Below are 229351 nucleotides of genomic sequence, written 5' to 3'. Positions count from 1 at the left end.
TGCCCTGCACGACGGGGTTGCCGCCGAGCGCGGGGAACACGCGCGTGTAGCCGTGTCCGTCGCTACGGTGGCAGGCCATGCAGTTGTCGCGATAGACCGCCGCGCCGCGCGCGCTGGCATCGCCGCTTTGCAGCGCGTGACTGGCGGCGGCATCGTAGGCGTACGGCGTTTCCTTCGCGTCGCTCGACGGCAGCGTCTTCAGATAGCGGGCCATGGCGAGCAGATCGGCATCGGTCATGTACTGCATGCTGTGCTGGACCACGTCGGTCATGCCGCCGAACGCCGCCGTGTGCAGATTGCGGCCTGTTTTCAGGAACTGGACGATGTCGTCCTCGCTCCACGCGCCGATGCCGGTACGCGGATTACCGCGCAGGCTCGCGGGCACCCAGCCGTCGATCGGCGCGCCGCCTGCGAGGAAGTCGTCGCCTTCGAGATCGGTCAGCGCGAGCTCCTGCATCGTGCGCGCGCGCGGCGTGTGGCACGCGCCACAATGGCCGAGACCCTGCACCAGATACGCGCCGCGCGAGACGATCGCATCGTTGTAATGCGACGGATCGAACGCCTGCACCTTCGGCGCGAACATCGCGCGCCAGATGCCGAGCGGCCAGCGCATCGAGAGCGGCCAGGGAATGTCCACCGCGCGGTTTTGCGCCGTGACGCTCGCCACGCCCTGCGTGAAGTACGCGTAGAGCGCCTTCATGTCGTCATCGGAAAGACGCGCGTAGGACGGGAAGGGCATCGCCGGATAGAGCGTCTCGCCGTTCGGGCGCACGCCTTCGCGCACGGCCTTGGCGAAGTCCTCGTAACTCCACTTGCCGATGCCGGTATCGGCATCCGGGGTGATGTTGGTCGAGTAGATCGCGCCGATCGGCGTGTCGAATTTCAAACCGCCCGCGAAGGGTTTGCCGCCTTTCGTGGTGTGGCAGGCGATACAGTCGCCGGCGCGCGCGAGATATTCGCCGTGCGCGATCAGCGCGGCATCGGCCTTGTTGGTGGCGGCGGGCGCATCGGCTGCGCTGGCGGTAAGCGGCGCAGTCAGCGCCGCGGCGGAGAACGTTGCGGCCGCAACCGTCATGCGCACAAGGCGCGTGGGGGAAAAGATCGTCTTCATGCGGCTCGTCACACGCTCACCAGAGGGCCGGGGTTCTTCAGATACTGATTGCGGATGGCCTTCGCCGACCAGTAAGCAAGCGCGGCGACCAGACCCGTCGGGTTGTAGCCGATGCCCTGAGGGAACGCGGACGCGCCCATCACGAATACGTTGTGCACATCCCAGCTCTGCAGATAGCGGTTGATCACGCTCGTCTTCGGGTCCGTGCCCATCACCGCGCCGCCCACGAGATGGGTGGTCTGGTAGCGGCGCGAATCGAAGCGCGCGCCGAATTCGCGCGTATAGACGTTGATGGCCTGCGGGCCCATCGCCTCGGCGATTTTCTTCATCTGACCCGTCACGTACTGCGCCATCTTGATGTCGTTGTCCTTCCAGTCGAAGGTCATGCGCAGGAGCGGCTGACCGTACGAATCGCGATAGGTGGGATCGAGATCGAGGAACACATCGCGATACGACATGTTCGAACCGTGCGCGTCCATCGAAACGGTGTGCGCGTAGTGGTCCTTCACGGCCTTCTTCCACTGCGAGCCCCAGTTCGGTGTGCCCGACGGCGTGGCGATGCCGCTGATCGGCTTGACGCCCGCCTGGTTCACCCACAGCGGCGAGCCGCCGACGAAACCGAGCGGCCCGTGGTCGAAGTTGTCGGCGTTGAAGTCGTCCACGGCCACGCCGTTGCCGCCCGCGCCGATGAATGGATTCGTGTACGTGTCCTTGTCGAAGAACGCGGTGATGGTCGAGAGGTTCTGGTAGGCGAAATTGCGGCCCACCACGCCTTCACCCGACACCGGGTCATACGGCTTGCCGATGCCCGAGAGCAGCAGCAGGTGCACGTTGTGGTACTGGAACGCCGAGACGATCACGAGATCAGCGGGCTGGAACACTTCCTGACCCGACGGATCGACATAGGTGACGCCGGTTGCGCGCTTCTTCGAATCGTCGAGCTCGACGCGCAGCACGTGGCATTTCGCGCGCAGTTCGAAGTGCTTTTCCTGCTTGAGCGCGGGCAGAATATTCAGGTTCGGCGAGGCCTTCGAGTACATGTAGCACGCATAGCCGCTGCAGTAGCCGCAGAAGTTGCACGGGCCCATCTGCACGCCATAGGGGTTCGTGTATGGACCCGAGGTATTGGCCGACGGCAGGCGGTACGGATGCAGGCCGAGCGATTTGGCGGCATCGGAAAAGCGCTGCGCCGAGTACGTATTCAGTTGCGCGGGCAACGGAAAATTGTCGCTGCGGCGGGCTTCGAATACGTTGCCGTCGCCTACGACCTTGTCGCCCACCTTGTACGCCTGGCCCGAAGTGCCGAAGACCTTTTCCGCGAAGTCGAAATGCGGTTCGAGTTCGTCGTAGCTGACGCCGTAATCCTGGATCGTCATGCCATCGGGGATGAACTTCTTGCCGTAGCGCTCTTCGTAATGGCTCTTCAGACGCAGCTCTTCCGGCGTGATGCGAAAGTGCACACCCGACCAGTGCAGACCCGCGCCGCCGACGCCTTCGCCGGGCAGGAAGGCCGCGAGCTGACGATAGGGCAGCGCCGTGTCGCCCGCGCCGTGACGGATCGAAACGGTGGTCCTGGAGAGATCGAGAAAGAGCTTCTTGCGAATGTTGTAGGTCAGCTCGTCGATGGTGTTCGGGTACGCGCCGTCCGGATAGGTGTCGCGATACTCGCCGCGCTCAAGCGCCACCACGGACAGCCCTGCTTCCGTGAGTTCCTTCGAAAGAATCGCGCCGGTCCAGCCGAAGCCGACGACGACCGCGTCTACATGAGGTTTCTTGATCGCCATTACGTGCGTTCCCCGTTGATCGAAACCGGACCGTACGGGTAGGCCTTACCGTTCTGGTTCACGAAATCCATGAAGTCGGCGCGCGCGCCGGGAAAGCCGATCATCTTCCACGCGGCCATGTCCTTGTTGCCGCCGTGGATCGGATCGCAGAAATAGCCTTCGCGCGTGTTCTGCAGCAACTGGCCGAAGAACACCTTGGCCGGCACGCCGTCCAACTCGACCTTGCCCGCTTCGAGCGCGCCGAGCACCGCGTCGCGCGTGCTGGCGTCGAGCGCATCGAACGCCTTGCCGTACGCCTTCGAGCAATACGCATTGACCGCCGCGATGCCGAGGCGGTACAGATCGCGCGGCACCAGCTTCAGTTGATAGCCGAGTTCCGGAATGCCCTGCTGGAACGGACCCTGCATGTACCAGAGCGCGCCGTGCGCGTAGGGCGTATCCATCTGGCGATCGATGAATTCGGGCACACCCGCATCGAGCGCGCCGGGGCCTTCGGCATCGGCGGGGATCAGACGATCGACGGCCGCGCGCAGGAAGGTCCATTCGCGGGCATCGAAGAAGCGGGGCTTGTATTCGGTCTGCGCGGACTGGCCTGCCGCGCCTGCGGGCTGGCTGCCGCCCGGCTGCGCCGTGCCGGCAGACGGCTGCGAGCCGCCCTCGCAGGCCGCGAGCGCGCCACTTGCCGGAACGAGCACCACTGCCGTGCGCAGGAAGCCCCGGCGTGACGTGAGAGGAGATTCGGACATGATTGGATTCTGTATCAATTCGGCATGGCCTGATCTGGCCGTGCCGTTTGCGGGGACCGACTTTTAGCCTGGGCCGCTTTGCGGGGCAATGGTAATTGGAACCGGTTCCATGATTATCGAAGAATTTTACAATAATCAATTTCATTGGGGGTAGGGGGAGGGCAGCGGGAGGTGGATTGGCGGTGGATGCAGCTTTAGCCGCTGTGCGTTCGAGCGCTGGAATTTCTTTTGTGAATCAGTGGGTTGCTGGCAGTTTTGTTCGCTCTTCCTTGCGGCGTGCCGATGGCGGAAAGCTGATTTCTGAAAAGTGACGTGATGCCGCTTTTGTTGCTTTTAGGGGAAGAATAGACGCGGCGGGTTGTCAGGATGTAGGGGGATTTGGTAGGCGGTGTTCGTCGAATATTTGTCTGATGAAATCAGCGCCGAAACAGGGTCCTTCATCGGCGCGAGATGAAATAGCCGCTGATCATCGAAGCTATCGCCGCCAGCGAGAGCCATATTGTGAAAAAGAGAGTCGCCGATTGCGGATCGGAATCGAAGAGACTGCCCGCTGGCCGAAGTGCACCGTAGAGATACAGTCCTCCCCACGAGACGACCGTAGCGAGGGTTGCACCAAGAACCGCTCCGAATACCAACTTCGTGATTTTCATTTGAGAGGAAAAAAGAGAATCGTGCGGGATTTGCGGAAATCTTCCCATATTCCCGGAATCACGATATTCCAGTTCACGCGAAAGCCCGTTCCGATGCCAGTAAGCTTTGTCCCGTTCCAGAGATCAATGTGTCCGCCGCTCGCACTTTCAGCGGTTTCCCCGTCACGAGGCCAGTAGCCGTCAAACATAATAATGCCGGTTCGCCCTTTGATTCTGGATAGCCAGTCTTTCCCGGTAATGTCCTCGGTTTTACCCAGGCTTGCGATTGGGCGAAATCTTAACCACTCTGCGAGTTCGTTTGCACGCGTCGCGGTAGCTTTTCCATCGAGAATAATCCGGCCAATGGATGGTTGACCCGATAGAGGTCTGATTAAATTTGATGAGAAGGATTTCATTTCTATGCCTACCCGATGAAAGGCGACACTTAAACGAATGGCGCATTGATCTGGGTAGGCCGGATTATTGTATGGATTTCCGCTCGGATAGTTCTCCCATAGCTCGTTGAAGGTCAAAATCCGGAGTTTAATTTCCTTGACCGAGTTTGGCGTGGAGTTCGTCTGGATGCCGGTTCTCTTGTTTGGCATCGTTCAATGCCTCGTCAGGGCTTCATCACCCCAATCGACGTAGTATACGTCGCCGCAAATTCCCGTATTCACGCGCGGTAGCATTCCGTTCTCGCTTACGCATCCTTTGATGACGCGGCCGTCTGGTAATTCGATTTTATAGGGATAACCTTGGCATTCAGTGGGGACGATGATCCGAACTTGCTCGTCAAATAGGGTGTTCACGCATGGTAAATCGGAAGGGTACACATTCTCCGCTGAAATGACTGCCCCAAGGCGTTCAATGCCATCGTTGTGGCATGACGTGGATTGCGTCGTCGCTTTCATTTTGGGCGGATTTGCGCACTGACAGCGCAAGATATCACCATCCAAAGCAAGCTCCCTTTCTCCGTGTCTGCGGCGAGACGGGCCTCCAGATTTTTCAATCAACCCAAAGTTTTTGCAGACGTTGCAGAACGATTTGCTCCCGATAAACGCCACGCAGGAACCAGCGATCGTAGGCGGTTTCGAAGTGGAATCGTGCTCGATATAGCCGCCGGTTTCCGGTTTATCTCCAATGCATAAAATAAGGCGCATCATTAGCCATAGCTCCTATTTTAAAATGTTTACCATCATCGATGGCGACAGCTAATGGTTGCGAAGTATCTTGTTTGAGACAACAAGAAGATTCCGAATTTGGCGCAGAGAGGCGAAAACCACGCCAGCGCAAAGCGGGCGCACCGGACGGCGTTTGGCGAGCCCCCCGAACAAACCCTAACAAATCACAAAGTTGTTTGACAACTAAACAAGGCCGGTGCTACTGTGCGGGGTATCGACAACTCCCTATCCCAGCACGAGGCCTCATGAACGTGTCCCCGATCGTCGAGAGCGAATTCGCTTCGACCGTGATGGCGGTGCCCCCCCTGGCACGCCGCCCCGATTTATCGCTCGACGTTGAAGCCAACGGCAAGCTCATTCGCCACATGGAAGCGGGCGGCATCCGCACGCTGCTCTATGGCGGCAACGCCAACCTCTATCACGTCGCCGTCAGCGAATTCCGCGAGCTGCTGGACATGCTGGCCGACCTGACCGCGCCCGAAACGCGCGTGATCCCGGCCATCGGCCCGGACTACGGCAAGATGCTCGATCAGGCCCGCATCCTCGCGCAGACGAAGTACCGGACGGCCATGGTGCTGCCGCTAGCCGGCTTCGCCACGCCCGCCGGCGTCGAGGCTGGCCTCACGCGCATTGCCGATACCGCGGGCATTCCGCTCACGCTCTATATCAAGAGCGAGGATTACGTCGATGTCGACACGCTCGTGCGCCTGATCGAGCGTGGCACGCTGATCGCCGTCAAGTACGCCATCGTGCGCGCCGATCCGGCCAACGATCCGTATCTGCGCCGCCTGCTGCAAAGCGTGCCGTCTTCGAAGGTCGTCTCGGGCATGGGCGAGCGTCCCGCGCTGGTGCACGTGCGCGACTTCGGTCTGGCCGCGTGGACCACGGGTTCGGGCTGCATCGCCCCGCACGCCATCATGGCGCTGCTCAAGGCCGCCAAGGAAGGCCGCGCCGACGATGCGCAACGTCTCTACGACGCCTTCATGCCGCTCGAAACGCTGCGCGACGACATCTCGCTGATCCGCGTGCTGCACGACGCCGTGACGCTTTCCGGCATCGCCGACATGGGCCCGATCCTGCCGCTGCTTTCGCAGTCGCCGGCTGAAGCGCTGCCCGCCATCGGCGCAGCGGCGAAGGAACTGCTGGCGTTCGAGCAGTCGCTTGCCGCAGCGCACGCCTAAGCGCACCGATTGAACTGAACTGAACGGAGCGAACATGCCCATCACTGGATCCATGCTGCTGGGCGCGCAGGTTGTGCGCGGCCAGGCGGGCGAGATGCGCGCCTTCGCGCCTGCGCTCGGCCGCGACATCGAGCCGTCTTTCGGCCTCGGCGGCAAGGCCGAAGTCACGCGCGCCTGCGAACTCGCGGCGCAGGCGTTCGACGCCTTCCGCGCCGCGCCGCATGAAACGCGCGCACAACTGCTCGAAGCGATCGCCGAACGCATTCTCGGCATCGGCGATGAGCTGATCGAACGCGCGCATCTGGAATCGGCGCTGCCCAAGCCGCGCCTCGAAGGCGAGCGCGGCCGCACGGTCGGTCAGTTGCGCCTCTTCGCCTCGCTGGTGCGCGACGGCCGCTGGTGCGGCGCGGTGCTCGATTCGGCGCTGCCGGATCGCAAGCCGCTGCCGCGTTCGGATCTGCGCGCGCAGCGCATCGGCCTCGGTCCCGTGGCCGTGTTCGGCGCGAGCAACTTCCCGCTGGCGTTTTCGGTGGCGGGCGGCGATACGGCTTCGGCGCTGGCCGCCGGTTGTCCCGTGGTCGTGAAGGCGCACCTGGCGCATCCGGGCACCTCGGAACTCGTCGGGCGCGCGATCCAGCAGGCGGTCGCCGATGTCGGTCTGCCCGAGGGCGTGTTCTCGCTGATCTTCGGCGGCGGCAACGAAACGGGCGAAGCGCTGGTCGCGCATCCGGCCATCAAGGCGGTGGGCTTCACGGGTTCGCGCCGTGGGGGCCTTGCGCTCGCGCACATCGCCGCGCAGCGCGCCGAGCCGATCCCCGTCTACGCCGAAATGAGCAGCATCAACCCGATGTTCGTGCTGCCGTCAGCGGTGGCCGCGCGCGGCGAGACGCTGGCGCAGGGTTTCGTCGATTCGCTCACGCTGGGCGTCGGCCAGTTCTGCACGAATCCGGGCCTCGTGCTCGCGATCGATTCGCCGGAGCTCGACCGCTTCGTGCAGGCCGCGAGCGCGGCGCTCGCGGGCAAGCCGTCGCAGACCATGCTGACGGCGGGCATCGCTTCGGCGTATGACGAAGCCGTGGCGGCGCGCAAAACGGTGCCGGGCGTCGAGCAACTGGCCGTTGGCACGCAGACGGACGCGCATTGCGCCGCGCTGCCGCTGCTGTTCAAGACCGGCGCGGAGCAGTTCCTCGCGCAGCATGCGTTGTCGGACGAGATCTTCGGGCCGACCTCGATCGTCGTGGCTTGCCGCGACGAAGCCGAACTCGCGCGCGTGGCCGAACAGCTCGAAGGCCAGCTCACGGCCACGCTGCACATCGACCGCGACGACTACGCGATGGCCGCACGCCTGCTGCCGGTGCTGGAGCGCAAGGCGGGCCGCATTCTTGCGAACGGCTTCCCGACCGGTGTCGAAGTGTCGTACGCGATGGTGCACGGCGGCCCGTTCCCGGCCACGTCCGACGCGCGCACGACTTCGGTGGGCGCGATGGCGATCGAGCGTTTCCTGCGCCCGGTCTGCTATCAGGATCTGCCGGCCGAACTGCTGCCCGCCGCGCTGCAGGACGACAACCCGCTCGCGCTGTGGCGTCTGCGCGACGGCGAGCTGGTGCGCAAGTAAGCGTTAAAAACCTGCCGAAGGCGCTTGCAGAATCGTTGCAAGCGCCTTTCTCGCAGGGCTGGCGACAAGCCTTGCAGATCACGCCGACAAAAGTCCTTACGTCGGCCTTTACGTTGCTTGACAACTTGATGTGTGGTTCGGCATCCTTTGATCGCGGCGCTGTAGACAAAAGCTGGCTAAAACGGCCCGCGAAAGCACAACACAACAACCGCAGCCGCGAAGAAAAAATTCCATAAACAGAGTGAGGAGATGCGATGTTCGATGGACGCTTTAAGGCCAGGGTGCTGGCCGTTTGTGTGGCGGCCGTGGCGGCGCTCGGCGTGAGCGCGGCGAAGGCTGATCCCGTTTCCCTGAACATTGTCGACGTGGCCGGCAATCTGCAACTCACGCAGAAGGCCTTCGAGGCGTTCAAGGCGAAGTATCCGAATCTCGTCTCCAATATCACTTACACCAACGCGCCCGCGCCGCAACTGCCCGGCAAGATCAAGGCGATGCAGGCCGCAGGCCGCGCCGATATCGATCTCGTTCTCACGGGCACCGACGCGCTCGCCGCGGGCATCGAGCAGAACCTCTGGACGAAGCTGCTGCCGGATCAGTCGGCGGCGCTGCCGGGCGTGCTCGACAAATACGCGCCGGGTCCGCGCAAAATGCAGGATCTCGCGCAGGGCTACGGACTCGAAGTCTCGTATATGCCGGCCGGGCCGCTCATCGAATACAACCCCGCGAAGGTCGCCAAGCCGCCGCACACGCCCGCCGAACTGCTGGCGTACTGCAAGGCCAATCCCGGCAAGCTGATCTACGCGCGCCCGGCCAATTCGGGCCCTGGCCGCACCTTCCTGATGGGCCTGCCGTATCTGCTCGGCGACAAGAATCCGCAAGACCCTGTCAACGGCTGGGACAAGACCTGGGCCTTTCTCAAAGAGCTGAATTCTTGCGTGCCGTATTACCCGGGCGGCACCTCGGCGGTGATGAAGGAGCTGGGCGAGGGCACGCGCGACATGACCGTGACCGTGACGGGCTGGGACATCAACCCGCGTGCGCTCGGCATCGTGCCCGCCGAATTCAGGGTGCAGGCCTTCGACAACATGACGTGGGTGAACGACGCGCACTTCATGGTGGTGCCGAAGGGCGTGTCGAAGGAAAAGCTCGCGGTGCTGCTCAAGCTGATGAATTTCATGCTGGAGCCGCAGCAGCAGGCCATGACTTATGACGATGGTTACTTCTATCCGGGCCCGGCCGTGAGCGGTGTAACGCTCGCGATGGCGCCGAAGCAGAGTCAGGACGTGATCGCGAAGTTCGGCCGTCCTGAGTACGCGAAGTGGCTCACGCAGTATCCGCACGTCCAGCCGCTTTCGGCGCAGGCGATGGTCGCGGCGTTCCAGAAATGGGACCGCGAAGTCGGCTCGCAGAAGTCGCAGTAAAGGGGCAAAAGGGGTAAAGGGCGCGACGCCAGGCTTCGAGCGCCGCTCGCGGCCTGGCCTCGGATAGGTGAGTGGATCACGTGGTCAGGAAGGTGTCATGAAGCGTTCTTTCGATCGTCTGCGTCTGGACGCGGTGTGTCGGAGTTTCGCCAGCGCGGAGGGCGCGCAGCTTGCGGCGCTGCGCGGGCTCGATCTCGACATTCGCCGCGGTGAATTCATTGCGCTGCTCGGCCCCTCGGGCTGCGGTAAATCGACGGCGCTCAACTGCATCGCGGGCTTGCAGCCGCTCACGAGCGGCAGCATCTGGCTCGACGATCAGCGCATCGACGTGCTGCCGCCCGAAAAGCGCGGCTTCGGCATGGTGTTCCAGAACTACGCGCTGTTTCCGCATATGAGCGTGCTGGAGAACGTGGGTTTTGGCCTGAAAATGCAGGGCGTGCCGCGCGACGAGGCGAAGCGCCGCGCGCGCGCGGCGCTGCAGCTCGTGCAGCTCGTCGGGCATGAAAGCAAGCTGCCGGGCCAGCTTTCGGGCGGCCAGCAGCAACGCGTCGCGATCGCGCGCGCGATCGTCATCGAGCCGCCGCTCGTGCTGATGGACGAGCCGCTCTCGAACCTCGACACCAAACTGCGCATCGAAATGCGCGCGGAAATCCGCCGTATTCACAGCCAGCTCGAACGCGCGACGATTTACGTCACGCACGATCAGGACGAAGCGCTGTCGATGGCGGACCGCATCGTCGTGATGAAAGAGGGTGTCGTGCAGCAGGTCGCCACGCCCAGGGAAGTCTATAGCCGTCCCGCGAATCTGCATGTCGCGCGCTTCATGGGCTATCGCAACGTGCTGCCGTTCGCCGTGAGCGGCGAGCGCGGCGAGCATATCGCGATGTCGGCGTCGGGCATCACGCTCACGGGCGTGCCGATGGGCGAAGTGACGGGCAGCGAGATTTCCGTGGCGATGCGGCCCGAGGATTTCGAGCGCGCCAACGCGGGCGACGCCAATGCCTTCGACGTCGAAGTCGAGATGGTCGAATATGGCGGCCGCGATTCGCTGCTGCTCGCCAATGCGCCGTTCGGCAAGCTGTGGGCACGCGTGGCGGGCGAATTCGAAACAGGCGAGCGCGCCACGCTGCGCGTCGCGCCGTCGCGCGTGCTGGCCTATGCGGAGCGTGCCGCATGAGCACGCTGGTGTCGTCGCTCACCAAGGCGCCGCGCGACGCGCGCGGCTGGCTCGTCGCGCCCGCGCTCGGCTTCATCATCGCGCTGTTTCTCTATCCGTTCGCCTACGGCCTCGTGCTGTCGTTCAAGCCGATGAACGGCGGCGGTATGCTCGCGAACTACGTGCAGTTCTTTCACGATCTCGCGCTGTGGCCGACCGTGTTCGTCACGCTCAAACTGGCCGTGCCCGCGACGATCATCAACGTAGGGCTGTCGCTGCCGGTCGCGTTCGCGCTGCGCCGTAAATCGCCGTATCAGAAGCTGGTGACGACGTTGCTTGTGATTCCCGTCACGCTCGGCACCGTGCTGATCGCCGACGGCATGCTCAGCTACTTCGGCCCGAACGGCTGGTTTCCGCAGGCGTTGCACGCGCTGCATCTCTACACGAGCGAAGAGATTCGCCTCACGCACAACTACTGGGGCGTGCTGATTTCGCTGATCGTGTCGGGTTTTCCGTTCGCGTTCCTGCTGACGCTCTCTTACGTGACCGGTATCGACCCGACGCTCGCGCGCGCGGCCGCCACGCTCGGCGCAGGTCCGTGGCAGCAGTTTCGTTTGATCTATCTGCCGCTGCTCGCGCCGGGTCTCACGATGGCCGCGTGTCTGTCGTTCGTGCAGGCTTATTCGGTGTTTCCTTCGGCGGTGCTGCTCGGCGCGCCAGCCGGTCCCACGCGCGTGATTTCGATCGCGGCTTCGGAAGCGGCGTTCGAGAGCTACGATTATTCGCTCGCCTCGACCATCGCGATCGCGATGGGCTTCGTGCAGCTCGTCGTCGTGGCCGCGATGCTCAGCGCAAAGCGCTACTTCTATTCGGGCCCGGTGAGCGGAGGAAAAGGCTGATGACCGCCCATCAACGCAATGCAGCCGGCCTGCACGCGAATACTTCCACGCGCGACGACAGCGCCACGAATACCACCAACGTGCCGCGCGTCAAAACCCGCGCAAGCGTGCCCGATATTCTTTGGAAAGTGATCGTCTGGGGCGGCGTGGTGTTCTTCCTGCTCAACGTGCTGCTGCTGATCGCCACGGTGGGCGTGAATTCCATCGCCACGCGCTGGTTCGGCACGCCGCTGCCGCAAGGCTTCACGCTGCACTGGTATGCGCAGGCGTGGCGCGACTTCCAGTTGGGCAGCGTGCTGTGGGTCACGTTCGAAGTCGTGGGCGCGGTCGTGCTGCTGTCCATCGCGCTCGGCGTGCCCGCCGCTTACGCGCTTGCGCGCGCGCAGTTTCCGGGCAAGCGCATCTGCATGTTCGTGTTCCTGCTGCCGCTGATGGTGCCGCCGGTGACCTACGGGATACCGATGGCCACGGCGATGTATCAGACCGGCCTCGCGGGGACATTGACCGGCGTGATCCTCGCGAACCTCGTGCCCGCGCTGCCCTTCGTGATTCTGGTGATGACGCCGTTTATCGAGCAGATCGATCCGAATCTGGAATCGGCAGCGCGTATTTTTGGCGCCAACACGCTGCGTTATTTCCGTTACGTACTGCTGCCGCTCCTCGTGCCGGGGATGCTGGCGGCCGGGCTGCTCGTGCTGGTGCGCACGATCGGCATGTTCGAACTCACTTTCTTTACCGCCGGACCCGACACGCAAACCCTCGTCGTCGCGCTGTATTACGCAGTGTTCTCGACGGGCGTGCGCGCGCCGCAGTCCATCGACGCCATGGCGATGATCTACATGGCGATCACGCTCGCATGGGTGCTGGTCGCGCTGCAGTTCGTCAGCCCGACACAACTCGTGTCGCGCGTGAAGGAACAGCGCTAGGGAAGCGCCGGCGGTCTCCCTTGGCGGTCCCAATGAAACACATCCGCGGAAACACCTGGAGCAACGCAAGATGAGCAACAAGCGAAAGACCCCCGAAGAACTGCGCAGCCACCGTTGGTATGGCGTGAACGACCTGCGTTCGTTCGGCCATCGCTCGCGCACGGCGCAGATGGGCTACAGCCGCGAGGAGTATGCGGGCAAGCCGGTGATCGCGATCCTCAACACGTGGAGCGAGATCAACCCCTGCCATACGCACTTCAAGCAGCGCGTGGAAGAGGTCAAGCGCGGCATCTGGCAGGCCGGCGGCTTCCCGATCGAGTTGCCGGTGCAGACGCTCTCCGAGCCGTTCCAGAAACCCACGACGATGCTCTATCGCAACTTCCTCGCGATGGAAGCGGAAGAGACGCTGCGCTCGTATCCGGCCGATGGCGTCGTGCTGATGGGCGGCTGCGACAAGACCACGCCCGCGCTGCTGATGGGCGCGATCTCGATGGATCTGCCCACGATTTTCCTGCCCGCCGGCCCGATGCTCAACGGCAACTGGAACGGCGTGACGCTCGGCTCGGGTTCGGACACCTGGAAGTACTGGGCCGACCTGCGCGCCGGCAAGATCACCGAAGAGGACTGGCAGGGCGTCGAAGGCGGCATCGCTCGCTCGCCGGGCCACTGCATGACGATGGGCACCGCATCGACCATGACGAGCGCGGCGGAAGCGCTGGGCTTCACGCTGCCGGGCTTCGCTTCGATTCCCGCGCCGGACTCGCGCCACGCGCAGATGTCGGCCAAAACCGGCATGCGCATCGTAGAGATGGTGTGGGAAGACCTCAAGCCCTCGGACATCATCACGCGTAAGGCGGTCGATAACGCCGTGACGACCTGCCTCGCGCTGTCGGGTTCGACCAACGCCATTGTTCACATGATCGCGCTCGCGCGCCGCGCCGGTGTGGATCTGACGCTCGCCCAATACGATGACATCGCGCGCCGCACGCCGGTGCTCGCGAACATCCGCCCGACCGGCAAGTACCTCATGGAGGACTTCTACTATTCGGGCGGCCTGCGCGCGATGCTCAAGGAACTCGGCGATCTGATCGACGGAACGCAGATGACGGTCAACGGCAAGACGCTGGGCGAAAACATCGCCGACGCCGAGATCTACAACGAAGAGGTGATCTACCGCCGCGCGAAGCCGCTGATGCCCGATACGGGTCTTGCCGTGCTGCGCGGCAATCTCGCGCCGGATGGCGCGGTGATCAAGCCGGGAGCCGCGGAAAAGCGCCTGCACGTGCATACGGGCAAGGCCGTGGTGTTCAAGGACTATAACGACATGGCCGCGCGCATCGACAGTGAAGACCTCGAATGCGACGAGAACAGCGTGATCGTGCTTCAGCACGCCGGTCCGGTGGGGGCGCCTGGCATGCCCGAGTGGGGCCAGTTGCCGATTCCGCAGAAGATCCTGCAAAAGGGCGTGCGCGACATGCTGCGTATTTCGGATGCGCGCATGAGCGGCACGAGCTACGGCGCGTGCGTGCTGCACGTGGCGCCGGAATCGTTCATCGGCGGCCCGCTCGCGCTGGTGCAGGACGGCGATCTGATCGAGTTGAACGTGCCGGAGCGCCGCTTGAACGTGCTGATCTCCGACGAGGAAATGGCGCGCCGCAAGGCCGCTTGGGTCGCACCGGAACCGCGCTTCAAGCGCGGCTATGGCGCGATGTACCAGATGCACGTGATGCAGGCCAACAACGGCTGCGAATTCGACTTCATGCAGCGCGAAGGCGCGGGCGGTTGCAGCGGTAATACCGAAGCTGGCGGCGAACCTGAGATCCATTAAGGACGCAGGGATTCGCAAGTGAAGGCGTAGGGCATCGCGTGGGCATCACCCTCGCGGCGCTCTATGCCGGAGCGGAGGAGCACTCTCGCAAAGAGATCCACGAGTAGTTAAAAAAGCAGTACATCACAACGATTAAATCAGGAGTACAGATGAAGAAGACCATTCTCGCTTCCACGCTTGGACTCGCCGCACTGGGCGCGCACGCCCAGAGCAGCGTCACGTTGTACGGTATCGTCGATACCGGCATTGGTTATCAAAGCAGCTCGGCGGCGCTCGGCAGCAATTCGGGCGGCCATTCGGCCGTCAAGATGGTGCAGGGCGTGTGGGCCGGTTCGCGCTTCGGCCTGAAGGGCAGCGAAGACCTCGGCGGCGGCACGCGCGCGATCTTCCAGCTCGAAGAAGGCTACAACTCGGCGAACGGCGCGCAATCGACCACGAACCTGATGTTCAGCCGCGCCGCATTTGTTGGCATTGCCAACCAGAACTACGGCACGCTCACGGCGGGCCGCCAGTACGCGCCGTACTACACGCTGCTCTCCGCCTATAGCCCGACCAACTGGCTCACGGGCGCCTACGGCGCGCACCCGGGCGATCTGGATTCGATGGACACGATCTACCGGATCAACAACTCGCTCGTCTATACCTCGCCGAACTTCTCGGGCTTCACGTTCAGCGGCATGTATGCGTTCGGCGGTGTGGCGGGCAGCACGGGCGCGGGCCAGTCGTGGAGCGTGGCGGCGAACTATATCCACGGTCCGGTGGGCCTTGCCGTGGGCTTCGAGCGTCTGAGCAACTCGACGAGCGGCGGTGGCGCCTGGGGCAGCAGCTCGACGGCGAACAGCAATGGCGAACCGGGCGTGTCGGGCGTCACCAACGGCTTCCAGACGGCGCAGACGCAGCAGCGCCTCGCGGTGACGGGTGGCTACGCATTCAACTCGCAGTGGGATATTTCGGCGTCGTATTCGAACGTGCAATATGTGGCGGGCACGGGCTCGAAGTTCTTCGATACGCAGATCTGGAACACCGGCGGCGTCGTGCTGCACTACAAGCCGCTCGTCGCGCTCGATCTTGCAGCGGGCTACAGCTACACGCGCGCGACCAAGGCCAACGGCATCACGAGCGCGGCCTCGTATCAGCAGTTCAACCTTTCGCAGTACTACAGCCTGTCCAAGCGCACGGGCCTGTACTTCGTCGAAGCGTACCAGCGCGCCGGCGGCCAGACGCTGGGCACGAACGGCGCGGGCGACATCATCAACGCCACGGCCGATATCGGTGACGGCCAGAACAGCGCGCCGTCCTCGTCGCGCAGCCAGTTCGCCGGTGCGGTGGGTATCGTGCACCGCTTCTGATTTTTCAGCTCCGAGACAGATTGGCCCATCCGGCGTTTGCCGGGTGGGCTTTTTTCTTGTCTGGTCGCAAAAAGTATACCCCCGTACCCTATCCAGGTTAATATACCCCCCTACGGTATATAGGGGGCACTAGTGAGCCACACGATTCGCGAAAAACAGAAGCTGCTCAACCGGGTTCGCCGTATCAAGGGCCAGGTCGAAGCCATCGAGCGAGCACTGGAAGAAGAGCGCGGCTGCATGGATGTGCTCCAGCTCGTCACCAGTAGCCGTGGCGCGATGAACGGCTTGCTTGCCGTGGTTCTCGAAGACCATATCCGTACGCATCTCGTCGATGCCGAGCCGCATGACGACGAGCACGGCAGCGGCACCGAGCAATTGATTGAAATAGTCCACAGCTACTTCAAGTAAGAGAGAACCATGAATCAATTGTCGGATTCCGCGTTCGGAGCGGGACACGATCACATCTTCCTGGGCGCGGCCCACGAGGAGAACGAGCGCAGAACGTGGATGGTGATCGTGCTGTGCAGCGCGATGATGGTGGCTGAAATTGTCGGCGGCAGCCTGTTTGGTTCGCTCGCACTCGTCGCGGACGGTCTGCATATGTCGACGCACGCCGGCGCGATGCTGATCGCCGCTTTGGCTTATACCTATGCACGCAGGCACGCGGCGGACAGGCGCTTCGTATTCGGCACCGGCAAACTGGGCGATCTGGCCGGCTTTACCAGTGCCATCGTACTCGCCATGATCGCCGTGCTGATCGGATACGAAGCCGTCTCGCGTTTCTTCTCGCCCGTGCCGATCCACTTCGGTCAGGCGATACCTATCGCCGTGCTTGGGCTGCTGGTCAATCTCGCGAGCGTCTGGCTACTGAGCGGCAATCACCACGGCCACCATCATGGGCATGGTCACGACCATGCTCACGACCACGAAGATGAGCACGATCACGACGATGCGCAGATGGCCGCGAGCCGCGACCACAACATCCGCTCAGCCTACGTTCACGTCATTGCCGATGCGGCGGTCTCCGTGCTGGCGATCATCGGCTTGCTGCTGGCGCGTGCGTTTGGCTGGATCTGGATGGACCCGCTTGCGGGCGTGATCGGCGCACTGGTGATTGCAAACTGGTCGTGGGGCTTGATGCGCGATACAGGTGGCATTCTGCTCGACATGAATCTGGACAAACGCATGGCTGAGAACGTCCGTCATGTTATCGAGGATCACGGCGATGCCGTGCTCGACCTCCATATCTGGCGCGTCGGTCCCGGCCATATGAGCGCGATCGTATCCGTGGCGACCGGTCAATTGCAGCGCAACGCGGGCTTCTACCACGCGGTACTCAGGCAATTCAAGGAACTCTCGCACGTGACGGTCGAAGTGAATCCAACCCGGGTGGGGGCTTGAACTGTGGCTGTCAAATCGCCCTGCGTCGACCTATGTGCATTCGACGGCAAAACCGGCTTCTGTACAGGCTGTTATCGAACGCGTGAGGAAGCCCGGAGCTGGAAGAAGATGACCGACCATCGTCGCCATCAGATTCTCAACGAAAGGTCCAGACGAGAGGCCAAGATCGAGCGTTCGTGCGCGTAGCACGGAAGCGTCGGATTTTTATTTACGCGCCTTGCGTTGTTTCCGATCGATGCGATTGCTTTCGCGCCTCTGAAGCGAAGCCGAACGCTCGGTCAGTCTGGGTGACATTGATTCGTCATCCTGACTGGTGTTCGTGAACTGCAACCGGTATTCAACCGGCGTCATGCTTTTGACCGCCTTGAATTGTCGGTTGAAATTCGCGGCGTTGGGAAACCCGGATCGCATGGCGATCACCGAAACCGGCGCTTGCGTGTCGGTCAACATCCGGCAAGCATGGCCAATGCGAACGCGGTTGATGTAGCGCCCGACGCTTTCGCCGAGATGATGCGTGAAATGCCGCGTCAAGGAGCGTTCGGAAAGTCCCGACGCTTTGGCCAGCGTCGAAAGTCGAAGCGGACGCGAGAATTGCGTTTCGATCAACGCAAGCACGCGATTGATCTGATCGGACTCGTGGCCGTTGGCCGCGCCGGTCCTGGCGTCGAACGCGCCAGGCGACGCGAGCGGCGTGGCGGGCAGCGTCGAGAGCAACTCCAGAACATCGAGGGCCGCATGCAGCCGTTCGCGGGGTTTCGCGGACAGCAGACGGTCGAGATGATCCCGCATACGTGCTCCCGCGCCTTCCTCGAAGGCCAGGCCGCAGGCCGCGCGCCGCAACAGATCGCATAAGCCGTTGTACTCGGGGCAAACGTCGGCGAGACGCCGGACCCACGCGCCGTCGAACCAGACGACGATGGCGACCTGCGGTTGGGCATCGTCGATCGAGCGGTTCGACGCCCAGGTGTGCGGGAGATTGGGCGGCACCAGAACCAGGTCGTCCGCGCCATAGCTCGTCACCGAATCGCCGATATAGCGCTTGCCCTGACTGTTCAAGGTCAGCGTGAGTTCGTATTCAGGATGGTGATGCCATTCGAACGGAATGCGCCGCAACTGGCGGTGGTAAACCCGTATCGAACAGTCGTGGCCGAAATCGACAAGTTCGAAGGCTGCTTTCATGGCCGGAACAGAGAAATCATTGGCTGGATAGTATCACGCAAGCATTGGCTGCCCGCGTACGCTCCACGTATCGAAAACATCACATGGAGACGACGCAATGGCCCTGCAAATCGATGACCTTCCGGTAGCCATCCGCGAGGCGAAGCGCGAACTGCGCGAGAGACTGCCCAACTACCGCGAAGTGTTCACAGAGGTCGAGGAGGCGTTGAGCCAGCAGGCCGAAGCGATCGCGACGCTGCGCGACCGTGGCGAGCCGGTCATACCGGAAATCGCGTTCAAGGACATCGTGGAGAACCGCGTGAGCGACGCGCAGATTGCGCTCGTCAAAACGCGCGGTGCTTGTGTGATCCGCAATGTCTTCGAACGCTCGCTCGCGGAGCAATGGGACAACGATATCGCCGACTACGTCGAGGGCAATCATCTCGATGCCCGCTTGCTGAATCGTGCCGAAGATAATTATTTCGGCCAGCTCGCGTCGAGCAAGCCCCAGATTTACGGCGTGTACTGGTCGAAGCCGCAGGTGCTCGCGCGCCAATCGAACGAACTCATACAGGTGCGTGTCTTTCTCAATCGACTCTGGCGTGCGGAAAGCGAAGGGCGCGTGCATTTCGATCCCGACCGCGTGCCGGTCTACGCGGACCGCCTGCGTCGTCGCCCGCCTGGTTCGGAGTCCCTGGGTTTGTCGGCGCATTGTGACGGCGGCTCGGTCGAGCGCTGGATCGAGCCGAATTTCCGCAAGGTCTATCGCCACGTTTTCTCGGGAAATTGGCGCGACTATGACCCGTTCGATGCGGCATGGCGCACGGAAGTCGAGGAAATTGCGTCGCCGGCGGTTTGCTCGATGTTCCGCACTTTCCAGGGATGGACGGCGCTCACACAGCAGGGACCGGGCGACGGGACGCTGCAACTGGTGCCGATTGCAAACTCGATGGCCTACATCCTGCTGCGCGCGCTGCAGGACGATATCGCCGACGACGATCTGTGTGGGGCGATGCCGGGACGCGCGCTATCGATCAAGGCCGACTACCACGCGCCGCTGTTTCGCGCGCTGACATCGATTCCGCCGATGCAACCCGGCGACACGGTGTTCTGGCATAGCGACGTCATTCACGCAGTCGAAGACGCGCATCGCGGCAAAGGCTACAGCAACGTGATGTATATCGCCTCGGCACCTGGGTGCGCGAAGAACGATGCGTGGCTGAAGCGGCAGTTGTCGGCTTTCCTGGACGGCAAGAGTCCGCCCGATTTTCCGGCGGATCATTTCGAAGTGGATTTCATCGGCCGCGCGACGGCTGATGATCTCACTGCTTCGGGCCGCGCACAGATGGGCTTCGATCGGTAAGCGGTGCCGTGGAGGGGTTTTAAAGCGCGTGCTGAACCGTGCGCGCCGAGTCCGTGATGTCCTGGCCGAAACCGGCAATCGTGTTGCAGCCCGTCAGGCCAAGCGTAGTGGCGGCGACCAGAAGAATCGCCAGTGTGCGAATAGACATATCAACCCCGCGTTGTTATCGACAGCCGGCTGTGCGCGTTATTGCGTTCTCTAAGCCAGCGTGGGCGAAAGTCTATCAGCACCTGGCGGGTTGGTGGCTTACAGGAACTTTGTCGCTGGCGCGCATGCGCTATCATCCTCCCGGCGTCTCAAAAAGCCCCGCGCCCATCGGCGCCCCTCCACGCACCCCTCGTCAACGATGTTCGATTTCCAGCTTTCCGGGGGCGTCCTGCTCCCGCACATGCAGGCGCTCGACGCGCTCCAGCTTTGCGGTATCGCCATTGCGCTCGTGCTCGGCGGCATGGTGAAGGGCGTGACCGGCATCGGCGTGCCGCTCGTCGCCATGCCTATCCTCACGCACTTTCTGCCCGTCAAGCAGGCGGTGCTGCTGCTCTCGATGCCCATCATCCTCGGCAATATTCCGCAGGCGCTCGAAGGCGGCGAGTTCTGGAAGACCGTCAGGCAGATCGCCGCGCCGCTGATCGGCACCGTGATCGGCAATGTGGTGGGGGTGTCGCTGTTGATACGGCTGGAGCCGCATCACGCGCAGGCGGCGTCGGGTATCGCGCTGATCGTGGCCGCCGCGTTGCTGCTGGCGTCGCCGAAGCTGAAGTTGTCGCCCGCGCTGGTGAAGCCGGTGGGGTTTGCGCTCGGTTTCGGCGCGGCGCTGATGGAGAGCATCGCGTCGGTGCCCGGACCGCTGCTGGCGATGTATCTGATCGCATCGGGCGCAACCGGGCGCGTGTTCACCAAGCAGATCGCGATTATTCTGGTCGTGTCGGTGCTGACGCTGATTACCACCTTCGGCAGCGGCGCCCATGCGAACGGCGCCGATCTCGGCATCTCCGCGCTGGCGAGCGTGCCCGCGATTATCGGCATGTTCCTGATCCGCCCGCTGCGCGACAAGCTGCATCCGCTGGCGTTTCGTATCGTAGTGCTCGTGTGTGTGCTGGCGGCGGCGGTGCAGATGATCTTCAAGTCCGGTGTGTTGTAAACGCACATGCTGCACCATTAAAAAAAGCGCCATGCAGGCGCTTTGTGTATCAGGGGAAAAGGGCGTTCAGCTGTTTCGCCCGCGCTTCTCAACCGGCGTGAAATCAAAGCTCGCGAAACTGCCACCCTGATAACGCCGCGCGGTGGCATCGAGCGGATTCTGTTGCGCCAGGATTTCGGCGGCCCAGTCTTCGGCGTTCTGCTTCGGCTCGTAGCCCAGACGCTTCGCGTCGTCGTTCGCGCCTTCCTGCGCCCAGTAGCTGCGCGTGTTGTTCGACACGCCCCACACCACGGCGAAGCCGATCGATTCCACGTTGATGACGCGGTCGATCATATGGAACAGATCCTCGTGGCCGAACCACGTGCTCAGATGGCGGAACTCCGTGGGCTTCGGCAAACAACTGCCGATGCGCACGTTCACCGTTTCGATGCCGTGCTTGTCCCAGTAGAGGCGCGCGAGCGATTCGCCCCAGGCTTTAGAGAGGCCATAGAAACCATCGGGGCGAAACGCGCAGTCCAGATCGAGCCTGTCTTCGACCGGATACATGCCGATCGCGTGATTCGAGCTGGCGAACAGGATGCGCTGCGTGCCGTGACGGCGCGCGCCTTCATAGACTTCGACGAGGCCGCGCAGGTTGTTCTCGATGATCTCGGGCAGCGGGCGCTCGACGCTCGTGCCCGCCATGTGGATCAGCACGTCTACGCCGTCGAGCAGGCGGTCGACCACGGCCGGATCGCGCAGGTCGCCGTGCATGACGTCTTCGCCATCGAAGAGCGGCTCAAGCGGCTTCGTGCCGGCCGCCGAGCGCAGATTCACGCCGCGCTCGTGCAGACCCCGGCGCAATACGGTGCCTAGCTGGCCGGCCGCGCCGGACAATGCAACTTTCTTCACAGTGGATTTACCTCACTAAAAACGCCAAAAGCAAATGCCAAAAGCCGGCACCCTCGCGGGCACCGGCCGATGTTAGACCGATCAGGCTTTCGCGTTCTGCGCGGCCTGCAGCGAGGCGCTGGCGACATTGTCGCGCTGCTGGTTCGAGATCAGACGCCAGGCGACGCACGCGCCGATCAGGTCGAACAGCATCAGGCACACGAACAGAGGGTTATAGCCGATCGTGCTGGCCAGTGCGCCGACGATGAGCGAGAACACCGTCGCGCCGAGGTAGCCGAACATCCCCGACAGGCCCGTGGCCGTTCCGACTTCATGCTGGCCGAACACATCGGAAGCGAGCGTGAACAGGGCGCCCGAGATCGTCTGGTGTGCGAAGGTGCCGACGCAGAAGAGGGCGATGGCGGCATACGGGCTGGCGACGAGCCCCACGCAGGCCGGTCCAATCATCAGCAGCGCGCCGGTCGTGATGACGAGCTTGCGTGACGTGATGAGCGAGCAGCCGAACCAGCGGATAAAGAGCGGCGCGAGGTAACCGCCGATCAGGCAGCCGAGGTCGGCGGCGAGGAAGGGAATCCACGCGAACAGCGCGATTTCCTTCAGGTTCATGTGACGCACGGTGACCATGTAGAGCGGAATCCACGCGCCGAAGGTCTGCCATGCCGGTTCCGCGAGCATGCGCGGGATGCCGATGCCCCAGAAGCGGCGCGTCTTGAGCACTTCCTTGAACGACGCGCGTTTGCCGACGCTCGACTTCTGCGCGTCGGTCTGACCGGCGCGGATGTAGTCGGCTTCGTCTTGCGAGAGCCTGGGGTGTTCGGCGGGCATCTTGAAGAACACGAGCCACAGCGCGACCCAGATCAGCGCGACGCCGCCCGTCAGCACGAACGCGAACTGCCAGTTGTACTTGAGAATGCACCAGACCACGAGCGGCGGGGCGATCATCGCGCCGATCGACGTGCCGGTGTTGAGCCAGCCGGTGGCGACCGAGCGCTCCTTCGCCGGGAACCACGCGCTGATGGCCTTCATGCCGGCCGGGAAGATCGCGGCTTCGCTCATGCCGAGCAGGCCGCGGAAGAACGCCAGCGCGGGCCAACTGCCGGCGAGGCCGTGCAGCATGTTGGCGATGGCCCAGCCGAACGCAAAGATCGCGAAGCCGATCTTGACGCCGACGGAGTCGAGCACGAAGCCGGCGATCGGCTGAGAGAGCGCATAGCAGGCCTGGAAGGCCGTGACCACGTACGAGTACTGCTGGGTGGTCATGTGCAGCGTCTGCGTGAGCGTGGGCGCCGCCACGGAAAGCGAACTGCGCGCGAGATAGTTGAAGATCGTGCCGATCATGATGAGGCCGATGATCCACCACCGAACCCCTTTGATAGTCTTGCGTTGCACTGCTCGTCTCCTGCTATGGCGGACGTGGGTTCCGTGGGGCGCGATGCCCGCCGGACGTCCTGATGGATATTGTGTGCGTGCGCTTGCTGGGAGCGTAGCCGCGCGTTTGTCATGCAACCCTGCGGACCCGCTCCCGCTGTTCAGCTTTTTTCGGTTTTCTCGACGGGTCCGTGACGAACCCGGATCAGGGTCGTCATGTAAGACATCATTCTATTTGCGGCAAAGTTGTAAAGCAAATCTTGTTTGGATGGGGATTTCCCTGGGAACCGCAGCGAGTTTGCGAGTGGTCAGGAAAGAGGGAAATCGTTGTCACAGGCGCTGGACATGGGCCCGAAAGTCGGCGTGTCAGCGCCTGCGCCTGTTGTCCGATAACCGGCCGGGAAGCGAGACGCATCGGGCTGGTTGACAATTTTCGTGTTGTATTACAACAATGCCGTCATTGCGCCCGATGACTATCCCCGTGACGCTCGGGCGACCCGCCTGCGCCGCTTGCGCGCGCCACAAAACGGACGAGACACGATGAATTCACCCGCCATTCCCGTAAGCGATCAAGCGCTCGAACAACTGCGCCACGTCTCCACGGCCACACTCACCACCCAGCTTTTCAAGCACGGTCTGCGCAACGTCTTCGTGCAGGGCGTGAAGCCGCTGGCGTCACCGGCGCCCGGCACGCCCAATCTCGTTGGGCCGGCCTTCACGATGCGCAACATCCCGGCGCGCGAGGATCTCGACCAGTTGAGCGCGTTCCAGAATCCCGAGCATCCGCAGCGCAAGGGCGTCGAAACCGTGCCGCCCGGCGCGGTGCTCGTGCAGGATTGCCGCGGCGTGACCGATGCGGCTTCGATGGGCTCGATTCTGGCCACGCGGCTGAAGGTGCGCGGCGTCGCGGGCATGGTCTCGGACGGCCCGGTGCGTGACAGCGCGACCATCGCCGCGCTCGGCATTCCGGTCTATTGCGCGGGGGCCTCCGCGCCGCTCAATCTCTGCAAGCACCACACCGTCGATCTGAACGTGCCGATCGGCTGCGGCGGTGTGGCGGTGTTTCCTGGCGACATCCTGGTCGGCGACGCCGACGGCGTGGTGGTGATTCCGCGCCATCTCGCCGAGGAAGTCGCCCAGGCGGCCACCGAGCAGGAAACGCTCGAATGTTTCATCACCGAGCGCATCGAAGCGGGCGCGGCGCTGCCGGGCACCTATCCGCCGAACGAAGCAACCCTCGCGGCGTACGCCGAGTGGAAGAAGGCGCGCGGTTGAAGCCCGGGGTGCGCTCGCCAGCGCACGCGTCAAAAGTTTTCTCAATTTCCGATACGACATGCCGAAATTTCAGGATCAGGACGTCATCGAAATCGTGTGCGGCGGCTCGCGTCTGCTGATCGCGCCGCAAGCCGGCGGGCGCCTGTTGTCGTGGCACCTGCGCGGCGCGCCCATCATCCACTGGCCCGATACCGCCGACTGGAGCCAGCCGGCGCTGGTGCGCGGCGGCAATCCACTGCTGTTTCCTTTCATCGCGCGCCATCGCGTGGATGGACGCATCGGCTTCTGGCGCGACGCGCAGGGCGTCGTGCGCGAAGTGCCGATGCATGGCTTCGCGCGCGATCTGCCGTTCGCCGCGCGAATCGATGCGCAGGGCGCGGGCGTACAGATGACGCTCACCGACAGCGACGCGACGTACACCGGATATCCGTTTCGTTTCCGCTTCGAAGTGCAATATCGTCTGGTTGAAGAGGCGACCCTGGAAGTCAGCCTGACCACGACGAATACGGCCGAGCCTTCTGCCGATGCGCTCGCGAACCGCATGCCGTACTACGCGGGCCATCACTTCTACTTCGCGCTGCCCCATACGCAGCGCGGCGAGGCGGCGCTGGAACTGCCGCACAACGTCTACCGGCATCAGCTCGCCGATGGCACGACGACCGCGCCGCAGCCTGGCGCGACGCGTTACCGCTTCGACGATCCGCAGATTGTCGATCGCTTTCATTGCCTCGAAGGCGAGCCGCAGACGCCGGTGCGTATCGACATGCCAACACTCAATCGCGCAATCGAAATCGACCTGAAGCGTCCCGGCTCACTGCCCTGGTACGCCGTGACCTCGTGGACGCTCGCACCCGACGCGGATTTTTATTGCGTCGAGCCGTGGCTCGGCTTGCCCGATGCGATCCACAATGGCCTGGGCTTGCGTTGGCTCGCGCCGGGGCAAAGTGAAACGGCTACGCTGCGGATCGCCGTGAGCGCGCTGCGGTGATGCGTGAAAACAGACGTTGTCATCGTGCAGAAGTCTTGTCGGCTGGGGCGTTTCGCTCTGTGAGCGCCTCATATGACTTACAATCCACGACACACCTGACAACTCACCGCGTAGCACCTGACCATGGCTGAGCAGAAAGCGCCGAATATGCCGGCGCGGATTTACAGCGACATCCTGAACCGCATCATCGAAGGCGAATACAAGGAAGGCGAACGGCTGCCGACCGAGCACATGCTTGCGGAACGCTTCGCCACCTCGCGGCCGACCGTGCGCGAAGCGCTCGCGCAACTGCGCGCGGACGGCATCATCGCCACGCGCCACGGTTCGGGCACCACGGTCATGCGCCGCCCCGATCCCGACGTGCGCCGCTTCGCGCCGCTCGAGACGCTGTCGGATATCCGTCGCTGCTATGAATATCGCGTGGTGGTGGAGGCGGGCGCCGCCGCGCTCGCCGCGCAGAAGGCTGATGACGCCGATCTCGCCGCCATCCGCCGCGAGTGGGACAACCTCCAGACGATCGTCGAGACCTCGGGCATCGGCGCGAAAGACGACTTCGCGTTTCACATGGCCATTGCCCGCGCGTCGAAGAATTCGTTCTTTATTACCGCGCTCTCGGGCATCCAGGAGCAGATGGTCTTCAGCATGAATCTGTCGCGCAACCTCTCGCTCGTGAAGTCGGTCGAGCGCCAGCGCATCGTGCAGCAGGAGCATCTGGAAGTGCTGGAGGCGATCCAGGCGCGCGACGCCGTGCGCGCGTCTGAGGCCATGCGCAAGCACCTCGAACATGCGGTCAGCCGCATGTTCGGTTCCTGATTCCCCATTCCCTATCGAGCGGCGGCGCGCTGCCGTCGTTTTTGTCCGCCGTTTTTTTGACCTGTCGGTCAGCGTGTTTCCGTCTCGAACGTTTTATCCTGTGTTTTTCCAATGGGAAACACAATGCGTTCGACCGTTCCGCGCGCCGCCGTTGCGGCATTGCTGGCCTGTGCGCTTTACACCCTCTGCGCCTTTTTCACGGATTCCGCCGAAGCGCGCCGCGCACACGCCTCGAACGAGCGTCCCGTCGATGCGATCGCCACTGCGCGGATGCCGATCGACACGCCGCAAGGCCACGCGGAATTCGCGCTCGATCTGAGCGCGGACTGGAATGCGCCACAGCCCGATGTCGTACGAGCCGTGATCGTGCTCCATGGCCGCCTGCGCAATGCCAACGACTATTTCCGCACGGCGCAACGCGCGCGCGAAGCCGCCGACAGCGATCCGGGCACTACGATCCTGATCGCGCCGCAATTCCTTTCGACTGACGATACACGCGCTTTCCGCTCGCCGCCCGATCTCCTGAGCTGGCATTCGAACGCATGGATGGGCGGCGCCGAAGCAAAGACCGGCGCGCCGGTTGGCGCCTACGCGGTGCTCGACGCCATCGTGCGCCGCCTCGCCGACAAGCAGCGTTTCCCTAATCTCAAGACGATCGTGTTCGCGGGGCATTCGGGCGGGGCACAGGTGCTGCAACGCTATGCGATTGCCTCCGACGTGCCGGACGAGCTGGCGCAGGCGGGCATCGACGTGCGTTTCGTGGTGGCCAGCCCGTCGTCGTATGCCTATTTCGACGCGCAACGCCCAGATGCCGATGGCGCGCCTGCGGCCTTCGACGCTTCGCGCTGCCCCGGATTCGATAGCTGGAAATACGGTATGCAGGCGCGTCCCGCGTTCATGCGCACGCGCTCGCCGGAACAACTGGAAACGCGTTACGCGCAGCGGCACATTCTTTATCTGGTCGGGGGCGCCGATCGCGATCCCGCTTCGGCCTCGCTCGACAAAAGCTGTGCCGCCATGGCGCAGGGGCCGCAACGTCTGGCGCGTGCCGAGGGCTTCTTCCGTTATATGGAGACGCGCCACCCGGCGGGCCTGAACCAGCAGTTCCATGTCGTGCCGGGCGTCGGGCACGACGAAGCGCGCATGCTCACCTCGCATTGCGCGCTCAAGACGATGTTCGACGTGGGAAGCTGCGACGACTGACGCCGCGTTGCCGAAAGGAAACTGTCGGCTCGAATCGACGCCGATCGGCAATATTGGCGCCGAAAAGAAAAACGGGCTTCGCTTTGAGCGAAACCCGTTTTTTCTGCGCGACCGGGACGCCGCGAGGCGTCCAGCCGGAAATCTTGCTACTTAGGCCGCTTGCTTTGCAGTGCGCGTAGCCTGGGCTGCTGCCTTCGATGCTGCCTTGGTGACTGCGTCGATGTTGCTTTCGGCGATTTCGGTGGCTTGCTTCGCCGCCTTGTTCACCGATTCAAACGCGCCCTGGGCTGCCGTGATGGCCGACTTGAACGCTGCGATGGCGGTTTCCGAACCCGCCGGCGCATTCTTGGCCGCCGAATCGACGAACGACTGGACGGCACGTTGCTGCTGTTCGAACTGGCTCTGGGCGGCTTCGCTGAGTTCCGAATGCGTGGCCGAGACGATCGCGTACACGTTGCGGCCGTAGGCCAGCGCCTTTTCGGCGGCGGGTTGCGCGTAGCCGGCTTGCAGAGCGAAGAAGCCTTGCGGGTCCTTGGCCGACAGCGTGCGCTGGGCGTGTTCCTGGCCTTCGGCGATGGCGGCGCGGGCCGTTTCGATGTTCAGTTCGGCGAGCTTGACTGCGCTCTCGAACGCCTTGGTCGTGAGGCCGAAGAGGGTTTCGAGGCCGGCTTTCTGGGTGGCGGCGAATTGTTCGGGAGTAGGAAGAGTCATGTCGTTATTCCTGATGGGGGACCGCTACGCGACGGTTCCGTTACGAAAAGAAGAAAACGTTCTATCGATCACCGGTTCGCGTATTGGTGCGATGCAGCAATCCACTCCATAATATCTCAAAAGAAACGTGTGTCAAGCGCTATGTTGTGCATCGCAGCATTTCAGTAAATACTTGATTCGAATTAAAAATTCACTGACATAGTCAGCCGTCAGGCAGCACAAAAATTTTCGACTCATTTCCGATTCGAAACGCATGGACTTCCCGTGTCGCCGTGGATTTTCTGATCGGAATAAAGCGGCCAATAAGCCAGTACGCCGACCTTATGCCGATGATCCGCAAGCCGGAGCGGTGCACCAGCGCCGCTCCGGTTTTTTTGCGTCCGCTTCGCCAGTGCGTTGCAGGCGCTGAAGCTGGCAATCTCGCCATCTTTCGGCTTCTGCAATGTCAGGAGTGAGGGCGCATAATGCGCGTGCGCCGAGGTTGGCGCCCCGTTTCGGCCACGCACGAACCTTGTTTGCGCGTGCGGGGAATAAACCCTCCGCGCCGCGCGTTATCTCCTGTTGAAACGTTACGGCCCGCTCTCGTGAAAACTTCTATTTCCGCCGAATCGAGTTTTTCCGCCGCCGCGCCCGCGCAGAAGTACACGCGCGTGGCCGTGCTGCTGCACTGGTCGATCGCCTTGCTGATCCTCGGCAATGTCGCCCTCGGCCTGACGGCTGCGCTGCTGCCCGACGGCACGCTCCCCGACGAAGGCATCCGCTTCGTGATCGACACGCACAAGTCCATCGGCATCACCGTGCTGGGTCTGGCGATCCTGCGCGTGCTGTGGCGCCTCACGCACCGCCCGCCGCCGCTGCCTGCCGAATTCCCCACATGGGAGCGCGCCGCCGCGCACGCCGCGCATATCGCGCTCTACGTGCTGATCTTCGCGATGCCGCTGACCGGCTGGCTGCACGACTCGGCATGGGTGGCCGCGGCTTCGCATCCCATGTATCTGTTCGGGCTGTTCCGGTGGCCGCGCATCGGCTTCATCATGAATCTCGATCCCGCCACCAAGAACCAGTTGCATGAGCAGTTCGGCGCGCTGCACACGGCTTGCAGCTATGCGCTCTATGGCGTGCTCGCGCTGCATATCGCGGGCGCGCTCAAGCATCAGTGGATCGATCGTCATTCGGTGCTGCGCCGGATGATGCCGTGAACGACGCAAAGGCACGAAAAGGGACTGTCTTGAACGACTCGCTCGATCAGGCGCTTGCGCGCATTTCGCCGCGCATCGCGCCACCGCCCACACCGCTCATCAGCGTCGCCATTCACCTGAGCGTCATGGCGCTCTGGTGCGTGCTGTTCGCACGCGCGTTCTTCCTGCAAGGGGTGGTTGCATGGTCGACCGGCATCGCCTATGTGATCTATGACACCGTGCTGCTGATCTTCGTGGCCTGGCAGGCGCGCGTGCTGCTGCGGCCCGATGAAAGCGCGAGCGTGCCCGCGTTTGCCTCGTCGGCGTTGCCGACGCTCGGCGTGATCGTCGCGGCGCATAACGAGGCGGGCGTGCTGACGATCACGCTCGATGCCTTGTTCGCGCAGACCCGCGCGCCGCGCCAGATCGTGATCGCCGACGACGGTTCGACCGATGGCACCGCCGCGCTGCTCGCGAAGCACTACGGACTGACTGACCCGGGCGAGGGACGCATGAGCGCGCCATCGCCGCACTGTCCGAATCTGCGCTGGCTGAAGCTCGCGCACGGCGGCAAGGCGCGCGCCTTGAACGCAGCGCTCTGCGCGATGGACACCGACGCGGTGATGACCGTCGATGCCGACACGCTGCTCGAACCCGATGCCTGCGCCGCCATGGCCGACGCGTTCGCGCGTGAGCCTGCGCTCGTGGCGGCGGCCGGCCTGCTCACCCCGGTCTGCGGCACCACGCCGAGCGGGCGCTTTTTTCAGTGGTTTCAGACTTACGAGTACATCCGCAATTTCATTTCGCGCTTTGCGTGGATGCGCGCGGATAGTCTGCTGCTCGTTTCCGGCGCGTTCGCCGCGTTTCGCCGCGAGGCGGTGGTGACGGTGGGCGGCTTCGATCCGCATTGCCTCGTAGAGGACTACGAACTGATTCATCGGCTGCGCCGTTATTCCGTGAACGAGGGCCTGGGCTGGGATGTGCGGGTGATCGGCACGGCGCGCGCGACTACCGACGCGCCCGGTACGCTTGCGAGTTTCCTGCGTCAGCGCCGCCGCTGGTTCGCGGGCTTTCTGCAAACGCAGTACTGGTATCGCGACATGACCGGCAATCGCCGCTACGGCAAACTCGGCCTCATGATGCTGCCGGTGAAGGCCTTCGACACCGTGCAGCCGATCTACGGTCTCACGGCGTTCGCGCTGCTGCTGGTTTTTTTGTTCGACGCGCGCTTTACGATCGTCTTACCGGTGCTGGCGGTGATCGTCGGCAAGATCGTCATCGATCTCGCGTTCCACCTGTTTTCCGTGCACCTGTATCGACGCTGGAGTGGCGACCGCAAGAGTTCGAGCTTCGGCATGGCGCTGCTCGCCGCCATCTTCGAACCGTTCTCTTTCCAGTTGATGCGCCATGCGGGCGCGGCGATGGGCTGGCTGCATTTCCTGCTCGGGCGGCGCAAATGGGGCGTCCAGCAGCGCACCGGCCTGGGCGCGCAGCAGCGGCGCAAGCCAGGCGAAACGGCCAAAACGGCCAAAACGGCGGCACAATCGCGTTGACTGGGCAATCGCGGCCGTTGCGCCTAGACTGCACCATGATGAGGCGTCGAATCGCAATGCCATCCGGTCGCGTGATTGCGCTCGAAAACTTGCACCATTTGGGCGCGTGAATGCGGGGAAAAGCGTTGAAACTGGCTTGAGCACTCGTGCTCCGGCGATGGCATACGCCTTGCTTTTTGTAGCGTATCGCAGTGCGCGGTCCATGGCGTGACGTCATGATCCGGTCGCGACGCTGCACCCACGCGCGAGAACGAGCGATGCAAGTCCATGACGAAATGCGCGACGAGGGCGCGGTGCGCCCGCATTACGAACGCTTCCAGCACTGGCTGGAGCGGCAGACTGGCGAGACGATGGCGCGCAAACGCGCGGAGGCGGACCTGCTGTTCCGCCGGGTCGGCATCACTTTCGCGGTGAACGGCGATCTCTCCGGCACCGAGCGGCTGATCCCGTTCGATCTGATTCCACGCATCATTCCCTCTGACGAATGGGTCACGCTCGCTCGCGGCCTGCGTCAGCGTGTGCAGGCGCTCAATCTATTTCTTCACGACGTCTATCACGAGCGCAATATCGTACGCGCCGGCGTGATTCCCGCCGAGCAGGTCTATACGAATGCGCAGTATCGGCCCGAAATGCAGGGCATCGATCTGCCGCTCGGCGTCTACGCGCATATCGCGGGCATCGACATCGTGCGTGACGGACGCGATGGCGCGTTCTACGTGCTCGAAGACAATCTGCGCGTGCCCTCGGGCGTCTCGTACATGCTCGAAAACCGCAAGATGATGATGCGGCTCTTTCCCGAACTGTTCGTTCAGCACAAGATCGCGCCCGTTGCGCACTATCCCGATCTGCTGCTCGAAACCTTGCGCGCGTGCGCGCCCGACGGCGTTGACGATCCGGTGGTTGTGCTGCTCACGCCGGGCATGTACAACTCGGCCTATTTCGAGCACACCTTCCTTGCGCAGCAGATGGGCGTGGAGCTGGTCGAAGGCAGCGATCTGTTTGTCGAGGACAACTATGTATTTATGCGCACGACCAAAGGGCCGCGCCGCGTGGATGTGATCTATCGCCGCGTCGACGACGATTTTCTCGATCCGCTGGCGTTTCGCGCCGAATCCGCGCTCGGCGTGCCGGGCCTGCTCACGGCCTATCGCGCGGGCCGCGTCGTGTTGGCCAATGCGATGGGCACGGGCGTCGCCGACGATAAATCGATCTATCCCTACGTGCCGGACATGATCGAGTTTTATCTGGGCGAGAAGCCGATTCTCAACAACGTGCCCACCTGGCAGTGCCGTCGGCCCGACGATCTGGCCTATGCGCTCGACCACCTGCCCGAACTCGTCGTGAAGGAAGTGCATGGCGCGGGCGGCTACGGCATGCTGGTCGGCCCGGCTTCGACGAAAGAGGAAATCGAGGCGTTTCGCGCGCGTCTGATCGCGCGGCCTGGCAACTACATCGCGCAGCCCACGCTGTCGCTTTCCGCCTGCCCGACCTTCGTGGAGGCCGGCATTGCGCCACGCCATATCGATCTGCGGCCGTTCGTGCTGTCGGGCAAGACGGTCCAGATGGCGGCTGGCGGCCTCACGCGGGTCGCGCTCAAGGAAGGATCGCTGGTCGTGAATTCGTCACAGGGCGGCGGCACGAAAGACACCTGGGTGCTCGAATGAATACGCCAACGGCGATTGCGAAAACCCCTACGAAAAACACTGCGGAAAACGGAAACAAAGAGGAGCGAGCATGCTGAGCCGTACTGCCGATCACCTGTTCTGGATGGCCCGTTACATGGAGCGCGCGGAGAATACCGCGCGTATGCTCGACATCAACCTGACGGCGCTGCTGTTGCCAGGCAACGCCGATGACGAAGCGCGCACGCATCGCGCCATGCTGCGCATTTCCGAGCTCGACACGGCTTTCGACGCGCGCCACGAAAAGACCACGCGTAGTAACGTGCTGCAGTTTCTGGTGGCGGACCCGACCAATCCGTCGAGTATCTACTCGTGTCTGCAGGCAGCGCGCGAGAATGCGCGTGCGGTTCGCGGCACGCTCACCACGGAGTGGTGGGAAACGGTCAACGATACCTGGCTGCAGTTCTACGAACTGCTGCGCGGCGACACGTTGTCCACGCATCCCGAGTCGCTGTTCGAGTGGGTGAAGTTCCGCTCGCATCTTTCGCGCGGCGTGCGTGTGGGCACGGCCTTGCAGGACGATGCGCTCTTCTTCACGCAACTCGGCACCTTCCTGGAACGCGCCGACAACACGGCGCGCATCCTGGACGTGCGTTTCGTCGAAGTGGATCAGGCCGATTCGCGTTCGGCCGCACGTCAACTCGAAGACTTCTATTACTGGACGTCGATTCTGAGTTCGGTTTCCGCGCTGGAGATCTACCGCAAGGTGTATCGCGACGTGGTGACGCCCGCGCGCGTGGTGGAGTTGCTGATCCTGAACCAGCAGATGCCGCGTTCGCTGCTCGCCTCGATGGAGGGTGTGTGCGTGAATCTGGCGATGCTGCGCACCGATGCGTCGCGCGAAGTCGAGCGCACGGCCGGCAAGTTGCGCGCCGAACTGCTGTACGCGGATTTGCGGCAGATTTTTTCGGTGGGCGTGCATACCTTCCTCACGCAGTTTCTCGCGCGCGTCTACGAGTTGGGAAACCAGGTGGCGCGGACCTATCTGATGTTGCCGGTGGGTTAGCGCGATGCGAAGTCGTTCGCATTCCAGATCGATTCGTTGAAGGATTTATGCCATGCAACTCGCGATTCGTCATGACACCGTCTACCGCTACGACGCGCCGGTGCACTATTCGATCCAGCAATTGCGGCTCGCGCCGCTCACGACGCCTTCGCAGATCGTCACGCAATGGCATGTGGATGCGCCCGGCAAGCTCGACGCCAGTCGCGACGCTTACGGCAACACGCTGATGACGCTGGTACTCTCGCGCCCGCACCGCGAAATACGGTTGCGCGTGCGTGGGGAAGTAGAAACGGTGCCGCTCGCGCAGGGACGCTTGACCGAAGGCGAAGGGCCGATTCCCACCTGTCACTTCACGTCGCCCACGCGTCTCACCGAGGCCGATGCGGCGCTCACGGCGTTCGCGCAGAGCCTCGGGCCGCTCGATGATGCGGCTTCGATTCTCGACGCCGCGGCGCGCATTACGCAGCAGGTGCGCTACGAATCCGGCGTGACGGACGTTGCGCATACGGCCGCCGATGCGTTCTCGCTCGGGCGCGGCGTGTGTCAGGATCATGCGCACGTGATGCTGGCGGTGTGCCGCGCGCGCGGCGTCCCGGCCCGTTACGTGAGCGGTTATTTCGCTCCCGGCGACGTGCCCGAAATGGCGAGCCACGCCTGGGTGGACGTCTGGCTCGACAACGGCTGGGTGACGGTGGACGTCACGCACGCGTGTTTCGCAAGCGAAAAATACTGCCGCATCGCAGTGGGGCGCGACTATGAGGCGGCCGCGCCGGTGCGCGGGCGGCGTATCGGCGGGTTGGGCGAGACGCTCGACGTCAGCGTGCGGGTCAGTGCACACGGCGCGCAGCAGCAATAGTTTTCTCGTTATACGAAAGGAAACGCGCGCACGAGAAACATACAAGAGCGCGCGTTTCTCATGCGCAACGCCGCCGCAGGACGTGCGAAAATCGCCGCTACCCGAGACGATTCGAAGGACAACCATGACGTACTGTGTAGCGCTTGCTGTGGAAGAGGGACTGGTTTTCCTTTCGGATACGCGCACGAATGCCGGGGTCGATCACATCAGCACATCGCGCAAGATGGCCGTGTTCGAAGAACCGGGCGAGCGCGTGCTGGTGCTGCTCGTGGCCGGCAATCTGGCGATCACGCAGGCAACCTTGCAGGTGCTGACCGAGCAGCGCGACAGCGCGCAGCCCTCGCTGTGGAACGCGCCGAGCATGGTCGAGGCCGCGCGCATCGTCGGCGAGGCGGTGCGCGAGGTGCACCGGCGCGATGCCGAAGCGCTCAAGCAGTTCAATGTCGATTTCAATTGCAGTTTCATCCTTGGCGGCCAGATTCGCGGCCAGGCCATGCGCGTATTCCAGATCTACGCGGCGGGTAACTTCATCGAAACGTCGAGCGTCAATCCGTACTTCCAGATCGGCGAATCGAAGTACGGCAAGCCGATCATCGACCGCGTGCTCACGCCGCGCACGCCGCTCGACGAGGCCGCCAAATGCGCGCTGATCTCGATGGATTCCACGCTGCGCTCGAACCTCTCCGTGGGGCTGCCGCTCGATCTGCTTGTCTATGAGCGCGACTCGCTGCGCGTGACGCGTTACGTGTCGCTCGACCATTCGAACGCCTATTTCCAGATGCTGCATTCGACCTGGGGTGAACGGCTGCGTCAGGTGTTCGGCGAGATTCCCGATCCGCTTTGGGCTGACGATGGCGATGTGCCGCGCCACGAGCGCGTGGAATTGCCCGCCGTGCCCCGGCCTCCGCACGAAGGGCAACGCGCGGATGGCGTCCAGGCTCGCCCTGCGCAGACGCTCGCGCAGGGTCCGCAGCCGGCGACGCCGCCGCGCAATACCTGAGCTTATCTGCCGTCCTCATGCGTCCGGGCCGCGTGGCCCGGACGCGCGCCTCTGCGTGTAACGGAAGTGTCATGCACCTCGCCGCCGCACGGGCCGCTGTGCGCGGTATCCTCCTGCAGGATGTCTGAAGATCGGAGCGCGCCAGCGCCCTTTGACCGGAACAAGGAGGCAGGTTGATGAAGCATGACGACCCGAAGGCAGCGGACCAGAAAGAGAACAACGACAGCTCTATGCCGGACGATCCCGCGCGCCGGCGTGTGCTGGGCGGACTCGCCGCGGTGGGCGTGGGCCTCGCGCTCAGCGGTTGCCAGACATCGGCGACGAATGCGGGGCCTGGCCCGCGCAGCGCAGGCGATGCGCGTGTCGATGCCGCGCTGCGCGACCAGGTGCGCCACATCGTCGTGATCTACGCGGAAAACCGCAGCTTCACAAATCTCTACGGCAATTTTCCCGGCGTGCAGACGCCACTGTCGGGCGTGCCCGCGTCGCGTTACGCGCAGCTCGACCGTGACGGCAAGACGCCGCTCACCCAGTTGCCGAAGATCTGGGGCGGGCTGGTTCCGCAGGCGCAGGAACTGGACGGCAAGCGCTACATGATCGGCGAAGCGGCCATTGAGGGTCTCGCGAACCAGCCGTTTCGTATCGTCGACACTCATGGCAATCCGTTGCCGAATGGAATCATCACGCGCGATCTGGTGCATCGTTTCTACCAGAACCAGATGCAGATCAACGCCGGCCGTAACGATCAGTTCGCCGCGTGGGGCGATTCGGGCGGTCTCGTGATGGGCTATTACGAGAACTCCGCCGAGACCCTGCGGCTCTGGCAGCTCGCGCAGCAATACACGCTTTGCGACAATTTCTTTATGGCCGCTTTCGGCGGCTCCTGGCTCAACCATATCTATCTGATCGCCGCGCAGCCGCCGTATTACCCGAACGTCCAGTCGAGTCCAGCCGGGAAGCTGGTCTCCGTGCTCGACAGCGACGATCCGCTCGGCACGCGTCTGAAGCTCGCGGCCGGCAGCCCGGCCTCGGCATTGGGCGGTCCGCCGAAGTTCGTCAACGACGGCGCCTTTACGCCGGACGGCTACGCGGTCAATACGATGGCGCCGCCGTACCAGCCGAGCAGCGTGCGGGCCGCCGAGGACGGCAATCCGGCGTGGGCCGACCCGTCCGATCCGCGAGTGATGCCGCCGCAAACTTTTGCCACGATCGGCGACCGGCTCTCGGCCAAAGGCGTGGATTGGGCCTGGTATAGCGGCGCCTGGCAGTTCGCGCTCGACCATCGCGATACGGGCTCGGTGCCTGATTTCCAGTACCACCATCAGCCCTTCAATTACTTTGCCAACTTCGCGCCGGGCACGACTGAGCGCGCGCGGCATCTGCGCGATGCGGGCGTCGGCGACGATCCGGCGACCAATCGTCTGCTCGCCGATATCGACGCGGGGCGTTTGCCCGCCGTCACGTTCTACAAGCCGCAAGGCAACCTGAACATGCACGCGGGCTATGCCGATGTGGAATCGGGTGACCGCCACGTGGCCGCCGTGATCGAGCATCTGCAGCGCAGCCCGCAGTGGGCCAATACGGTGGTCGTCATGACGCACGATGAGAATGGCGGCTGGTGGGATCCGGTCGCGCCGCCCACGGGCGACCGCTGGGGGCCGGGCTCGCGTGTCCCGGCGCTCGTGATCGCGCCGTTCGCGAAGAAGGGCTTCGTGGACCACACCTTCTACGACACGAACTCGATCCTGCGCTTCATCAGCCGCGTCCACGGACTCGCGCCGCTCGATGGCGTGGCGTCGCGCGATCAGGCTTTCGTCGCGCGTGGACAGACGCCGCCGGGCGATCTAACGGGCGCGCTCGATCTGGCGTGAACATGATGGGCAGGCGGCGGGGGAGGTCGCGAGCGAAAGTTGCCAATCGGAAACCTTCTGCTGAATCCGTGACTAAATCGACTAACTGCCCATCCGATCAATGGGTTGGCGCGCTCGTAAGGCGGTTATCAACAAGTTTATCCACGGGAGCTGTGGATAAGTTTTTTGCGCATTTTTTGTGCATTTTTACTGGTGTGCGAGCGTTTGTCTTTATGAATCATAGGGTTGGTTGCGATGTCCAGCAGTTGCCCACAGGGCTGTGAACAAAAACTGTGGACAAGAGCGGCGCCCGGTTTCGTATCTGGGGCAAAACTGCTGCAATCGGCAACGCTGCAGACAATCCGATACGCATCAGGGACTTGGCGCACTCATCCCAGGGTTACGCACAGGGCTGCCCCCAAAATCTGTGGATAGTCTTGCTGCGATTCGTTTTGGGCGAGACCCAGATGCTGATATCGATAACACCCGCCTTGCGCCGTCCGCAGTTTCAGTCCGATAATTGGGTTCGCAGCCGGGTTCACGCAGTCTGAACGCTTCGCTGCACGCTCTACCGCACGCTTCGCTCCACGCGTCGCGACCACTCGTCCCCGCCACTCTCCAACGCGCCGTGCTCAAGAACTCGCGCTTTGTCGGTCTCCTGCATATTCCCGGTTTTCTGCCGCTCGCCGGCGCCACCCTGATGCTGGGCGTGGCGATGTCCTTCACCGCACCGTATCTCTCGCTATTCGGCGTCGAGCGCGCCGGCATGACGCCGTTCCGGCTCGGCGTGTTCATGACCGCGATCGCCGCGAGCGGCGTGATCGCCAGCACGGCGGCGGGGCGCTGGAGCGACCGCACGGGCAAGCATCGGCTGCTACTGCTGGTCTCGCTTTGCGCGGCTACGCTCGGCTATCTGTGCCTGTGCGTCGTGCGCGACTACCGGCTGCTGCTCGCGGTTGGCATCGCCTTCATCGGCGCGGGCGGTTGCGCGCTCTCGCTGGTGTTTTCATTCAGTCGCGCGGCGCTGCCCGCAGCCGACGATGCCGAACGCACCTTCGCCAGCGCGACGTTGCGCACGATTCTTTCGGCAGCGTGGGTGTTCGGCCCGGCGGTGGGCGCGCTGGTGCTCGCGGCGACTGGCTTTTACGGCCTGTTCCTGTTCGCGGCCGCGAGCTTCGCGGCTTGCGGCACGATCGTCTGGCGCATGCGCGAACCGCGTCAGGACGAGCACGCCACGCAGCACCTGATGAAGCGGCCCACCGCCCAGGAAGTGGCGCAGGAGCGCGCCGAAGAGGCCATCGCGCCTTACGAGGGCCAGCCGCTCACGCAGGCCGAAGTGCAGCCCGCCGTGAAGCAGCGCATTCGCGCCGCCGCGCCGGACGTCTCGCAGAAGGACATCATGCGCGCGATCGTTGCGCTCACGCTGATCGGCCTCGCCGCCAATGCGACCATGATCGTGCTGCCGCTGTATATCGTCCACGGTTTGCAGGGCTCGCGGCTCGACGTGTCGATCATGCTGGGCTTGGGCGCGCTCATGGAGATTCCGATGATGCTTGCGCTTGGCGCCAAGGCGTCGCGCCTGAACAAGCCGCATTGGCTCGCGGCCTGTGCCGTCGTCCATGCGGTGTATTTCGCGTCGATGGCGGCGGCGCCCGGCGTGCACGCGCTCATTCCGATGCAGATTCTCAACGCCTTCGTGGTGGCCGTGACGTCGTGTCTCGGCATGACGTTCGTGCAGGATCTGATGCCCGACTCGCCGGGGCGGGCGACGGCGCTGTTCTTCAACGCGTCGCGGCTTGGTTCGATTCTGTCCGGGGTGCTCTCGGGCATGCTCGTGCAGGCCTTCGGCTATCGCGGCACGTTCCTGTTTTGCGGCGTGCTCGCGTTGTGCGCGCTCGTACTGTTCGCGGTGCCAGGTGAGCAGTATCCGAAGATGGCGCGCGCGGTGCGCGATTTCGTGCGCGAGCGTCTGGCGTCGCGGGCGAAATAGAACTGCGAGAACTACGAATCGTATCGATTCGATAAGTCATCCGAATCAATTTCCGGAAAAGAAAAGCGGCACGATAGACGCGCCGCTTTGTGCTTGTTCAGGAATCGAAATTACTCATTGCGCTGTTTCTGCCGCGCGCACGCCGGCGGTTTCCTCAGCGGCAAAATCTTCGGCATCCACGTCGTAGCCCGACGGCTCCCAGCGCACCGAGAGCAGCGCCACCAGGCCCGCGAGCGGCGCGATCGCGATGATCCAGAACACGCGCGTGTTGAGCGCGGCGGCCAGCACCGGAAACAGGAACAGCGAAACCGTCGAGCTTGCGCGCATCAGCGTCTGGTTCAGGCCCACGCCCACGCCGCGCAGCGAAGTGGGGTAGCCCAGCGAAGCGAACGTCATGCTGTGCGAGCCCGGCCCAATTCCCTGACCGAACAGAAACGCCGCGAGCAGCGCGACGGCGCTGACGACTTCGGGCGTCGTCGCGGGCTTGCCGACGATCGCGAGTCCCACGAGCGCGCCGAACTGGATCACGTACCCGCAGACCGTCATATTCCACGCGCCGAAACGCGGCACGGTGCGCACGGCGATCAGGCCGCCCACGAACGCGAAGCCCAGATTGAGCGCGAGCGAGGCGAGGATCGTGGTCAACATCGACTGCGCGAGGAAGCTGGAGATGATCACCGGCAGGCCGAACGCCACCGCGTTATAGGCGAACGAGGAGGCCACGCCGATCACCGTCGCGAGCGCCGTGCGCCGCGCATAGACGCCACGCAGCAGCGCGCCGTAGTTTTTCCACGAGGCGACGCGCGCGGGTTTTGCCGGCGCCTCGCGCGCTTCGGGCGCGACATCGGCATCGATGCCATAGGAGCGCTGCAGAATGCGCGCCGCGCCCGCGAGATCGCCCTGATTCGCGGCCCAGACCGGCGACTCGCTGATATAGCGGCTGCGGATCGCGATGATGACGAGCGCGGGCACCGCGCCGAAGCCCAGCGTCAGACGCCAGAGCAGATGCGAATGCGAAGCGGGCAGCGTCGCATAGAACGCCAGCACGAGCAGATACGAGATGCTGATGGCCGCATACCAGACGGGGCACCACATCGCCACGCGCGCGGCCTTGTTGCCGCGTCCCGAGAGGCGCGAGAACTCGGCGAGGAAGGCCATCGCGACGGGAAGATCGATACCCACGCCGAGACCCATCACGAAGCGCGCGCCGCCCAGCACCCACGCATTGGGCGCGAGTGCGCAGGCGAGCGCTGCGACCACGAAGAAGAACATGTCGGCCATGAAGACGCGGTAGCGGCCGATGCGGTCGGTCAGGAACCCGCCGAGGAACGCGCCGACGATGGCGCCGAAGGTGATCGCCGAGGCGACGAAGCCGGTGCCCGCCGGCGAGAGGGAAAACTCGCGCGCCACGTCCTTGAGGCCGAAGGCCAGGGCGCCCAGATCGTAGGCGTCGAGGAACACGCCGCCCAGCGCGATCGCGACGACGATGCGCGCGTTGCTGCCGGGCGCGCCGCCCGCGTTGACGAGCCGTGAGACGTCGGCGGCGCTGCGGATCAGCGCGCGGCTGGCTGAAGGTGGGGAGGGCGGGGAAGCGGGAGCGGCGGTGGAAGACATTCAGGCAGGCGGGCGGCGGGGAGAAAGCCTCGAATGCTACCGGCGGCCCGCTGGGCGCCCAAATCGTCTTTCGTAATGAGCTTATGCAGTGCGCGTGTCAATGCACGTCTTTAGTGCATATAGGTCACGCGGCGCGTGCGGTCGCTCAGTTGTACGCCTGCGTCGAGCAGGCAGATCGCGAACCAGCGCGAGGTCTTGAGCATGCCGCTGACGCTCTGCGACGGCAGCCAGTCGTTGAGCAACTGCACGGCGGCTTCGCTGCGCGTCGATTGCAGCAGCGCGATCACCTGCAGCAGCGAGCCTTCGTCCTTCGCGAGTTCGGACGCGCAGCGGCAGCGCGTGTCGAGCGGGCGGCACGAAGCGCGGCAGAGCGTGCCCATCAACAGGTCGAAGTGGCCGATGCCCTCGGCGCCGAGTCCGGCGTCGGCGAGCACGCCGCGCCAGCTTTCGGCCTTGCCGTAAGCGTCGCAATGCGGACGCAGCCAGGTGCGCACGGCACGCAGGACGGTTTGTTCGGCGCTGTCGGGATGCTGGACGAAGGTGTCGTCGATCAGCGTGTCATTTCTCGCGAAGGGGGCGGTGTAGTTCATGGCAGCCTCGGGCGATCAGGGCGAAGAAGGCGGTCGGGCGCGCAGCACGGTGCGCGGATCCATCGTGGCCGGCCTCGCCGGCATGGAAACCATGATGCCCCAAAACTCGTTCAAATGCAAATGATTCTCATTTGTATAATGACGATGCCAGTTGGCGTGTGCGCGGATGCGGCACCGCAGCAGCTCCGCGTTATGGATCGGAACGAATCAATCATGACGCGGGAAAGGACTCTTCCAGGCACGCTGCTTAATGGAAGGGCCACAAGCGGCTACAGTGCGCCCATGCGTGTTCCAGCGTCGCTGGCGCATCGTGAGAGTTCGCCCCGGCCCGAAGACGGCCGGGGCTTTTTTTTGCGCCGCGCAAAGGTGTGCCCTACAGGCCTGGCATGGCCTGCGGGATCGCGCCCCTATGCATAAGTCATTGAGGGCAAAAGAACAAGTAAGGTATTATTCGGGCCGCGCGGTGTGACGGCGTGTCGCGTGCACAGGCGTTCAAGAGGTCTTCGGGGGGCACTTTTGAGAACAGAGAGGCGCTGATGAGCGGTGTTTCCTGTTTTTGTACTAGCATAAAATTGCACAAAAACAATGACTTGTATCAGTGGCTGATCTGGATCGTGTTGTTGCGCTGCAAAAGTTTTGTATTCCGTTTACCCTCGTTAACCCTTGGACGTGTGTTGCATTTCGCCTCTAAGCTGACAGAACCATTGCAGCCAGTCTGGTCCGATTTTCACCCCGCGTTAATCTTTCAGTTTGCTTGCGTGCCAGCCCGTGCGCAGACGAACTATGTGCCCCGCATTTTTAAGGTCCTGTTGAAATGCAATCCGTTCCATTCCTGAGTCTGGCGATCTGGATTCCCATCCTGTTCGGCGTGGCTGTGCTGCGCCTCGGGTCGGATCGCCATCCGCAGCGTACGCGCTGGTTGTCGCTGACCGGCTCCATCGTCGGTCTGCTGGTGACCATTCCGCTCATTACCGGTTTCGACAACCATGTTGCCGCCATGCAGTTCGTCGAATTCCGTAACTGGCTGCCCGACTTCGGCGTGGCGTGGCGACTCGGGATTGATGGCATTTCGCTGTGGCTCGTGGTGCTCACCGCGTTCACGACGCTCGTGATCGTGATCGCCTCGTGGGAGTCGATCACCGTGCGCGTGGCCCAGTACCACGGCGCGTTCCTGATCCTCTCGGGCCTGATGGTCGGCACCTTCGCGGCGACCGACGGCATGCTCTTCTTCGTGTTCTTCGAAGCGACCCTGATCCCGCTGTACCTGCTGATCGGCGCGTGGGGCCATGCCCGCCGCAGCTATGCAGCAGTCAAGTTCTTCTTCTTTTCGCTGGCCGGCTCCCTGCTGATGCTGGTGTCGATGCTGTATCTCTACAGCCAGTCGCACACCTTCGACATGGCCGCCTGGCACAACCTGACGCTCGGCTTCGTTCCGCAGTTGCTCGTCTTCATCGGCTTCTTCGCCGCCTTCGCTGTCAAGGTGCCGATGTGGCCGTTCCATACGTGGCTGCCTGACGTCCACCTCGAAGCGCCCACGGGTGCAACCGTGATCCTGGCGATGCTCAAGCTGGGCGGCTACGGCTTCCTGCGCTTCACCTTGCCGATCACGCCCGACGCGGCGCACTTCTTCGCGCCGGCCATCATCACGCTGTCGCTCGTCGCCGTGGTGTACTCAAGCCTGCTCGCGCTTGCGCAGACCGATATGACGCGTCTGCTGGCCTACTCGACCATCGCCCACATGGGCCTCGTCACGCTGGGCCTGTTCCTCTTCAACCAGATGGGCACCGAAGGCGCGATCGTCCAGATGATCTCGTACGGCTTCGTGTCGGGGGCGATGCTGCTTTCGATCGGCATGCTGTTCGACCGCACCAAGACGCGCACGATCTCGGCTTACGGCGGCGTCGTCAACGTGATGCCGCGCTACGCGATGTTCATGATGCTGTTCTGCATGGCCAACGTCGGCCTGCCGGGCACCTCGGGCTTCGTGGGCGAATTCATGGTCATCATGGGCGCGATCCGCGTGAACTTCTGGATCGGCGCGATCGCCACGACCACGGTCGTGCTGAGCGCGGCATACACCCTATGGATGTACAAGCGCGTGATCTTCGGCGCGGTGGCGAACAAGAGCGTCGCGAAGCTGGCCGACATCGGCCGCCGTGAAACGCTGATTCTCGCGTCGCTTGCCGCGCTGGTGCTGGTAGTGGGCCTCTATCCGAAGCCCATGACCGACGCGATCGAGCTGTCGGCCGCCAATCTCGTGACCCAGGCCGGCCGCACCAAGCAGGCCGCCGAGGACACGGCCAACGCCGACGCCGTGCGCACGGATGCCGCGCGCGCTGCCGCCGACACCCGCGTGCCGCGCTCGCCGACGTAAGCGGGGCGGTCACTGCAGAGAATGACGACGCACCGCGCGCCGTCCCGCCTGTAAGGCGGCGCGGCGCGCGGTGCGTTCAACAGTTTCGGATTGTGTAATTCGGAAACAAAGCCGCGGCGGATCCGCGTCAAGGCTTAAGTGGGGCATGACGTGCGTGTGTTGATGAGGCGCGACAAACCTCGCGAACGCATGCGACATAGTGTCTCAGTTTTGTTTTGACAAAGATCATTTTCAGCATTCATTGATTGTCATGGATCAAAGCGGCTGTATGATTCGGGCGCGCTTCCTTTGCCGGATGTCAGGGGATGTGCCCGGAACTATTCAATGAATGAAATTCAGGCAAACGTGATGAAAAGAACAACCTTGCAAAGGTTATTGCTTCCCGTCAGCGCCGGATTGGCCATGTGTCTTTCCGGTTGCAATCTGGAAGTCCTCGACCCCAAAGGTAGCGTGGGCATGGCGGAAAAGTCGCTGATTGCGACCTCCACCTGGGCCATGCTGATCGTGGTTATCCCCGTGATCATCCTGACGTTGTGGTTCGCGTACCGCTATCGCGCCTCGAACCGTAACGCCACGTATGCGCCGAAATGGTCGCACTCGACGGCTATCGAAGTCGTCGTCTGGACCGTCCCGACGCTGATCATCCTGTTCCTCGCGGTGCTCACGTGGAAGACCACGCACGAGCTCGATCCTTACAAGCCGCTTGAATCGAACGTCAAGCCGATCAACGTCGAAGTGGTCGCGCTGGACTGGAAGTGGCTGTTCATCTACCCGGATCTGGGCATCGCCACGGTGAACCAGCTGGCCGTTCCGGTTGGCACGCCGGTGAACTTCAGCATCACGTCGGACTCGGTGATGAACTCGTTCTTCATCCCGCAACTGGGTACCCAGGTGTACGCGATGGCAGGCATGCAGACCCGTCTGCACCTGATCGCCGATCAAGCCGGCGACTACGCGGGTCTGTCGGCGAACTTCAGCGGCAAGGGCTTCTCGGACATGAAGTTCCGTACCCTCGCCACGAGCCAGCAAGACTTCGACGCATGGGTCCAGAAGGTGAAGGCGTCCTCGACGCAGCTTTCGATGGATCAATACGCGACGGTTGCGCAGCCGAGCGAGAAGGCACCGATTGAATACTTCTCGACGGTGGATCCGAAGCTCTTCAACAACATCATCGCGAAGTACAACAACGGCCATGTCACGAATTTCAGTGACCCGTCGTGCGTGACCAAGGGGTAAACCAGGCATGTTCGGAAAACTTACACTGGATGCCGTTCCGTATCACGAGCCGATTATTCTCGGCACGATGATCGGTATGGCGCTCATCGGCGCATTCGTGCTCGGTGGCATCACTTACCTCGGTAAGTGGAAATATCTGTGGACGGAGTGGCTGACGAGCGTCGACCACAAGCGTCTGGGCGTGATGTACATCGTGCTCGCCCTCATCATGCTGCTGCGCGGCTTCGCCGACGCCATCATGATGCGTACCCAGCTCGCGCTCGCGTACAACGCGCCGGGCTACCTCCCGCCGCACCATTACGACCAGATCTTCACGGCTCACGGTGTGATCATGATTTTCTTCATGGCCATGGCTTTCATGGTTGGCCTGATGAATATCGTGGTGCCGCTGCAGATCGGTGCACGCGACGTTGCGTTCCCGTTCCTGAACTCGCTGTCGTTCTGGATGACGGCCGTCGGCGCAATCCTGCTGATGATCTCGCTCGTCGTGGGTGAGTTCGCGATGACGGGCTGGCTGGCTTACCCGCCGCTTTCGGAGCTTGCGTATAGTCCAGGGGTCGGTGTCGACTACTACCTGTGGGCGCTGCAGATTTCGGGTGTCGGTACGCTGCTGACCGGCGTGAACTTCTTCGTCACCATCATCAAGATGCGCGCTCCCGGCATGACGATGATGAAGCTGCCGGTGTTCACGTGGACGGCGCTGTGCACGAACGTGCTGATCATGGCTGCGTTCCCGATCCTGACCGTCACGCTCGCGCTGCTGGGCCTCGACCGCTATATCGGCACGCACTTCTTCACGAATGACGGCGGCGGCAACGCCATGCTGTACCTGAACCTGATCTGGGCCTGGGGTCACCCCGAGGTGTACATCCTGATCCTGCCGGCGTTCGGTGTGTTCTCGGAAGTCGTCGCGACCTACGCGAAGAAGCCGCTGTTCGGCTACAAGGCCATGGTGTACGCAACCTGCGCGATCATGGTGCTGGCGTTCGTCGTGTGGCTGCACCACTTCTTCACGATGGGTTCGGGCGCTGACGTCAACGCGTTCTTCGGTATCGCCACGATGATCATCTCGATCCCGACGGGCGTGAAGATCTTCAACTGGCTGTTCACGATCTACCGCGGTCGCCTCGAGTTCAACTCGTCGGTGCTGTGGACGCTCGGCTTCATGGTCACCTTCACCATCGGCGGCATGACCGGCGTGATGATGGCGATCCCGGGCGCGGACTTCGTGCTGCACAACTCGCTGTTCCTGATTGCTCACTTCCACAACGTGATCATCGGCGGCGTGCTGTTCGGCTACCTGGCCGGCTTCAACTACTGGTTCCCGAAGGCGTTCGGCTTCAAGCTCGACGAAAAGCTGGGCAAGCGTGCGTTCTGGTTCTGGCTCGTTGGCTTCTACGTTGCCTTCACGCCGCTGTACGTGCTGGGCTTCATGGGCGCAACCCGCCGTCTGAACCACTACGACAATCCGGCATGGCATCCGTGGATGATCATCGCGTGGGTTGGCGCCGTGCTCGTGGCAATCGGTATCGCTCACCAGCTGATGCAGCTGTACGTGTCGATCCGCGACCGCAACCTGCCGGAAAACCGTGACGTGACGGGCGATCCGTGGGGTGGCCGTACGCTGGAATGGTCGATCTCGTCGCCGCCGCCGTCGTACAACTTCGCGATCATCCCGCACGTGTCGGAACTCGATGAGTTCCAGCATCTGAAGGACACCGGCCGCGAGACCGTGGACGTCGCGAACACGCATTACACCGACATTCACATGCCCTCGAACACGAGCGCAGGTCTGTTCATCGGTTTCTTCAGCCTGGTGCTCGGCTTTGCTGGCATCTGGCACATCTGGTGGCTCATGATCGTTGGCTTTATCGGCATCGTCGGTACGGCAATCGCTTACAGCTTCCAGAAGAACGAAGGCTATTACATCCCGGCCGCCAAGGTCCGGGCGGACGAAGAAGCGCGTAGTCGCGCACTGGCCAAGGCGTTTGCTGCCAAGCAACGCGGCGGCAAGGTTGAAGAAGCACTGGAGGCCAACTGATGTTGACGAAAACTGGTGCGGCCGCACTCGCGGAGCACGATCACCACGATCACCCGCCGTCACACTCGGTGTTCGGTTTCTGGCTGTACCTGATGACCGACTGTATTCTGTTCGGCACGCTGTTCGCAGTGTTCGCCGTGATGCAGAACCAGTTCGCGGGCGGCCCGAGCGGCAAGGACCTGTTCGACATTCAGGGCGTCGCGATGGAAACGGCAGTGCTGCTGCTGTCGTCCATCACGTACGGCTTCGCGATGATCGGCGCGCACAAGCAGCGCAAGGGTCAAGTGCTGGTCTGGCTGGCGATCACCTTCCTGCTGGGCGCAACGTTCCTGTATTTCGAACTGCATGAATTCGCGCACATGATCGCCGAAGGCAACGGTCCGCAACGCAGCGCGTTCCTGTCGTCGTTCTTCACGCTGGTTGCCACCCACGGTATCCACGTGACGTTCGGCATGATCTGGATGGTCGTCCTGATGGTGCAGACGCTGAAGGCGCCGGAACTGGGCGATCGCGAAGTTCGCCGCCTGTCGTGCCTCAGCCTTTTCTGGCACTTTCTGGACATCGTCTGGATCTGCGTGTTCTCCTTTGTCTACCTTGCGAGCGTGATTTAAATGAGTGCTCATCCTATCCACGAAGAAGAAAGCCACGGCAGCTTCGGCGGCTATCTGGCCGGTTTCATCCTGGCGGTGGTGCTCACGGCAGCATCGTTCTGGGTGGTCCTGAATGGCGGCTTCCCGCGTGAAACCGCGTTGCTCGGCCTGGCTGCACTGGCAGTCGTGCAGATCGTGGTCCACCTCGTGTTCTTCCTGCATATGAACACGTCGTCGGGCCAGCGCTGGAACGTGACCGCGTTCGGCTTTACGGTCATGACGGTGTTGATCGTCGTGGTCGGTACGCTGTGGGTCATGCACAACGTCAGCATGAACATGATGTCGCGTTAATCTGCGCATCGCGCTGGTCCCGCAGTTGTCGCGGGATAAGCCAAAAACGCCGCCTGGGTTTGCGCCCGGCGGCGTTTTTCTTTTTGGCGGCGGTTGTTTCGTTTCGGAAAAGCGTGCGCTTTCAGGGTGACTCAGGCGCCGAAGCGATGTCGCACGGTCTCCGCCACGGCCTTGCCGAGCTTGTGATGCTGATCGGCTTCATAGTGAATGCCGTCGACTGGGCTGACTTTGGCAAACTCGCCCGCATCGAGAAACGCCGAGCCGAACTTCACGGCCACGCGCTCATACAGCGGGGCGAGCAGGCGCGATTTCGCCGCGCCGCCCGTGAAGATTTCGCCGAGAAAGCCGATCTCCTCGATGGGCACGGGCGACATCAGCAGCACATGAGGCGTCGCGCCACCGGGACCCGCGCGGCAGGCGACCAGCGTTTCCAGCAGCACGCCCACGGAGTTGGCGATATCGGCGGGCGTGACGGAGAAGCGCGCCTTGAGATCGTTGGTGCCGAGCATGAGCACAACGACGTCGACCGGCAACTGGCTCTCGAGGCACGGGCGCAAATACGCGAGGCCGTTCTTGTGGTGTCCCTCGATCGGATCGTCGTGAACCGTGGTGCGCGCCGGCAGGCCTTCCTCGATGACCTGCCAGCCGTCACCGAGCGCCGTGGCCAGCACGCCCGGCCAGCGCTCGGCGGGGGCGAAGCGTTCGAGCACGCCCGGGAGATTGAGCGGCCTGGTGCCGTGGGTGTTTGAATCGCCGTAACAAAGCAGGGTACGTAACGACATGGATGGCTCTCCTGATGGTGAGTTTCCGATGCGAAATTTCCAGCCGTCGTGCGTTTTCTGGTGCGCAAACGCGGACGCCGGGCTGGTTCATAAAGCCACTTCATGAGTCGGGAGATTACTAGACGACTGGTCTAATCCACCTGTAACATGGCAACCCATGAACGCAGCGCCAGCCGTCGAAGTACGGCAACACATCCTCGATACCGCCATGCCCATCATTCTGGGCAAGGGCTTTTCGGCCGTCGGTCTCAACGAGATCCTCGCGACCGCGGGCGTCCCCAAAGGGTCGTTCTATCACTATTTCGGTTCGAAAGAGGCGTTTGGCGAAGCATTGCTGACGTTGTATTTCACCGAATATGCGGAACGTCTCGAAGAGCAGCTCGTGCAGCGGGGTGGCTCGCCGGTCGAGCGCCTGATGGGCTATTTCGAGGAGTGGCGCACGATGCAGTGCGCGGATGGCCCCGACGGCAAGTGCCTCGCGGTGAAGCTGGGCGCCGAAGTGAGCGACCTGTCCGAGCCGATGCGCGCAGTGCTGCGCCGTGGTACCGAAGAGATCATCCGGCGCATCGCGGTCTGTATCGATGAAGCCTGCAACGACGGGTCGCTGACGGGCGTGAGCGATGCGTCGTCGACCGCTGCAACGCTCTACGAACTGTGGCTGGGCGCGACGCTGATGGAGAAAATCCGCCGCGACCGCAGCCCGCTCGATGCCGCGATGACGACCACGCGGCAGCTTTTGAATCTGCCGCGCGCCGCCTGAGTCGCATTTGAGCCGCGACGGCGGCGCCAGGGCGTAACCAATACGCCACATCGCGCCATATCGCGCCACATCGGCATGACATCATCGTTCGGACGCCCGTGAGCGGGCGTCGTCATGAAGAGTCGTGCCATGCGGCAAGTAACTAGACGACCGGTCTAATTGAGGCCGGTTTCAATGGATGCGCGAGCGTCCCGGCATCATCGACAAGAGGAAATATCGATGAACGTACTGATCGTTTTGACTTCGCACGACCAGCTCGGCAACACGGGCAAGAAGACGGGGTTCTGGCTCGAGGAATTTGCCGCCCCTTACTTCGCACTGCGCGACGCAGGCGCGCAGATCACGCTGGCGTCGCCCAAGGGCGGCCAGCCGCCGCTCGACCCGAAAAGCAGCGATCCGTCGGCGCAGACCGATGCCACACGCCGCTTCGATGCGGACCCCGCCGCCCGCGCAGAACTTTCCAATACGAAACGTCTCGCCGATGTCGACGCAAACGACTTCGACGCGGTGTTCTATCCCGGCGGTCACGGCCCGCTTTGGGATCTCGCTGAAGATCCGCAGTCGATCGCGCTGATCGAAAAGACCCTCGCGGCAGGCAAGCCGGTCGCGGCGGTGTGCCATGCGCCGGGCGTGCTGCGTCACGTGAAGGGCGCGGATGGCCGTTCGATCGTGGCCGGCAAGAATGTGACCGGTTTCGCGAACAGCGAAGAAGACGCGGTGCAACTGACCGACGTGGTGCCGTTCCTCGTCGAGGACATGCTCAAGGCGAACGGCGGCAACTACTCGAAGGCCGCCGATTGGGCGCCGCACGTCGCAATCGATGGTCTGCTCATCACCGGGCAGAATCCCGCATCGTCCGAGCCGGTCGCCGAGGCGCTGCTCGCTTTGCTGGGCAAGAAGTAAGCGCGCTTTATCTCACTTTCCTTTACGCAACTCTGGGTGCCGCACGATACGCGGCCGTGGAGCGTTTTTTGTCGCTCGCCGTGACGACGCGTGCGCAAAGGAAATCCTGATTTCTTCAATTCAGCACGGGGCGCGCTGATTGCGGCCCGTGTCAGCCGATTTTTTCAAGCGTGCGAGCCACAGGCTGAATGCCGGCTCGCGCCGATCAAGGAGTGCCGTAGATGTCCGCATTGTTCGAACCGTTCAAGCTCAAAGATGTATCCCTGCGCAACCGCATCGCGGTTCCGCCGATGTGCCAGTATATGGCTGTCGATGGCGTAATCAACGACTGGCACCACGTCCACTACGCGCAGATCGCGCGCGGCGGCGCGGGCCTGGTGATTGTCGAAGCGACGGCGGTGTCGCCGGAAGGCCGCATCACGCCGGGCTGCACGGGTATCTGGAATGACGAGCAGGCCAAGGCCTTCGCGCCGAGCGTCGCCGCCATCAAGGCCGCGGGCGCGGTGCCCGGCATCCAGATCGCACACGCAGGCCGCAAGGCAAGCGCAAACCGTCCGTGGGAGGGCGACGACCATCTCGCGGAAGGCGACGCACGCGGCTGGCAGACCATCGCGCCGTCCGCGATCCCGTTCGGCGCGCATCTGCCGAAGGTGCCGCAAGCGATGACGCTCGACGACATCGCGCGCGTGCGCGAAGACTTCGTCGCTGCGGCGAAGCGCGCGCTGGACGCCGGTTTCGAGTGGCTCGAACTGCACTTCGCGCATGGTTACCTGGCTCAAAGCTTCTTCTCGGAGCACTCGAACCAGCGCACCGATGCTTACGGCGGCAGCCTTGAAAACCGCAGCCGTTTCCTTCTGGAAACGCTCGCCGCCGTGCGCAAGGTCTGGCCGGAACATCTGCCGCTGACGGCACGTTTTGGCGTGATCGAATACGATGGCCGCGACGAGCAGACGCTTGCCGAATCGATCGAACTCGCGAAGAACTTCAAGCGCGAAGGTCTGGATATGCTGAGCGTGAGCGTCGGCTTCTCGACGCCGACCGCGCAGATTCCGTGGGCGCCGGCCTTCCTCGCGCCGATCGCGCAGAAAGTGCGTCGCGCCGCCGGTCTGCCGGTGTCGTCGGCATGGGGTATCGGCACGCCGGAACTGGCGGAGCGCTCGGTCGCTTCGGAGCAGCTCGATCTGGTGATGGTCGGCCGCGCGCATCTTGCGAATCCGCATTGGCCGTACTTCGCTGCGCAGGAACTGAAGGTGGATCGCGCCGCATGGACGCTGCCGGCGCCGTATGCTCACTGGCTCGAACGCTACAAGGGTTAAGCCGCGTAGTGGCAGAAATTGCCGATTGGAAATTTCATTGACGATAAGGATATCTTGATGAGCATTTATCTCTTTGCAAGCCTCACGCCGAAGGCCGAGCATGCCGCCGACCTCGAAGCGGAACTGCGTCACATGGTGGCGGAAACGCGCAAGGAAGCGGGCAACCGCCGTTACGACCTGCTGCGTCGCGCGGATGGTTCGCCAGGCTTTCACATTTACGAAACCTATGTGGATGAAGCAGCGGTGCAAGCGCACCGCGACAGCGCGCACTACGTCGCGTTTCGCGGCAAGATCGGCGACTGGCTGGCCGAGCCGGTCGACGTCAAGGCTCTGTTGGGCGTGGATATCGCGGCATGAGATTGACGCGCTAAGCGCAGTCGATTGAGAAGCGCCGGGGAGACGTATTTCCCCGGCGCTTTTGTTTTTGCCGCGCGGAATAAGGGCTTCAGTTCGCGAAGTCGAGCACCACGCGGCCTTCGATCGCGCCGCGTTCCATGCGTGCGAAAACGTCGTTGATGTTTTCGAGCCGGTTGGTGCTGACGGTTGCCTTGACCTTGCCTTCCTGCGCGAACATCAGCGATTCTTCCAGATCGAGCCGCGTGCCGACGATCGAGCCGCGCACCGTCACACCGCTCAACACCATGTCGAAAATCGGCAGCGGAAAATCGCCGGGCGGCAGACCGTTGAGCGAGACCGTGCCGCCACGCCGCACCATGCCTAATGCCTGCGAAAATGCGATGGGCGAAACGGCTGTGACGAGCACGCCATGCGCGCCGCCAATTTCCTTCTTCAGATAAGCCGCCGGGTCGGTGGTTTTCGCATTGACCGTTACCGTGGCGCCAAGCCGTTTCGCAAGCTCAAGTTTCGTATCGTCAACATCGACGGCGGCGACGTTGAGGCCCATTGCGCGCGCGTATTGCACCGCCATGTGCCCAAGTCCTCCCACGCCGGAAATGACGACCCAGTTACCCGGGCGCGTATCGGTCACTTTCAGGCCTTTATAGACCGTGACACCCGCACAAAGCACCGGAGCGATGTCGATGAAGCTCACGCCCTTCGGCAGCAGGCCCACGTAATTCGCATCGGCTTTCGCGTATTGCGCGAAGCCGCCGTTGACCGAATAGCCGGTGTTCTTCTGCTGCTCGCAAAGCGTTTCCCAACCGCCAAGACAATGCTCGCAATGACCGCACGCGGAGTAGAGCCAGGGAATGCCCACGCGGTCGCCTTCCTTCACATGCTTGACGCCGCTGCCCACACCCACTACGAATCCGACGCCTTCGTGGCCCGGAATGAAGGGCGGTTGTGGCTTGACGGGCCAGTCGCCGTGCGCGGCGTGCAAGTCGGTATGACACACGCCGCAGGCTTCGATCTTCACGACGAGTTCGCCGGGGCCCGGCTCCGGAATTGCCACTTCTTCGATTACCAACGGCTTGCCAAATGTACGGACCACGGCTGCCTGCATTGTCTTGCTCATCATCGGGCTCCTGTTTGCGAGGGCGGGGTACAGGTGCTTCCATGAGGCGGGCGTTGCACCTGCGCAATCATGCTTTCGTTACTCTTTCAGTGTGCCAAATTGTGTGAGGCAATGCGTTGACTCTGCGCGTGTCATATCGACGCAAAGCCATAATCAAGTTACCTAACGAGTGCCTTTTGAATGAGTTATTAGATTGCACTACGAAGAAAATGTTGGCTTTCTGATTGAAGGGTTGTCAGGCGTTCGATGCCGGACACATTGGACGATTACAATGGTCGTTTTCTCATCGACCCGTGCGTCCGGATGCAGATCGAAGAACTTTTCCAGCAGGCACACGAACGGCATATCGCCGGCGATTTTTCTGCCGCTCACGAGATTTATAGCCGTATCGTCGAACTTGACCCTTTGCACGGACCCGCGCATTTTCGCCTCGCCGTGATCGCGCTCCAGCAGGGCCGCTTTCAGGATGCAATCGTTGGGCTTACGAGAGCCCTCGAAATCGAACCGGATAATCGGCGCTATCGCGAGGCATTGGGGCAGGCATATGCGTTTGCGCATCGACATGCGGATGCGGCCTCGGTTTATCGCACTTTGCTGGAGGCAGACGCGAGCGACCCCGATCACTGGTTTGGACTCGCCAGCGCGTTGCAGGCGCAGGGCGCACACCACGATGCCGCGCAGGCATGGGAAGCGCTCACGCAACGCGATCCGCAGCGCGCCGATGCGTTCAACAATCTCGGCAATTGCCGTCGTTTGCTCGGCGAAGCGGAGCACGCGCAAAATGCCTATGAGCGCGCGCTCGCGGCGCAGCCAGGTAATGTCGAAGCGCTCGTGAATCTGGGTACGCTGCTGCGCTCACAGGGGCAGCATGCGCAAGCGCTGGCGATGCTGCGCGAAGCCGTGGCGGGCTCGCCTGATTCGACCGCGGCGCTCGTGAATCTCGGCGCGCTGCTGCTCGATGAAGGCGATCCGCAAGAGGCCGCCAACGTGCTCGAACGCGCGCTGAAGATCGCGCCGGATTTCGCGCACGCGGCCTACAACTACGGCAACGCGCTACACGCGTTGGGCCGACGGCGCGAGGCGCAGGCGCAGTATCGGCACGCATTGACGATCGACGCTGCCCATGCCGAGGCGGCCAACAATCTCGGCAACGTGTGTCGCGAACTGGCCGAGCACAAGGCCGCGATGGATGCATTCGAAACAGCCATTCGCGCGCGGCCCGATTTCGTCGATGCGTGGAACAACGCGGCCAATCTGCAGCGTGCGCTGGGCCATCACGACAGGGCGTGCGAGCTGCTGCGCAAGGCGCTTGAACTCGCGCCGGAGCATTCGCCCACACTCAACAATCTCGGCAATGTATTGAAGGATCGCGGCGAGCTTGACGACGGCGTCGCGTGTTTCGAGCGCGCCGTAAAGAGCGATCCGGACAATCTCACCGCGCACAGCAATCTGCTCTACGCGCTCTCGTTCCAGTCTGCCTCGCCCGAAGCCATTCTCGCGCAGGCACGGCGCTGGTCGGCGCAACACGAAGCGCCGTTGCGCACGGTGCGTTTTTCGCACACACCGAAAGATATGCAAGGACGCCGGTTGAGAATTGGTTATGTCTCGGCGGATTTTCGTGAGCATTGCCAGGCATTGTTCATGACGCCGCTGCTTTCGCATCACGATAGAAGCCGCTTCGAGATCCACGCGTATTCGAGCGTCGTGCGGCCCGATGAAGTTACCGCGCGTCTTGCGACTCATGTGGACGCATGGCACGACGTGCGCCAGCTCAACGACGCCGCGCTTGCGGAGAAAATTCACGCGGATGGCATCGACATCCTTGTCGACCTCACGATGCATATGGCCGACGGCCGGCCATTGCTGTTCGCGCGGCGGCCAGCGCCGGTTCAGGTTGCATGGCTGGCCTATCCCGGCACGACGGGCATCGACGCGATCGGTTACCGGTTCACCGATCCGCATCTCGATCCGCCTTCGTTCGAGGCGCACTACACCGAACGCACGATCCGTCTGCCCGACACGTTCTGGTGCTACGACCCGCTCGCACGCGAGCCGGCCGTCAACGCGTTGCCCGCAAAGCAGGCGGGTCACGTTACACTTGGCAGCCTGAACAATCCCTGCAAATTGACGGAGTCGACGCTCGAATTGTGGTCGCGCGTGTTCGCCGCTTTGCCCGATGCGCGCCTGATATTGATGGCCGCACCGGGTGAAGCCCAGCAGCGCCTGGCTGCCCGCCTGGCGCGTCACGGCATCGACCCGGCGCGCGTGCGTTTCGTGCCGTTCCAGCCGCGCGAAGCCTATTTGCGTACCTACCACGAGATCGACCTCGCCATCGACACGCTGCCGTACAACGGCCATACCACGACGCTCGACGCGCTCTGGATGGGGGTGCCGGTGGTGACGCGCGTCGGGGCGACCTGCGCCGGCCGCGCTGGCCTGTCCCAACTGGCGAATCTGGGACTCGATTCGCTCGCCGCGTTCTCCGACGAGGATTTCGTGCAGACCGTGGTTTCGCTTGCCACTTATCTGCCCCGTCTCGCCCATCTGCGTGCGAGCTTGCGCGCGCGAATGCAAGCGTCGCCGCTCATGGACGGAGCGCGTTTTGCGCGCGGTATGGAAAGTGCGTACGAGACGATGTGGCGCGAGTGGGCGGACGCCGGAGTGGGTGGGGCGCATACCGCTTCGTGATGCAACTGGCCGGATGGCTTGGGTGATCCCGCTGACTTGCGGGCCCGGAAGCCATTCCTGCAGCCTTTAAGCACGCGCCCAACATGCTGTATAAATATACAGTAAAATCTCAAATACTCTGCCCGCCCGATCGGGCCGAAAGCGGCCGGGCCACTGCCCGGTTCCCACGCCTGTGATCCATCCGGAATGCCAGCGCAAGTGAGCGATAATCGATCCATCAGAATCCGCGGTGCCCGCCAGCACAACCTCAAGAACCTCGATCTCGACCTGCACACCGGCGAAATGACGGTGGTGACCGGGCCGTCCGGCTCGGGCAAGTCCAGTCTCGTGTTCGACACCCTTTACGCGGAAGGGCAGCGCCGTTACGTCGAAACCTTCAGTGCGTATGCACGCCAGTTTCTCGACCGCATGGACCGGCCGCAGGTCGATCGCGTCGACGGTGTCCCGCCTGCCATCGCCATCGACCAGACCAATCCCGTGCGCAGCTCGCGCTCGACGGTCGGCACGATGACCGAACTGAACGACCATTTGAAGCTGCTGTACGCGCGCGCCGCGAATCTGTTCGATCGCGTCACGGCGCAGCCGGTGCGGCACGACACGCCGGAGACGATCTACGCCGAACTGCGCGCGCGCACGGCGGTGGGCGACCCGCGTCTGGTGGTGACGTTCCCGGTCGAACTGCCGGACACGACGACCGAAGAAGAAGTCCAGCAATGGCTGTCCGCGAGCGGTTACACGCGCGTGCAGGCGCAACGCGAAGTGAAAACCGCCGACGGCACGCGCAAGGTCCTCGACGTGGTGGCCGATCGTTTCCGGTTGCAGAATGCCGAAAAAAGCCGCGTGGTCGAGGCGATCGAGGCGTCCCTCAAACGTGGCGCGGGGCGTGTGAACATTTATGTCGTATCGGAAACCGACGCCGCGAGCGAAGTTTCCGATACGAAATCCGAGCCGCAGATCTGGCGTTTCTCCACGGGCCTGCATTGCCCGGATAGCGATCTGCGCTATGCGGACCCGCAACCGGCGCTGTTTTCGTTCAATTCGGCTTATGGTGCCTGCGAGGTGTGCCGCGGTTTCGGCCGGGTGATCGGCGTGGATTGGGGGCTGGTGATTCCCGATGCGCGCAAGTCGTTGCGCGGCGGGGCGATCAAGCCGCTGCAAACGCCTGCGTGGAAGGAGTGTCAGGACGACCTGATGCGTTATGCCGCCAAGGCGGGCATTCCGCGCGATACCGCATGGTCGGAACTCACGCAGGAGCAACGCGACTGGGTAATCAATGGCGTGCCGGACTGGAAAGGCAACTGGCAATCGCAGTGGTACGGCGTGAAGCGCTTTTTCCAGTATCTGGAGTCCAAAGCGTACAAGATGCACATTCGCGTGCTGCTGTCGAAATACCGCAGCTATACGCCATGCGAAACCTGCGGCGGCGCGCGTCTCAAGACGGAAGCCTTGCAGTGGCGTCTAGGCACGCAGGAAAACGCGGACGACGTGCTCGCGCCCGCTGCACGCTTCCTGCCGCATGGCGTGGACTGGTCGCGCGCGCAACTGGAGGCGCTGCCCGGTTTGACGCTGCACGACGTGATGATGCTGCCGATCGAGCGCATCCGCCGCTTCTTCGACAATATTTCGCTATCTTCGGCACTCCTTGACGATGCGCTCAAGCTGTTGCTCGCCGAGGTGCGCACGCGCCTCAAGTACCTGTGCGATGTGGGGCTGGGCTATCTCACGCTCGACCGCCAGAGCCGCACGCTCTCGGGCGGCGAAGTGCAGCGGATCAACCTGACCACGGCGCTCGGCACCTCGCTGACCAAGACGCTGTTCGTGCTCGACGAGCCGAGCATCGGGCTGCATCCGCGCGACCTGAACCGCATCGTCGAAGCCATGCATCGCCTGCGCGACGCGGGCAATACGCTGGTGGTCGTCGAGCACGATCCCTCCGTGATGCTGGCCGCCGATCGCCTGATCGACATGGGACCAGGGCCGGGCGAGCGCGGCGGCACGATCGTCTATGACGGCACGCCCAACGATATTCGTTCGTCGGGCACGCTCACCGGCGAATACCTGGGCGGGCATCGCGCGGTGGCCGACGCCTCGCACTGGGAGCGCCGTCCTGTCGATGCGAAGACGCCCAGCCTTTTGCTCGAAGGCGCGAGCGAACACAATCTGCGTGACGTGACCGTGCAGATTCCTCTGCAGCGTCTCGTCTGCGTGACGGGCGTGTCGGGCTCGGGTAAATCGACGCTCGTGCAGGACGTGCTTTATCCGGCGCTGGCGCGCCATCTTGGCAAGGCGACGGAGTCGCCGGGCATCTATCGCGCGCTGACGGGCGCGGAGCAGATCACGGACGCCGTGTTCGTCGATCAGTCGCCCATTGGCAAGACTGCGCGTTCGAACCCGGCCAGCTATGTTGGCGCGTTCGATGAAATCCGCAAGCTGTTCGCCAAGGCGCCGCTCGCAAAGCAGCGCGGCTACTCCGCGGGTATGTTCAGCTTCAACTCCGGCGAGGGCCGTTGCCCGACCTGCGGCGGTTCGGGCTTCGAGCACATCGAAATGCAGTTCCTGAGCGACGTCTATCTGCGTTGCCCGGACTGTGACGGCAGCCGCTATCGCCCGGAAGTGCTCGAAGTGAAGATCGAGCGCGGTGGTCGCACGTTGTCGGTCGCTGACGTGCTGGACCTGACCGTGAGCGAAGCGGCGCAATGCTTCGCTGAGGATGCCGAAGTATTGCGCGTGATCCAGCCGATCGTCGATGTGGGCCTCGAATACGTGAAGCTCGGCCAACCCGTGCCGACGCTCTCGGGCGGCGAGGCGCAGCGCCTGAAACTCGCGGGCTATCTCGCGGAGACGGCGCAGGCGCGCGGCAAGGACAAGGCGGCAGGCGGGCGTCTCTTCATGTTCGACGAGCCCACCACGGGCCTGCATTTCGACGACATTGCGAAGCTGATGCGCGCGTTCGGCAAGCTGCTGGCGGGCGGTCATTCGCTGCTCGTCATCGAGCACAATCTCGACGTGATCCGCGCGGCGGACTGGCTGATCGACCTCGGCCCCGAAGGCGGCGATGCGGGCGGCGAAGTCGTCTGCGTGGGCACGCCCGACGACGCGATCGCCTGTCCGCGCTCGCACACCGGCGCGGCGCTGGAGCGCTATGAAGCAGCGCTTGGCCGCGGCGTCGAACCGGTTCTGGCGGAAGAAGAGGGCGTTGCGCTGCAGACCGCCATGCGCGCCGCACAGGCGCGCCGCGAGATTCAGGGCGAGGACGTCGTGCGGATCGTGAATGCGCGCGAGCATAACCTCAAGGCGCTCGACGTCGATATTCCGCATGGCCGTTTCAATGTCATTACGGGCGTGTCGGGCTCGGGCAAATCCACGCTCGCGTTCGATATCCTGTTTCATGAGGGGCAGCGCCGCTATCTGGAGTCGCTGAACGCTTACGCGCGCTCGATCGTGCAGCCCGCGGGCCGCCCCGAGGTCGATGCCGTGTATGGCATTCCGCCCACGGTCGCGATCGAGCAGCGTCTGTCGCGTGGCGGGCGCAAGAGCACGGTGGCGACCACGTCCGAGGTGTGGCACTTCCTGCGGCTGCTGTACGTGAAGCTCGGCATGCAGCATTGCGTGCACGACGGCACGCCGGTCACGTCGCAGAGCGCCGATGCGATCGTCGCGCAATTGTTGCGCGAGCATCGAGGTCAGCATGTGGGCCTGCTCGCACCGCTCGTGGTGAACCGCAAGGGCGTCTATACCGATCTCGCCAAATGGGCGAAGGCGCGCGGCAATACGCATCTGCGCGTCGATGGCGAATTCGTGCCCGTCGCGCCGTGGCCGAAGCTCGACCGCTTCCGCGAACACACCATCGAACTGCCGGTCGGCGATCTCGTGATCGAGCCTGAAAACGAGGCCCAATTGCGCCAGATGCTCGAACAGACGCTGGAGGCGGGCAAGGGCGTCGTGCATCTGCTCGCACCGCTCGACGGTCTCGACAACGCGCTCGGCAATGGCGCATCGACGTCGCATATCGGCGCGGTGAAGGTGCTCTCGACGCGGCGCGCCTGCCCCGTGTGCGGCACGAGCTATCCCGAACTCGATCCGCGCATGTTCTCGTACAACAGCAAGCACGGCTGGTGCACGACCTGCGTGGGTACGGGTCTCGCGCTCACGCGCGAACAGCGCGCCGTCTATGACGATACGGTGATGGCCGCCGACGATCGGGGCCGCGAACAGACGCTGCCTTCGGAAGAGCAGGAGCCCGAAGGAATGGCGGACGAACCGTGCCCGGATTGCCACGGTACGCGCCTGAATCCCGAGGCGCGTGCGGTGACCTTCGACGAACATGCGATCGTCGAAGTCGCGCAATGGACCGTGGCCGATACGCGCCGCTGGATCGAATCGCTCGAACTGAATGGCCGCGACGCGCAGATCGCGCGCGACGTCATCAGCGAAATCCGCAGCCGTCTGCAGTTCCTCGAAGAAGTCGGGCTGGGTTATCTGAGTCTCGATCGCGCCGCACCGAGTCTTTCGGGCGGCGAGGCGCAGCGCATTCGTTTGGCCGCGCAGCTTGGCAGCAATCTGCAGGGCGTCTGCTATGTGCTCGATGAGCCGACCATCGGGCTGCATCCGCGCGACAACCAGATTCTGCTCAATGCGCTGCGCAATCTCGGCGACAAGGGCAATACGCTCGTTGTGGTCGAGCACGACGAAGACACGATTCGGCGCGCCGATCACATCATCGATATCGGGCCGAGCGCGGGCAAGCGCGGCGGCCGCGTGGTCGCGCAAGGCACGGTCGCGGATCTCGCGGCGCAGCCCGATTCGCTCACGGGCCGCTATCTCGCGCATCCGATCGTGCATCCGCTGCAGCCGCGCCGCGAAGTGAAGCCGGCGCGCGCGGGCCATGAGGCCGTGCCCGCGCAATGGCTCACCGTGCATGGCGGCAAGCTGCACAATCTGCGCGATGTGACCGCGCAGATTCCGCTCGGGCGCCTCGTGGCGATTACGGGTGTCAGCGGTTCCGGCAAGTCCACGCTCGCGCGCGATGTGCTGCTGTCCAATCTGCTCGACGCGGTGGGTCGGTCGGTGCTGTCGTCGCCGGCGGTGCGGCGCGCGCGCAAGTCCGCGAAAGAAAGCACGCCGAGCGCCGCCGAACGCCGTTCGAGCGTGCTCGCGCGCACCAGCGCGAAGCCGAAGCTCGACGTTACACATGTGTGGCAGGGCTGCGATTCGATCAGCGGATGGGAAAGCATCGACCGCGTGCTCGAAGTCGATCAGACGCCGATCGGCAAGACGCCGCGTTCGTGTCCCGCCACCTATATCGGCGTGTGGGATGCGATTCGTCGTTTGTTCGCCGATACGCTGGAAGCGCGGGCGCGCGGCTATAGCGCGTCGCGTTTCTCGTTCAACACGGGCGACGGGCGCTGTCCCGCCTGCGAAGGCCAGGGAGTCCGAACGATCGGGATGAGCTTCCTGCCCGATGTGAAAGTGCCCTGCGATGTCTGTCATGGCCAGCGCTTCAATCCGGAAACGCTGGCGGTGTCGTGGCGCGGCCGGAACATCGGCGAAGTGCTGACGATGGAAATCGACGAGGCCGTCGAGTTCTTCGGCTCGATTACGAGCATTTCGCATCCGCTGCAATTGATGAAGGATGTGGGGCTCGGCTATCTCACGCTCGGCCAGCCGTCGCCGACGCTCTCGGGCGGCGAGGCGCAGCGCATCAAGCTCGTGACCGAACTGTCGAAGGTGCGCGACGACATCACGCGGCGCGGGCAGAAAGCGCCGCATACGCTCTACGTGCTCGACGAGCCGACCGTCGGCCTGCATATGGCCGATGTCGCGCGCCTCATTCGCGTGCTGCATCGCTTGGCCGACGGGGGCCATAGCGTGGTCGTGATCGAGCACGATCTCGACGTGATCGCCGAAGCCGACTGGATCATCGATCTCGGTCCCGAGGGCGGTGTGGGCGGCGGCACGATCGTCGGCGCGGCCGACCCCGAAGGACTCGTGAAGGTGGCGGCGAGCCATACGGGCGTGGCGCTCAAACCGGTGCTCGCGCGCACGGCGTCCGACGCACCGCAGATCGAGGCGGCGGCGCTCGAGGTTGCGGGCAAACCAGAGGGCGCCAGGCGGCGCGCGGCGGCGTCCCAGGGGTAACCCCGCCGGAGGGCCGAAAACGACGCCTGCAACGGCTTTAAATGGCCCGCGCAGGCGTCAAATCGCTTGATCTGGGCGGCGCCAGCAAGGTATGATGGGCTCCGCTTGCAGCAAACAGCCGCGCACCTTTGCGGCACATTCTGGCGAGCGGAGCAGCGGACCTCAGATCCCCTCCGACCGGCCACGGATTCCACCTCCTGGTCACCTCATCAGTGCAGCAAGGCTTCGCGCTAGATAGCGAAGCCTTTGTCTTTTCAGGGCAGACGATTCGATATCGATCGGCGCCTTGCCCTTGGCGATGCGAGAGGAATTAACCGATGTTCGACCTCGACAGTGAGGCGCGCGAACGTCTCATCCTGTGGATTAAACGCCGCATGGACGAGTACGGCATTACGCTCGAAGTTCTTGAATCATCAATTGCAGAAAGCGAACGGCTTCCGAAGTACCGCGACGCATATGGCAACTCCTGGAATGGAGAAGGCGATATGCCGAGCTGGCTGTTGCGTTATAAGCATGCGGGTCAGGATATCGAGCATTTCCGCTGCTAGCGGAACGGCCACCGCGTTGCGCACGGCGGCTCCATTCAGAGTAAGCGGTACGACTGCTGAACATTCGTTTGGCTAATTTTGACTTCCGATATTTTTTCAGCGGTGTTTTAAAATACCTTTCGACGCATATTGCCCATTTAATCAATGGCGCTTCGCATCCGTGCATCCCGTGTTTGTGCCGCGCTTGTTCTGAAGCGGATTAAACAGGCTCGGGCCCGCGTTGTGGAATAAGCGCCATAATCGTGCTCGTTGCAGCCTGGCGGCTGCAGGGAGGCGGATATGGCGTTACTGCTCGTTGGGCTCGTGATATTTATCGGCGTGCATTCGATTCGTGTGCTGGCCGCGCCGTGGCGCGCCGCGCAGATCGAGCGTTTCGGCTTGCGGGCGTGGCGGGGCGTCTTCGCGCTGCTCTCGATTCTCGGCATCGTGCTGAGCGTCATCGGCTATGGCCTCGCGCGCCGCTATCCGGTCCCTGTCTGGCTGCCGCCGTTCGGCATGGCGCACGTCACCGGCTTGCTCACCGCCATCGCATTCGTGATGATGACGGCGGCCTACGTGCCCGGCAATCACATCAAACGCGCGCTGGGCCAGCCGTTCGTGAGCGGCGTGGCGCTCTGGGCGTTCGCGCATCTGCTCGCCAACGGCACGCTGCACGCGATGCTGCTCTTCTTCGTTTTTCTCGTCTGGTCGCTGGTCGAAATCCGCGCGGGGCGCAGGCGCGACCGCGAGGCCGGCGTCGTCTACGCATCAGGCACCGTCGCGCACGACGTACTGGTGGTGGTCATCGGCCTCGTGGCGTGGGCCGTGTTCGCGTTCTGGCTGCATGGACTGCTGATCGGCGTGCGGCCTTTCGGCTGAGATGCTATTCGCCGGCGTCATTCGTTTGTTCCACTCGATCGGCGCCACAAAAAAAGAAGCCTGCTCATGGCAGGCCTCATCAAGGTACAGCTCGGAGTTCCGCGATCAGATCGCAGTGATAGCGATCTTAGGGCCGGTTCATGAAAGGCGCGTGAAAGTACGCGCGAAAGTCATGAGCCGTGCGCTCGCGGCGCCGTGCATCAGAGATCGAAGAACACGGTTTCGCCTTCGCCCTGCATGCGGATATCGAAGCGATACACGATATTGCCGGCCTGCTCGCTGCGGCGCGCGATCAGCGTATTGCGGCGCGCTTCGGGCACCGAGGCGAGCACCGGATCGGCTGCGTTCGCCTCGGCTTCGTCGTCGAAATAGATGCGCGTGAACGTGTGTGTGAGCATGCCGCGCATCATCACGATCACATTGATATGCGGCGCTTCGCCAGCGTTTTCGCGGCCGGGTTTCACCGTGCGCACGACGAAGCGCTGCTCCGGATCCGTGCCGGTGCCCACGCGCGCGAAGCCGCGAAAGCCCGTTTCGGCCACTTGCGCGCGCGAGCCGGGATAGTGACCTTGCGCGTCGACCTGCGAGAACTCCAGCATCGCGTCGAACACGGGCTTGCCGTCACCGTCGATCACGTGTCCCATCAGCGTGATGTGTTCGCCGGGCGTTTGGGAGCCAGCCAGTTCGGGCGTAAACAGGCTCTTGAAGTCGAAGTTGTACTGCTGCGGGCAGAGGCCGTAGGCGAAGTACGGGCCGACGGTTTGCGAAGGCGTTTCCTTGAGTGCCATGATCAACGCTCCGTGGGGGTCTGGTTCGGGCCGCGCAGCACGATGTCGAATTCGTAGCCGAGTGCGTAGCTGTCTTCGGTGGTATCGAGCGAGAAGCGCGAAATCATGCGCTCGCGCGCCTGCTCGGGCGTGCCTTGATAAATCGGATCGAACGCGAGCAGCGGGTCGCCCGGGAAATACATCTGCGTCACGAGGCGCGAGCCGAAGTAATCGCCGAACAGCGAGAAGTGGATGTGCTGCGGGCGCCACGCGTTGGGGTGATTGCCCCACGGATAGGCACCCGGCTTGATCGTGAGGAAGCGGTAACGGCCCTCGTTATCCGTCACGCAACGGCCTGCGCCGAGGAAGTTCGGATCGAGCGGCGCGTCGTGCTGATCCTGCTTGTGAACGTAGCGTCCTGCTGCGTTGGCCTGCCAGATTTCCACGAGCGTGTTGCGCACCGGCTTGCCGCCGTCGTCGAGCACACGACCGGTGACGATGATGCGCTCGCCCAGCGGCTCGCCGTTGCGCGCGGCATTGCGCGTGAGGTCGTGATCGAGTGCGCCGAGATCTTCCGCGCCATAAACGGGCGCGTGCAGATTGCGCAGCTTTTCCTTCAGCGGAATCAGCGGCAGCGTCGGGCCACGTTTGACCGAGGAGCGATACGGGGGATAGACATACGCCGGATGCGAATCGAAGTCGCGCGGCGACAGGATGGACTCGTCCATGGTGGGGTGTCTCCTGGCAGGATTTGTGGGAAGAAGTTTTTTGCCGCGTGGCGCACAGTCGCATCGCGAGCACGCAGCCACTTTATCCAATGCGAAAAGTTATGCAAAATGACGTTTTATCGTGTCTCGTATAACCAATTGTTATGCAAAACCGGCTTGCTGACTCGCGCGTCAAATTTCGCCATCTCCAGTGTTTTCTTGCCGTTGCGCAGTTCGGCAGCGTGCAGCAGGCAGCGCAGAGCCTGTCGATTACCCAGCCCGCCGTTTCCAAGACGATCGCCGAACTCGAAGCGGCGCTCGGCGTGAAGTTGTTCGAGCGCGGCCGGCACGGTGCGGTGCCCACGCGTGAGGGGCAGCTTTTCATGCCGCATGCGAGCGCGTGTGTGAGCGCGCTGCGTCAGGGCGTGGCGCTGCTCGCGCGCGAGGAGGGGGCGGTGGCGGCGACGCTCGATATCGGCGTGCTGCCGACGGTGGCGACGGCGCTCCTGCCTTCCGCGCTGCGCGGCTTCACCGGCGACTGGCCGCGCGTGAGCGTGCGGCTGGTGACGGGGGCCAACGCGGAATTGCTCGAATTGCTGAAGGCGGGCGCGATCAGTTTCGCGCTCGGGCGGCTCTCGGACCCCGAACGCATGGTGGGGCTGAGTTTCGAACAGCTCTACAACGAGCCGCTTGCGGTGGTCGTGCGCAAGGGCCATCCGCTTGTCGCGGAGCCCGATGCGGCGCGCTCACTCGCACCTTTCCCTACGCGGTTTCCGCTGGTGCTGCCGCCCTTCGGCACCCTGATCCGCCAGGCGGCGGACAGCCTGCTGGCGGCGTGGGGCGCGCCGCCACTTACCTCGTTTGTCGAGTTGCTGTCGGTTTCGGTCGGGCGAGCACTGGCGCTCGAGAACGACGCAGTCTGGTTCGTGCCGTCGGGCGCTGTCGAATACGATCTGCGCGAGGGCACGCTGGTGCGCTTGCCCTTGCCGAGCGCGGGAGGCGAGGAACCCGTCGGCCTGATTCAGCGCACCGATACGCAGCCGACGGCGGCCGGGCGAGCCTTGATGGATGCGGTGAGGCAGTCGGCGCGCGAGAGGGCCGGAGCGCAGGCTTCTGTGACGGTGAAAAAGGGGCGTTCGCGCGGCGGAAGCAAGGCGTGATGTGGGTCTGTGGCGCGACCGCCTTCACGCCGTCGAAAGTTTCCTTTTGGAACGCGACGATTTGCTGGTCGCAGCGGGCGCGATCGTTGTGGCCTCGGCGGCTTCCAGCGCGCCCGGCACGGTTTCGCCGGTGGACATCCAGAGCACCACGGCGTCCTCCTTGCTGGTGGACACGGCATAGTGGCCGGTGCGGCTATCGAAGTACAGGCTGTCGCCCGCCTCCAGATGCGTAGGCGTATAAAGCTCCGTATGCAGGCATACACTGCCGCTGATCACGTAGATGAATTCCTCGCCTTCGTGGCGCCCCCAGTCGTCGAACGCGTCGGCCGAATGCGCCGTGATGCGCACCAGAAAGGGCAGCATGGCCTTGTGAGCGAGTTCGGTGGCGAGCAACTCCATCGAGTAGCCGCGATACGCGTGCGGTTTGCCCGCGCCACGCCGGGTGAGCGCCCTGCGACCACCCGAGTCCAGCTTCGGCGTCGAGCCGAACAGTTCGCCCAGATCGATCTTCAAGCCCGCGACGATTTTCTGCAGCACGTCGAAGGTGGGCGACATCAGCCCGTTTTCGATTTTCGACAGCGTCGAGCGCGAAACACCGCACACGCGGCTGGCGTGCTCGATCGTCAGATCCTGGGCGAGGCGCGCGGCGCGGACGCGGCGTCCGAGATCCGCTGTCGATGAGGCGGCCGATTGCGTGAGCGTGGTGTCCATGGGCGGCAAGCGTGAGAAAGCATTCTGGAGTGTTCTGGCACGTTTCCGATCATAGCAAAGCGTCGCCTTTCGGAAACATCGGCCAAATGGCTAACGTTTGCAATCGAAGCGTCGATTTGGGCGCTCGGGCAGGTACTTTTTGTCGCACGCGGGCGTTTTTTGGTTGAAATTAACAATGATTAAAGATTGGCGCGGATCTTTGCGGTCGTCAGAAATGTCTTTCAATATAGTAAGGATTTGAATAGAGCCTCGATATGCGTCGAGGGGTCACGTGACGAACTGTAGGGTGGTCCTTACTATTGATTTAGATGATTAAGATCAAGCAAGGAGAAGAAAATGCGCGACGAACGTCTCGAATTACTGTTGGCCATCTCACGACGAACGCTAGGTATTGAGCGCTTCGAACTGACCGGCAAGCAAACCGTCGACTACCATGTGGTCAGTTCGGACGACGTCGGCCGCGCACTCGAATCCGCTTATGACGCGGGCCTGGTCGTCGGGCGCAGCGTCGGCCGCACCGAATGCGTGCAAGAGTCGTGACCGCTGTTTGCTGCCCTCCCTAACGCCGGAGTTTCCCCCTTCGGCGTTTCCTCCACGAAACCTCCTCCGCCATACGTAAAGGCTGCCCGGGTCCGTCGGGCGGCTTTCCTGTGCTTATTTCCTATCGGAAACCCACGCCGCAGGTCTTTGTTTCTTAAAGGAAACATTGGCCACCAGGCGCTTTCCCCGTCTTGCTGCGCCATCAGCCCCCGTGTATAGTCGGCTCACCAGAGTTTTGTTTCTTATCGGAAATAAAGGACCGGTCATGGACGCAACACGCATTCTTGCCGACCTCGGCATTTCAGAAGAGGCCAGGTCGGGTGACATCGAGGTGAAATCGCCGATATCCGGCGAAGTCATCGGGCGGGTGGCAAGCCAGTCGGCGGCGGACGTCGACACGGCGCTGACCCGTGCACACCAGGCATTTCTCCAGTGGCGCAACGTGCCTGCGCCGCGCCGCGGCGAACTCGTGCGGTTGCTAGGCGAGCGCCTGCGAGCGCGCAAGGAGGCGCTGGGCAGTCTGGTTTCGCTGGAGGCGGGCAAGATCCTCCAGGAAGGCCTGGGCGAAGTGCAGGAGATGATCGATATCTGCGATTTCGCGGTCGGTCTTTCGCGGCAGCTCTATGGCCTGACAATCGCATCCGAGCGTCCGGGCCACCGCATGGCGGAAAGCTGGCACCCGATGGGCGTGTGCGCCGTTATTTCTGCATTCAATTTTCCGGTCGCAGTGTGGTCCTGGAACGCGGCGCTAGCGTTGGTCTGCGGCAACGCGGTGATCTGGAAGCCGTCGGAGAAAACGCCGCTCACTGCGCTGGCCGTGCAGAAGATCATGGACGACGCGCTGCGCGCGTTTGGCGATGCGCCTGAAGGCCTCTCTGCGCTTGTTATCGGTGGACGCGATGTCGGGGCGAAGCTCGTGGACGATCGGCGCGCCGCGATCGTGAGCGCGACCGGCAGCACGGAAATGGGTCGCGCAGTCGGCGTCGCCGTCGCCCAGCGCTTCGGACGCTCGATCCTTGAACTCGGCGGCAACAACGCGGGCATCGTGACACCCAGCGCCGATCGTGAACTCGCGTTGCGCGCGATTCTCTTTTCCGCGGTCGGGACGGCAGGGCAGCGCTGCACATCGCTGCGGCGCCTGTTCGTGCATGAGAGCGTGTATGAGGCGACCGTCGAACGATTGAAGCAGCTATACGCAAAAGTTCCGATCGGAAACCCCTTGGAGGCCGGCACGCTGATGGGTCCGCTCATCGATTCGCACGCGTTCGAAGGCATGCAGTCGGCGTTGCAGCAGGCACGTGCCGAAGGCGGTGCGGTCACGGGCGGCGAGCGCGTGCAGGTCGCCGGCCTGGCGAAGGGCTACTACGTGAGTCCCGCGCTCGTGGAAATGCCGGCCCAGAGCGCAATTGTCCTGAAGGAAACCTTCGCGCCGATTCTCTACGTCATGAAGTATCGCGACTTCGACGAGGCGGTTGCGGCGAACAATGCGGCCGCGCATGGTTTGTCGTCTTGTGTATTCACGACCGATCTGCGCGAGGCTGAGCGTTTCCTGTCGGCATCGGGCAGCGATTGCGGCATCGCGAACGTGAATATCGGGCCAAGCGGCGCGGAAATCGGCGGCGCGTTCGGTGGCGAAAAGGAAACCGGCGGAGGCCGCGAATCCGGTTCGGATGCGTGGAAGGGCTATATGAGGCGAGCGACCAACACGGTCAATTACTCGTCCGCACTGCCGCTTGCGCAGGGGATCGACTTTTCGCTCGACTGATTGGCAAAAACAGATGGGCGAGGACGGGGCGGCGCGGGAATGCGTCGCCCCGTCTGCGCTTCCATCCATTTATTTCGGATTGCTGATCAAGAAGCGAGCCGGCGCAGCGGCTCGAACGACCAGCTATGCGGCACGCCATGTACCGCGAAGAACCACGCTGCGACCCACGAAGCCGCGATCACGATCAGATCGCATCGGCCGCTACGCCAGAGATTCAGTGAATGCCGCCGTGCGATCCACGGCACGCCAAGCGGGTTCGGCCAGTCGGCAAGCAGGTGCATCACGCCGCCGCACGCAAAGCCGAACGCAGGCGCGGCGGCCAGCCAATGCCCCAGCTCGCGATACGAGCCCAGCAGCAACGCTACCCAACCCACGCCCCAATGCGTGAGCGTGCGATGCGTGATCCAGAGCTTGCGCTTCTTGCGCCACCAGGCGATTTCCAGCCAGTCAGGCGCGGTGCCGCCTGCAACACCTGCAACGAAGGCCAATGCGGCGGCGAGATGCCAGGGGGTATCCGCTCCCGCGTGCGTAACGATAGCTGCGGCGATGACGCCGGCGGCCCAGCCGGTGGCGTGATGTGCGGACCCAGATGCCATGAAGCGATGTTGTGCAAAATCGAAAGAGGGCGCAATCTTCGCAGATGTGACGACATCATGACAGGGGCTTTACGCGAGTTTCTTTCTCGTACGCTGTCGTTAGTTGCAACGCGAGAAATTAAGTCGTGCAACGCGCTACATCGAAGCGCAATTCGGCTTCGGGCGGGTCATCCGAACTCGACGCGCCATGTGTCACACGGATCACCGAACCATAGCCATTAGGCGTGAGCGTGACGAAGTAAGAAGCCTCCGATCGCGAGCCCACGGAGAGTTCCATGGCGTTGCCGTTGCGCGCTTCGTGCACGCTCGACAAGCGGTCTTCGAGGCAACTCGCGATCGACGAAGGCGAGCGCGCCGATGACGCGTAGATCATCGTTTCGCCATTCGAGGCGGTGCTGGAGGGCGACGATCCGCAAGCGGCGATGAGTGCGAGCGGGAGGGCTGCGATGAGGCGTTGCGTGAGGGTATTCATAAGCGGCGTGACCGATGCGGAGCGGGACGCAATGCGAGGCGCGTTGCGAGTGCTTATGAGTATACGCACGCGTTCGCCGGTCAGTTGCATGGAGAAGTAAAAAGATGCAACTGCGCGAGTGCTAACGCGCATTGGCTCGCGCGGCGAAAGTTGCCGATACGAAACTGAAAGCACGCGCAACGACGCAGTCCCCACGCATGACGAAAAAAAACGCACATGCGCTCGTGCCGCATGTGCGTTTTGCAGGAGTCGGGCAAGACAGCGGATTGCGCTGCTTGCCCGACATGGTCGATATCGTTGATATCGACCACAAGCGCGCGATGAGCCGCGCGCGAGTGCAGTTTTAGAAGCGGTGACGCAGACCGATCGTTGCGGCGATCTGGTTGTTGGTCGTCGACGGCGACAGCGTGTTGATTGCCGCGACGTTCGCCACAGCCTGGCCCGAACCGTTTACGCCCAGCGAACCCGAAGCGTGCTGGTACACGCCAGCGACGTAGACGTCGGTGCGCTTGCTCAGCGAGTAGTCGCTGCCGATCATGACCGTGTGCCACTTCGGGCTCTGGTCGCCGTTGCCCGTGCCGGTCACGGTGCCGTCGGTGAACGTGTACGAACCCACGAGGGCGAGCGCCGGCGTCAGGTGGTACGCGCCGTTGAGTTCGAAGTTGTCCATGTGCAGGTTCAGGCCGCTTACGCCGGCCAGTGTCGCGCCGCCGCTCGAGAGGCTCTGCAGACCGTCGATCTGCGAGTGCGACCACACGAAGCCGACTTGCGCCGGGCCGTAGGTGTAGTTCGCGCCTGCGCCGAAGGTACGTTGCTGGCGTGCCGAGATGTTCTGGTCAGCCGAAGCCGCGCCGCTCGTGTTGCCGCCGACGGTGCCGGAGTTGTTCAGTTGCAGGTAGCCGGCCGCAACGTTCAGCGGGCCGTTGCTGTACGACGCGCCCGCGCTCCAGGCGCGGCTGTTCGCAAAGCCGTCAGCCTGGTTCGAGAAGCCGTACAGGCCGCCGAACTGCAGACCCGAGTAGTTCGCGCTGGAATACTTGACCGCGTTCTTGATCGAGAACGTCTGGGCGAAGTTGTCGTTGTCGAACGGGTGGCCCGCGAGGTTGTTGCCGAAACCCGCGCCCGCTTCGGAGAGCGGTGCGAGGTACTGGTTCATCGAGTCGTACTGACGGCCGAGCGTGACGGTGCCGTACCGGTCGCTCTGCAGGCCGACATAGGCCTGGCGGTTGAAGCCCGAGTCGCCGTTCTTGTAGCCACCGTTATTGAGGTTGAAGCCGCTTTCCAACGTGAAGATCGCCTTCAGGCCGCCGCCGAGGTCTTCAGCGCCTTTCAGGCCGAAGTAGTTGTTCGACAGGGCGCCGCTGCCTTGCGCCCACAGGCTGTGGCCACCGGCATTGTTGGCATAGACAATCCCGGCGTCGAGCGAGCCATACAGGGTTACGCTGCTTTGGGCGTGTGCGCTCATTGCGAATGCACCGAGAACGCCAGCGAGGATAAGGGTTTTTTTCATGATTTTTAACTCCGGACAGTACTTGGGAATCTCACGGAATGCGATTGCGAGGCAATGGCTTGCGTGGTCTGACGATTCGGAGTTGAGTGTATTCCGGCAATCCAGTTGATTCGTTTTATTAGACGCAACAATACTTTCTGAAAATTGGAATAACCCGATTAATGCGTGTAACTATTTGCGCACAAAGGGATTTTTCATAAGCGTTAGAGATGCGACAAAATGTGACAAGCCGCGTTTTGTTGCGCATGCACGACGGCTTGGTCGCGCTCATGCGCTCGCGCATTGCAAGGATCACGTGATTTTTACGGGATTTTTCTGCCGGTTTCTGAAAGGTACTGTTCCAGATTATGCGATCTACAGGTATCGGGCGCGGCGGTACAATTCGTCTGCCCCTTGACCAAGGGTGGTCTTTTTTCATCTGTTTTTACGCGGCTCTCGGGCCGCGTTTTTTTTGTGCGTGATCTAAATCACCCATAGTTCAATATGTCGCGCGCAAGACAGTATTGCGAAAATAGAAATAAGACGGATTGGGGTACTAATGCCCGTGCATTGCATCACGATTCAGAAATCGGGCGCCATTCGATTGCCATTTGAATGCCCTTCATTATCCAAATGTCAGTTCCCTGATTTGACGAGTCATTGGCTGATGGGGCTGATGGCGGGCGCAAGACGTTGTTCGTCAGCGCAGGGTGAGGCGTCGTCGCGTCGCTTGCGGGTAAAATCCTGCCCCTGTCCGCAGAAACTGGGCAGGCCCGCAGAACCCGATGGAACCCGCCATGACCGATGCTTCGCCCGCCGCTTTCCCCGACGCCCCCCTCGAACCGACCGCCGACGACGTGATCCAGGATCCGCGCCTGTGGCGCAAGGACGGTTGGACGGCGCGCGTGATCAAGAACGAAGACGACGACGGCTGGGCCGTCCAGATGATCAAGGACGGCGAGCCCGAGCCCGCGCTGGTCGGTCCGTGGACGATGGGCCGCGACAAGAAGAATCCGAAGCCGCTGGATACGTCGGCGTTCAATACGCTCGTGAAGACCGCGTCGGAGGTGTTGCGCCGGCACGAACAGCAGTTGCACGCGCTGCTGCACAAGCGCGTTGGACTGCAGACCGACGATGGCGACATCGACGTCACGCTCGACATCGTGCCCGACGAGTACGAGCCTTACGCCATGCTCACGGCGCTCGACGCATTCGGCGAACAGATCGCACAGGTGCGCGTCGCGCCCAACTTCAAGCTGACCAAGGCGCGCGCCGAGTCGTGGGCCGAGGGCGGTTTCGGCCGTATCGAGTAAGCCCCCCCCCGGTCGCCTAGTCCTGCTGGCAGAAGATGGCGGTCAGCAGCGGCCCGGCGTGATGAACGATGGCCGTGTTGCCGACCGCGTCGAGCGCGGCCTGGACCTTGCCCTGAGTGCCGACCACCACCGCGCCATAGGCCGAACGGGCGATCGGCTTGCCGTCGCCCGTCTTGAACAGCGGGTCGTCCTGCTGGAAAGCCACGATCGCGAACACGCTGAAGCCGTAGGCCGTCATATGCTGGCCGTGCGCGGGCCAGAAGGCGTTGATCGAATTCTTCTCGACGCGCATGGGTTTTTCGTCGATCAGCTTCTGGTCGATCAGACCGGACACGAAATCGTGCGCTGACTCCTTGCAGGTCAGCGCGTCGTCGAGGGCGGCGGCATGGCCGGTGAGCGGCACGAAGGGCAGCGCCGCGAGCAGCAGGGCAGCGAGGGAAGGACGTTTCATCGAATTCTGGCGATTAGGCTGCGCCGGCGCCGCTCACTTGCGCGACGCCAGGGCCGATGCGAAGGCAAGCACTGTACGCGGGTTTGCGCGAGCGTGCTTGCGGGGCAGCATCGGGCTGACCGATTCGATCAAGGCAAACGTTCGCACACTCTAGAGCAGACAATTTTTCACCTTTGCGCGCCGGAATCTTTCGCCGACCGTTGGGCGACGGTAAAATTGATGCAATCGGAATGAAAATCGCTTTGATTTCGGTAAAAAGTGCCGGTGTGGCGGGGGAAAACCACACCTGAACGCCTCGAAGCGCAAAAACGTCGCTCACGCGCCCATCGACGGCGCTGAAGTCTGCATAAAACCAGAAAGTGCAATATGAAAAATACAGCGCTTGCTGCGTCGGCCTTCGTGGCGGTCGACGTATTTCTCGTCGTGTACATCGCCATGCTGATCTACGGCTTTAGCATCACTGCGGGAGCGTGCAAGGCGCTCAAGGCTGACACGGCCGGCGTGACCGAACTTGCGGACCTGAAGGCGGTTTGCCGGAAGCAAGCCGACCCCATGAGCTGGCTCACGTTGGCGTCGGGCAGGCTGTTCCACGCTTAGGCGCTGGCCGCCGTGCGCTGTAGCAAGACACCCTTACACATCTCAAGAAAACGACACACTTCCGGGGCGGTGATTTACACGCAACTGTGCTAGGCCCGAGAGCATGGCGAGACGGCTTACACTATACTTCCCGGTTATGACTGGAAAAGACCAACCTGCGCAAACGCTGCCGCGAGCGGTACCGCTCCCGCGCACATGGGACGCGCGCGCGGCGCGCTGGCTCGTCACGCCTCTCGTGCCGACTCGCGTAACCCCGAATCACCTGACCACCCTGCGCCTGCTGATCGGGCTCGCGGGCGCGTTCTATCTGGCGCGCGGCGACTTCTTGCACGTCAATATTGGCGCATTTCTGATCGTTTTGTCGAATTTCGTTGATCACACCGACGGCGAACTCGCGCGAATCAGCGGCAAGACCAGCCGTATTGGCCATTTCTACGATCTCGCCGCGGATGCCGCGACCACGATCCTGCTGTTCTTCGGCATGGGCTATGGCCTGGGTGTCCTCGCCGCCTCCGGCGCGACTGCGGCCGAATGGCGCGTGCCGCCGGCCGTGCTCGGCGGTATCGCCGGCGTGGCCGTCGCGGTAATCTTCTTCCTGCGCATGCGTATCGAGGAAATGGCGGGCAAGGCCGGCACGCAGCAGGCCTTCGTCGGCGGTTTCGAGACGGAAGACGTGCTGTATCTGTTGCCGCTCGTCACACTCACCGGTATCGCGTCGCCGTTTGTCGTGGCCGCGTCCATCGGGGCGCCGCTGTTCGCGATTTACGTGGTGTTCGACTACTGGCGCGTGACGCGCCGTGCGGCCGGCAAGGAAACCCGTCAGGTTTGGATCAGCAGATGAGTGTGCAAGCAGAAGAAGAACAGGCAGTAACGGCCAACGCGCGCAGCGCCGGCATCGAAGCGGGGGCGGCCGGCGTGCCCGACGCCGCGATTGGCCGCGCCTTGGGCGACCTGGATCCGGCGCGTCTGCGCGACGAGTACGTGAATCAGGGTTCGTTCCTGTATCTCTCCGAATTCCTGCCTGCGGACGCGACGCAGCGGCTCATCGACGCCGCCAATGCGCTGATGCCCGAGGTCAACCGCAATTTCATTCCCGGCCATAAGGCGGGCGGCAGTGTGAGCCGTCACACGATCGACCGTCTGCAGCCGTATATCGCCGAACTCTACCGCTCGCCCAAGCTGATCGCCTGGCTGGAAAAGATCACCGGCGACAAGCTCCAGCTTTCGCCCGAAGACGATCCGCATGCCTATGCGCTGTATTACTACACGCGCGCGGGCGATCATATCGGCTGGCACTACGACACGTCTTATTACGACGGCCGCCGCTATACGGTGCTGCTGGGCGTGATCGACGACTCGTCGTGCATTCTGGATTACGAGCTGCATACCCGCGACGAAAACAAGCCCGACGAGCCCGGCGCCGTCCAGTATCCGCCCGGCGCGCTCGTGCTGTTCGATGGCGACAAGCTGCGTCACCGCGTAACCGCAAGCCGCGAAGGGGAGGTACGCGTTTCGCTCACGTTCGAATACGTGACCAACCCGAACATGCGTCCGTGGCGGCGCTTCATCTCGAACATGAAAGACGCGATTGCATACTTTGGCTTTCGCCAGGTGTTCCGCAAGGCGCTGCAGTCCGCGATCGGCGGCGCGCGCAAAACGGGAGAGCGGGCGTGAGCCGTGCCGCCATCCTGCTGTTGTCGATCGGCGCAGCACTCTTTATCGCGCTGCTCACGTGGCAAGGCCTGGGCTCGGTGACGAGCACGCTGGCTGCGGCTGGCTGGGGCCTCGCGCTCGTCGCGGCGTTTCACATCGTCCCGCTCGCGCTCGACGCAGGTGCGATCTCGGTGATGTTCCGCAAGGGCGAGCGTGTCGACCAGCGTGACGCGTTGCTGGCGCGCTGGAGCGGCGAGGCGGTGAACAGCCTGTTGCCCGCCGGCCAGATCGGCGGTCCCGTGGCGATGGTGCGCCAGCTTGCGCAGCGCGGCATGGCCATGCGCGACGCGGCGGCGGCCATCACGGTGAGCACGACGCTGCAGGCGGTCGCGCAGATCGTGTTCGCGGTGTTCGGCATCGCGCTCTTTTCCGCTTACGCCGCCAATGGCGCGCCGCGCGATCTCGGCCTCGCGGCGATGATCGCCACGGTCGTGCTCGGCGGCATGATCGCCCTGTTTTACGTGGCGCAGCACCGTGGCCTGTTCGGCCGCCTGCTGCGTCTCGCGGCGAAGGTGTTCGGCAAGCGCGACTGGTCGTCGCTTGCCACGCGCGCCGACGCCATCGACGCCGCCGTCAAGGAGCTTTATTCCGAACGCGGCCGTGCGGCGGCCAGCTTCGCGTTGAGCCTCGCGGGCTGGCTCGTCGGCACCGCGGAAGTGTGGCTCGCGCTGCACTTCCTCGGCCATCCGGTCGGCTGGATCGACGCGCTGTTGCTGGAGAGCATCGGCCAGGCGATCCGGGGCGCGGCGTTTGCCATTCCCGGCTCGCTCGGCGTGCAGGAGGGCGGCTATCTGCTGCTCGCGCCGCTCGTCGGCCTGCCGCCCGAGGCGGCGCTCGCGCTCTCGCTCACCAAGCGCGCGCGCGAAATCGTGCTCGGTTTGCCGGGCCTTCTGTATCTGCATTTCAGCGAACGTAGCTGGCAACGTCGGCGCGCTCCGCGCGTACCCGCTGTCGAAATCGCCGATTGACTTTTTTCTCCCAAGGAACGTTGCGCATGCGCGCCATCATTCTCGCGGCAGGCCTCGGCCTGCGCCTTCAGCAACGCGCTGGAGAACAGTTTCCGAAATGTCTGCTGCAATTCGAGGGCGTCTCGCTGCTCGAACGCCACCTGCAGATGCTCGAATCGGCGGGCGTCACCGAAGTCGTGCTCGCGCTCGGCTTCCAGCCTGAGCTGGTCGAGGCCGAACTCAAGCGCATCAACTGGCCGCACAAGGTCGAAGTGGTGTTGAACCCGCGCTTCGATCTGGGCAGCGTGCTGACGGTGCATCGCACCGCCGAAGCGATGACGCGCGGCGGCGACGTGCTGCTGATGGACGCGGACGTGCTCTACGATGAGCGCGTGTTCGCGCCGCTGGTGGCTGGCGCTGCACCGGCCAACCGTCTCCTGATCGACCGCGACTTCGAAGCGGGCGACGAGCCCGTGAAGCTGTGCCTGCGCGAGGGCGTGCCCGTCGAGTTGCGCAAGCAACTGGCCGTGGGCCTGCAGTACGACACGATCGGCGAATCGGTCGGCTTCTTCCGCCTGAACGAAGCGACGGCGCGTCGTTTCGCGCAGATCGTCGAAGGCTATGTCGATACGGGCCGCGCGAACCTGCCGCACGAAGAAGCGCTGCGCGATCTGCTGCTCGAACGTGGCGCCGAATTCGAAACGGCCGACGTCACCGGCGCACCGTGGATCGAGATCGACTTCCCGAACGACGTGACGCGCGCCGCCGAACAGGTGTTGCCGCAACTCACGCCGGTTGCGAGCCGCCTGAAGCAAGTCGCCGGGTAATCGCGGCCTGATTCCGTGTGGATGTTCTGAAGGGCTGCCGCAAGGGCGGCCCTTCTGCTTTATCGCGTTGACGCGCGTGATGCGTGTGCAGCTGCGCGCCGCTTCATCTGTTGCCGACTTCCCGCTTCTTGCAACACGGTGCCATAATGGCAGCTTTACGCCATCAGCCAGGCTGATTGTCGTTCCTGCCCATGCCACTAGCCCTCGGCGCTTTCATCGTTCCGCTTATTGTCGCGTGCGCGATGTTCATGGAGAACGTGGACGCGACAGTCATCGTCACCTCGCTGCCCGCGTTGGCCCGCGATCTTGGCCAGGATCCCATCACCCTCAAGCTTGCCGTCACGAGTTATGTGATCGGCCTCGGCGTGTTCATTCCGATCTGCGGATGGGTCGCCGACCGCTTCGGTTCGCGCAATGTGTTCCGCACGGCCATCGGCATTTTCATGACGGGCTCGCTGCTGTGCGCGGCCTCGCGCTCGCTTGAAATGTTCGTGGCCGCGCGCTTCGTGCAAGGCATCGGCGGCGCGATGATGGTGCCGGTCGGCCGCATCATCATTTTCCGTTCGCTGCCGAAATCGGACTTCATCCGCGCGGTCAATTATCTGACCGTGCCTGCGTTGCTCGGTCCTGTCGTGGGGCCGCCGCTCGGTGGCTTCATCACCACCTATCTGCACTGGCGGCTGATTTTTTTCGTCAACATTCCGATTGGCGTGCTTGGCATCTGGCTCGCGAACCGGCATATCGCCAATATGCACGAGGAGCATCCGGGGCCGCTCGACTGGCTGGGTTTCCTGCTTTCGGCAGGCGGCGCGTCGCTGTTCATGCTGGGGCTGTCGCTTGTGGGCGGCGAGCTGGTTTCCAATACGAAAGCCGTGACGATGTGCGTGATCGGCGCGTTCTTGCTGGTGGCTTACTGGTTCTACGCGCAGCGCGCGGAGCGGCCCGTTCTCGATCTGAAATTTCTGCGCATTCCCAGCTTCAACGCGAGTGTGGCGGGAGGCTCGCTGTTTCGTATCGGACTCGGCGCGGTGCCGTTCCTGTTGCCGCTTGCGTTGCAGGAAGGGCTGGGCATGACGGCGTTCGCCTCGGGTGCGATTACCTGCGCCTCGGCGTTCGGTTCGATCTTCATGAAGGCGATCGTTTCGCGCGTGCTGGGGCGCTTCGGCTTTCGCCGCACGCTGGTCGTCAACGCCGCGGTTGCGGGCGCGGCCATCGCGATCTATGGCGCGTTTTCGCCGGCCACGCCTGTGTGGCTGATCTGGTTCATCGTGCTGGCCGGCGGCATTTTTCCGTCGTTGCAGTTCACGGGTCTTAATTCCCTGGCCTACGCGGATATTCCCAGCAAGGACATCGGCCGGGCCACCAGTGTCGCGAGCGTGATCCAGCAGGTTTCGCTCGGCCTGGGTGTGACGATCGCGGGGATCGTGCTGCAAGTTTCGCATCGGATACAAGGGCATCCGACCATCGTATGGTCCGATTTCTGGCCGGCATTCCTCGTGGTCGGACTGTTCTCCGTGGCGTCGATTCCCGTCACCTTGCGTCTGCCGGCCAATGCGGGCGACGAGATCGCGCGCGGGCGGCGCGGGCAGGCCTGAGTCAGGGTGGCTATCGACGATCGGCTATCGGCGGATGGCCGGATCGCAATCGTTTTCTGTGCGTGCTATAAGCGTTGGGACCGGGTCACAAGCCTGGTGAAAGCTGGGCAAGAATGCGCTAAACGATGAACCGAATCATGGAGGTCACTCAATGAAGTTGGTCGATAGAACGAAAATTTCCGCTGCTGCTCTCGCGCTCGTTTCACTTTCCGCTTTATCCGCGGGCTTTCTCGAAGCCACGCCGGCCTTCGCCAAAGATACCCAGCAACGTCCCGCCGTACTGGACGCCTCAGCAGTCGCTGTGGCCGACAAGTACGCCGCCGATGCCGCCGAACTGATTTTCAAGGAAGGGGGCAACGCCGTCGACGCGGCGGTCGCCATCGCCTTCTCGCTCGCCGTGACCTATCCCGAGGCCGGCAATATCGGCGGCGGTGGTTTCATGACGCTCTATGTGAACGGCAAGCCTTATTTCCTCGACTATCGCGAGCGTGCACCGCTGGCCGCCACGCGCACGATGTATCAGGACGACCAGGGCAACGTGATCGCCGGCAAGAGCCTCTACGGTTACGACGCGGTAGGCGTGCCTGGCACCGTCGAGGGCATGTGGGAGGCGCAGAAACGCTTCGGCAAGCTGTCATGGAAGCAGGTGCTGCAACCCGCGATCAAATACGCGCGCGACGGCTTCGTGGTCGACGAGCTATTGGCAAAACGCCGCGAGGAAGCATCGAAAGAGTTCGACGGCAAGACCAACTTCGACCAGTATTTCGGCGACATGAAAGTGGGCGAGCCTTTCAGGCAGCCCGATCTCGCCAACGTGCTCACGCGCATCGCCAATCAAGGCGCGAAGGACTTCTACGACGGCAAGACGGCCGACCTGATCGCGGCGTCGATGAAGGGCCACGGTCTCATCACGAAGCGCGATCTGCAGGAGTACAAGGCTGTCTGGCGCCAGCCGGTCGAGGCGAACTGGAACGGCTACGAAGTCATCACCGCGCCGCCGCCGAGCTCGGGCGGCGTGGGCCTCGTGCAGCTGCTCAAGATGAAGGCCGATCTCGCGCCGCAATTCAAGGACGTGCCGCTCAATTCGCCGCAATACGTCCATCTGATCGCGGAAATCGAGAAGCGTGTATTCGCGGATCGCGCGCAATATCTCGGCGATCCTGACTTCTACAAGGTGCCGGTCGCGCAACTGACCGACGACGCCTATATCGCGAAGCGCGCCGCCGACGTCGATCCCGACAAGCCCTCCGACACGAAGAGCGTGCAGCCGGGTCTCGGCACCTCGATGCCGGAAAAGGCCGAGACCACGCACTTCTCGGTGGTCGACAAATGGGGCAATGCCGTTTCGAATACCTATACGATCAACGGCTACTTCGGTTCGGGCGTGGTGGTGCCGGGCGCGGGCATCGTGCTCAACGACGAGATGGACGACTTCTCCGCGAAGCCGGGCGTGCCGAACATGTTCGGCGTGGTCGGCAGCGACGCGAACGCGATCGCGCCGAAGAAGCGTCCACTGTCCTCGATGACGCCGACGATTCTCACGAAGGACGGCAAGGTGTCGCTGGTGATCGGCACGCCGGGCGGCTCGCGCATCTTCACGTCGATCTTCCAGGTCATCAACAACATTTACGACTTCAAGATGCCGTTGAAGGATGCGGTTGGCGCGATGCGTTTCCATCATCAACTGCTGCCGCCCAATACAATTTTCTGGGAGCCGTATGAGCCGATCAACGGCGACCTCGCGAAGCAGGTCGAGGCGAAGGGCTATGTGCTGAAGGGACAGGACTTCAACGGCGACATCCAGGCAATCCGTATCGATGGCGATACGCCCGAAGCCGCTGCTGATCCGCGCGGACGTGGCGTCACGCGCGTAGTGCAGTAAGCGGAGCGTCGCGGGTCAATGCTACCGGTTGCGCGTGCATCTTGTTTCCGATACGAATTTTTTGCCGGACAAGTTTTCCCGAAATTCACTGGACATACGATGCGCGAGCGACCCGGTACGAACAGCATCGCATGCGATGCGCGTTTGCTCACCGCTTGTCCTCTTTAATGAGGATTCCAGTGCGGAGCGTATCGCGTAGGATGCAAGTTCCGGCGACGTGAAAACCCAGCCGGCGTGTGTTTTACTGGGCAGCTTCGGCTGCCCGTTTTCTTTTCTCCTCCTGATTTTCCCTTGGTGTTGCGCGCCTGCACGGTTCCTTGAATTCGCCGAAACCGCTATATAAGCTATAACGTTTGCTGCGCCCCGGAACGGCGCCTGCAGACCGGCACTAGCCCTCGGTTAGGCTTTTGGGGCTGCCTTGCCGCCCGTCAATGGCAATTCCAATGCAGAGTCACGTGCGCCGCGAATGTATCTGACAAGCCGCGAACTGGCGTTGCTGGCCGACGTCTTCAAGCTGCTGGCCGACCGCGCTTTGCCGGAGGACGTGCTGCGGCTTGAAGTAGGGCGGCGCATGCTCGATCTGCTCCGCGCGGATTTCTTCGGCTCCTATGTCTGGGACGACACGCAGGGCATATTCACGAACCGCGTCGCCATCAACATGTCTGCGGACAATCTCGGCAATTACGAGCGCTATTTCCAGTACCGCGATCCGCTCACGCCTCTCCTTCAGCACCAGCGCGCGGCGGTTCGTGTAACCGACGTGATGGCGCACGATGAACTCGCGCAAACCGAGTTATTCAACGACTTTCTGCGCCGCGATGGCTTGCACTGGGGCATGAATCTGTTCGTCTGGGACGGCGACACCAACATCGGCGATCTACGCATCTGGCGCGGCGCGCACGGCGAGAACTTTTCCGATCACGACCTGGCGATGCTGGAGCTGATCCGTCCGGCGTTCACCGCCGCGCTGGCGCGCTCGCGCGGTGCTGCGGGCATCGCGACGCTGCCGGACGGCGTGGCGGTGGAGTTCACGGATGGCGACCCGATCGCTCGCCTGACGCGGCGCGAGCGCGAGGTCGTGACGCTGGCCGCCGAGGGGTTGCTGGACAAGGAAATTGCGCAGCGGCTCGGGATTTCCTATACGACCGTGCGTACCCATCTCGACCGGTCGTTCCAGAAACTCGGCGTCAGCAATCGTTCGAGGCTTGCGCGGCTGCTGCAATTGCCGCGACGTTGACGATCGGAAACACGCGGCTCAGTGCGCCGCCTGCATATCTGCTTGAGCGGCGTCGATCAGGCCGAGCGCTGCCTGCGCGTCGCCGATACGCTCGACGGCGAGCAGCGCGAAGCGCGCGAGAAAGAGCGGCGCATTGGCTTCGCCCAGATCGGTCATGGTCTTGCACAGTCGCGTGTAGACCGCGTCGAGTTCGCTGTCGGTCATGGTGTTTTCCTGTTCAATATTGTTGTGCGTTCATGCATGCAATGCGTGCAACGAGCGTTCGAGGGCGTCGAACGCGCGCTGTGCCAGCGTGGCGCCGTTGCCTTGCCAGCGGCCGAGCACGTGACCGTCCGGGCGCACGAGATAGAGCGTGGCCGCTGCGGCGCCGTACATCGGAAAGAGGCGGCCAGTGTGGTCCCAGCCACAGCGGCGCGTGGTGTCGGCGGGTGTCTGCCGCGCGAGCGGCACGAGCTTGACCGGCACGCCGCATGACGTTTCCAACGCGGCCAAGGCGGGCGGCACCGTGCCGTCATCGCTGAAATAGAGCGCCGTAAAGTGCGTGCCGATCAGATCGGTCATGTGGCCCGCGCGTGTTCCGCCGCCATCGACGATGGTGATGGGGCACTCGGGCAACACCGTGCCCGGCGCGGGACCGCTGACGAGCGGATCGGAAACTGCATTGAGCGGCGAATCCCTATAGGCGATCGCCGAGGTCTGGCGCGGGTTGATCAGCGGGCGCACGCCGGGATGGCGCGCGGCGAGACTCAATACCGCTGTGCGCATCAGTTCGAACGCGAACGACGGCGGCGCCATGAATTCGGTGCTTTTCGTGCCGTAGCTGAGGTTTTCGTGCGCGGCGAATACGCGCTCGTCGGAATAGCTGTCGAGCAGGCGTTCATCGGCACGCCCGTGGATGGCGTAGGCGAGCTTCCACGCGAGATTGTCCGCGTCGTCGATGCCGGAATTCGCGCCGCGCACGCCGAAGATCGGCACGAGATGCGCGGCATCGCCCGCGAACAGCACGCGCCCATGACGATAGCGCTCCAGCGTGAGCGCGTTGGCCTTGTAGATCGTGATCCAGATGGGCGACCACGCGGCGGTCTCGCCCATCATGTCGAGCAGGCTCTGCACGCGCGGCATTACGTTTTCAGGTTTGACGGCCGCTTCCGCGTCCTCGCCGTCGCGCAACTGATAGTCGATGCGCCAGACGTTGTCGGGCTGCTTGTGCACCAGCACGGTCGAGCCGGGATTCGACGCCGGATCGAAATACGCGAGACGTTCCGTGGGCCGTGCGCTGTCGAGCAGGATATCGACGATCACATAGCGGCCTTCGTAGCTCGTACCGGTGAGCTTGAGGCCCAGCGCCTCGCGCACGGTGCTGCGCCCGCCGTCCGCCGCGATCAGCCAGTCGGTTTGCGCTTCGTAGTCGCCTTCGGGCGTCGAGAGCGTAAGCGTCGCCCCCTGCGTGTCGTGCTGCACGGAGGTCACTTTCGTGCGCCAGCGGATGTCGATGAGATCCGCGTGGCGCTCAGCCGCGTCGAGCAGGAATTGCTCGATGTGATACTGCGCGAGATTGACCATCGGCGGCAGCTTCTGGTTATCGTCTTGCGGCATCGTGAAGTGCAGGACTTCCTCGTTGCGATAGAAGCTGCGCCCGCCCGTCCATGGCAGGCCTTTGGCGAGAAAGCCATCGAGCGCGCCCAGACGTTCGATGATCTCCAGGCTGCGGCGCGAAATGCAGATGGCGCGGCTGCCGTGGCACACCGATTCGTCGGCTTCGATCAGCACCGAGCGCACGCCATGTTTCGCGAGACCCAAAGCGATGGCGAGTCCGACCGGGCCGCCGCCGACGATCGTGACCGCGTGACGTTGCGTTTCGCGGCCATCGGCGCGTTCGGGCAGGCGAGCGTCGTACTGCTTCGATTCGAAGGGATAAGGCTTGAATGGGACGCTCATCGCGCGTTGTCTCCGATCGGAAATTTTTGTTCGCGCGCGGTGCAAGGCGCACCACGCGGCGCCGCGGGCTTCAAAAGCCTGGGCGATGCGGGGAGTATGGCGGGCGAGCGAGGCGGCGCTGTCCTCATTTTGGGTACAGCGTGGCCGAGGACAACAACGGGCGAGGGGCGTTTAGCGCGCGTCGTTGGCGAGGCAGAGCGCGAAAAGCTGGCGCTGGCCCGAAATGCCGAGGCGCTGATACGCGCGTTTCTGATAGGTGACGACGCTGCTGGGCTTCACGCCCATGCTGTCGGCAATTTCGGCGGCGCTATGGCCTTCGAGCACGCCACGCAGCGCGTCGAGTTCGCGTTTCGACAGTTCGGGACACAGCCTGCGCAGGCGCGCGAGCATCAGTTGCGGAATGCCCAACTGGCTTTGCCCACGCAGGGCGTAGTGATGCCTGGTGGCCTCGCCGATCAGGGGCGCGAGCGATTCGACCAGTTCCACTTCGCCGGGCTGGAAATTGCCGGCGTCGCGCTCGCGATAGAGATTCACGCAGAGCCAGATATCGGCGGCGGGCTGCATGAGCAAGGAGAGCCGATCGGAAACATTCGGCGTGGCGTAGCAGGTCTGGCGGTAGCCGTCGTGCGCGATGTCTTCGCTCGACTGCCAGTGAAGCACGAGTGACGAAGGCTTATCCGTAGCGTCGTTATTGCCCGTCACGATGCGCTGATTGCCGTCCAGCGCGTAAAAGAGGCGCGTGTAAGTGTCGGCGACATCGCGCAGAAAGCGGCCGCCGCGATGGTCGGCGACCGAGACCGTGCGTGGCCGGTTGCCGAACTCGTACGCGAACACCGTGCATTGCGACACCGACGTGGCCGGCCCGAGCAGGTTCAGCACCTCGGCGGCGAGCGCATTGGCGTTATCGCCGCCAATCGCGGCGACGAGGCCGGTGACACGGGCCAAATCGAATGAGCCGGATGGACCGGCCTGTCGCGGCCGGTCGAGACGCCAGTAACGCATGTTTCTTAAAGGAAAAAGGCAGGAAGATCGGCGCAGAGCAGATGTCGAGGGTAGCACCGAACCGGCGCGCCGCGTAAGCCGGATCGTGCAGGGAAAGCACTAGTCCCAGCTGATCGATACCCGTTTCGGGAGCGCGGGCAACAGCGGGGCAGCAAGCAGGAATTCACCCACTTGCGGTAATCTCCGTACTTGCGCCGAAATCGCGCAGATGTTTCCTTTCTTATCAGGTCGCTTCAAGCCGGAACCCCCCGTTATGTGGACTCTTCCCACCGCCATCCCGCCCGATTTTGGCACTGGAGTGGTATTTCTCAGCGTGCTCGTAACGCAACTCGGCGTGCCGGTTCCCGCCGCGCCGGTGCTGATACTGGCGGGCACGATGGCGGCTGGCGGGGAAGCTTCCTATGTGAATCTGTTGCTGGCCGCGGTGGTGGCGACCTTGTTCGCCGACTCGCTCTGGTTCACGGCGGGCCGCCTGCGTGGCCGTCGCCTGCTCAATGGACTCGTGCGCTTTTCACTGTCGCTCGATACGACGATTCGTGTCGCGCGCAATGTGTTCGAACGTCACGGCGCGCCGATCCTTGCGGCGGCGAAGTTCGTGCCGGGTCTCGGTCTGATATCCGCGCCGCTGCTCGGCACCACGTCGATGGACGTGCGTATTTTTCTGCTCTGGGACGCGGTGGGCGCGACGCTCTGGGCTGGCACCTGGCTGATCGGCGGCGCCGCACTGCATACGGAAATCGCGCGCTTTGCGATGTTCGTGCGCGCCAATGGCTGGACGATCTTCGACGTGCTCGCGGTGGCTGGCGTGCTGTTCCTGGCCTACCGCTGGGCGCGCCGTCTGCAATTGCGCCGCTGGCTCGCCACGCACCGCATTTCGCCCGATCAGCTCGACGAGATGATGAAATCCGGCTCGCCGCCGATCGTCTTCGATGCGCGGCCGCAGACTGTGCGTGAGAAGGAGGCCTATCGCATTCCCGGCGCCCAGCCGCTCAATCTCGATTCAAGCGAGGCGCTACCGGCCGAGCTGATCGCGCGTCCCATCGTGGTGTATTGCGTATGCCCGAACGAGGTGACGGCCAAGCGCATCGTCAACCGCTTGCGCGACAAGCACATCTACCACGCGCACGCGCTCAGGGGCGGTCTCGATGCGTGGGAGCGGCGCGGTTATCCGGTCGAGCCGCTGTCGTCTGAATTCCATCGCGCGCATGGGCTGGACGAAGAGGAATTCGAAGCCGAGGCCGAGCAGGAATTCACGGTGCGCGCGAGCCTTTCCAAGTAAGCATCGTGCTTCGATGTCATGCGCTAGTCACAGGCTTTTTGCCCCCTGCGCGCGTTGGCGGCGCGAGCCGCCGCCGACATTCTGGCCCGCATCGCGCGCCATCTGTGCATATCCCCAGATCGACAGCAACGTGAGTACGCCCGCGCCCAGAAACGCCAGGCGGAAGTCGTCCAGCGTGAAGACGTGGCCGGTCGAACCGGGTTGTGCGTTCTTCATTGTGCCGCCTCATGCAGGGCGGCTTGAGCGTGTTCGAGACAGACGTACGGAGGCATGGTGCGCATGGTGCATCAGTAAGGAAACAAACGAGGCAACAGTTTCCGATACGAAAGTGCCCGTGTACAGCCTCGCGCGCCTGTCCAGGCGGCTGGAAGATTGCAGCGTGTGCCCAGCAGCCTTGTCGGGAGGCGCGTACACTCATCGGCGCTTCTTCAACGCACGATTTGTGGAGGATCGGAAATGGAATACCGTTTTCTGGGCGCATCGGGTTTCAAGGTACCGGTGCTGAGTTTCGGTACGGGCACGTTCGGCGGCAAGGGCGAGTTCTTCGAGGCGTGGGGCGCAACCGATGTGGCCGAAGCGCGACACCTCATCGACATCTGCCTCGATGCGGGCGTCACGATGTTCGATACCGCCGATATCTATTCGCGCGGTGTGTCGGAGTCGGTGCTTGGCGAGGCGCTCAAGGGACGCCGCGACAAGGCGATCATTTCGACCAAGGCGACGTTTCGCTTCGCCGATGACGACGCCAATAGCGTCGGCTCGTCGCGTTTTCATCTGAAGCGGGCTGTCGATGCCGCGCTCAAGCGTCTGCAAACCGACTACATCGATCTGTTCCAGCTGCACGGGTTCGACGCGAAAACGCCCGCGGAGGAAGTGCTCTCGACGCTCGACGAACTCGTGCGCGCGGGCAAGATCCTCTATACCGGCGTGTCGAATTTTTCGGGGTGGCACCTGATGAAGTCGCTCGGCGTGGCGGATCGCTATGGTTATCCGCGCTACGTCGCCAACCAGACGTATTACTCGCTGATCGGCCGCGACTACGAATGGGAATTGATGCCGCTCGGTCTCGACCAGGGCGTGGGCGCGGTGGTGTGGAGTCCGCTCGGCTGGGGGCGTCTGACCGGGAAGATTCGCCGCGGCCAGCCGCTGCCGCAGACGAGCCGCCTGCACAAGACGGCCGAGCAGGGGCCGCCGGTGCCGGAGGACTATCTGTTCCGCGTGCTGGATGCCATCGACGAAGTTGCACAGGAAACCGGCAAGACCGTGCCGCAGATCGCGCTGAACTGGCTGCTGCAGCGGCCGACGGTTTCGACTGTGCTGATCGGCGCGCGCGACGAGGCGCAGCTACGCCAGAACCTGGGTGCGGTGGGCTGGAACCTCACGGCGGAGCAGGTCGCGAAGCTCGACGCCGCGAGTGCGGTGCGGCCCGTGTATCCGTACTGGCATCAGGAAGGCTTTAGCGAGCGTAACCCGTCGCCGGTCTGATGCTGTCTGAGTCGCACGTTATTCGGCACGTCATTGAGCGCGCTGTTCAGTCCAACTCGGCGGAACGCAGGATTTCCGCTGCGCCGAGGTGGATTGCCAGCGCGTAGAACTCGCGCTCGCCGAGATTGGCGGTTTTGGCGATCGCCATGGCGCGATTGTGGTCGTGCGGATGCAGCAGCAGTTTGACTTCGATCTTGGCGGGCGGCTTCAGGGTGAATTCCACGGCACATCTCCTTCGGTAATCGGGCGCATAGCCCGAGACGGGTGCGAAGCCCATTACCGGCCGCCAGTGCGCGCGCAAGCGCGAGCCGTTCGCCGTGGCTGATGCTGCGGCGGATCGAACGGCGATTGACGTGGAGTGGGCCTGAGATTCTGGCCAGCCGTGCCCATGACGGGCGCGGTGGCGCGATGCGCGTGCCGGCGTTAGCGCGGCGCGGGCGATCGTCCTGCAACTGCAAAAGCACTGCGGGTAGTACGGGTATTCGGTGTCTTGTACGGCGGATACGGCAGGGAAGCGCACGGCATGGGCAACCAACCTCCGGATTTATTTTTCTGCTGCGGCTGGGCACCGCATGGGGTACGGACGGCAGTATAGCCAGATCTTCGCCTAGGGTAAATACCTATGTTGTTACCGTGGCGTCAAATCATCGTTGCAACGGATGAGAAAATCGAACGCCCGTACCGGACGACGCCTGTGCGGCGTGGTCCGGTCCTGAGGGGCGACGGGGCAATGTCTGAGAGGGAGGGCGGCGAGACAGTCCCGCGGGCGTGTTAGCCCGTGGTGTCCTTGCGCAGGCGGGCGCGCGCTTCGCCGAGCGATTCGAAGCGGCCGCGCGTGTCGTCAAAGATCGCCACGGTGCCTTGCCCGATGTCGTACACCCAGCCTTGCAGTTGAAGCTGATTCTGCGCGACGCGGGCCGCGACGGCGGGGTGAGTGCGCAGATGCGTGAGCTGCAGGCGCACGTTTTCTTCAACGAGTGCCTGCACGATCTGGTTTTCGTCCAGACCGCGCGTTTGCACGACGCTGCGCGCTGCTTCGGCGTTGCGCAACCAGGCCGTGACCGTGGGCATGTCGGCCGTGGCCGTGCCGCCCGAGGCCAGACCCTTCATCGCGCCGCAGTCGGTGTGGCCGCACAGCACGATCTGCTTGACGTTCAGCGCCATCACGGCGAATTCGACCACGGCCGAGACGCCGCCGAGCATTTCGCCGTAGGCCGGCACGATATTGCCGATGTTGCGGCAGACGAACAGCTCACCGGGGCGAGCCTGCGTGATCATCTCGGGCGACACGCGCGAGTCGGCGCAGGTGATGAACAGCGTATGCGGGGCCTGACTGTAGGCGAGGCTGCGGAACAGCTCCTGGTTGCCCGGGAACACTTGATGAGTGAACTCGTCCACGCCGTCGAGGAGGTGCAGCAGATCGCAGCCGCACGATTCGGAGTGATCGTCGTGCGAGTGTTTATGGTCTGGCATGGAAGTTTCTCTCTTTATCATGAATCGACACAATCGAATGGCAACAGCGGAAGTTTACGCTGAGCCGCCGTGTTTCGGTTCGGAAACAAGCGGACGGGCGTGCGTTTTCCCCGTTTCCGATCGTCACCTGAGTGCTTGAATCGGGCGCTACCTGAGCATTCGAAGGCGTATTTTCTCACGCGCCGAGCGCTCGCTGCATCACATCAAAAGTGACGTTTCGCATCGGCGCAGGCTGGCGCGCGGGCTTTTGTCATACGACCGGCCAGTCGGTTGTCAGCGCCCGTGAGCGTGGCTCCGAGGCCGGCGGGGCAGCATTGTACGCGACGCGGCAATTTATGCGAGCGGGAGCTTCCAGAAGGAAACGGCGCAGCGTCGGCTATCCGGCGGGCGCATTTCATTGGTCGGGTCGATTTGATACGGATACCGAAATAATTGTCGCAATAAAAAACGCCTGCCGCAATGGTGCGCGGCAGACGTCCGTTGCTCGCAATGCTGCGACTCAGGACTCCATCGCGGGCTGTGCGGCGCCGGCGCGTCGGCCCGGCATGAAGTACCAGAGGCCTGCGACCGTTTGCAGCACGATCAGCCCGGTCCAGACGGCCTGATGCGCGACGACCGGATAGTGGCCGTCCACGGCGCTCCAATGTCCGAGCGCCGCGCCGACGGCGATCTGAGCGACAAAAATGCCCACGAAGATCACCAGCGTGAAGGTGGTGTTGACGCGGCCGATCAAGCGCGCGGGGAAATACTCGGCCAGCACGGCATAAGTGAGAATGCCGGTGCCGCCCAGCGCGCCATAGGCCGCCCAGAGCAGCGGCGCGGGCAAGGGCGCGCGCGCGGCAAGCAGCGCCTGGACCAGCACGAACAGCGCCATCGTCACGCCGGAAAAGCGCGCCACGCTGACGCCGCGCCGCTCGAAGGCGCGCGCGAGCGCCCCGAAACCGATATTGCCGACGATGAACGCGCCGCCCAGCACGGAAACCAGCGAGGCCGCGCGCGAGGCCACGTCCACGGTGCCCGCGGGCGTCACGTCGCGCAGGAACGCGCCGACCCAGAGCGACTGCATCGCGTAGAACACCGTCTGCGTGAGCGCCGAAAATGTCGCCGTCTTCCAGAACGCGTGGCTGCGCAGGATGTGCGCGGTGCCCTTGAACTGTTCGAGGACGCTCGCCTGATGATGCGTGTCGCGCGTGCGGGGGCCGCCGATCCAGATGATGGCCGCGACGGCCGCTGTGAGCGCGGCCAGACCGAGGCTCACCGAGCGCCACGGCGCGATCGTCAGCAGCCAGGAGAGCGGTGCGCCGACCGCGACGCCGCCAAGGCCGCCGACGGCCATCACGAGACCGTTGACGAGCGTGAGCTGGGCGACGGGAAAGTGCTGGGCCGTGGCCTTGAAGGCTCCGCCCAGGCACACCGAGACGCCCACGCCCACCAGCAGGCGCCCGACCATCATCGCGGCCATGCTGTGCGAGAGCCCGAACACGAGCGCGCCGGCGGCGGCCACCAGCATGACGCAGGCGGTCACGCGACGCGGGCCGAAGTGGTCGAGCAGCACGCCGCCCGGAATCTGCGCGCCCGCGAAGCCGAGGAAGTAGAGGCTGGTGAGCGTGCCGAGGTCGGTGGCCGTGAAGCCCATTTCGTGCGTCAGGAACGGCGCGAAGCCGAGGTTGACGCCCCGGAACAGATAGGAAACGAAGTAGCCGAGCGCGAAGACGGCGAATACGCGCAATCTGAGTGCGGTCATGATGCGGATGGTCGATGGGCGCGTCGGGTGCCTGGCCGTTACCGAACCGGCGCGACCCGAAAGCATTTTGAATGGCTGGGACACGATTATTGGCGAAAGCCGGATGCGAGGCCAGCGAGAGATTTCAGCCGCGATTGTGAGTAGAATTTGACGTCATGTCCCGATCGCTCCCTCCCTTGCAGGCCCTGCGCGCGCTAGAAGCGGCGGCGCGGCGGCGCAGTTTCAGCCGCGCGGCGGAAGAATTGCATTTGACGCACAGCGCCGTGAGCCACCATCTGCGTGCGCTGGAAGCGCAACTCGGTGTCGAGCTGTTTCGCCGCGCGGGCAGCCGCATGATTCCCACTGCGGCGGGCGCGCAGCTCGCCGAGCGGGTGCGCCATAGCCTCGAAGGCCTGCGCGAGGCGCTCGACGCCACGCGACCCGGCGTGAGCGGGGTGACGCGGCTCGAATTGAGTGTGATGTCCGATTTTGCATCGGTCTGGCTGATTCCGCGCCTGGGTGACTTCTACGACCGGCATCCCAATGTCGATCTCTCGGTGCGTATGCACGCCGGTGTCACGCCACCCGATCCCTATCCGTTCGACATCGGCATCTGGCATCGGCGCGTGGACGAGCCGGGTTTCCAGATCCGCAAACTGCTCGACGACCAGGTGGTTGCCGTGTGCAGCCCGACGCTGCTCGCGCGATATCCCGGGTTTCGTATCGAGGATCTCGCCGCCATGCCTTTGCTGCGCTTTTCGCGCCGCTCATGGCGTGACTTCTTCGAGGCCGCGGGCGTGGCTGGCGACGAACCCGAGCGCGGTCCGGTATTCGACGATGCGGGGCTGCTGTTGCAGGCGACCGTCGCGGGACAGGGCGCCGCCACGGCGCGCCTGCAACTGGCGCGCGGTTACATCGAGCGCGGCGAACTGGTGCAACTCGGGCAGGCCCGCATTCCCGCGTCGCTCGATTACTACTTCACGTGGCGCGAGGGCCATCCACGCGAAGCGGCGATCCAGCAGTTCTATCGCTGGGTGAAGGTGCAACTCGCCACGTAATGCGTTACGCCGGGCGATCGCACAGAGGGAATGCAAAGCGCGCGCTTTTTTCTTTCGTGAGTAAATGCGGGTAAAACCTGTGTTGGTGTCTGTCAACGCTGCGCGAATGGCATGCGTTGGTGGTCGGTAAGGGCATACTAAAACGACGCAGTAAGGATGCCCAATTGCGCGTCAATCAAATGCCAATCGCGCGTATTCACGCCGCATGCACGGCTGCATGCACCTGATTGGCGCGTTCTTAAATGCAGTTGAATTGCATTCGAATGAATGCGGTTCGTCCCGACATGCGGGACGGCTTGCAGGCTTGAGGTTGCAGGATACGGTGATTCCTCAGTGGAATCGAAGCATTTCACCCACGGTCGAATAGTCTTAGCGGTAGCTTTCGCATCAGACTCGTAATAAATAGAGTATCGTTAGTCCCCGATGTGCCTGGCATGGCGAATGGACGGCAATGGCCGCAATGCCGGCAACGCGGTTTTCGGTAGTGAAGGGTGTGTAGTGCACGGGTCCAGCTTTCCAATTGGGCCATCAAAAAACTGTGACAACAGGAGAAACTGCATGAAGGCTATTCAGGCGTTCAAACTGGCAGCCGGCACGATGCTGGTCGCTGCTTCGCTTCACGTTTATGCGCAGGACGCCGCCAGCGCGCCCGCAGCCGCGCCGACCGACAGCGCCAAAGCCCAGGTCCAGCAGTCGAAACAGCAGTACAAGTCGGCCAAGGCCGCTAACCGTGCGCTCTCGCGCAAGGTCCGCGCTGCGCTCGCGAAGGACAAGGACATCAGCGTGGCCAACATTACCGTCCGCGCCAAGGACGGCGCCGTGATCCTGCAAGGCACCGTGCCGGAGCAAGGTCAGGTCGATCACGCCACGGACGTGGCGAAGGGCGTCGCTGGCGTGACGTCGGTGAAAAACGCACTGACGATCCGTCCGGTCGGGACCTGATCGTCGATGCGCGACACGCGCCGGCCGTTTTGCGCGGCGGGCCTGTGTCACGCAGCGTCGGGGCCGCACAGGCGATCCGCAAAGCGGATGGTCCGTGCGGCTTTTTTATTTTCAGGGCTCGACGTAATGCATCGTCGGGGATTCTCCTGATAGCAGCGCCTGATTGGCATCGGCGGCCGCGCGCAGATAGTCCCACAGCGACGTGATGCGCCGCAGCTTGCGCAATTCCTCGCGGCTGCAGAGCCAGAAACGCCGCGTCACCATGACTTCGTCGGGCAGGATGCTAACGAGACGCGGATCGGGTTCGGCCATGAAGCACGGCAGGATCGCGAGCGCGCTGCCCTGCAGCGCCGCGTGATATTGCGCAATCACGCTGGTGCTGCAAAGACTGGTCGTCACGTTGGGCGCGGTGCGTTCGAGATAAAGCAGTTCGTGGCTGAAGGCCAGATCGGCGACATAGTTGATGAAAGCATGCTGGCGCAGGTCCGCGGCCGATTGTATCGGCGGATGCTGTTGCAGATATTCAGGTGTCCCATAGAGTCTGAGCCGGTAGTCGCATAGCTTCGTATAGACATACTGGCCGCGCTCGGGACGTTCGAGCATGATCGCCAGATCGGCCTCGCGTTTCGACAGACTCACGAAATGCGGTACCGGCAGCAGATCGATCGACATATCGGGATGCTTGCCCGTGAAGCGCGCCAGCTGCGGCGCAAGAAAGAAACAGCCGAAACCCTCCGTCGATCCCACCCGCACATGCCCCGAGAGCGATTGCGCGCCTAGCGCAAACTGCTCGCTCGCCGATTGCACCGTTGTCTCGACCGCATCGGCATAAGCCAGCAGGCGCTGGCCTTCAGCCGTGAGCACGAAGCCGCCCGAGCGGGACTTGTCGAACAGCACGGTCCCCAATGCGGCTTCCAGTTCGCGTACGCGCCGCGCGACGGTGGTGTGATCGACGCCCAGCCGCCGCGCGGCGGCGCTCGCGCGCTGTGTGCGCGCCACTTCGAGGAAGTAGCGCAAATCGTCCCAGTTCAATGTCTCCATCTGTCCCGTTGTGTTTTTTTGCATATCGGATGGGCTTTTTCATCTCTATGCCGTGGATATTCGAATAACTATACTCGTTCGCAGACCGCTTCATACAGCCTCGATAGCCGCTGCAACGCCGCTTTAACGTCGCTTCGACAGACGGTCGCCTACTATAAAGATGGAGACAAACGATGCACATGCAGTCGACCCCCGAAGGGGCGGCAGTGGCCGTTCCCGTTTCTGGACAAAAACGCCGCGCGCGCGATTATCTGATCGCCGGCTGGGCCAGCATGGCCGGCACGACGATCGAGTGGTACGACTTCTTCCTTTACGGCACCGCTGCCGCGCTCGTTTTCAACAAGGTTTTTTTCCCCACGCTCGATCCGATTCTCGGCACGCTCGCGGCCTTCGCGACCTATGGCGTGGGCTTCGTGGGCCGACCGATGGGCGGCATCGTGTTCGGTCATTTCGGCGACCGCATCGGGCGTAAATCGATGCTGCTGGCCACGCTCTTGCTGATGGGCATCCCTAGCATGGTGATTGGCCTGATTCCCTCGTATGCGAGCATCGGTTATTGGGCCGCGGTGCTGCTTGTGGCGATGCGTTTCCTGCAAGGCATGGCCGTGGGCGGCGAGTGGGGCGGTGCGGTGCTGATGGCCGTCGAGCATGCGCCGCCGGGCCGCAAGGGATTTTTCGGCTCGCTGCCGCAAACGGGCGTGGGCTTCGGGCTGATTCTGTCGTCGATTGCGATGGCGGCCGTCACCGCGCTGCCCGAAGCGGATCTGCTGTCGTGGGGCTGGCGTGTGCCGTTTCTCGCGAGCATCCTGCTTGTGCTGATCGGCTGGGTGATCCGTGTGCGTGTGCCCGAGTCGCCCGACTTCGAGCGCGTGAAAAGCCAGGGCGAAGCGGTAAAGGCGCCCGTGCTCGAAGTGTTCCGTCGTCAGCCGCGCGAACTGCTGACCATCATCGGCGCGCGCACGGCTGAAAATACCTGGTTCTACCTGGTAGTGGCCTTCGCGCTGGCCTACGCGGCGAACCAGCTCAAGATTCCCAAGGTGCAGATCCTGCATGCGATCACGGCGGGCGCGGTGCTTTCGCTCGTGACGATGCCGTTCTCCGGATGGCTGAGCGATCATATCGGCCAAAAGCGCCTGTTCCTCGCGGGCCTCGTGATCATGGCGCTGTTTGCCGCGCCGTTCTTCACGATGCTTGAAACGCTGCACCCGGCGACGGTCTGGTGGGCAATGGTGCTGGGCGTGGGCGTCGTCTTCCCGATTCTCTATGCTCCCGAATCGCAACTGTTTGCCGCGCAATTCCCCGCTGAAATCCGCTATTCGGGCATTTCGGTCTCTGTGCAGGTGGCCGGTGTGCTGGGCGGCGGCGTCGCGCCGATAATCGCGACCGCATTGCTCGCGTATGGCGGCGGCAAGCCGCATTACGTGGTGGCCTATATGGTCGTGCTGGCGGTGATCGCCTTCGTGTGTACGCTCATGATGCGTTCGCATCACGATTAACAACTACATAGCAATCCTGTTTAAATATTTGAGAGAGAGTTCAAGATGAACGCAGTCACCCAGGCATCCAATGCCCATGTTTCGACCGTCAAGCTGCTGATCGACGGCGAGTTCGTCGAATCGAAGACGACCGAATGGCGCGACATCGTCAATCCCGCCACCCAGGACGTGCTGGCCCGCGTGCCGTTCGCCACGGTCGCCGAAGTCGATCAGGCCGTGCGGAGCGCGCATGCCGCTTTCGCCACCTGGAAGAACACGTCGATCGGCACGCGTCTGCGCATCATGCTCAAGCTGCAGGCGCTGATTCGCGAGAACATGTCGCGCATCGCGCAAACGCTCACGGCCGAGCAGGGCAAGACGCTGCCCGACGCGGAAGGCGATATCTTCCGCGGTCTCGAAGTGGTCGAGCACGCCTGCTCGATCGGCACGCTGCAGCAGGGTGGTTTTGCGGAGAACGTCGCGGGCGGCGTGGATACCTACACCTTGCAGCAGCCTATCGGCGTTTGCGCCGGCATCACGCCGTTCAACTTCCCCGCGATGATTCCGCTCTGGATGTTCCCGATGGCGATCGTCTGCGGCAACACCTTCGTGCTCAAGCCGTCGGAACAGGACCCGCTGTCGACCATGCAACTGGTCGAACTGGCGCTCGAAGCGGGCGTGCCGAAGGGCGTGCTCAACGTCGTGCACGGCGGCAAGGAAGTCGTTGACGCGATCTGCACGCATCCGCTCATCAAGGCGATTTCGTTCGTCGGCTCGACGGCGGTGGGCACGCACGTCTATCGCCTTGGCAGCGAACACGGCAAGCGCGTGCAGTCGATGATGGGCGCGAAGAATCACGCCGTCGTGTTGCCCGATGCGAATCGCGAACAGACGGTCAACGCGCTGGTCGGCGCGGCGTTCGGCGCAGCGGGTCAGCGTTGCATGGCGACCTCGGTGGTCGTGCTGGTCGGCGCGGCGCAGCAGTGGGTGCCGGAACTCGTGGAAAAAGCGAAGACGCTCAAGGTCAACGCGGGCCACGAGGCGAAAACCGATGTTGGCCCGGTCGTCTCGCGCGCGGCGAAGCAGCGCATTCTGGGCCTGATCGAGTCGGGCGTGAAGCAGGGTGCAACGCTCGCGCTCGACGGCCGCGACGTCAAGGTGCCGGGCTACGAGAGCGGCAACTTTGTCGGCCCGACGGTCTTCACGGACGTGAAGACGGACATGGACATCTACACCAACGAGATCTTCGGGCCGGTGCTCGTGGTGCTCACGGTCAATACGCTCGATGAGGCCATTGCGCTCGTCAACGCGAATCCGTTCGGCAACGGCGTGGGTCTTTTCACGCAAAGCGGCGCGGCGGCCCGCAAATTCCAGAGCGAAATCGACATTGGCCAGGTGGGCATCAATATTCCGATTCCGGTGCCGGTGCCGTATTTCAGCTTCACGGGTTCGCGCGGGTCGAAGCTCGGCGATCTCGGCCCCTACGGCAAGCAGGTCGTGCAGTTCTACACGCAGACCAAGACCATCACGGCGCGCTGGTTCGATGACGCCACCGTCAACGACGGCGTGAACACGACGATCAGCCTGCGCTAAGGAGAACCGCTTATGAAAATAGGTTTCGTCGGGCTGGGCCATATGGGTGCGCCGATGGCGCTCAATCTGCTCAAGGCCGGGCACACGCTGAGTGTGTTCGATCTGAGCGAGCAGGCGATGCAGACGCTGGCCGATGCGGGCGCAACGAAAGCCGCGTCGCCCAAAGCGGCCGTGAGCGGCGCCGAGTGGGTCGTGACCATGCTGCCCGCCGCCGCGCACGTGCGCAGCGTGCTGACCGCGGAGGACGGCGTGCTGGCGGGCATCGCGAAGGGCGTGACGATCATCGATTCGAGCACGATCGATCCGGCGAGCGCGCGGGAATTCGGCAAGCTGGCGCAGGCGCATGGCAACCGCTTCGTGGATGCGCCGGTTTCGGGCGGCACGGGCGGCGCCACGGCCGGCACGCTCACCTTCATGGTGGGCGGCAGCGCGGAGCTTTACGAGAGCGTGAAGCCGGTGCTCTCGGGCATGGGCAAGAACATCGTCCATTGCGGCGACACGGGCACGGGGCAGGTCGCGAAGATCTGCAACAACCTCGTGCTGGGTGTGACGATGGCGGGCGTGGCAGAGGCGATGGCGCTGGGCGAGGCGCTCGGCATCGACGCGAAGGTGCTCGGCGGCATCATGAATACTTCGACGGGCCGCTGCTGGAGTTCGGACACCTATAACCCGTTTCCGGGCGTGATCGAAACGGCGCCTTCGACGCGCGGCTATACGGGCGGCTTCGGCACGGATCTCATGCTCAAGGATCTGGGCCTTGCCACCGATGCTGCGAAAAGCGCGCATCTTCCCGCGTTCATGGGGGCGATCGCACAGCAGCTCTATCAGGCGATGAGCAGTCAGGGTGACGGCAAGCTCGACTTCTCGGCGGTCATCAAGCTGTATCGCGGTACGAAGGGCTAGCGATTCAGCCTGAAGGAGGCGGCGCGGGCGGAACCCATTCCGCCCGCGCCGTTTTTGCTTCAGGCTTTTTCGATCGCGGCCATGCGTGCTTCGATGCGCGCGAGCAGGCGCTTGAACCACGCGTTGAGCAGCGTGTTGGACGTCGCCGCGAGCGTCGAGCACGCGAGGATGCGATAGACGTCGTTGCGCGTGAGCTTGGAGGGTCGCGCGGGATCGAGCCAGTCTTCGTTGGCGACCAGTTGCTCCAGCGTTTCGAGCCCGATCAGGATCGGCCACAGGCACGCAAGGCGCAGACGTATCGAAAGACGCGGCAGCGCAAACGCGTAGTCGATAGCCGCGCGGAAGTGATCGAGCGCGATGCGCACGAGGCCGAACATGAGTGGGCGCGCGCGCGCCGACGTGCCTGGCTGCAGCAGGTCCTGGGGCGTGAGCGCCGCCTGCGCGAGCATCGTCGCGGGCAGATAGCAGCGGCCGATGCGCAGATCCTTGCCGCAGTCGCGCAGCACGTTCACCATCTGCAGTGCCTTGCCGAAGCGCACGCCGCGCTGATACATGGTCTCGCGCAGCGCGGGCGCGAGCGTGCCCGGCAGATGCCTATAGGTCATCTTCGTCCAGAACTCGCCCACGCAGCCCGCCACCAGATACGTATAGCGGTCGAGCGCGTCCCAGGTGCCGAGCGCCGCCACCTGGCCCGAACGTTCGTCGGGGAAGGTGTTCAGATCGAATTCCATGCCCTCGGTGAGCGTCGTGACGATCTCGCGCACGGCCACGCGGTCGGCCTCGTCGAGTTGCGCGAGCACGTCGAGCGCGCCGCCGAGCGACTCCAGCAGCAGCTTTTCGTCCGATTGCGTCTGCTGGCCCGCGACTTCGCTGGCGATGCGGGTCAGGGCGTCGTCGTTCGCATTGCCGGTGCCGTTCACGCGCTCGCGAAACGCCAGCAGCAGCGCGAGGCGCTGGGCCGGCGGGATCAGCGAGGTGTCGGCGATGGTGTCGGCCGCGCGCGCGAGCAGATACGCCTCGCCCACGGGGTCGCGCATGGCGGCGGGCAGCACGCGCAGGGTGAGGTAGAACGAGCGGGAAACGCCTTTGAGCAAGGGGCCGAGCAGGAAGGCCCGGTTAGAATTCTGCATGTCGGTTGGGGCAGTGGAGCGGGCAATGATGCGGGCAACGTAACGGCAGCCGCATTGTAGCGTGGACGAGGGTACGGACCTTGCGTGACACGCGATCGACAGTCCGCTTTCGAGCCGATGCGTCCCCTTGTGCGTTTGTTCATCGACTCGTTTGCTCTCTGTCAGCGTTGGTAATCTATCTCATTACAGCGAATTTCGAATTCCGTTCGACGCCTGCGCGCGCAAAGCGCAAATGAAAGGCGGCACAGCCCCCGCTGGCCCGGATGATCGGGCGATTTCGCCCTTGCGCCGCGCCCGCCGCGCAATATTGATGAAAGTAATCAACGTAACGCGTGGGTAATGCCCCGGGCCGCCGCGCCCACTAGACTCCGCCGATGCTTTCGTCACGGAGTGCCGTTCATGTCCACGTCCACGTCACTTGCCATCGATTCGCTGCGCGGCTTCGAGCTGTCCGCGGACGGCCAGTATCTGATGGTCAACGGCAATCAGCCGGACAGCGTCGCGCTGCATTGCTCCGTCCTGCACGAGATGCTGGCCGCGCTGTCCAACGCCATCGGCCGCTCGGAGCGCATTCGCCACAAGACCGCGAGCGTGAAGTTCGCGATGCCGTGCGAGGCGTGGGAAGTGGGCCGCGAGAACGGCGCCGTGCAGCATCTCGTGGTGAGCTTTCGACTGCCCGGCGGCGCGGAACTCTCGTTCCGCCTGCACCCGGCGCAGGCCGCGCGTATGACCGAAGTGCTCTCGCTCGCAACCGGTCTCGCCAGGCCGTTGCGGCCCAGCGGGATACGCATGCAATAGCCCGGTCCATAACACGATGCACGCGTATTCGCGACGTGCGCCCAATTCGTCACGCGCTGGCGCGGCCCGCCGCGCCGCGTCTCTCGCGTCGCGCCGGTTCGCGCGGCGTATTCGTTTGTCTTCGCTGGCCTACTTCTCGACCTCCCGCATGACGGTTTCATCTTCTACGCGCTACGCTCGCGCGCTGACCTTCGCCGGCTTCGGACTCGGCATCGCGGCCGCCGCGCACGCCGCCGAGCCTTTCGTGGTCCAGGACATCCGCATCGACGGACTGGCGCGCATCGAGCCCGGCACCGTGTTCGCCTATCTGCCGATCAAGCAGGGCGATACCTTTACGGACGACAAGGCTTCCGACGCCATCCGCGCGCTCTATGCCACCGGCTTTTTCAGCGACGTGCGGATTTCCACCGAAGGCGGCACGGTCGTCGTGCAGGTGCAGGAGCGCCCGGCCATCGGCACGATCGACTTCGCGGGCATCCACGAATTCGACAAGGACAACCTTACCAAGGCGCTCGCCGCAGTGGGCCTGTCGCCGGGCCGCAGCTTCGACAAGGCGCTGGTGGACAAGTCCGAGCAGGAACTCAAGCGCCAGTATCTGACGCGCGGTTACTACGCCGCCGAAGTGACGACCACGGTTACGCCGATCGACCGCAACCGCGTGGGCCTGCTGTTTTCGGTGGTGGAAGGGCCGAGCGCGAAGATTCGCCAGGTCAACTTCATCGGCACCAAGGTGTTCAGCGAGAGCACCTTGCGCGACGAGATGCAGCTTTCCACGCCGAACTGGTTCTCGTGGTACACGAAGAACGATCTGTACTCCAAAGAAAAACTGACCGGCGATCTGGAGAACGTACGCTCGTACTATCTCGACCGCGGTTACCTGGAGTTCAACATCGATTCGACCCAGGTATCGCTGTCGCCCGACAAGAAGGACATGTACCTGACCATTTCGGTGCATGAGGGCGAGCCTTATACGATTTCCAGCGTCAATCTCGCGGGCAATCTGCTCGATCGCGAGGCGGAATTGAAGAAGATCGTCGGTGTGAAGGCCGGGCAGCGCTTTTCGGCGCAGAAGCTCAAGGACACCACCAAGGCGCTGGTCGACAAGCTTGGCGAATACGGCTACGCCTTTGCGACCGTCAACGCCGAGCCGCAGATCGACCAGGTCCATCACACCGTCGCGCTGACGCTGCAGGTCGATCCGAGCCGTCGCGTCTATGTGCGCCGCGTGAACGTGGTCGGCAATACGCGCACCCGCGACGAGGTCGTGCGCCGCGAGATGCGCCAGCTCGAAAGCTCGTGGTTCGATTCGAACCGTCTCGCGCTGTCGAAGGATCGCGTCAACCGCCTGGGCTATTTCACCGATGTCGACGTGAGCACCGTGCCCGTGGAAGGCACGCAGGACGAAGTGGACGTGGACGTGAAAGTGACCGAGAAGCCCACCGGCACGCTGTCGCTGGGCCTGGGCTACGGTTCGGGCGAAGGGCCGATCATTTCGGCGGGTATTTCGCAGGACAACGTGTTCGGCACGGGCAAGAGCCTGTCGCTGAACGTCAACACGGCGTCCACGTACCGCACGCTGTCGGTCACCCAGGTCGATCCGTATTTCACGGTGGACGGCATCAAGCGCATCACCGACGTCTATTACCGCACGACCGAGCCGCTCTACTATTCGAGCACGAACGACACGAGTTTCCGTATCGTTTCGTATGGCGCGGACATGAAGTTCGGCATTCCGTTCTCCGAGACCGACATGGTGTATTTCGGCCTCGGCATCGAGCAGGATCGCCTCGACATCGACTCGGAAACACCGCAGACCTACAAGGACTATGTGGCCGATTTCGGGCGCGTCTCGAACACGGTGCCGTTCACGGTGGGCTGGTCGCGCGACAATCGTGACAGCGCACTGGTGCCGAGCCGCGGTTACTTTGCGCAGGCCAACGCCGAAGTCGGCACGCCCGCCGGGACGGAGTACTACAAGGCCGATGCGCAAATGCAGTACTACTACTCATTCTCGCGCGGCTTCGTACTGGGCATGAACTTCCAGGGCGGCTACGGCAACGGACTGGGTGGCAAGCCGTACCCGATCTTCAAGAACTACTACGCGGGCGGTATCGGTTCGGTGCGCGGCTACGAGTCGGGCTCGCTGGGGCCGCGCGATGCGACCACCAACGACCCGATCGGCGGCTCGAAGATGGTGGTCGGCAATATCGAGCTGACCTTCCCGCTGCCGGGCACGGGCTACGACCGCACGCTGCGCGTGTTCACCTTCGTGGACGGCGGCAACGTCTGGGGCACCGAAGGCAGCAGCACGGGCGCGAACGGCCTGCGCTACAGCTACGGCGCCGGTCTCGAATGGATCTCGCCGATCGGCCCGCTCAAGCTCGACCTCGGTTTCCCGATCGTCAAGCACGCGGGCGACCAGTACCAGAAGTTCCAGTTCCAGATCGGCACGTCGTTCTAGACGAAAAACGTCTAGAAGTCGATCGTCGACGACAGCTCGACCGTGCGGCCCAGGCCCACGGCGATCTGGTTCGAACCGGCCGCGCTCCAGTAGCGCTTGTTGGTGGCGTTCTCCAGGTTGGCCTGTACGGACACGCGCTTGCCATGCACGCGCGTTTCATAGCGCAGGCCCGCCGTGAAGAGCGTATAGCCGCCGATCCACGCCTGGTTCGCGCCGTTCACCGCGCGCGGGCCGGTGTAGTAGAGGCCGCCGTTGACGGCCAGCCCCGTGAGCACGGGCACGCGGTACTCGGCGAACAGGCTCGCGGTGACGTGCGGCGTGTTCTCGGGCACCTTGCCGAGCAGTGTCGGATCGCTCGACTCGGTCGTTTTCGCATCGAGATACATCGCCGACGCCGACACCGATACATTGCGCACCGGCTCGCCCTGCACCGAGAATTCCAGGCCGCGATAGCGCGCCATGCCATCGAGCGTGTAGATGTTGGCGGTGTTGGTTTCCGCCGAAGGCTGTCGCAGATTGAAGAGCGCGAGCGAAACGAGCGTGTTGCCCGGCAGGCGCGTGCGCACGCCCACTTCTTCCTGGCGGCTCACGGCGGCGGGCAGGATCTGATACGCGTTCGCTGCGGTCGCGGGCGCGCTGCCCGGCGATTCGAGCGCTTCGACATAGCTCGCGTAGACGCTTGTATTGGGCGTCAGGCGATACGTGATGCTGCCCGAGGGCGACGTGCGATTGATGTTCTGGCTCGGCGTGCCGGCCTGCGAACCCGTGTACTGCGAGTAGCGCACCGCGCCCATCACCTGCAGGCGCGAGGTCAGATCGACCTGATCGAACAGATAAAGACCGCTATTGCGCACGTGCTGCGCGTAAAACGCCTTGCTGGTGGCGCTGCGCGTGAGTTTGGCGATGTCGACCGGATCGTAGAGATTTTGCGTCGCGGTGTACGTGTACGTCGTGAAATCCGGCTGGAACAGCCAGTTCTGCGTGCCGCCTACGGTGACCGTATGCGTGAACGGGCCGGTTTTGAAATCGCCGTTGACTTCGAGACGCACGTTCTTGTTCTCGTACATCTGGCCGTTCTGCTGGCTGCCCTGCAAGGTGCCCGTGCCGGTCGCCACGTTGTACTTCTGGAACACCCAGGCCCAGCGGTCGCGCCGCGTGATCGACTGGCCGATCGAGAAGTTCGCGCTCCAGTGGTCGTTGAACGCATAATCGGCGCGCACGATCTGCGAGGTCGCGCTCGCATAGGTCGGCCGGTTGTTGGGCACGAGCAGACGGCTCGGGTCGGGCATCGCGGGCAGCGTGATGACGCCGTTGACGGCAGCGAGCGGCGCGATGCCGGCCTGCTCGACGATCTTCGTTTCGATGTGTTCGAGGTCGTATTGCAGCTTGAGCTGGCTGTTCACGCGCCAGTCGAACGCCGCGCTCACGAACTTGCGATAGCCGCGGTCGCCTTCGATGGGCGTTTCGACGTGCTCGTCCATCGCGTTCACGCGCAGGCCGAACTGGTCGTCCGGGCCGAAGCGGCGCGCGATGTCCACGGCGGCGCCGATTGAGCCATTCGAATCGCCGAGCACGCTCAGGCTCGTCACGGGATCGCTGCCCGCGCGCTTCATCACCATGTTGACGATGCCCGCCGGCACCGTGAAGCCGTAGTAGAGCGCCGACGCGCCCTTGAGCACCTCCACGCGCTCCTTGTCTTCCATCGGCATCCAGATGTTGTTGTCGATGGGCAGCAGACCGTCGATGTAGAAGCTCGAACGGTTGTCGAGCGCGATGCCGCGCACGGACAGATTGTCGTAGGCGAGGCCGTTCAACTGCTGGCGCGAGACGCCCGCGACGTTGCGCACCGCGTCGAACAGACCGGTCGCGCCCTGGGCGTCCAGCAGGTCGCGCGTGACGACGTTCACGGTCGCGGCCACGTCGAGCGCGTCCTGGCCACGGTACTGACCGGTTTCCACGCTCTTCGGCGCGAAGCCCTGGGTCTTGCCGCTGGTGATCTTGATCGGGGCGAGCTGATCGCCCGGTTTGGCGTCGTTGGCCTTTGCATCGGCGGGCGTAACGCTGGCGTCCGGTTGCGCCTCGGCGGCCCGCGCGGGCAGTGCGGTAAATCCGCTCACGCCGATCACACCCGCCGCGAGCAACGCGCTGATCAGTCCTTTGCGGCGGCCAAGGTGGCGGCCAACCGGCTCCTGTGCGGCATACGACATCGAATCCAAACCCAAACCCCCGTTGTTTTCCGCAGACGCGCGAATCCGCCCGGCCTTCGCCGGTGTGGTGGCGAAGGGGCGGGATCATGCATCGCGGATCAAAGCTGTTTGAAAGTTCGCAATGATAATGCGAATGATTCGTATATGCGAATGTAATATTTAAAGCCGCGTCGGGCGTGGGGTCGCAACAACAGGGGGCAGACCGGGGGAGTCGTCAGATCAAGAGTTCGAGCGAGTGATAGAGCCGCCGCCGTTCCGGGTCCTGCGAGGCTTCGCCCGCCCGGATCGCGTCCTTGAGGCAGTCGAGAAAGCATTCGGCGGCAGCCGAAAGCGGCACGCCGCGCCGCGCGACCACGCTCACCACGGTGCGGTCCACCTCCTCCTGGAGCGTGAGCGCGCGCAGGTTCTCGCGCGCGAAGCGCGTCTCGACCAGCGGCCAGGGAAAGATGCTCACCATATCGGTGTTCATGATGAGGCCCATCGCCACCACGAACGAATGCGCGAGATGCACCGTGCGCGGCAGCGGCAGGCCGTGCCGGCGAAACACGTCGTCGGTGACCATTTCCTTGCTGGCCGGGTCCCAGTTGAGCAGCCATTCGCACTCCTGCAATTCCACCAGCGAATGCGCGTGCCCGAGCGGATGGTCTTTGCGCACGACCACGGCGGATTCGGTCGCGAAGATCGGCGTCTGCGAAAATTCGGTGTGCAGCGAGGCGAGCCCCGGTTTGCCGAGTGAAAAGTCGAGCGTGCCGTCGCGCAGGCGCGGCATCACGATATTAAGCAGTCCCTCGTAAAACTCCAGTTGCATGCCGGGCATCCGCTCGCGAAAGCGCGTGACCGCGTCGGGCAGGAAGGAGAGCGCGAGCCACGGCGTCACGCCGATCGAGAGCTTGCCGCCGCCGCTGCCGCGCCGTGCGTCGAGTTCGTCCTGGGCGCGCGTGAGCTGATGCACGATCGCCCGTGCATGCACGAGCAGCGCCTGGCCCGCTTCCGTAAAGGCGATGCCGTTGGCGTTGCGCATCACGAGCGCGATCTGCTGCTCGGCTTCCAGCTCGCGCACGGCCTTGGTGGCGGCGGCCGGCGAGATGCCGAGCGCGCGTGCCGCCGCACGGATGCTGCCGGTGTCGGCCATGGCGACGAGCGCCCGGAACTGGTGGACTTTCATGAGGGAAAACCCGGGTGAAAACCTGTGGTTGGCGAGCTAACCATTTTAGGTCTGTCGGCGAAAAGTCGGCGTCATTATCCTGTGTCATCCAGCAATTACTGCGCTTGAAGGAGACGACGGATGAACACGATGGCGATTCCCCCCGCAATCGCGGCGATCGAAGAGGAAATGATCGCGCTGCGCCATGCGATCCACGCCCACCCGGAACTCGGCTTCGAGGAATTCGTGACCAGCGATCTCGTCGCGGAAAAGCTCGCTGCATGGGGCTACGAGGTGCATCGCGGGCTGGGCGGCACGGGCGTCGTCGGCACGCTCAAGCTCGGCGATGGCACGCGCCGCCTGGGCCTGCGCGCCGACATGGACGCCTTGCCGATCCACGAAGCCACCGGCCTCGACTACGCGAGCCGCGTCCCCGGCAAGATGCACGCGTGCGGTCACGATGGCCACACGGCGATGCTGCTGGCCGCCGCCAAACATCTCGCGCAGTCGCGCGCATTCGACGGCACGCTACATCTGATTTTTCAGCCCGCCGAGGAAGGCCTGGGCGGCGCGAAGCGCATGCTCGATGAAGGGCTCTTCGAGCGCTTTCCCTGCGACGCGGTCTTCGCCATGCACAACATGCCAGGCTTCCCGACCGGCAAGCTCGGCTTTCGCGCGGGGCCATTCATGGCTTCGTCGGACACGGTCGTGATCGACATCGACGGGCGCGGCGGCCATGGCGCGGTGCCGCACAAGGCGATCGATCCCGTGGTGGTGTGCGCGAACGTCGTGCTCGCGCTGCAGACCATCGTGTCGCGCAACGTGTCGCCGCTCGACATGGCGATCGTGACTGTCGGCGCGATCCATGCGGGCGAGGCGCCCAACGTGATTCCGCAGACCGCGCAGATGAAGCTGTCGGTGCGCGCGTTGCGCCCCGACGTGCGCGATCTGCTCGAAGCGCGCATCACGGCACTCGTGCATGCGCAGGCGAGCGCCTATGGCGCGTCGGCGCGTATCGACTATCAGCGGCGCTATCCGGTGCTGGTGAACGACGCGCAGATGACGGCCTTCGCGCAGGACGTCGCGCGCGACTGGCTCGGCCAGGACGGTTTGATCGACGATCTCGATCCGCTCACCGGCAGCGAGGACTTCTCCTTCCTGCTCGAACATTGTGCGGGGAGCTATCTGATCATCGGCAATGGCGACGGCGAGGGCGGCTGCATGGTTCATAACCCCGGCTACGATTTCAACGACGACTGCCTCGCAACGGGCGCCGCGTACTGGGTGCAACTGGCCGAACGCTTTCTGAGCGCCTGACGCGCGTTTGCCCAAAGAGGAGACACACGATGAACGCCAGCACCCTGCACACCGATCCCGACGCCGCCGCGCCCGCTCCCGCGAGCGCATCGCGTGTTTCGCGCGCGAAGGCCATTGCCGCGATCACGCTCGGCAACGGCCTGGAGTTTTTCGACTTCACGGTCTATAGCTTCTTCGCGACGACCATCGGCACGCTGTTCTTTCCCGTGCACGGTGCGCTGAACCAGTTGCTGCTCGCCGTGGGCAGCTTCGGCGTGGGCTTCATCGTGCGGCCGATCGGCGGCGTGCTGATTGGCGCGTTCGCCGACCGCGCGGGCCGCAAGGCCGCCATGACACTTACGCTGTGGCTCATGGCGCTCGGTTCCGCGCTGATCGCGTTCGCGCCGACTTACGCGCAGATCGGCCTCGCCGCGCCTGCGCTGATCGTCTTCGCACGGCTCGTGCAGGGCTTCGCGGTGGGCGGCGAAGTCGGGGCCTCGACCGCGATGCTGCTCGAATACGCCGACGACGATTCGCGCGGTTTCTACGGCAGCTGGCAGTTCGTGAGCCAGGGGCTCAACGCGGTGTGCGGCGCGCTGCTGGGCGTGGCCCTGTCCGCCACGCTCTCGCCTGCGGCGCTGCATAGCTGGGGCTGGCGCGTGCCTTTCGTGATCGGCATGCTGGTGGTGCCGGTGGGCGTGTATATCCGCCGCCATCTGGACGAAACGCTGGCGCACGCCGAACCCGTCGATGCCGATACGCCGGTCGCCGTTGCGGCGCGCCCATTGCGCGAGATTTTCGCGCACCATCGCACGGCGCTCGTCGCGGGGGTGCTGACCACCATCGGCGGCACGGCGGCGAACTACATCGTGCTGTTCTATATGTCCACCTATGCGATCAAGATTCTCGGCTTGCCGATGTCGGTGGGCATGAGCGCGGCGCTCGTGGCGGCACTCGTGACGGCGGCGTGTTCGCCGTTCGCGGGCATGCTGTCCGACCGGTTCGGACGCAAGCCTGTGCTGGGCGTTTCGCGCGTGCTGCTGATCGCGGTGATTTATCCGGCGTTCCTGCTGATCCATTCGGTGCCCACGGTGCCGGCAGTGCTCGGTGTGGTCGCGGTGCTCGGCGCGATCGTCGCTTTCACGGCGGTGCCCAATATCGTCATGCTGCCCGAACTCTTTCCCCAGTCGATGCGCGTGACCGGCATGTCGATTGTCTATTGCGTGGGCGTGTCGATCTTTGGCGGCTTTGCGCAGTTCTTCGCGACCTGGCTGATTCAACTGTTCGGCAATCCGCTTGCGCCGGCGTGGTATCTGATCGGCTGCGGCGCGGTCTCGTTGATCGCGTTGCCGTGGATTCGCGAGCCGGCTGGACGTCCGCTCGACTGAAGCGGGGACGGCAATTCGGCATGGCTGGAGGCATCGCGTTCGTTAAATTGTGTGGCGCGGGCGATGATTTTTTGGCACGCGCCACGGGTTTCTTTACGCGGCGTTTGCATGCCGCTATCTAGAATCGAGCCATGTTCAACAACATGGCGCACCGGTTCTTCCGGCAAGCGTCCCGCTCACATGGCATCGCTCCTGCCGCATCAACTCGTTTCCTCTCCCAGGATTGCGCCGCGCGTGCCGCGCGCGGCGCCGGAGCAACAGCCCCGGCCGTCGCATCACGTCACCGTGCAGATGGTCGTGCGTGTCGCCATGCATGACGCACGGCTTGCGCGTTGTTTGTTGCATGGTCTGCTGGGCGATGCACTGGGTATCCATACGATAGATATCGACCATCGCCGCGAACTGGCCTGCCTGCATGTCGAGCTTGAACGCGCACGCGTGCCCGATGCGATGGCGCTGCTGATCCGCACATTGTCAGGCGCGGAGTTCGGCGCTATCCGCCGGCTGGATCGAAGCCGCTGAACGTCTTTCGTTGCAGCGGAAATTCGAATGTTTGCAATCCATATCTTTAAATTTATTGCTTTGAGCGCAACGCAAGATGCGATTGTTTCGACAAGCGTATTTAACCTTGACTAACAATAAGGATCGCTTTCTTTTAATGGGCACGGTGATCGTGCACTCTGAGGAAACGCAGTAAGATTTGCTCCGAGCTTGAGGCGGCGCAGCACGTCCTGTGTATCAGGATTCGCCTGGGGTTCGTCGGTCCAGCGTAGATCGTCGATAACGGAGAAAAGCATGACATGCGGATATAAAGTGGCACGGTTGTGCTTGTCCATGGGTTTGGCAATCGGGGCTGCTGCGTGCCACGATAAAACACCAGTTGCGTCAGCGCCCCCGCCGGCCAATGTCGATGTAATGGATGTCGCGCTGCGCGACGTGCCCGTTGTATTTGACTATGTCGGTCAGACAGAAAGCTCTCAACAAGTCGAAATACGCGCACGCGTAAGCGGTTTTCTGGAAAAGCGCGTCTATGAAGAAGGCTCGATGGTTCATCAAGGGGACGTCATGTTCCAGATGGACCGCAAGCCGTTCCAGGCCGCGCTCGACGCGGCGCGCGCCGAATACGCGCAACAGAAAGCACGGCTCGACACCGCACAGGCCAATCTCAATCGCGTCAAGCCGCTGGCGGCCAAGAACGCGTTGAGCCAGAAGGATCTCGACGATTCCATCGGCCAGCAGCAGGCCGCAGCGGCCGCGCTTGAACAGGCGCGCGCCAACGTCACGAGCGCGGAACTCAACCTCGGTTATACGACGATCACCGCGCCGGTCACGGGGCTGTCGAGTTTCGCGAAGAAGCAGGACGGCTCGTATATCGATGCGACCAACAGCCTGCTGACCTACGTCGCGAAGCTCGATCCCATGTGGGTCAACTTCTCGCTCTCGGAAAACGAGATGCTGAATCTGCGCACGCAGACGACCAACGGCACGCTCAAACTGCCGCAGATCGGCAAGCTGGAAGCCGACATTGTGCTGGCTGACGGCAGCACCTATCCGTATACCGGCCGTATCGCTTTTGCCGATGCTTCGTTGAGCGAACAGACCGGCACCTATCTGATACGCGCCGAAGTGCCGAACCCGAAGGGCACGTTGCGGCCCGGCCAGTTCGTACGCATCAAGCTACGCGGCGCCGATCGCGCGAATGCCATCGCCGTGCCGCAGAACGCCGTGATCCAGGGGCCGCGCGGGGCATACGTGTGGACCGTGGACAAGGACAACAAGGCGCAGCAGCGCTCGATCGAAACCGGCGAATGGAACGGTAACGACTGGGTCGTGAGTTCGGGCCTGCACGCGGGCGATCGTGTCGTGGTGGACAACACGCTCAGGTTAATGCCGGGTGCGCCGGTTAATCCGCATCTCGTGCAGGCACCTGCGCAGGCGGCTCAGGCGGGCGGTGCGGCGAGTGGTGCCGCCGCCCCGAATGGCGGCAATGCCGCTGCCGCATCCGGCAGCGCGAACGCCGGCGGCACGACTGCCAGCAGCGCTTCCGGGCCAACGCCGCTGTACTTCACGAGCGGCAGCGCGAGTCTCGACGCGCAATCGGCCACGGCGCTGGCGGCGGTGGCACAACGTCTCGCCGCGTCCCCCGCTACGCGCGTGGTGATCTCCGGCTACACCGATTCGACCGGCTCCGCCGCGCAGAACGAGCGGCTCGCGCACGCGCGCGCCGACACCGTGCGCTCGGCGCTGATCGTCGCGGGCGTGCAGGACGCGCGCATCGAAATGCGCAAGCCCGCGCGCGTGATCGCCTCCGACCCGGCTGACAAGTCCCGCCGCGTGGACGTGACCCTCTCGCCCGCAGCGGGAGGTTGAGCGATGAAGTTCTCCCACTTCTTTATCGACCGGCCGATCTTCGCGTCGGTGCTGTCGATCATCCTCGTGGTCGCGGGCTTCGTGTCCTTGCTCAACCTGCCGATCGCGCAGTTTCCCGATATTTCGCCGCCGCAGATCACGGTGAGCGCCACCTATCCGGGCGCGAGCGCGGACATCGTTGCGCAGAACGTGGCCGCTCCTATCGAACAGCAGGTCAACGGCGCCGACAACATGATGTACATGAGCTCGTCGAGTTCCTCGACGGGCAACATGACGCTGACCGTGTATTTCAACATCGGCACGGACCCGTCGCTCGCCCAGGTGGACGTGCAGAACCGCGTGAATCTCGCGTTGCCCACGCTGCCCGATGCCGTTACGGCGCAGGGCGTGTCGGTGCAGAAGCGCTCGTCGGCGTTCATGATGGTGATTGCGATCTATTCGCCGGATAACGCCTACGACCAGTCCTACGTGGCGAACTACGCGAACGTCTATGTGCTCGACGCGCTCAAGCGCATTCCGGGCGCGAATCAGGCGAGCATCTTCGGCTCGGCCGACTACGCAATGCGCGTCTGGCTCAAGCCCGACCGCATGGCAAGACTGGGCATTACGGTCGCCGACGTGCAGAACGCCATCAGTGCGCAAAACCAGCAGTTCTCGGCGGGTCGATTAGGGCAGTCTCCAACCGATACCCCCGTGCAGCAGACCTTCCCGGTGGCCACGAAAGGGCGGCTCACCGAACCGTCCCAGTTCGACGACATCATTCTGCGCGCGGCGTCGGGCGATGCGGCCATCGTGCGCATCAAGGATATCGGCCACACCGAACTGGGTGCGAAGGACTATTCGCTGCGCGGCCGCTATAACGGCAAGACCGCCACGCTGATCGCCGTCTATCAGCAGCCGGGCGCCAATGCGCTGCAGGTGGCCAAACAGGTGCGTCAGACGCTCGATCAGTTGTCGAAGAACTTCCCGCCGGGCCTCAAATACGAGGTCGCGCTCGATACGACCGAGTTCGTGCGCGAGTCCATCGGCGAGGTCGTGCATACGCTGCGCGATGCGGTGATTCTCGTGATCATCGTGGTGTTCATCTTCCTGCAGAGCTTTCGGGCGACGCTCGTGCCGATTCTCGCGGTGCCGGTGTCGATCATCGGCGCGTTCATCGGCATGGAGGCGTTCGGCTTTTCGATCAACATGCTGACGCTGTTCGGCATGGTGCTGGCGATCGGTATCGTCGTGGACGATGCGATCGTCGTGATCGAAAACGTCGAACGCAATATGAGCGAGTTCAAGCTGCCGCCGCGCGAAGCCGCCAAGCGGGCGATGGACGAAGTGAGCGGGCCGGTTGTCGCGATCGTGCTCGTGCTGCTCGCGGTGTTTATTCCGGTGGCGTTTCTGTCGGGCATTACGGGGCAGCTCTACAAGCAGTTTGCCGTGACGATTGCCGTGTCGGTGGTGCTCTCGGGTATCGTCGCGCTTACGCTCTCGCCCGCGCTCGCCGCCATCCTGCTGAAACCGGGCGAGCAGAAGAAAAACCGCTTTTTCCGCTGGTTCAACGAGAAGTTCGAGAAGCTCACCGGCGGCTACGCAAGCTGGGTGCAGACCGCGATCCGCCGGGTAGTGCTGTCGATCGGCCTGATTGTCGTGATGATCGTCGCGACGGGCGTGCTCTTCAAGTCGATTCCCTCTTCGTTTCTGCCGGTGGAGGATCAGGGCTATCTGCTCGGCGCGGTCGTGATGCCCGATGCGGCCAGCCTCGACCGTACCGGCGATCTGTCGAAGAAGGCCGAGGACTGGTTCGCGAAGCAGCCCGCCGTGAGTTCGGTGGCGGCGCCTATCGGCTACAGCCTGATCGATTCGCAGTACAAGTCGAATGCGGGCACGCTCTTTATCACGCTCAAGGGTTTTGGCGAGCGCGGCAAGAACGGCTCGGCGCAAGACCTGATCCGCGATGCGTCGAAATATTTCTCGACCTTCAAGGAAGGCGCGGTGGTGCCGCTCAATCCGCCGTCGATTCCGGGTCTGGGTACGACGGGGGGCTTCGAGTTCTGGTTGCAGAGCACGGGCGAGGGCAACTATCAGCAACTGGAGCAAAAGGTTCGCGCGATGATCGCGAAGGCGCGTCAGAATCCGGCCTTGCGCAGCGTGAATTCGACCATCAACACGAGTTCGCGTCAGTTGCTGGTCGAGGTGGACCGTGAGCGCGCCGAAACCATGGGCGTGCCGGTTCAGGACGTCTATTCTGCACTGCAGACGATGTTCGGTTCATCCTATGTGAGCCAGTTCCCGAAGGGCAGCCGGCTGTTCCAGGTGATCGTGCAGGCCGAGCCGCAGTACCGCACGCGCCCCGACGACATCCAGCAGCTCTATGTGCGTAACCGCACGGGCGAGATGGTGCCGATCAAGGCCGTGGCGACGGTGCGCTTCGTGCCGGGCCCGGACATCGTCAACCGCTTCAACAACTTCCCGGCGGCCAAGATCACCGGCGATGCCGCGCCGGGCCATAGCTCGGGCGAGGCCATCGCGGCGATGGAGGAGATCGCGAAGGAGACGCTCGGCGACGGTTATAGCTATGAATGGAGCGGTCAGGCTTACGAAGAGAAGAAGGCGGGTTCCACGGCGGCGATGGTGTTCGCGTTCGCGCTGCTGATGGTGTTCCTGATTCTCGCGGCGCAGTACGAGAAGTGGTCGCTGCCGATCGGCGTGCTGCTCGCGGTGCCGTTCGCGCTGTTCGGCGCGCTGATCGGTATTCTCATCCGCGGCATGGAAGACGACGTGTACTTCCAGATCGGCTTGACGGTGCTGATCGCGCTCGCGGCCAAGAACGCCATTCTGATCTTCGAATTCGCGGTGGAAATGCGCGAGAAGGAAAACATGTCGCCGTACGACGCGGCGCTCGCCGCGGCCAAACTGCGTTTGCGGCCGATCATCATGACCTCGCTAGCGTTCATCCTGGGTTGCGTGCCGCTCGCGATCGCCAGCGGAGCGTCGGCGGCGAGCCGCCGCTCGCTCGGTACGGGCGTGATCTTCGGCATGCTCGGCGCCACGCTGATCGCGCTGTTCTTCATTCCGATGTTCTTCTGGGGTCTCGAAACCTTGTCGTCCCGCAAGAAGCCGAAGGCGGAAACACCTTTGTCGCCGCCGGCGGCGCCGCCCGCGCAGGAGGGTTGAAGCCATGAACCCGACACTCAAGCGTGTATGGCGTCCTACCTCGATCGCGATGGGCGTGCTGTGCCTCGCGGCCTGCGCGGTCGGGCCCGACTACCATCGGCCGACGGTCGAGACGCCTTCGACTTATCGTTACGCCTCGGCGAGCGGCGAGGTGGTCGATCCGTCGATCGACTGGTGGAAGCAGTTCAACGACCCCGTGCTCGACGATCTGATCGACAAGGCGCTCGCGCAAAACAAGGATCTGGGCATCGCGGCGGCGCGCGTCGAAGAGTTTTACGGTCGCTACGTCGTGACGCGCGCGGGTCTGTTCCCGCAGGTGAGTGCGAATTTCGGCGGCTCGCGCAGCCGCGGCGTGCCCGCGCCGGGCTATCCGCCGCTGGTCGGCAATCAGGTCCAATTGCAGGGCGTCGCGTCGTGGGAGCTCGATCTGTTCGGGCGGCTGCGGCGGTTGACCGAAGCCGCGCGCGCCGATTATCTTGGCACGCAGTGGGCGCAGCAGGCGACGCGCATTGCGCTGATCGCCAACGTGGCGAGCAGCTATCTGCAACTGCGCGATCTCGACAATCAACTGACGATTGCCGGCGAGACGCTCAAGAGCCGCGAAGCCTCCGTGGCGCTGTTCGAGGAGCGTTTCGCGGGCGGCGTGGTGTCGCAACTGCAATTGAGCCAGGCGAAGTCGGAGTACGAATCCGCGCAGGCGTCGGTCTTTTCGATCCAGCAGCAGATCGCGCAGCAGGAAGATGCGATTTCGCTGCTGCTCGGCCAGAATCCGGGGCCGATTCCGCGCGGCAAGGCCATCACGGAGCTCTCCGCGCCGACGATTCCGGCTGGCTTGCCGTCGACGTTGCTGGAGCGTCGGCCCGACATTCTTCAGGCGGAACAAACGCTGGTCGCGGCGAACGCATCGATTGGCGCGGCGCGCGCGCAGTATTTCCCGGATATCTCGCTCACGGGGCTATTCGGGGCCGCCAGCACGGCGCTTTCGGGGCTCTGGACCGGCCCCGCACGTGTCTGGTCGTTCGCGGGTTCGATCACGCAGCCGATTTTCGAGGGCGGCGCGATCGCAGGCTCCGTGCATGAGGCCGAGGCGCAGCATCAGGAAGCGCTCCTGAGCTACGAACAGACGATCCAGCAGGCTTTCGCCGATGTGGAGAACGCGCTGGTCGGCGTCGCGCGCACGCGCGATCAACTCGACGCCACGACGCGCCAGGTGGCGGCGCTCACACAGTATTCGTCGCTGTCGCGCGATCTGTACGAGGGCGGCTACACGAGCTACCTCGAAGTGCTGGACGCCGAGCGCAGTCTCTTTGCCGCGCAGATCCAGCAGTCGCAGCTGCAGGATCAGCAGCTTGCGCAGATCGTCAGCCTCTATAAGGCGCTCGGATACGGCTGGACGCCGAAAACGAGCGCCAACGCCGACGCCAAAACAGCGCCGCAATCGTAGCGCCAGGGCGCACGTGATCGCCTCGCGCCGCCGCAACGGGCGGCGCGAGGCGGCACGTCATCCCGAAGCGATTCGGAGTCAGGGAGCGTCGGACACCAGATAACGCAGCGATTGCGGCGCGGGCCGCGCCATTCGGGCGATCTGCTGTGGTTTGCGATCGGTGCGAGCGATTTTCTGCACCTGTTTGCTGGCGCTAGCGCCGGGTACGGCTGCGTTGTTTTGTGCCCATACGGATGCGCTGATCGAAGTAACGCACGCGCAGAGCGCGAGCGTCGCGAGTGCGGATACAAATGGGGATGGAGTCTTCGAGACCATGGGGAACGCTCCCGCCGATGCGCTGGCGGGAGCCAGCGCTGCGTTCCTGAGTATGGTCCGGCGATAGCGCCAGCGCCTCCATCATTTGATGGAGAAACGTGCGGCGGCTTGATGCGGGCAACGACGCCGGGGTGTTCAGCGTGCCGTCAATCAATCATTAATCATCAATCGGCGGGGCGGCGGTCGGCGAGCGCCTGCTCGCAATCCTTGAGCACTTGAAGCACCAGCTTGGCCTGGTAGTTGAGGTCGTCCGTGTCGAGAATTTCCTCGACGGCGTCGCGCGCCCACGTGGCGTCCACGAACCAGGCGTGCTGCTTGGCGATTTCCTGGGCGACGGCGGTGAGCCGCGCGATGGCGAGCCAGTCGGCCTCTCGCGCGTGGCGGTCAAGCCACTTGTGCGCCGCCTGCACGTGAAAGGCCGCATTAGGCCAGGATTCGTTGAGATAGTACGCTCCGAGGCTCCCGCAGGTGAGCCAGCAGAGCAATTCCACGCGGTCGCGCGGACTTAGATGGTGGCGTACATCACTCATGGCGACGCTCGCGAAGGGGACAGAGTTCGATTGACGGGCACTTGCGCGCTACGACTCCGGTAACCCAACAATATCACGGGTTACTCATGCTGTCAGAGCAAGTCACGTGCCGCATACGCGGGCCAACAGGTGTAGCGTCGCCTGGCAGCGGCGGGTATGCAAACCAGGACTGACACCAGGGCGGCCGATGAAGCCGGGGACGGTCAAAGGGATTTGACGGAGATTTAACCCGTCCTGCCGCTCGCATGAGCGAGCCGGGCTGCGGCGTCGGTGGCGCCCATGCCGTTGGCGACATCGAACGCCGTGTTGCCCGAGCCATCCTGAGCGCGCGGATTGGCACCGCGCGACAGCAACTGATCGACGATATCGACGCGGTTGAACATGGCCGCGATCATCAACGCCGTGCGTCCGTCGGGCGAAGCGCCTTCGACATTGGCGCCGTTGTCGAGCAGCGCGCTGATCACTTCCGCATAACCCTTGAAAGCCGCGCCCGCGAGCGGCGTCTGGCCGTTGTCGTTGCGCAGGTCGGGGTCGGCGCCATGCTGGATCAGCGCGCGCACCGCATTCGCGTGGCCGTGATAGCTCGCCAGCATCACGAGGCTATCGCCTTTTTCGTTGCGCAGATTGGGCGGCAGACCCCGGTCGATCAGCGTGGCGAGCGTGGCGGCCTCGCCACGGCGCGCCGTATCGAACACTTCGCGTGCGAAGTCGATGAGGCGCGGGTCGAGATCGTCGCTGGGCGGCAGATGTGCGGTCACGGCAGAGTCCTTGAGCGCGTTCGGGCGTTCACGCATTGTGGCCCAATTGCTCGGACGATGCGCGCTAATGCCGGAGCCATGAAAAACGGCGCGCGCGTCAAGGCACGCGGCGCCGTTCCGGTCGTGGCTCACGCCTGGCGGATCAGGGCACGAGCCAGAGCGCGAGCGCGTAAATCACCAGTGAGACCGCGAAGGTCACGGCGGTGTAACCCATCACGCGCTGGATGCGGATGCCCGCGATGGCGACGATCGGCACGGCCCAGAACGGTTGCAGCATGTTCGAGACGTTTTCGGCCATCGCCACGCCCATGGCGGTGCGCGGCACCGAAGCGTGCAGGCTCAGCGCGGCGGGCAGCACGAACGGCCCCTGCACGGCCCAGTGGCCGCCGGCGCTCGGCACCAGCAGCGTGATGATGAGCGAGCTCAGATAGCTCAGGATCGGCAGCGTGACGGGCGTGGCGATCGTCACGAACGCCTTGGCGATCATCGAGGCAAGGCCGGTGCCCTTCATGATGCCCATGATGCCGCCATAGACCGGGTACTGGAGCAGCATCGAACCGGTCTGGCGCGCGGCGCGGCGGATCGCGTTCGCGTAGGCGATCGGCGTGCGCTGCAGCGCGAGACCGATCAGCAGGAAGATCAGGATCGTCGTGTTGATGTCGAGATCGACGCCTTTTTCGCTCCAGTCCATCGCCAGATAGCCCGCGCCCAGCACGATCAGCAGCAGCGTGCCGAGCATCGACTGTTCGAGGCGCGTGGCGAACGACGGCGATTCGCCTTCACCGGCGCTCGCGCGCGCGTGCGGATCGTCGCTGGGGCCGCTGTCTTCGCTTTGCGCGCTCTGGTTGAAAGCCACCACGTCTTCGGCCTTCGGATGCATGCGGATGAAGATGAAGGTCATCACGACGACCACGAGCACCGTGGGCACGAACACAAACGGCGCGAACACCGTCTGCGCAAGCGGCACGACCTGGCCCGTGGCCTTCTCGACCAGATTCAGCGCATTGCCGTGCGACGCCTGGGAAAGCGCGATCGAGCTGGACAGGCCGCTATTGCAGATCGACCACGCCGAGTAGCTGCCCGCGACGAGCCACGCGAAATCCACCTTCACGCGCCGCGCGATTTCGCGCGAGAGCAGGGCGCCGACGATCAGGCCAAGCCCCCAGTTGAGCCACGCCGCGACGGCGACGACCGGAAACACCAGCAGCGCGGCGCGCGTTGGCGTCTGCGCATGGGCGGCGAGCGCGCGCAGGCCGCGTTGGACGATCGGCGCTTCGGCGATGGCGTAACCCGTCGCGAGAATCAGGATCATCTGCAACGCAAAGCCGAGAATGCCGAAGGTGCCCGTGTACCACGCGTCCAGCAGCGTCGGCACGTTGCCGTGCGGCGCGATGGCGAGCGCAAGCACGGCGACGAAGGCGGTGAGGCAGATCGACAGGACGAACGGATCGGGCATGACCCGCTCGAACACATAGACGAGGGCGGCGACCACGCCGCGCCCCTTGGCGGATTGCGCTTGCGCGCGGGGAGTGTTGTCTCTTTTCATGCTGTTATTGCTCACGCAGCGAGTGGCTGTTTGTAGCTGTTTCTAGCTATTTGCTGGCCGGTGCGGTCAGGATCGGCGTGCGTGTGCGGGCGGTCTGTCCCCAGGTGGCGCTCCTTCAGTGCACGAAGCGTCAAGCCCCGGCGCAGCGGGTTCGTATGCGCCTCACGCGTCGAACTGAAAAGTTGCGCGAGGCGGGCAGGCCCGTTCTTGTCGTTTGATGTTCTATATACGAACATCGTTTCGTTTATCGAACCGGCCAATAGTCGCCTTATGCGGTGTGAATGTCAAGCCGCCGAGGCGGCAAGCGCGTGCGCATACGGCGCTTTCACGACAGATCGGCGTGAATTCGCTGCGAATTGAATGCTGATTGAAAGAATTGAGTGCGCCTGTAGTGACTTATAGTGACTAAAAGCGACGCGTTTCCGATCGGAAAAGGCAGGCAGCGGTCCCGCGGCTGCGCGCGGGACCGTGAAAAGCAGAAATCAGGCGCTGGGGTTTTCGTCCTTGCCTTCGTCGTCCTCGTCATCCTCGTCGTCGTATTCGTCGTCTTCATCCTCGTAGGCGGCGTCGCTGCCCAGCAGGAATTCGTCGACGAGCGGTGCGAGCACGCGCGCATGCACATTCGCGAGGTCGTGGCCGCCGCCGTTCACCACGTCGAGTTCCGAATTCGGCAGCAATTCGAGCAGACGTTCGCCGACCGCGAGCGGGCTGACCGGATCTTCGTCGCCCCACAGCAGCATGACCGGCTGCTGGATATAGGCGAGTTCGCCCGTGAGGTCTTCGCGCAGCGTGAGGAACCAGTCCGGCAATTGCGGGTTTTTCGCGGCGAAATCGGCGCGCCAGTCCTGCGCGCCGAGCGCCTGGGTATCGAGGCCGCCCGAGGTCACGGCCAGCACGATGTGCGTGACGAGCGCCGTCTTGGCGAGCGCCGCGCGCAGCGCGATCACGCCGCCCATCGACTGGGCGATCAGCGCGGTCGGCTGGTCGATCTGCTGCACGATCTTGCGCACGAGGTCTTCGAAATTCTCGACCTCGGGATCGGCGGGTACGCCGCCGAAGCCCGGATACGCGGCGAAGCGGCGCGTGGCCGGATGCGCGAGCTGGTCCGCGAGCGGTTGCCAGAACGCCGGGTCGCCCGAGGCGCCGGGCAGGAAGAGGAGTTGGGTCGGTGCGTGCAAGATGGTTCGCCGGGAGCGCGCAGATTGGCGGGGCGCGGCGGGGCGCCGGAACCTGCGCGGGGTTGTGGGAATTCGGTTGTGAGTCGGGTGCGGCAAATTCAGCGGTCGATCTTAGCACGCTGTCAGCGCGCGGCCTCCGGGGCCTTGGTACGCAGGACGCCAGGTGGCGGACGGTACAATGTGCCGCGGCCAGCTTGGCCGCTTCGTTGCAGCTTTTCTGCGACGCCGCTTATTTCCCGATCGAAGACCATGCAAAAAAAGCCGGCCAAAGGTACGACAGGCACGACAGGTATAACAGGCACGCCGTTGCCCGCCTACGAACAGATCAAGCGTCACGTCCTCGCGCAAATCGAGAGCGGCGCGCTCAAGCCCGGCGATGTCGTGCCTTCCGAAACGGAGATGGTCAAGGAATTCGGCGTGGCGCGCATGACCGTGTCGCGCGCGCTGCGCGAGCTGATGGCCGAAGGCGTGCTGAACCGCGTGCGCGGCTCGGGCACGTATGTCGCGCCGCGCCAGTACGAATCGACGGTCCTGCAGATCCGCAATATCGCCGATGAAATCGCCGCGCGCGGTCATCGCTACGCGGCGCGCGTGCTGGCGCTCGAAGCGAGCGACGATGCCAACGCGATCGCCGCGCTCGAACTCGACGCGGGTCCCGTGTTCCATTCGCGCATCGTGCACAGCGAAGAGGGCGAGCCGATCCAGTACGAGGACCGCTACGTGAATCCCGATGTGTTTCCCGATTATCTGCAACAGGATTTCACGATCGAAACGCCGAATCACTACATGGTGCGTCTCGCCCCCATCCAGCGCGCGGAATTCCGCATCTACGCGCAGAAACCGGACGCGCGCGTGCGCCAGTATCTGGAAATGGAAATCGGCGAGCCGTGCCTGTTGCTGCTGCGGCGCACCTGGGTCGGCCGGCATGTGGCCACGTCCGTGCGCCTCTGGCATCCCGCTTCGCGCTTCCATCTGGCCGGCACGGTCTGATATTTCCCCTTCGCTTGTCTAGTCAATGAGCGCCGCCTTCGGCGCTCGATTCCCGCTCTAACGCCGCAATTACCCCGCGAAATCGCCAGGGTAACTACCTACGTTCGTTTTTTGAAAACGAGTTGTATATACAACTTAACGGCGATAGACTAGCTCTCACGTTGCCGCGACACCAAAGCAGCCCGGTCGCGCCAGAACTTCCATCCCGAGACGAACGCCATGAACCATCCCAACTTCACCGATCCCCGCCTCGACCCGTCCCGCACGATCCGCGCACCGCGCGGCAGCGAGAAGGTCTGCAAGACCTGGCTGGCCGAAGCCGCCTACCGCATGATCCAGAATAATCTGGACCCGGAAGTGGCCGAGCATCCGCACGCACTGGTCGTCTATGGCGGCATCGGGCGCGCCGCGCGCAACTGGGAATGCTTCGACCAGATCCTCGCATCGCTCAAGGATCTGGATGAGGACGAGACGCTGCTGATCCAGTCGGGCAAGCCGGTAGGCGTGTTCCGCACGCATGCGGATGCGCCGCGCGTGCTGCTCGCGAACTCCAACCTCGTGCCGCACTGGGCCACGTGGGAGCATTTCCACGAACTCGACCGCAAGGGCCTCATGATGTACGGCCAGATGACGGCGGGCAGCTGGATCTATATCGGCTCGCAGGGCATTGTTCAGGGCACCTACGAAACGTTCTTCTCGGTGGCCAACCAGCATTTCAACGGCGACCCGAAGGGCCGCTGGATTCTCACGGGCGGCCTCGGCGGCATGGGCGGCGCGCAGCCGCTGGCAGCAACGATGGCAGGCTTCTCGATGATCGCCGTCGAATGCGACGAGACGCGCATCGACTTCCGCCTCAAGACGCGCTACGTGGACCGTAAGGCGAAGACGATCGACGAAGCGCTCGCCATCGTCGAAGAAGCGAAGCAAACCGGCAAGCCGGTTTCGGTGGGTCTGCTGGGCAATGCGGCGGACGTGTTCGCTGAATTCGTGACGCGCGGCGTGACGCCTGACTGCGTGACCGACCAGACCAGCGCGCACGATCCGATCAATGGTTACCTGCCGCAAGGCTGGAGCGTCGAGCAATGGCGCGAGGCGCAAAAGGTTGCGCCCGAAACCATCGTCAAGGTGGCGAAGCAATCGATGGCCAACCAGGTCAAGGCGATGCTCACGCTGCAGGAGCGCGGCGCGGCCACGCTCGACTACGGCAACAACATCCGCCAGATGGCGCTGGAAATGGGCGTCGAAAACGCCTTCGATTTCCCGGGCTTCGTGCCGGCGTATATCCGTCCGCTGTTCTGCGAGGGCAAGGGGCCGTTCCGCTGGGTCGCGCTGTCGGGCGATCCTGAGGATATCTACAAGACCGATGCGAAGGTCAAGGAACTGATTCCGGACGATCCGCACCTGCACAACTGGCTCGACATGGCGCGCGAACGCATCGCGTTCCAGGGTCTGCCGGCGCGTATCTGCTGGGTTGGCGTGAAGGATCGCTATCGTCTTGGTCAGGCGTTCAACGAAATGGTCAAGAACGGCGAACTGAAAGCGCCGATCGTGATTGGCCGCGATCACCTGGACACCGGCTCGGTCGCCAGCCCGAACCGCGAAACCGAATCGATGAAGGACGGCTCGGACGCCGTGAGCGACTGGCCGCTGCTCAACGCGCTGCTCAACACGGCAGGCGGCGCATCGTGGGTCTCGCTGCACCACGGCGGCGGCGTCGGCATGGGCTTCTCGCAGCACTCGGGCGTCGTGATCGTCGCCGATGGCACGCAGGCCGCACATGAGCGTCTGGGCCGCGTGTTGCACAACGATCCGGCCACGGGCGTGATGCGTCACGCGGATGCCGGCTACGAACTCGCGCAGCAGACCGCACGTGAAGCGGGCCTCAAGCTGCCGATGCTGGGCCGATGAGCCACACGCCCGCACAGCACGTCGAAGGCGCTGCGCGGCTCACGCTGCTGCGCGGCGCGGACCTGGTGGCGTCGCCGTGGAAAAACGGCGGCGGCATCACGCGCGAGATCGCGCTGGGCGGCTCGCCCGAGGCGTTCGCGTGGCGCGTGAGCGTCGCCGACGTCGCGCAGGCCGGGCCGTTTTCGCGCTTCGAGGGCGTGGCGCGCACGCTCGTGCTGCTCGACGGCGCGGGTATGGTGCTCGACCAGACGGGCGCCGCTGCGCGCGCGCACACGCTCGCAAAGCCGCTTGACGTAGTGCATTTCGACGGCGAGGCGCCGATTTCAGCGCGCCTCATCGACGGCCCTACGCGCGACTTCAATCTGATGGTGCGCCGTGATGTTGCGCGTGCAACGTTCGAAATCTGGCGTGAATCGACGTCGCGTGACGTGCAAGGGGAAACGGCGCTGCTCTATTGCGCGAGCGGCACGGCGAATGTGCGCGTGAACGGCGGCGAGCCTGTCGCGCTGGCGACCGGCGACACGTTGCGCATCGATACTACGGACAAGGCACGCAGCGTGCGAATCGAGACGCAAGGCGATGGCGCGTTGCTCGCGATCGCACTGGAGTCCATCAAGCCATGAACCAGACAGTCTGGCATCACCTGAATCTGTGCGCGCAGGGCGACCCGCGCGACATCATCGACAACGCGGCGATCGCCGTCGAAAACGGCACGATCGCGTGGATGGGCGCGGCAGCGGCGCTGCCGCCGCAATTCGCGCAATGGCCGCGTGAGGATCTGCAGGGCGCGTGGGTGACGCCCGGTCTCGTCGATTGCCATACGCATCTCGTGTACGGCGGCCAGCGCGCGGACGAATTCGCGCAACGCCTCGCAGGTGTGAGTTATGAAGAGATCGCGCGCAACGGCGGCGGCATCGTCTCGACCGTGCGTGCGACGCGCGCGGCTAGCGAGGCGTCGCTGTTCGCGCAGTCGGCGGCGCGTCTCGAACCGTTGCTCGCGGAAGGCGTGACCGCCGTGGAGATCAAATCGGGTTACGGCCTCGAACTCGAAGCGGAGCGCAAGATGCTGCGCGTCGCGCGGCAACTGGGCGAACGCTATCCGGTCACGGTGCGTACGACCTTTCTCGGCGCGCACGCCCTGCCGCCGGAGTACGCGGGCCGCGCCGATGCTTATGTCGACGAAGTGTGCGAGCGAATGCTGCCCGCGCTGGCGGATGAAGGCCTCGTGGATGCGGTCGACGTGTTCTGCGAGCGCATCGGCTTCACGCTTGCGCAGAGCGAGCGAGTATTCGAGGCCGCCGCGCGCCGTAATCTGCCGGTCAAGATGCACGCCGAGCAGCTCTCGAATAGCGGCGGCGCGGCGCTGGCTGCGCGCTACGGCGCGCTGTCGTCGGACCACCTCGAATTTCTCGACGAAGCTGGTGTGGCCGCGATGAAAGAGGCCGGCAGCGTCGCCGTGCTGCTGCCAGGCGCGTATTACTTTATCCGCGAGACGCAGTTGCCGCCGCTCGATCTGCTGCGCCACTACGAAGTGCCGATTGCGATTTCGACGGACAGCAATCCGGGCACGTCGCCGGCCACGTCGCTCCTGCTCATGTTGAACATGGCGACCACGCTGTTCCGCATGACCGTGCCCGAAGTGCTGCAAGGCGTGACGCAGCACGCGGCGCGAGCATTCGGCGACCCGGAGCGCCACGGTACGCTGGCCGTGGGCCGTCCCGCCGATTTCGCGGTGTGGCAGGTGCAGTCGCTTGCCGAACTCGCCTACTGGATAGGCCGCCCGTTGTGCACGCGCGTCGTGCGCGGCGGCAAGACCGTCTTCGATCGCCCCCTCGCCCCTTGATCGCATGAATCACGTCACGAACATGAATGCTTCTTCCCGCGCGCTGTTCGCGGCGCAGGCCTGGTTGCCGCAAGGCTGGCGGCGCAATGTGCTGCTCGAATGGGACAGCGCGGGCACGCTGCTGCGCGTGCAGTCCGACCTTGAAGCCGCGCCTGCTGGCGTGGCACACGCGTCGGGTCCGGTATTGCCTGGTATGCCTAACCTTCATTCCCATGCCTTCCAGCGTGCGATGGCGGGCCTGACAGAGTATCGTGCCAATCCCACCGACAGCTTCTGGAGCTGGCGCGACCTGATGTACCGCTTCGCCGCGCGCATCACGCCCGACGATCTGGGCGCCGTCGCGCGCTGGCTCTATGTGGAAATGCTGAAGGCGGGGTATACCTCGGTCTGCGAATTCCATTACGTGCATCACGCGCACGACGGACAGCGTTACGCCAATGCGGCGGAACTCGCGCAACGCGTGGTCGATGCCGCGAGCGAAACGGGGGTCGGCATGACGATGCTGCCCGTGCTCTATCAGTACAGCGGCTTCGGCGCGCGCGCGCCGCGTGACGACCAGCGCCGCTTCATCAACACGCCCGAGCAATTGCTGGGCATCGTGGCGTCGCTGCGCGGCGCGCGGCCCGAGCATGGCGCATTGCGTTATGGCGTGGCGCCGCATTCGCTGCGCGCGGTGTCGGAAGCGTCGCTGCGATCGCTGTTCGGCGGGCTCGACGCGATGTCGCCGGGTGCGCCCGTGCACATCCATATCGCCGAACAGACCGCCGAAGTCGAGGCGTGTATCGAGACCGAAGGCGCGCGCCCGGTGCAGTGGCTGCTCGATCGTTTCGACGTGGATGCGCGCTGGTGCCTTGTCCATGCCACGCACGTCGATGATCAGGAAACCCAGGCGCTTGCGCGCAGCGGCGCGGTGGCAGGCCTGTGCCTCACCACCGAGGCGAATCTTGGCGATGGCATTTTCCCGGCGCATGACTATCTCGCGGCCAGTGGCGCATTTGGCGTAGGTTCGGACAGTCATATCGGCGTGGACTGGCGTGCGGAATTGCGCCTGCTCGAATATGGCCAGCGTCTCGTGCGCCGCGAGCGCAACGTGCTGGCCGCGCCGCAGCAGGCGAGCGTGGCCGACTGCTTGTTCGGCGCTGCGCTGGCGGGCGGCGCAAGGGCGACCGGGCGCAACGTAGGTGCGCTCGAAGCCGGCGCGCGAGCCGACTGGATCGTGCTCGATCCGCAGCATCCCGATCTTGCGGAAAAGACGCCGCAAAGCTGGCTTTCCTCGGTTGTGTTTTGCGAGCACGGCGAAACGCCGGTGCTCGACGTCTACACGGGCGGGGAAAAGGTCGTGGAAGGCCGCCGCCATCGCGACGAAACGCGTTTGTACGCGGACTATCGCGCGGCGTTGACGCGTTTGCTGGCGGCTGGCTGAAATCGCGCGCACGACCGGGCGAACAACAACGAACGGACCGACTCATGACTGATCTCTACACCCTCGAGCGCGGCGATGCGCCGCTGCTCGTTTCGATTCCGCACCTCGGCACGGGAATTCCCGAGGCGTTGCGCGGCCAGTACACCGATGTCGCACTGACGGTCGCCGATACCGACTGGCATCTCGATCGCCTCTATGCCTTTGCAAAGTCGCTGGGCGCGACGATTCTGGGCGCGCGTGTTTCGCGCTACGTGATCGACCTGAACCGGCCACCCAACGACGAAAGCCTCTATCCTGGCCAGACGACCACCTCGCTGTGCCCGACGGAAACGTTTCGCGGTGAGCCGATCTATCGCGAAGGCTGTGCGCCCGACGCGGCGGAGCGTCAGCGCCGAGTCGAAACGTATTGGCAGCCGTACCACCAGACGCTGCACGCGGAGTTGCAACGTCTGCGCAGCCGCCACGCCAATGTGCTGTTATGGGAAGCGCATTCGATTGCAAGCGTGCTGCCGCGACTGTTCGACGACAAACTGCCTGATCTGAATCTCGGCACGCAAGAGGGGCGCACGACACATGCATCGGTGCAAGCCCAGGCCGAGCAGGCAGCAGCCGACAGCACCTACACGTGGGTAGCGAACGGGCGTTTCAAGGGCGGCTATATCACGCGCCATTTTGGCGCGCCGCAAGACGGCGTGCACGCCATTCAGCTCGAAATGTGCCAGTCGACCTATATGGACGAACATGCGCCTTTTGACTATGTGCCGGCGCTGGCCGACCGTGTTGAGCCGGTGTTGCGCAAGATGGTGGGCGGCGCGCTGGATGCGATTCGTGCGCTCAACGCTGCGTCATCCTGAGTATTGAAGTTATAAGCAATCCGAATCAAAAGGCTCTGGATTAAACATCCAGAGCCTTTTTCGTTAGAAGCGATGGACGATGCCGATCTGCACGCCGCGCGCGTTGGCGCCCGGATAAGCGAGCGGCAGGCCTGCATTGGCGGCGCCTGCGAGCGTGTAGGCCGCCTCGTTGCGGTTGCGCAGGAAGGACAGCGCGCCGTAAAGATTCGTCGTTTTGGAGAGATCGTATTCGTACATCAGACCCAACTGGTCGGCGTTGTTGCCTTGCGAAGTACGGTCGCGCAGCATGGCGTAGCCGAACGCGAGCGTGTTGGTCGCGTTGAATTGATATTTGGCCGACAGCCCCGTTGTATAGGCGTTGAGCGCGAGATCGGGCCACTTCATGTCCGAGTAGCCGCCAAACAGCGTCGCACGGCCGATCGCATACGAAACGCCGGCCATGATCGTGCGATTGGTCGCGCTGCCATCGCTGTCCTTGAGCCATTGGCCGGCCACGAACGCGTTAAATGGGCCGTGTTCGTAGGTCACGTCGAATTGCTGGCTAGAGCCAGCCGCGCGCAATCCGCCTGCATTGCCGAAGCCCAGATACACGCCGGCCTGCAAGCCGGCGAACTCGGGCGTCACATAGGACACGGTGTTGCTGGTACGGAAGGAGAACACCGTGAGGTTGTCCATGCCCGAGGCCTGGGTGACGCCGCCGAACGCATCCTGAGTCCCCTGGTCGTTGAACAGCGGAGAATTCTGCCGGCCGACGCGGACTTCGCCCCAGTTGCCCGAAAGGCCAACCCAGGCCTGGCGGTCGAACAGGGAACCACTTGTGGCGAGCGTCCCGTCGGTTGGATTGAAGCCGTTCTCCAGCACGAACGAGAGCGTCTGGCCGCTGCCCAGATCTTCCTTGCCCTTCAGGCCGAAGCGGCTGCCCCATTGGCCGCTGGAGCCGAGCGCGGCGGTGTAGCCGTTGCCGGTGTTGACGTATTGCGCGAACTCGTCAATCAGACCGTAGAACGTGACGCCGTCTTGAGCATGAGCGGTTTGCGTCAAAAGAGCGAGGGCGGCGGTACTCAGGGTGACAGTCTTTTTCATTATCAGTACAACTATTGATTGGAAAGAAAAGAATGAGCGCGCGGATCGTTAGACCCGCGCGGTTGGACAGCAAGAGGGAACGGAAGGAAGGGCGCCTGAGGGTGCCTGAGGGCGCCGGAGCGTCAATCGTGCTCGACGGGCAGAATCAGGTGATCCGGCATGGTTTGCGGCGCGCGGCGCATCGTGACGTAGTAGATCACGCCGGGGACGATGAGGCCGAGAATCCACGAGATATCGGTGCCGCCCAAAGCATCGACAAAGGGGCCCGTATAAAAACTCGTGGAAATGAACGGCATCTGCACGAGCACGCCAAGCACGTAGATGCCGATTGCTTTCCCGTTCCAGCGGCCATAACGGCCATTGGGATCGGAAAGCGCGGGCACGTCATAGCGCGATTGCGTGAAGCAGTAGTAATCGACGAGATTGATCGCGCTCCACGGCGTGAAAAACGCCAGTAAAAACAGGATGAATGCCGTGAATTCCTTAAGGAAGGAATGACGCCCGGCAAGTGCGACGAGCGTCGACAGTCCCACCATGCCGATGATGTAGATGAAGCGGTGCTGCGTGGAGATCGCGCGCTTCGCACGAAACGCGCTGACGACCGTGGCCATCGACATGAAGCTGCCGTAAGCATTGAGCGTGGTGACGGTAAGCTTGCCGAAGGCGATGCTGAAGTAAAGCATGGCCGCTACCGCGCCGCTCGCGCCCAGGCCGACGATATAAGCCACTTCGTGATGGGCGAATTCATGCCCGGCGAGCGCGGCGGCGAACACGCCGAACACCATCGCCGCCTGCGCGCCAATCACCGAGCCGAGTCCCACCGCGAGAAACGTTTTGGCGGGCGAGGTCGAGCGCGGCAGATAGCGCGAGTAATCGGCGACATAGGGACCAAATGCGATCTGCCACGACGCCGAGAGCGACATGGAGAGCAGGAAACTCGGCGTCGTGAAGTGCCGGTTGGCGAGCAGCGCGCCGATATCGTGATGCGCGAACAGTTGCGCAAACATGTAGCAGAACGCCAGCACGCCGACCACGCTGGCGATGCGGCCCACAAAGTGAATCGAGCGATAGCCGAGAATCGTCAGAACAACGATCAGCACGGCGAACAGACAGATGCCGGTCGTATCGGAAATCGACAGCAATTGTGCTGTCGCCTGGCCCGCGAGCACCGTGCCGCTTGCCGAAAAACCCACGTACATGAGGCAGACGAGCGCGATGGGAATGGCGGCGCCATAGACCCCGAACTGCACGCGGCTGGAGATCATCTGCGGCAGGCCGAGTTGCGGGCCTTGCGCACCGTGCAGCGCCATGACCGCGCCGCCAATAAGTTGTCCAATCAATAGCGCGATGAGCGACCAGAACACGTCGCCGCCGAGGACAACGGCGAGCGCGCCGGTGATGATCGCGGTGACCTGCAGATTCGCGGAGAGCCAGAGCGTGAACTGGCTGAAGAGGCTGCCGTGGCGTTCCGCATCGGGAATATAGTCGATCGAGCGGGATTCCAGCAGCTTGCGGCCTTCCGGCTCAAGCTTGACAAGGGATTCAGGAATGGCCACGAGCTGCTCCGAGAGATAAAAAGGGACATGGCGCCCGTGCAGACAAGCGCCGAGATTCTTGGATCATGTTGTATAGACAACTTATGCGAAATAGGGGATTACCCGTGAGCACGACAGCATGCAGGTCGCATTTCTCGATTCTCACGTGGCTTTGCTGCTAGCGGCCGATAATTGCGCCGCTCAGATCGGGCTTTCGCTTGCTTGGACCGCCGATGCCTGGGCCGAAATCGATCTCGTCTGGAACGACGATCAACACAATCCCGCGGTGGATCGCTTTAGAGATTTTGTGCTCACACGCTTTGCGACGGCAGTGCAAAAGTAAGTTTCGAGGTTCGCAGGCAAGTTCCGGCATGTGCCTTACACGACGCAGAATCGTCATGCGCGGAAATGATCGCCTAAACTTGGCCATCGACATTGATAGTCGAGACGCTGGTATGTGCGCTGTTTCAGGGTAAGCGATCGGTTAGCAACGCCTGCCCATGCAGCGGATCGCGAGACTTGACATGTGTTGACACCGTGTAAGATAGGTAATTGGCTTTATTGGTTGCCCAGGCCATGCGCCGCTCGCCTTGGATTTTGCGTCTTCTCTCAAGATCATGTGGAGAGAACACGGCCGGAGCAACTCATTCCTGTAATAGCGGGACATGCTTTATTGGTCGCTACTGGATAGCCAAAAAATAATATTCGAACAAGCGGGGGGGCTGGCGGTGGACACTACAACAACCGGTATTCGAAGCGTGCCTTGCTGGTTGACCAAACAGCGAGTCGCCTTCTATAGCTCATGCGTATTGATCGTCGAATTGGGCTATCTGGCGCTGCGGTTTGTGGGCGCCTACGTGCTCAACCTTCCGGACTTCGTCGCGCTTGGCTGGGACCATGCCGTCTTCTGGGTTGCATCGCGTCTAGCCATCGAGGGCCCCGCCGCCAATGCTTATGACGCGAGGCTGACCGAACCTGTCGTGAGCGTGCTGCAGCACTTCGTACTGCACAGACCCTTTCCCACGCCATGGATCTACCCGCCGACATTCCTCGTCGTCGTGCTCTGGCTGGCGCTTTTTCCTTTTCCGCTTTCCTATGCGATCTGGACGGCCATCGGCGTGGCGTTTTCGGGCTTTGCATTGGGCCGCATCCTCAGGCCGTCTTCTTTGGCCTGGTGGCTGCCAGTGCTCGCATTTCCGGCGCTGTGGATCGACTTGATGGCAGGCCAAAATTCGCTGTTCACCATGGGGTTGGCCGCACTCGCTTTCGTCCTGCTCGACCGGAGGCCCACGTTGGCGGGTGTGTGCATCGGGCTACTGGCCATAAAGCCTCAACTGGGTATTGTCTTTCCAGTCGTCCTTCTGGTCGGGCGTCGATGGCGCGTATTCTCCGTGGCGCTGATCACTGTCTCGATCTTCTGTGCAGTCGCGGGCGTTGTGTTTGGCTTCGGTATCTTCGGCACATTTCTCTCCGTCCTGCCGGCGTTCCGGAAACTGGTAGTCAACGCAAACTGGCCCGGTGGCTTGCCGACCTGGTTTGGGTTCGCCAGAAGCGTTGGCCTGAGCCCATCTGCTGCATATCTTGTCCACGCGATCATGGGAGTGCCATCGCTGGCGCTCGCCGTGTTTCTTTTTGCGTCGAGATCCCGGGCGGCGTTGCGTTCGGCCGCTGTGGCGCTGGCCACGTTGGTGTGTCAGCCCTACCTGCTTGGCTACGATCTCGTCTGGCTGGCGTTACCGATCGCATTCCTGATCGTCGATGGACAGCAACACGGCTGGCTCAAGTATGAAGTGCCCGTGCTTGTGGCTGTCTGGCTCGCGCCGCTTGGCTTGTTCTTCCCACAGCTTCATTTTGGGCTGTGCATGCCGCCGATCATGGCGCTGCTCACCCTCGTCCTGATACGGCGCGCAGGCTCACGACGTGGCGCAACGGATTGAAGCGGATGTCCGGAAACAGCGAGCAGAGTCGGAGCGTCCCGTGACGCCGTTCGCGCAGAGACTGGCGTCAGCACGCGAATGCCCGCGGCCTTTGTGCGAGTGCGTGCGCGCATCATTCGCGCAGCATCTGTGCAAGCGTATTGAAGAGGACCGTGCGCCGGTTCGACTTACGATGAATCATGCCGACCGTTCGCAGAAACGGTGGCCGATTTAATTCGACGAGCTTCAGATTCGGATCGTCGCGCCAATTTCCGTTGTGAAGCACGGGCAGCACGCTCACGCCGACGTCGTTGCGCACGAGCGAGACGATCGTTTCGATCGAGTTGAGTTCGAGATATTCCTGCGGCTTGATGCCGAGCATACGCAGCGCCTCATCGATCACGGCGCCGGTGGGCACGCGCCGATCGAAGCGCAGGAAGTTGCGCTCGCGCAGGATGCGCCGCGCGTCGTTGCCTTTCGTCGCGCGGCTCGTTACGAGCATGAGCGGCTCTTCGTAGAGCGGCGTCCACGCGAGCGATTCGTGCAGCGCGCCGTCCGCATTGCCGACCACCACGGCGACATCGACTTCGCCCGTCTGCACCATCTCGGCGAGTTCGGCGGAGCGGGCGGAGGTCAGACGCACTTCCAGTTCGGGATGGCCGGTCTTGAGGTGCGCGACGGCCAGCGATAGCGCGCCGATCACGGACACCACCGCGCCGATGATGACCGAGCCTTGCAAGGTGTCGTCGGCGCTGGCCGGCAGTTCGTCGATCAGTTCGAGAATGCGCTCGACCTTCGCGCAGATTTCCTCTCCTTCACGCGTGAACGCCACCTGACGCGCACGGCGATCGAACAACTGGCGTTCCAGCGCTTCTTCGAGTCCGCGCATCTGCAGGCTGACGGCCGCCTGCGTGAGCGCAGTGTTTTGCGCCGCGAGGGCAAACGAGCCGCTACGCGCGACGGCCCGCAAGGTGCGCAGCATTCGCAGGGAGAGCATGGGAGAAAAATTTAAGTATCGAAAACAAAATATTAATGTTTTTTTGCGTCGGCCTTCAAGATAATCGCTATGTTGACCTGACCGACGCGCCTGCCTGGCGGCTATTTCGTGCTTACCTCGCGCGGCGCCGTGTTCCGACCATTCATCGATACCGTCATGACACGCTTTAACTGGCACAACCCCTATCCGACACCGCGTTTGCCGGTGTTCGCGCGCAACGTCGTCTCGACTTCGCATCCGCTGGCCGCCCAGGCGGGCCTGCGCATGCTCTGGAAGGGCGGCAATGCCGTCGATGCCGCAATCGCGGCGGCGGCGGCCATCACGGTGGTCGAACCGGTCTCATGCGGTCTGGGCGGCGATGCCTTCGCACTGGTCTGGGATGGCGAGCGCCTGCACGGCTTGAACGCATCGGGCTGCGCGCCTGCGGCCTGGAACCTCGACTATTTCCGCCGCAAGCACGGCGAAGAAAACGGCCTGGCCAGACAGCCCAAACGCGGCTGGGACACGGTCACGGTGCCGGGCGTGATCGCCGGTTGGGAAGCGCTGCACGCGAAGTTCGGCTCGCTGCCGTTCGCGGATCTGATGGCCCCCGCGATCGAGATTGCCGAGCGTGGGTATGCGGTGGCCAGCATCGTCGCGCGCAAGTGGCAGGCCGCTATCCCCGAACTGCACGATCAGCCCGGTTTTGCCGGGACGTTCATGCCGCGCGGCCGCGCGCCGGAGGTGAGCGAACACGTCCGTCTGCCGGGCCATGCGGCGACCTTGCGGCGGCTCGCGGAACTCGGGCCGCGCGCCTATTACGAAGGCGAGATCGCGGAGCGTATCGCGGCGTTTGCCCGTGAAGGCGGCGCGGCGCTCACGCTCGACGACCTGCGCAACTATCGCGCAGAGTGGGTCGAGCCGATTTCAAAGGCCTATCGCGGCTATCGCGTGCACGAAATCCCGCCGAACGGGCAGGGCATCGCCGCGCTCATCGCGCTCGGCCTCCTGGAGCAATTCGACATGGCCTCGTTGCCGTGCGACGGCATCGAATCGCAGCATCTCCAGATCGAAGCGATGAAGCTCGCGTTTGCCGACGTTTATCGCTATGTTTCCGATCCGAAATCGATGGAAGTGACGCCTGAGCAGATGCTCGACGACACGTATCTGAAGGCGCGCGCGAAGCTGATCGATCCGAAACGCGCGACGCCATTCGACTTTGGCATGCCGCGATCCGGCGGCACGATTTACCTCTCGGCTGCCGATGAGCGCGGCATGATGGTGAGTTTCATCCAGTCGAACTATATGGGCTTCGGGTCCGGTGTGGTCGTGCCGGGAACGGGCATCGCCATGCAAAACCGTGGCTGCGGATTTTCGATGGACCCGGCATCGCCGAATGTGGTTGAAGGCGGCAAGCGCCCGTTCCATACGATCATTCCGGCTTTCCTGACGCAGCAGGTCGATGGCCGCGACGAGGCGGTGATGAGTTTTGGCGTGATGGGCGGCGATATGCAGCCGCAAGGTCATCTACAGAGCGTCGTGCGCATGCTCGACTATGGCCAGCAGCCGCAAGCCGCGTGCGATGCGCCGCGCTGGAAGGTAAACCGCGATTTCACGCTCGATATCGAATCGACTTTCGATCCGCAAACGGCGCAGGCGCTTGAAGCGCGAGGCCATGAAATCAAGGGTATCGACGATCCGTATATGGATTTCGGTTCCGGCCAGTTCATCTGGAAACTCGATCGCGACGACCCCGAGCGTGGTTACGTTGCGGCCAGCGATACGCGTCGCGATGGTCTGGCTGCGGGATTCTGATGGCGTCGGCCGCGCCGGATTTACGTTTGCCCACTAGACTGAACGTAGTGCAGAGCAGTGCTATATTTGCAGAGGTCGTTGCAATGCAGCAACGAGTGATGCTTACGTTTCGTCAGGTGACGGAGAACTAAATGGCAATCGAATACCGAGGCTTTCAAATCAATGTCGATACGAAAGCGGACGCGACGGATACGCAATGGCTGTGCCGCGCGGATATCAACGGCGTCGAAGGCGAAGTGCGCGACGTGACGCTGCCTGCCGTCGAACTCGAGTTTCCCAAGCTCAAGATCGACGTGCTGATGGTCGTGAGCATGGTGGAGCATAAGGCGCGTCAGTTGATCGACGATTGGCACACAGCGCATCCCGCTGCGGCGTGATTGCGCCGATCCTGTCGAAACGAAAAGGCCCGTCGGGCCTTTTTTGTTTTTATGGCGCGCAAGCGCATGCTGAGCAGCCATCGATTATCAAAGCGCCCGATCGCGCCCATGATGACGTCCAGAGTCAAAACCAGCCTGGAGACAATCACGTCACGACCCCTTTCGGGAATCCGCGTTCTGGAACTTTGGCAACTGATCGCGGGGCCCGTTCGCCGGGAAAATGCTCGCCGAATTCGGTGCGAGCGTCATCAAGGTCGAGCTGCCGCGCTCGACGGCCGCCCGGTGCGCTTCGCCAACGACCGCTACGGGCAGTTCCAGACGGCGCTCAAACGTCGCGCGTTCAAGGTGCATTACCGCATCGCGGTCTTCAATTGCGCAGATAGCGCTGCGCCAGCGCTTCATAAAGCGGCGGCGCGAACAGCTTCGACACCTGACTGGCAATCAGCGCGGTGGCCATCAGCGAGAGCACCAGGGCGTGCCCATTGATCATTTCGATGACGATGACGAAGGCCGTGATCGGGCTTTGCGTGACGGCGGCGAGATAGCCCACCATGCCGAGCGCGATCAGCATCGGCAACTGCATCTGCCCGAACACCATATGCAGGGCATTGCCGATGCCCGCGCCAATCGCCAGCGACGGCGCGAACAGACCGCCCGGCGTGCCCGGCAGATACGACCCGACCATCGACGCCATCTTGAAGAGCGGATAAGCCACGCCGAGCTGCGAATGCCCTTCGAGCATGTTGCGCGCCTCGGCGTAACCGCTGCCGAACAGATGGCCGCCGCTGGCCACGCCGATCACGGCGATAAAAAGTCCACACGCCGCGCCGAATGCAACTGGCCGTTGCGAGCGCAACGAAAGCAGCCGCGCCGGCATCCAGCGTGCGGTATTGAGCAGCAGCCAGCAGAATATCCCGCCCGCAATCCCCGTGAGCACGCCGACGAGCAGCACCGCCGCGAAAAGCAGATCGGGAAAATGCCCGTCGATGGCGATGGTGCCGAAATAAACGTAATTGCCTTGCAGCGCGAGCGACACCACGCCCGCGAAGATGATCGCTGTAATCAGCACGCCGCTCGTGCGCTGCTCGAAGCTGCGCGTGAGTTCCTCGATGGCGAACACGACGCCCGCAAGCGGTGCGTTGAACGCAGCCGAAAGACCTGCCGCCGCGCCCGCCAGCGCGAGCTTGTGTTCGAGGCCGACGCCGTAGATGCTGCGCAAGCGCGCCGGATAAAAGCGCCGCAAACTGAACATCAGGGCGGCGCCCACATGGATCGTCGGACCCTCGCGGCCGATCGTGAAACCACCGAGAATCGCCAGAAACGACAGGGCGATTTTGCCGACGAGGATGCGCAGCGTGAGCAGACGCGGGCCGAGCGTGCGCACGTCGTGCAGCGTGGCGATAACCTGTGGAATGCCGCTGCCTTCCGAACCCGGAAACCATCGGCGCGTGAGCCAGACGCCCAGCGCCGCGACCGCCGGCGTGACGATGAGCGGCAGCCACGCGGCGTGCGCGGTCATGCGCTGGAACAGGTCGAAGCCGAAGTCGATGAGCCGTGCATAGAGCACCGCCACGAGACCCGTCGCGACCGCACCAAGCCAGAACATGCCGAAATACAGCCAGCGCCGCTGGTTGCGCAGAATCGCGCGACGATCAATGAGGGTCAGAATTCGCATGGATGCGGGAGGGAAATGCGGTTTATGGCATATTGTGACATAAACCGTATTGGCACCCGTGAAATTCCGCGCAAGCGCTATCCGGTGTGTTCGCCGAAGACCCAGTGGAACGCGCCGTAGAGCGCCTTGTGCTGGGCCGCGAGTTCGAGCAGGAAGGATTCGCCCTTGGGCGTGAGGTGGACCTGTACCTGGCGACGGTCAGCGGGATCGGGTTTGCGCAGCACGAGTCCCGCCGATTCGCAGCGCGACACGAGCGCCGCCGTGCCGTTGGGCGCCGCTTGCAGGCGCTCGGCAAGCTCGCCCACGGTCGCCCATTTGCGGTCGGAGAAGCCGCAGACGTGCAGCAGCAACTGATATTGCAGCGTCGTGATTCCGGCGGCGTTGGCGATCTCTTCCGAGGCGCGCAGGAATCTGCGCAGGTCGTAACGGAAGGCCGACATGGCTTCGAGATCGTGCTTGTTCATATGCGTTCCTGATTGCCTGGCCGGCGAACAGGGCGATGGCCGGCCGCCAGGAGGTTACCACGCAGGAGTGGCGAGCAAGCACGCTGCCCTGTCTCCATGGTCTATGTCGTTGCGGGCGCAACAGAATGCGAGCAGCCATTCTCCGCATCATCCGGCAGGCTGACTCTGGGCGCGGCCTCGCGGATGCAGCGTGTGAGAACGCGACAAGATTAGCCGTGCGCTGCGCGCGCGGCAACCGCTTTTTCAGACATTCGGCCTGCGATCTGCCCGATTTTGCCGTCACCTCGCAACCGGATCTCGACGCGTCGGCAAAACAGAACGACCGGACGGCACGAACTCCGCAGTAAGATAGCGCGCCACCATCGAATAACTGATCTGCAAGCCATGGAAGAATCGTCGACTCCGGACCAAAGTGAAAGCGCACTGCGCGCGCAATACGCCAGCCTGCAAAACCGGGCGCGGGAACTGGAGGCGCATGCGCCGTCTCGTATCGATGCGCTTCACGACGCGGCGCAATCGGCTGCGGCGGGGCACACCGCGTATGAGAGTGCGCTGAAGGATGCCGTGAACGAGGCCATGCTCGCGGTTCGCTGCTATCACGGCGCGGTGCCGTTCCTCGAAACCGCGAATTCGCTCATCGAGCATCTGGCGAAGCCGCCGTTGCTTGACGACGGCATGGAGTGGCACGACGAAATTCTTGGCCGGATGGCGGAAGTGCTGGAGATCGCCGCGGGCATGATCGCCGAGGGCGAGATGCATCTGGAAGCGTCGGCGCGGGTCAACGTCTAGGTGTGCGGGATCGCAGGGGAACGGGTTTCTCTGCGCTCAATGCGCATAAACAAAATTAAGTGCTTTTTCAGGCACGGTGTCGGGATCGACGTCGGAGGACGTCTCATTACTCACCGTTCTCACCGTTGCCATAGTTCGACGGCGCCATTCTCGCGAGCGTCCGCGCAGAACTCGCTTCGCGCGGCAAGACGCTATATATTGAGGGCTTTGCCCATGGCCCGGCCTCTACGCCGGGTTTCCGTTCAGGCTGCTCTCGTCACGCCATTGTCACGGCGGCTTCGCTGAAGGGCATGCGGCAGGGCAGGCAGGTATCGATCGTATCCGATCCGGCATTGGCAGTCCGTCCGTCTGGACGGTTTTCCGGGCGCACGGCCTGTGAGGCAATACGGGTTTTCGGCCAGACCGTTCCACGGCAGGAATGGTTCGCCGATCGAACTGGCGGCGGCGCACGACCGCGATCCTGAACCGGCAGGACCGAAAAAAAGTACCTTGGAGGCTTGATAGTGATGTCGCGCGAGCGCATGGGGGAGATACTGGAACGTAGCCGTCTGGCGATCCGGTGGGGAGGCATTCTCGGCCTCCTGTGTCACCCCATCTACTACGTCGTGTGGACTTTGGTGCTGCCCCAGCCCTACGACAACCTGTTCCTGCGCCTGAGCGCAGCGCTCGTGTGCATCCCGTTGATCTTTCAGGCGCGCTGGCCGCGACGCTTCAACCGGTACCTGCTGATTTACTGGCACGCGTGCCTGATCTACGTTTTACCGTTCGTCTGCACCTTCCTCACGATCAGAAACGGCTTCTCCACGATGTGGATGATGACCGAGGTGATGATGATCTTCATCCTCGCGCTCTGCATCGACAATCCGCTTTTGCTGATCGCGTGTCTTGGCATCGGTGTGGCCACTAGCTCGGTGGCGGCGATGCTGTCCTCGCCGTCGCCGATCGTGCTGACGGCCGCCACGCAAGCCAACCTCGCGCTGCTGCCCGTGGTCGTGTTGTGCAGCATGGCGTTCAGCCACGCCGTCAGCAAAGGGCGCATCTTCTTCGAAAAGAATCGCGCCTTGCAGGCGCTCGCGGGCTCGATCGTGCACGAGATGCGCAACCCGCTGAGCCAGTTGAAACAGGTGCTCGACAGCATCGAGGAAACCCTGGCCGCCACCCACGAGGCGCATCGCGCGACGATGATCTCGCCGCAGGACGCGGCCTCGCTCAACCGGCATCTGGCGCAGGGCAAGATGTCGATCGAACGCGGTCTGCGCGTGATTGCCATGATGCTCGACGAAGTGGGCGCGAAGGCGATTCGTCCCGAGCGCTTCGCCTATCTTGGCGCGGCCGCCACGACGCGCAAGGCGCTCGACGAGTACGGTTTCGCCGACGACGCCGAGCGCAACAAGGTGCGCCTGCTCGTGCGCGAGGACTTCACGTTTCGCGTCGATGAAACCGTCTATCTCTTCACGCTGTTCAATCTCATCAAGAACGCGTTGCATCAGATGGCCGCGCATCCGGCGGCCACGCTCACGCTGACGATCGAGCGCCACGCGGTCAGCGTGCGCGATACCGGCGCGGGCGTGCCGCCCGAGGTTCTGCCGCACGTGTTCAGCCCGTTTCACACGATGGGCGCGACCAGCACCGCGGGCAAGACGGGCGGCACGGGTGGGGCGGTTGGGTCGGGCGGGGCCGGACTGGGCCTCGCGTATTGCCGCCGTGCGATGCAGGCGTTCGGCGGCGGTATCGAGTGCCGCTCGGAGCCGGGGCAGTTCACGGAATTCACGCTGCGCTTTCCGCCGGTGCCCGAACGGGAAGTGGCCGAATACGAGCGCGAGATTCTCGATCGTGCGATGCCGGTATTCGCGGGCAAGCGCATTCTCATCGTCGACGACGACGACCATCATCGCACCCGCACACGGCGCGTGCTTGCCGGTCTGGGCGCGCTGGTGAGCGAGGCGACCAACGGCCAGACGGCGCTGGCGATGCTGGGCGACAGCGAGTCGGAGCCTTCGGATCTCGTGCTGCTCGACGTGAACATGCCGGTGCTCGACGGCTACGCGGTCGCGGAAAAGATCCGCGCGAACCACGCGCATCCGAATCAGGGTGTGCCGATCGCGGGCTACACCGTGGAGGAAGGCAACGTCGCGCAGGTGCGCGCGCGCCGCGCCGGCATGGACGTCGTGATCGGCAAATCGGGCGGCGCGATGGGACTCATCGTCGCGCTGGAAGCCCTGTTCGCGAGCGGCAAACGGCGGCGCGCGTACGGCGGCTTCGACGGGCTGCTGGGCAAGTCGATCCTCGTCGCCGACGACGATGCCTTTAGCCGCCAGGTCGCGAAGGCCGTGCTCGAACGCGGCGGCGCGCGCGTGCTGGAAGCGGGCCACGGTCAGGCGGTGCTGGCCTGCCTGCAATCGGATATGGCGATCGACGCGATCGTGATCGATATGAACATGCCCGGCATGGGCGGCGTGGAAGCGACGGCGTTGATCCGCGCGCGCGGCGACCGCTACGCGACGACACCGATCGTCGCGCTTACGTCGCAATCGGACATGGAAGCGGTGCGGGAATGCATCGCCGTGGGCATGAACGACGTGCTCGTGAAGCCGGTGCAGGCCGCCACGCTGTACGCGTCGCTGATGACCCACCTGGCGCGCGTGCATGCGCCGACGGCGGCCGGATCTCCGGCGAACGCCACGAACGATGCGCTGGCGACCGACGAACACGAGTTGCTCGACGAACGGCATCTCGATGAACTGGTCGGGCTCGATATGCTCGATCAGACCTTTCTCGACGGCGTCGCGCAACTGCGCGCGCTCGTGGCCGGGATTGCCCATGCCGCGTATGCGAAAGAGATCGAGGCCACGCACACGGCACTGCATCGCCTGCTGGGCGTGAGCGGCAATATCGGCGCGAAGGCACTGCATGCGTACGGACGGCGCATCTATCCGCCGATGGTCGAGGGGCGCTGGCCGCCGGAAGCCGACTGGATCGAGCGCCTCGGCGCGCTGGGCGCGTGTTCGGCCGATGCGCTCGACGCCTACTTCGCGTCGGTCGCGGCGCTGCGGCCGCAGTTGCTGCGTTGAGCCGTTGCGTACTCAACGCTCTGCAAGCGCCTTGATGCGTGCAGCCATGGCGTCGTCGAGCGGCGTATAAACGATCATGCCAAGATCCGGCCGGCCATCGACTGCGAATGCCGAATACTCCAGTTCGATCGGCCCAAGTATGGGATGCAACAGCCGTTTCACGCCGCCATCGGCGTGGTTATGCAGGTCGTTCTCACGCCACAACGTTTCGAATTCAGGACTCGCGGCGCACAACTCATCGACGAGCTTGCCAGCCTCCGAAACCAGGCCCGCACGCGCCACATCGGCTCTGAACGCACCCACGACAAAACGCGCGACGCTGTCCCAGTCATGCTGTTTCGCGCGCACCTCGTCATTGCCGAACAGAAAGCGCAGGATATTGCGTCCATCGGGCGGCAGCGCGCCGTAGTCGGTCAGCACGACAGCGGCCGCGCGATTCCACGCGATCACGTCCCACACCGGATTCTTGATGATGGCGGGACTCGATTGCAGTGAGTCGAGAAAGCGCTGCAAGCGTGGATGGACGTCGTTGACGGCCCGGTAGCGGACTTCCGGCGGCCTGCCCAGGCCGAGCATGAAGAGATGCTCGCGCTCGGTGTTCGTGAGCATCAGCGCGCCCGCAATGCGTTCGAGCACGCTCGCCGAGGGTGCGCCGCCGCGCCCCTGTTCGAGCCACGTGTACCAGGTCGAACTGATATTGGCGCGTTGCGCGACTTCTTCGCGGCGCAGGCCCGGCGTGCGCCGGCGCCCCGAATAGCCAAAGCTCGCGGGATCGAGCCGGGTGCGGCGACTCTTCAGGAAGTCGCCGAGGGAGGCTGGCGCGGTGACCGGCATGAGATTCCTGCTAGTCCTGTTAGTCGTTTTACCATGATAACGTCACTACTTTAACGGAATAAAAATTCGGCAGATAGTGCGGAGGTCACGACCAGAAGGAGTTGACGATGCGAATCTTTTTGACGGGCGCGACCGGTTTCATCGGTTCGGCCCTTGTCCCGGAACTGATTCAGGCCGGTCATCGGGTGATTGGGATGACCCGCTCGGACGCCGGTGCGCAGGCGCTCAAGGCAGCCGGCGCGGCTCCTCACCTTGGGACGCTCGAAGACGTCGACAGTATGAAACGCGGTGCCGAAAAGGCGGACGCCGTGATCCACGCGGCGTTCGATCATGACTTTTCACGGTTCGCCGAAAATTGCGAAAAGGACAAGCGTGCGATCGCGGCGCTCGGCTCGGTGCTGGCGGGCTCGGATCGGCCGCTGCTGATTACATCGGGTACCGGAGTGGGCAGCGGTGAGCACGGCGAACCCGCGAGCGAGGACGTTTTCAACACGAGTCATCCCAATCCGCGCATCGGCTCGGAAATCGCGGGAAACACGCTGCTCGACGCGGGCGTGAACGTCTCGGTGATGCGCTTGCCGCAAGTGCATAACCCGCTCAAGCAGGGGCTGATTACGCCATTGATCGCAATTGCGCGGGAGAAAGGCGCTGTGGCTTATGTCGGCGAGGGCCGCAACCGCTGGCCGGCAGGGCATCTGTCCGATGTCGTGCGGCTCTATCGGCTAGCGATTGAAAAAGCGGAAGCCGGTGCGCGTTATCACGCCGTGGGGGAAGAGGGCATCAGCAGCCGCGACATCGCCGAATCGCTTGGGCGTGGGCTTGCATTGCCTGTCGTGTCGATCACCGCGGAACAGGCGCAAGCGCATTTCGGCTGGATGGCCCTCTTCGTCGGCCTGGATATGCCGGCCTCCAGCGCGCTGACTCAGGCGCGCCTCGGCTGGCGGCCGAGCGGGCCGTCGCTCATTTCGGATCTGGACCAGGCATGCTATCTGTAGCGGCCGGTCGATGTGTTCGAAGCGAAGCGATAGCGTGCTTTCCGACCGCTATCGCGCGCTGTAGAGCTTCGAAGCGTTCAGCCCGGCGCGCCGTTCACGCTGCGCCGCAAGTCGAGCGGATTGCCGTCCCGCAGCGCGGCGGGCAGCAGCGCGTCAGGCATGTCCTGATAGCTCACAGGGCGCAGGAAGCGCGCGATCGCGAGGCTGCCGACCGAAGTCGAACGGCCATCCGAAGTCGCCGGGAACGGGCCGCCGTGCACCATCGCATGACCCACCTCCACGCCGGTGCCGAAGCCGTTCACGAGCACACGGCCTGCACGGCGTTCGAGCGTCGGCAACAGGGCGCGCGCCAGATCGCAATCGGCATCGTCGATATGGAGCGCGATCGTCAACTGGCCTTCGAGCTGTTCGACGATTCCCTGCAGCGTGCCCGCGTCGGGGCAGCGCACGACGAGCGAAGCGGGTCCGAAGATTTCATCGTGCAGGGCAGGCTGTTGTGCGAATACTTGCGCATCGGTCACGAACAGGGCGCTACGGCCCGCGTGCGCGCAGGCGTCGCGCGAGGCCGCGCCCGCGCCCGCCTGCTCGACACCCGGCTGGCCCTGCATGCGCTCGACGCCGCGCTCATACGCGCCGTGGATGCCCGCCGTGAGCATCGGCGTGGCCGGAAGTGTCTCAAGTGCCGCTGCGGCTGCATCGATGAAGCGCTGCAGGTCCGGGCCGTCGATGGCCAGGATCAGGCCCGGATTGGTGCAGAACTGGCCGGTGCCCAGCGTGAGCGAAGCGGCAAAGGCCTGGCCGATGGCTTCGGCGCGTTTGGCCAGCGCATGCGGGAGCAGCAGCACAGGATTGATACTGCTCATTTCCGCGTACACCGGGATCGGCTCGGGGCGGCGCGCCGCGAGCTGCATGAGCGCCAGGCCGCCCGCGCGCGAACCCGTGAAGCCCACCGCCTTGATGTGCGGATGCGCGACCAGGGCAACGCCCGCGTCGATGCCGTCGTCGAAAACGAGCGAGAAAACGCCCTCAGGCAGCGCGCAGTCGCGCACGGCCTGCTGGATGGCGCGGCCGACGAGTTCCGATGTGCCGGGATGCGCCGGATGCGCCTTCACGACGACCGGGCAGCCGGCCGCGAGCGCCGCCGCCGTATCGCCGCCCGCGACCGAGAAAGCCAGCGGGAAATTGCTCGCACCGAATACGGCCACGGGGCCGAGCGCGATCTGACGCATGCGCAGATCGACGCGCGGCGCGGGCTTGCGTTCCGGCTGGGCGGGATCGATACGCAGACCGAGAAAATCGCCCGCGCGCACGACTTCGGCGAACAGCTTCAACTGGCCGACGGTGCGCCCGCGTTCGCCTTCGACGCGCGCGCGGGGCAGGCCCGTTTCGGCGACGCAGCGTTCGATGAGCGCGTCGCCCAGTTCGACGATGCAGGCGGCGATGCGTTCGAGCAATGCCGCCCGCTGTTCGAGCGAGGTTTCCCGATAACGGTCGAATGCCTGCGCGGCCAGTTCGCACGCGAGCGCGACGTCCTGCGCCGAGGTGCGCGCGAACGCGGGTTCGAGTTGCGCGCCGCTGACCGGATCGATCGCGTGAAAGGCGGATTCACCCGCGACGCTGCGTTGACTGCTGCGTTGACCGATCAGCGCGCTGCCTGAAATCTGCATGATGCTTCCTGTGTGAATATGAAACGAGGGCGCGCTCAACGGCCCCAGCGCAGCACGAGCGGATCGAGCCGCTTTGCGATGCGCAGCAGGCTCGCGCGCGTGGGTTCGGCGATACCGGGCAGCGGCGCGCGCACGGCATCCGAGGCGATCACCCCGCCGGCTTTCATGAGCGCCTTCGCCGTGGCAATCCCGCCCTGGCGGTTCTCGTGATTGATGAGCGGCAGCCAGCGCTGATACTCCTGCTCCGCTTCTTCGGCGCGGCCCGCGGCCCAGGCATCGACGATGCGGCGGATGCCGTCGGGATAGCCGCCGCCCGTCATCGCGCCGGTTGCGCCCGCTTCGAGATCGGCGATCAGCGTGATGGCTTCTTCGCCGTCCCACGGGCCGACGATGGCGTCGCCGCCCACGGCGATCAGTTCGCGCAGTTTCGCGGCGGCTTGCGGGACCTCGATCTTGAAGTAGCTGACGTTGTCGAGTTCGTGCGCCATGCGCGCGAGAAAGGGCACGGAAAGCGCGGTGCCGCTCATCGGCGCATCCTGAATCATCACGGGGATCGTGATCGCCTCCGAGACGGCGCGGAAGAACGCGTAGATCGCCGTCTCGCTCGCGCGCAGCGTTGCGCCGTGATACGGCGGCATCACCATGACCATCGCGGCGCCGGCGTCCTGGGCGGCGCGGCTGCGTTCGGCGCACACGCGCGCGCTGAAATGCGAAGTCGTGACGATCACAGGCACGCGGCCCGCGACCTGTTCGAGCACGGCGCGCATGACCGTGTCGCGTTCGGCGTCGGTCAGCGAGAACTGCTCGGAGAAGTTCGCGAGAATGCACAGACCGTTCGAGCCTGCGTCGATCATGAAGTCGGTGCAGCGGCGCTGGCCGTCGAGATCGAGTTCGCCGCTCTGCGTGAAAATGGTCGGCATGACCGGGAACACGCCGCGATAGGGCGTATTGAATGCTTGCGTTGCCATGGGCCAGTAATCCTTGAATATTAGTTCGGAATGCGATGGAATCTGCGTTTCAGGTGATCGCGCCGATCTGCCATGGTACGAACTCGTTCTGACCATAGCCGTGCAGTTCGCTGCGCGTGCGCTTGCCCGACGCGGTGTCGAGCATCATGCGAAACAGCACTTCGCCCAGCGTGTCGATATCGTCGCCGCCATCCACGACACCGCCGCAATTCAGATCCATGTCGTCGGATTGACGCTTCCAGAGCGCGCTGTTGGTCGCGAGCTTGAGCGAGGGCGTGGGCGCGCAGCCATAGGCCGAGCCGCGCCCCGTGGTGAAGCAGATGAGGTTCGCGCCGCCCGCGACCTGACCCGTCGCGGAGATCGGGTCGTAGCCTGGCGTATCCATGAATACGAGGCCCTTCGCGCTGACGGGCTGCGCGTATTCATAGACTTCGACGAGATTGGTGCTGCCGGCCTTGGCGATACCACCCAGCGATTTTTCCAGCACCGTCGTGAGGCCGCCCGCCTTGTTGCCGGCTGAAGGGTTGTTGTTCATCGCGGCGTTGTGGCGCGCACAATAGTCTTCCCACCAGTGGATGCGCGCGACGAGCTTTTCGCCCACTTCGCGCGTGAGCGCGCGGCGCGTGAGCAGATGTTCGGCGCCGTAGATTTCGGGCGTTTCCGACAGTATTGCCGTGCCGCCGTGGCGCACGAGCCGATCCACCGCCGCACCCAGCACCGGGTTCGCCGTGATCCCCGAATAGCCATCCGAGCCGCCGCATTGCAGGCCCACGCTGAGATGGCTCGCGCTCACCGGCTGGCGGTGCACGGCGTTCGCATCGGCAAGCATCGACTTGACGATGTCGATGCCTTTGGCAATCGTCTTCGCCGTGCCGCCCGTGTCCTGGATCGTGAACGTGCGCAGGCCGGCGTGCTCCTTGAGTCCTTGCGTTTCGAGCAGGCGCGGAATCTGGTTCGTCTCGCAGCCCAGCCCGATCACGAGCACGCTCGCGAAGTTGGTATGGCACGCGTAGCCGCCTAGCGTGCGCTGCAGGAGCGCGAGCGCTTCGCCTTCGGTATCGACGGCGCAACCTACGCCGTGCGTGAGCGCGACCACGCCATCCACGTTCGGATAATCGGCGAGCGCCTCGGGATGAATGTCGCGTCGGAAATGATCGGCGATGGCGCGCGCAACCGTGGCCGAGCAGTTCACGGAGGTCAGGATTCCGATGTAATTGCGCGTGGCCACGCGTCCGTCCGCCCGCACGATGCCTTCGAAGGTCGCGCGTTGCGACTCGGGCACGTAGTCGGTGGCGCGCGCGGCCAGGCCGTACGCATAGTCGCGGGAGAACTCGCCCATGTCGAGATTGTGCGTATGCACGTGTTCGCCCGCTGCGATTGGCTGCCGTGCGAAGCCGATGATCTGCCCGTAGCGGTGCACCGGCGCGCCGGTGGCGAGAGCGCGCGTCGCGACCTTGTGACCCGGCGGAATCAGGCCGCTGGCAATGACGTTTTCACCCTCGATGGGCATCCCGCCGATCAACTGTTCGAGCGCGACGACCACATCGTCGGCGGGATGCAGCCGGATTGCGCGGGCGCGCGGCCGGGTATCGTCCGTTTGGCGCGCCTGGCGCGTCAGTTCAGCAGTGGAAGTGGAATGCATGAGTTCGTACCGGAAAGAGGAAGCGGGTTCAGTCGAGGCCGCGATCGCGATAGTCGATCAGGCTCGCGCACACGGCGAGGCCGAATGCGGCGACGACGAAGAACATCAGCGCAAGGAAATACGTGCCGGTCGTTTGCACGATGATGCCGATCAGGATCGGCACCACGACGCCGACGATGTTGCCGGAGAAGTTCATCGCACCGGCCAGCAGACCGGCGCGCGACTGGCCGCCGAGCGTGGCGGGCACGCCCCAGAACATGCCGCACCAGCGGATGAAGAAGAGGGCGATCGAGAGCAGGACGACCACGCTCACGAGGCCGCTTGCGTAGCTCACGGCGAGAATCGCGGCGGCTGAGGCGAGGCCCGCGAAGCTGAACATCGACTTCATCACGCGGTTGGCTTCGCCGCCCGCCGCGCGCCATTTGTCGGCGAGCCAGCCGCCGAACAGTTCGCCGATAAAGCCGCACATGAAGATCACAAAGGTCGCGCCGCCCATCTGCTTGAGATCGAAGCCGTGCGCCTTGTGCAGATAGCTGGGCATCCACGTCATCAGGCCGTAGAACACGCTGTTGTAGCAGGCCCAGCTCGCGAACATGCACAGCACCGAGCGGTCGGCCAGCACGGCGCGCAGCGGCAGACGTTCGCGCGCCGCACTGGCGCCGGGTTTGCGGCGGGCGGCTTCGACGTGCGCCAGTTCGGCGGCGTTTACGCCCGGATGCTCGGCGGGATGATTGCGGATATACCACCAGGCCAGCACGCCGACGACCACCGTGCCCACGCCCGCCACCACGAATGCAAGACGCCACGAGCCGAGCCAGGCGATCAGCGCGGTGATGATGATTGCGCCAAAAGCGGACCCGAGCGGCGCGCCGCCGTCGAGCAGCGCCGCGCCGCGACCGCGTTCGGACGGCGTGAGCCACGACCCGGCCAGCTTGGCGCCCGCGGGCATGATGGGCGATTCGGCCACGCCCAGACCCAGCCGCGTGAGCAGCAGCGGAATCCAGTGAAAGCAACCGGCGGCGACCGCCTGGCACGCGCCCCACGCAATCGTCGCCATACCGACGATATTGCGCGCCTTGAAGCGATCGACCAGCAGGCCGCTGGGGATCTGCATCAGCGCGTAGGTCCAGAAGAATGCGCTCAGGAGGACGCCTTCCATCGCCGGCGTGAGATTGAATTCGGTCGAGACGATCGGCAGCGCGACGGACAGAGAGGCGCGGTCGATGTAGTTGATCGACGACAGCAGCAAGAGGATCCAGAAAATGCGCCAGCGCACGGCAGTGGGAGCGGCGGCGTGGGCTGCGGCGCGGGCCGGATCGACCTTGTGGCCGGCGGCGGTGTCTTCGAATTGCATGGTGTCTCCTGCGTGGGGATACGCTTGGTGTTCAATGCACTAGTCAACTAATATATTAGTACGCAGATGATAGTGAATTCGTCGATGGAGGGCAACCGCGCATCGCGAGAATTGCGGGAAAACCCTGGGAGAAGGGGTGCTGTCGGGGTAAAAAGATTAGGACACTAATATACTGAGGGCCGTGCTCTCATTCCGAAGGCGGAGCACGCTGCAATCCGAACCGATCTATGACCGAAGACCGTAACGAGCCGGACGCATTCGTCGCCCGGCTGCTCCCCGCCGATTTCATGCTGGACCGCTCGAAGGCGTTGTCGACGCAGCTCTATCAACTGCTGCGCGACGCCATCGTCACCATGACACTGCAGCCCGACGATGTCGTTTTCGAGCGTGCGTTGGCGGACGCGCTCGGCATTTCGCGCACGCCGGTGCGCGAGGCGCTGCTTCAGCTCGCACGCGAGGAACTGGTGCGCATTGCGGCGCAATCGGGCACCTTCGTCGCGCCGGTGAAGCGCGAGCAGTTCGCGGAAAGCGCCTTGATTCGTCAGGTGCTCGAAATCGCCAGCATCCGGCGCGCCGCCGACATCATCTCGACACGCGAACTCGAACAACTCCACGATATCCAGGAAGCCCACCGGCGTGCGATCGAGCGCAATAACGCCGTTGCGGCGATTGCCTGCGACAACGCGTTTCACGCCACGGTCTGTACGGCTGCGCGGCTACCGCGTGTGCAGCAGTTGGTGGAATTCGCGCGCGCGCCGATCGACCGCGTGCGCCACGTCACGGTGCGCGATCCGGTCGTGGCCGACGTGACGCTCAAGCAGCATCAGCGGGTGCTGGACGCGCTGGAAAAACACGATGCCGATGCCGCCGAACAAGCGCTGCGCGAACATCTGGACGACGCATTCCGGCGTCAGCAGGCCGCGTATGACGCGAACGTCGCATTGTTTGAGGGGCGTTAGGTTAGAGCGTGGCAGGCCGGCCAGGGTTTCGGGCAATCGCTCGTAGTCTCTGGCCAGTCGGCGGAAACGGTTCAGCCAACCGAAGCTGCGTTCTACCACCCAGCGACGTGGCAACAGAACAAACTCTTTTTTCTCATTAACACTACGAAGTATCGAATGCGTTCTACGAACTCTGGCCCGACAGGAATATGGTGTATTCGTGCGCTTATTTCGAGAACGGTGACGAGACGCTTGAAGAAGCCCAGTTAAAGAAAATAGACCCAATTCTCGCGAAGATTCGGATCGAACCTGGTCAGAGGATGTTGGATATTGGCTGTGGGGCGCTGGTTAACCGTGCCGTGACTGGCAGATCCCGGCGGTCGATCATCCTGCGGGATACCTGTTCGCCGATTCATAGTATCGGCTCAAAACTTATCACTTTTCAAAGCCTGAGTGCTAGCATCCAATTCATTGAAATGGGTTAATTTCCCATGCAAATTAACGTCGTATGAATTATGCCCGACAACTCAGATTGAAAGGGAAAATGCGCCATGCAGGAACTCGGTACCGGAAATGCCTGGCAATACACACTCACACTACTCGGCGGCGGCTCCGTTTTTGACGGTCGCACGATGGATTACGCTTGCCATGCCATGCAAGCTAATTCGAATGCGGCCCAATCCCCGGAGATAGATGTCGCCCCCGCGCGTCGCGCCAATCTTGCTTTCGTCGATGTATGCGAGGACAAACTCATCTCCGTTTCATGGGGTGATCCCACGAGCGGGCATTATACAGAACAGCTCTGGCGTTTATGTATCGCCAGAAAACGCGGCCAGTGCGCACTCACGGGCACGGATATCCAGCGTGGGGACAAGATTTACAGGCCATTTTCGCGTGGTACAACGCCCATTAACGCCAATTGGGCGGTGCTGGCATCGGCACTCGAAATCGATGTGAAGGTCTAAAAAAGATCCCCAAAGCGGGGTACTTTGGGGATAGCGGAGGCTTTACTATGGAGGTTGCGCGATATGCGAAACCGGTAGAAATATTACTTCGCAGGCCTTTACGATGAAAGGGAGGCGTTCCGATATCAATTATCGGTGGTCTTCGCGCGATAAATCCTAGCCGCCCGTTACAGGTGGAAAAAATGCGACCTCGCTGTCCTGCCTGAGGACAAACGTGCCGGCGACTACTTCATGATTAACAGCCACGCGCACGGGACGTGAGGTATGAAGCGCATCGGCTGCTGGCAGCCCTCGGGCTATCAGTCGGTCGCGCAGGCCGCTGATCGTAATGAGCGGCGCGTCGATATCCAGCGTTTCCTGTGCCATGCCGAGACTTTCCCGGATGCTGGCAAAGTATTTGATGGTGAGTTTCATGCGATCTTTGCGGTATGTTCGACAAGGTATTGATGGGTTCTATCCGCTTCAACCCCAACGCAGCATTGCCTGTTCGTCGCGCTTGCGGGCATCGACCCAATGTGCGACTCCATCACGGCCGACTTCCTTTTTCCAGAACGGCGCGTGGGTTTTCAGGAAGTCCATGATGAACGCGCAGGCCGCGAAAGCCGTCGAACGATGCGGCGCTGCCACGACGACCAGTACGACGGGATGGCCGAGTGCGACGTGTCCCACGCGATGTACGATCTTCACGGCATCCAGCGACCAGCGCGCCGACGCTTCTTCGACGATGTTCCAGAGCGAGTGCTCGGTCATGCCGGGATAGTGCTCGAGTTCGAGTGCGACCACGTCGTCGCGATCGCCGCTATTACGCACGATGCCGATGAAATCCACGACCGCACCCACGTTGGGATTGCGCATGATCGGCGCGGTTTCGACGGCCACATCCAGGGGCGTATCCTGCACGCGCACTTCGAAGCCTGCTGTGATGCCGCGCGGTAAAAGGTTGAGTTCAACAACTGCCTGAATTTCGGATTGATGCGCTACATCAGGCTCCGATTGGGGTGCCGTCATGGGAGTTCCTTGATAGGTTGAGCAGTCTCATCAGCCGCCGACTAGCGACATGCGCACCGTTGGCCACGTCTTGCGCTGGCCGCTGCGACGCCGGTCCGCATTGAGCTCGGAATAGTGATCGTCGCGCGTATGCCAGCGGGCGTGAATCGCGTCGATCAATCGCTCGCTTGAAACCGTTTCGCCTAGCCAGGGCTTCAGGTCGGCGCCTTGCCTGGCGAAGAGGCAAGTGAAAAGCTGCCCGTCCGCCGAAACACGTGCACGCGAGCACTTACCGCAGAACGGTTGTGACACGCTGGCGATAAAGCCCACCGTCCCCTGTCCATTCGCGAAGCGGTAATTGACCGACGTGGCAGACTCATCGAAACCGCCGAGGGGTAGCAGCGGAAATTCGCTCTCCACGATCTCCCGCATATCGTGCGCGGTGAGGACAGTCGTATTCGACCAGCCCGCTGCTCCGCCTACGTCCATGAATTCGATGAAACGCACGGCAATATCCGTATTCATGAAGTGGCGCACGATGGGCAGGATCTGGCTGTCATTCACGCCGTTTTCAATCACGGCGTTGACCTTGACCGGCGCGAGGCCAACGGCATGCGCTTTCTCAATGCCGTCGAGAATGCGTGCGACGGGCACGTCCACATCGCTCATGCGGCGAAAGACGGCATCGTCGAGCGCATCGAGGCTCACCGTCACGCGTGACAGGCCCGCATTACGCAGGCTGCGCGCACGCTCGGCGAGCAGCGACCCGTTCGTCGTCAGTGCGATATCGAGCGGCGCGCCGCCCAGCGTCGTGAGACCTGCGAGCCGCTCGATAAAGGACTCCAGGCCGCGGCGGAGCAACGGTTCGCCACCGGTGATGCGCACCTTTTCAACGCCCAGCGCGACGAAGGCCCGTACGAGTTTCATCATCTGGTCGAACGAGAGACGTTCCGATGCCCGCAGGAAGCGGTAATTTTCGTCGAAGACCTCGCGCGGCATGCAGTACGTGCAGCGAAAGTTGCACTGATCGATGACGGACAGGCGCAGATCGCGAAGCGGACGGGCAAGCCGGTCGCGCGCGGAAGCGTCGTGCGCATCGAGAGCGCGAATGGCGCGGGCGGCATCCGGTTCGGCGTTGATGGCGTGTGCGATGGCGTTCACTTTCCTGGTTGGACCGGTAAGGTAAAGTCGGGTTAGGCGATATCAGCGCGCTGTGCGGGGGCGCGAACGGCGAGGCTGGCGATATCGCTCTAGCAATGGGCTACAGGATAGAGCCGCGTGTGGCCTCTTCTGGTGCACAGTCCGCGACGGTTTGAAGCGGTACAGTTTGGCTGCCACGCAAGCCGGTTCAGGTGAGCTGATAAGGCCGCACGGGTTTTACCGGATCCGGAATGGGACATCCACAGAGTTCCAGAATGGAACGTTCGATATTGCGCGACATGGCGTCAAGCGCCAGCGCATTGGGCGCAACACTGAAAGGGTCGGCCACTTCGCTCGCAATTGCTTCGAGTGCGATCAGCGTGTACGAGATGAATACGCACAGCAGGGGTGTGAAGAATTCGGTGGAGTCGACTAAACCGAACGGCAAAAGCACACAGTAGGCGTAAACGGTGCGATGTAGCAACACGCTATACGCGAACGGAATCGGCGTCGACGCGATGCGCTCGCAGCCGCCCAGCGAGCGCCCTAGTTCGACGAGTTGCGTGTCAAACATCCACAGTTTCGTATCGGACGTATGCATACGCTGGTTTGGAGTCGACAGCTCACGACGTATCTCGTTGAGCAATGTGGCCGGCTTGTAGGACTGATCGCTTAGCAGGGCGGCTTGATCGCCCCCAAGCAGGCGAAGAAAATCCGGCGTGGGGTCGCTGCCGCGCAATTCGTGCTTTAGCGCATAGACGAACGCAATCAGGCGTTGTGCGATCAGAAGCGTGTCGACGCGCTCGGGCACATAGCAGAGCATTTGCGAGGTGAGTGTGCGCGAGGCGATTAGCAGATTGCCCCACAGGTGCCGTGCCTCATTGAAACGCTCGTAGCTGGCGTTGTTGCGAAAAGCCAGAAAGATGGCGAGTGCTACACCAAAGAGCGTAAATGGCGCTGTATTGAGCGGTATTTTTTCGCCGAACACGCGGCCATGCGTGAGCACGGCCAGAATGCTGACGATCGCCATAAAACAAAGCTGCGGAATGATCGACGAGAGTACCGAGCCGTTCCAGATGAACAGCAGCCGGAACCAGTTTTCGCGGGGCCGGACGATCATGATGTCGATGAGTCGATCGTCAGGCCGTGCGCGCCGTGCTGGCGCGCGCGGCCTTCCTCGCAGGTGGACGAATTAGTGGTAACCATGATCGCCTTCGCGGACCTTGCCCCTGAAGACGCGATATTGCATGGCGTTGTAGACCAGGATGATCGGCAGGACGATGACGGTGCCGACGAGCGCGAAGAGCTGGCTCGAATGACTCGACGACGCTTCCCAGATCGTCAGCGACGGCGGAATGATGTATGGCCAGATGCTGATAACGAGACCCGTATAACCCAGAAAGCAGATCGCGAGCGAGAGGAGAAAGGGCATCGCTTCGTGGTTCAGGTTCAGCGAGCGGTAGATGCCCCATACGCACAGCACCACGAGAATCGGCACCGGCAGGAAGTAGCCGAGATCGCCGCTGAGAAACCAGCGCTGCCGCACCGCGGGCAGCCCCAGCACGGTCCACAGGCTCACGATCGCAATCGCCAGCAGCAGGATGGCGACGAGCGGGCGCATCACGAAACGCATCTTGCGCTGCAATTCGCCATCCGTTTTGAGGATCAGCCAGCCGCAGCCGAGCGTCGCATAAGTGAGCAGCACGCCAAAGCCGCAAAAGACGCTGAACGGTGAGAGCCAGTCGAACGGATCGCCTGCGAATCTATCGTCGACGATCTTGATGCCTTGCAGCAGCGAGCCGAGCGTAATGCCCTGGCACATTGCCGCGAGCGCCGAGCCGCCGATAAAGGCGAGATCCCACGCATGCTGCGTGCGCGTGGCCTTGGCGCGCAACTCGAACGCCGCGCCGCGAAAGATCAGGCCCACCACCATGAGGATCAGCGGCATGTAATTGGCGGGCAGCAACGTCGAATACACCACGGGAAACGCGCCATAAAGCCCCGCGCCGCCCAGCACCAGAAATGTTTCGTTGCCGTCCCACACCGGCGCGACGGTATTGAGCATGACTTCACGCTCGCCTTTGCCTTCGAAGAAGGGAAACAGCAGGCCGATGCCCAGGTCGAAACCGTCGAGCATCACGTAAATAAACACGCCGAGGCCGATGATGGCGGCCCAGATCACAGGAAGGTCGATTTGCATGGCCTTATTCCCCCACCACGGCGTCGAGCGCGCGATTGTGCAGTCCCGGATACTTGAGCGACTCGATGCTTTCCACGCCGGTCGCCGGCCCTTTCTTCATCATTTTGAGCATGTAATAGACGCCGGTTCCGAACACGAGGAAATAGACGATCACGAAGATCAACAGTGACACGCCTGCCTGCTGCGCGCCGATGGGCGACACCGAATCGATCGTGCGCATGACGCCATAGACGGTCCACGGTTGGCGGCCCACCTCGGTCGTGATCCAGCCGGCCAGCAGCGCGACGATGCCGGACGGCCCCATGCAGAACACCAGCCACTGGAACCAGCGCGTTTCATAGAGCCGCTCACCGCGCCGCAGGATGAGGCCCAGCACGGCAGTCAGCAGCATCAACATGCCGAGTCCTGCCATGAGGCGGAAGGTCCAGAAGATGATGGGCGAGTACGGCCGGTCCTGCGGCGCGAACTCCTTGAGGCCGCGAATTTCACCGTCCCAGCTATGCGTGAGAATCAGGCTGCCCAGATGCGGAATCTGGATCGCGTAGCGCGTGACTTCGGCATCCATATCGGGCAGGCCCACGAGATTGAGCGCCGTGCCGCCGTGCTCGGTTTCCCAGAGCCCTTCGATTGCCGCGATCTTGGCGGGCTGATATTCGCGCGTATTCAGGCCATGCGCGTCGCCCACCAGGATCTGGAGGGGCGCGAGCACGAGCAGCATCCAGAGCGCCATCGAAAAGCTGCGCTTCACCGGCACGTCGCGCCGACCCTTGAGCAGATGGTAGGCGCCGCAGGCCGCCACGATGAACGCAGCGACGATAAAGGCCGCGATGGTCATGTGCGCGAGGCGGAACGGGAACGACGGATTGAAGATCACTTTCCACCAGTCCACCGGCACGATGCGGCCGTTCTGTATCGCATAGCCTTGCGGCGTCTGCATGAAACTGTTGGACGCGAGAATCCAGAAGGTGGAGATCAGCGTGCCGATCGCGACCATCACGGTGGCGAAGAAGTGCGCTTTCGGACTCACGCGGCTCCAGCCGAACAGCATGACGCCGAGAAAACCGGCCTCCAGGAAAAATGCGGTCAGCACCTCGTAGGTGAGCAGCGGCCCGGTAATATTGCCCGCCACGGTGGAAAAGCCGCTCCAGTTGGTGCCGAATTCATACGCCATCACGACGCCCGACACCACGCCCATGCCAAACCCGACCGCGAATATCTTCGACCAGAAGCGGTACATGTCCTTGTAGGCCACGTCTCCCGTGAGAAGCAAGCGCCATTCCAGCACGGCGAGAAAGCTCGCCATGCCGATGCTGATGGCGGGAAATGCAATATGAAACGAGACGGTAAATGCGAACTGCAGCCGGGCCAGATGAAATGCGTCGAAGATATTCATGATTCTTGTGAACTCCTGTTGACGACTTTCCGCGCTTGCGCACTAGCGCGACAGCACTACGGCTGCTGATTTGCCGCGCGCACGACGTGTACGGGAACGGATTTGTACGACGGCGTGCCGCTTTCCTTGTCGATGTAGTCGAGCGGCACCAGCACGTTCGCTTCTGGGTAATAGGCCGCTACCGACCCTTTTGCGATGCTGTATACGATCGCCGTGATGTCTGTAAGCTTCAGCACGCGGCCCGACGTGACGGTCTCTATATCGACGAGATCGCCATGCTCGATGCCATGTGCGGCCATGTCGTCGGCGTTCATGAAGAGCACGTCGCGCCGCCCGAACACACCGCGGTAGCGGTCGTCCATCGCATAGATCGTGGTGTTGTACTGATCGTGGCTGCGGATCGTGATGAGCCGCAGCACGTTTTCGGCGCCCAGCACGTCGGCGTCTTCCTTGACGCCGTCATAAACGGAGAATTCGGCTTTACCCGATGGCGTATGCCACTGGCGCTCGGTGGGCGGCAGGGGCAGGCGGAAGCCGCCCGGCACGCGGATGCGCCGGTTGAAGTCCTCGAAGCCCGGCACCGTGCGCTCGATCAGATCGCGGATCTTGTCATAGTCCGAGACCAGGTCCATCCAGTCGAGTTTCGAGTTCGGCATCGCAGCCCGCGCCATGCCAGCGATGATGGCAGGTTCCGAGCGCAACTGCTCGGAGGCGGGCTTGAGCTTGCCGGCTGACGCATGCACCATTGACATCGAATCCTCCACGGTCACGGATTGCTGACCGCTGCTCTGCATGTCGAGCTCCGTGCGGCCCAGGCAGGGGAACACATAGGTTTCGTTGGCGACGAGCAGGTGCGTGCGATTAAGTTTGGTGCCGATATGCACCGCGACGTCAAGCGTCGCCATCGCCGGAAACGCCTGTTCGGGGTCGGGCAGCGCCACCGCGAAATTGCCGCCCAGGCACAGCAGCGCCTTGGACTTGCCGTCGATCATAGCCTGCATGGCCTGCACCGCGTCGTGGCCGTGGCCGGCCGGCGGCGTGAATCCGCAGGCATCCTCGATCAGCTTGAGGAAGGCCGCCGAAGGTTTTTCGGTGATGCCGACGGTGCGGTTGCCCTGCACGTTGGAATGGCCGCGCAACGGGCAGATGCCGGCGCCGGGCTTGCCGATATTGCCGCGCATCAGGAGGAGGTCCGCGATCAGGCGCACGTTGGCCGTGCCCTTGTTGTGCTGCGTGACACCCATGCCGTAGGTAACGATCGTGGCGTTGGATTTGGCGTAGGCAATGGCTACGTGTTCGAGGTCGGCGCGTTCCAGGCCGCTGGCCTTTTCGATGTCTTCCCACGATGTGGCTTCCAGATCCGCGGCACACGCATCGAAGCCTTCGGTGTGTGCGGCGATGAACGCCTTGTCGAGCACGCCGCCTTGTTCCGATTCCATCTGTAGCAGCGCTTTCATGACGCCTTTGAGCGCGGCAGCGTCGCCGCCGGCATCGACCTGAAAATAAGTCGAGGCAATCCGCGTGGAACCGAAGGTCGCCATCTCGATCATGCTTTGAGGATCGGCAAAGCGTTCCAGCGCGCGTTCGCGCAGGGGATTGAAAACGATGATCGGCACATTGCGGCGCGCGGCCTCGTGCAGCGTGCCCATCATGCGCGGATGATTGGTGCCGGGATTGTGCCCGATGGAAATGATGAGTTCCGTCGTATCGAAGTCTTCGAGCGACACCGTGCCTTTGCCGATACCGATCGATTGCGGCAGGCCGACGCTGGTCGGCTCATGGCACATGTTCGAGCAGTCAGGGAAATTGTTGGTGCCGAATTCCCGGGCGAACAGTTGATAGAGGAACGCGGCTTCGTTCGACGCGCGCCCTGATGTGTAGAACTCGACCTGATCGGGCGTGAGCGTGCGCAGGATCTCGCCGATGCGTGCGAACGCGTCCTCCCAGTCGACAGGGCGCAGGGTATCGGAGGCGCGGTCATACACCATGGGGTGCGTGAGCCGGCCCATGTCTTCGAGTTCGTAGTCGGTCTTTTGCAGCAACGAGGTGACCGTGTTCGCCGCGAAGAACTCCGGCGTGACGCGTTTTGTGGTGGCTTCCCAGGTCACGGCCTTCGCGCCGTTTTCGCAGAACTGAAAAGTGGAGCGATGCTCCTTGTCCGGCCACGCACAGCCGGGGCAGTCGAAGCCGGTGGGCTGATTGGTCCGCATCAGGATGATGGGCGCCTCGATGCTTTCCATCTGGTCGTGAATCGCCTGGGCGGTGGCTTTGAGCGCGCCCCATCCGCCAGCGGGACCGGTATAGGGATGAACGCCTGGCACATCACGTAGTTTCGTCATGAGAAACTCCTTGGGTCCTCCGCGCGGGTGGCGGAGTATCGGCTAAGCACCACAAACAGGCCGGATGGTGAAAATACACTAAGGGAGTAAGGGTTTTATTTTAGGTATTGAATTCGGGGGAACAAGAAATAAATGAGAGAAATCTAATTAAACGGTTTCTCGTTATGTTTATTTGAATACATCGTCAATATGTTTTGATGGATATATCGGTGCGCTTCCGTTTTGCCATATGTAAAACGAGAGCGGCGTACGCTTACTCCCGCGACTCCTCCCATCGAGCATGGGTTTCATTGCGATGTCCAATCGAGATACACATTAAATCGTCAGTCGAATGGGCCTGCAAGACGTTATGCAAAAAATTGAATTAGCATCATTACGTCAAGCTGAGGGAACAGAATAAAAAGCCGCCGCCCCATTCTATGCAGGTGGCGGAGCGCCGTGAACCACTGTCCACCCGATACAAGGTATCGGCGTAGAGTGAATCCAGCTAGTGCTCGACCGGCACGACCTTACCGCGGAACAGGTGATACTGGTAGAGGTTGTAGCCGATCATGATCGGGAACACGATGCCGATACCGAACAGCATGAAAGTGAGCGTCGTGGCATCCGAAGCGGCTGCCGCGACAGTGAGCTGGCCTGGCACGATGTATGGAAACATACTGATTGCAAGGCCCGCGAACGACAGCACGAACAGCAGCGTCGCGCCCACGAACGGGCCATGCTCGCCGCGCATGTGAATCGAATAGAGCACGTAGACGAAGGCCAGCGCGGCCAGAACGCCGAGTGCGATCAGCAGGTGAAACACGCCTTGATCCTGCCAGCGCGTAATGCCGACGGGACTCAGCCTGAGCGTCGCGAACGACACCACCAGCGCTGCCGCCACGGTCATGAACACCGCGACGATCGCGTGACGGCGAGACGTGCTTTCGATCGTACCCGTGGTCTTCTTCACCAGCCAGGTCGCGCCGAGCAGACAATAGCCCGACACCACGCCGATAGCCGTGACGATTACGAAAGCGGTGCTGGCGAGTCCCGGCACGAAGCCAGTGAGGATCTTGCCCAGCACGATACCCTGCGCGATGGCCGCGAGCAGGCTGCCCAGACCGAACACGCGGTCCCACACCGTCTTGCTCGTATGGGCGGCGTGGCGAAATTCAATGGCGGCGCCGCGCATGATGAAGCTCGCGATCAGCACCATCACGGGCACGTAGAGATCGGAGAGGATCATCGCGTACGCGGTCGGGAACGCACCAAAGAGCGCGCCGCCGAGTGCGACGAGCCAGGTCTCGTTGGCGTCCCAGACGTGGCCGATCGACTGGACCATGAGATCGCGGTCGGCCTGGCGGGGGCGCAGCAGCGTGAGGATACCGACGCCCAGATCGAAGCCGTCGGTCACGACGTACAGCACGAGCATCAGGCCGATCAGCCCAAACCACGCGTGGTTGAGCAGATCCTGAGTTGAAGCGGGATTCATGGTGACTTCCTGTTGGATGAATGCAGTGGCGATCCGGGGGCGATCAATAATCGACGGCATGGGGCACGGTCTGGTGCGCGACCTCGACCGGCGGCATCAGCGTGAGATCCGGGCCGCGGCGCAGCCAGCGGCGTGCGAACACGAAGAACGAACTGATCAGCACGACGAAGAATGTGGCGAACATGATCATGCTGCCCGTGATCGCGCCGGCCGGAATCGCCGAGGCGGCGTGGTCGGTGCGCAGCAGGCCGTAGACGACCCACGGCTGGCGTCCCACTTCGCGTACGATCCAGCCGCATTCCACCGCGATATAGGGCAGCGGAATCGCCAGAACCCACGCGAGCAGCAGCTTGCGCTGCGCGAGCAGCTTGTCAAGGTGGCCGCGCGCTTTGTTGAGTGCATAGAGCGTCCAGAACGCGAGCACCATGAACAGGAAGCCGATGCCGGCCATCGCGCGGAAGGCGTAGTAGAGCAGCGGCAGCATGGGCGGCTGATCGGCCACGGGAATATCGCGCATACCTGTGACCTTGCCGTGCAGGCTGTGGGTGCCGAGAATACTCAACATGCCCGGCACTTCGAGCGACCAGTCATTGCCTTGCTTCGCGGCGTCCGGCCACGCGATCAGCGACCAGCTTGCGCCCGTGCCCGGCGCGTTGGTTTCCCAATGACCTTCGATTGCCGCGCCCTTGGCGGGCTGGGTTTCGAACACATCGACGCCGCTCGAATCGCCGAGCCAGATCTGCACCGGTGCGACGAACGCGAGCAGCAGCAGCGCGAGCTTGAACGAGCGCACGAAGAATTCTGGATTGCGGCGCTTGAGCAGGTAATACGCCGAGATACCGGCGATCACGACGAGCCCCGTTTCGAGCGCCGCGAACCACATGTGCGAAACGCCCCAGGCCATGTCGGGATTGAAAATCGCCTTCACGTAGTCGGTGACGACGAGTTTGCCGTCCACCAGCGCCACGCCGCGCGGCGTTTGCAGCCACGAATTGGCGACCATGATCCAGAACGCGGAAATCGACGAGCCCAGCGCGACCATCGCGGTGGCGAACAGATGCACGCCCTTGGGCACGCGACCCCAGCCGAGCATCATGATGCCGACGAACCCGGCTTCGAGCATGAAGGCCATCGCGCCTTCGAAGCCGAGGATATTGCCGAAGAACTGGCCGGTGTATTGCGAAAACGGTCCCCAGTTCGTACCGAACTGGAATTCCATCGGAATGCCGCTCACCACGCCAACCGCGAAATTGAGAATGAGCAGTTTGCTCCAGAAGCGCGCGTGGCGATACCAGACCACGTTGCTGGTCTTGACCCAGAGGGTTTCGACCACGAGCAGAAAAGCGGAGAGGCTGATCGTGAGGATCGGCCAGAGTATATGGAAGATCGCGGTCATGGCAAATTGACCGCGCGCCAGATTCAGGGCTTCTAGGGACATGGGGTACCAGACAGGTTTGCATGACGGCCGCGTGCGGCGCGGCCGACAAAAACTATGAGAGCAACTTAGAAAGCGGGCAGTTCGAGCGGCTCGGACGAAGCGTGCAGCAGCACCGGGATCGACTTCGAAGTGGGCGTATTGCACACGTCACCCACGCTCTTGAGCGGCACGAGCGGATTGGTTTCCGGGTAATAGGCGCCGATGCAACCGCGCGGAATGTCATATTCCACGAGACGGAAGTGATCTGCCCGACGCTCGACGCCGTCGTCCCATACCGTGGTCATATCGACCCAATCGCCATTTTTAAAGCCCAGCATGGCGATATCGGCGGGATTGATGAAGACCACGCGGCGCTGCCCGAACACGCCTCGATAGCGGTCGTCGAGCGCATAAATCGTGGTGTTGTACTGGTCATGCGAGCGCGTCGTCATGAGCGTCATGAGCCGCTCGCCGTGCTGCGCCTTCGCGCGCGCGATCGGCGTGTCCTGCTGCACCGGATGCACCATGAAATTGGCCTTGCCGGTGTCCGTCTTCCAGTCGCGCTCGCGCGAGGCCACGCGCAGATGGAATCCGCCCGGATGCTGGATGCGTTCGTTGTACTGATCGAAGCCTTCGACGGTCTGCTCAATGGCGTCGCGAATCTTCGCATAGTCGCCCGCGTAGGCGAGCCAGTCCACTTTGTCGTCGCCGAGCGTCGCGTGCGCGACGTGAGCGATGATGGCCGTTTCCGACATCAGGTTTGGTGACGCCGGCTTGTTCATGCCATACGAGATGTGCACCATGCTCATGGAGTCTTCGACGCTCACGCCTTGCGCGATGCCGTTCTGCACGTCGATTTCGGTGCGACCGAGGGTGGGCAGGATCAGCGCGTTTTCGCCATGCACGAGATGGCTGCGATTGAGCTTGGTGGTAATGTGCACGGTGAGCCGGCACGAACGCAGGCCGTCGAACGTGCGCAGCGTGTCGGGCGTCGCCATCGCGAAGTTGCCGCCGAGGCCCATGAACACCTTTACCTCACCCTCGATCATGTGCTCGACCGTTTCCACCACGTCGAGTCCGTGCTCGCGCGGCGGCTCGAAATTGAATACCTTGCCGAGGCGGTCGAGAAACGCCTGTGAAGGTTTCTCCTCGATGCCCACCGTGCGGTTGCCCTGCACGTTGGAGTGGCCGCGTACGGGGCACAGGCCCGCACCTTCCCGGCCGATATTGCCGCGCATCAGGAGCAGGTTGGAGAGCATATGCACCGTTTGCACCGAATGCTTGTGTTGCGTAATCCCCATACCCCACGTCGCGATCACGCGCTTGCCGTTCGCGTAGATGCGCGCGAGCCCTTCAATGTCTTCGCGCGCGACGCCCGATTCCGTTTCGAGCAGCGGCCAGCTTTCGTTGCGCAGGTCTTCCGCAAAAGCATTGAAACCCATCGTGTGCTGCTGGATGAAGTCGAGATCGATCACACGCTCGGTGCCGTTTGCAAGCGCCTCGTCGTCCAGTTCGATCAGTCGCTTGGCGACGCCCTTGATGAGCGCGAAGTCGCCGCCGAGCTTCGGTTGAATGAAGGTCGATGCGATTTTCGTGCTGCCGAAGGTGATCATTTCCAGTGGGTGCTGCGGGCTGGTGAAGCGTTCGAGCCCGCGCTCGCGCAACGGATTCACTGAAACGATGGTCGCACCGCGCCGCGACGCCTCGCGCAGCTCGCCGAGCATACGCGGATGGTTGGTCGCCGGATTCTGGCCGAAGATAATGATGGTGTCCGCGATCTCGAAGTCTTCGAGCGTGACCGTGCCCTTGCCGATCCCAACCGTCGTCGGCAGGCCGCGGCTAGTGGCCTCGTGACACATGTTCGAGCAGTCGGGGAAGTTGTTCGTGCCGTACATGCGCACGAACAGTTGATAGAGAAACGCCGCTTCGTTGCTCGCGCGGCCCGAGGTATAAAACGCGGCTTCGTCGGGCGATTCAAGCGCCTTAAGGTGCTTCGCGATCAGTGCGAACGCGTCATCCCATGCGATGGGTTTGTAGCGGTCGGTGAGGGCATCGTACACCATCGGGTCGGTGAGGCGGCCGTGCTGTTCGAGTTCGTAGTCGGTCTGCTTCATCAGCGACTCGACGGTATTGGCTGCGAAGAACGCCGGTGTCACGCGCTTGGTGGTCGCTTCGGCAGCCACGGCTTTTACGCCGTTTTCGCAGAACTCGAACGTGGAAGCATGCTCGCGGTCGGGCCACGCGCAACCCGGGCAATCGAAGCCGTCGGGCTGGTTCTGCTTGAACAGCGTGCGATAGTTGCCGCCCGACACGCGTTCCTTGATCAGGTTGATGGCGACATACTTGAGCGCGCCCCAGCCCGCGGCTGGATGATGATAGGCCTCGATTTTGCCCTTTGGTTTCAGCTTGTCCATTACGCCTGGCTCCATTGTCGTTCGTGCGGCCTCGGGAGGGTTCCACGAGGCGTGCCGCACGCAGTGTCTGGTTATGCGCAAGCGTAAAAGTTAAGGGCCGCGCGCATGACACACAGAAACAGGCCATCACTTAGAGTACAGTTTCGCCCGCAGCAGTACACTGCGTTTGCAGTGCTGTGAGCGATCTCCGGGGAGAAAGCAGTGAAACTCTATGAAAAGCTCGCGGACGACATTGAAACGTTGATCCAGAAGGGCGTATTCCGGCCGGGCGACCGCGTGCCTTCGGTGCGTCAGGCCAGCCAGCAGCACCGCATCAGCATCACGACCGTGATTCGCGCCTATCTGCTGCTGGAAAGCCGTGGCGTGCTCGAAAGCCGCCCGCAATCAGGCTATTTCGTGAGCCTGCGCGCGGCTGAAAGCGGCACCCACGCCGATGACTTGCGCCCGAGCCGCCCCGCGGCGGCGTCGGCCGAAGTTGATGTGAGCCGGCTCGTGCTGTCCACGCTGCGCTCGATCGGTACGGACGACGCCGTGCCGCTAGGCTCGCCTTATCCCGATCCCCAACTGTTCCCTTACGAAAAGCTCAATCGCTATGCTGCCGCCGTGGGGCGCAAGAAATCATCGTGGGGCGTCACCAACGCCTTGCCGCCCGGCAGCCCGGAACTGGTGAGGCAAATTGCTCGCCGCTACCTGGAAAACGGCATGGCCGTGGACCCGAATGAAATCATCGTGACCGTGGGCGCGACCGAAGCAATCAATCTGTGCCTGCAGGCTGTCGCCAAACCGGGCGACGTGATCGCGGTGGAATCGCCCACGTTTTATGCGATGTTGCACGCAATCGAGCGTTCCGGCATGAAGGCGATCGAAGTGGCGACGCATCCCGAATACGGCATGGAAGTGGACGCGCTCGCAAAGATCATCGAAACGCAGCCGATCGCCGCATGCATGGTGATGCCGAATTTTCAGAACCCGCTCGGCTTTCTGATGCCTGATGATCGCAAGCGCGAACTTGTCGATCTGCTCGCGAAGTCGAACATCCCGGTGATTGAAAATGGTGTGTATAACGAACTGTATTTCGGCGAATCGCATCCCAGCACGCTTAAATCGTATGATAAAAAGGGCATGGTGCTGCATTGCGGATCGTTTTCGAAGAGTCTGACCGCCGCTTATCGCATCGGCTGGGCGATGCCGGGCCGCTTTCGCGATCAGGTCGAAAAGCTCAAGTTTCTGAATACGCTGACGACCGCTGTGATTCCGCAACTGGCGATTGCCGAATTCCTCGAGCGTGACGGCTACGAGCATCACCTGCGGCGCATCCGCAAGAACTACGCGCAGCAGGCCAATCTGATGAAGGCGATGGTCACGCGTTTCTTCCCGGCGGGCACGCGCATGTCGAATCCCGCAGGCGGCTACGTGCTGTGGATCGAATTGCCTGCGAAAGTCGACTCGATGAAGCTGTACCAGCTTGCGCTCGAGCGCGGCATCACGATCGGGCCGGGCAATATGTTTTCCGTCTCGGATAGCTATCGCCACTTCATTCGCCTCAATTACAGCACGCCGTGGTCGCCGGAAATCGAACAGGCGATCATCACAGTAGGCAAACTCGCGGCCTCGTGCGCGCGCTGAAGGGCTGAATGCTCAGGCGGTTTTAGCGCCGACGTATTCGACGAAGCCATCGCCACGGCAGAAGCTCAGGAGGCGCATACCCGCTTCCTGAGCAACGGATATAGCCAGCGACGTCGGCGCGGAAATCGTCGCCAGGGTATGGACCTGCACGCGCGCCGCCTTGCGTACCAGTTCGTAACTCGCGCGGCTGGAGAGAAACACAAAGCCCTGCGCGCTGTCGATGCGTGTACGTGCGAGCCAGCCGATCAGCTTGTCGAGCGCATTGTGGCGGCCCACATCTTCGAATACTTTCGCGATCTGTCCTGCGACGTCACACCAGCCCGCCGCATGAATACCCCCGGTTTCATGCATCAGGCGTTGATGCTCACGCAGTTCGCGGGCGGCTCGCTCCACTGCGGTCCTTCCAATCACGGGTGCGATGGAGGGCAGCGCAATGCGTGCAGGGTGCAGATCCAGCAATTCGATGCTTTCTATGCCGCATACGCCGCATCCCGAACGCCCAGCCAGCGCGCGGCGCTTGCCCTTGAGTGCCATGAAGGCTTGTTGGGCGACACGCAGATGTACTTCGGCGCCTTCGGCGTGCAGGGAGGTTTCGATCTCGAAGACGTCGCTGGCCCGTTCGACGATTCCTTCGCTTAACGCGAATCCCAGCGCGAAATCCTCAAGATCTATCGGCGTCGCCATCATGACGGCATGCGAGATGCCATTGAAAACCAGCGCGACAGGCACTTCCTCCACGACATAATCGACTGCCGATGTTGTCCCGGCGCCTTTGTGGCGCAAGACGTCGTGAACAACGCTACCGGTGCTTTCTTCAGCTCGTATTGAGCGGGACATCATGGGCGCTCCGCTCGATATCAGGTCAGTTGATAGTGGGGGCCGGGACGCGTGGCCGGCGGCAATGCTTCGTCGCAGAGTTCGAGCACCGCGCGCTCGATCGTGCAGGTCATCGAGTCGAGCGCGAGATTGTTCGGCGCGAGGCCAAACGGATCGGAGATTTCACCCGCGATCGCTTCCAGGGCGAGCAGGGTGTACGAGACAAACACGCAGACGAGCGGCGTCGCGAAGCCGATCGAATCGATCAACCCGAAAGGCAACAACGCGCAGTACGCATATACCGTGCGATGCAACAGCACGCCATAGGCGAACGGAAGCGGCGTGCTGAGAATGCGCTCACAGCCGCCCACGGTCGCGCCCAGTTCGTTGAGCTGATGATCCAGCATCCAGAGCTTCGTATCGGAGAGCACGCCCGCGCGGTTGAGCGCCGCGAGATGACGGCGCGCCTCGTCGATTAGCATGATAGGCTGAAACACGCGTGCGCTGAGCGCGGCACCCTGTTCGGGACCGAGCTGGCGCGCGAGATCGGCGCTTGGGTCGGAATGGCGAAGCTGGTGCTTGAGCGCATACGCATACGCGATGAGCAGGCGCGGAATGCGGCGGTTCTCGAATGGCGCGGAACTCGACGGTACATAGTGACGAAACTGCGAGATAAGCGTGCGCGCTGCAATCAGCGCATTGCCCCACAGGCGCCGTGCTTCCCAATAGCGTTCGTAGCTCGCGTTGTTGCGAAACGCCAGGAAAATGGTGAGCGCCACGCCGCATAGTGTGAAAGGCGTTGTATTCAGCGGAATTTTTTCGCCCAAAATGCGGCCGTGGGTATACATGGCGAGCAGGCTCACGAGCGTCATGAATGCAAGCTGCGGAATAATGGCCTTGAGAACGGAGCCATGCCAGACGAAAAGCATGCGAAACCAGTTTGGCGCGGGGCGGATAATCATGAGTGAGTGTTAGAGAATCGTCGAAACGCGTGACCGCGTTGCCTGGATTGACGTGCAGTCTGGAAATGCGAAGATTACGTTGGCTGGGCTCGCGCGCGTACGCACACTTCGCAGGCGAATCGAAGAGTACAGTTCGGGCGGTGCAGGTCATCAATGAATGACGACTGCATTACGGCCCGCATGTTTGGCGCGATAGAGCGCCAGATCGGCGGCGGCGAAGGCCGCCTGGCTACTGGTCGAGCCTTTCGTTATCGCCGCGCCGACACTCACGGTTACGACACCCGCTTGCGAATGGCGGTGCGCGATGCCAAGCGCCATGACGCCGCTGCGCAACTGTTCGAGTATCGGCGGGACGGAGTGAAGCGGCAGGCCACTCAATAGCAGTCCGAATTCCTCGCCGCCCATGCGGCCCGCAATCGCCTGATTTTCGTCGGCGATGGTTTGCAGGACGGCAGCGACCCGTTGCAGACAGACATCGCCCGCTGGATGGCCGTACGTGTCGTTGAACTGCTTGAAATAGTCGATATCGACCATGACTGCGGCCAGCCAGTCGTCGGGCGCGGCCTCGCGCCACTTTTGGCGCACGCTTTCCATCATGAATCGCCGGTTGAATAAACGTGTGACAGGGTCGGTAGCGGTGGCGCAACGCAGTCTCAGATCATTTTCGACAATGGCGCGCAGATGCTCGAATACGGCGTGGTGCGCCTGTGGGAGCGCGCGCGGTGCGCCGTCCATCGCGCAGAGCGCACCGACAAGCTCGCCGCCCGGCGCGCGCAGCGGAATGGCTGCGTAGAAGCGCACGAACGGGGCGGCGCGTACCAGCAGGCAATGCGTAAAGCGGGGATCCTGACGCGCGTCCTCGACCACGAATAGTGCGTCGCCCTGCACGGCGTAGTGGCTCAGCGACTGCCGCCGGGGAATGGGATGCACCGACAAACCGACCTCGGCGCGATAGTGCTGATGCTCGGCGTCGAGCAAGAGTACCGCCGTAATCGAGGCTTCCGTGACCGTTTTGAGAATGGCTGCGGCATGGCGGAAACACTCGCGCATGACCTGATCGTCGTGCAACAGCCATTCGATGATGGGCGAATCGCTGGAATCGCGATTGAATTCGTCAGGGTTGGGGGACAAGGCTTGCATCCGTAGTGGCCGTCGATCCGAGGGTCAACGGCCTGTGGAGCGCAAACTTGAGTGCTATTGCAGCCCCGGCGCGTGCAAAGGCGCTGTTTTTCGCGCGATGCTAAGTATCGGATGACAAGGACATGCCGACGGGACGGGCGATTTTCGGCCGCGTGTCCGAAGCCCATGCGGTCCCGTCGGTTGCGTCTATTGTTCGGCCTGTAGCGCTTCGGTGACGAAGGCTTTCAAGGTGTCGACGATCTTGCGCACGCGCGCCGGCACCGGGCGCTGAGGCCGGATCAGCAAATTCAGCGCAAGCGGCGGCACGTCGTAACCGGGCAGAATCCGCACGAGGCGGCCATCGGCAATCGCAGTCGTCGCAGCGGGTTCTTCCAGCACGCCGATACCTACGCCGGCCAGCACCATCTCAAACATCGGCCGCCAGTGTGTTGTTTTGATGGCAGTCCGAATCGTTACGCTATCGACGATATGTGCGTCGGACGTGAGCGGCAACTGGTCAGAATCGAACGTGCCCTTCACGCGAATAAAGCTATGATTCGCGAGTTGAACGGGAGAATTAATCGGATCATGTTGCTTCAAATAGTCGGGCGACGCGACCAGCCATCGCCGGATCTGCCCGAGCGGCCACGCGATATACGCGCTGTCGCCAAGCGGGCCGAGGCGAAACGAAATATCCACGCCTTCCGTCACGAGATCCGCGATCTTGTCATTGAGCGCCAGTTCGATATCTAGCCGCGGATAGCTGGCCATCACGCGTTTGAGCCCTTCTGGCAAGATGGTCTCGCCAAAGCAATGCGGCGCGGCGATGCGGATCGTTCCCTTGACGACATGTTCGTCGTTCGCCACTTCGGCGAGTGCTTGCTCGACGGCGCCGAGCACGGACTTGCTGCGTTCGTGGAAGATCGACCCTTCCGGCGTGCACTGGAACGTGCGGGCGTTGCGCAGCAGCAATTGGCAGCCAAGATACTTTTCCAGTCGCTCGATGCGTTCGCTCACGGCGGGCTGACCGATATCCAGATCGCGCGCCGCGCCGGAAATACTGCCGCGCTCGACCACTCTCACGTAGATTCGCATGGCTTCGAGCAGGTTCAAGCGCCGCTCCTTGCCATGAACGGCGCGCTTGCGCGTGCTGATGCTATCTGGCGCGGGTAAGCCGTGCCTCGACATATGACTCCTGTCATTCTTCAGACTCCAGATTGGGCGCGCCGCCGAATGGGGCGGCGCATCATGGAGACAGATTAAAAGAACACAGTTCGAGCCGGTATGCACACATTGACGGGGTTCGATAGAGTACAGTTGAAACGGCGCGGTCTAATGCTTCCGATTCGTACAAACTCAGAAATCAAGTCCGAGACTCGCGCGAACGGCGTCGACACGTAATAGACACGGTTGGTCACGTTGAGCACTCAAGTCGTGCGGTCGCGTGATGTTTGAAGAAGCGCTTTGTCGAATACCGCACTGGCAAGATCTTTGGATAAATCGACATCGAAATATATTTATGGATATAACGATATTTAAATAAAGGCGCCGTTGGAACTCGCGTCTTGAGCGTCCTGCTCTAGTTGAAAACCGACTCCGTTCGCTGGAATTAGCCAAGGAGAAACTCATTCCCCATTGATCGCTTCTTCTCTATCGGCCTGACTACCAGTCAGACCGAGTCCCGGCTAATACAATTTATGCTTTATTTGTCACGGCCCACACACCGGAATCCCGCATAAACATATTGATATCTGGGTTGAAACCAGTTGCGGAATGTCGGCCTCAACATGCAGGCCGCAGTGCGGGAAGATCCGCCTTTCATTGCGTAGTGCTGACCGTCGAAGAAGTTGGCCGAATACCCTTCGTAAAACGGAAACGCCTCGAATCCCGGCAGTGGCCCGAACACCGTCGAGGTCCATTCCCAGCCGTTTCCGTAAAGCCCTTCAACGCCCCACGTGCTCGCGCTATCCGGCGAAGCGTCCACGGCTACCGGGTTCCAGTTGCGGAAATCGAAGTTATCCGTCGCGCCCGGCAATGCGCCATGCGCCGCGCGCTGCCACTGAGCCTCGCTCGGCAGACATACGCCGCGCCAGCGCGCGAATGCGCTTGCCTCGGCGTGGCTGACGTAGACCGGCCACGCAAGCGGCAACGGCATATCCTCGAACATCGTCCGCAGACGCCAGGCGCTGTCAGCCCCATCAGCCCCGCCGGCATCGCGCACCCAGAACACCGGATGTTCGATGCCCTCAGCCTCTTTCCACGCCCAGTTGGCGTCGTCCCACAAGTCCTTGCGCCGATATCCACCATCGGCGACAAAATCGAGGAACGCGCCGTTGGACACCATATAGCGGTCGATCTCGAACGCCGGCACTTCCACCTGCTCTTCGCCAAACTCGTTGTCCCAGCCAAACACGCCGCGCTCGCGCGTCATGCCGAGTTCGGTGCGGCCAGCCGGCACACTGACCATCGCGGGCTTTGCGGTATACAGATGGTCCGCGATTTCGCGCGCGCCAGCCGGCGCCTGTTTCTGCGCAAACGGCAGTTGATGGAGCATGTAAGCCAACGTTTCGACATGCATCAGGCGGTGTTCGATCGCCACGTTGAGCAGCCTGGCCGGCGTATCGTGTTGCGGCGAATCATGCGGCAGATCGAGCGCGGCGAGTTGCTCGTCGATGCGCGCGCGCGCGTCGCGCGCGTAGGCGCGGACTTCGTTCATGCGTGGCCAGTCGGCGGGCGTATCGGTCGGCAGTGCGCCATCGACGGGATCGATGCCGAAAGCGAACAACTGGTCGAGGCGGGCATCGCTCGACGGCAGGTGGAACAGCCGCTGATCGAACAGGTTGCGATCGAACGCTTCCAGGTGGCCGATATAGAACACGATTCGGTGGCGCTCGCGAATCGGGCGCTCATACAGGAAGTCGGGCTTGACGATGTCGAAGAGGGCGTCGCTGGCGGCGCGGGCTTCGGCGAGCCGGGCGGCGAGCGTGGGCGTGAGCGGGAGCTGCATTGCGGCGAGTCTCCTGACGTGAGCGGTGTGTTTGAGAATGTAACCGCTGCGCAGGAGTTGTGCCAACGCGCGTTCAGCTGTCATAGCGAACGCGCCGCCCGAAAGGGGCGGCGCGTACGAAAAACGGATGAAGCCCGCATCAAGGCCGCGTAGCGGCCGGGTGCGGACGCTTCAAAGATGACGCAAGCCTTCGAGGTCGATGATGCGGATGAGTTTGCCCTGGGCGTCGATCAGGCCGCGCTTTTGAAATCTTGACAAGGTACGGCTGACCGTTTCGAGCGTCATGCCAAGATAGCTGCCCATGTCCTCGCGCGTCATGCGCAGGTTGAATTCCGCATACGAGTAGCCGCGCTGGCCGTTGCGCTCCGACACGTCGAGCAGGAAGGCGGCGACGCGCTCGTCGGCGGAAAGCGAGCCGAGCACCATCATCTGCGACGACTCGCGGATCAGCTGTTCGCTCATCAGGCGGTGCAGCCGGTCCTGCATCGCGCTGGTTTCGCGGCACATATGCTTGAGCGCCGAGTAGGGAATGATGCAAACGGAGCTGTCCTCGAGCGCCGCGGCGCTCCAGGTGTGGAATTCCGTGCTGATGCCGTCAATGCCGAGGGGGTCGCCCGCGAGGCGCAGGCCCGTGACCTGTTCGCGGCCATCGCGATGGGCCATGACGGTCTTGAGCGAACCGGAACGCACGGCATAGAGCGTGTCGAACGGGTCGCCGGCGCGATAGAGCGATTCGCCGCGCCGCACGCTGCGCGCGTTGCAGATGAGCGCTTCGAGTTTCGGCAGATCATCCTGCGCCAGACCCTGAGGCATGCACAGATGCCGCATCGCGCAGCTTGAGCAGCGCGCGGTGGTGCGCGGGCTGGCCGGGGGCGTGCGCGCGCCCCGGCGCACGGTGGTGTGAGAGACGGTCGGGTGCAGCATCGTATCGCTCCTGTGATCGGTTCCGGAGCAATCTTGACTGCGTTTAAATCTTAAAAAGGCGACAAAACGCCGCGCTTTTGAGATGCCGACGCTTGCGCCTTGTCAGAAGCCGCTTTCGCGGAAAATGATCAGGCGCAAGCTGGTTGCAAAAGGCATGAATCGGAGGTTTATCTTTTTATTCAGCGCCCGTCTGGGTCGAACCAGCGGCTGTCGGAATCAGCAGGACGGGCAGCGCCGATTGACGTACGCAGCGCTCGGCCACGCTGCCGAGGATCAGGCGCTGGAAACCGCGTCGTCCGTGCGTACCCATCACGATCAGGTCGGCGCCCTGAGCCTTCGCGGCGTTGAGCACCAGCGTGGGGACGTCGTCGAGCGAGGAAGCTTCGCCCGTCACCATGGCGCCTTGTACACCGCGCTCGCTCATCGCCTTGTCCATGTCCTCGGCGAGTTCTTTGCCCTGGGCAATCATCTGGTTGCGCAGGATCGACGGATCGTAGCCGGGCGCGTCGAAATACATCGGTGTGTTCTCGACCACATAGAACGGCTGCAGTGTCGAGCCCATCGCTTTCGCCAGGTCGAGCGCGGCTTCGAACGCGCGGCGTGACGTTTCGCTACCGTCGACCGCGACCAGAATGCGTTTGTACATGGAACCTCCGCTTGAGTTGATGGGATGCGCCGCCGCCAAAGCGCGCGCTGGCGGTCTTGCACGGCCCGTATCGATCTCTGCTGAGCTTAATGGATCGGCCCGAAAGATGCAGCGCCGCTGTATGAAATGTGGAAGTCGGATGAAGGAGATCAAGAGGAGGTGCGTCGGATGGCCACGGCGGTGCTCTATCGGGATAAGCTGGCGGGTCCGGCCCGCCGCAGCGCAGTGGGGCGATTTCGTCTTGTTGCGCGGGCAACGCCTGGCCGCTATCGTTGCGTCTCTTTCGCACTCCCGCGTTGCAGCATTCCTACCCGTGACTTCTACCCATTCCCCCTTGCCGTTTCGCGACGCGCTGCTGGCCATGCTCGGCATCGGCCTCGTCAATATGCTGGTCGCGCTCGACCAGACCGTGGTCAGTACCGCATTGCCATCGATCGTCGCGGAACTGCACGGCTTCCAGTATTACGCGTGGATCGCGAGCGCTTATCTGCTGGCGTCGGTCGTAACCGTGCCGGTGTTCGGCCGGCTCGGCGATTATTTTGGGCGCAAGCGCTTCGTGCTGGCGGCGGTGATCGTGTTTACGCTCGCTTCGGTGCTGTGCGGGCTGGCGACCGACATGCGCTTTCTGGCGGCGGCGCGCGCGTTGCAGGGCGTCGGCGGCGGGATGATGGTGGGCACCGCGTTTGCCTCGATTCCCGATCTCTTCCCGGACCCGCGTGCGCGGGTGCGTTGGCAGGTGGTGATGGCGGCGGCTTACGGCATTGGCACGGCGGCGGGGCCGTCGCTGGGCGGCTGGCTCTCCGAGCATTTCGGCTGGCGCTCGACCTTTATGGTGAATCTGCCGGTGGGCGCGCTGGCGCTGTACTTCATTTGGGCGCATTTGCCCGCGTATCGTCCCGCGCGCACGGGCGAGGTGCGTATCGACTGGACCGGCGCTGTGCTGGTCGCGCTCGTGCTGGGCGGTTTTCAGACCGTCATCGAGGCGGTGCCGAAGGAAGGCTTCACGCCCGGCAATCTGGTGCTGATCGTGTTCGTGCTGATCGGCGCTGCGGCGTTGCTCGTCTGCGAGCGGCGCGCCACGCACCCGATCATTCCGCTTGATCTCTTTCGCGATCCGCAACTCGTCACGCTGTTTACGTTGTCGACGCTGTCCGGCTTCGTCATGTTCTCGCTGATTTTCTTCGCGCCGCTGCTGTTGCAAGGCGGCTTTGGGCTTTCGCCGCAGGAAGCCGGTCTGCTGGCGACGCCTATCGCGGCGTGTATCGCACTTGGCAGCCTCGTCAACACGCGCATCGTGATTCACCTGAAAAAACCGACCGCCATCCTGAGCGTGGGGTTCGGCCTGCTGGTGGCGGCTTCGGTAGGGCTGGCGTTTACGACGCGCACGACTTCCTATTTGTGGCTCGAACTCTCGATGGCCGCGGTGGGCGTCGGGCTCGGCTTCATCCTGAACAATCTCAATATCTTCGGGCAGGAAATCGCCGGGCGTGAGCGCTTCGGCATTACCACGGCGCTGCTGCAATCGACGCGCATGGTGGGCGGTATGCTCGGGACGAGCATCGTGGCGACGATCGTGAACCATCGCTATGCGGCAGGCGTCGGCGACGCGCTTGCCGTGCTGGGCGCACCGGGGACGGCGCGCTGGCAGCCGCAACTATCGGATCCGCGCGTGCTGATCGATGCGGCGCTGCGCGACGCCCTGACGCAGCATATGAAGGCGGCAGGGCTCGACGGCGCGGCGCTGATCGAGGCGGTGCGGCATGTGCTGGTCGACGCCATTCATCTGGGTATCGGCTTGACGGGCTTTGCCGCAATGGTTGCGGCGCTGTGCGTGCGCCGCATTTCGCATATCCGTTTCAGCCGCGCCGCCGCGCCTGCAGCGGCAAATGCACCAGCTCAATCCGACTAATTGTCGTTTTTATCTCACTTGAATTCCGTGTAAGCGATCCGCCCGCTGCGGTGGTTTCGGCCACCTCTGGCACAATTCGTCAGACAAAAATGTAAGCTAGTTGACGGGTGCCGCGGATCGCGACACGAAAAGCAGGATCGATTCCGACTCCGTCAGGCGGCGTCGGCCATCTGACCGAACAGCGCATTGCGCGTCTGGTTGCTGACAGCGATCTCCAGTGCGACGGCGTTTTCCACGCCGATACGCACCGGCGCGCCCAGGCGGCCGACTTCGATGCCGGTACGGCGCAGCATGCGTTCGATCGGTGTCGTCGTGACGGTCACATAGCGCGAAATCCCCATGCGGTCGGCAAACCAGACCAGCGAATGGATCGCGCGCATCGTCACTTCCGCGAAGCCGAAGGCGTGTTCGTTACTGGATTCGATGGCGAAACGGCTCAGTTCCCAGATGTTGCGCCCCGTTGGCGCATCGTTGCCGTGCAGAAGCTGGGGGAACGTGTCGCGCAGCATGTTGGGGCCCTCCGTGGGCATGAGGCGCCAGCAGCCGCGAACCTTGCCGCCCCCATCCTGGATCAGCATGTAGTGGGGGCCGAGCGCGTCGTAGCCATCGATTTCCATGCCGGCGATGGTGGGAATATCCCAGCCCATGCGGTCACGGAAAACCCGTGCACGCAGCCTGTACATCTCGTTAATGTCCTCGTTGTCGAATTCCTGACGCAGTCCGATCCGAATCGCAGCTTGCATGACAACTCTCCCTTTGTTCGTGTGGAGGGGCAGCGGTATGGATCGAAAGCTATGCGTTATGAATATAAAAAAACACCTATCCAGATAGGTAGGTGCGCAGAGAGGGGCAGTTCTGGAGAATGGCGGGGCGGCAGTCAATCAACAGGCATAACTGACAGCGAGATACAAAATGGAACTTCTGGACAATCAATGGCAGGCGGGCACGAACTCCCTTCACAATGCAGGGGACCTGTCGTCGGTAATCGACCGTGTCCTGATCATCGCGTATCGGAAAAAGAAGAAGGAGAGCCAGCGCCGCTTCTGGGCGCGGTTCGGCGTGACGCAGTCGCGTGGCAGCCGGTTTGAATCGGGCGCGGAAATCCCGCCGCCGGTGTCGATCCTGCTGGGGCTTTACTTCAACAAGACGATTTCCGACGGCGATCTGGGCCGCGCCGAGCGCGTGCTACGCCGCCCGGACGTGCCGTCGTCGATGATGATGCTCAGCCCGGGTCAATAAGACCCATCTGGGTGGCAATCACGGCTGCCGCACGCCGTGAGTTCACGCCGAACTTCCCGCGAATGTTCTTCATGTGGAAGTTCACCACGGCCTCGGAGCAGTTGAGGATGTGCGAAATCTCCCAGGTGGACTTGCCAAGCGCAGTCCACTTGAGGCATTCCTTTTCGCGCGGCGTGAGTTTGGGAATCATGGACTGGGCATGATCGCCCAGATGCCGCTGGCTGGTGTCGAGCACTAGATCCCGCAGCAGCACCAGATTCGGCAGCGCACGGTTGACGTCCTGCCAGAACGAATCCGATGGATTGGCATCGTTCACGAAGCACAGCATGCCCGCCTCCTGACGCGGGCCATGGATCGGCAGGGTAACGCCGGCACGCAGACCATGAGAGCGTGCTTCTTCGTACATCGTTTGCTGCTGCTCGGTGGCAAACAGTTCCGGCGACCAGATAAGCGGGGACGACCGCGTCGTGCAGTGCGCGACGGTCGGGTCGAAATACGCCATGTTGTGGTCGGTATAAGCCTGCCGCCACGCCGACGAGTAGTTTGTCCGGATGAATGCGTCTTCGAGTCGCATGCCGGGACGAGGCAGGATCGCCAGCATGACCTGGCCGAAACCCCACGAACTGGCGAGCTGAGACACCGCGTCGAACCACGCCGAATCCTCGGGGGCGTCGAGCACGGAAGACATCTGCTCAATGAAATGTAGAGGCACGTCAAGACTCTCCATCGGCGGTGGGCCAGACCGCAGGCGTCACTCGGGCGATATGCTGCCGCCCTTGCTAGCCTCGCTTCTTATGATGTAACAATTTATCACTAAAATCCGCAATGATCGTCTTTATCCCCCAGGGACGCGGGCTTTGCGCCAGGGATTTGCCCGGGCTTTGGGGAAGTCCCTGGAGCAGAATCGGTGGTTTCTGAACAAAAGTGCCGCTTTTCATGGGCGTGCGCGCCCATACACGCGCACCTGGCGGAAATGGATTTCCGCTTTCATTACCGATTTCGCAAATCGCTAAATCGTAATTGGCAATAATTGTTAAGGCCTCAATCGGCTTAATCCAACATTCGTGCTAAATCGCCGCGTGCATTTTTTTGCACGCGGCGATCTGCTTATTCAAAACGCATAAAATTTGGGTCTATCCGCCTTTTCGCGGTAAACGCAACACGCTCGCATACCGCCACGCTTTCGTCAGGTCCGCGATCCGGGGCCGTCGTGCGGCGACGCATCAATTCTTGCGGTGCAACTCGAACACTCGGGTCGGCCGGAGATGGTTCATCGCGTAATGCAGACGGCCCGGGCTGCGGCGCTGCACGGGCACGCCTGAGTTGGCGGGTTGACCCTCCATCTCGTAGGGCAATTCAGGTGCGGTCATGCCCAGATCCACCGCTTCGAAGTCCGACTGGGGAGCAAACGGCATGCGGTGCGCGCGACCGCGGCTGTCGAAACCCGCCAGTCCGTCGGTGCTTTCGGGCACGCTGTTGTCGAGCGAGGCGTTGCTCGTGGTCTCTTCGTCGGGGCCGATCGGGCCAGCGCCGGCCAGGCGCGCGGCCTCGCGGTTCTTGCCGTCGGTGTCCACGGTGCTGTCATGAGTGCGGTCGTTGTGCGACGCCGCGCTGCGCGGCGGCTCGGTCGGGGCCGGCATGGCCGCAGGACGACGGGTGCCATCGGAAGGAGCCATGGTGTTCTCCATGAAAAGACAATGAAGTGTCTGCTGGAACCTGCTATCCGAAGTTACGCAAGAGTCGTTCCGACGTGCCCGATGCGAAACCGGAATCTGGCTGAAAAGCAAGCCCGGCCGCCAGGAAAACGCTTCCAGCCGCCGCGGATTTTTTTCGTTGGATCGCCGTATTTCCTCGGAGTATGATCCTCTTTCTACGAGTTGGCGCGCTTTAGATAGACGGCCCGAATGAATGGCCGCGCTGTGGCTTTGCCGCACGGTCCTGTACGCGCCCACGAAAAACGGACAAGGCAGTCAGGGGCGGAAGAGACACATGCACTTCGACGCTGCATTCACGCATCGCGGCTATTTGCTCAATTGTGCGCCGGCACGCGCCGGCGACGGCACGTATCAACCCTATGTGGTGATCTCGCGCTCGAGCGACGGTGAACTGGTCGCCAACCGATTCTTTCCTGCCGAGCTGCGCTTTCCCGACGAAGCCGCCGCCATCGCCCATGCACGCGACTGGGCCGTGCGCTGGATCGACGCGAGCAGCGTGACGCTCTGAGCTCGCCGGCTTGCTTTGCGAACGGCGGCAAGCCAAAAGTCACTCCGGCGAACTCGCCGAAAAAGCGGTAACCTCTGGGGTCGATACACTTCCGGGCGACGCGCGCCGTTGCCGTCGCTGCATCACCATGTCAAATGCCGCTTCCCCCGCTTCCCCTGATTGGGGCCTCGAACAGATCGTCGCCGATCTGCGCGCGTCGCGCGAAGAACGTCACCGCACGCGCCATCCGCTCGGCATTCGCGAGTTGCCTTCGCGCGAGGCCGTCGTCAACATCGTGGCGGGCCTGCGCGCCGCGCTGTTTCCCACGCATTACGGCGCGCCCGATCTCACTGACGAGAGCGTCGATTACTACGTCGGCCATACGCTCGAAAGCACGCTGCGTCTGCTCGCCGAACAGATCCGCCGCGCGCTGCGTTTTCTGCCCGAGAACGCCGATGTCGGCGACGAGGTTCTGCGTGCGCGCGCTTTCGAAGTGGCGCGCGCCTTCGGCCATCAACTGCCGGACATCCGCGCGCTACTGGTGAGCGACATTCAGGCCGCCTTCACGGGCGACCCGGCCGCGCAGCACATCACCGAAATCCTGCTCTGCTACCCGGGCGTCTGGGCGATGACGCACCACCGGCTCGCGCATGCCCTGCATCGGCTGGGCGTGCCCTTGCTGGCGCGCTTTATCAACGAGATCGCGCATTCGGCGACGGGCATCGATATCCATCCGGGCGCGCAGATCGCTTCGAGTTTCTTCATCGACCACGGCACGGGTGTCGTGATCGGCGAAACGGCGATCATCGGTGAGCGCGTGCGGGTCTATCAGGCGGTGACGCTGGGTGCGAAGAGCTTTGCGGCCGATCTCGACGGCTCGCTCGTGAAGGGCAATGCGCGTCATCCGATCGTCGAAGACGATGTGGTGATCTATGCCGGCGCGACCATTCTGGGCCGCGTGACGATCGGGCGCGGATCGGTGATTGGCGGGAACGTGTGGCTTACGCATAGCGTGCCGCCGGGCAGCAGCGTGCGCCAGGGCAAGATCCGCGAGATCGAACGCGGCAACGACGCGCCCTGAAGAAACTCCCCTGTTTTGCAGGATCGAGCGGGACGCTGTTCAGGCAGCGTCCCGCGCGCGTTTCAGCTATCCGCTATCAGGTATTCGGCACGCTCATCACGCCGGGACTGCCGACGATCGCGAGAAATTCGCGCCGCGTGGAAGGGTCGCTGCGGAAGGTGCCGAGCATGCGCGAAGTCACCATCGTCACGCCCGCCTTGTGGACGCCGCGCGTCGACATGCACTGGTGCGCCGCTTCGAGGATCACGCCCACGCCTTTGGGCTGAAGCACCTCGTTGAGCGTGTCGGCGATCTGTGCCGTCATCTTCTCCTGGATCTGCAGGCGCTTGGCGAAGGCGTCGACCAGGCGCGCGAGCTTCGAAATTCCCACCACGCGATGCTCGGGCAGATAGGCGACGTGCGCGCGGCCGATGATCGGCACCATATGGTGTTCGCAGTAGCTCTCGAAGCGGATGTCTTTCAGCACGATCATCTCGTCATAGCCGTCGACTTCCGAGAACGTGCGCGACAGGATCTCGCGCGGATCGTGCTCGTAGCCCGCGAAGAACTCCTCGTAGGCGCGCACGACGCGCCCCGGCGTATCGAGCAGACCTTCGCGCGAGGGATCGTCGCCGGCCCAGCGCAGCAGCACACGCACCGCGTCTTCCGCTTCTTCGCGCGAAGGGCGCGCGACGCTGGCGGGCGTCGTCGCGGTATCGATCCCGCTGTTGGCCTGGACACTGGCCTTCGACTTACGTTTTTTCGTCTTTTCTGCGTTTTTTTCGTCGCTCATGCGTCGGCTCCAGTCAGGTGGCCACGCCGCTGCGACGCGCACCACGAAGGCGCATTGTTCCACGATTCGCACGCCCGCGCAGATTGGCCCCATCCGCCGTCATATCACTTCGGCCATTCGTCCATCGCGTCGTTGAACAGCTCGGCGACGATGCTGCGCAGCCAGGCGCCGCGCGGCGTGTTGTGATACTTGCGATGCCAGTGCTGCTTCAGATCGAAGCGCGGCAAAGGCAGCGGCGGCTCGACGAGAGTGATCGACGCGTGCTCGGAGACATAGGCGAAGCCGATCGCGTGCGGCACGGTGGCGATCAGGTCGGTGCGCGTGAGGATGAACGGCAGACTCATGAAGTGAGGCGTTTCCAGCACCGCGCGCCGACGCAGACGATTCTTCTCCAGATAGTGTTCGAGCACTTCCTGGCTGCGGCCTTCGGCGCGCACGACCGCATGGCCCAGGCCGAGAAACTGTTCCAGCGTCATCTTCTTGCCGGCAAGCGGGTGGCCGCTGCGCATCAGGCAGATGAAGCGGTGCGTGAAGAGGCGCTGCTGGAAGAAGTTGTTGCCGCCCAGATCGGGGAAGAAGCCCACCGCCAGATCCACGTCGCCCGATTCCAGCCCGCGTTCGACCTGGTTCGGCGGCAGCGAGACCGAGCGCAGATTCGCGTGCGGCGCGCGCATGGCGAAGAGCTGCAACAGACGCGGCAGGAACACGATCTCGCCGACATCAGACAGCGCGATCGAGAACGTGTGCGTGCTGGTGGCCGGATCGAAATCCTGCGCTTCGAGCATGCCTTTCTCGATGCGTACGAGCGCGTCGCGCGCCGCCGGGATCAGGCCGAGCGCGCGCGGCGTCGGCTCCATGCCGCGCGAGGTGCGCACGAACAGCGGATCGCCGAAAAACTCGCGCAGCTTGCCGAGCGCCGTGCTCACGCGCGGCTGGCTCACGCCCAGCCGTTCGGCGGCGCGGCTCACGTTGCGCGTTTCTTCCATCGCGACGAGATAGGGGATCAGGTTCAGATCGAGGTCGTGCATCGGCGGAGAATGGGGCGGACAGCAGGCGGGAGGATTATGCTGAAACGAAATAAACCTTAGTGCATTAATGGAAATCCCGGATATTGGGGAATGTGCGCAGAGACGTCGGCATCGGGTTGCCCCCGCCTTGACAAGCGCGCAGTCACACTCTGATAATGCGCTAGACGTTCGCTAAACGAATCAGTGTTCGTATATAGAACTTTTTGCGATCGAGTGGCGCGGACTTCCCGCGAGGCGCATCGCTTTCAGGAACAGGCATGATCAACAAGATTTTTGATTCGCTTCAAGCCGCCGTCGCCGGTATTCAGGACGGCGCCACGGTGATGATCGGCGGCTTCGGCACGGCCGGCATGCCGGCGGAACTGATCGACGCGCTGATCGCGCAAGGCTCGAAAGAGCTGACGATCGTGAACAACAACGCGGGCAATGGCGATACGGGCCTGGCCGCGCTGCTCAAGGCCAAACGGGTGCGCAAGATCATCTGCTCGTTCCCGCGCCAGACCGACTCGTATGTGTTCGACGGCCTCTATCGCGCCGGCGAAGTCGAACTCGAACTCGTGCCGCAAGGCAATCTGGCCGAGCGCATCCGTGCGGCGGGCGCGGGTATCGGCGGCTTCTTCACGCCCACGGGCTACGGCACCAAGCTGGCCGAAGGCAAGGAAACGCGCCTGATCGACGGCCGCCACTATGTGCTGGAAGCGCCGCTGCACGCCGACTTCGCGCTGATCAAGGCGTACAAGGGCGACCGCTGGGGCAATCTGGTCTATCGCAAGACGGCGCGCAATTTCGGTCCGATCATGGCAAGCGCCGCGAAGGTCGCGATCGCGCAGGTGTCGGAAGTGGTCGAACTTGGCGCGCTGGACCCCGAAAACATCGTGACGCCGGGCATTTTCGTGCAGCGCGTCGTTGAAGTGCCGCAGGCCGCGCATCAAGCGCTGCAAGCCGGTCAGGCCGCCTGACGCTACGGAGTTAAGCAATGAAACGGTTGAATCGCGACGAAATGGCTCAACGCGTGGCTCAGGACATTCCTGAGGGCGCTTATGTGAATCTCGGCATTGGCGTGCCGACGCTGGTGGCCAACCACCTCGATCCGAGCAAGGAAATCTTCCTGCACAGCGAGAACGGTTTGCTCGGCATGGGTCCGGCGCCCGCACCCGGCGAAGAAGACGACGAACTCATCAACGCGGGCAAGCAGCACGTCACGCTGCTGACGGGCGGTGCATTCTTCCATCACGCGGACTCGTTCGCGATGATGCGCGGCGGTCATCTCGACTACTGCGTGCTGGGCGCATTCCAGGTGTCGGTGAAGGGCGATCTGGCGAACTGGCACACCGGCGCACCCGACGCGATCCCCGCCGTGGGCGGCGCGATGGACCTGGCGCTGGGCGCGAAGCAGGTCTTCGTCATGATGGAACTGCTGACGAAGCAGGGCGAAAGCAAGCTCGTGAACGAGTGTTCGTATCCGGTGACGGGCGTGGGCTGCGTGGGCCGCATCTACACCGACCTCGCCGCTTTCGACGTGACGCCGGAAGGTCTTGCCGTGCGCGAGATCTATTCGGATATCGACTTCGACGCGCTGCAGAAACTCGCCGGCGTGGCGCTGATCGACGCGACGCAGAACCGCCGCGCGGCATAAACTGCCGTAACGCGCGTTACTTTCACTGTATGTGACCCGGCGTGGCGCGGCGTCTGGCGGCAATCGTCGCCGGGCGTCGCGCCATCTGCTTTTGCGTGCGCGCACGAGTTCGTTGTAACGCGCATCCAGACTTTTTTCATATCGATCCATGATTGAACGCCTCACGAGCCTGATCTGCGGCACCGAGCCGATGAACGCCGTCTGGTCGCCTGACGCCACGCTGCAGCGCATGCTCGACGTGGAAGCGGCGCTCGCGCGCGCCTCGGCGATCCATGGCGTGATTCCGCAGAGTGCCGTGGCTGCGATCGAAGCGACCTGCAAGGCCGACAAGCTCGACGCCGCAGCACTCGCGCGCGACGCCGCGCTTGGCGGCAATCTGGCGATTCCGCTCGTCAAGCAGTTGACGGCGCGCGTGAAGGACGCCGATCCCGAAGCCGCGAAATACGTGCACTGGGGCGCGACGAGCCAGGACATCATCGATACGGCCACGGTGCTGCAACTGCGCGATGCGCTGGCCCTGATCGAAGGCAGTCTCGACGCCACTTGCGCGAAGCTCGCCGATCTCGCCCGCGCGCATCGCGCGACGCCGGCCGTCGGCCGCACCTGGCTTCAGCAGGCGTTGCCGATCACGCTCGGCCTGAAATTCGCGCAGTGGCTCGACACGCTGCTGCGTCATCGCGAGCGTCTCGCCGCGCTGCGCGAACGCGCGCTGGTGCTGCAGTTCGGTGGCGCGGCGGGCACGCTCGCGAGCCTGCGCGACGCCGCCGCAAAAGTGAGCGCCGAACTCGCGAAGGACCTCGGCCTTGCGGAGCCCGCGTTGCCGTGGCACACGCAGCGCGACCGCATCGCGGAAGCGGCGTCTTTCTTCGGCATGCTGATCGGCACGCTCGGCAAGATCGCGCGCGATATCTCGCTGCAGATGCAGACCGAAATCGGCGAACTGGGCGAGCCTGCGGCAGCGGGCAAGGGCAGCTCGTCGACCATGCCGCACAAGCGCAATCCCGTCGGCTGCGCCGCGGTGCTGACCGCCGCCACGCGCGCGCCCGGCCTCGTCGCCACGGTGTTCGCGGGCATGGTGCAGGAGCACGAACGCGCACTCGGCGGCTGGCAGGCCGAATGGGACGCGCTGCCCGAACTCGCGCGCCTCGCGGGCGGCGCGCTCGCGCAGATCGAACAGATCGCGGGCGGCCTCGAAGTGCGGCCCGAGCGTCTCGCGGCCAATCTCGACGTCACGCATGGGTTGATTCTTGGCGAGGCGGTGATGCTCGCGCTTGGCGACCGCATTGGCCGGCTCGACGCACATCATCTCGTTGAGCGCGCATCGAAATCGGCGGTGCAGTCGGGCCGCACGCTATATGACGTGCTGGCGGCGGAACCCGCCGTCACGCAACACCTGGACGACGCGCGCCTGAAGGCGCTGCTCGATCCCGCCAATTACGTGGGCGAGGCGCACGCCTTTGTCGACGCGGTGCTCGCTTCTTACGCGCAGCGCTCGCCCGCTTCTTCTTCGCAGACTCATCAGGAGTAACCGCATGCCTTACGCAGCCGTCAACGACACGCAGTTGTTCTACCGCATCGATGGTGCCGAAAACACCACGGCGCCGTGGCTGGTTCTGTCGAACTCGCTCGGCAGCGACGTGTCGATGTGGACGCCGCAGCTCGCCGAATTCTCGAAGCACTTTCGCGTGCTGCGCTACGACACGCGCGGCCACGGCCACTCGGCCGCGCCGCAAGGCCCGTACACGATCGAGCAACTGACCGGCGACGTGATCGGACTGCTCGATCATCTCGGCATCGCGCGCGCGCATTTCTGCGGCGTCTCGATGGGCGGCCTCACGGGCGTGGGTCTTGGCGCGCGTTTCGCCAGCCGCATCGATCGTCTCGTGCTCTGCAACACGGCCGCGAAGATCGGCTCGCCGCAAGTGTGGGAGCCGCGCGCGGCAAAGGCCCGCAACGAAGGCATGCTGGCGCTGGCGGACGCGGTGCTGCCGCGCTGGTTCACGGCCGAATTCATGGCGCGCAATCCGCTCGTGATCGCGCAGGCGCGCGACGTGTTCGTGCACACGGACAAGGACGGCTATGCTTCGAACTGCGAAGCATTGAACGCGGCCGACCTGCGCGGCGAAGCCCCGTCGATCCAGGCGCCGACGCTCGTGATCTCGGGTACGCACGATCTGGCCGCGACGCCCGCCCAGGGCCGCGAGCTGGCCGAAGCCGTGCAGGGTGGCCGTTATGTCGAACTGAACGCCTCGCACATCTCGAACGTCGAGCTGACCGACGAGTTCAACAAGGCGGTGCTGAATTTCCTGCTGGAGTCGAAATGAACGAAGACGATCGCTACGAAGCCGGACTGAAAGTGCGTCGCGCGGTGCTGGGCGACGCACACGTCGATCGCTCGATCGCCAATCGCACCGCATTGACCGAGGAGTTCCAGACGCTCATTTCGCGCTATGCGTGGGGCGAGATCTGGACGCGCGAAGGTTTGCCGCGCCATACGCGCAGCCTGCTCACGATCGCGATGATGGTCGCGCTCAACCGTAACGAGGAGCTGGCGCTCCATCTGCGCTCGGCTAAAAACAACGGTGTGACGCGCGACGAAATCAAGGAAGTGCTGCTGCAAACCGCGATCTATTGCGGTGTGCCGGCAGCCAACTCGGCATTCCATCTCGCCGATACGATCTTCCGTGCGGAAGACGCGCCTGCCGCTGACAAACCCGCCTGATTCCGGGCGATGAGGCGCGCGAACCGCACACGCCGCGCGCCTCGTGAACCCGCGTCACTCTTCGGCCTCGCGCTCCGCCACGTACTGGCGCAGCACGGCGAGCACCGCGGCATCTTCGGCGCGGCTCGCCGCATCGCTGGCCGAACCGGCTTCCTCCTCCTCGCCCAGCAGCGCGGGCGGCGCCGCGATCGTTTCGAACGCGTGGCCCTCGCGGAACACGCGGATCTCGTGCGTCGCCGCCGTATATTCAGCCACCCAATGAACGCCTTCGATATGCGCGCCCACGCGGATCGGTGTCTTCATCGCCATTCCCCTCGCCGGTTTCCCTAAGCCAAAACGATACGCCGATGGCGCGCGCCGCGCGCGAACGGTGATCGGGCGAATGGCTGCGCGCTGAAAGCAAAACGGCCCGCTCGAAACGAGCGGGCCGTTGCGTCGGCGTGAACCGGCTTGAAGCGGAAGACGCGTTACTGGACCTTCGCCAGCACCTCGCGCACCGTGCCGAACAGGCGCTCGATCTCTTCATCGGTGATGATGAGCGGCGGCGAGAACGCCAGAATGTCGCCCGTGAAGCGGATCAGCACGCCCGCTTCGAAACACTTCACGAATACCTCGTAGGCGCGCGCGCCCGGTGCGCCGTCGCGCGAGTCCAGTTCGATCCCCGCGACGAGGCCGAGGTTGCGCACGTCCTTCACATGCGGTGCGTCGCGCAGCGCATGTGCGGCGGCTTCGAACTTCGGCGCGAGGCTGTGCGCGCGTTCGAACAGGCCTTCGCGGCGATACAGATCCTGCGTCGCGATGGCGGCGGCGGCGGCCAGCGGGTGCGCCGAGTACGTGTAGCCGTGGAACAGCTCGATCGCGCCCGGCGCGCCGCTGTTGACCACCGTGTCGTGGATCGTGCGGCTCACGGCGACGCCGCCCATCGGCACGGCCGCGTTGTTGATCGCCTTGGCCATCGTGATGATGTCGGGCGTGACGCCGAAGTACTCGCTCGCCGTGGCTTTGCCCAGACGCCCGAAACCCGTGATGACTTCGTCGAAAATCAGCACGATGCCGTACTTCGTGCAGATCTCGCGCAGGCGTTGCAGATAGCCTTGCGGCGGAATCAGCACGCCGGTCGATCCGGCGACCGGCTCGACGATCACGGCGGCGATCGTCGACGCGTCGTGCAGCGCGACGATGCGCTCAAGGTCGTCCGCGAGATGCGCGCCCCAGGCCGGCTGGCCCTTGGTGAACGCGTTTTGTTCGAGGTTGTGCGTGTGCGGCAGATGATCGATGGCGGGCAGCAGTTGGCCCGAAAACGTCTTGCGATTGGCGCCGATGCCGCCGACCGAAATGCCGCCGAAGCCCACGCCGTGATAGCCGCGCTCACGGCCGATCAGCTTGGTGCGCTGGCCTTCGCCGCGCGAGCGGTGATACGCGAGAGCAATCTTCAGCGCCGTATCGACCGATTCCGAACCCGAGTTCGTGAAGAACACGCGATCGAGCCCTTCGGGCATGATCTCCGCGATCTTGCTGGCGGCTTCGAAGGCGAGCGGGTGGCCCATCTGGAAGGTCGGCGCGAAGTCGAGCTTGCCTGCCTGCTGGGCGATCGCCGCGACGATTTCCTCACGGCCGTGACCGGCGTTCACGCACCACAGACCGGCGCTGCCGTCCATCACCTCACGGCCATCGGTCGTGCGGTAGTACATGCCCTTGGCCGATTCGAGCAGGCGCGGCGCGGCCTTGAACTGGCGGTTGGCCGTGAACGGCATCCAGAACGACGAAAGATCGTCGATGACGGGGCGCGAAGTCATGGGTGTTCTCCTCCAAAGTGGTTGGACAGAATGTAGCGTCCGGGCTTGAAGGGCGGCATATACAGTCTCTATACTGCGCTGATAACCGTGCTGGACAATCTGACGCGACTGTATTGGTCGCGGCCTCTTTGCCTCCCTATGATCGAATTCGAACTGGAACGCTCACGCGGCGCTGGCGCCACGCTTGTCGAGCAATTGGTGCGGGCCTTCGCGCAGGCAATCGAGACCCACTCGCTGCGCTCCGGCGCGCTGCTGCCTTCCGTGCGTCAACTGGCGCAATCGCACGCGCTGTCCACCTATACGGTGACGGACGCGTATAACCGCCTCGTGTCGATGGGGCTGGTCGTGGCGCGGCGCGGCTCGGGCTACCGCGTGGCGCCGCGCCAGAGCGCGCCGCGCGCCGCCGACACCGGCTGGCAGCCGCCCGCGCTCACGGCCACCTGGCTGCTTTCGGACGTGTACGCCGATCATTCCGTGCCGATCAAGGCCGGCTGCGGCTGGATGCCGACCGAGTGGATCAACGAAACCGGCCTGCACCACGCCTTGCGCGCGACGAGCCGCGTACCCGCCGCGCGCCTGGGCGACTACGGGCATCCCTATGGCTTCGCGCCGCTGCGCGAACGCATCGCCGCGCAACTGGACCGCCAGGGCTTGCCGATCGACGTCTCGAACGTGCTGCTCACGCAGGGCGCGACCCAGGGCCTCGACCTGATCGTGCGCACGCTGCTGCGTCCCGGCGATGCGGTGCTCGTGGAAGATCCCGGCTACTGCAACCTGCTGCAGATCCTCAAGCTTGCCGGTGTCACGGTGCATGGCGTGCCGCGCACGCCGGCGGGCCTCGACATCGACGCGCTCGAACAGCAGGTCGCCGCGCACCGCCCGAAAGCGATCTTCGTCAACACGACGCTGCAGAACCCCACCGGCGCGACCTACACGATGGCCAACGCCTTCCGTCTGCTGCAGATCGCGGAGCGCGAGCGCATGTGGGTCGTGGAAGACGACGTGAGCCGCGAACTCGCGCCGCCGGGCGCGCCGCTGCTGGCCGCGATGGAAGGGCTGCGCCGCGTGCTGTATGTGAGCGGCTTTTCGAAGACGGTGACGCCGTCGCTGCGCTGCGGTTATGTGGTCGCCGAGCGCGACGTGCTGCGCGAACTCGCGCGCGCGAAGATGGCGGTGGGGCTGACCTCGTCGGAGACGATCGAGCGCATCGTCGACAAGGTGTTGGTGGAAGGGCGCTACACGCGTCACGTCGAAATCGTCAACGAACAGCTGAAGGTCGCGCACGCGACGCTGGAGGACCGTATCGATGCGCTCGGGCTCGAACCGTTCTGCCGGCCGCGTGCGGGCCTGTTCATGCTGGTGCGTCTGCCGGTGGAGGCTGCGCGCGCCAGCGCGATCGCGACGGCGGCGCTGCGCGACGGCATCTGGCTCGCGCCCGGTTCCTATTTCCGCCCGGACGACGAAGCCAGCGCGTGGTTCCGCTTCAATGCGCCGTATTCGCTCGACGACGCGCTCTGGCGTTTCATCGAGCGTATCGGCAAAACAGGTTAATCAGCAATCCTGATGGAGCCGCTCAGCGTTGCAGCAGATGCGCGAGCAGCGGATACATGGACGCGACGAGCGACAGCGCCATGACGATGTTGAAGGCGCGCAGGCGGCGCGGATCGGCGAGAAAGCTTCGCATACCGGTGCCGAATGCGGCCCACACGCAGATGCAGGGCAGGCCGACCACGTAGAACACCACGGCCATCGCCACCGTATTCATGCCGAAGTCCGTCGACAGGCGGATCGTGGTGGCCGCCGTGAGCACCATCATCCATGCCTTCGGATTGATCCACTGGAACGCGATGGCTTCGTGAAAGCGCATGGGGCGGCGCTCGCCGGTCTTGACCTTGATGTCGCCCGACGTGCCGATCTTCCAGGCCAGCCACAGCAGATAGGCCACGCTCGCGGTTTCCAGCACGGTATAGAGCACCGGAATGCGCCGGAACACTTCGCCCAGTCCAAAACCCACCGACAGCATGAGCACCACGACGCCGGCGCTGATGCCCAGCATGTGCGGCACCGTGCGCCGAAAGCCGAAGTTGACGCCGGAGGTGAGCAGCATCGTGTTGTTGGGGCCGGGCGTGATGGACGTGACGACCACGAACAGCATGCCTGCGGGCAGGGCGCTAAGCATTTCGGGCAGCATGGGCTAAAGGCTCCAGGGAAAGGATGGTGATCCTGACGATCGTGTCGAGCCAGTGTAGCGACAGGTTTCGGTACAGTACCGGTACAGATTGGCAGTCGGACGCCGGTACGGAGGAGGACGATTGGGGCGAATTGTCAGTTCGTGCCCATCGGTACGCCCGTGCTACAGGCACGCCGGGCGCTGCGAGGCGCCGTTTCGCCTTCAGGGCGTCAGCGTTATGGACTAGAGTGCGAGAGCAGGCAGGCACGCGTGACCTTCCACCCAGGAGCACAAGCCATGACGACCGGGCACGGGCAACACCCCTCATCCGTCGTGACGCTCAAGAGCGCCCACGACTTCGACGCGACGATCGCCCGCATCAAAACCGTGCTGGATGGCGCGGGCGCGGTCGTGTTCGCAGACGTGGACCAGCGCGAGGCCGCGGAACTCGCGGGCCTCGATCTGCGTCGCACGCGCCTGATCCTGTTCGGCAATCCGAAGGCGGGCACGCCGATCATGGCCGCCAACCCGCACTCGGCGCTCGAACTGCCGCTACGCCTCGTGGTCTGGGAAGACGACACGGGCCACACCCATGTCGATTATCGCGATGTGGCCCAGACGCTGGGGCCGCTCTATGCCATCGCGCCCGAATTGCTCGTGCCGCTGCAACGCATCGCCGGGATGTTGCAGAGCACGGTTCAGTGAGTTCGTTCAGGGTTTCGCAAGCGGCTTAAAGCAGTCACGCGCACTGAACCCGCGCCCGCTTCACACGGGGCGCTAAGCTCGACGCTGCCAGTCGGGGCGGCGTCAAAACCCCTTGCCTGAAGGCGTTTTGCGGTGTCGCGCCGGTGCCTTTCTGTTTCGACGATTACTGCCCGAAATAAATATCGCAGTCCGAACGAGGCGAGCAGGGCTTGCCGACGCGATGTCCCGAGGCGCTGCGCGTATCGGGCATGCCGCCATACGACATATCGGTGCCCGCCTGGGCCGATGCGTTCGCATCGTCGGTCATCGTTTGATGCGCGCGCTCTTGCGAAACAGGCTCGTCTTTCGACTGCGCCGTGCCCGGCGCGGTTGCACTCGCCACCATCACGATGGCGGCGAGAAACGCCAATCGGATCTTCATTTCCACACTCCTTCTTGAACGCCGGGGACACAACACGTGCCGCCCCGGCGCGCGCACGGCACGCTGCCGCGCCACGCGCATTCGAAGAGGAAGGCCGGAATGCCGGCGCTTAACGCCAGGCTGCCGAACGTGTTAGCCAAAGCCTTACTAAAGGCCTTGCACAGTGGACGCGCCTCCGCCGGTTCGGGAGGCGGCGCAGCGTGGCGCGGCGCAAGAAGAAGGGATGGAGCGGGCGTGCAGAGAACGTCCACGCTGCACTTCCAGTTATAGCTCGCGCCCGAAAGAGTGCAAAACGCAGCGCACAACGAGACTTTCCCTTTTGTTGTTTTTTTCGCGCAATGCTTTCTAAATTGAAATAAATAGAAAGGATAAGGAAATGTAATGGTCGCTGTGTAGTCATGTTCGGATGTTGTAATTCGCTCGCCCTGATGTCTGGCGCATTACCTGAAGCGCGCTCAATCCTGAAGGCAGCCCCCACGTCTTTTTGACGCGTCCAGGACTCTAAAACCAACTCGAAGAATCGATGGAGCCCAACAACATGTATCGCCGAGCCTTACTCGCCGTGCCGTGCGCTGGCCTTGCCGCAGCACTGTTCGCGTGCGGCAGCAGCAACTCGAACAATGGGTCGTCGGCTGCCGCGGCGGTGTCCGCGCAAGACGCTCTCACGACCGCCACGCCGATCAAGCATCTCGTGGTGATCTATGGTGAGAACGTCTCGTTCGACCACTACTTCGCCACCTACCCGAGCTCGACGAATCCGTCGGGCGAGCCGGCTTTCTCGGCCGCTTCGGGCACGCCTGGCGTCAACGGTCTGTCGGGTTCGCTGCTCACGTCGAACCCGAACTTCACGAACACGAACAACGGCACGGGCGCAGCCAACCCCTTCCGTCTGGACCGTTCGCAGGCCGCCACCGCCGACCAGAACCACAACTACACGGCCGAGCAGCAAGCCGGCGACAACGGCGCGCTCGACCTGTTCCCGAAGTACACGGGTAGTGCCACGAGCGGCGGCGCGGGTGCCTTCGGCACGAAGGGCCAGGTGATGGGCTACTACGATGGCAACACCGTCACGGCGCTGTGGAACTACGCGCAGAAGTACGCGATGAGCGACAACGCGTGGACGGCGACCTATGGCCCGTCGACGCCTGGCGCGCTTGAAGTTGTCGGGGGGCAGACAAACGGCTTCGAGATCGTGAACACATCGAAGACGGCGGGCACGCTCGCCAATTCAGGTTCGTACTTCGTTGAGGATGGCGCGGGCGGCCTTACCCTGACCAACGACGTCGATCCGGGCTATGACACGTGCTCCAGCACGACCGATACGGGCATGATCAATGCGCTGAATATCGGCGATCTGCTTAACGGCCAGAAGATCACGTGGGGCGGCTTCATGGGCGGCTTCAACCTGCAGACGACGAACGCGAACGGCACGACGGGCTGCAAGCGCAGCACGATCGCGACGGCGGTGAACGCGGCCACGGCCGACTACGTTCCGCACCACAACTGGTTCCAGTACTTCAAGTCGACGTCGAACCCGCTGCACACGCGTCCGAGCTCGACGGCCGCGATCGGTTCGAGCCTCGAAACCGATGGCAAGACGGCTGAACCGGCAAACCACCAGTACGACACGGACGACTTCTTTGCTGCCGTGAAGGCCGGCAATTTCCCGTCGGTGAACTTCCTGAAGGCTCCGGCCGCCCAGGACGCGCACGCTGGCTACTCGGACCCGCTCGACGAGCAGGCATTCGTCACGAAGGTCGTGAACTTCCTGATGCAACAGCCGGACTGGAAGAACACCGCTGTCGTCGTGACCTATGACGATTCGGACGGCTGGTACGACCACCAGTACATGGCGCCGGTTCGCTCGTCGATGGCGTCCGTCGACCAGCTCAACGGCAACGGCGTGTGCGGCTCGGGCACGCAGCCGACGGGTGTGGCGGGCGCGCCGGTCAACGGCCGTTGCGGTCCGGGCACGCGTATCCCGTTCGTCGTGATCTCGCCGTGGGCAAAGACGAACTACGTCGATCACACGTTCATCGACCAGGCTTCGGTGGTGCGCTTCATCGAAGACAACTGGCTCGGCGGTGCGCGTCTGGGCGGCGGTTCGTTCGACGCCACGGCGGGCGACATGCGCGGCCTGCTCAACCTCACCGGCACGGCCAACACGACGCCGCTGTACCTCGACGGCACGCTCGGCACGCAGTTGAGCTCCGCACCGGCGATGTGATTGCTGCCCGGCGCGAGTTCCGGCTCCGCGCGCTTCGATCGATGTGACCCGAAGCGTGCGCGAACCCGGTCCTCGCGCCGGGTTTTCGCCGTTTTTCAGGCCGGTTCAGGCATCGCGAACCGGCGCAGGTAGAGCCCGACGCCGTGTCGAGCGCCACCGGTCAACGCCGGGCGCCCACGGCTTTCGGCATTTTTGTCCCGCCAGGAAGAACGCTTCATGTCCGAGCTTTCCGCATCGCCCACTCCGTCCTCTCCCAAGCCGCGCGACGCCGCGAAGCCCGCGCGCCTCGTGCTGCGCGCCGCCGCGGCCGTGGTGCTCGCCGCGCTGGGCTTTTGTGCCTATGCCGCGGCGTTTCCCGCCAGCGTGCCCGAGCAGGTGGGCGAGATCGTCGAGAATCTGACCGGCGCGAATCCGCATCCGGTCGTGCTGCAGCGCCCGCCCGCAGCGCCGCTTTCGGCGATGGCGCAGCTCGGCAAGCAGCTCTTTTTCGACCCGACGCTTTCGGCGTCGGGCCAGCAGTCGTGCGCATCGTGCCATAGCCCCGCTCACGCCTATGGGCCGCCCAACGGTCTCGATGTGCAAAAGGGCGGTCTCGCGATGACGCAGCAAGGCTACCGTCCGCCGCCTTCGCTGATGTACCTGTATCGCCAGCCGAACTTCAGCATCGGCCCCGATTCGGGCGAGAACGACGACGCGCCCACGGTCGCGCAGCAGGCCACCGCATCGGCCAATGTCGTGAAGTCGCAGAAGACCGCTGGCGGCGCCTCGACCTCGGTGGAAATGGTGCCGCAGGGCGGCCTGTTCTGGGACGGCCGCGCCGATACGCTGCAGCAACAGGCCTATGGCCCGCTGCTCAATCCGGTTGAAATGGCCAACACGAGCATCGACTCGGTGGCGGGCAAGCTCAAGAAAGCGCCCTACGCGAAGCACTTCAATGAATTGTTCGGAGCACGAATCTTCGACGATCCCAGGCTCGCCGTGTCCGAAGCGATGTTCGCGATCTCGCGCTATCAGGTGGAAGACCCGTCGTTCCATCCGTATAACAGCAAATACGACCGCTGGCTCGAAGGCCGCGCGCATCTGAGTCAGGCCGAGTTGCACGGCCTGCGCCTCTTCAACGATCCGGACAAGGCGAATTGCGCTGGCTGCCACTTGTCGAAGCCGGGCAAGGACGGTCTGCCGCCGATGTTCACCGATTACCAGTACGAAGCGCTGGGCGTGCCGCGTAATCGCAAGCTCGCGCAGAATCAGGATGCGAAGTTCTTCGATCTGGGCGTGTGCGGGCCGTTCCGCGCGGACTTCAAGGACCAGACGCAATATTGCGGCATGTTCCTCACGCCGACGCTGCGCAACACGAGCACGCGCACGGTGTTTTTCCATAACGGCCTCTATCACAACCTCGATCAGGTGATGGCGTTCTATAACGAGCGCAATACGGATCCGGGCAAGTTCTATCCGCACGGCGCCGACGGCAAGATCGACAAATACGACGATATTCCGGCGCAATTCCAGAAGAACGTGGACGTGACCGATGCGCCGTTCGATCGCAAGTTTGGCGACAAGCCCGCGATGACCGCCGACGAGATCCGCGATATCGAGGCCTTCCTGAAGACGCTGAACGACGATCCGCCGGCATCAAACTGAGCGTTATCCGCTGATTGGCTGAACGACGACGGCCCGCGCCATCACGGCGCGGGTCGTTGCGTTTTCATTAGACAAATTTTGCTTCTTTGCCACAGTCACGCTGAGCCGGTTGACGAAGCAGTTCTCTGCACGGACCGGCACTCCCCGCGCAGCATCGTTTCCCAGGCCCGCGCATCGCGAGCGAGTTTTTTCTTTTTGGCAAACGTTTGCAGGCTGGCTATCAAGTCGGCCGAAAAATGGCCGAAAACGCGCATGTAGCCATGCAACTCTGGAGATTGGGACGTGAAGCGCGTTGTCTTCTTACTCGCCGTACTTGCCGTGACAGGCTGCGCGCAATTGCATCCGGCCGATTCGGCGCAGGCTGGCAAAGCCGCTGTTTCGAATGCGATCCTGCGCTTCGATATTCCCGCCGACGCGCTCGGCGCGCGCGATCCGCAACTGAGCGCCGTGCTTGCCAAGGCGGGCGCGCTGGCCGCCGCGCAAAAGCGCCCGGCGCTGATCCGCGTGACCGCGCTCGGCCAGGATCTTCGCTACATCAACGAGGCCATCTGGAAGGGCGTGCCGGCGCGTCAGACCAATAAGCCGGTACTGGAAAACCTCACGGCCGGCGCGAACCAGACGTACAGCGTGTCGATCGAGCCGCTGCAAACGGGAGGCTGACGAGATGCGCATGATCGCTTTTGCGGGCGCCGCGTGGCTCCTTTGCGCAACCGCCACGGCGGCCTGGGCGGGGCAGGACGCGGCCGGCGCGGGCCTGCAGGCCTCGACCGGTTTTTCCGCATCGCCCGCCACGGACAAGGTTTATCCGCCGCTGCCCACGCTAGCCATGCTGCCGCCCACGGACAGCGAAGACGACGATGGGCCCGCACCGCGCCCGTCTTCGCATAAGAAGAAACTGCGCCAGCACGATTCGCGCCCCGTCGGCCCGACGGCGCGACTCGTGGTGTCCGATGCGTCGCGCAGCTACCTCAAGGACATCGAGCATCAGCTCGACGTCGCCTTGGCGCACTAAACCAGGAGGTCTGGGCGATGTCCGAAAACAAGTCTCGCGTCGCGCGGCGCGCGCGCATGGGCGCTCTCGTCGTGCTGGCCGTTGCGGCGGCGGCTTTCGGTGTCTCATCGGCGCAGGCTGCTGCGTCCGAAAATGACTGTTTTGAAAAAGCGGGCGCCTATCAGGGCGTGAATCCGCTCGTGTTGCGCGCGGTGGCGTGGCGTGAATCGAAGGGCGATGCGGCTGCGGTCAATCGCAATACCAACGGTTCGATCGACGTCGGCCAGGCGCAGATCAATTCGATTCATTTTCCGGAACTGGCGCGTCAAGGTATTCCGCATCGCGCGCTGACCGATCCGTGCGTGAATATTTTCGTGGCCGCGTGGCTTCTGAAACAGAAGATGGTGCGCTATGGCAATACGTGGCGCGCGATTGGCGCCTATCACTCGGAATCGCCGGGCGAGCGCGATGCCTACGCGCGCAGCATTCAGGCCATTCTCGTGAGCTGGGGGCAGTTGCAGCCCAACCGGTGATGGGCCAACCCGCTTGGTACCTTATTGATTCGAGTGGGCGAGATGAATCGTCACGATGATGGAGGCGTCGTCGAGCGCTTCCAGGGCGTGCGCCTCGCCGGTATTGAGCAGCAGCATGTCGCCCGCATGCATCGTGCGAGCGTCGCCGTCGATGAAAAAGCGGATCACGCCTTCGACGCACAACACGGTGATTTCGCCGGGCGCGCGATGCTCGGGCACCCGCTTGCCCGCGGGCAGCACCATACGTATGACCTCAAGCTGTGACGCGCGGATCAGCGTGATCGTTTTCGCGTTCTTGAGCGCGGTGCCAAGCGGGCGGATGTCGAAGACCTCGCCCGGCGCGGCATGAGGAATGGCCATGACGGCTTCTCCACCAAAGCGGCCAGACTGGCGCGCGCGAGCACGGCCAGTCCGCCGCGTGACTGCAAGGATCGATTTAGCCTGCGAGCTTCGCGTTCAACGTGATTTTTGCGTTGTTGGCGAACAGCTTCGACACCGGGCAGTTTTCCTTTGCACCTGTCGCCAGCTTCTCGAAAGTCGCCTGATCGATACCGGGGATCGTTGCGGTCATGTCGAGCTGGCAGGCCGTGATCGAAAAGCCTTCGCCCACTTTTTCCAGCGTGACCGTCGATTTCGTTTCGATGCTGTCGGCTTTAAAGCCCGCTTCCGTGAGGAACAGCGAGAACGCCATCGTGAAGCAGCCCGCATGGGCGGCGCCGATCAGTTCTTCCGGATTGGTGCCGGGGCCGCCTTCGAAACGCGAGGCGAATCCATACGGTGCGTCGCGCAGTACACCGGTCTGGGTCGAGATGCTGCCCTGGCCGTCCTTGATGCCGCCATGCCATTTGGCGCTTGCCGTCTTTTGCATGATGTCTCTCCTCGATGGGGGGAATGGGGCGCGCAAGCGGCGTGCCGCGCGCGAGGGGAAATGGGATTTCCTCTGCTGGATTCGGTGAACGGATTGACTGCGCGGATTTACTGCGGATTCGCGCCGCCCGTCGTGCCGCCTGCATACCACGCGGCGGCCGCGTCGATTTCCTCGGCGCTCATGTTGCGCGCGATATTGCGCATCTGCCCGGAAATGTCGTTGTGGCGCGTACCGTTTGCAAACGCCGCGAGTTGCGCCTTGGTATAGGCGGCCGGCAGGCCGTCGAGCCAGGGGCTGCCGACCTTGCTGTCCACCCCGCCGTGGCACGCCGCGCAGACGGGAATATTGCGCAGCGGCGCGCCGTGCGCAACGATCTCGGGCGGATCGCCGTGCAGATGCGCGAACGGCGCCAGCGATGCGTAATACGCCGCCAGATCGCGCATGTCCTGATCCGAAAGATTCTGTGCCATCGGCGACATCACGGCGCTTTGCCGCGCGCCGCTCTGGAAATCGAGCAGTTCCTTGTAGACCACGCTCGCATATTGTCCCGCGAGATTCGGCGAATTCGCGTCGCTCATGCCGCGCGGGCCGTGACACATCGTACAGCGCAGCGAGAGCGTCGCGCCGCGCCCGATCGAGAGAGTCGTCGCATCGTCGAGCATGTGCGGTGCGAGTTCGACCGTGCTGATCTTGTAGCCGGGCGAGACGGTCGCGCTTGCCTGATACCACTGGCGCGGCACGCCCGCGGCGCTACAGATCGCGTTCCAGAGGCCCTGGAATTGCGGGTCGGTCTGCGCGGAAGGCAGCCACACGAAGCCGATCAACGCCGATACCACGAGCACGAGGAGGGTCGCGCCGACGCTCGCGCGAAACCAGACGTTGCGTAACGAGAACAGGCGTTCGTCGCTCATCGCGGCGCTCCGATCGGAATCGCGGGCACGGCCGTGTCCGGCGTCGCGAGCAGTTGCGCGATCGGGTAGCCGTAGTTCGCGACAGTGAGCGCGACCATCAGCACGATCCACAACGCGAAGCTGTTGAGGGCCACGGGCAGCGTGGGCGATTCATGCACTGGCGTGCTGAAGCGGTAGTCCTCGGCGGGCTGTGCCGCGCTGCGATGGCCTTGCAGCAGCACCACGAAAAACAGCACGGCGGATATCACGAGGATCAGCCCGCCAATCGCCGAAAGCGTCACGAGACTTGCCTGGGCCGCGAGCGCGGGATCGCTGTAATCGAAGTAGGCCATGCGGCGCGGCATGCCGAGAATGCCGACCAGGTGCCACGGGAACGTCGTGACGATCATGCCGATGAACCACAGCCATAACTGCCAGCGCATGAGCCGCCAGTTGGTGAGCGCGCGGCCCGTGAGTTGCGGCCACAGATCGTAGGCGATGGCGAAGTACATGATGACGATCGCGCCGCCATAGATCAGGTGAAAATGGCCCGTGACCCATTGCGTGTTGTGGATCGGCTGATCGAGCTGGTAGCTCATGTTGATGAGGCCGCCCGCGCCGCCGAAGCCCAGCATCACGAACGAAAACGCGAGCGCGAGCATTTGCGGGTTATGCCAGGGCAGCTTCGCGATCCAGCCGAACGTGCCCTTGCCGCCGCGCAGCCGTCCGGCGATTTCGACCGATGCGCAGATCGTGAAGACCGTGAGCAAGGTGGGCACCGCCACCAGCGCCGTGAACACCGATTGCAGGAACTTGAAGCCCGAGCCCACCTGGGGATCGGTGAAAAGATGGTGCAGGCCGATCGGCATCGCCACCACGAGGAACAGGATGAACGAGATGCGCGCCATCGAATCGCTATAGAGCCGTCCGCCGATCGCCCGCGGAATGATCGTGTAGTAGGCGATATACGCGGGCATGAGCCAGAAATAGACGATCGCGTGCAGCGTCCACGAGAAGAACACGCGCGCGAGGCCCGCATCGATGGTGTTGCGCCAGCCCAGCGCGACCGGCAGGATCTGGAACAGCACCTCGATGGCCGCGCCCACCGCGGTCCAGCCCCACAGATACGCGCCCGCCGTGGTGGCGAACATGGCGAGCGGCACGGGCTTGCCGCGATTGTCGCGCTTCCAGGCGGCCAGATTCACGCTCATTAGCGCGACCCAGACCCACGAGCCGACCACCACGAGCACCACGCCGATGTAATAGAACACATTGCCGATCATCGGCGGATAGAAGGTGTAGAGCACGGATGCGCGGCCGAGCGCGACCGGCACCGACGCCGTCACTGCGCCCAGCGCAAGCAGAATGAAGCCGAGCCACGCGAAGCGCACGCCCACGAGCGGGCGCTTGAGCGCGAGTTCGCTCACCGCGTAACCGAAGCCCATGGCGATGAGCGTGGGGAAAGCGTAGCCCATTACCGTGCCGTGTTCGGTGACCGACCGGTAATATAGTTCGGGGTCCTTAAGCCATGGGTGCAGCGGGCTGCGCACGAGCATCTGCCACGCGCCGAGCAGCAGCGCCACGCCGAACAGCACGAACGCGAGCCAGAAATGGGCGAGCACGAGTCGCTTGTTATTTAACACAGCTCAGTCTCCCCGAATGGTTCTCCGGCAGCGCCGCCATCTGCATGAAGGCATCGCGATCGACGACTTTCACATGCGCCCACATGCCCTGGTGGCCGGCGCCGCAATACTCGTGGCAAGGCATCAGATGATCGCCGGGCTGGGCGAAGGTGGTGCGAAACGTGGAGACGTAGCCCGGTTCGACCATCGAATTGAGGTTGGTGTCGGTGACGAGAAAGCCGTGCACGACGTCGGCGCTGGTGGCGCGGAACGTGATGGGCACGCCGGCGGGCACGACGATGCATTGCGGCGTGAACGAGTACTGCTGCGCGAGTACGCGCACCGTGACGGAGCCGTCCGGTTCGAGCGCGCTGCCAAGGTTGGTTTCGACGAATTCGCCCGACACGTGCAGCGTTTCCGGGTTGATGGTTTCGACGCGCGACGGCGGCATCATGGCCCAGTGCAGGCCCGTGAAAATCACCATCGCCACCAGCACTAGGACGAGCGCCACCATGAGCGTGGCCCAGCGGCGCTCCACGCGCGCGGCGACTTCGGCGCTGCTGTGAGGATCGGTTGGATGCGTGGACATGTGGGCGGTTCGCGCAGGTCAGGGATTAGTGGATCACGCCGCGAGGCAGGAACACGAGAAAGTAAAACGCGAACCAGAGCGCCGCCACGATAGCGGTGGCGATGCTCGCGAGCGCGAGCGCGCCGCTGGGCCCCCGGCGCACGATCTCGTCGACCTGCTCGTGTTGCGGACGCTCGCCCGGTTGCTCGGGAACGGATGTTTCGATCATCGCGGCCTCTTTGTTTCAGCGCGGTTCGGCTCGTTTCAGAATAGCGGCGCGGAGCGCAGCGCATTGACTTCCTTTACCGACACCGGCGCGCCATGATTGCCCCACGCCGTGCGGATATAGGTGACCACGGCGGCCACTTCCTCGTCGGAGAGCGATTGCGCGAACGGCGGCATGCCGTAGGGCATCGGATTCTTTTTCGTGCCCGGCGCGTAGCCGCCGTTGAGCACCATGCGGATAGGGTTCACCGCCGAATTCATCTGGATCGACTGGTTGTTCGCCAGCGGCGGGAAATGCGGCAGCTTGCCCTGGCCTTGCGTCGCGTGGCAGACGGCGCATTGCGCCTCGTAAATCTTCTTGCCGAGCGGCGCGAGACGATTCGCTTCTTCGTTCACGAACTGGCTCTTGGGCGATTTATCGACTTCGTTCGAATGCCCCGGCAGCGACTTCAGATAAACCGCCACTGCGCGCACGTCGTCTTCGGTGAGGTACTGGAAGCTGTCGTAGACGACTTCGGCCATCGGCCCGTACACGGCGCCGCGATTCGACACGCCCGCGTGCAGCAGATCGACGATATCGTCGATGCTCCAGTCGCCCAGTCCCGCTTCCTTGTTCGAGGTGAGCGAGGGTGCGTACCAGTTCTGCAGCGGAATCAGGCCGCCCTGGAATTCCTTCGACGCGGAATTGCCGCCCAGCGCGTTGATCTCCGTATGACACATCGTACAGTGCCCGAGCCCTTCGACCAGGTACGCGCCGCGATTCCATTCCACCGATTGCTTCGGATCGGGTTTGAATTCGCCCGCGCGGAAGAACAGCGCGCGCCAGCCGAGCAGCAGCGAGCGCTGGTTATACGGAAACCGCAGCGTATGGGCGCGATTGGGCTGATGCACGGGCGACGTCGACATCAGATAGGCGTAGATCGCATCGGAGTCGGCGCGCGTGACTTTCGTGTACGAGGCGAACGGCATCGCGGGGTAAAGCAGCGTGCCGTCGCGCGATTTGCCTTCGTGCAGCATGCGGTAAAACTCGTCGGCGCTCCAGGCGCCAATGCCGAACGTCTTGTCCGAGGAGATATTCGGCGTATAGAGCGTGCCGAACGGCGTTTCCATTGGCCGGCCGCCGCCGAACATCGGTTGCGACGGCACCGTATGGCAGGCGATGCAGTCGCCCGCGCGCGCGAGGTATTCGCCGCGGACGATCTGCATGGCGCCCGGCGCCGTGGGTTTTGCGTTGGCGGTCGCGGCGGCTGCGGCGGCGCTTGCCGCATCGGCGGCGTTGGCCGAGGGCGCGGCGCTCTGCGCGTGCGCGCTTAGCGCGATGGCGCCGCCTACGGCCAGCGGCGCAAAGACGAGGGCAATGAGGGCGGTGAGGGATCGAAGTTTTCGCACGTCGAGGCCTCGGCTAGTGGGGGACGCTGCCGCACGCGAGCGGCAGCGGCGCGGGCGCGGAAGGCGTCGGATCGGCGGGCGCGGGCTGCGCGGCAAGCCAGGCGGCGATGGCCGTGATGTCGCGTTCGGCCAGGTGCGAGGCGATGTCGTGCATGCAGTCCGGGCTGGCGGCGCGGCGCGTGCCGTAGCGGAACGCGCCCAGTTGCGCGCTGACGTACTCCGCGTGCAGGCCCAACAGGCCGGGAATCGCGGGCTGCATACCGGTGAGCGACGCGCCGTGGCAGGCCGCGCAGGCGGGCACGTTACGCTCGGGCGCGCCGTTCGTCACGAGCGATTTGCCGAGCGCGAGCATGGCCGCATCGACCTTGGGCGTGGCCGGCGGCGGATAGGGCGGGTGCTGCTGCGCGAAGAAATCGGCGATCTGCTTGAGATAGGCGTCGGGCAGATACGCGAGCAGATAGTTCATCGGCGGATAGCTGCGGCCACCGTCACGAAACGCGATCAGCTGGTTGTAGAGATAGCCCGCCGGCTTGCCGGCGAGGCGCGGGAAGTAGTCGTTGTCGGTGCCTTCGCCGTGCGCGCCGTGGCACGCGGCGCAACCCATCACACGCGCCTGCATCGTGTCGGGCGCGCGCTCGTCGGGCGGCGCCGCATGGGGCAGGGCGCCGGGCAGCGCAAGCGCAAGGGCGCTGATGACTACGCGGACGATGCGATTTCTCAATGATTCCCTCGTTGCGGATGGTGGTGAAGCCAACACAAACGCTTTGCGATTCGATATCAGTTGAGGTGTCGTGCGGTTGTGGGGTGACAGATAAAGCAGTCCGGCGCGCATCCTCTGCGGCAGATTATGGGTAAAAACACAAACCGTCGCGATGAATGTGTGCAAGTCAGTCATGCCGTTTCTTTACATTTATCCATTGAAAACAGACGTTTGCTAACGCAAAGATAATTGGCGTTTAAACGATCGTTATCGATTGTCGTGGAGTCCGAATTAATTGGCCACTGCCGCGAGCGCGTGCGGGGCTGCGTTACATGCTCGTGCCAAACCGGGTTGTCCGATGACTTTGCCGTGCGAGCGAACGCCCGTACAAGCCCATAAATGCCTGAGCCTTGGCGGTACGCTCACGCGGTTGTCCGACGACGTATAATGATGCGAAATCCGCATACCAAGGAGAGGACGATGGCCGATCTGCTCGCCGCGCCCATGCTCAACCGTCCGCCCCGCAATCGCAATCTCGCCGAACACGTCGTCAGCTACGTCAATGAGCAGATCGCGTCGCGCGTACTCAAGCCTGGCGACAAACTGCCGACCGAAAGCAGTCTCATGACCCTGCTGGGCGTGAGCCGCACCGTGGTGCGCGAAGCCATTTCACGCCTGCAGGCGATGTCCGTGATCGAGACACGCCACGGCATCGGCAGCTTCGTGCTGGAGCCGCGCCGCGAGCCGCTCGGTCTCGACGTCGTGCCCGCGAGCACGCTCAACGATCTGCTTGCCGTACTCGAATTGCGCATCAGCCTTGAAACCGAATGCGCGGGTCTTGCCGCGCAGCGCGCGGGCGAGCGCGATCTCGCGCATATCCGCGCGGCGCTCGATGCGATCCCGGCGGCCACGCGCGCGGGCGGTGACAGCGCGGGCGCGGACCTGCAATTTCATGTCTCCGTGGCGCGCGCCACGGGCAACCGCTATTTCGTCGATATCCTCACGCAGATGGGCGCGGCGCTGATTCCGCGTCATCGCATCGACTCGGCCGGCATCGCGCACAGCGATCCGTCGGCCTACGCCGAACTCGTCAATCGCGAGCACGAGAGCATCTTCGAAGCCATTGCGCGTCACGATCCCGAAGGCGCGCGCGCCGCGATGCGCATGCATCTGTCGAGCAGCCGCGAGCGCTTGCGCCGCGCGGCGACGGCCGCAGGCGAAACCGCTTAAGGCGCAGCACATAAAAAATCAGCGGCCGAAGTTAACAGATGGCCGCTGATTTGCATTTGCGCGTCGGGTTTTATCCGCGCACGAGTTCGCCGTTCTTGCGCCGCCACAATTCCAGCGGATTGCCGTCCGCGAGCGCCTTGCTCATAAGCCACGTGGATGCTGGCCGTGAGCATGGTCTGGGCGGACTTGCCGCCGAGCGCGCCGCTCGCCGCATAGACGAAACCCTGTGCGATGGCCGTAGCATGTCGCCGGAATCTGCATGTCCTCTTCTGACGCAGGTAAATGATATACGTCATCGTATAACATGGGTGCGATGCGATATAATCGCCGCGTTGTAGAGCGCCTGAATTGGCAGAGAATTGGCCGATGAAGGGTAAACGCTGCATTGGGGTTGTCCGATGACTTGGCTAGAATGTCATCAGACAACGTACCACGGTGCGCCGTGCCGACAGGAGACAACCTCGATGTCCGCTTCCGCTTCCGCTTCCGCTTCCCGCTACGACTCGCTACTGGATTCGGCCAGTGCCAAGGTCATGCGGCATGTCTTGCCGCTGTTTCTGATCATGTTCATCGCGAACTATATCGACCGTGTGAACGTCGGTTTCGCCAACACGCACATGGAAGCCGATCTCGGCCTCTCGGCGGCGGCGTATGGTCTGGGCAGCGGGCTGTTCTTCATCGGCTACGCGCTCTTCGAAGTGCCGTCGAACATGCTGATGCAGAAGTTCGGCGCGCGCGCCTGGCTCACGCGCATCATGGGCACGTGGGGGCTCGTCGCGGGCGCGATGGCGTTCGTGCAGAACGACACCTCGTTCTATCTGCTGCGGTTTTTGCTGGGCATCGCGGAAGCGGGTTTCTTTCCGGGCGTCGTCTATTACTTCGCGCAGTGGCTGCCGCAGAAGGAACGCGGCAAGGCCGTGGCGATCTTTCTGGCCGGGTCGGCGTTTGCTTCGGTGCTGTCCGGGCCGGTGACGGGCGCGCTGCTGTCAGTGCGCGGCCTGGGCCTCGCGGGCTGGCAGTGGATGTTCCTGATCGAAGGCGCGTTTTCCATCGCATTGTGTGCGGCAAGCTGGCTGCTGCTGAAGTCGCGCATTCGCGACGCGCACTGGCTCAGCGACGAAGAGCAGGGCGCGCTCGAAAGCTATATGGCGCGCGAGCAGGCCGAACGCGAAGCCGCCACGGGCGCGCATGTGCCGGTCCTGCGTCTGTTGCGCGACCCGCAGATCGTGCTCTTCTGTTTCCTCTACTTCGCCATCCAGTTGACGATCTACGCGGCCACCTTCTGGCTGCCCACCATCATCCGCAAGATGGGCGGTCTTTCGGACTTTCAGGTGGGGCTCTACAACGCGATTCCGTGGATGATCGCCATCGTCGCGATGTACTGCTTCGCGCTGCTGTCCGCGAAGTACCGCTTTCAGCAAGGCTGGCTCGCGCTCGCGCTGGTGATCGCCGCGTGCGGGCTGTTCGCCTCCACTTCCGCGAACCCGGTGTTCTCGTTCGTCGCGATCTGTTTTTCGGCGATTGGCTTCAAGGCGGCTTCGTCGCTGTTCTGGCCGCTGCCGCAGGGCTATCTCGATGCCCGCGTCGCCGCTGCCGTGATCGCGCTCATCAATTCGCTCGGCAATCTGGGCGGTTTCTTCGCGCCCGCCACCTTTGGCTATCTACAGCAGCACACGGGGTCGATCGCGGGCGGTCTGTATGGCCTGGGCGTGACGTCGTTGATCGCCGCCGCTGCGGCGTTCCTCGCGCGCAACAAACCGTCGCGGCGCGCGTTCGTCGATCAAGCGGATTCCGTTCATCGTGGCGCACACTAACGCTCTTTACCCACGATTCGAAAGGACACCACTCATGCAAGACCATTACTTCGTCTATGTTTCGAACGCCAATGATGGCGAGATCGACGTGCTGCATCTGGACGCCAACGCCGGCACGCTCACGCCGCGCGCGCGCACGGCCATCGCGCCGACCGTCATGCCGATGGCGCTCGCGCCGGACCGCCGCCATCTCTATGCGGTCACGCGCGGCACCGATCTGCATCTGTATCGCTACGCAATCGATGCGCGCGACGGCGCGCTGACGACGCTCGGCCGCGCGCCGCTCGATTCGAGCTTTGCCTATCTGTGCGCCGATCCGCTCGGGCGCTTCCTGCTGGGCGCGTCGTACGGCGAGCATCGTGTGTGTCTGTATCGCACGCAGGACATCGAAAACGGGCTGGGCGCGCCGCTGCAGACCGTCGAAGGCATCCAGAACGCCCATGCCGTGATCGTGTCCGCCGATGGCCGCTTCGCCTATGCCTCGTCGCTCGGCAGCGATCGGGTGTTCTGTTTCGCGCTGGAAGACGAGGGGCGTTTGCGCGAGATCGGCACGGTGGACCTCGGCCAGGGCTTCGGGCCGCGCCATCTGTGCCTGTCGCCGGACGGCAACACGCTTTACGTGCTGAGCGAATTCCGCGCGACCGTGGCCGCGCTGGCGCGCGACGCGCAAAGCGGCGAACTCACGCTGCGCCATGTGTCGCCGCGCGCGGCCGATCTCGCGCATCTGAACGACGGTTTCGCGCGCCCCGGTTCGTCGGACCCCGTGCAGCCCGATCCGGCCGTGCTGGCGAAGCTCGTCTGGGCCGCCGACATCCACGTCTCGCCCGATGGCCGCTTCGTCTATGCCTCGGAACGCACGACGAGCCGCCTGCTCACCTATGCCGTGCAGCCGGACGGCTCGCTCGAATACGCGGGCTTTGTCGATACCGAAACGCAGCCGCGCGGTTTCCGCCTCGATCCGTCGGGCCGTTTCGCGGTGGCGTGCGGAGAAAAATCGCCGCATGTCTCGCTGTATCGCGTCGACGCGCGCAGTGGGGCGCTCACGCTCGCCGCGCGCTGTGCGGGCGGCCACGGCGCGAACTGGGTGGAGATTGTGGAGAGCGCGGCCGCTTCCTCATGAGTCTCTTTTGAACCGATTCGATTGACTGACTGGCGCAGGAGCAGGACTTCCGCTGGCGCCGCTTCCTGACAGGTAACGCTTTCATGACCACACAAAACGTCTCGTCGAACGCCACGGTGGGCGCCACGCCCGTCGTGACCGAACTGCGCGTCGTGCCCGTCGCGGGCCGCGACAGCATGCTGATGAATCTTTCCGGCGCGCACGGTCCGTTCTTCACGCGCAACGTCGTGCTGCTGCGCGACAGCGCCGGCAACACGGGCATCGGCGAAGTGCCGGGCGGCGAGACGATCCGCAAGACGCTCGACGACGCGCGCGCGTTCGTGGTCGGCCAGTCGATCGGCAATCTCCAGGCCGTGCTCAACACGGTGCGCAAGCAGTTCGCCGACCGCGACTCGGGCGGGCGCGGCCTGCAGACCTTCGACCTGCGCACGACGATTCACGCCGTGACCGCGCTCGAAGCCGCGCTGCTCGATCTGCTCGGCCAGCATCTGGGCGTGCCCGTCGCCGCCCTGCTGGGCGAAGGACAACAGCGCAGCGAGGTGGAGATGCTGGGTTACCTGTTCTTTATCGGCGATCGCAACAGGACGGATCTGCCGTACGCGAGCGGCGCCGATGGCCGCGACGACTGGGAGCGCCTGCGCACCGAAGCGGCCATGACGCCCGAGGCCGTCGTGCGTCTGGCCGAAGCCGCGAAGGCGCGTTACGGCTTCGACGATTTCAAGCTCAAGGGCGGCGTGCTGGCGGGCGACGCGGAAATGGAAGCGGTCACGGCGCTGGCCGAACGCTTCCCCGATGCGCGCGTGACGCTCGACCCGAACGGCGCATGGTCGCTCGCGGAAGCCATCCGCCTGTGCCGCGACAAGCACGACGTACTGGCCTACGCGGAAGACCCGTGCGGCGCGGAGAACGGCTACTCGGGCCGTGAAGTGATGGCCGAATTCCGCCGCGCGACGGGCCTGCCCACGGCCACCAACATGATCGCCACCGACTGGCGCCAGATGGGTCACGCGATCCAGTTGCAGTCGGTCGACATTCCGCTCGCGGACCCGCATTTCTGGACCATGCAGGGCTCGGTGCGTGTCGCGCAGATGTGCAACGACTGGGGCCTCACATGGGGCTCGCACTCGAACAATCACTTCGATATTTCGCTGGCGATGTTCACGCACGTGGCCGCGGCCGCCCCCGGCAAGATCACCGCGATCGACACGCACTGGATCTGGCAGGACGGCCAGCGCCTCACGTGCGAGCCGCCGCGGATCGTCGGCGGCAAGGTGCAGGTGCCGCAGAAACCGGGCCTCGGCATCGAGATCGATCTCGACGAGCTGGAGAAGGCGCACGCGCTCTATCAGCAGCACGGCCTGGGCGCGCGCGACGACGCCGTCGCCATGCAATACCTGATTCCCGGCTGGAAATTCGATAACAAGCGCCCGTGCCTCGTGCGCTGAGCCTGAACACATTCATCAATCAATCGACAGACAATCGACAGCATCGAAGGATCACCACCATGACCACTCCGCAAGAGCTCAAGCAAATCGTTTCGGAAGGCCTGCTTTCGTTTCCCGTCACCGACTTCGACGCGCAGGGCAACTTTCGCGCCGATACCTACGCCGGGCGCCTGGAGTGGCTCGCTCCGTATGGCGCGAGCGCGCTGTTCGCGGCGGGCGGCACGGGCGAGTTCTTCTCGCTGACGAAGAGCGAGTACTCGCAGGTCATCAAGACCGCGACGGAAACCTGCAAGGGCAAGGTGCCGATTCTGGCTGGCGCGGGCGGCGCGACGCGCGTGGCCATCGAGTACGCGCAGGAAGCGGAGCGCAATGGCGCACAGGGCATTCTGCTGATGCCGCATTACCTCACGGAAGCCTCGCAGGAAGGCATCGCCGCGCATGCGGAGCAGGTCTGCAAGGCCGTGCCGAAGATGGGCGTCATCATTTACAACCGCGCCAATTCAAAGCTGGACGCGGACATGCTCGAACAACTCGCGGACCGTTGCCCGAACCTGATCGGCTTCAAGGACGGCGTGGGCGAGATCGAGGCGATGGTGACGATCCGCCGCCGTCTGGGCGATCGCTTCTCGTACCTGGGCGGCCTGCCCACGGCCGAAGTCTATGCGGCCGCTTACAAGGCGCTGGGCGTGCCGGTGTACTCGTCGGCGGTATTCAACTTCATCCCGAAGACGGCGATGGCGTTCTACCGTGCGATCGCGGCCGATGATCACGCAACGGTCGGCAAGCTGATCGACGAATTCTTCCTGCCGTATCTGAAGATCCGCAACCGCCGCCCGGGCTACGCGGTGAGCATCGTCAAGGCGGGCGCGAGGCTGGTGGGCCACGACGCGGGCCCGGTGCGCGCGCCGCTGACCGATCTCAACGAAGAAGAACTGGCGCAACTCGACGTGCTCATCAAGAAGCTGGGCGCGCAATAAGGCGGGATTGAGGCAGGCGGTGATTGACAAGGCAACAGGCCCGCGAGCTTTGACGGCTCGCGGGCCTGTTGCCTTTTGCGTCGTAGGATGCGGTACGGAACCGGGTTCAGTGGCTGAACAGGTCGAAGTTGCCGTTGGTGGCGCTGGCGGCGGCATCCGCCGTCTTGCGCTTGCCCCGCGGGCCTTTTGCCGCTTTGGCCTTGCCGAACAGATCGTCGGGTGTGAAGCCGAATTCGGCGATGGCGGCGCGGGCGGTCGCCAGGGCTTCCTGAGCCGCCTCGGCGCGCGCTGCTTCGATGCGCGCGTCGAGGGCGCGTTTTTCGGCGAGCAATTCGAGGTAGGTAGCCATCTGCGCGTCTTGTAGAGTCGGGTGGAGGAGAGCGCCGATTTTACGCCAAGCGCCGCAAGCTGTGGCAGGCCGGGGCATAGCGCTTGCTTCAGGCGACGGCTGTGCGCACTCTCCGTCTCCCATGCCTCCCATGATTTCATTCCGCTTGCTGTCCCGGCGACGTCTGATTGCCGCCGCCATGTGTCCGCTCTTCATGATGTCCGGCTGTGCGGGGTTCGGCCCACATATGCTGCGCACCGATCAGGTCGATTACGAACGCGCGCTCGGCGACGCCAAGAAGCGCGAAATGCTTGCGACCATCGTGGGCCTGCGCTATGGCGATTCGCCTTCGTTCGTGGCGGTGAGCCAGATCATCGCGTCGTACACCTTCGATGCCAACGCCGCCGCGCTGGCCGAGGGCGGCTCGCGCAACGCGGGCACGAGCTACGGTCAGGCGAGCGTGGGGGCGTCGTATTCGAATCACCCGACCTTCACGTTCACGCCGACCACGGGCGATGCGCTGGCCACCGGCTATATCCGCCCGTTGCCGACCGAACTGGTGCTGCCGCTCGCGGATAGCGGCGTGCCCGTCGATCTGCTGCTGCGGCTGTCGGTGCAGTCGATCGGCGGCTTGCAGAATGCCGCGCCGCTGGGCGGCCCGACTAGCGACGGCAATCCCGGATTCTTCGAATTGCTGCGCGCGCTGCGTCGGCTGCAACTGGCGGGGCAACTAACCGTCAGCTACAAACAGGACGAGAAAGATCACCAGGGCCGCGTGACGATGAGTCTTGGCGCGGACGGCGCGCCGCCCGAATCGGCCGCCGATCTCGCCGAGGTGCGCCGCCTGCTGCATCTGTCGCCCGTCGTGCGCGAATACCAGGTGGTCAATGGCCCGGCATCGGGCGGCAACGGCCATACGGTCAACATGGTGACGCGCTCGCTGATGGGCATTCTGAGCAATCTGGGCGCGCAGATCGCCGTGCCCGAGGACGACGTCTCGCGCGGCGCGACCATGCCGACGGTGCATCTCGTGGGCGGCGAGACGCGGCCTACCATCGTCGTGCACGTTGGCAGGAAAGCGTCTGCCGATGCGTACGCCAGCATCGACTACCACGGCGCGACCTACTGGATCGACAACGACGATTTCGATTCGAAATATGCGCTCACGGTGCTGCAGAACCTGATCGCACTCTCGCAGGCCAACCAGGATCAGAAGGCGCCGATTCTCACGGTGCCCGCGGGTTAGCGCGTCTAGAGGTACACGGCGAGCAGCGCGGTCGCCAGCGCCGAGCAGCCCAGCAGCAGCGCCGCTAGCCAGAGCGAGGCGCGCCGTGGCGCGCGCGATGCGGCGGGCAGCGACTTGGTGCCCGTCACCATCGGGCCGACGAGGTTGTGCCCCTTCACGAGCGCATAAACGGCGAGCGCGCAGAGGTGCAGCACGACGGCTGCGGCCAGCACGTCCCAGCCATACGCGTGGATGGCCGAGATCGCGTTGGCGAGGGCGGCCGGCACGATCTCCGAAAGCGGGCCTTCATCGGCGACATCGTTGTTGACGTAGAGGCCGCTTAGCGTCTCGACGAACAGCAGCCCGAGCAGACACAGCACCATCCAGCCGCCCGCCGCGTTATGGCCGACCTGGACATCGGGCTCGCGGCGCGCCAGATGACGCAGATGCCGCCAAGCCGCCGCCGGCGAGGCGAGGAAGCGCGAAAAGCGCGCGGTCTCGCTGCCCCAGCAGCCCCACAGCAGGCGGAACAGCACGAGCGCGAGCAGCGTCTCGCCCGCGCGCACGTGCAACTGCATCCAGTTCATGCGCTGCGAAAGCCACGCTATCGCGACCAGCACGACGGCGAGCCAGTGAAAGAGCCGCGTGGGCAAATCCCAGACCCTCATGCGACGCCAGGTGTTGGCGCCACGCGAGGGCGAGGACGGTTCGATTGCCATGCCATTCCTCTTGGTGGATTTTGGCGGTCCGGCGGCCTGCGGTCCGGCGCTACGTGGCATCGGCACGCGCTTTCGGCCATACTTTCGGCTGCCTTTCCGATTGTGCGATTGTGCGATTGTGCGAAAACCACAGCGTCTAGCGAAGCCGATGAACAAAAACCGACTCGAAGCATTCAGCGATGGCGTGCTCGCCATCATCATCACCATTATGGTGCTGGAACTCAAGGTGCCGCATGGCGAGGACATCACGGCGCTCGCGCCGCTCTGGCCGACTTACCTGAGCTATGTGCTCAGTTTCGTGTACGTGGGCATTTACTGGAACAACCATCATCACATGATGCATGCCGCGCGCAGCGTGAACGGGACGGTGCTGTGGGCGAATCTGCATCTGCTGTTCTGGCTTTCGCTGCTGCCGTTCACCACGGGCTGGATGGGCGAGAACCACTTCGGGCGCTGGCCCACCATGCTGTACGGCTTCAATCTGCTGCTCTGTGCGATCGCGTACGTCGTGCTACAGGCGACGCTGGTTCGCTATCACGGCATGCAAAGCCCGCTGGCGCGTGCGCTTGGGCGCGACCTCAAGGGCAAGGCGTCGGTGGTCGGATATCTGCTGGGGATCGTGCTGGCGGCGTTGGACTGGCCGCATATCGGCGCGCTGTTCTTCGTCGCTGTCGCGCTGCTGTGGCTCATCCCGGACCGTCGCATGGAGCGCCTCGCGACGGCCGCGCAGGCACATACCGAAGAGTAGAAGCGCCACGGGCGCGGGCCGTTCAGGCGCCGCGCCCCGCCATCGGCGTCTTCGGTCAGCCTGTTCAGCCCGCGAGGTGCTTGCGCTGGGCTAGTTCCTTTGCCTTGGCGATATCGGCCTGGATCACGGGAAGACCAGCGCTGGCGGCTTTCTTGAGGTCCGCGTCGCGGCCCGAGGCGATTTCCGCCTGGAATGCCGAGAGCGTTTTCTGCTGGCCGCCCAACGCGACCTGTTCGATATAGGCCTTGTCGAAATCGGCGCCGCGCAGGTTCTTGATGCCGTCGATCACGGCGGTGTCGGGATCGTTGCGCGGCACATCGACACCACGCGGGCTGGCGGCGCGCATCGAATCCGAAAGCTTCGAATAGTCGGCGACGAGTTGTTCCGCGAAGGCCTTCACTTCGCTGTCGGTCGAACGCGAGTCGGCGATTCGGGCGGCGTCGCGCTGGGTCGCGACGGTTTGCGTGCCGTCCGACACGAAGGTCTTGTCGGCGGCGTGCAGTTCCGGCGCGGATGCGGACGCTGCCGCAGCGGCGGTCTGCGCATGGGCGCTCGTCGAGAGCGAAAGTAGACCAACGGCGCAAGCACTGGCAAGCGTTGAAAGAAGCGTTGAAAGCGAGAGGCGAGTCATAGGAACTCCTGTTCTGCGTGAGATTCCACGCGATGGTTATCGATGCCCGAAGCAACGGCATGACCGTTTGCCGGTTTGCCGCGCAACGGTCTGAAGAATTCTAGAAAGTGAATGCGTGTACAGGTGCAACCGTGGCGTCGCGTCTGTAACGGTTGGTAAGAAGACGGCGCCATGCGCGCGGCTGGCGGGAGTTTCATCGCGCTGTCATATGCGCGCCACATGTTCTGGAAAGGGATTTAAAGAGAGTTTTAAAGAGGGTTATGAAAAGGCCGTTACGCATGGCGCAGGCAATGGCACCATGGCCGCTTTCCCGCCTTCATACCGCGCAGCGGGCGCGGCAAGATGAGCAGGGCTGAATAACTGAATGCGTCAGGACGCATCAGCACAACCCGGCAGGATTCGATCCAGGCATGAAAACCAGTACGCATCCCATGGCCGGCAAAGGCAGGCGTTTCGTCGAACGCATCTGGCGCCTGCGCATGGTAGGACTCGCGCTGGGCTTCTTTTGCGTGGCTTCCGTGTTCGCACAGCAGGGGCGCGGCGCGGTGCTATGGTCGCTGCTGGTCTTTCACGGTTTCATCTGGCCGCACGTGGCGCGCCGCGCCGCACATGCCTGCGTCGTGCCGTATCGCGGCGAGCGCTTCAATTTGATGATCGATGCGGCGATGGGCGGTTTCTGGGTCGTCGCGATGCGCTTCAATCTGCTGCCCAGCGTGCTGATCCTCGTGATGCTCAGCATGGACAACATCGCGGCGGGCGGCCTGAAACTGTTCCTGCGCGGTGTGGCCGCGCATCTGCTGGGGATGGCGGCCGGGTTGCTCGTGCCGGGGTTCGCATTCGAGCCCGACACGCGCATGCCCACCATCGTCGCTTGTCTGCCATTTCTGATCGTCTATCCGCTTGCGCTTGGCTGGAGCACGTACCGCATTTCGAAGAAGCTCGCGGAACAGACTCGCACGCTCGAAGGCCTGAGCCGCACCGACGGTCTCACGGGGCTGCTCAACCGGCGGCAATGGGAAATCCTGCTCGCCGACGAATTCGAGCGCTGCCGCGCGACGTGCTATGCGTCGTCGCTGCTGCTGTTCGATCTCGACCACTTCAAGGTCGTCAACGATACGCGCGGCCATCAGGCCGGCGACGCCGTGCTGCGCGCGTTTGCGATGCTACTGCGCGAGCATTTCCGCGTGAGCGATTGCATCGGGCGTTATGGCGGCGAGGAGTTCGGCGTTGTGCTGGCTGGCGCGACGGTTGCCGAAGCGCGTTCGGTCGCCGAGCGTTTCGTCGCGACGGTGCGGGAGAAAAACAAGGAGGTGGGCGGACAATGCCCGTGTACGGTGAGCGTCGGCGTCGCGCAATGCGACGAGTCTATGATGGATCACGCGGCCTGGCTCAAACTTGCGGATGCGAGCCTGTATCGCGCAAAGATGACGGGACGGGATCGCGTAGTAACAGGGTGAGCGTGCCTGGAGCACGGGAAGCACGCGCTCACCCAATCGCCTGGCTTACCAAACTATCCCCACCATTACGGCAGCGAGATCGTGAGGTTGGCCGACTGCGGGCCGAGCTTCACGATATTCGTATAAGGCGCGAGCGTGCGCACCGTGCTGTCGCGCAGCCAGGTATTGAGTCCTGTCCACGCGAGAATGCCCACGAGTGCGAACACCGCGCCGATGCTCCAGAGCGGCACCTCGCGCTTGAGGCGGTGCGCGACTTGATCCGGCAGTGGCCAATGTGGCGCGAACGGCGCACGTTTGCCCTTGATATGCGAGATTTCGTCGCCCACGCGCGCGGTGAGATAGGCGAGCTTTTCCGGTCCTTCGAGCATGTATTTGCCCTGGAAACCCAGCAGCAGGCACATGTGAAACACTTCGAGCGATTGTAGCCGCGCCGGTCCGCGCGCACGGCAGTCTTCCAGGTACTGGAAGAACTTCTCGCCCGCCAGTTGCTCGCCAAACAGCGCGAGTTGCAAGGGCCGGCGTTCCCAGTCCGAGCGGATCCTGAATCGCGACGACAGCACCGATTCGTCCACCGCCGCGCAGAATGCGAACTTCGCCGCGTAGACATCTTCGGCGGACGCGTTGAGCTTCTTCGCGCCGCGTTCGAAATCGCCGAGGAACTGCTGCACGCGCGCGCTGAATTCGGCGGCTTCGCCGGGCTCGCGGCCGCTCTTCAACAGAAACAGCATGAAGAAACCGTCGTAGAGCAGATCGAGCAGCGAACGCACCTGATAGGCGGGGTCGCTCGCGGGCATTTGCGGCGCGAGGGACGGCGGCGGTGCGTCGCCGAAAAGGGAGGGCGCGTTGCTCATGACGTCACCGCAATCAGTTCGAGTTTGAGATCGTTGATGCCCGAGGGCGTATACACCATCGCCGACTGCGCCTGGATCATGCGCTCATAGAGCGCGCTGCGCGATTCCAGCGCGAAATAGCACGCGCCGGGACGCACCGGAATGGCCGGCGGCACTTGCGGCGTGTAGACGAGGCGCACGCCCGGCATGGCGGAGAGCACCAGTTTGTCGACGTCGTCGGGCGCGCCCACCTTGAAGCGGGCGGGCACGGCTTCGACCAGATCGACGGCTTGCATGTCGGCGGACACGGCCAGATAGAAGGTGGTTTTTTCGTCGATCTTGCCGGAATCGAGCCGGCCGATATGGAACGACGCGCGCACTTCTTCCAGCGCAATGGCGAAGTACTGCGTCGAGATCACCGTCTCCAGCAAGTCGCGCAGGATCGCGTCCAGACGCGCGAAGCCCGGCCCCGGATCGTCGTGACGATAGGCGGGCAGATCGGCGAGCGTGTGGCTCTTCGAGAACGTCAGCAATTGACCCGCGAGACGCAGCAGCTCCTGATAAAGCCGTTCAGGATGCAGCGCCGAATGCTGATACAGATGTGCAAGCGTCGCGAACGCGCCACTGGCCGTATGCAGCAGCCAGAACGACGCGATGTCGCCCGAGCGGAATTCGATGATGTTCTTGGTCGGCTCGCGATGGAAACCGTAGAGCGCGTTCACTTTCGCCTGCAAGGCGTCGATCAGGCGGCGCAGGCGCTGATGCAATAGCGGCGAAGCCTCGATCGCAAGGCTTGGCGGCACGAAGCTTTCGTCGGCCTCGAAACCCGAGGACGCCGTGCGGCGCACGCGCACGACCGGCACCGACAGCAGTTGATCGCGCGGCTCGGTATGCGCGACGAGCTTCACATTGTTCTTGAGGAAGGTGACGTCGGCAAGCGCCGCATCCGTATAGTGATCGGGCACGCTCGCCTGTTCGCTCACATAGCGCGCGACAAACCCCTCATTGCGGTCGCTTGCGTAATTCGAGCCGTTTTCGCGCACCTGATGCAACGCGAGATAGAACGTGAATTCGTTGATGCCTTCGGGCAGCGCGTCGAGCGCGACCGGCGGCGGCAGGTCGTCCGCTTGCGGCGCGGAGTAGAGCGTGCCGTCGGGGAACACCAGCGAGAGTTCGCTCAGGCGCAGGATATTGCTGCCGAGCGAATCGTGATCGATGCGGATCGAACGCACGCCCCAGTTATATGGCTGGATCGCCTGGATCGATTCGAAGAGCCGGGCTTCGTGATAGGCGTCTTGCCGCTGGAAGTGCTGAGGCCTGAGAAACAGACCTTCCCCCCAAAGCACTTTCGAGGAATAGCTCATGATGATTCAGCGTTATGCGTCGATCGGGTCTCGCCATTCTTGCCGGCGGACTGGATGGTTGGTTGAAGAGGTCCGGTTTGCTGCCTGTTTTGCTTTATTGCATGTGTAGGGTGTTGCTTCTGGCCCGTTTTATATTGCGTATAGAGAGCAATCATAGTCCGGCCATTACCCGCACGATACCGACGAAAGCAGATTGAGCGGCTGTGCAGTTTGTGCCGCATCGATCGGGATCACCGTGCCGCTCGTCACCGTCATGGCACAGTTGTGCAGTCCAACCATTATGCCGGACTTTTCCGATTTCGCAGGATCGAAAGCGAATTTCCAGCGCTGCATTGCCGGATCTCTAAAGAGCGCGACGATACCGAAAGCCTGTGCTTCACGCGAGACTTTTTCCGTGGCGTTATAACGCTGCCCCGGAATCAGCGTGATTTCGCGCACGCTCAGCAAGTCCGCGCCAAGCGTGGTTTTTTCCTTGGCCGGGTCGGTGAACGTGTCGAACGGCGCCTGCTGGAATGACGTGGGATCCTTGAGCGCATAGAGGCGCACCACTAACGCGAGCGGCTTGTTGTCCGTGGCTGCATTGAGGTTGCGCGCGGCGTACAGCGTGATGCCCAGATCGCGCGGCGGCTTTTGCGCGTCCGGTACATCGGGCTTGCCGATGCCCACGATTTGCAGGGCGGCCGACGCGGCGCTGCCGAGTGCGGGCACCGCCGCGGCACATCCGCCCAGCAAGGCGGCGCTGGCACAAAGCATGGCCGTGGTCGATGCGATTTGAATAATGCGCGCAGTCATTTTTATCGCGGGCCTCAAGCCCGACTCTCCAGCTTTGTTAAATACGCAGGGTCACGGGAAATGCGAATCGCATTGCGTGAGCATTATCCCCGTGAAGCTCGCTTTAATAAAATACGGAAAACTTTGCTTCCTTCAATGCGGATCCAATCAGGTTTTCCGGAAAAAATTCCTTATTTTCCGCAAAAACGCCTGCCGGATGCTTCTACGCTTCCACTTAGCCGCTTTTTTTCTTTCTTTGCCTTTTCAAACCCAGTTGAATTATAGAAAATTGGCCTGTACTATACCCGCGCGCTGGGGGATAAGTAAAACTCTGGCTTCTCTCCTTGAATTAAAAATCAAACGGCGGTGAAAGAACGATGAAAAAGCGGGTCTTTTCGATGCTCACGGGAGCTGTGATCGCTTGCGGCGTAATGGCAGGTTGTACCACGCCGCCAAACGCGCTTTCCGCATCGCCGGACGCATTCAATAAAGCGCTCGCCGACGCGGATGCGCAGTCGAAGGCGGGTAATCAGGATGACGCTATCCAGGCCTATCAGAAACTCGCGGCCGCCGATCCGACGCGTGAGGAACCGTGGTCGCGCATCGCGCAGATCCAGTTCCAGCAACAACACTATGGTCAGGCGATCGTCGCGGCGCAGGAAGCGCTGCAGCGCGATCAGACCGATCGCGGCGCGAAGAGCGTGCTCGCGGTGGCGGGTCTGCGCGTGGCGACGGAATCGCTTGGCGAACTGCGTCAGGACGCATCGCTGCAAGGCGATGCGAAGTCGGATGCGCAGGCGCTCGCGAAGCAGTTGCGCGACACGCTCGGCGAAGATTCGTTGTTCCCGCCCGAGCAGAAGAAGGTGTCGGGCAAGAAGCCGCGTTATATCAAGCGTGTCGCGAAGGCAAAGGCGCAGGAAGCCGCCGATACGGCAGCGGCCGCAGCGCCGGCCACGCCCGCCACGCCGACGCCCGCAGCAACGGCGCCGGCCAAGGCCGCGGGCAACGGCGCGGATCCGTTCAGCGCACTGCGCTAAATCCGTCAAGCACGTTGAGCGGCGGCGCCGATCCACACCGCTACGTAGTATCAGTCGATAACAAGAAGCCGGGAGCCGACGATGGCAAAGAAAGAAAGCATCCAGAAGCGCTTGCAGAAAGTGCGTCCGCCACGCGTGCAGTTGACCTACGAGGTCGAGCTCGGCGATGCGATCGAAGTGAAGGAACTGCCGTTCGTCGTCGGGGTGATGGGCGATCTGGCCGGTCAATCGGAAATCGAGCAGCCCAAGCTGCGTGAGCGCAAGTTCATCAATATCGATCGCGATAACTTCGACGACGTGATGAAAGGCATCGAGCCACGCGCCGCGTTTCAGGTGGAAAACCGCCTGAGCCCGGAGGGCGGTAAGTTCGCCGTCGATCTGCGTTTCAAGTCGATGGCCGACTTCAGCCCGGACGAAGTCGTGTCCCAGGTCGAGCCGCTGCGCCGCCTGCTGGAAGCGCGCTCGAAGCTCGCCGATCTGCGTAACAAGCTTGCGGGCAACGACAAGCTCGAAGACCTGCTGAGCGAAGTGCTCTCGAATACGCAACACTTGCAGACGCTCGCGGGCGGCACGCGCGCCGGATCGTCCACAAACGAGCCGGCTGCACGTCAGTCTGACGACGAACCCAAGGGCGACTGAGGCGGGCACCACATGAACCAGCAAACTGCAGCCGCGCAAAGTGCGGCGTTCGACGACACGCAGTCCGAATCGTCCTCGCTGCTCGACGATATCGTCGAAAAGAGCAAGGTCGCGAAGTCCGATTCGGAGCACGCGCGCGCCAAGGACCTGATCGGCGAACTCGTGCATCAAGTACTCGACGGCACGGTGATCGTATCGAGCAATCTTTCCGCGACCATCGATGCGCGCGTGGCCGAGCTCGATCGGCTGATTTCGGCGCAATTGAGCGCCGTGATGCATGCACCGGAATTCCAGCGCCTGGAAGGCACGTGGCGCGGACTCGATTATCTGTGCAAGGAAAGCAATACCGGCCAGACCATCAAGATCAAGGCGCTGCATGCGCCCAAGCGCGATGTCGTGCGCGACTTCAAGAACGCGGTCGAATTCGATCAGAGCGCGCTCTTCAAGAAGGTCTATGAAGAAGAATTCGGCACCTTCGGCGGCGCGCCGTTTGGTACGCTGATCGGCGATTACGAAATCACGCGTCAGCCCGAAGACATGTACTTCATCGAACAGATGTCGCATGTCGCCGCCGCTGCGCACGCGCCGTTCATCGCTTCGGCGTCGCCGGAACTGATGGGCCTCGAATCGTTTGCCGATCTCGGCAAACCGCGCGATCTGGGCAAGGTGTTCGACACCGTCGAATATACGAAGTGGAAGTCGTTCCGCGATTCGGAAGATTCGCGTTATGTCGGTCTCACGCTGCCGCGTTTTCTCGGTCGTCTGCCATTCAATCCGAAAGACGGCGCGACGGCGGAAGGCTTCAATTTCGTCGAGGACGTCGACGGCACCGATCACAGCAAGTACCTCTGGTGCAATGCTGCGTGGGCCTTCGCGGCGCGCCTGACGGCGGCGTTCGACGACTTCGGCTGGTGCGCGGCGATTCGCGGCGTGGAAGGCGGCGGTCTCGTGGAAGACCTGCCGACGCACACCTTCAAGACCGACGATGGCGAAATCGCGCTCAAGTGCCCGACCGAAATCGCCATCACGGATCGCCGCGAAAAAGAGCTGAGCGACCTCGGCTTCATTCCGCTCGTGCATTGCAAGAACTCCGACTACGCTGCGTTCTTCGCCGCGCAATCGGTGCAAAAGGCCAAGAAATACAGCACCGACAGTGCCAATGCGAATGCCGTGCTTTCCGCGCAACTGCAGTACATCTTCTCGGTTTCGCGCGTGGCGCATTACCTGAAGGCGATGATGCGCGACAAGATCGGCAGCTTCGCTTCGGCACAGAACGTCGAGGTGTTCCTGAATCGCTGGATCTCGCAGTACGTGCTGCTGGACGACAACGCGAGCCAGGAACAAAAGGCGCAGTTTCCGCTGCGCGAAGCCTCGATCCAGGTCGCGGAGATTCCGGGCCGTCCAGGTTCTTACCGGTCGGTTGCGTTCCTGCGTCCGCACTTCCAGCTCGACGAACTGTCGATCTCGCTGCGTCTCGTGGCGGATCTGCCGAAGCCGGCCGGCTCGTAAAGCGGCTGTCTTCCGTGTAACCGTAATCGTTGCAGCGGGGCGTTGCGTAACACAGTAATGCCCTGGAGCTGCACAGACAGGCCGCGTGGGTCAACCGTCGTGATTCATGTCGTGACTCGCGCCGCCTGACGCATCCAGTGCGGGCTCCGACGGTATCCGGGCCCGGCGCTTGAGTTGCGGTCCATCTGGCGGGCAGTCATCGCGCTGTCACCGCCGTACACACCACCTCTATGGGGAGCGATACGTTATGAAGGACATCTACCTAAAATTCGGTAATCCTGCGATCAAGGGCGAGTCGCAGGATAAGGACCACGCGAACTGGATCGAAATCGATTCGTGGAATCACTCGATTCTCCAGCCGCGTTCGGCAACGGCTTCGACGGCAGGCGGTCATACGGCCGAGCGTTGCGAGCACGCCGACATGCGTTTCACCAAGGACATCGACGTCGTCAGCCCGCTGCTGTATCAGCACGCGTCGGGCGGCACGACGTTCGACGAAGTCACCATCGACTTCATGCGTTCGGACGGTGAAGGAAATCGCATCAAGTACCTCGAAGTCAAGCTCAAGTACGTGATCATTTCGAGCATCACGCCGTCCGTGGTGGGCGAAGGCCTGCCGAGCGAAGCGTTCTCGCTCAAGTACGCTGCCGTGCAGTGGAAGTACACGCAGCAGAAGATCGGCGGCAACCAGGGCGGTAACGCTCAGGGCGCATGGAGCCTGACGAAGAACGACAAGACCTACGCGGTCTAAAGTCGTGATGGCCCGAACGGTTGGCGTGAATCAACCCGCGCGCACCGTTCGGGCTTTTGCCCTGAATGACGTCGCGCAGCAGCGTCATATCGATCGATGAAGCGATTCGAGCCTAGTTTTTTCGACAAGTTGTTCGACGACGAACCGCACTCGCCGGCACCCGCCGCGATGCGGCAATTGTCGCTGGACGAATTGAAAGCCACGGTTGCGCGCGACCTGGAGTCGATTTTGAATACGCGCATCGCGTTTTCGGAAGAGATGCTCGCGCAATTGCCGGAATGCCGCAAATCACTGCTCACCTATGGGTTGAGCGATTTCGCGGGGCTGAGCCTCGCGAGCCATTACGACCGGGCGTTTATCTGCAAGTCGATCCAGCAGGCCATCGAGCGGCACGAGCCGCGCCTGCAACGGGTCAACGTCTCGCTCGAATTGAATGCGCGCTCGACCAGCGTATTGAATTTCGCCATTCAGGCATTATTGGTCGTCCATCCAGCCGAAGAGCCGGTAAACTTCGACGCATTGTTGCAGCCATCGACGCTGCAGTATTCGGTCTCGCGCGCACGCGCGAAGACATAAGCAAGGCCGCACCCGGCGCCGCGTGACGACGCGGCTGGACGAGGTGCGGCGCAAAGCAGTTTCTGGGGGCGGGGAATCGCGATGGAAGAGTTGTTGCCGTATTACGAGCGCGAATTGTCGTTCCTGCGACGCTATTCGCGCGAATTCGCCGAGCGCTACCCAAAGATTGCGGCCCGGCTCGCGATGTCGGGCGAGCATTGCGAAGATCCGCACGTCGAGCGCATGATCGAATCGTTCGCGCTATTAGGCGCGCGCATCAATAAGCGGCTCGACGACGATTACCCCGAATTCACCGAGGCGCTGCTCGAAGTTCTCTACCCGCACTATCTGCGGCCTTTTCCGTCGTGTTCCGTCGCGCAGCTTGGCACGGCGGCGGCGTTCGGCCATCTGACCGCGCCTGCGGTGATCGCACGCGGCACGGAATTGAAATCGCGGCCTTTGCGTGGCGTGCAATGCCGCTTTCGCACGGCCTACGACGTCACGCTCGCGCCGATCCGCGTGGCCGAAGCGCGCTATATGCCGGTGGCCATGGCGCCGAGCTCGATCGTCCTGCCGGGCGACGCCACGGGCGTGATTTCGATCACATTCGAATCGACTTCGCCGCAACTCGATATTGCCGCGCTCAAAGTGCCGCAATTGCGCGCTTATCTGAGTGGCGAGCAGTCGTTTATTGCGGCGCTCGGCGATTGCCTGTTCGTCAATGCCATCGGCGCGTGGGTGGAGCCGGAGCGCAATGGGCGCTGGACGGCGTTGCGCGAACTGCCGTTCGCCCAGGCGGGCTTTGGTGAAAATGAAGCGCTAATTGATTTCCCCGCGAAATCGCATCCCGCCTATCGGCTGCTGACTGAATATTTCGCGTTTCCGGCCAAATTCGATTTCGTCGATTTCGATCTTGCGGCCATGAGCGCGGCCACGGGCCGCTGCCATCGCCTCACGCTGCATATCGTGCTCAAGGAAGTGCGCGGCGATTCGCACGAGGCGCGTCTGCTCGATACGCTCGCGACACATCATCTGCGGCTGTTCTGCACGCCGGTCGTCAATCTTTTCAGGCAGCACGGCGAGCCGATTCGTCTCACTCATCAGGCAATCGCTTATCCCGTGATTGCCGAAGCGCGTCGCGCATCCGCCTACGAGGTCTATTCGATCGACTCGGTGAATCTCGTGCAGCAGCGCGCCAATGAGGAAACGGTCGTGGAATTCCGGCCGTTCTATTCGCTGCGTCACGGCGAAGCCGCGCGCGCGGGTCATTACTGGTTCGCGCGGCGCGACGAATGGGTCGCGCAAAAGAGCCCCGGTTACGAAACCGAAATTTCGATCGTCGACATCGATTTCGATCCGTCCGCCGCGCAGACCGACACGCTAAGCCTTGAACTCACCTGCACGAACCGCGACCTGCCCGCGGGTCTCGCGGTAGGTCTGGAAGGCGGTGACCTGTTCATGGAAGGCGGTTCGCTCACGAGCCAGATTGCGCTGCTCGCGCGTCCGACGCCTTGCGTGCGTTTCGAGCGCCGCCAGGCCGCGCACTGGCGCCTGATTTCGCATCTGTCGCTGAGCCACGTTTCGCTCACGGGCGGCGGTGCGGGCACGCTCAAGGAAATGCTCGCGCTCTACGACATGCGCCGCTCGGCCGTGTCGTCGCGTCATATCGACGGCATTGTCGACGTGGAGCAGCGCGCCGCCGTGCAATGGCTGCCCGGCAAGCCGTTTGCCACCTTCGTGCGCGGGGTGGAGATTCGCGTGACCGTCGACGAAGATCATTTCGTCGGCACGAGTCTCGGCACCTTCGTGCGCGTGCTCGATGTGTTTTTCGGACTCTACGTTCATATCAACAGCTTTGTTCAACTGGTGGTGATTTCGCAACTCACCGGCGAGGAGATCCTGCGATGCAAGCCCCGCAGCGGCGAATCGATCCTGGTGTAATCGAGCGTCTGCTCGACGAGCCGCACCGCTTCGAATTTTTTCAGGCGGTGCGCCTGCTCGAACGCTGGTTTGTCGACAAGGCCCAGGATCGTCAGCGCGATGTGCTCGCGCAGCGCGTGTCGTTTCGCAATACGCTGTCGCTGGGCTTTCCGCCGAGCGAAATCGAGCAGGCCACGTCCTACGATGACGCGGGCCAAACGCTCGCGGACAAAGACGTGCGCGATGCCGCGATCGACGCCGGGCGTCTCGCCCAGGTTGAGATCACGCCCGCGTTTTTCGGGCTGCTGGGTGGGCAGGGCGCGCTGCCGCTGCACTATACGGAGCAGTTGATCGCGCGCGAGCAGTTCAAGCGCGATCGCGCCGCGCGCGAATTCTTCGATGTGTTTTCGAACCGTGCAACGGCGCTCTTCTACAACGCGTGGAAGAAGTACCGTCTGCCGTTTCATTACGAGCTGGATCGCGACGAGCGCTATCTGCCTTTGCTGCTCGCGCTTGCGGGCGTCGCCAATGACGAGTCGCGCGAGGGTCTGCACGACGGCCGTGGTGCGCTGTTCGACGAGGCCATCGCGGGCCACGCGATGGCCGCGCGCCATCGGCCCGTTTCGGCGGCTTATCTGCAGAACACCTTGTCCGAGTACTTCAACGTGCCGGTACGCATCGAGCAGTTCGTCGGCAAATGGTATGACGTGCCGCCCGACCAGCTTTCGATGCTGGGCCGACGCAACGTCGCGTTGGGCGCGACGGCCCTCGCGGGGCAGCGTGTCTGGCAACGCGACATGCGCGCGCGTCTCGTGATCGGTCCGCTATCAATCAAGGATTACGAAGCATTCCTGCCGGGCGGCGAGCGCGCTGTCGCGCTCGAACGCATGCTGACGCTGCTCGGGCGCGTGACGCTCGAATACGAGGTGCGGCTCGTGCTGCGCCGCACGGAAGTCGGGCCGAGCCAGCTCGGCGGCGGCGCGCGGCTCGGCTGGGACGCCTTCCTCTGCACGCACGCCGCCGATCGCGACCGCGCTGACGCGCATTACGAATTGCATGTCACCCATTGACGATTGAACCGAATCTCGCCCGGAACGCCATCACGACATGAGCACGCCTCTGAAGACCCTGATCACCAAGCTCAACACGACCTGCCGCCTCGCGGCGGAACGCGCGGCCAGCTCGTGCCTGTCGCGAGGGCATTACGAGGTCGATCTCGAGCATCTGTTTCTCGCGCTGATCGAAGAGCCGGCATGCGATCTCGTGTGCGCGCTGCGCGCGTCGCGTATCGATCCTTATGCCGTGCGTGCCGATCTCGAACGCGAATTGCAGAACCTGAAAACGGGCAATACGCGCACGCCGGTATTTTCGCCTCACTTGATCGCGCTGTTCGAACAGGCTTGGCTGATTGCTTCGCTCGATACGCAGATCGGCCGCATTCGTTCGGGGCATTTGCTGCTTGCGCTGCTGAGCGCGCCCGATCTCGCCCAGTTCGCGCAGCGCATGTCGGCGCGTCTGGCCGAAGTGCAGGTGGCCGAACTCAAACACCGCTTCGACGAATTGACCGAAGGGTCCGTCGAGGCCTTGCCTCGTGACGCCGAACGCAGCGCCGCACAGGAGGAACAAGCGCAGGAACAGACCGCCGCTGGTCCTTCGAAGACGCCGGCGCTCGACACCTATACGACCGATCTCACGCAGCGCGCGCGCGAAGGCCGCGTGGACCCCGTGATCGGCCGCGAAGGCGAGATTCGCCAGACCATCGACATCCTGATGCGGCGGCGCCAGAACAATCCGATCCTCACGGGCGAGCCGGGCGTCGGCAAGACGGCCGTGGTGGAAGGCCTCGCGCTGCGTATCGCCGAAGGCGACGTGCCCGGGCCGCTGCGCAACGTGGCGCTGCGCGTGCTCGACATGGGGCTGCTGCAAGCGGGCGCGAGCGTGAAGGGCGAATTCGAAAACCGCCTGAAAAGCGTGATCGATGAAGTCAAGAAGAGTCCGCAGCCTGTCGTGCTGTTCATCGACGAAGCGCACACGATGATTGGCGCGGGCGGGCAGGCTGGTCAGAACGATGCGGCCAATCTGCTCAAGCCGGCGCTCGCGCGCGGCGAGTTGCGCACGATCGCGGCCACGACATGGAGCGAGTACAAAAAGTACTTCGAGAAAGATGCGGCGCTCGCGCGGCGCTTCCAGGTGGTGAAGATCGAAGAGCCTGGCGAAGCGCTCGCGGCGGCGATGTTGCGCGGCATGACCGCGCTGATGGAGCGCCACTTCAACGTGCGCATTCTCGACGAGGCGATTACCGAGGCCGTGCGTCTTTCGCACCGCTACATCAGCGCGCGTCAATTGCCGGACAAGGCGGTGAGCGTGCTCGATACCGCCTGCGCGAAGGTCGCGCTCGCGCATAGTTCGACGCCGGGCGCGATCGACGACGGCAAGCGCCATATCGAACGCATCGACGCTGAAATTACATCCCTCGAACGCGAAGCGGCCAACGGCGTCGCGCACGACGAGCGTCTTGCCGATCTGCGCGCGCAACGCGCCGAGGCCGCGGCCGAAGTTGCCGAAGACGAAGCACGCTACGCGCAGGAGCGCGAACTCGTGGCGCAGATCGCGGCGCTGCGCGATCGTATCGATGCGGCGCGCGAAGAGGGCGCGTCGGCCGATCTTGCACGCGATGCGGATAGCGCGCGCGAGGCGCTGCCCGCGCTGGTCGCGCAACTGCACGCGTTGCAGGGCGACGGCCCGATGGTGCCGCTACAGGTGGATGGCCATGTGGTCGCCGAAGTGGTGGCGTCGTGGACCGGCATCCCGCTGGGCCGCATGGTGAAGGACGAGATCAAGACGGTGCTCAACCTGAGTCCGCTGCTTTCTGAGCGTGTGATCGGTCAGGACCATGCGCTCGACGCCATTGCGCAGCGCGTGCGCACGGCCAACGCCAGCCTCGAAGATCCGGACAAACCGCGCGGCGTGTTCATGTTCGTGGGGCCGTCGGGCGTCGGCAAGACCGAAACCGCACTGGCGCTTGCCGACATTCTCTACGGCGGCGAACGCAAGCTCGTAACTATCAACATGAGCGAGTATCAGGAAGCGCATAGCGTGTCGGGCCTTAAAGGCTCGCCGCCGGGTTACGTGGGCTATGGCGAGGGCGGTGTGCTGACCGAGGCCGTGCGCCGCAATCCCTATTCGGTCGTGCTGCTCGACGAAGTCGAAAAGGCCCATCCTGACGTGTTGGAAATGTTCTTCCAGATCTTCGACAAGGGCACGATGGACGATGCCGAAGGCCGCGCGATCGACTTTCGCAACACGCTCATCATCCTGACTTCGAACGTAGGTTCGTCGGCGGTGATGCAGGCTTGCCTGAATAAACCGGCAGAAGAATTGCCCGATGCGCACGCGCTCGCCGAATTGTTGCGTCCGCAACTGTACAAGACTTTCAAACCCGCCTTCCTCGGGCGCATGAAGGTCGTGCCGTATTACCCGATTTCGGACGACGTGCTCGCCGGGATCATCGAACTCAAACTCGAACGCATCCGTCGGCGTATCGAAGCGAACCACGGCGCGGTGTTCGAGTGGGATGATTCCCTTGTCGACGCCGTGCTGGCTCGCTGCACCGAAGTGGATTCGGGCGCACGCAATGTCGATCACATCCTGAACGGCACGCTGCTGCCCGAGCTTGCACAACAGGTGCTCGAACGCATGGCGGAAGGCACCGCGCTGGAGTGCGTGAGCGTACACGCGAACGAGGCAGGCGAGTTCGAATACACCGTGAATTGACCATGTCGACCGACACCACTGCGCTGCTCGCGCCTCTCAATGAAAGCTCGCCGTGCGGCGAGGACATGCTGTTTTCCGCCGATTTCGATGCGATCGCTTACGCGCGCCGCTTCGACGATCCATCGCTCGATCAGGGCGAGTGGGTCACGGAAATCAAGGAAGCCGATTGGACCTTCGTGGCGGAGCGCTGTTCGGCGCTGCTCGCCACGCGGACCAAGGATCTGCGCGTGGCCGTGTGGCTTACCGAAGCGCTCGCGATTCAGGAGGGCGTGCCCGGCTTCACGCAGGGTTATGCCGTGCTGACGGGCCTGATCGAACGCTTCTGGGATCAGGTGCATCCGCTGCCCGAAGGCGACGACGTCGAATCGCGGCTGGGCAATGTGGCATGGCTCGCGGGACGCTCGGCGGAATTGCTGCGCGCCGTGCCGCTCACGCAATCGGACGTGGCTTTCAGCACACTTGATTGGGACGTGGCGCAACACGTTGCTCAGGCCGTCAAGCGCGATCCGGAAAATGCCGGCGATATCGCGCGCGGCAAGCCTTCGGTCGAACAAATCGATGCATCGCGCCGCGCGACGTCGCGTGCGTTCTATGAAACGTTGCTTGGCCAGTTCAAGGCGTTCGAGGCGGCGCTCGCCGCGCTCGATGAGGAACTGGAGCGCAAGGCGGGCGATTCCGCGCCGAGTTTCCGGCAGACGCGCGACGCGTTCGGAACGGTGTATCGGCTTGCGGAGCGTTTTGCGCGCGACGCGGGCGTTGATCCGGATGCGTTGCTCAAGCAGCCCGAAGCCACGCAGCCGACGCAAGACGGGCAGAGCGGGCGCAGCGATGCAGCGGCTATGCCCGAGCGTACCGAGCCGAGCTTCACGACGCCTTTGCCTCACGAGGAATTTGTGCAAACTCCGACCCGCGTTTCCAGCCGCGCGCATGGCGGCATCCAGAGTCGCGCTGACGCGGTCGCGCAACTGCGCGCCGTGGCCGATTATTTTCGTGCCACCGAACCGCATAGCCCCGTCGCCTATCTCGCTGACAAGGCCGCCGAATGGGCCGACATGCCGCTGCATGAATGGCTCGCAACGGTCGTGAAAGACGATGGCACGCTGTCACATATCCGCGAGATGCTGGGCGTGAAGTCGGAAGATTGAGAATATAGCAAATAGGCGCACTTTTCAGTTGATCGACTGCTATTCGGATGCCACGCGAGTGGATGTCCCCTTGCCAACCGCTCCCCCCAGAGATTCAAAAATGGCGAAATGTATTTACTGCGAGACAGATCGAAAGATCACTAATGAACACATCTTTCCTGAGTTTCTCGAAAAGCGCAGCACTCGGAGTGGGCTTTATTTTACGTCTGCCGCCAATAAATACATCGAAGGCGCGCCCAAGGTGCGGGATGTATGCGCTGTGTGTAACAACGGAATTCTAAGTCGGTTGGATGCATACGCATCGAAGTTATTTGATACACACTTTGCGAATCCCATTGTCTCATCAGTGACCTTCGAGTGTCGACGGGACGACTTCTGTAGATGGGTATTGAAAGTACTGTTCAACGCGCAGCGCGGTTTTGGAGGTATATGGAAGCCTTTTCTGCCATATCGACAGTACATACTCGGAAAGGGACCGTGTCCTCGACCAGTGCTCTTGTTTGGTGCGGTGATGGGACCATCACGGTTGAACGACAGGTTAATATTCCCGAACGACTACCGAGTTTCAGATTTGAGGTTGCCAGAACTCGAACTCGGAGTCGAGTTTGAGCTTGCTCACGGTCTAACGATAAATTCATATTTATTTTTTATTGTGAGTGTGCTTGGTGAGGTCTCTGAGGAGCAGAGACTTCGGGTGATTCAATATCTTAGTAACTCTCTCGGAGCATCGCTTATAGGCGAAAACGGCACCATCACGTTTGATCCAAATTCAGCTAAGCTGGATCATGTTTCCAATAAGATGCGTCAAGCTATGCAGAAGCCCGCTCAGTATGGTAAAAATGGCTATGTCGAGGTTGGCAATAAAACGTATTTGATGACGGCATTTCCTGTCACGTGCCTCCCGACGCCTCGCTATCGTGACAATAAAATGGCTCTCGCCACGATACGTGATGGAGATCAAGACTATGCGATAGCACAGTTCAATGATTTTCCTCCACTTCTTAAGGAGTTTGACAAAGAGCTTGGTGTCCCGATTCGGCCATCATCGCTGGCGTATGCAAGGATCGAGAGAAGAATATTTAAAACATATGTGTCAATTCTTGATCCGTTAGAAATCGATGCACCTCATTGTCAGACCGTGACTGGAATTGCTCAAAGCGATGAGAATTGGCTCATGTGGAAAAGCGCTATTGAAAATAAAGGGCTGTTGTATCTGTGCGAAGGATTGATCGGTCGGCAGGCTGAACCATTGAGAGTTCGATGTGCAGTAAAAGTATTCGCCATCAACGGGAGGTGAATGTCGACTTTGATATAAGGTATCGCATTGCGACAGGATCTGTCACTATTAAAACGTATAGAGCCCGTTCCCAGGAGATTTAGTAAGAAAAAGCCCTGCAGATGCGGGGCTTTTTTACGTCACTATGACCCGTCCTGAACTAGGTTGACACTTTTCCGGCGAATCGAGGAGGTGTCAGGTGGAGCAAGGGATCAAGCGGACGCAACGGGACTACAGCCTGGCTTTTAAGCTGTCGGTCGTCGAGCAGGTCGAAA

204 protein-coding genes and 4 pseudogenes (1 of these 208 cut by a window edge) are annotated in these 229351 nt (G+C 63.2%); 120 read left to right on the top strand and 88 right to left on the bottom strand.

Features of this window, described 5'->3' with window-relative positions:
- The 5 genes from B0G62_RS13095 to B0G62_RS31235 form a co-directional block, all read right to left on the bottom strand.
- Nucleotides 1-1075, bottom strand: the 5' portion of a protein-coding gene (locus B0G62_RS13095; RefSeq protein ID WP_244193228.1) for a cytochrome c. 257 nt of this gene lie to the left of the window's left edge; 1075 of the gene's 1332 nt are visible here — the first part of the coding sequence; it begins with the start codon at nucleotides 1073-1075; the stop codon falls past the left edge of the window.
- A gap of 44 nt (nucleotides 1076-1119) precedes the next feature.
- Complete coding sequence (locus B0G62_RS13090) at nucleotides 1120-2895, bottom strand: GMC family oxidoreductase (protein ID WP_103704609.1); 1776 nt, start codon at nucleotides 2893-2895, stop codon at nucleotides 1120-1122.
- Nucleotides 2895-3641, bottom strand: coding sequence for a gluconate 2-dehydrogenase subunit 3 family protein (locus tag B0G62_RS13085; RefSeq protein ID WP_103704608.1), 747 nt, complete (start codon nucleotides 3639-3641; stop codon nucleotides 2895-2897). Before B0G62_RS13085 ends, B0G62_RS13090 begins: the two co-directional genes overlap by 1 nt.
- A gap of 646 nt (nucleotides 3642-4287) precedes the next feature.
- Entirely contained in the window at nucleotides 4288-4875 is a 588-nt protein-coding gene (locus B0G62_RS13075; RefSeq protein ID WP_103704606.1) for a T6SS effector amidase Tae4 family protein, read from the bottom strand.
- Between the two features lie 3 nt (nucleotides 4876-4878).
- The gene (locus tag B0G62_RS31235) at nucleotides 4879-5433 is read right to left on the bottom strand and encodes a PAAR domain-containing protein (RefSeq protein WP_146055264.1); all 555 of its coding nucleotides are present in this window, start codon (nucleotides 5431-5433) and stop codon (nucleotides 4879-4881) included.
- Between the two features lie 263 nt (nucleotides 5434-5696).
- On the opposite strand from B0G62_RS31235, the gene B0G62_RS13070 reads away from it, so the two are divergent.
- The 11 genes from B0G62_RS13070 (at nucleotide 5697) to B0G62_RS13020 (ending at nucleotide 17413) form a co-directional block, all read left to right on the top strand.
- A complete protein-coding gene (locus B0G62_RS13070; RefSeq protein ID WP_103704605.1) occupies nucleotides 5697-6632 on the top strand; it encodes a dihydrodipicolinate synthase family protein in 936 nt (311 codons plus the stop codon).
- Between the two features lie 34 nt (nucleotides 6633-6666).
- Nucleotides 6667-8247 (top strand): aldehyde dehydrogenase (NADP(+)), encoded by a 1581-nt coding sequence (locus B0G62_RS13065; RefSeq protein ID WP_103704604.1) that lies wholly within the window; start codon nucleotides 6667-6669, stop codon nucleotides 8245-8247.
- Between the two features lie 254 nt (nucleotides 8248-8501).
- The gene (locus tag B0G62_RS13060; RefSeq protein WP_103704603.1) at nucleotides 8502-9668 is read left to right on the top strand and encodes an ABC transporter substrate-binding protein; all 1167 of its coding nucleotides are present in this window, start codon (nucleotides 8502-8504) and stop codon (nucleotides 9666-9668) included.
- A 97-nt stretch (nucleotides 9669-9765) separates the two neighbouring features.
- A complete protein-coding gene (locus B0G62_RS13055; RefSeq protein WP_103704602.1) occupies nucleotides 9766-10845 on the top strand; it encodes an ABC transporter ATP-binding protein in 1080 nt (359 codons plus the stop codon).
- On the top strand, nucleotides 10842-11723 hold the full coding sequence (locus B0G62_RS13050) for an ABC transporter permease (RefSeq protein ID WP_103704601.1): 882 nt from the start codon (nucleotides 10842-10844) through the stop codon (nucleotides 11721-11723). The genes B0G62_RS13055 and B0G62_RS13050 overlap by 4 nt, the downstream gene beginning before the upstream one ends.
- Complete coding sequence (locus tag B0G62_RS13045) at nucleotides 11723-12649, top strand: ABC transporter permease (RefSeq protein ID WP_103704600.1); 927 nt, start codon at nucleotides 11723-11725, stop codon at nucleotides 12647-12649. Before B0G62_RS13050 ends, B0G62_RS13045 begins: the two co-directional genes overlap by 1 nt.
- A 70-nt stretch (nucleotides 12650-12719) precedes the next feature.
- Nucleotides 12720-14477, top strand: coding sequence for an L-arabinonate dehydratase (gene araD, locus B0G62_RS13040; RefSeq protein WP_103704599.1), 1758 nt, complete (start codon nucleotides 12720-12722; stop codon nucleotides 14475-14477).
- Nucleotides 14478-14626: 149 nt separating this feature from the next.
- Entirely contained in the window at nucleotides 14627-15826 is a 1200-nt protein-coding gene (locus tag B0G62_RS13035) for a porin (RefSeq protein ID WP_103704598.1), read from the top strand.
- A gap of 132 nt (nucleotides 15827-15958) precedes the next feature.
- Entirely contained in the window at nucleotides 15959-16234 is a 276-nt protein-coding gene (locus tag B0G62_RS13030; RefSeq protein WP_103704597.1) for a metal/formaldehyde-sensitive transcriptional repressor, read from the top strand.
- Between the two features lie 9 nt (nucleotides 16235-16243).
- On the top strand, nucleotides 16244-17227 hold the full coding sequence (gene dmeF / locus B0G62_RS13025; protein WP_103704596.1) for a CDF family Co(II)/Ni(II) efflux transporter DmeF: 984 nt from the start codon (nucleotides 16244-16246) through the stop codon (nucleotides 17225-17227).
- Between the two features lie 3 nt (nucleotides 17228-17230).
- Entirely contained in the window at nucleotides 17231-17413 is a 183-nt protein-coding gene (locus tag B0G62_RS13020) for a DUF1289 domain-containing protein (protein WP_103704595.1), read from the top strand.
- Nucleotides 17414-17431: 18 nt separating this feature from the next.
- Here the strand turns inward: B0G62_RS13020 and B0G62_RS13015 are convergent, their stop codons facing one another.
- A complete protein-coding gene (locus B0G62_RS13015) occupies nucleotides 17432-18406 on the bottom strand; it encodes a helix-turn-helix domain-containing protein (protein WP_103704594.1) in 975 nt (324 codons plus the stop codon).
- Between the two features lie 97 nt (nucleotides 18407-18503).
- On the opposite strand from B0G62_RS13015, the gene B0G62_RS13010 reads away from it, so the two are divergent.
- Nucleotides 18504-19748 carry a DUF1479 domain-containing protein gene (locus B0G62_RS13010; RefSeq protein ID WP_103704593.1) on the top strand — a complete coding sequence of 415 codons (1245 nt, stop codon included), beginning with the start codon at nucleotides 18504-18506 and terminating at the stop codon, nucleotides 19746-19748.
- A 19-nt stretch (nucleotides 19749-19767) separates the two neighbouring features.
- On the opposite strand, the gene B0G62_RS32485 is transcribed toward B0G62_RS13010, so the two are convergent.
- Nucleotides 19768-19896 carry a hypothetical protein gene (locus B0G62_RS32485; RefSeq protein ID WP_279629751.1) on the bottom strand — a complete coding sequence of 43 codons (129 nt, stop codon included), beginning with the start codon at nucleotides 19894-19896 and terminating at the stop codon, nucleotides 19768-19770.
- A 198-nt stretch (nucleotides 19897-20094) separates the two neighbouring features.
- On the opposite strand from B0G62_RS32485, the gene B0G62_RS13005 reads away from it, so the two are divergent.
- Nucleotides 20095-20889 carry a sulfite exporter TauE/SafE family protein gene (locus B0G62_RS13005; RefSeq protein WP_103704592.1) on the top strand — a complete coding sequence of 265 codons (795 nt, stop codon included), beginning with the start codon at nucleotides 20095-20097 and terminating at the stop codon, nucleotides 20887-20889.
- A gap of 66 nt (nucleotides 20890-20955) precedes the next feature.
- On the opposite strand, the gene B0G62_RS13000 is transcribed toward B0G62_RS13005, so the two are convergent.
- Nucleotides 20956-21780 (bottom strand): NAD-dependent epimerase/dehydratase family protein, encoded by an 825-nt coding sequence (locus B0G62_RS13000; RefSeq protein ID WP_103704591.1) that lies wholly within the window; start codon nucleotides 21778-21780, stop codon nucleotides 20956-20958.
- Nucleotides 21781-21861: 81 nt separating this feature from the next.
- The gene (locus B0G62_RS12995) at nucleotides 21862-23169 is read right to left on the bottom strand and encodes an MFS transporter (RefSeq protein ID WP_407671155.1); all 1308 of its coding nucleotides are present in this window, start codon (nucleotides 23167-23169) and stop codon (nucleotides 21862-21864) included.
- Nucleotides 23170-23688: 519 nt separating this feature from the next.
- On the opposite strand from B0G62_RS12995, the gene B0G62_RS12990 reads away from it, so the two are divergent.
- The 4 genes from B0G62_RS12990 (at nucleotide 23689) to B0G62_RS12975 (ending at nucleotide 27427) form a co-directional block, all read left to right on the top strand.
- Nucleotides 23689-24423: a ribonuclease activity regulator RraA gene (locus tag B0G62_RS12990; protein ID WP_103704590.1), complete on the top strand. Its 735-nt coding sequence runs from the start codon at nucleotides 23689-23691 to the stop codon at nucleotides 24421-24423.
- A gap of 58 nt (nucleotides 24424-24481) precedes the next feature.
- Nucleotides 24482-25411, top strand: coding sequence for an aldose epimerase family protein (locus B0G62_RS12985; RefSeq protein WP_103704589.1), 930 nt, complete (start codon nucleotides 24482-24484; stop codon nucleotides 25409-25411).
- Between the two features lie 123 nt (nucleotides 25412-25534).
- Nucleotides 25535-26224, top strand: coding sequence for a FadR/GntR family transcriptional regulator (locus B0G62_RS12980; RefSeq protein ID WP_103704588.1), 690 nt, complete (start codon nucleotides 25535-25537; stop codon nucleotides 26222-26224).
- A gap of 123 nt (nucleotides 26225-26347) precedes the next feature.
- A complete protein-coding gene (locus B0G62_RS12975) occupies nucleotides 26348-27427 on the top strand; it encodes an alpha/beta hydrolase (RefSeq protein WP_244193216.1) in 1080 nt (359 codons plus the stop codon).
- 150 nt (nucleotides 27428-27577) lie between these two features.
- Here the strand turns inward: B0G62_RS12975 and phaP are convergent, their stop codons facing one another.
- A complete protein-coding gene (phaP, locus tag B0G62_RS12970) occupies nucleotides 27578-28138 on the bottom strand; it encodes a TIGR01841 family phasin (RefSeq protein WP_103704587.1) in 561 nt (186 codons plus the stop codon).
- Between the two features lie 584 nt (nucleotides 28139-28722).
- Here phaP and B0G62_RS12965 point away from each other — a divergent pair.
- From B0G62_RS12965 to B0G62_RS12930, 8 genes are all read left to right on the top strand, one after another.
- A complete protein-coding gene (locus B0G62_RS12965; RefSeq protein WP_244193215.1) occupies nucleotides 28723-29337 on the top strand; it encodes a cytochrome b in 615 nt (204 codons plus the stop codon).
- 29 nt (nucleotides 29338-29366) lie between these two features.
- Nucleotides 29367-30869: a glycosyltransferase family 2 protein gene (locus tag B0G62_RS12960; RefSeq protein WP_103704585.1), complete on the top strand. Its 1503-nt coding sequence runs from the start codon at nucleotides 29367-29369 to the stop codon at nucleotides 30867-30869.
- Between the two features lie 257 nt (nucleotides 30870-31126).
- Nucleotides 31127-32533, top strand: a complete 1407-nt coding sequence (locus B0G62_RS12955) for a circularly permuted type 2 ATP-grasp protein (protein ID WP_103704584.1) — start codon at nucleotides 31127-31129, stop codon at nucleotides 32531-32533.
- Nucleotides 32534-32603: 70 nt separating this feature from the next.
- Nucleotides 32604-33557: an alpha-E domain-containing protein gene (locus tag B0G62_RS12950; RefSeq protein WP_103704583.1), complete on the top strand. Its 954-nt coding sequence runs from the start codon at nucleotides 32604-32606 to the stop codon at nucleotides 33555-33557.
- A 52-nt stretch (nucleotides 33558-33609) separates the two neighbouring features.
- On the top strand, nucleotides 33610-34413 hold the full coding sequence (locus tag B0G62_RS12945; RefSeq protein ID WP_103704582.1) for a transglutaminase family protein: 804 nt from the start codon (nucleotides 33610-33612) through the stop codon (nucleotides 34411-34413).
- 124 nt (nucleotides 34414-34537) lie between these two features.
- Nucleotides 34538-35413: a proteasome-type protease gene (locus tag B0G62_RS12940; RefSeq protein WP_103704581.1), complete on the top strand. Its 876-nt coding sequence runs from the start codon at nucleotides 34538-34540 to the stop codon at nucleotides 35411-35413.
- 176 nt (nucleotides 35414-35589) lie between these two features.
- Nucleotides 35590-37284 carry an acid phosphatase gene (locus B0G62_RS12935; RefSeq protein ID WP_103704580.1) on the top strand — a complete coding sequence of 565 codons (1695 nt, stop codon included), beginning with the start codon at nucleotides 35590-35592 and terminating at the stop codon, nucleotides 37282-37284.
- 607 nt (nucleotides 37285-37891) lie between these two features.
- On the top strand, nucleotides 37892-39253 hold the full coding sequence (locus B0G62_RS12930; RefSeq protein ID WP_103704579.1) for a sugar efflux transporter: 1362 nt from the start codon (nucleotides 37892-37894) through the stop codon (nucleotides 39251-39253).
- Nucleotides 39254-39367: 114 nt separating this feature from the next.
- Here the strand turns inward: B0G62_RS12930 and B0G62_RS12925 are convergent, their stop codons facing one another.
- Together B0G62_RS12925 and B0G62_RS12920 are read right to left on the bottom strand one after the other, a co-directional pair.
- Nucleotides 39368-40867 carry an MFS transporter gene (locus tag B0G62_RS12925; protein WP_103704578.1) on the bottom strand — a complete coding sequence of 500 codons (1500 nt, stop codon included), beginning with the start codon at nucleotides 40865-40867 and terminating at the stop codon, nucleotides 39368-39370.
- Between the two features lie 110 nt (nucleotides 40868-40977).
- Nucleotides 40978-41457 carry a hypothetical protein gene (locus B0G62_RS12920; RefSeq protein WP_103704577.1) on the bottom strand — a complete coding sequence of 160 codons (480 nt, stop codon included), beginning with the start codon at nucleotides 41455-41457 and terminating at the stop codon, nucleotides 40978-40980.
- On the opposite strand from B0G62_RS12920, the gene B0G62_RS32480 reads away from it, so the two are divergent.
- The 6 genes from B0G62_RS32480 (at nucleotide 41456) to cyoD (ending at nucleotide 48049) form a co-directional block, all read left to right on the top strand.
- Nucleotides 41456-41581 carry a hypothetical protein gene (locus B0G62_RS32480; protein WP_279629750.1) on the top strand — a complete coding sequence of 42 codons (126 nt, stop codon included), beginning with the start codon at nucleotides 41456-41458 and terminating at the stop codon, nucleotides 41579-41581. The two genes, B0G62_RS12920 and B0G62_RS32480, sit on opposite strands and share 2 nt — an antisense overlap.
- A 690-nt stretch (nucleotides 41582-42271) precedes the next feature.
- Entirely contained in the window at nucleotides 42272-43831 is a 1560-nt protein-coding gene (locus B0G62_RS12915) for an NADH-quinone oxidoreductase subunit M (protein WP_103704576.1), read from the top strand.
- A 348-nt stretch (nucleotides 43832-44179) separates the two neighbouring features.
- Nucleotides 44180-45067 (top strand): ubiquinol oxidase subunit II, encoded by an 888-nt coding sequence (gene cyoA / locus B0G62_RS12910; protein WP_103704720.1) that lies wholly within the window; start codon nucleotides 44180-44182, stop codon nucleotides 45065-45067.
- A 7-nt stretch (nucleotides 45068-45074) separates the two neighbouring features.
- Nucleotides 45075-47108 carry a cytochrome o ubiquinol oxidase subunit I gene (cyoB, locus tag B0G62_RS12905; RefSeq protein ID WP_103704575.1) on the top strand — a complete coding sequence of 678 codons (2034 nt, stop codon included), beginning with the start codon at nucleotides 45075-45077 and terminating at the stop codon, nucleotides 47106-47108.
- Nucleotides 47108-47719 carry a cytochrome o ubiquinol oxidase subunit III gene (cyoC, locus tag B0G62_RS12900; RefSeq protein ID WP_103704574.1) on the top strand — a complete coding sequence of 204 codons (612 nt, stop codon included), beginning with the start codon at nucleotides 47108-47110 and terminating at the stop codon, nucleotides 47717-47719. The genes cyoB and cyoC overlap by 1 nt, the downstream gene beginning before the upstream one ends.
- Nucleotides 47720-48049: a cytochrome o ubiquinol oxidase subunit IV gene (gene cyoD / locus B0G62_RS12895; RefSeq protein WP_103704573.1), complete on the top strand. Its 330-nt coding sequence runs from the start codon at nucleotides 47720-47722 to the stop codon at nucleotides 48047-48049.
- A 131-nt stretch (nucleotides 48050-48180) separates the two neighbouring features.
- On the opposite strand, the gene B0G62_RS12890 is transcribed toward cyoD, so the two are convergent.
- Nucleotides 48181-48831 carry an SGNH/GDSL hydrolase family protein gene (locus B0G62_RS12890; RefSeq protein ID WP_103704572.1) on the bottom strand — a complete coding sequence of 217 codons (651 nt, stop codon included), beginning with the start codon at nucleotides 48829-48831 and terminating at the stop codon, nucleotides 48181-48183.
- A 157-nt stretch (nucleotides 48832-48988) separates the two neighbouring features.
- On the opposite strand from B0G62_RS12890, the gene B0G62_RS12885 reads away from it, so the two are divergent.
- From B0G62_RS12885 to B0G62_RS12870, 4 genes are all read left to right on the top strand, one after another.
- Nucleotides 48989-49591: a TetR/AcrR family transcriptional regulator gene (locus B0G62_RS12885; protein WP_103704571.1), complete on the top strand. Its 603-nt coding sequence runs from the start codon at nucleotides 48989-48991 to the stop codon at nucleotides 49589-49591.
- 219 nt (nucleotides 49592-49810) lie between these two features.
- Nucleotides 49811-50494, top strand: a complete 684-nt coding sequence (locus B0G62_RS12880) for a type 1 glutamine amidotransferase domain-containing protein (protein ID WP_103704570.1) — start codon at nucleotides 49811-49813, stop codon at nucleotides 50492-50494.
- A 221-nt stretch (nucleotides 50495-50715) separates the two neighbouring features.
- A complete protein-coding gene (locus tag B0G62_RS12875) occupies nucleotides 50716-51810 on the top strand; it encodes an NADH:flavin oxidoreductase/NADH oxidase (protein WP_103704569.1) in 1095 nt (364 codons plus the stop codon).
- A 57-nt stretch (nucleotides 51811-51867) separates the two neighbouring features.
- On the top strand, nucleotides 51868-52167 hold the full coding sequence (locus B0G62_RS12870) for a putative quinol monooxygenase (RefSeq protein ID WP_103704568.1): 300 nt from the start codon (nucleotides 51868-51870) through the stop codon (nucleotides 52165-52167).
- 88 nt (nucleotides 52168-52255) lie between these two features.
- Here the strand turns inward: B0G62_RS12870 and adhP are convergent, their stop codons facing one another.
- Nucleotides 52256-53284, bottom strand: coding sequence for an alcohol dehydrogenase AdhP (gene adhP, locus B0G62_RS12865; RefSeq protein ID WP_103704719.1), 1029 nt, complete (start codon nucleotides 53282-53284; stop codon nucleotides 52256-52258).
- A gap of 303 nt (nucleotides 53285-53587) precedes the next feature.
- Between adhP and B0G62_RS12860 the strand changes: the two genes are divergently transcribed.
- The 4 genes from B0G62_RS12860 to B0G62_RS12845 all read left to right on the top strand — a co-directional run bounded on the left by B0G62_RS12860 (nucleotide 53588) and on the right by B0G62_RS12845 (nucleotide 63516).
- Nucleotides 53588-55972 (top strand): tetratricopeptide repeat protein, encoded by a 2385-nt coding sequence (locus B0G62_RS12860; RefSeq protein ID WP_103704718.1) that lies wholly within the window; start codon nucleotides 53588-53590, stop codon nucleotides 55970-55972.
- 198 nt (nucleotides 55973-56170) lie between these two features.
- On the top strand, nucleotides 56171-62110 hold the full coding sequence (gene uvrA, locus B0G62_RS12855) for an excinuclease ABC subunit UvrA (protein ID WP_103704567.1): 5940 nt from the start codon (nucleotides 56171-56173) through the stop codon (nucleotides 62108-62110).
- A gap of 317 nt (nucleotides 62111-62427) precedes the next feature.
- Nucleotides 62428-62658: an H-NS family nucleoid-associated regulatory protein gene (locus B0G62_RS12850; protein ID WP_103704566.1), complete on the top strand. Its 231-nt coding sequence runs from the start codon at nucleotides 62428-62430 to the stop codon at nucleotides 62656-62658.
- A 279-nt stretch (nucleotides 62659-62937) separates the two neighbouring features.
- Nucleotides 62938-63516: an NnrU family protein gene (locus B0G62_RS12845; protein WP_103704565.1), complete on the top strand. Its 579-nt coding sequence runs from the start codon at nucleotides 62938-62940 to the stop codon at nucleotides 63514-63516.
- 200 nt (nucleotides 63517-63716) lie between these two features.
- On the opposite strand, the gene pcaG is transcribed toward B0G62_RS12845, so the two are convergent.
- Entirely contained in the window at nucleotides 63717-64307 is a 591-nt protein-coding gene (pcaG, locus tag B0G62_RS12840) for a protocatechuate 3,4-dioxygenase subunit alpha (protein ID WP_103704717.1), read from the bottom strand.
- Nucleotides 64307-65011: a protocatechuate 3,4-dioxygenase subunit beta gene (gene pcaH / locus B0G62_RS12835; RefSeq protein ID WP_103704564.1), complete on the bottom strand. Its 705-nt coding sequence runs from the start codon at nucleotides 65009-65011 to the stop codon at nucleotides 64307-64309. The genes pcaG and pcaH overlap by 1 nt, the downstream gene beginning before the upstream one ends.
- Nucleotides 65012-65154: 143 nt before the next feature.
- Between pcaH and pcaQ the strand changes: the two genes are divergently transcribed.
- Entirely contained in the window at nucleotides 65155-66150 is a 996-nt protein-coding gene (pcaQ, locus tag B0G62_RS12830) for a pca operon transcription factor PcaQ (RefSeq protein WP_103704563.1), read from the top strand.
- Nucleotides 66151-66174: 24 nt separating this feature from the next.
- On the opposite strand, the gene B0G62_RS12825 is transcribed toward pcaQ, so the two are convergent.
- The gene (locus B0G62_RS12825) at nucleotides 66175-66861 is read right to left on the bottom strand and encodes a helix-turn-helix domain-containing protein (protein ID WP_103704562.1); all 687 of its coding nucleotides are present in this window, start codon (nucleotides 66859-66861) and stop codon (nucleotides 66175-66177) included.
- 336 nt (nucleotides 66862-67197) lie between these two features.
- Here B0G62_RS12825 and B0G62_RS12820 point away from each other — a divergent pair, with 336 nt between their 5' ends.
- Both B0G62_RS12820 and amaB read left to right on the top strand, forming a co-directional pair.
- Nucleotides 67198-67401, top strand: coding sequence for a DUF6900 domain-containing protein (locus B0G62_RS12820; RefSeq protein ID WP_103704561.1), 204 nt, complete (start codon nucleotides 67198-67200; stop codon nucleotides 67399-67401).
- A gap of 265 nt (nucleotides 67402-67666) precedes the next feature.
- Entirely contained in the window at nucleotides 67667-69166 is a 1500-nt protein-coding gene (gene amaB, locus B0G62_RS12815; RefSeq protein WP_103704560.1) for an L-piperidine-6-carboxylate dehydrogenase, read from the top strand.
- 86 nt (nucleotides 69167-69252) lie between these two features.
- On the opposite strand, the gene B0G62_RS12810 is transcribed toward amaB, so the two are convergent.
- From B0G62_RS12810 to B0G62_RS12800, 3 genes are all read right to left on the bottom strand, one after another.
- A complete protein-coding gene (locus B0G62_RS12810) occupies nucleotides 69253-69762 on the bottom strand; it encodes a metal-dependent hydrolase (RefSeq protein WP_227473429.1) in 510 nt (169 codons plus the stop codon).
- A gap of 118 nt (nucleotides 69763-69880) precedes the next feature.
- A complete protein-coding gene (locus B0G62_RS12805) occupies nucleotides 69881-70234 on the bottom strand; it encodes a sugar ABC transporter ATPase (RefSeq protein WP_103704559.1) in 354 nt (117 codons plus the stop codon).
- A 343-nt stretch (nucleotides 70235-70577) separates the two neighbouring features.
- Nucleotides 70578-71744, bottom strand: coding sequence for a porin (locus B0G62_RS12800; protein ID WP_103704558.1), 1167 nt, complete (start codon nucleotides 71742-71744; stop codon nucleotides 70578-70580).
- Nucleotides 71745-72520: 776 nt separating this feature from the next.
- Here B0G62_RS12800 and B0G62_RS12795 point away from each other — a divergent pair.
- A complete protein-coding gene (locus B0G62_RS12795) occupies nucleotides 72521-73036 on the top strand; it encodes a hypothetical protein (RefSeq protein ID WP_103704557.1) in 516 nt (171 codons plus the stop codon).
- 16 nt (nucleotides 73037-73052) lie between these two features.
- Here the strand turns inward: B0G62_RS12795 and B0G62_RS12790 are convergent, their stop codons facing one another.
- Nucleotides 73053-73487 (bottom strand): hypothetical protein, encoded by a 435-nt coding sequence (locus B0G62_RS12790; protein WP_103704556.1) that lies wholly within the window; start codon nucleotides 73485-73487, stop codon nucleotides 73053-73055.
- 366 nt (nucleotides 73488-73853) lie between these two features.
- Here B0G62_RS12790 and B0G62_RS12785 point away from each other — a divergent pair, with 366 nt between their 5' ends.
- From B0G62_RS12785 to B0G62_RS32475, 8 genes are all read left to right on the top strand, one after another.
- Nucleotides 73854-74084, top strand: coding sequence for a hypothetical protein (locus B0G62_RS12785; RefSeq protein WP_103704555.1), 231 nt, complete (start codon nucleotides 73854-73856; stop codon nucleotides 74082-74084).
- A 136-nt stretch (nucleotides 74085-74220) separates the two neighbouring features.
- The gene (locus B0G62_RS12780; protein ID WP_103704554.1) at nucleotides 74221-74925 is read left to right on the top strand and encodes a CDP-alcohol phosphatidyltransferase family protein; all 705 of its coding nucleotides are present in this window, start codon (nucleotides 74221-74223) and stop codon (nucleotides 74923-74925) included.
- Complete coding sequence (locus B0G62_RS12775) at nucleotides 74922-75758, top strand: HalD/BesD family halogenase (RefSeq protein ID WP_103704553.1); 837 nt, start codon at nucleotides 74922-74924, stop codon at nucleotides 75756-75758. Before B0G62_RS12780 ends, B0G62_RS12775 begins: the two co-directional genes overlap by 4 nt.
- Entirely contained in the window at nucleotides 75755-76765 is a 1011-nt protein-coding gene (locus B0G62_RS12770; protein ID WP_103704552.1) for a flippase-like domain-containing protein, read from the top strand. The genes B0G62_RS12775 and B0G62_RS12770 overlap by 4 nt, the downstream gene beginning before the upstream one ends.
- A 26-nt stretch (nucleotides 76766-76791) precedes the next feature.
- Entirely contained in the window at nucleotides 76792-77571 is a 780-nt protein-coding gene (locus tag B0G62_RS12765) for a phosphocholine cytidylyltransferase family protein (RefSeq protein ID WP_103704551.1), read from the top strand.
- Nucleotides 77572-77762: 191 nt separating this feature from the next.
- Complete coding sequence (locus tag B0G62_RS12760; RefSeq protein WP_103704716.1) at nucleotides 77763-79166, top strand: MFS transporter; 1404 nt, start codon at nucleotides 77763-77765, stop codon at nucleotides 79164-79166.
- 151 nt (nucleotides 79167-79317) lie between these two features.
- The gene (ggt, locus tag B0G62_RS12755; protein WP_103704550.1) at nucleotides 79318-81048 is read left to right on the top strand and encodes a gamma-glutamyltransferase; all 1731 of its coding nucleotides are present in this window, start codon (nucleotides 79318-79320) and stop codon (nucleotides 81046-81048) included.
- A 466-nt stretch (nucleotides 81049-81514) separates the two neighbouring features.
- Nucleotides 81515-82285: a helix-turn-helix transcriptional regulator gene (locus tag B0G62_RS32475; protein WP_103704549.1), complete on the top strand. Its 771-nt coding sequence runs from the start codon at nucleotides 81515-81517 to the stop codon at nucleotides 82283-82285.
- 18 nt (nucleotides 82286-82303) lie between these two features.
- On the opposite strand, the gene B0G62_RS12745 is transcribed toward B0G62_RS32475, so the two are convergent.
- The 3 genes from B0G62_RS12745 to B0G62_RS12735 form a co-directional block, all read right to left on the bottom strand.
- A complete protein-coding gene (locus B0G62_RS12745) occupies nucleotides 82304-82489 on the bottom strand; it encodes a hypothetical protein (RefSeq protein ID WP_103704548.1) in 186 nt (61 codons plus the stop codon).
- 30 nt (nucleotides 82490-82519) lie between these two features.
- A complete protein-coding gene (locus tag B0G62_RS12740) occupies nucleotides 82520-84223 on the bottom strand; it encodes an FAD-dependent oxidoreductase (RefSeq protein WP_103704547.1) in 1704 nt (567 codons plus the stop codon).
- A gap of 171 nt (nucleotides 84224-84394) precedes the next feature.
- Entirely contained in the window at nucleotides 84395-85225 is an 831-nt protein-coding gene (locus tag B0G62_RS12735; RefSeq protein ID WP_103704546.1) for a helix-turn-helix transcriptional regulator, read from the bottom strand.
- A gap of 253 nt (nucleotides 85226-85478) precedes the next feature.
- On the opposite strand from B0G62_RS12735, the gene B0G62_RS12730 reads away from it, so the two are divergent.
- On the top strand, nucleotides 85479-86504 hold the full coding sequence (locus B0G62_RS12730; protein WP_103704545.1) for a VTT domain-containing protein: 1026 nt from the start codon (nucleotides 85479-85481) through the stop codon (nucleotides 86502-86504).
- A 27-nt stretch (nucleotides 86505-86531) separates the two neighbouring features.
- Here B0G62_RS12730 and B0G62_RS12725 read toward each other — a convergent pair whose 3' ends face one another.
- Nucleotides 86532-86720, bottom strand: a complete 189-nt coding sequence (locus tag B0G62_RS12725; protein WP_103704544.1) for a hypothetical protein — start codon at nucleotides 86718-86720, stop codon at nucleotides 86532-86534.
- A gap of 240 nt (nucleotides 86721-86960) precedes the next feature.
- On the opposite strand from B0G62_RS12725, the gene B0G62_RS12720 reads away from it, so the two are divergent.
- Nucleotides 86961-87989 carry an aldo/keto reductase gene (locus B0G62_RS12720; RefSeq protein ID WP_103704543.1) on the top strand — a complete coding sequence of 343 codons (1029 nt, stop codon included), beginning with the start codon at nucleotides 86961-86963 and terminating at the stop codon, nucleotides 87987-87989.
- Between the two features lie 46 nt (nucleotides 87990-88035).
- Here B0G62_RS12720 and B0G62_RS31640 read toward each other — a convergent pair whose 3' ends face one another.
- The 3 genes from B0G62_RS31640 to B0G62_RS12710 all read right to left on the bottom strand — a co-directional run bounded on the left by B0G62_RS31640 (nucleotide 88036) and on the right by B0G62_RS12710 (nucleotide 91206).
- Complete coding sequence (locus B0G62_RS31640; RefSeq protein ID WP_167401241.1) at nucleotides 88036-88212, bottom strand: hypothetical protein; 177 nt, start codon at nucleotides 88210-88212, stop codon at nucleotides 88036-88038.
- A gap of 548 nt (nucleotides 88213-88760) precedes the next feature.
- Nucleotides 88761-89462 (bottom strand): carbonic anhydrase, encoded by a 702-nt coding sequence (locus tag B0G62_RS12715; protein WP_103704542.1) that lies wholly within the window; start codon nucleotides 89460-89462, stop codon nucleotides 88761-88763.
- A gap of 499 nt (nucleotides 89463-89961) precedes the next feature.
- Nucleotides 89962-91206 (bottom strand): MFS transporter, encoded by a 1245-nt coding sequence (locus B0G62_RS12710; RefSeq protein ID WP_103704541.1) that lies wholly within the window; start codon nucleotides 91204-91206, stop codon nucleotides 89962-89964.
- Nucleotides 91207-91361: 155 nt separating this feature from the next.
- Here B0G62_RS12710 and B0G62_RS12705 point away from each other — a divergent pair, with 155 nt between their 5' ends.
- Both B0G62_RS12705 and B0G62_RS12700 read left to right on the top strand, forming a co-directional pair.
- Nucleotides 91362-92243 (top strand): LysR substrate-binding domain-containing protein, encoded by an 882-nt coding sequence (locus B0G62_RS12705; RefSeq protein ID WP_103704540.1) that lies wholly within the window; start codon nucleotides 91362-91364, stop codon nucleotides 92241-92243.
- A 558-nt stretch (nucleotides 92244-92801) separates the two neighbouring features.
- Nucleotides 92802-93185 (top strand): BON domain-containing protein, encoded by a 384-nt coding sequence (locus B0G62_RS12700; protein WP_103704539.1) that lies wholly within the window; start codon nucleotides 92802-92804, stop codon nucleotides 93183-93185.
- Between the two features lie 111 nt (nucleotides 93186-93296).
- Here B0G62_RS12700 and B0G62_RS12695 read toward each other — a convergent pair whose 3' ends face one another.
- Nucleotides 93297-94250 (bottom strand): LysR family transcriptional regulator, encoded by a 954-nt coding sequence (locus tag B0G62_RS12695; protein WP_103704538.1) that lies wholly within the window; start codon nucleotides 94248-94250, stop codon nucleotides 93297-93299.
- Nucleotides 94251-94399: 149 nt separating this feature from the next.
- On the opposite strand from B0G62_RS12695, the gene B0G62_RS12690 reads away from it, so the two are divergent.
- From B0G62_RS12690 to mmsB, 3 genes are read left to right on the top strand one after another with little or no spacing between them, the layout of a single operon-like run.
- Entirely contained in the window at nucleotides 94400-95722 is a 1323-nt protein-coding gene (locus B0G62_RS12690) for an MFS transporter (RefSeq protein ID WP_181315577.1), read from the top strand.
- Between the two features lie 45 nt (nucleotides 95723-95767).
- Nucleotides 95768-97294 (top strand): CoA-acylating methylmalonate-semialdehyde dehydrogenase, encoded by a 1527-nt coding sequence (locus tag B0G62_RS12685; RefSeq protein WP_103704537.1) that lies wholly within the window; start codon nucleotides 95768-95770, stop codon nucleotides 97292-97294.
- 12 nt (nucleotides 97295-97306) lie between these two features.
- A complete protein-coding gene (mmsB, locus tag B0G62_RS12680) occupies nucleotides 97307-98197 on the top strand; it encodes a 3-hydroxyisobutyrate dehydrogenase (RefSeq protein ID WP_103704536.1) in 891 nt (296 codons plus the stop codon).
- Between the two features lie 59 nt (nucleotides 98198-98256).
- Here mmsB and B0G62_RS12675 read toward each other — a convergent pair whose 3' ends face one another.
- Nucleotides 98257-99327 carry a phytoene/squalene synthase family protein gene (locus B0G62_RS12675; protein WP_103704535.1) on the bottom strand — a complete coding sequence of 357 codons (1071 nt, stop codon included), beginning with the start codon at nucleotides 99325-99327 and terminating at the stop codon, nucleotides 98257-98259.
- A gap of 399 nt (nucleotides 99328-99726) precedes the next feature.
- On the opposite strand from B0G62_RS12675, the gene B0G62_RS12670 reads away from it, so the two are divergent.
- Entirely contained in the window at nucleotides 99727-100125 is a 399-nt protein-coding gene (locus tag B0G62_RS12670; protein ID WP_103704534.1) for a hypothetical protein, read from the top strand.
- A 148-nt stretch (nucleotides 100126-100273) separates the two neighbouring features.
- Entirely contained in the window at nucleotides 100274-102586 is a 2313-nt protein-coding gene (gene bamA / locus B0G62_RS12665; protein WP_103704533.1) for an outer membrane protein assembly factor BamA, read from the top strand.
- Nucleotides 102587-102597: 11 nt separating this feature from the next.
- On the opposite strand, the gene B0G62_RS12660 is transcribed toward bamA, so the two are convergent.
- On the bottom strand, nucleotides 102598-104793 hold the full coding sequence (locus B0G62_RS12660; RefSeq protein ID WP_103704714.1) for a TonB-dependent receptor: 2196 nt from the start codon (nucleotides 104791-104793) through the stop codon (nucleotides 102598-102600).
- A gap of 214 nt (nucleotides 104794-105007) precedes the next feature.
- A complete protein-coding gene (locus B0G62_RS12655; RefSeq protein WP_103704532.1) occupies nucleotides 105008-105958 on the bottom strand; it encodes a LysR substrate-binding domain-containing protein in 951 nt (316 codons plus the stop codon).
- Nucleotides 105959-106078: 120 nt separating this feature from the next.
- Here B0G62_RS12655 and B0G62_RS12650 point away from each other — a divergent pair, with 120 nt between their 5' ends.
- The 6 genes from B0G62_RS12650 to B0G62_RS12625 all read left to right on the top strand — a co-directional run bounded on the left by B0G62_RS12650 (nucleotide 106079) and on the right by B0G62_RS12625 (nucleotide 115600).
- Nucleotides 106079-107254, top strand: a complete 1176-nt coding sequence (locus B0G62_RS12650) for a M20 aminoacylase family protein (RefSeq protein WP_103704531.1) — start codon at nucleotides 106079-106081, stop codon at nucleotides 107252-107254.
- Between the two features lie 29 nt (nucleotides 107255-107283).
- Nucleotides 107284-108621 carry an MFS transporter gene (locus tag B0G62_RS12645; protein WP_103704530.1) on the top strand — a complete coding sequence of 446 codons (1338 nt, stop codon included), beginning with the start codon at nucleotides 107284-107286 and terminating at the stop codon, nucleotides 108619-108621.
- Between the two features lie 180 nt (nucleotides 108622-108801).
- Nucleotides 108802-109143, top strand: a complete 342-nt coding sequence (locus B0G62_RS12640) for a hypothetical protein (protein WP_244193214.1) — start codon at nucleotides 108802-108804, stop codon at nucleotides 109141-109143.
- Between the two features lie 273 nt (nucleotides 109144-109416).
- Nucleotides 109417-110991: an efflux RND transporter periplasmic adaptor subunit gene (locus B0G62_RS12635; protein WP_103704529.1), complete on the top strand. Its 1575-nt coding sequence runs from the start codon at nucleotides 109417-109419 to the stop codon at nucleotides 110989-110991.
- 3 nt (nucleotides 110992-110994) lie between these two features.
- Complete coding sequence (locus B0G62_RS12630) at nucleotides 110995-114156, top strand: efflux RND transporter permease subunit (protein ID WP_103704528.1); 3162 nt, start codon at nucleotides 110995-110997, stop codon at nucleotides 114154-114156.
- Between the two features lie 4 nt (nucleotides 114157-114160).
- A complete protein-coding gene (locus B0G62_RS12625) occupies nucleotides 114161-115600 on the top strand; it encodes an efflux transporter outer membrane subunit (RefSeq protein WP_244193213.1) in 1440 nt (479 codons plus the stop codon).
- 479 nt (nucleotides 115601-116079) lie between these two features.
- Here the strand turns inward: B0G62_RS12625 and B0G62_RS12620 are convergent, their stop codons facing one another.
- From B0G62_RS12620 to B0G62_RS12605, 4 genes are all read right to left on the bottom strand, one after another.
- On the bottom strand, nucleotides 116080-116445 hold the full coding sequence (locus tag B0G62_RS12620) for a hypothetical protein (RefSeq protein ID WP_103704527.1): 366 nt from the start codon (nucleotides 116443-116445) through the stop codon (nucleotides 116080-116082).
- A 224-nt stretch (nucleotides 116446-116669) separates the two neighbouring features.
- Entirely contained in the window at nucleotides 116670-117203 is a 534-nt protein-coding gene (locus B0G62_RS12615) for an ankyrin repeat domain-containing protein (RefSeq protein WP_407671152.1), read from the bottom strand.
- 142 nt (nucleotides 117204-117345) lie between these two features.
- On the bottom strand, nucleotides 117346-118749 hold the full coding sequence (locus B0G62_RS12610) for a short-chain fatty acid transporter (protein ID WP_103704525.1): 1404 nt from the start codon (nucleotides 118747-118749) through the stop codon (nucleotides 117346-117348).
- Between the two features lie 482 nt (nucleotides 118750-119231).
- Nucleotides 119232-119927, bottom strand: a complete 696-nt coding sequence (locus B0G62_RS12605) for an alpha/beta fold hydrolase (RefSeq protein WP_103704524.1) — start codon at nucleotides 119925-119927, stop codon at nucleotides 119232-119234.
- A gap of 249 nt (nucleotides 119928-120176) precedes the next feature.
- Here B0G62_RS12605 and hutC point away from each other — a divergent pair, with 249 nt between their 5' ends.
- From hutC to hutG, 6 genes are all read left to right on the top strand, one after another.
- A complete protein-coding gene (gene hutC / locus B0G62_RS12600) occupies nucleotides 120177-120917 on the top strand; it encodes a histidine utilization repressor (protein ID WP_103704523.1) in 741 nt (246 codons plus the stop codon).
- A 219-nt stretch (nucleotides 120918-121136) separates the two neighbouring features.
- Entirely contained in the window at nucleotides 121137-122825 is a 1689-nt protein-coding gene (gene hutU, locus B0G62_RS12595; RefSeq protein WP_103704522.1) for a urocanate hydratase, read from the top strand.
- The gene (locus B0G62_RS12590; RefSeq protein ID WP_103704521.1) at nucleotides 122822-123448 is read left to right on the top strand and encodes a HutD/Ves family protein; all 627 of its coding nucleotides are present in this window, start codon (nucleotides 122822-122824) and stop codon (nucleotides 123446-123448) included. The genes hutU and B0G62_RS12590 overlap by 4 nt, the downstream gene beginning before the upstream one ends.
- Entirely contained in the window at nucleotides 123445-124668 is a 1224-nt protein-coding gene (gene hutI, locus B0G62_RS12585) for an imidazolonepropionase (RefSeq protein WP_103704520.1), read from the top strand. Before B0G62_RS12590 ends, hutI begins: the two co-directional genes overlap by 4 nt.
- 22 nt (nucleotides 124669-124690) lie before the next feature.
- Nucleotides 124691-126091: a formimidoylglutamate deiminase gene (locus B0G62_RS12580; protein WP_103704711.1), complete on the top strand. Its 1401-nt coding sequence runs from the start codon at nucleotides 124691-124693 to the stop codon at nucleotides 126089-126091.
- Nucleotides 126092-126135: 44 nt separating this feature from the next.
- Nucleotides 126136-126945 carry an N-formylglutamate deformylase gene (gene hutG, locus B0G62_RS12575; protein ID WP_103704519.1) on the top strand — a complete coding sequence of 270 codons (810 nt, stop codon included), beginning with the start codon at nucleotides 126136-126138 and terminating at the stop codon, nucleotides 126943-126945.
- Between the two features lie 63 nt (nucleotides 126946-127008).
- On the opposite strand, the gene B0G62_RS12570 is transcribed toward hutG, so the two are convergent.
- Both B0G62_RS12570 and B0G62_RS12565 read right to left on the bottom strand, forming a co-directional pair.
- The gene (locus B0G62_RS12570) at nucleotides 127009-128028 is read right to left on the bottom strand and encodes a porin (protein WP_103704518.1); all 1020 of its coding nucleotides are present in this window, start codon (nucleotides 128026-128028) and stop codon (nucleotides 127009-127011) included.
- 122 nt (nucleotides 128029-128150) lie between these two features.
- Nucleotides 128151-129536: a purine-cytosine permease family protein gene (locus B0G62_RS12565; protein ID WP_103704710.1), complete on the bottom strand. Its 1386-nt coding sequence runs from the start codon at nucleotides 129534-129536 to the stop codon at nucleotides 128151-128153.
- A gap of 166 nt (nucleotides 129537-129702) precedes the next feature.
- Between B0G62_RS12565 and B0G62_RS12560 the strand changes: the two genes are divergently transcribed.
- Together B0G62_RS12560 and B0G62_RS12555 are read left to right on the top strand one after the other, a co-directional pair.
- A complete protein-coding gene (locus tag B0G62_RS12560; protein WP_103704517.1) occupies nucleotides 129703-129906 on the top strand; it encodes a hypothetical protein in 204 nt (67 codons plus the stop codon).
- 322 nt (nucleotides 129907-130228) lie between these two features.
- Complete coding sequence (locus tag B0G62_RS12555; RefSeq protein WP_103704516.1) at nucleotides 130229-131500, top strand: glycosyltransferase family 87 protein; 1272 nt, start codon at nucleotides 130229-130231, stop codon at nucleotides 131498-131500.
- A gap of 112 nt (nucleotides 131501-131612) precedes the next feature.
- Here B0G62_RS12555 and B0G62_RS12550 read toward each other — a convergent pair whose 3' ends face one another.
- A complete protein-coding gene (locus B0G62_RS12550) occupies nucleotides 131613-132476 on the bottom strand; it encodes a LysR substrate-binding domain-containing protein (protein ID WP_103704515.1) in 864 nt (287 codons plus the stop codon).
- 156 nt (nucleotides 132477-132632) lie between these two features.
- On the opposite strand from B0G62_RS12550, the gene B0G62_RS12545 reads away from it, so the two are divergent.
- The 3 genes and pseudogenes from B0G62_RS12545 to B0G62_RS32695 form a co-directional block, all read left to right on the top strand.
- A complete protein-coding gene (locus B0G62_RS12545; protein WP_103704514.1) occupies nucleotides 132633-134270 on the top strand; it encodes a gamma-glutamyltransferase family protein in 1638 nt (545 codons plus the stop codon).
- 131 nt (nucleotides 134271-134401) lie between these two features.
- A complete protein-coding gene (locus tag B0G62_RS12540; RefSeq protein WP_103704513.1) occupies nucleotides 134402-134647 on the top strand; it encodes a hypothetical protein in 246 nt (81 codons plus the stop codon).
- A 220-nt stretch (nucleotides 134648-134867) separates the two neighbouring features.
- Nucleotides 134868-134927: pseudogene (locus B0G62_RS32695) on the top strand (hypothetical protein); the annotation flags it as partial.
- A gap of 87 nt (nucleotides 134928-135014) precedes the next feature.
- On the opposite strand, the gene B0G62_RS12530 reads toward B0G62_RS32695, so the two are convergent.
- Entirely contained in the window at nucleotides 135015-136322 is a 1308-nt protein-coding gene (locus B0G62_RS12530; RefSeq protein ID WP_103704512.1) for a chloride channel protein, read from the bottom strand.
- A 77-nt stretch (nucleotides 136323-136399) separates the two neighbouring features.
- Nucleotides 136400-136786: a MarR family winged helix-turn-helix transcriptional regulator gene (locus tag B0G62_RS12525; RefSeq protein ID WP_103704511.1), complete on the bottom strand. Its 387-nt coding sequence runs from the start codon at nucleotides 136784-136786 to the stop codon at nucleotides 136400-136402.
- A gap of 384 nt (nucleotides 136787-137170) precedes the next feature.
- Here B0G62_RS12525 and B0G62_RS12520 point away from each other — a divergent pair, with 384 nt between their 5' ends.
- The 3 genes and pseudogenes from B0G62_RS12520 (at nucleotide 137171) to B0G62_RS12515 (ending at nucleotide 140646) form a co-directional block, all read left to right on the top strand.
- A complete protein-coding gene (locus B0G62_RS12520) occupies nucleotides 137171-137575 on the top strand; it encodes a hypothetical protein (protein ID WP_103704510.1) in 405 nt (134 codons plus the stop codon).
- A gap of 152 nt (nucleotides 137576-137727) precedes the next feature.
- A pseudogene (locus B0G62_RS32135) lies at nucleotides 137728-138076 on the top strand (hypothetical protein); the annotation flags it as partial.
- On the top strand, nucleotides 138076-140646 hold the full coding sequence (locus tag B0G62_RS12515; protein WP_103704709.1) for a response regulator: 2571 nt from the start codon (nucleotides 138076-138078) through the stop codon (nucleotides 140644-140646). The pseudogene B0G62_RS32135 and the gene B0G62_RS12515, both read left to right, overlap by 1 nt.
- 12 nt (nucleotides 140647-140658) lie before the next feature.
- Here B0G62_RS12515 and B0G62_RS12510 read toward each other — a convergent pair whose 3' ends face one another.
- A complete protein-coding gene (locus tag B0G62_RS12510) occupies nucleotides 140659-141480 on the bottom strand; it encodes a helix-turn-helix transcriptional regulator (RefSeq protein ID WP_103704509.1) in 822 nt (273 codons plus the stop codon).
- A 107-nt stretch (nucleotides 141481-141587) separates the two neighbouring features.
- Here B0G62_RS12510 and B0G62_RS12505 point away from each other — a divergent pair, with 107 nt between their 5' ends.
- A complete protein-coding gene (locus B0G62_RS12505; RefSeq protein ID WP_103704508.1) occupies nucleotides 141588-142475 on the top strand; it encodes an SDR family oxidoreductase in 888 nt (295 codons plus the stop codon).
- A gap of 77 nt (nucleotides 142476-142552) precedes the next feature.
- Here the strand turns inward: B0G62_RS12505 and B0G62_RS12500 are convergent, their stop codons facing one another.
- Genes B0G62_RS12500 through B0G62_RS12485 form a run of 4 tightly spaced genes read right to left on the bottom strand, consistent with a single transcriptional unit; the run spans nucleotide 142553 to nucleotide 148106 of the window.
- Nucleotides 142553-144142 (bottom strand): aldehyde dehydrogenase (NADP(+)), encoded by a 1590-nt coding sequence (locus B0G62_RS12500; RefSeq protein ID WP_103704507.1) that lies wholly within the window; start codon nucleotides 144140-144142, stop codon nucleotides 142553-142555.
- A 35-nt stretch (nucleotides 144143-144177) separates the two neighbouring features.
- Nucleotides 144178-145110: a dihydrodipicolinate synthase family protein gene (locus tag B0G62_RS12495; protein ID WP_103704506.1), complete on the bottom strand. Its 933-nt coding sequence runs from the start codon at nucleotides 145108-145110 to the stop codon at nucleotides 144178-144180.
- A 49-nt stretch (nucleotides 145111-145159) separates the two neighbouring features.
- Nucleotides 145160-146752, bottom strand: a complete 1593-nt coding sequence (locus B0G62_RS12490; RefSeq protein ID WP_103704505.1) for a UxaA family hydrolase — start codon at nucleotides 146750-146752, stop codon at nucleotides 145160-145162.
- Nucleotides 146753-146780: 28 nt separating this feature from the next.
- On the bottom strand, nucleotides 146781-148106 hold the full coding sequence (locus B0G62_RS12485; protein ID WP_103704504.1) for an MFS transporter: 1326 nt from the start codon (nucleotides 148104-148106) through the stop codon (nucleotides 146781-146783).
- A gap of 227 nt (nucleotides 148107-148333) precedes the next feature.
- Between B0G62_RS12485 and B0G62_RS12480 the strand changes: the two genes are divergently transcribed.
- Entirely contained in the window at nucleotides 148334-149065 is a 732-nt protein-coding gene (locus tag B0G62_RS12480) for a GntR family transcriptional regulator (RefSeq protein WP_103704503.1), read from the top strand.
- Between the two features lie 24 nt (nucleotides 149066-149089).
- Here B0G62_RS12480 and B0G62_RS12475 read toward each other — a convergent pair.
- Nucleotides 149090-149221, bottom strand: a pseudogene (locus tag B0G62_RS12475) (transposase); the annotation flags it as partial.
- On the opposite strand from B0G62_RS12475, the pseudogene B0G62_RS32130 reads away from it, so the two are divergent.
- Together B0G62_RS32130 and B0G62_RS12465 are read left to right on the top strand one after the other, a co-directional pair.
- Nucleotides 149206-149403, top strand: a pseudogene (locus B0G62_RS32130) (SAM-dependent methyltransferase); the annotation flags it as partial. The pseudogenes B0G62_RS12475 and B0G62_RS32130 sit on opposite strands and share 16 nt — an antisense overlap.
- 192 nt (nucleotides 149404-149595) lie before the next feature.
- Complete coding sequence (locus tag B0G62_RS12465) at nucleotides 149596-150009, top strand: DUF3331 domain-containing protein (protein ID WP_244193211.1); 414 nt, start codon at nucleotides 149596-149598, stop codon at nucleotides 150007-150009.
- A gap of 156 nt (nucleotides 150010-150165) precedes the next feature.
- Here B0G62_RS12465 and moaD read toward each other — a convergent pair whose 3' ends face one another.
- From moaD to B0G62_RS12415, 10 genes are all read right to left on the bottom strand, one after another.
- Nucleotides 150166-150423, bottom strand: a complete 258-nt coding sequence (gene moaD, locus B0G62_RS12460; protein WP_103704501.1) for a molybdopterin converting factor subunit 1 — start codon at nucleotides 150421-150423, stop codon at nucleotides 150166-150168.
- Between the two features lie 48 nt (nucleotides 150424-150471).
- Entirely contained in the window at nucleotides 150472-151017 is a 546-nt protein-coding gene (locus tag B0G62_RS12455; protein ID WP_103704500.1) for a molybdenum cofactor biosynthesis protein MoaE, read from the bottom strand.
- Between the two features lie 30 nt (nucleotides 151018-151047).
- Complete coding sequence (gene moaA / locus B0G62_RS12450; RefSeq protein ID WP_407671150.1) at nucleotides 151048-152157, bottom strand: GTP 3',8-cyclase MoaA; 1110 nt, start codon at nucleotides 152155-152157, stop codon at nucleotides 151048-151050.
- Between the two features lie 187 nt (nucleotides 152158-152344).
- Nucleotides 152345-153256, bottom strand: coding sequence for a bestrophin family protein (locus tag B0G62_RS12445; RefSeq protein ID WP_103704499.1), 912 nt, complete (start codon nucleotides 153254-153256; stop codon nucleotides 152345-152347).
- Nucleotides 153257-153328: 72 nt separating this feature from the next.
- Nucleotides 153329-154336 carry a cytochrome d ubiquinol oxidase subunit II gene (gene cydB / locus B0G62_RS12440; RefSeq protein WP_103704498.1) on the bottom strand — a complete coding sequence of 336 codons (1008 nt, stop codon included), beginning with the start codon at nucleotides 154334-154336 and terminating at the stop codon, nucleotides 153329-153331.
- Nucleotides 154337-154340: 4 nt separating this feature from the next.
- Nucleotides 154341-155729 (bottom strand): cytochrome ubiquinol oxidase subunit I, encoded by a 1389-nt coding sequence (locus tag B0G62_RS12435; RefSeq protein ID WP_103704497.1) that lies wholly within the window; start codon nucleotides 155727-155729, stop codon nucleotides 154341-154343.
- A gap of 56 nt (nucleotides 155730-155785) precedes the next feature.
- Nucleotides 155786-158068, bottom strand: coding sequence for an FdhF/YdeP family oxidoreductase (locus B0G62_RS12430; RefSeq protein ID WP_103704496.1), 2283 nt, complete (start codon nucleotides 158066-158068; stop codon nucleotides 155786-155788).
- 487 nt (nucleotides 158069-158555) lie between these two features.
- Nucleotides 158556-159542, bottom strand: coding sequence for a cytochrome d ubiquinol oxidase subunit II (locus B0G62_RS12425; RefSeq protein WP_103704495.1), 987 nt, complete (start codon nucleotides 159540-159542; stop codon nucleotides 158556-158558).
- A gap of 43 nt (nucleotides 159543-159585) precedes the next feature.
- Nucleotides 159586-160980, bottom strand: a complete 1395-nt coding sequence (locus tag B0G62_RS12420; protein WP_103704494.1) for a cytochrome ubiquinol oxidase subunit I — start codon at nucleotides 160978-160980, stop codon at nucleotides 159586-159588.
- A gap of 65 nt (nucleotides 160981-161045) precedes the next feature.
- A complete protein-coding gene (locus B0G62_RS12415) occupies nucleotides 161046-163373 on the bottom strand; it encodes an FdhF/YdeP family oxidoreductase (protein ID WP_103704493.1) in 2328 nt (775 codons plus the stop codon).
- A 201-nt stretch (nucleotides 163374-163574) separates the two neighbouring features.
- On the opposite strand from B0G62_RS12415, the gene B0G62_RS12410 reads away from it, so the two are divergent.
- The gene (locus B0G62_RS12410) at nucleotides 163575-164999 is read left to right on the top strand and encodes an aminotransferase-like domain-containing protein (RefSeq protein ID WP_103704492.1); all 1425 of its coding nucleotides are present in this window, start codon (nucleotides 163575-163577) and stop codon (nucleotides 164997-164999) included.
- Nucleotides 165000-165011: 12 nt separating this feature from the next.
- Here the strand turns inward: B0G62_RS12410 and fdhD are convergent, their stop codons facing one another.
- From fdhD to B0G62_RS12375, 7 genes are all read right to left on the bottom strand, one after another.
- Complete coding sequence (gene fdhD, locus B0G62_RS12405; protein ID WP_103704706.1) at nucleotides 165012-165836, bottom strand: formate dehydrogenase accessory sulfurtransferase FdhD; 825 nt, start codon at nucleotides 165834-165836, stop codon at nucleotides 165012-165014.
- A 20-nt stretch (nucleotides 165837-165856) separates the two neighbouring features.
- Entirely contained in the window at nucleotides 165857-166777 is a 921-nt protein-coding gene (locus B0G62_RS12400) for a bestrophin family protein (protein ID WP_103704491.1), read from the bottom strand.
- 150 nt (nucleotides 166778-166927) lie between these two features.
- Nucleotides 166928-167917: a diguanylate cyclase gene (locus B0G62_RS12395; RefSeq protein WP_103704490.1), complete on the bottom strand. Its 990-nt coding sequence runs from the start codon at nucleotides 167915-167917 to the stop codon at nucleotides 166928-166930.
- Between the two features lie 186 nt (nucleotides 167918-168103).
- Entirely contained in the window at nucleotides 168104-169009 is a 906-nt protein-coding gene (locus B0G62_RS12390) for a LysR family transcriptional regulator (RefSeq protein ID WP_103704705.1), read from the bottom strand.
- 589 nt (nucleotides 169010-169598) lie between these two features.
- Nucleotides 169599-170903 (bottom strand): SUMF1/EgtB/PvdO family nonheme iron enzyme, encoded by a 1305-nt coding sequence (locus tag B0G62_RS12385; RefSeq protein ID WP_103704489.1) that lies wholly within the window; start codon nucleotides 170901-170903, stop codon nucleotides 169599-169601.
- Between the two features lie 171 nt (nucleotides 170904-171074).
- The gene (locus tag B0G62_RS12380) at nucleotides 171075-171827 is read right to left on the bottom strand and encodes a helix-turn-helix domain-containing protein (protein ID WP_103704488.1); all 753 of its coding nucleotides are present in this window, start codon (nucleotides 171825-171827) and stop codon (nucleotides 171075-171077) included.
- A gap of 175 nt (nucleotides 171828-172002) precedes the next feature.
- Nucleotides 172003-172473, bottom strand: a complete 471-nt coding sequence (locus B0G62_RS12375; RefSeq protein WP_103704487.1) for a universal stress protein — start codon at nucleotides 172471-172473, stop codon at nucleotides 172003-172005.
- Between the two features lie 361 nt (nucleotides 172474-172834).
- Between B0G62_RS12375 and B0G62_RS12370 the strand changes: the two genes are divergently transcribed.
- Nucleotides 172835-174382, top strand: a complete 1548-nt coding sequence (locus B0G62_RS12370) for an MFS transporter (protein ID WP_103704704.1) — start codon at nucleotides 172835-172837, stop codon at nucleotides 174380-174382.
- A gap of 152 nt (nucleotides 174383-174534) precedes the next feature.
- On the opposite strand, the gene B0G62_RS12365 is transcribed toward B0G62_RS12370, so the two are convergent.
- Nucleotides 174535-175125, bottom strand: coding sequence for an acyl-homoserine-lactone synthase (locus B0G62_RS12365; protein ID WP_103704486.1), 591 nt, complete (start codon nucleotides 175123-175125; stop codon nucleotides 174535-174537).
- Between the two features lie 169 nt (nucleotides 175126-175294).
- On the opposite strand from B0G62_RS12365, the gene B0G62_RS12360 reads away from it, so the two are divergent.
- Complete coding sequence (locus B0G62_RS12360) at nucleotides 175295-175621, top strand: helix-turn-helix domain-containing protein (RefSeq protein ID WP_042295924.1); 327 nt, start codon at nucleotides 175295-175297, stop codon at nucleotides 175619-175621.
- On the opposite strand, the gene B0G62_RS12355 is transcribed toward B0G62_RS12360, so the two are convergent.
- The gene (locus tag B0G62_RS12355; RefSeq protein WP_103704485.1) at nucleotides 175605-176309 is read right to left on the bottom strand and encodes a helix-turn-helix transcriptional regulator; all 705 of its coding nucleotides are present in this window, start codon (nucleotides 176307-176309) and stop codon (nucleotides 175605-175607) included. The two genes, B0G62_RS12360 and B0G62_RS12355, sit on opposite strands and share 17 nt — an antisense overlap.
- 535 nt (nucleotides 176310-176844) lie before the next feature.
- Nucleotides 176845-177261 (bottom strand): DUF3005 domain-containing protein, encoded by a 417-nt coding sequence (locus B0G62_RS12350; RefSeq protein ID WP_407671162.1) that lies wholly within the window; start codon nucleotides 177259-177261, stop codon nucleotides 176845-176847.
- Nucleotides 177262-177610: 349 nt separating this feature from the next.
- Between B0G62_RS12350 and B0G62_RS12345 the strand changes: the two genes are divergently transcribed.
- Both B0G62_RS12345 and epsC read left to right on the top strand, forming a co-directional pair.
- The gene (locus B0G62_RS12345) at nucleotides 177611-177844 is read left to right on the top strand and encodes a hypothetical protein (RefSeq protein ID WP_027815329.1); all 234 of its coding nucleotides are present in this window, start codon (nucleotides 177611-177613) and stop codon (nucleotides 177842-177844) included.
- 127 nt (nucleotides 177845-177971) lie between these two features.
- Complete coding sequence (gene epsC, locus B0G62_RS12340; RefSeq protein WP_103704483.1) at nucleotides 177972-178904, top strand: serine O-acetyltransferase EpsC; 933 nt, start codon at nucleotides 177972-177974, stop codon at nucleotides 178902-178904.
- 76 nt (nucleotides 178905-178980) lie between these two features.
- Here the strand turns inward: epsC and folE are convergent, their stop codons facing one another.
- Together folE and B0G62_RS12330 are read right to left on the bottom strand one after the other, a co-directional pair.
- Nucleotides 178981-179676: a GTP cyclohydrolase I FolE gene (gene folE, locus B0G62_RS12335; protein ID WP_244193208.1), complete on the bottom strand. Its 696-nt coding sequence runs from the start codon at nucleotides 179674-179676 to the stop codon at nucleotides 178981-178983.
- Nucleotides 179677-179780: 104 nt separating this feature from the next.
- Entirely contained in the window at nucleotides 179781-180704 is a 924-nt protein-coding gene (locus tag B0G62_RS12330; RefSeq protein ID WP_103704482.1) for a LysR family transcriptional regulator, read from the bottom strand.
- Nucleotides 180705-180961: 257 nt separating this feature from the next.
- Here B0G62_RS12330 and B0G62_RS12325 point away from each other — a divergent pair, with 257 nt between their 5' ends.
- The 5 genes from B0G62_RS12325 to pcaC all read left to right on the top strand — a co-directional run bounded on the left by B0G62_RS12325 (nucleotide 180962) and on the right by pcaC (nucleotide 185062).
- Entirely contained in the window at nucleotides 180962-181663 is a 702-nt protein-coding gene (locus B0G62_RS12325) for a 3-oxoacid CoA-transferase subunit A (protein WP_027815325.1), read from the top strand.
- A 17-nt stretch (nucleotides 181664-181680) separates the two neighbouring features.
- Nucleotides 181681-182340, top strand: a complete 660-nt coding sequence (locus tag B0G62_RS12320) for a 3-oxoacid CoA-transferase subunit B (RefSeq protein ID WP_103704481.1) — start codon at nucleotides 181681-181683, stop codon at nucleotides 182338-182340.
- 148 nt (nucleotides 182341-182488) lie between these two features.
- Entirely contained in the window at nucleotides 182489-183868 is a 1380-nt protein-coding gene (locus tag B0G62_RS12315) for a 3-carboxy-cis,cis-muconate cycloisomerase (RefSeq protein WP_103704480.1), read from the top strand.
- 4 nt (nucleotides 183869-183872) lie between these two features.
- Entirely contained in the window at nucleotides 183873-184664 is a 792-nt protein-coding gene (gene pcaD / locus B0G62_RS12310) for a 3-oxoadipate enol-lactonase (RefSeq protein ID WP_103704479.1), read from the top strand.
- Nucleotides 184661-185062: a 4-carboxymuconolactone decarboxylase gene (pcaC, locus tag B0G62_RS12305; RefSeq protein ID WP_103704478.1), complete on the top strand. Its 402-nt coding sequence runs from the start codon at nucleotides 184661-184663 to the stop codon at nucleotides 185060-185062. The genes pcaD and pcaC overlap by 4 nt, the downstream gene beginning before the upstream one ends.
- A 54-nt stretch (nucleotides 185063-185116) precedes the next feature.
- Here pcaC and B0G62_RS12300 read toward each other — a convergent pair whose 3' ends face one another.
- Together B0G62_RS12300 and aptA are read right to left on the bottom strand one after the other, a co-directional pair.
- Nucleotides 185117-185365 carry a hypothetical protein gene (locus tag B0G62_RS12300; protein ID WP_103704702.1) on the bottom strand — a complete coding sequence of 83 codons (249 nt, stop codon included), beginning with the start codon at nucleotides 185363-185365 and terminating at the stop codon, nucleotides 185117-185119.
- A gap of 164 nt (nucleotides 185366-185529) precedes the next feature.
- The gene (aptA, locus tag B0G62_RS12295; RefSeq protein ID WP_103704477.1) at nucleotides 185530-186858 is read right to left on the bottom strand and encodes an omega-aminotransferase AptA; all 1329 of its coding nucleotides are present in this window, start codon (nucleotides 186856-186858) and stop codon (nucleotides 185530-185532) included.
- A 138-nt stretch (nucleotides 186859-186996) separates the two neighbouring features.
- Between aptA and B0G62_RS12290 the strand changes: the two genes are divergently transcribed.
- Nucleotides 186997-188409, top strand: a complete 1413-nt coding sequence (locus tag B0G62_RS12290; RefSeq protein WP_103704476.1) for an aminotransferase-like domain-containing protein — start codon at nucleotides 186997-186999, stop codon at nucleotides 188407-188409.
- Between the two features lie 22 nt (nucleotides 188410-188431).
- Here the strand turns inward: B0G62_RS12290 and B0G62_RS12285 are convergent, their stop codons facing one another.
- Nucleotides 188432-189049 (bottom strand): LysE family translocator, encoded by a 618-nt coding sequence (locus B0G62_RS12285; protein WP_103704475.1) that lies wholly within the window; start codon nucleotides 189047-189049, stop codon nucleotides 188432-188434.
- Nucleotides 189050-189325: 276 nt separating this feature from the next.
- Between B0G62_RS12285 and B0G62_RS12280 the strand changes: the two genes are divergently transcribed.
- A complete protein-coding gene (locus B0G62_RS12280) occupies nucleotides 189326-189733 on the top strand; it encodes a DUF302 domain-containing protein (protein ID WP_103704474.1) in 408 nt (135 codons plus the stop codon).
- Between the two features lie 163 nt (nucleotides 189734-189896).
- On the opposite strand, the gene B0G62_RS12275 is transcribed toward B0G62_RS12280, so the two are convergent.
- The gene (locus tag B0G62_RS12275; RefSeq protein ID WP_103704473.1) at nucleotides 189897-190154 is read right to left on the bottom strand and encodes a hypothetical protein; all 258 of its coding nucleotides are present in this window, start codon (nucleotides 190152-190154) and stop codon (nucleotides 189897-189899) included.
- Between the two features lie 538 nt (nucleotides 190155-190692).
- Between B0G62_RS12275 and B0G62_RS12270 the strand changes: the two genes are divergently transcribed.
- The 5 genes from B0G62_RS12270 (at nucleotide 190693) to B0G62_RS12250 (ending at nucleotide 195549) form a co-directional block, all read left to right on the top strand.
- A complete protein-coding gene (locus tag B0G62_RS12270) occupies nucleotides 190693-192381 on the top strand; it encodes a phospholipase C (protein WP_103704701.1) in 1689 nt (562 codons plus the stop codon).
- Between the two features lie 216 nt (nucleotides 192382-192597).
- Nucleotides 192598-194025 carry a cytochrome-c peroxidase gene (locus tag B0G62_RS12265; RefSeq protein WP_103704472.1) on the top strand — a complete coding sequence of 476 codons (1428 nt, stop codon included), beginning with the start codon at nucleotides 192598-192600 and terminating at the stop codon, nucleotides 194023-194025.
- A gap of 282 nt (nucleotides 194026-194307) precedes the next feature.
- The gene (locus B0G62_RS12260) at nucleotides 194308-194685 is read left to right on the top strand and encodes a hypothetical protein (protein ID WP_103704471.1); all 378 of its coding nucleotides are present in this window, start codon (nucleotides 194308-194310) and stop codon (nucleotides 194683-194685) included.
- A gap of 10 nt (nucleotides 194686-194695) precedes the next feature.
- Nucleotides 194696-195037, top strand: a complete 342-nt coding sequence (locus tag B0G62_RS12255; protein ID WP_322789232.1) for a hypothetical protein — start codon at nucleotides 194696-194698, stop codon at nucleotides 195035-195037.
- A 56-nt stretch (nucleotides 195038-195093) separates the two neighbouring features.
- Nucleotides 195094-195549, top strand: a complete 456-nt coding sequence (locus tag B0G62_RS12250) for a lytic transglycosylase domain-containing protein (protein WP_407671161.1) — start codon at nucleotides 195094-195096, stop codon at nucleotides 195547-195549.
- A 21-nt stretch (nucleotides 195550-195570) separates the two neighbouring features.
- Here B0G62_RS12250 and B0G62_RS12245 read toward each other — a convergent pair whose 3' ends face one another.
- The 8 genes from B0G62_RS12245 to B0G62_RS12210 all read right to left on the bottom strand — a co-directional run bounded on the left by B0G62_RS12245 (nucleotide 195571) and on the right by B0G62_RS12210 (nucleotide 201730).
- Nucleotides 195571-195909 (bottom strand): cupin domain-containing protein, encoded by a 339-nt coding sequence (locus tag B0G62_RS12245; RefSeq protein ID WP_103704468.1) that lies wholly within the window; start codon nucleotides 195907-195909, stop codon nucleotides 195571-195573.
- Between the two features lie 76 nt (nucleotides 195910-195985).
- Nucleotides 195986-196417 carry an OsmC family protein gene (locus tag B0G62_RS12240; protein ID WP_103704467.1) on the bottom strand — a complete coding sequence of 144 codons (432 nt, stop codon included), beginning with the start codon at nucleotides 196415-196417 and terminating at the stop codon, nucleotides 195986-195988.
- 107 nt (nucleotides 196418-196524) lie between these two features.
- Nucleotides 196525-197328, bottom strand: a complete 804-nt coding sequence (locus B0G62_RS12235; protein WP_103704466.1) for a c-type cytochrome — start codon at nucleotides 197326-197328, stop codon at nucleotides 196525-196527.
- Nucleotides 197325-198950 (bottom strand): b(o/a)3-type cytochrome-c oxidase subunit 1, encoded by a 1626-nt coding sequence (locus B0G62_RS12230; protein WP_103704465.1) that lies wholly within the window; start codon nucleotides 198948-198950, stop codon nucleotides 197325-197327. Before B0G62_RS12230 ends, B0G62_RS12235 begins: the two co-directional genes overlap by 4 nt.
- Nucleotides 198940-199518, bottom strand: coding sequence for a cupredoxin domain-containing protein (locus B0G62_RS12225; protein WP_103704700.1), 579 nt, complete (start codon nucleotides 199516-199518; stop codon nucleotides 198940-198942). Before B0G62_RS12225 ends, B0G62_RS12230 begins: the two co-directional genes overlap by 11 nt.
- 25 nt (nucleotides 199519-199543) lie before the next feature.
- Nucleotides 199544-199726 (bottom strand): hypothetical protein, encoded by a 183-nt coding sequence (locus B0G62_RS12220; protein WP_103704464.1) that lies wholly within the window; start codon nucleotides 199724-199726, stop codon nucleotides 199544-199546.
- Nucleotides 199727-199761: 35 nt separating this feature from the next.
- Complete coding sequence (locus B0G62_RS12215; protein ID WP_407671160.1) at nucleotides 199762-201042, bottom strand: c-type cytochrome; 1281 nt, start codon at nucleotides 201040-201042, stop codon at nucleotides 199762-199764.
- An 82-nt stretch (nucleotides 201043-201124) separates the two neighbouring features.
- Nucleotides 201125-201730: a c-type cytochrome gene (locus B0G62_RS12210; protein WP_103704698.1), complete on the bottom strand. Its 606-nt coding sequence runs from the start codon at nucleotides 201728-201730 to the stop codon at nucleotides 201125-201127.
- Nucleotides 201731-202291: 561 nt separating this feature from the next.
- On the opposite strand from B0G62_RS12210, the gene B0G62_RS12205 reads away from it, so the two are divergent.
- Nucleotides 202292-203041 (top strand): FadR/GntR family transcriptional regulator, encoded by a 750-nt coding sequence (locus tag B0G62_RS12205; protein WP_181315576.1) that lies wholly within the window; start codon nucleotides 202292-202294, stop codon nucleotides 203039-203041.
- On the opposite strand, the gene B0G62_RS31220 is transcribed toward B0G62_RS12205, so the two are convergent.
- Entirely contained in the window at nucleotides 203038-203427 is a 390-nt protein-coding gene (locus tag B0G62_RS31220; RefSeq protein ID WP_146055263.1) for a hypothetical protein, read from the bottom strand. The two genes, B0G62_RS12205 and B0G62_RS31220, sit on opposite strands and share 4 nt — an antisense overlap.
- A 78-nt stretch (nucleotides 203428-203505) precedes the next feature.
- Between B0G62_RS31220 and B0G62_RS12200 the strand changes: the two genes are divergently transcribed.
- The 4 genes from B0G62_RS12200 to kdgD all read left to right on the top strand — a co-directional run bounded on the left by B0G62_RS12200 (nucleotide 203506) and on the right by kdgD (nucleotide 208397).
- Nucleotides 203506-204855, top strand: coding sequence for an MFS transporter (locus B0G62_RS12200; protein WP_103704462.1), 1350 nt, complete (start codon nucleotides 203506-203508; stop codon nucleotides 204853-204855).
- 34 nt (nucleotides 204856-204889) lie between these two features.
- Nucleotides 204890-205975: a lactonase family protein gene (locus B0G62_RS12195; protein ID WP_103704461.1), complete on the top strand. Its 1086-nt coding sequence runs from the start codon at nucleotides 204890-204892 to the stop codon at nucleotides 205973-205975.
- Nucleotides 205976-206058: 83 nt separating this feature from the next.
- Nucleotides 206059-207420: a glucarate dehydratase gene (gene gudD, locus B0G62_RS12190; protein ID WP_103704460.1), complete on the top strand. Its 1362-nt coding sequence runs from the start codon at nucleotides 206059-206061 to the stop codon at nucleotides 207418-207420.
- Nucleotides 207421-207479: 59 nt separating this feature from the next.
- A complete protein-coding gene (gene kdgD, locus B0G62_RS12185) occupies nucleotides 207480-208397 on the top strand; it encodes a 5-dehydro-4-deoxyglucarate dehydratase (RefSeq protein WP_103704459.1) in 918 nt (305 codons plus the stop codon).
- 106 nt (nucleotides 208398-208503) lie between these two features.
- Here kdgD and B0G62_RS12180 read toward each other — a convergent pair whose 3' ends face one another.
- Nucleotides 208504-208746 carry an H-NS family nucleoid-associated regulatory protein gene (locus tag B0G62_RS12180; protein WP_103704458.1) on the bottom strand — a complete coding sequence of 81 codons (243 nt, stop codon included), beginning with the start codon at nucleotides 208744-208746 and terminating at the stop codon, nucleotides 208504-208506.
- 148 nt (nucleotides 208747-208894) lie between these two features.
- Between B0G62_RS12180 and B0G62_RS12175 the strand changes: the two genes are divergently transcribed.
- Nucleotides 208895-209971, top strand: a complete 1077-nt coding sequence (locus B0G62_RS12175; protein WP_407671159.1) for a hypothetical protein — start codon at nucleotides 208895-208897, stop codon at nucleotides 209969-209971.
- A 5-nt stretch (nucleotides 209972-209976) separates the two neighbouring features.
- Here the strand turns inward: B0G62_RS12175 and B0G62_RS12170 are convergent, their stop codons facing one another.
- Nucleotides 209977-210669, bottom strand: coding sequence for a cytochrome b/b6 domain-containing protein (locus B0G62_RS12170; RefSeq protein WP_244193206.1), 693 nt, complete (start codon nucleotides 210667-210669; stop codon nucleotides 209977-209979).
- Between the two features lie 148 nt (nucleotides 210670-210817).
- Between B0G62_RS12170 and B0G62_RS12165 the strand changes: the two genes are divergently transcribed.
- Nucleotides 210818-211417 (top strand): TMEM175 family protein, encoded by a 600-nt coding sequence (locus B0G62_RS12165; protein ID WP_103704456.1) that lies wholly within the window; start codon nucleotides 210818-210820, stop codon nucleotides 211415-211417.
- Between the two features lie 64 nt (nucleotides 211418-211481).
- Here B0G62_RS12165 and B0G62_RS12160 read toward each other — a convergent pair whose 3' ends face one another.
- Entirely contained in the window at nucleotides 211482-212048 is a 567-nt protein-coding gene (locus B0G62_RS12160) for a DUF4142 domain-containing protein (RefSeq protein WP_103704455.1), read from the bottom strand.
- 410 nt (nucleotides 212049-212458) lie between these two features.
- Between B0G62_RS12160 and B0G62_RS12155 the strand changes: the two genes are divergently transcribed.
- Nucleotides 212459-213505 carry a diguanylate cyclase gene (locus B0G62_RS12155; RefSeq protein WP_244193205.1) on the top strand — a complete coding sequence of 349 codons (1047 nt, stop codon included), beginning with the start codon at nucleotides 212459-212461 and terminating at the stop codon, nucleotides 213503-213505.
- Between the two features lie 65 nt (nucleotides 213506-213570).
- On the opposite strand, the gene icmH is transcribed toward B0G62_RS12155, so the two are convergent.
- From icmH to tssJ, 3 genes are all read right to left on the bottom strand, one after another.
- A complete protein-coding gene (gene icmH, locus B0G62_RS12150; RefSeq protein WP_103704453.1) occupies nucleotides 213571-214356 on the bottom strand; it encodes a type IVB secretion system protein IcmH/DotU in 786 nt (261 codons plus the stop codon).
- A complete protein-coding gene (gene tssK, locus B0G62_RS12145) occupies nucleotides 214353-215699 on the bottom strand; it encodes a type VI secretion system baseplate subunit TssK (protein WP_103704452.1) in 1347 nt (448 codons plus the stop codon). The genes icmH and tssK overlap by 4 nt, the downstream gene beginning before the upstream one ends.
- A gap of 165 nt (nucleotides 215700-215864) precedes the next feature.
- Nucleotides 215865-216491, bottom strand: coding sequence for a type VI secretion system lipoprotein TssJ (tssJ, locus tag B0G62_RS12140; RefSeq protein WP_103704451.1), 627 nt, complete (start codon nucleotides 216489-216491; stop codon nucleotides 215865-215867).
- Between the two features lie 60 nt (nucleotides 216492-216551).
- Here tssJ and B0G62_RS31215 point away from each other — a divergent pair, with 60 nt between their 5' ends.
- From B0G62_RS31215 to B0G62_RS31210, 11 genes are all read left to right on the top strand, one after another.
- Complete coding sequence (locus B0G62_RS31215; RefSeq protein ID WP_143886873.1) at nucleotides 216552-216755, top strand: hypothetical protein; 204 nt, start codon at nucleotides 216552-216554, stop codon at nucleotides 216753-216755.
- A gap of 92 nt (nucleotides 216756-216847) precedes the next feature.
- Nucleotides 216848-217507 (top strand): tetratricopeptide repeat protein, encoded by a 660-nt coding sequence (locus B0G62_RS12135; protein WP_103704450.1) that lies wholly within the window; start codon nucleotides 216848-216850, stop codon nucleotides 217505-217507.
- A gap of 81 nt (nucleotides 217508-217588) precedes the next feature.
- Nucleotides 217589-218146: a type VI secretion system contractile sheath small subunit gene (tssB, locus tag B0G62_RS12130; protein WP_167401237.1), complete on the top strand. Its 558-nt coding sequence runs from the start codon at nucleotides 217589-217591 to the stop codon at nucleotides 218144-218146.
- A gap of 12 nt (nucleotides 218147-218158) precedes the next feature.
- Nucleotides 218159-219655: a type VI secretion system contractile sheath large subunit gene (tssC, locus tag B0G62_RS12125; RefSeq protein ID WP_103704449.1), complete on the top strand. Its 1497-nt coding sequence runs from the start codon at nucleotides 218159-218161 to the stop codon at nucleotides 219653-219655.
- A gap of 247 nt (nucleotides 219656-219902) precedes the next feature.
- Entirely contained in the window at nucleotides 219903-220406 is a 504-nt protein-coding gene (locus tag B0G62_RS12120) for an Hcp family type VI secretion system effector (RefSeq protein ID WP_103704448.1), read from the top strand.
- A gap of 96 nt (nucleotides 220407-220502) precedes the next feature.
- The gene (tssE, locus tag B0G62_RS12115; RefSeq protein ID WP_103704447.1) at nucleotides 220503-220982 is read left to right on the top strand and encodes a type VI secretion system baseplate subunit TssE; all 480 of its coding nucleotides are present in this window, start codon (nucleotides 220503-220505) and stop codon (nucleotides 220980-220982) included.
- Nucleotides 220983-221063: 81 nt separating this feature from the next.
- Complete coding sequence (gene tssF, locus B0G62_RS12110; protein ID WP_103704446.1) at nucleotides 221064-222902, top strand: type VI secretion system baseplate subunit TssF; 1839 nt, start codon at nucleotides 221064-221066, stop codon at nucleotides 222900-222902.
- A complete protein-coding gene (tssG, locus tag B0G62_RS12105) occupies nucleotides 222866-223951 on the top strand; it encodes a type VI secretion system baseplate subunit TssG (RefSeq protein WP_103704445.1) in 1086 nt (361 codons plus the stop codon). The genes tssF and tssG overlap by 37 nt, the downstream gene beginning before the upstream one ends.
- A 37-nt stretch (nucleotides 223952-223988) precedes the next feature.
- A complete protein-coding gene (gene tssH, locus B0G62_RS12100; protein ID WP_103704444.1) occupies nucleotides 223989-226655 on the top strand; it encodes a type VI secretion system ATPase TssH in 2667 nt (888 codons plus the stop codon).
- A gap of 2 nt (nucleotides 226656-226657) precedes the next feature.
- A complete protein-coding gene (gene tssA / locus B0G62_RS12095; protein ID WP_103704443.1) occupies nucleotides 226658-227800 on the top strand; it encodes a type VI secretion system protein TssA in 1143 nt (380 codons plus the stop codon).
- A 388-nt stretch (nucleotides 227801-228188) separates the two neighbouring features.
- Nucleotides 228189-229097 carry a hypothetical protein gene (locus tag B0G62_RS31210; RefSeq protein WP_146055262.1) on the top strand — a complete coding sequence of 303 codons (909 nt, stop codon included), beginning with the start codon at nucleotides 228189-228191 and terminating at the stop codon, nucleotides 229095-229097.
- The last annotated feature ends 254 nt before the right edge of the window (nucleotides 229098-229351 follow it).

This window comes from Paraburkholderia eburnea (assembly GCF_002917095.1).
Classification (GTDB): Bacteria; Pseudomonadota; Gammaproteobacteria; order Burkholderiales; family Burkholderiaceae; genus Paraburkholderia; species Paraburkholderia eburnea.
Note: the sequence above shows the minus strand (reverse complement) of the source record. Positions and strands in the feature narration are given on the sequence as shown.

Coding starts and splice junctions, on each gene's coding strand:
- B0G62_RS12325 (WP_027815325.1), top strand. CDS start 180,962: ATGATCAACAAGATTTTTGATTCGCTTCAAGCCGCCGTCGCCGGTATT.
- B0G62_RS12350 (WP_407671162.1), bottom strand. CDS start 177,261: ATGCCGGCCCCGACCGAGCCGCCGCGCAGCGCGGCGTCGCACAACGAC.
- tssB (WP_167401237.1), top strand. CDS start 217,589: ATGGCAAAGAAAGAAAGCATCCAGAAGCGCTTGCAGAAAGTGCGTCCG.
- mmsB (WP_103704536.1), top strand. CDS start 97,307: ATGAAAATAGGTTTCGTCGGGCTGGGCCATATGGGTGCGCCGATGGCG.
- B0G62_RS12820 (WP_103704561.1), top strand. CDS start 67,198: ATGCGCGACGAACGTCTCGAATTACTGTTGGCCATCTCACGACGAACG.
- B0G62_RS12315 (WP_103704480.1), top strand. CDS start 182,489: ATGATTGAACGCCTCACGAGCCTGATCTGCGGCACCGAGCCGATGAAC.
- B0G62_RS12915 (WP_103704576.1), top strand. CDS start 42,272: ATGCAATCCGTTCCATTCCTGAGTCTGGCGATCTGGATTCCCATCCTG.
- B0G62_RS12490 (WP_103704505.1), bottom strand. CDS start 146,752: ATGCATTCCACTTCCACTGCTGAACTGACGCGCCAGGCGCGCCAAACG.
- hutG (WP_103704519.1), top strand. CDS start 126,136: ATGACTGATCTCTACACCCTCGAGCGCGGCGATGCGCCGCTGCTCGTT.
- B0G62_RS12890 (WP_103704572.1), bottom strand. CDS start 48,831: ATGTCGTTACGTACCCTGCTTTGTTACGGCGATTCAAACACCCACGGC.
- B0G62_RS12920 (WP_103704577.1), bottom strand. CDS start 41,457: ATGAACTACACCGCCCCCTTCGCGAGAAATGACACGCTGATCGACGAC.
- B0G62_RS12795 (WP_103704557.1), top strand. CDS start 72,521: ATGACCGATGCTTCGCCCGCCGCTTTCCCCGACGCCCCCCTCGAACCG.
- B0G62_RS12280 (WP_103704474.1), top strand. CDS start 189,326: ATGACGACCGGGCACGGGCAACACCCCTCATCCGTCGTGACGCTCAAG.
- B0G62_RS12745 (WP_103704548.1), bottom strand. CDS start 82,489: ATGACCGACAGCGAACTCGACGCGGTCTACACGCGACTGTGCAAGACC.
- phaP (WP_103704587.1), bottom strand. CDS start 28,138: ATGACTCTTCCTACTCCCGAACAATTCGCCGCCACCCAGAAAGCCGGC.
- icmH (WP_103704453.1), bottom strand. CDS start 214,356: ATGAGCAACGCGCCCTCCCTTTTCGGCGACGCACCGCCGCCGTCCCTC.
- B0G62_RS12760 (WP_103704716.1), top strand. CDS start 77,763: ATGCCACTAGCCCTCGGCGCTTTCATCGTTCCGCTTATTGTCGCGTGC.
- B0G62_RS12675 (WP_103704535.1), bottom strand. CDS start 99,327: ATGCAGAATTCTAACCGGGCCTTCCTGCTCGGCCCCTTGCTCAAAGGC.
- B0G62_RS12985 (WP_103704589.1), top strand. CDS start 24,482: ATGCCGAAATTTCAGGATCAGGACGTCATCGAAATCGTGTGCGGCGGC.
- B0G62_RS12395 (WP_103704490.1), bottom strand. CDS start 167,917: ATGCAAGCCTTGTCCCCCAACCCTGACGAATTCAATCGCGATTCCAGC.
- B0G62_RS12690 (WP_181315577.1), top strand. CDS start 94,400: ATGCACATGCAGTCGACCCCCGAAGGGGCGGCAGTGGCCGTTCCCGTT.
- B0G62_RS12505 (WP_103704508.1), top strand. CDS start 141,588: ATGCGAATCTTTTTGACGGGCGCGACCGGTTTCATCGGTTCGGCCCTT.
- B0G62_RS12300 (WP_103704702.1), bottom strand. CDS start 185,365: ATGAAGACACCGATCCGCGTGGGCGCGCATATCGAAGGCGTTCATTGG.
- B0G62_RS12620 (WP_103704527.1), bottom strand. CDS start 116,445: ATGAGTGATGTACGCCACCATCTAAGTCCGCGCGACCGCGTGGAATTG.
- B0G62_RS12700 (WP_103704539.1), top strand. CDS start 92,802: ATGAAGGCTATTCAGGCGTTCAAACTGGCAGCCGGCACGATGCTGGTC.
- B0G62_RS13075 (WP_103704606.1), bottom strand. CDS start 4,875: ATGCCAAACAAGAGAACCGGCATCCAGACGAACTCCACGCCAAACTCG.
- B0G62_RS12135 (WP_103704450.1), top strand. CDS start 216,848: ATGAAAAAGCGGGTCTTTTCGATGCTCACGGGAGCTGTGATCGCTTGC.
- B0G62_RS12545 (WP_103704514.1), top strand. CDS start 132,633: ATGACACGCTTTAACTGGCACAACCCCTATCCGACACCGCGTTTGCCG.
- B0G62_RS12800 (WP_103704558.1), bottom strand. CDS start 71,744: ATGAAAAAAACCCTTATCCTCGCTGGCGTTCTCGGTGCATTCGCAATG.
- hutC (WP_103704523.1), top strand. CDS start 120,177: ATGCAAAAAAAGCCGGCCAAAGGTACGACAGGCACGACAGGTATAACA.
- adhP (WP_103704719.1), bottom strand. CDS start 53,284: ATGAGCAAGACAATGCAGGCAGCCGTGGTCCGTACATTTGGCAAGCCG.
- B0G62_RS12420 (WP_103704494.1), bottom strand. CDS start 160,980: ATGTCCCTAGAAGCCCTGAATCTGGCGCGCGGTCAATTTGCCATGACC.
- B0G62_RS12720 (WP_103704543.1), top strand. CDS start 86,961: ATGGAATACCGTTTTCTGGGCGCATCGGGTTTCAAGGTACCGGTGCTG.
- B0G62_RS32475 (WP_103704549.1), top strand. CDS start 81,515: ATGTATCTGACAAGCCGCGAACTGGCGTTGCTGGCCGACGTCTTCAAG.
- B0G62_RS12375 (WP_103704487.1), bottom strand. CDS start 172,473: ATGTACAAACGCATTCTGGTCGCGGTCGACGGTAGCGAAACGTCACGC.
- B0G62_RS12590 (WP_103704521.1), top strand. CDS start 122,822: ATGAGCCACACGCCCGCACAGCACGTCGAAGGCGCTGCGCGGCTCACG.
- cyoC (WP_103704574.1), top strand. CDS start 47,108: ATGTTGACGAAAACTGGTGCGGCCGCACTCGCGGAGCACGATCACCAC.
- B0G62_RS12385 (WP_103704489.1), bottom strand. CDS start 170,903: ATGCAGCTCCCGCTCACGCCCACGCTCGCCGCCCGGCTCGCCGAAGCC.
- B0G62_RS13050 (WP_103704601.1), top strand. CDS start 10,842: ATGAGCACGCTGGTGTCGTCGCTCACCAAGGCGCCGCGCGACGCGCGC.
- B0G62_RS13015 (WP_103704594.1), bottom strand. CDS start 18,406: ATGAAAGCAGCCTTCGAACTTGTCGATTTCGGCCACGACTGTTCGATA.
- B0G62_RS12785 (WP_103704555.1), top strand. CDS start 73,854: ATGAAAAATACAGCGCTTGCTGCGTCGGCCTTCGTGGCGGTCGACGTA.
- B0G62_RS12880 (WP_103704570.1), top strand. CDS start 49,811: ATGAACGTACTGATCGTTTTGACTTCGCACGACCAGCTCGGCAACACG.
- B0G62_RS12990 (WP_103704590.1), top strand. CDS start 23,689: ATGAATTCACCCGCCATTCCCGTAAGCGATCAAGCGCTCGAACAACTG.
- B0G62_RS12850 (WP_103704566.1), top strand. CDS start 62,428: ATGTTCGACCTCGACAGTGAGGCGCGCGAACGTCTCATCCTGTGGATT.
- B0G62_RS12265 (WP_103704472.1), top strand. CDS start 192,598: ATGTCCGAGCTTTCCGCATCGCCCACTCCGTCCTCTCCCAAGCCGCGC.
- B0G62_RS13065 (WP_103704604.1), top strand. CDS start 6,667: ATGCCCATCACTGGATCCATGCTGCTGGGCGCGCAGGTTGTGCGCGGC.
- pcaD (WP_103704479.1), top strand. CDS start 183,873: ATGCCTTACGCAGCCGTCAACGACACGCAGTTGTTCTACCGCATCGAT.
- B0G62_RS12455 (WP_103704500.1), bottom strand. CDS start 151,017: ATGACGGCACCCCAATCGGAGCCTGATGTAGCGCATCAATCCGAAATT.
- B0G62_RS13060 (WP_103704603.1), top strand. CDS start 8,502: ATGTTCGATGGACGCTTTAAGGCCAGGGTGCTGGCCGTTTGTGTGGCG.
- folE (WP_244193208.1), bottom strand. CDS start 179,676: ATGAGCGACGAAAAAAACGCAGAAAAGACGAAAAAACGTAAGTCGAAG.
- hutI (WP_103704520.1), top strand. CDS start 123,445: ATGAACCAGACAGTCTGGCATCACCTGAATCTGTGCGCGCAGGGCGAC.
- B0G62_RS13010 (WP_103704593.1), top strand. CDS start 18,504: ATGGCCCTGCAAATCGATGACCTTCCGGTAGCCATCCGCGAGGCGAAG.
- B0G62_RS12275 (WP_103704473.1), bottom strand. CDS start 190,154: ATGAAGATCCGATTGGCGTTTCTCGCCGCCATCGTGATGGTGGCGAGT.
- B0G62_RS12645 (WP_103704530.1), top strand. CDS start 107,284: ATGAACGCCAGCACCCTGCACACCGATCCCGACGCCGCCGCGCCCGCT.
- B0G62_RS12160 (WP_103704455.1), bottom strand. CDS start 212,048: ATGACTCGCCTCTCGCTTTCAACGCTTCTTTCAACGCTTGCCAGTGCT.
- B0G62_RS12685 (WP_103704537.1), top strand. CDS start 95,768: ATGAACGCAGTCACCCAGGCATCCAATGCCCATGTTTCGACCGTCAAG.
- B0G62_RS13035 (WP_103704598.1), top strand. CDS start 14,627: ATGAAGAAGACCATTCTCGCTTCCACGCTTGGACTCGCCGCACTGGGC.
- tssE (WP_103704447.1), top strand. CDS start 220,503: ATGAAGCGATTCGAGCCTAGTTTTTTCGACAAGTTGTTCGACGACGAA.
- tssC (WP_103704449.1), top strand. CDS start 218,159: ATGAACCAGCAAACTGCAGCCGCGCAAAGTGCGGCGTTCGACGACACG.
- B0G62_RS12370 (WP_103704704.1), top strand. CDS start 172,835: ATGCTCGGCATCGGCCTCGTCAATATGCTGGTCGCGCTCGACCAGACC.
- B0G62_RS12810 (WP_227473429.1), bottom strand. CDS start 69,762: ATGGCATCTGGGTCCGCACATCACGCCACCGGCTGGGCCGCCGGCGTC.
- B0G62_RS12740 (WP_103704547.1), bottom strand. CDS start 84,223: ATGAGCGTCCCATTCAAGCCTTATCCCTTCGAATCGAAGCAGTACGAC.
- pcaC (WP_103704478.1), top strand. CDS start 184,661: ATGAACGAAGACGATCGCTACGAAGCCGGACTGAAAGTGCGTCGCGCG.
- cyoA (WP_103704720.1), top strand. CDS start 44,180: ATGAAAAGAACAACCTTGCAAAGGTTATTGCTTCCCGTCAGCGCCGGA.
- B0G62_RS12555 (WP_103704516.1), top strand. CDS start 130,229: ATGCTTTATTGGTCGCTACTGGATAGCCAAAAAATAATATTCGAACAA.
- B0G62_RS12625 (WP_244193213.1), top strand. CDS start 114,161: ATGAACCCGACACTCAAGCGTGTATGGCGTCCTACCTCGATCGCGATG.
- B0G62_RS12520 (WP_103704510.1), top strand. CDS start 137,171: ATGGAAGAATCGTCGACTCCGGACCAAAGTGAAAGCGCACTGCGCGCG.
- B0G62_RS12705 (WP_103704540.1), top strand. CDS start 91,362: ATGTCCCGATCGCTCCCTCCCTTGCAGGCCCTGCGCGCGCTAGAAGCG.
- B0G62_RS12825 (WP_103704562.1), bottom strand. CDS start 66,861: ATGGACACCACGCTCACGCAATCGGCCGCCTCATCGACAGCGGATCTC.
- B0G62_RS12365 (WP_103704486.1), bottom strand. CDS start 175,125: ATGCAAGCTGCGATTCGGATCGGACTGCGTCAGGAATTCGACAACGAG.
- B0G62_RS12580 (WP_103704711.1), top strand. CDS start 124,691: ATGAATGCTTCTTCCCGCGCGCTGTTCGCGGCGCAGGCCTGGTTGCCG.
- B0G62_RS12355 (WP_103704485.1), bottom strand. CDS start 176,309: ATGTCTTCCGTGCTCGACGCCCCCGAGGATTCGGCGTGGTTCGACGCG.
- B0G62_RS12775 (WP_103704553.1), top strand. CDS start 74,922: ATGAGTGTGCAAGCAGAAGAAGAACAGGCAGTAACGGCCAACGCGCGC.
- aptA (WP_103704477.1), bottom strand. CDS start 186,858: ATGACTTCGCGCCCCGTCATCGACGATCTTTCGTCGTTCTGGATGCCG.
- B0G62_RS12210 (WP_103704698.1), bottom strand. CDS start 201,730: ATGCAGGCGCGTGTGATGGGTTGCGCCGCGTGCCACGGCGCGCACGGC.
- tssG (WP_103704445.1), top strand. CDS start 222,866: ATGCAAGCCCCGCAGCGGCGAATCGATCCTGGTGTAATCGAGCGTCTG.
- B0G62_RS12660 (WP_103704714.1), bottom strand. CDS start 104,793: ATGTCGTATGCCGCACAGGAGCCGGTTGGCCGCCACCTTGGCCGCCGC.
- hutU (WP_103704522.1), top strand. CDS start 121,137: ATGAACCATCCCAACTTCACCGATCCCCGCCTCGACCCGTCCCGCACG.
- B0G62_RS12955 (WP_103704584.1), top strand. CDS start 31,127: ATGCAAGTCCATGACGAAATGCGCGACGAGGGCGCGGTGCGCCCGCAT.
- B0G62_RS12730 (WP_103704545.1), top strand. CDS start 85,479: ATGTGGACTCTTCCCACCGCCATCCCGCCCGATTTTGGCACTGGAGTG.
- B0G62_RS12320 (WP_103704481.1), top strand. CDS start 181,681: ATGAAACGGTTGAATCGCGACGAAATGGCTCAACGCGTGGCTCAGGAC.
- B0G62_RS12120 (WP_103704448.1), top strand. CDS start 219,903: ATGAAGGACATCTACCTAAAATTCGGTAATCCTGCGATCAAGGGCGAG.
- araD (WP_103704599.1), top strand. CDS start 12,720: ATGAGCAACAAGCGAAAGACCCCCGAAGAACTGCGCAGCCACCGTTGG.
- B0G62_RS12980 (WP_103704588.1), top strand. CDS start 25,535: ATGGCTGAGCAGAAAGCGCCGAATATGCCGGCGCGGATTTACAGCGAC.
- cyoD (WP_103704573.1), top strand. CDS start 47,720: ATGAGTGCTCATCCTATCCACGAAGAAGAAAGCCACGGCAGCTTCGGC.
- B0G62_RS12400 (WP_103704491.1), bottom strand. CDS start 166,777: ATGATTATCCGCCCCGCGCCAAACTGGTTTCGCATGCTTTTCGTCTGG.
- fdhD (WP_103704706.1), bottom strand. CDS start 165,836: ATGTCCCGCTCAATACGAGCTGAAGAAAGCACCGGTAGCGTTGTTCAC.
- B0G62_RS12655 (WP_103704532.1), bottom strand. CDS start 105,958: ATGAAAGTCCACCAGTTCCGGGCGCTCGTCGCCATGGCCGACACCGGC.
- B0G62_RS12635 (WP_103704529.1), top strand. CDS start 109,417: ATGACATGCGGATATAAAGTGGCACGGTTGTGCTTGTCCATGGGTTTG.
- B0G62_RS12270 (WP_103704701.1), top strand. CDS start 190,693: ATGTATCGCCGAGCCTTACTCGCCGTGCCGTGCGCTGGCCTTGCCGCA.
- B0G62_RS12425 (WP_103704495.1), bottom strand. CDS start 159,542: ATGAATCCCGCTTCAACTCAGGATCTGCTCAACCACGCGTGGTTTGGG.
- B0G62_RS12330 (WP_103704482.1), bottom strand. CDS start 180,704: ATGCACGACCTCGATCTGAACCTGATCCCCTATCTCGTCGCGATGGAA.
- B0G62_RS12710 (WP_103704541.1), bottom strand. CDS start 91,206: ATGACCGCACTCAGATTGCGCGTATTCGCCGTCTTCGCGCTCGGCTAC.
- B0G62_RS12550 (WP_103704515.1), bottom strand. CDS start 132,476: ATGCTCTCCCTGCGAATGCTGCGCACCTTGCGGGCCGTCGCGCGTAGC.
- amaB (WP_103704560.1), top strand. CDS start 67,667: ATGGACGCAACACGCATTCTTGCCGACCTCGGCATTTCAGAAGAGGCC.
- B0G62_RS12155 (WP_244193205.1), top strand. CDS start 212,459: ATGAAAACCAGTACGCATCCCATGGCCGGCAAAGGCAGGCGTTTCGTC.
- B0G62_RS12170 (WP_244193206.1), bottom strand. CDS start 210,669: ATGGCAATCGAACCGTCCTCGCCCTCGCGTGGCGCCAACACCTGGCGT.
- tssJ (WP_103704451.1), bottom strand. CDS start 216,491: ATGACTGCGCGCATTATTCAAATCGCATCGACCACGGCCATGCTTTGT.
- B0G62_RS12925 (WP_103704578.1), bottom strand. CDS start 40,867: ATGTCTTCCACCGCCGCTCCCGCTTCCCCGCCCTCCCCACCTTCAGCC.
- B0G62_RS12875 (WP_103704569.1), top strand. CDS start 50,716: ATGTCCGCATTGTTCGAACCGTTCAAGCTCAAAGATGTATCCCTGCGC.
- B0G62_RS31220 (WP_146055263.1), bottom strand. CDS start 203,427: ATGCAGCGTTTACCCTTCATCGGCCAATTCTCTGCCAATTCAGGCGCT.
- B0G62_RS12165 (WP_103704456.1), top strand. CDS start 210,818: ATGAACAAAAACCGACTCGAAGCATTCAGCGATGGCGTGCTCGCCATC.
- B0G62_RS12200 (WP_103704462.1), top strand. CDS start 203,506: ATGTCCGCTTCCGCTTCCGCTTCCGCTTCCCGCTACGACTCGCTACTG.
- B0G62_RS12445 (WP_103704499.1), bottom strand. CDS start 153,256: ATGATCGTCCGGCCCCGCGAAAACTGGTTCCGGCTGCTGTTCATCTGG.
- B0G62_RS12860 (WP_103704718.1), top strand. CDS start 53,588: ATGCAGATCGAAGAACTTTTCCAGCAGGCACACGAACGGCATATCGCC.
- B0G62_RS12345 (WP_027815329.1), top strand. CDS start 177,611: ATGCACTTCGACGCTGCATTCACGCATCGCGGCTATTTGCTCAATTGT.
- B0G62_RS12885 (WP_103704571.1), top strand. CDS start 48,989: ATGAACGCAGCGCCAGCCGTCGAAGTACGGCAACACATCCTCGATACC.
- B0G62_RS32485 (WP_279629751.1), bottom strand. CDS start 19,896: ATGTCTATTCGCACACTGGCGATTCTTCTGGTCGCCGCCACTACGCTT.
- B0G62_RS12465 (WP_244193211.1), top strand. CDS start 149,596: ATGCAGGAACTCGGTACCGGAAATGCCTGGCAATACACACTCACACTA.
- B0G62_RS12715 (WP_103704542.1), bottom strand. CDS start 89,462: ATGCCAGACCATAAACACTCGCACGACGATCACTCCGAATCGTGCGGC.
- B0G62_RS12945 (WP_103704582.1), top strand. CDS start 33,610: ATGCAACTCGCGATTCGTCATGACACCGTCTACCGCTACGACGCGCCG.
- B0G62_RS12480 (WP_103704503.1), top strand. CDS start 148,334: ATGACCGAAGACCGTAACGAGCCGGACGCATTCGTCGCCCGGCTGCTC.
- B0G62_RS12250 (WP_407671161.1), top strand. CDS start 195,094: ATGGGCGCTCTCGTCGTGCTGGCCGTTGCGGCGGCGGCTTTCGGTGTC.
- moaD (WP_103704501.1), bottom strand. CDS start 150,423: ATGAAACTCACCATCAAATACTTTGCCAGCATCCGGGAAAGTCTCGGC.
- B0G62_RS12380 (WP_103704488.1), bottom strand. CDS start 171,827: ATGCTGCACCCGACCGTCTCTCACACCACCGTGCGCCGGGGCGCGCGC.
- B0G62_RS12540 (WP_103704513.1), top strand. CDS start 134,402: ATGGCAATCGAATACCGAGGCTTTCAAATCAATGTCGATACGAAAGCG.
- B0G62_RS12220 (WP_103704464.1), bottom strand. CDS start 199,726: ATGATCGAAACATCCGTTCCCGAGCAACCGGGCGAGCGTCCGCAACAC.
- B0G62_RS12735 (WP_103704546.1), bottom strand. CDS start 85,225: ATGCGTTACTGGCGTCTCGACCGGCCGCGACAGGCCGGTCCATCCGGC.
- B0G62_RS12360 (WP_042295924.1), top strand. CDS start 175,295: ATGGAACTTCTGGACAATCAATGGCAGGCGGGCACGAACTCCCTTCAC.
- B0G62_RS12485 (WP_103704504.1), bottom strand. CDS start 148,106: ATGCAATTCGAAGACACCGCCGCCGGCCACAAGGTCGATCCGGCCCGC.
- B0G62_RS12870 (WP_103704568.1), top strand. CDS start 51,868: ATGAGCATTTATCTCTTTGCAAGCCTCACGCCGAAGGCCGAGCATGCC.
- B0G62_RS12805 (WP_103704559.1), bottom strand. CDS start 70,234: ATGAATACCCTCACGCAACGCCTCATCGCAGCCCTCCCGCTCGCACTC.
- B0G62_RS12940 (WP_103704581.1), top strand. CDS start 34,538: ATGACGTACTGTGTAGCGCTTGCTGTGGAAGAGGGACTGGTTTTCCTT.
- B0G62_RS12510 (WP_103704509.1), bottom strand. CDS start 141,480: ATGCCGGTCACCGCGCCAGCCTCCCTCGGCGACTTCCTGAAGAGTCGC.
- B0G62_RS31235 (WP_146055264.1), bottom strand. CDS start 5,433: ATGATGCGCCTTATTTTATGCATTGGAGATAAACCGGAAACCGGCGGC.
- B0G62_RS13090 (WP_103704609.1), bottom strand. CDS start 2,895: ATGGCGATCAAGAAACCTCATGTAGACGCGGTCGTCGTCGGCTTCGGC.
- B0G62_RS13005 (WP_103704592.1), top strand. CDS start 20,095: ATGTTCGATTTCCAGCTTTCCGGGGGCGTCCTGCTCCCGCACATGCAG.
- B0G62_RS12430 (WP_103704496.1), bottom strand. CDS start 158,068: ATGACGAAACTACGTGATGTGCCAGGCGTTCATCCCTATACCGGTCCC.
- B0G62_RS12495 (WP_103704506.1), bottom strand. CDS start 145,110: ATGGCAACGCAAGCATTCAATACGCCCTATCGCGGCGTGTTCCCGGTC.
- ggt (WP_103704550.1), top strand. CDS start 79,318: ATGAAGTTGGTCGATAGAACGAAAATTTCCGCTGCTGCTCTCGCGCTC.
- tssA (WP_103704443.1), top strand. CDS start 226,658: ATGTCGACCGACACCACTGCGCTGCTCGCGCCTCTCAATGAAAGCTCG.
- B0G62_RS12695 (WP_103704538.1), bottom strand. CDS start 94,250: ATGCAAAAAAACACAACGGGACAGATGGAGACATTGAACTGGGACGAT.
- B0G62_RS12975 (WP_244193216.1), top strand. CDS start 26,348: ATGCGTTCGACCGTTCCGCGCGCCGCCGTTGCGGCATTGCTGGCCTGT.
- B0G62_RS13045 (WP_103704600.1), top strand. CDS start 11,723: ATGACCGCCCATCAACGCAATGCAGCCGGCCTGCACGCGAATACTTCC.
- epsC (WP_103704483.1), top strand. CDS start 177,972: ATGTCAAATGCCGCTTCCCCCGCTTCCCCTGATTGGGGCCTCGAACAG.
- B0G62_RS12790 (WP_103704556.1), bottom strand. CDS start 73,487: ATGAAACGTCCTTCCCTCGCTGCCCTGCTGCTCGCGGCGCTGCCCTTC.
- B0G62_RS12650 (WP_103704531.1), top strand. CDS start 106,079: ATGAACACGATGGCGATTCCCCCCGCAATCGCGGCGATCGAAGAGGAA.
- B0G62_RS12225 (WP_103704700.1), bottom strand. CDS start 199,518: ATGTCCACGCATCCAACCGATCCTCACAGCAGCGCCGAAGTCGCCGCG.
- tssK (WP_103704452.1), bottom strand. CDS start 215,699: ATGAGCTATTCCTCGAAAGTGCTTTGGGGGGAAGGTCTGTTTCTCAGG.
- B0G62_RS12935 (WP_103704580.1), top strand. CDS start 35,590: ATGAAGCATGACGACCCGAAGGCAGCGGACCAGAAAGAGAACAACGAC.
- B0G62_RS12780 (WP_103704554.1), top strand. CDS start 74,221: ATGACTGGAAAAGACCAACCTGCGCAAACGCTGCCGCGAGCGGTACCG.
- B0G62_RS12640 (WP_244193214.1), top strand. CDS start 108,802: ATGGCATCGCTCCTGCCGCATCAACTCGTTTCCTCTCCCAGGATTGCG.
- B0G62_RS12415 (WP_103704493.1), bottom strand. CDS start 163,373: ATGGACAAGCTGAAACCAAAGGGCAAAATCGAGGCCTATCATCATCCA.
- B0G62_RS12950 (WP_103704583.1), top strand. CDS start 32,604: ATGCTGAGCCGTACTGCCGATCACCTGTTCTGGATGGCCCGTTACATG.
- kdgD (WP_103704459.1), top strand. CDS start 207,480: ATGACCACTCCGCAAGAGCTCAAGCAAATCGTTTCGGAAGGCCTGCTT.
- B0G62_RS12670 (WP_103704534.1), top strand. CDS start 99,727: ATGTCCACGTCCACGTCACTTGCCATCGATTCGCTGCGCGGCTTCGAG.
- B0G62_RS31215 (WP_143886873.1), top strand. CDS start 216,552: ATGCGAATCGCATTGCGTGAGCATTATCCCCGTGAAGCTCGCTTTAAT.
- pcaH (WP_103704564.1), bottom strand. CDS start 65,011: ATGGACGAGTCCATCCTGTCGCCGCGCGACTTCGATTCGCATCCGGCG.
- B0G62_RS12530 (WP_103704512.1), bottom strand. CDS start 136,322: ATGCGAATTCTGACCCTCATTGATCGTCGCGCGATTCTGCGCAACCAG.
- B0G62_RS12765 (WP_103704551.1), top strand. CDS start 76,792: ATGCGCGCCATCATTCTCGCGGCAGGCCTCGGCCTGCGCCTTCAGCAA.
- pcaQ (WP_103704563.1), top strand. CDS start 65,155: ATGCAAAACCGGCTTGCTGACTCGCGCGTCAAATTTCGCCATCTCCAG.
- B0G62_RS13085 (WP_103704608.1), bottom strand. CDS start 3,641: ATGTCCGAATCTCCTCTCACGTCACGCCGGGGCTTCCTGCGCACGGCA.
- B0G62_RS12435 (WP_103704497.1), bottom strand. CDS start 155,729: ATGAATATCTTCGACGCATTTCATCTGGCCCGGCTGCAGTTCGCATTT.
- B0G62_RS12560 (WP_103704517.1), top strand. CDS start 129,703: ATGCAGGTCGCATTTCTCGATTCTCACGTGGCTTTGCTGCTAGCGGCC.
- B0G62_RS12245 (WP_103704468.1), bottom strand. CDS start 195,909: ATGGCCATTCCTCATGCCGCGCCGGGCGAGGTCTTCGACATCCGCCCG.
- tssF (WP_103704446.1), top strand. CDS start 221,064: ATGGAAGAGTTGTTGCCGTATTACGAGCGCGAATTGTCGTTCCTGCGA.
- bamA (WP_103704533.1), top strand. CDS start 100,274: ATGACGGTTTCATCTTCTACGCGCTACGCTCGCGCGCTGACCTTCGCC.
- B0G62_RS12630 (WP_103704528.1), top strand. CDS start 110,995: ATGAAGTTCTCCCACTTCTTTATCGACCGGCCGATCTTCGCGTCGGTG.
- B0G62_RS12500 (WP_103704507.1), bottom strand. CDS start 144,142: ATGCAGATTTCAGGCAGCGCGCTGATCGGTCAACGCAGCAGTCAACGC.
- B0G62_RS32480 (WP_279629750.1), top strand. CDS start 41,456: ATGGCAGCCTCGGGCGATCAGGGCGAAGAAGGCGGTCGGGCGCGCAGC.
- dmeF (WP_103704596.1), top strand. CDS start 16,244: ATGAATCAATTGTCGGATTCCGCGTTCGGAGCGGGACACGATCACATC.
- B0G62_RS12240 (WP_103704467.1), bottom strand. CDS start 196,417: ATGCAAAAGACGGCAAGCGCCAAATGGCATGGCGGCATCAAGGACGGC.
- B0G62_RS12195 (WP_103704461.1), top strand. CDS start 204,890: ATGCAAGACCATTACTTCGTCTATGTTTCGAACGCCAATGATGGCGAG.
- B0G62_RS12290 (WP_103704476.1), top strand. CDS start 186,997: ATGATCGAATTCGAACTGGAACGCTCACGCGGCGCTGGCGCCACGCTT.
- B0G62_RS12570 (WP_103704518.1), bottom strand. CDS start 128,028: ATGAAAAAGACTGTCACCCTGAGTACCGCCGCCCTCGCTCTTTTGACG.
- B0G62_RS12205 (WP_181315576.1), top strand. CDS start 202,292: ATGGCCGATCTGCTCGCCGCGCCCATGCTCAACCGTCCGCCCCGCAAT.
- B0G62_RS13070 (WP_103704605.1), top strand. CDS start 5,697: ATGAACGTGTCCCCGATCGTCGAGAGCGAATTCGCTTCGACCGTGATG.
- B0G62_RS12180 (WP_103704458.1), bottom strand. CDS start 208,746: ATGGCTACCTACCTCGAATTGCTCGCCGAAAAACGCGCCCTCGACGCG.
- B0G62_RS12845 (WP_103704565.1), top strand. CDS start 62,938: ATGGCGTTACTGCTCGTTGGGCTCGTGATATTTATCGGCGTGCATTCG.
- cyoB (WP_103704575.1), top strand. CDS start 45,075: ATGTTCGGAAAACTTACACTGGATGCCGTTCCGTATCACGAGCCGATT.
- B0G62_RS12525 (WP_103704511.1), bottom strand. CDS start 136,786: ATGAACAAGCACGATCTCGAAGCCATGTCGGCCTTCCGTTACGACCTG.
- B0G62_RS12285 (WP_103704475.1), bottom strand. CDS start 189,049: ATGCTGCCCGAAATGCTTAGCGCCCTGCCCGCAGGCATGCTGTTCGTG.
- B0G62_RS12725 (WP_103704544.1), bottom strand. CDS start 86,720: ATGAAGAACGCACAACCCGGTTCGACCGGCCACGTCTTCACGCTGGAC.
- tssH (WP_103704444.1), top strand. CDS start 223,989: ATGAGCACGCCTCTGAAGACCCTGATCACCAAGCTCAACACGACCTGC.
- B0G62_RS13055 (WP_103704602.1), top strand. CDS start 9,766: ATGAAGCGTTCTTTCGATCGTCTGCGTCTGGACGCGGTGTGTCGGAGT.
- B0G62_RS12235 (WP_103704466.1), bottom strand. CDS start 197,328: ATGAGCGACGAACGCCTGTTCTCGTTACGCAACGTCTGGTTTCGCGCG.
- B0G62_RS12610 (WP_103704525.1), bottom strand. CDS start 118,749: ATGAAAAGAGACAACACTCCCCGCGCGCAAGCGCAATCCGCCAAGGGG.
- gudD (WP_103704460.1), top strand. CDS start 206,059: ATGACCACACAAAACGTCTCGTCGAACGCCACGGTGGGCGCCACGCCC.
- cydB (WP_103704498.1), bottom strand. CDS start 154,336: ATGCAAATCGACCTTCCTGTGATCTGGGCCGCCATCATCGGCCTCGGC.
- B0G62_RS12255 (WP_322789232.1), top strand. CDS start 194,696: ATGATCGCTTTTGCGGGCGCCGCGTGGCTCCTTTGCGCAACCGCCACG.